This is a genomic window from Pseudoalteromonas sp. S2893 (assembly GCF_005887105.1).
Classification (GTDB): domain Bacteria; phylum Pseudomonadota; class Gammaproteobacteria; order Enterobacterales; family Alteromonadaceae; genus Pseudoalteromonas; species Pseudoalteromonas atlantica.
Genome location: NZ_PNCY01000014.1, coordinates 57,672 through 238,566, shown reverse-complemented (window position 1 = coordinate 238,566; position 180,895 = coordinate 57,672). Strand labels below are relative to the sequence as shown.

Annotated in this window: 154 protein-coding genes; 109 read left to right on the top strand and 45 right to left on the bottom strand. The window is 40.0% G+C overall.

Annotation, left to right across the window (positions count from 1 at the left end; all coding sequences use genetic code 11):
- Nucleotides 1-2,771, bottom strand: a 2,771-nt coding sequence (gene rne / locus CWC04_RS09095) for a ribonuclease E (RefSeq protein ID WP_138685209.1), incomplete at its 3' end; no start/stop codon positions are given.
- Nucleotides 2,772-3,527: 756 nt separating this feature from the next.
- Between rne and rluC the strand changes: the two genes are divergently transcribed.
- Together rluC and CWC04_RS09085 are read left to right on the top strand one after the other, a co-directional pair.
- Complete coding sequence (rluC, locus tag CWC04_RS09090) at nt 3,528-4,487, top strand: 23S rRNA pseudouridine(955/2504/2580) synthase RluC (RefSeq protein ID WP_004587682.1); 960 nt, start codon at nt 3,528-3,530, stop codon at nt 4,485-4,487.
- Nucleotides 4,487-5,146, top strand: a complete 660-nt coding sequence (locus CWC04_RS09085; protein ID WP_138685208.1) for an HAD-IA family hydrolase — start codon at nt 4,487-4,489, stop codon at nt 5,144-5,146. The genes rluC and CWC04_RS09085 overlap by 1 nt, the downstream gene beginning before the upstream one ends.
- On the opposite strand, the gene CWC04_RS09080 is transcribed toward CWC04_RS09085, so the two are convergent.
- Nucleotides 5,143-5,736, bottom strand: a complete 594-nt coding sequence (locus tag CWC04_RS09080; RefSeq protein ID WP_126006622.1) for a Maf family protein — start codon at nt 5,734-5,736, stop codon at nt 5,143-5,145. The two genes, CWC04_RS09085 and CWC04_RS09080, sit on opposite strands and share 4 nt — an antisense overlap.
- Before the next feature lie 131 nt (nt 5,737-5,867).
- On the opposite strand from CWC04_RS09080, the gene yceD reads away from it, so the two are divergent.
- The 14 genes from yceD to CWC04_RS09010 all read left to right on the top strand — a co-directional run bounded on the left by yceD (nt 5,868) and on the right by CWC04_RS09010 (nt 18,109).
- Nucleotides 5,868-6,392, top strand: coding sequence for a 23S rRNA accumulation protein YceD (gene yceD / locus CWC04_RS09075; protein ID WP_004587685.1), 525 nt, complete (start codon nt 5,868-5,870; stop codon nt 6,390-6,392).
- Between the two features lie 10 nt (nt 6,393-6,402).
- Nucleotides 6,403-6,573 carry a 50S ribosomal protein L32 gene (gene rpmF, locus CWC04_RS09070; RefSeq protein WP_004587686.1) on the top strand — a complete coding sequence of 57 codons (171 nt, stop codon included), beginning with the start codon at nt 6,403-6,405 and terminating at the stop codon, nt 6,571-6,573.
- 11 nt (nt 6,574-6,584) lie between these two features.
- Nucleotides 6,585-7,622 carry a phosphate acyltransferase PlsX gene (gene plsX, locus CWC04_RS09065; protein WP_004587687.1) on the top strand — a complete coding sequence of 346 codons (1,038 nt, stop codon included), beginning with the start codon at nt 6,585-6,587 and terminating at the stop codon, nt 7,620-7,622.
- A 53-nt stretch (nt 7,623-7,675) separates the two neighbouring features.
- Nucleotides 7,676-8,602 carry an ACP S-malonyltransferase gene (fabD, locus tag CWC04_RS09060; protein ID WP_138685207.1) on the top strand — a complete coding sequence of 309 codons (927 nt, stop codon included), beginning with the start codon at nt 7,676-7,678 and terminating at the stop codon, nt 8,600-8,602.
- Nucleotides 8,603-8,613: 11 nt separating this feature from the next.
- Nucleotides 8,614-9,360 (top strand): 3-oxoacyl-ACP reductase FabG, encoded by a 747-nt coding sequence (fabG, locus tag CWC04_RS09055; RefSeq protein WP_004587689.1) that lies wholly within the window; start codon nt 8,614-8,616, stop codon nt 9,358-9,360.
- Between the two features lie 250 nt (nt 9,361-9,610).
- Nucleotides 9,611-9,847 (top strand): acyl carrier protein, encoded by a 237-nt coding sequence (acpP, locus tag CWC04_RS09050; RefSeq protein ID WP_004587690.1) that lies wholly within the window; start codon nt 9,611-9,613, stop codon nt 9,845-9,847.
- 272 nt (nt 9,848-10,119) lie between these two features.
- Entirely contained in the window at nt 10,120-11,358 is a 1,239-nt protein-coding gene (gene fabF, locus CWC04_RS09045) for a beta-ketoacyl-ACP synthase II (protein WP_004587691.1), read from the top strand.
- A gap of 73 nt (nt 11,359-11,431) precedes the next feature.
- On the top strand, nt 11,432-12,235 hold the full coding sequence (pabC, locus tag CWC04_RS09040; RefSeq protein WP_138685206.1) for an aminodeoxychorismate lyase: 804 nt from the start codon (nt 11,432-11,434) through the stop codon (nt 12,233-12,235).
- Nucleotides 12,229-13,215, top strand: a complete 987-nt coding sequence (mltG, locus tag CWC04_RS09035; protein ID WP_126006628.1) for an endolytic transglycosylase MltG — start codon at nt 12,229-12,231, stop codon at nt 13,213-13,215. The genes pabC and mltG overlap by 7 nt, the downstream gene beginning before the upstream one ends.
- Nucleotides 13,216-13,222: 7 nt before the next feature.
- Entirely contained in the window at nt 13,223-13,849 is a 627-nt protein-coding gene (gene tmk / locus CWC04_RS09030; RefSeq protein WP_004587694.1) for a dTMP kinase, read from the top strand.
- A gap of 1 nt (nt 13,850) precedes the next feature.
- The gene (locus CWC04_RS09025; RefSeq protein ID WP_138685205.1) at nt 13,851-14,765 is read left to right on the top strand and encodes a DNA polymerase III subunit; all 915 of its coding nucleotides are present in this window, start codon (nt 13,851-13,853) and stop codon (nt 14,763-14,765) included.
- Between the two features lie 11 nt (nt 14,766-14,776).
- On the top strand, nt 14,777-15,103 hold the full coding sequence (locus CWC04_RS09020) for a PilZ domain-containing protein (protein WP_004587696.1): 327 nt from the start codon (nt 14,777-14,779) through the stop codon (nt 15,101-15,103).
- Nucleotides 15,104-15,466: 363 nt separating this feature from the next.
- Nucleotides 15,467-16,246: a TatD family hydrolase gene (locus CWC04_RS09015; RefSeq protein ID WP_138685204.1), complete on the top strand. Its 780-nt coding sequence runs from the start codon at nt 15,467-15,469 to the stop codon at nt 16,244-16,246.
- A 3-nt stretch (nt 16,247-16,249) separates the two neighbouring features.
- Nucleotides 16,250-18,109: an alkaline phosphatase D family protein gene (locus CWC04_RS09010; RefSeq protein WP_138685203.1), complete on the top strand. Its 1,860-nt coding sequence runs from the start codon at nt 16,250-16,252 to the stop codon at nt 18,107-18,109.
- Nucleotides 18,110-18,390: 281 nt separating this feature from the next.
- Here CWC04_RS09010 and CWC04_RS09005 read toward each other — a convergent pair whose 3' ends face one another.
- From CWC04_RS09005 to CWC04_RS08990, 4 genes are all read right to left on the bottom strand, one after another.
- Nucleotides 18,391-19,698 carry an O-antigen ligase family protein gene (locus tag CWC04_RS09005; RefSeq protein ID WP_138685202.1) on the bottom strand — a complete coding sequence of 436 codons (1,308 nt, stop codon included), beginning with the start codon at nt 19,696-19,698 and terminating at the stop codon, nt 18,391-18,393.
- Between the two features lie 98 nt (nt 19,699-19,796).
- Nucleotides 19,797-20,306: a hypothetical protein gene (locus CWC04_RS09000; RefSeq protein ID WP_138685201.1), complete on the bottom strand. Its 510-nt coding sequence runs from the start codon at nt 20,304-20,306 to the stop codon at nt 19,797-19,799.
- Nucleotides 20,307-20,328: 22 nt separating this feature from the next.
- Nucleotides 20,329-22,329, bottom strand: coding sequence for a bifunctional diguanylate cyclase/phosphodiesterase (locus CWC04_RS08995; protein WP_138685200.1), 2,001 nt, complete (start codon nt 22,327-22,329; stop codon nt 20,329-20,331).
- A gap of 25 nt (nt 22,330-22,354) precedes the next feature.
- Nucleotides 22,355-23,011, bottom strand: a complete 657-nt coding sequence (locus tag CWC04_RS08990; RefSeq protein WP_138685199.1) for a transglutaminase-like cysteine peptidase — start codon at nt 23,009-23,011, stop codon at nt 22,355-22,357.
- A gap of 298 nt (nt 23,012-23,309) precedes the next feature.
- Between CWC04_RS08990 and galU the strand changes: the two genes are divergently transcribed.
- The 18 genes from galU to CWC04_RS08900 all read left to right on the top strand — a co-directional run bounded on the left by galU (nt 23,310) and on the right by CWC04_RS08900 (nt 44,097).
- Nucleotides 23,310-24,200, top strand: a complete 891-nt coding sequence (galU, locus tag CWC04_RS08985) for a UTP--glucose-1-phosphate uridylyltransferase GalU (protein WP_138685198.1) — start codon at nt 23,310-23,312, stop codon at nt 24,198-24,200.
- A 41-nt stretch (nt 24,201-24,241) separates the two neighbouring features.
- The gene (locus CWC04_RS08980; protein WP_138685197.1) at nt 24,242-25,294 is read left to right on the top strand and encodes a glycosyltransferase; all 1,053 of its coding nucleotides are present in this window, start codon (nt 24,242-24,244) and stop codon (nt 25,292-25,294) included.
- Between the two features lie 285 nt (nt 25,295-25,579).
- Nucleotides 25,580-26,800 (top strand): O-antigen ligase family protein, encoded by a 1,221-nt coding sequence (locus CWC04_RS08975; protein WP_171038568.1) that lies wholly within the window; start codon nt 25,580-25,582, stop codon nt 26,798-26,800.
- Nucleotides 26,793-27,851 carry an acyltransferase family protein gene (locus CWC04_RS08970; protein WP_138685195.1) on the top strand — a complete coding sequence of 353 codons (1,059 nt, stop codon included), beginning with the start codon at nt 26,793-26,795 and terminating at the stop codon, nt 27,849-27,851. The genes CWC04_RS08975 and CWC04_RS08970 overlap by 8 nt, the downstream gene beginning before the upstream one ends.
- Nucleotides 27,848-28,960, top strand: a complete 1,113-nt coding sequence (locus CWC04_RS08965; RefSeq protein ID WP_138685194.1) for a glycosyltransferase family 4 protein — start codon at nt 27,848-27,850, stop codon at nt 28,958-28,960. Before CWC04_RS08970 ends, CWC04_RS08965 begins: the two co-directional genes overlap by 4 nt.
- Nucleotides 28,960-30,123: a glycosyltransferase gene (locus CWC04_RS08960; protein ID WP_138685193.1), complete on the top strand. Its 1,164-nt coding sequence runs from the start codon at nt 28,960-28,962 to the stop codon at nt 30,121-30,123. The genes CWC04_RS08965 and CWC04_RS08960 overlap by 1 nt, the downstream gene beginning before the upstream one ends.
- Nucleotides 30,120-31,169: an acyltransferase family protein gene (locus CWC04_RS08955; protein ID WP_138685192.1), complete on the top strand. Its 1,050-nt coding sequence runs from the start codon at nt 30,120-30,122 to the stop codon at nt 31,167-31,169. Before CWC04_RS08960 ends, CWC04_RS08955 begins: the two co-directional genes overlap by 4 nt.
- A gap of 211 nt (nt 31,170-31,380) precedes the next feature.
- Nucleotides 31,381-32,376: a glycosyltransferase gene (locus CWC04_RS08950; protein WP_138685191.1), complete on the top strand. Its 996-nt coding sequence runs from the start codon at nt 31,381-31,383 to the stop codon at nt 32,374-32,376.
- Nucleotides 32,377-32,379: 3 nt separating this feature from the next.
- A complete protein-coding gene (locus tag CWC04_RS08945) occupies nt 32,380-33,837 on the top strand; it encodes an oligosaccharide flippase family protein (RefSeq protein WP_138685190.1) in 1,458 nt (485 codons plus the stop codon).
- 1 nt (nt 33,838) lies between these two features.
- A complete protein-coding gene (locus CWC04_RS08940; RefSeq protein ID WP_138685189.1) occupies nt 33,839-35,242 on the top strand; it encodes a mannose-1-phosphate guanylyltransferase/mannose-6-phosphate isomerase in 1,404 nt (467 codons plus the stop codon).
- A 35-nt stretch (nt 35,243-35,277) separates the two neighbouring features.
- A complete protein-coding gene (locus tag CWC04_RS08935) occupies nt 35,278-36,690 on the top strand; it encodes a phosphohexomutase domain-containing protein (protein ID WP_138685188.1) in 1,413 nt (470 codons plus the stop codon).
- A gap of 26 nt (nt 36,691-36,716) precedes the next feature.
- Nucleotides 36,717-37,115 (top strand): 3-phosphoshikimate 1-carboxyvinyltransferase, encoded by a 399-nt coding sequence (locus tag CWC04_RS08930; protein WP_138685187.1) that lies wholly within the window; start codon nt 36,717-36,719, stop codon nt 37,113-37,115.
- 202 nt (nt 37,116-37,317) lie between these two features.
- Entirely contained in the window at nt 37,318-38,721 is a 1,404-nt protein-coding gene (locus CWC04_RS08925; protein ID WP_138685186.1) for an undecaprenyl-phosphate glucose phosphotransferase, read from the top strand.
- Nucleotides 38,705-39,919, top strand: a complete 1,215-nt coding sequence (locus CWC04_RS08920) for an outer membrane beta-barrel protein (RefSeq protein WP_138685185.1) — start codon at nt 38,705-38,707, stop codon at nt 39,917-39,919. Before CWC04_RS08925 ends, CWC04_RS08920 begins: the two co-directional genes overlap by 17 nt.
- Nucleotides 39,919-40,437: a polysaccharide biosynthesis/export family protein gene (locus tag CWC04_RS08915; protein ID WP_138685184.1), complete on the top strand. Its 519-nt coding sequence runs from the start codon at nt 39,919-39,921 to the stop codon at nt 40,435-40,437. Before CWC04_RS08920 ends, CWC04_RS08915 begins: the two co-directional genes overlap by 1 nt.
- A 22-nt stretch (nt 40,438-40,459) precedes the next feature.
- A complete protein-coding gene (locus tag CWC04_RS08910) occupies nt 40,460-42,667 on the top strand; it encodes a GumC family protein (protein WP_138685183.1) in 2,208 nt (735 codons plus the stop codon).
- A gap of 13 nt (nt 42,668-42,680) precedes the next feature.
- On the top strand, nt 42,681-43,409 hold the full coding sequence (locus CWC04_RS08905; protein WP_138685182.1) for a tyrosine-protein phosphatase: 729 nt from the start codon (nt 42,681-42,683) through the stop codon (nt 43,407-43,409).
- On the top strand, nt 43,402-44,097 hold the full coding sequence (locus CWC04_RS08900; protein ID WP_138685181.1) for a VpsP family polysaccharide biosynthesis protein: 696 nt from the start codon (nt 43,402-43,404) through the stop codon (nt 44,095-44,097). Before CWC04_RS08905 ends, CWC04_RS08900 begins: the two co-directional genes overlap by 8 nt.
- A gap of 826 nt (nt 44,098-44,923) precedes the next feature.
- On the opposite strand, the gene rsmF is transcribed toward CWC04_RS08900, so the two are convergent.
- Nucleotides 44,924-46,375, bottom strand: coding sequence for a 16S rRNA (cytosine(1407)-C(5))-methyltransferase RsmF (rsmF, locus tag CWC04_RS08895; RefSeq protein ID WP_138685180.1), 1,452 nt, complete (start codon nt 46,373-46,375; stop codon nt 44,924-44,926).
- A gap of 265 nt (nt 46,376-46,640) precedes the next feature.
- On the opposite strand from rsmF, the gene CWC04_RS08890 reads away from it, so the two are divergent.
- From CWC04_RS08890 to CWC04_RS08855, 8 genes are all read left to right on the top strand, one after another.
- Nucleotides 46,641-47,327 (top strand): GntR family transcriptional regulator, encoded by a 687-nt coding sequence (locus tag CWC04_RS08890; RefSeq protein ID WP_024032638.1) that lies wholly within the window; start codon nt 46,641-46,643, stop codon nt 47,325-47,327.
- A gap of 261 nt (nt 47,328-47,588) precedes the next feature.
- Nucleotides 47,589-48,467 (top strand): methylisocitrate lyase, encoded by an 879-nt coding sequence (prpB, locus tag CWC04_RS08885; protein WP_138685179.1) that lies wholly within the window; start codon nt 47,589-47,591, stop codon nt 48,465-48,467.
- A 47-nt stretch (nt 48,468-48,514) separates the two neighbouring features.
- Nucleotides 48,515-49,642 carry a bifunctional 2-methylcitrate synthase/citrate synthase gene (gene prpC, locus CWC04_RS08880; RefSeq protein WP_138578268.1) on the top strand — a complete coding sequence of 376 codons (1,128 nt, stop codon included), beginning with the start codon at nt 48,515-48,517 and terminating at the stop codon, nt 49,640-49,642.
- Nucleotides 49,643-49,758: 116 nt separating this feature from the next.
- Nucleotides 49,759-52,368, top strand: coding sequence for a Fe/S-dependent 2-methylisocitrate dehydratase AcnD (gene acnD, locus CWC04_RS08875; RefSeq protein WP_138685178.1), 2,610 nt, complete (start codon nt 49,759-49,761; stop codon nt 52,366-52,368).
- Between the two features lie 12 nt (nt 52,369-52,380).
- The gene (prpF, locus tag CWC04_RS08870; RefSeq protein WP_138685177.1) at nt 52,381-53,547 is read left to right on the top strand and encodes a 2-methylaconitate cis-trans isomerase PrpF; all 1,167 of its coding nucleotides are present in this window, start codon (nt 52,381-52,383) and stop codon (nt 53,545-53,547) included.
- A 525-nt stretch (nt 53,548-54,072) separates the two neighbouring features.
- The gene (locus tag CWC04_RS08865; RefSeq protein WP_138685176.1) at nt 54,073-57,096 is read left to right on the top strand and encodes a hypothetical protein; all 3,024 of its coding nucleotides are present in this window, start codon (nt 54,073-54,075) and stop codon (nt 57,094-57,096) included.
- 64 nt (nt 57,097-57,160) lie between these two features.
- Complete coding sequence (locus CWC04_RS08860) at nt 57,161-58,252, top strand: hypothetical protein (protein ID WP_138685175.1); 1,092 nt, start codon at nt 57,161-57,163, stop codon at nt 58,250-58,252.
- A gap of 9 nt (nt 58,253-58,261) precedes the next feature.
- Nucleotides 58,262-60,139: a hypothetical protein gene (locus tag CWC04_RS08855; protein ID WP_138685174.1), complete on the top strand. Its 1,878-nt coding sequence runs from the start codon at nt 58,262-58,264 to the stop codon at nt 60,137-60,139.
- Between the two features lie 103 nt (nt 60,140-60,242).
- Here CWC04_RS08855 and moeA read toward each other — a convergent pair whose 3' ends face one another.
- Complete coding sequence (gene moeA / locus CWC04_RS08850; RefSeq protein ID WP_138685173.1) at nt 60,243-61,457, bottom strand: molybdopterin molybdotransferase MoeA; 1,215 nt, start codon at nt 61,455-61,457, stop codon at nt 60,243-60,245.
- A 47-nt stretch (nt 61,458-61,504) separates the two neighbouring features.
- On the opposite strand from moeA, the gene modA reads away from it, so the two are divergent.
- The 3 genes from modA to CWC04_RS08835 are packed head-to-tail and all read left to right on the top strand — an operon-like array spanning nt 61,505 to nt 63,960.
- Nucleotides 61,505-62,257: a molybdate ABC transporter substrate-binding protein gene (modA, locus tag CWC04_RS08845; protein WP_138685172.1), complete on the top strand. Its 753-nt coding sequence runs from the start codon at nt 61,505-61,507 to the stop codon at nt 62,255-62,257.
- Nucleotides 62,244-62,930, top strand: a complete 687-nt coding sequence (gene modB / locus CWC04_RS08840) for a molybdate ABC transporter permease subunit (RefSeq protein ID WP_004587743.1) — start codon at nt 62,244-62,246, stop codon at nt 62,928-62,930. Before modA ends, modB begins: the two co-directional genes overlap by 14 nt.
- The gene (locus CWC04_RS08835; protein ID WP_138685171.1) at nt 62,923-63,960 is read left to right on the top strand and encodes an ATP-binding cassette domain-containing protein; all 1,038 of its coding nucleotides are present in this window, start codon (nt 62,923-62,925) and stop codon (nt 63,958-63,960) included. Before modB ends, CWC04_RS08835 begins: the two co-directional genes overlap by 8 nt.
- A gap of 37 nt (nt 63,961-63,997) precedes the next feature.
- Here the strand turns inward: CWC04_RS08835 and CWC04_RS08830 are convergent, their stop codons facing one another.
- Nucleotides 63,998-64,756, bottom strand: coding sequence for a HesA/MoeB/ThiF family protein (locus CWC04_RS08830; protein WP_138685170.1), 759 nt, complete (start codon nt 64,754-64,756; stop codon nt 63,998-64,000).
- 286 nt (nt 64,757-65,042) lie between these two features.
- Here CWC04_RS08830 and CWC04_RS08825 point away from each other — a divergent pair, with 286 nt between their 5' ends.
- From CWC04_RS08825 to CWC04_RS08770, 12 genes are all read left to right on the top strand, one after another.
- Complete coding sequence (locus CWC04_RS08825; protein ID WP_004587746.1) at nt 65,043-66,512, top strand: NarK family nitrate/nitrite MFS transporter; 1,470 nt, start codon at nt 65,043-65,045, stop codon at nt 66,510-66,512.
- 13 nt (nt 66,513-66,525) lie between these two features.
- Nucleotides 66,526-68,265 carry a bifunctional protein-serine/threonine kinase/phosphatase gene (locus tag CWC04_RS08820; protein WP_138685169.1) on the top strand — a complete coding sequence of 580 codons (1,740 nt, stop codon included), beginning with the start codon at nt 66,526-66,528 and terminating at the stop codon, nt 68,263-68,265.
- Between the two features lie 9 nt (nt 68,266-68,274).
- Entirely contained in the window at nt 68,275-69,468 is a 1,194-nt protein-coding gene (locus tag CWC04_RS08815) for an alginate export family protein (protein WP_138685168.1), read from the top strand.
- 228 nt (nt 69,469-69,696) lie between these two features.
- Nucleotides 69,697-71,223: an FAD-dependent oxidoreductase gene (locus CWC04_RS08810; RefSeq protein ID WP_138685167.1), complete on the top strand. Its 1,527-nt coding sequence runs from the start codon at nt 69,697-69,699 to the stop codon at nt 71,221-71,223.
- Nucleotides 71,224-71,244: 21 nt separating this feature from the next.
- On the top strand, nt 71,245-73,935 hold the full coding sequence (locus tag CWC04_RS08805) for a nitrate reductase (protein ID WP_138685166.1): 2,691 nt from the start codon (nt 71,245-71,247) through the stop codon (nt 73,933-73,935).
- 16 nt (nt 73,936-73,951) lie between these two features.
- Complete coding sequence (moaA, locus tag CWC04_RS08800) at nt 73,952-74,923, top strand: GTP 3',8-cyclase MoaA (protein WP_126006709.1); 972 nt, start codon at nt 73,952-73,954, stop codon at nt 74,921-74,923.
- Nucleotide 74,924: 1 nt separating this feature from the next.
- Complete coding sequence (locus CWC04_RS08795; RefSeq protein ID WP_138685165.1) at nt 74,925-75,551, top strand: molybdenum cofactor guanylyltransferase; 627 nt, start codon at nt 74,925-74,927, stop codon at nt 75,549-75,551.
- Nucleotides 75,548-76,087 (top strand): molybdenum cofactor biosynthesis protein B, encoded by a 540-nt coding sequence (gene moaB, locus CWC04_RS08790; RefSeq protein WP_004587753.1) that lies wholly within the window; start codon nt 75,548-75,550, stop codon nt 76,085-76,087. The genes CWC04_RS08795 and moaB overlap by 4 nt, the downstream gene beginning before the upstream one ends.
- Nucleotide 76,088: 1 nt before the next feature.
- On the top strand, nt 76,089-76,559 hold the full coding sequence (gene moaC, locus CWC04_RS08785; protein ID WP_004587754.1) for a cyclic pyranopterin monophosphate synthase MoaC: 471 nt from the start codon (nt 76,089-76,091) through the stop codon (nt 76,557-76,559).
- Entirely contained in the window at nt 76,537-76,836 is a 300-nt protein-coding gene (locus CWC04_RS08780) for a MoaD/ThiS family protein (RefSeq protein ID WP_138578242.1), read from the top strand. The genes moaC and CWC04_RS08780 overlap by 23 nt, the downstream gene beginning before the upstream one ends.
- Nucleotides 76,836-77,315 (top strand): molybdopterin synthase catalytic subunit MoaE, encoded by a 480-nt coding sequence (gene moaE / locus CWC04_RS08775; protein WP_138578240.1) that lies wholly within the window; start codon nt 76,836-76,838, stop codon nt 77,313-77,315. The genes CWC04_RS08780 and moaE overlap by 1 nt, the downstream gene beginning before the upstream one ends.
- Nucleotides 77,316-77,960 carry an MOSC domain-containing protein gene (locus CWC04_RS08770; protein ID WP_138685164.1) on the top strand — a complete coding sequence of 215 codons (645 nt, stop codon included), beginning with the start codon at nt 77,316-77,318 and terminating at the stop codon, nt 77,958-77,960.
- A 57-nt stretch (nt 77,961-78,017) separates the two neighbouring features.
- On the opposite strand, the gene CWC04_RS08765 is transcribed toward CWC04_RS08770, so the two are convergent.
- Together CWC04_RS08765 and metG are read right to left on the bottom strand one after the other, a co-directional pair.
- Nucleotides 78,018-78,674 carry a bifunctional 4-hydroxy-2-oxoglutarate aldolase/2-dehydro-3-deoxy-phosphogluconate aldolase gene (locus tag CWC04_RS08765; protein WP_138685163.1) on the bottom strand — a complete coding sequence of 219 codons (657 nt, stop codon included), beginning with the start codon at nt 78,672-78,674 and terminating at the stop codon, nt 78,018-78,020.
- A gap of 259 nt (nt 78,675-78,933) precedes the next feature.
- Nucleotides 78,934-80,955: a methionine--tRNA ligase gene (metG, locus tag CWC04_RS08760; protein ID WP_064385641.1), complete on the bottom strand. Its 2,022-nt coding sequence runs from the start codon at nt 80,953-80,955 to the stop codon at nt 78,934-78,936.
- A gap of 187 nt (nt 80,956-81,142) precedes the next feature.
- Here metG and apbC point away from each other — a divergent pair, with 187 nt between their 5' ends.
- Together apbC and dcd are read left to right on the top strand one after the other, a co-directional pair.
- Complete coding sequence (gene apbC, locus CWC04_RS08755) at nt 81,143-82,219, top strand: iron-sulfur cluster carrier protein ApbC (RefSeq protein ID WP_138685162.1); 1,077 nt, start codon at nt 81,143-81,145, stop codon at nt 82,217-82,219.
- A 5-nt stretch (nt 82,220-82,224) separates the two neighbouring features.
- Nucleotides 82,225-82,812, top strand: a complete 588-nt coding sequence (gene dcd / locus CWC04_RS08750; RefSeq protein WP_004587761.1) for a dCTP deaminase — start codon at nt 82,225-82,227, stop codon at nt 82,810-82,812.
- Between the two features lie 92 nt (nt 82,813-82,904).
- Here dcd and CWC04_RS08745 read toward each other — a convergent pair whose 3' ends face one another.
- From CWC04_RS08745 to CWC04_RS08735, 3 genes are all read right to left on the bottom strand, one after another.
- Nucleotides 82,905-83,564 carry a type IV pili methyl-accepting chemotaxis transducer N-terminal domain-containing protein gene (locus CWC04_RS08745; protein ID WP_138685161.1) on the bottom strand — a complete coding sequence of 220 codons (660 nt, stop codon included), beginning with the start codon at nt 83,562-83,564 and terminating at the stop codon, nt 82,905-82,907.
- Between the two features lie 98 nt (nt 83,565-83,662).
- Nucleotides 83,663-84,445 carry a CLCA_X family protein gene (locus CWC04_RS08740; protein WP_138685160.1) on the bottom strand — a complete coding sequence of 261 codons (783 nt, stop codon included), beginning with the start codon at nt 84,443-84,445 and terminating at the stop codon, nt 83,663-83,665.
- Nucleotides 84,446-84,461: 16 nt separating this feature from the next.
- Entirely contained in the window at nt 84,462-85,058 is a 597-nt protein-coding gene (locus tag CWC04_RS08735; protein WP_138685159.1) for a tRNA-uridine aminocarboxypropyltransferase, read from the bottom strand.
- Nucleotides 85,059-85,195: 137 nt separating this feature from the next.
- Between CWC04_RS08735 and CWC04_RS08730 the strand changes: the two genes are divergently transcribed.
- A complete protein-coding gene (locus tag CWC04_RS08730; protein ID WP_138685158.1) occupies nt 85,196-85,540 on the top strand; it encodes an Hpt domain-containing protein in 345 nt (114 codons plus the stop codon).
- Between the two features lie 263 nt (nt 85,541-85,803).
- On the top strand, nt 85,804-87,021 hold the full coding sequence (locus tag CWC04_RS08725) for a pyridoxal phosphate-dependent aminotransferase (RefSeq protein WP_004587766.1): 1,218 nt from the start codon (nt 85,804-85,806) through the stop codon (nt 87,019-87,021).
- Nucleotides 87,022-87,105: 84 nt separating this feature from the next.
- Here the strand turns inward: CWC04_RS08725 and CWC04_RS08720 are convergent, their stop codons facing one another.
- The 4 genes from CWC04_RS08720 to CWC04_RS08705 form a co-directional block, all read right to left on the bottom strand.
- Nucleotides 87,106-87,573 carry an outer membrane lipoprotein gene (locus CWC04_RS08720; RefSeq protein WP_004587767.1) on the bottom strand — a complete coding sequence of 156 codons (468 nt, stop codon included), beginning with the start codon at nt 87,571-87,573 and terminating at the stop codon, nt 87,106-87,108.
- A 215-nt stretch (nt 87,574-87,788) separates the two neighbouring features.
- Nucleotides 87,789-88,406, bottom strand: a complete 618-nt coding sequence (lpoB, locus tag CWC04_RS08715) for a penicillin-binding protein activator LpoB (protein ID WP_024032666.1) — start codon at nt 88,404-88,406, stop codon at nt 87,789-87,791.
- Between the two features lie 11 nt (nt 88,407-88,417).
- The gene (locus tag CWC04_RS08710) at nt 88,418-88,843 is read right to left on the bottom strand and encodes a YcfL family putative periplasmic lipoprotein (RefSeq protein ID WP_024032667.1); all 426 of its coding nucleotides are present in this window, start codon (nt 88,841-88,843) and stop codon (nt 88,418-88,420) included.
- Nucleotides 88,844-88,851: 8 nt separating this feature from the next.
- Nucleotides 88,852-90,216, bottom strand: a complete 1,365-nt coding sequence (locus CWC04_RS08705; protein WP_055019378.1) for a COG3014 family protein — start codon at nt 90,214-90,216, stop codon at nt 88,852-88,854.
- A 381-nt stretch (nt 90,217-90,597) separates the two neighbouring features.
- On the opposite strand from CWC04_RS08705, the gene CWC04_RS08700 reads away from it, so the two are divergent.
- Nucleotides 90,598-91,470, top strand: coding sequence for a DMT family transporter (locus CWC04_RS08700; RefSeq protein WP_024032669.1), 873 nt, complete (start codon nt 90,598-90,600; stop codon nt 91,468-91,470).
- 64 nt (nt 91,471-91,534) lie between these two features.
- Here the strand turns inward: CWC04_RS08700 and CWC04_RS08695 are convergent, their stop codons facing one another.
- The 7 genes from CWC04_RS08695 to CWC04_RS08665 form a co-directional block, all read right to left on the bottom strand.
- A complete protein-coding gene (locus tag CWC04_RS08695) occupies nt 91,535-92,221 on the bottom strand; it encodes a M15 family metallopeptidase (RefSeq protein WP_055019377.1) in 687 nt (228 codons plus the stop codon).
- Nucleotides 92,221-93,351: a succinyl-diaminopimelate desuccinylase gene (gene dapE / locus CWC04_RS08690; RefSeq protein ID WP_055019376.1), complete on the bottom strand. Its 1,131-nt coding sequence runs from the start codon at nt 93,349-93,351 to the stop codon at nt 92,221-92,223. Before dapE ends, CWC04_RS08695 begins: the two co-directional genes overlap by 1 nt.
- Nucleotides 93,351-93,695 (bottom strand): ArsC family reductase, encoded by a 345-nt coding sequence (locus tag CWC04_RS08685; protein ID WP_055019375.1) that lies wholly within the window; start codon nt 93,693-93,695, stop codon nt 93,351-93,353. Before CWC04_RS08685 ends, dapE begins: the two co-directional genes overlap by 1 nt.
- 4 nt (nt 93,696-93,699) lie before the next feature.
- Nucleotides 93,700-94,197 carry a PTS glucose transporter subunit IIA gene (locus CWC04_RS08680; protein ID WP_055019374.1) on the bottom strand — a complete coding sequence of 166 codons (498 nt, stop codon included), beginning with the start codon at nt 94,195-94,197 and terminating at the stop codon, nt 93,700-93,702.
- The gene (locus tag CWC04_RS08675) at nt 94,198-94,587 is read right to left on the bottom strand and encodes an ACT domain-containing protein (protein WP_004587776.1); all 390 of its coding nucleotides are present in this window, start codon (nt 94,585-94,587) and stop codon (nt 94,198-94,200) included. It abuts the gene before it with no gap.
- Nucleotides 94,588-94,813: 226 nt separating this feature from the next.
- Nucleotides 94,814-96,973: a phosphate acetyltransferase gene (gene pta / locus CWC04_RS08670; protein WP_004587777.1), complete on the bottom strand. Its 2,160-nt coding sequence runs from the start codon at nt 96,971-96,973 to the stop codon at nt 94,814-94,816.
- Nucleotides 96,974-96,975: 2 nt separating this feature from the next.
- Nucleotides 96,976-98,190 (bottom strand): acetate kinase, encoded by a 1,215-nt coding sequence (locus CWC04_RS08665; protein ID WP_138685213.1) that lies wholly within the window; start codon nt 98,188-98,190, stop codon nt 96,976-96,978.
- Between the two features lie 300 nt (nt 98,191-98,490).
- Here CWC04_RS08665 and yfbV point away from each other — a divergent pair, with 300 nt between their 5' ends.
- A complete protein-coding gene (yfbV, locus tag CWC04_RS08660) occupies nt 98,491-98,937 on the top strand; it encodes a terminus macrodomain insulation protein YfbV (RefSeq protein WP_054982400.1) in 447 nt (148 codons plus the stop codon).
- Between the two features lie 132 nt (nt 98,938-99,069).
- Here yfbV and CWC04_RS08655 read toward each other — a convergent pair whose 3' ends face one another.
- Genes CWC04_RS08655 through xthA form a run of 3 tightly spaced genes read right to left on the bottom strand, consistent with a single transcriptional unit; the run spans nt 99,070 to nt 101,326 of the window.
- Complete coding sequence (locus CWC04_RS08655) at nt 99,070-99,870, bottom strand: putative RNA methyltransferase (protein WP_138685157.1); 801 nt, start codon at nt 99,868-99,870, stop codon at nt 99,070-99,072.
- On the bottom strand, nt 99,867-100,514 hold the full coding sequence (locus tag CWC04_RS08650) for an energy-coupling factor ABC transporter permease (protein ID WP_138685156.1): 648 nt from the start codon (nt 100,512-100,514) through the stop codon (nt 99,867-99,869). The genes CWC04_RS08655 and CWC04_RS08650 overlap by 4 nt, the downstream gene beginning before the upstream one ends.
- A gap of 5 nt (nt 100,515-100,519) precedes the next feature.
- Complete coding sequence (gene xthA, locus CWC04_RS08645; protein ID WP_004587782.1) at nt 100,520-101,326, bottom strand: exodeoxyribonuclease III; 807 nt, start codon at nt 101,324-101,326, stop codon at nt 100,520-100,522.
- Between the two features lie 241 nt (nt 101,327-101,567).
- On the opposite strand from xthA, the gene CWC04_RS08640 reads away from it, so the two are divergent.
- From CWC04_RS08640 to rluB, 4 genes are all read left to right on the top strand, one after another.
- A complete protein-coding gene (locus tag CWC04_RS08640; RefSeq protein WP_004587783.1) occupies nt 101,568-101,999 on the top strand; it encodes a hypothetical protein in 432 nt (143 codons plus the stop codon).
- A 221-nt stretch (nt 102,000-102,220) separates the two neighbouring features.
- Complete coding sequence (locus tag CWC04_RS08635) at nt 102,221-102,742, top strand: EF-hand domain-containing protein (protein WP_004587784.1); 522 nt, start codon at nt 102,221-102,223, stop codon at nt 102,740-102,742.
- A gap of 151 nt (nt 102,743-102,893) precedes the next feature.
- Nucleotides 102,894-103,484, top strand: a complete 591-nt coding sequence (gene scpB / locus CWC04_RS08630; RefSeq protein ID WP_138685155.1) for an SMC-Scp complex subunit ScpB — start codon at nt 102,894-102,896, stop codon at nt 103,482-103,484.
- On the top strand, nt 103,481-104,350 hold the full coding sequence (rluB, locus tag CWC04_RS08625) for a 23S rRNA pseudouridine(2605) synthase RluB (protein WP_004587786.1): 870 nt from the start codon (nt 103,481-103,483) through the stop codon (nt 104,348-104,350). Before scpB ends, rluB begins: the two co-directional genes overlap by 4 nt.
- A 228-nt stretch (nt 104,351-104,578) precedes the next feature.
- Here the strand turns inward: rluB and CWC04_RS08620 are convergent, their stop codons facing one another.
- Entirely contained in the window at nt 104,579-105,325 is a 747-nt protein-coding gene (locus CWC04_RS08620) for a YciK family oxidoreductase (RefSeq protein WP_004587787.1), read from the bottom strand.
- A gap of 227 nt (nt 105,326-105,552) precedes the next feature.
- Between CWC04_RS08620 and CWC04_RS08615 the strand changes: the two genes are divergently transcribed.
- On the top strand, nt 105,553-107,982 hold the full coding sequence (locus tag CWC04_RS08615; protein WP_024034033.1) for a VolA/Pla-1 family phospholipase: 2,430 nt from the start codon (nt 105,553-105,555) through the stop codon (nt 107,980-107,982).
- Nucleotides 107,983-108,082: 100 nt separating this feature from the next.
- Nucleotides 108,083-109,099, top strand: a complete 1,017-nt coding sequence (sohB, locus tag CWC04_RS08610; protein ID WP_138685154.1) for a protease SohB — start codon at nt 108,083-108,085, stop codon at nt 109,097-109,099.
- Nucleotides 109,100-109,161: 62 nt separating this feature from the next.
- Here sohB and CWC04_RS08605 read toward each other — a convergent pair whose 3' ends face one another.
- The gene (locus CWC04_RS08605) at nt 109,162-110,493 is read right to left on the bottom strand and encodes a dicarboxylate/amino acid:cation symporter (RefSeq protein WP_004587790.1); all 1,332 of its coding nucleotides are present in this window, start codon (nt 110,491-110,493) and stop codon (nt 109,162-109,164) included.
- Nucleotides 110,494-110,681: 188 nt separating this feature from the next.
- Here CWC04_RS08605 and CWC04_RS08600 point away from each other — a divergent pair, with 188 nt between their 5' ends.
- Together CWC04_RS08600 and topA are read left to right on the top strand one after the other, a co-directional pair.
- Nucleotides 110,682-113,984, top strand: a complete 3,303-nt coding sequence (locus tag CWC04_RS08600; protein ID WP_138685153.1) for an Ig-like domain-containing protein — start codon at nt 110,682-110,684, stop codon at nt 113,982-113,984.
- 250 nt (nt 113,985-114,234) lie between these two features.
- Entirely contained in the window at nt 114,235-116,931 is a 2,697-nt protein-coding gene (gene topA, locus CWC04_RS08595; RefSeq protein WP_055253275.1) for a type I DNA topoisomerase, read from the top strand.
- 119 nt (nt 116,932-117,050) lie between these two features.
- Here topA and CWC04_RS08590 read toward each other — a convergent pair whose 3' ends face one another.
- On the bottom strand, nt 117,051-117,293 hold the full coding sequence (locus CWC04_RS08590; RefSeq protein WP_004587793.1) for a hypothetical protein: 243 nt from the start codon (nt 117,291-117,293) through the stop codon (nt 117,051-117,053).
- A gap of 235 nt (nt 117,294-117,528) precedes the next feature.
- Here CWC04_RS08590 and CWC04_RS08585 point away from each other — a divergent pair, with 235 nt between their 5' ends.
- Nucleotides 117,529-118,080 carry a TIGR00645 family protein gene (locus CWC04_RS08585; RefSeq protein WP_096739694.1) on the top strand — a complete coding sequence of 184 codons (552 nt, stop codon included), beginning with the start codon at nt 117,529-117,531 and terminating at the stop codon, nt 118,078-118,080.
- A 126-nt stretch (nt 118,081-118,206) separates the two neighbouring features.
- Here the strand turns inward: CWC04_RS08585 and CWC04_RS08580 are convergent, their stop codons facing one another.
- Nucleotides 118,207-119,832, bottom strand: a complete 1,626-nt coding sequence (locus CWC04_RS08580) for an alpha-glucosidase family protein (protein WP_138685152.1) — start codon at nt 119,830-119,832, stop codon at nt 118,207-118,209.
- A gap of 653 nt (nt 119,833-120,485) precedes the next feature.
- Here CWC04_RS08580 and CWC04_RS08575 point away from each other — a divergent pair.
- The 6 genes from CWC04_RS08575 to CWC04_RS08550 all read left to right on the top strand — a co-directional run bounded on the left by CWC04_RS08575 (nt 120,486) and on the right by CWC04_RS08550 (nt 132,598).
- Nucleotides 120,486-123,272 carry a TonB-dependent receptor gene (locus tag CWC04_RS08575; protein ID WP_121638204.1) on the top strand — a complete coding sequence of 929 codons (2,787 nt, stop codon included), beginning with the start codon at nt 120,486-120,488 and terminating at the stop codon, nt 123,270-123,272.
- A gap of 115 nt (nt 123,273-123,387) precedes the next feature.
- Nucleotides 123,388-124,881 carry a tryptophan halogenase family protein gene (locus tag CWC04_RS08570; RefSeq protein WP_138685151.1) on the top strand — a complete coding sequence of 498 codons (1,494 nt, stop codon included), beginning with the start codon at nt 123,388-123,390 and terminating at the stop codon, nt 124,879-124,881.
- Nucleotides 124,881-126,737: a glycoside hydrolase family 13 protein gene (locus CWC04_RS08565; protein WP_138685150.1), complete on the top strand. Its 1,857-nt coding sequence runs from the start codon at nt 124,881-124,883 to the stop codon at nt 126,735-126,737. Before CWC04_RS08570 ends, CWC04_RS08565 begins: the two co-directional genes overlap by 1 nt.
- Before the next feature lie 88 nt (nt 126,738-126,825).
- Nucleotides 126,826-128,685 carry an alpha-amylase family glycosyl hydrolase gene (locus tag CWC04_RS08560; protein WP_138685149.1) on the top strand — a complete coding sequence of 620 codons (1,860 nt, stop codon included), beginning with the start codon at nt 126,826-126,828 and terminating at the stop codon, nt 128,683-128,685.
- The gene (locus tag CWC04_RS08555; protein WP_138685148.1) at nt 128,678-130,177 is read left to right on the top strand and encodes an MFS transporter; all 1,500 of its coding nucleotides are present in this window, start codon (nt 128,678-128,680) and stop codon (nt 130,175-130,177) included. The genes CWC04_RS08560 and CWC04_RS08555 overlap by 8 nt, the downstream gene beginning before the upstream one ends.
- Before the next feature lie 9 nt (nt 130,178-130,186).
- Nucleotides 130,187-132,598: a glycoside hydrolase family 15 protein gene (locus CWC04_RS08550; protein WP_138685147.1), complete on the top strand. Its 2,412-nt coding sequence runs from the start codon at nt 130,187-130,189 to the stop codon at nt 132,596-132,598.
- A gap of 108 nt (nt 132,599-132,706) precedes the next feature.
- On the opposite strand, the gene CWC04_RS08545 is transcribed toward CWC04_RS08550, so the two are convergent.
- Nucleotides 132,707-133,723, bottom strand: coding sequence for a LacI family DNA-binding transcriptional regulator (locus CWC04_RS08545; protein ID WP_054982417.1), 1,017 nt, complete (start codon nt 133,721-133,723; stop codon nt 132,707-132,709).
- Nucleotides 133,724-134,002: 279 nt separating this feature from the next.
- On the opposite strand from CWC04_RS08545, the gene glk reads away from it, so the two are divergent.
- The 5 genes from glk (at nt 134,003) to gap (ending at nt 139,889) form a co-directional block, all read left to right on the top strand.
- A complete protein-coding gene (glk, locus tag CWC04_RS08540) occupies nt 134,003-134,995 on the top strand; it encodes a glucokinase (protein ID WP_024034046.1) in 993 nt (330 codons plus the stop codon).
- A 34-nt stretch (nt 134,996-135,029) separates the two neighbouring features.
- Nucleotides 135,030-136,043: a LacI family DNA-binding transcriptional regulator gene (locus CWC04_RS08535; protein WP_024034047.1), complete on the top strand. Its 1,014-nt coding sequence runs from the start codon at nt 135,030-135,032 to the stop codon at nt 136,041-136,043.
- Between the two features lie 325 nt (nt 136,044-136,368).
- On the top strand, nt 136,369-138,219 hold the full coding sequence (gene edd, locus CWC04_RS08530; RefSeq protein ID WP_029773525.1) for a phosphogluconate dehydratase: 1,851 nt from the start codon (nt 136,369-136,371) through the stop codon (nt 138,217-138,219).
- Nucleotides 138,220-138,253: 34 nt separating this feature from the next.
- Nucleotides 138,254-138,874, top strand: coding sequence for a bifunctional 4-hydroxy-2-oxoglutarate aldolase/2-dehydro-3-deoxy-phosphogluconate aldolase (eda, locus tag CWC04_RS08525; RefSeq protein WP_004587806.1), 621 nt, complete (start codon nt 138,254-138,256; stop codon nt 138,872-138,874).
- Between the two features lie 10 nt (nt 138,875-138,884).
- The gene (gene gap, locus CWC04_RS08520; RefSeq protein WP_138685146.1) at nt 138,885-139,889 is read left to right on the top strand and encodes a type I glyceraldehyde-3-phosphate dehydrogenase; all 1,005 of its coding nucleotides are present in this window, start codon (nt 138,885-138,887) and stop codon (nt 139,887-139,889) included.
- 69 nt (nt 139,890-139,958) lie between these two features.
- On the opposite strand, the gene CWC04_RS08515 is transcribed toward gap, so the two are convergent.
- The 3 genes from CWC04_RS08515 to CWC04_RS08505 all read right to left on the bottom strand — a co-directional run bounded on the left by CWC04_RS08515 (nt 139,959) and on the right by CWC04_RS08505 (nt 143,917).
- Nucleotides 139,959-141,254: a leucine-rich repeat-containing protein kinase family protein gene (locus CWC04_RS08515; RefSeq protein ID WP_138685145.1), complete on the bottom strand. Its 1,296-nt coding sequence runs from the start codon at nt 141,252-141,254 to the stop codon at nt 139,959-139,961.
- A 73-nt stretch (nt 141,255-141,327) separates the two neighbouring features.
- Complete coding sequence (locus tag CWC04_RS08510) at nt 141,328-142,041, bottom strand: YebC/PmpR family DNA-binding transcriptional regulator (protein ID WP_004587809.1); 714 nt, start codon at nt 142,039-142,041, stop codon at nt 141,328-141,330.
- 94 nt (nt 142,042-142,135) lie between these two features.
- Nucleotides 142,136-143,917, bottom strand: coding sequence for an ABCB family ABC transporter ATP-binding protein/permease (locus CWC04_RS08505; protein ID WP_138685144.1), 1,782 nt, complete (start codon nt 143,915-143,917; stop codon nt 142,136-142,138).
- A gap of 98 nt (nt 143,918-144,015) precedes the next feature.
- On the opposite strand from CWC04_RS08505, the gene CWC04_RS08500 reads away from it, so the two are divergent.
- The 6 genes from CWC04_RS08500 (at nt 144,016) to CWC04_RS08475 (ending at nt 149,060) form a co-directional block, all read left to right on the top strand.
- The gene (locus tag CWC04_RS08500) at nt 144,016-144,477 is read left to right on the top strand and encodes a hypothetical protein (RefSeq protein WP_138685143.1); all 462 of its coding nucleotides are present in this window, start codon (nt 144,016-144,018) and stop codon (nt 144,475-144,477) included.
- Nucleotides 144,478-144,582: 105 nt separating this feature from the next.
- The gene (secD, locus tag CWC04_RS08495; RefSeq protein WP_138685142.1) at nt 144,583-146,421 is read left to right on the top strand and encodes a protein translocase subunit SecD; all 1,839 of its coding nucleotides are present in this window, start codon (nt 144,583-144,585) and stop codon (nt 146,419-146,421) included.
- Nucleotides 146,414-147,346, top strand: coding sequence for a protein translocase subunit SecF (gene secF / locus CWC04_RS08490; protein WP_096740390.1), 933 nt, complete (start codon nt 146,414-146,416; stop codon nt 147,344-147,346). The genes secD and secF overlap by 8 nt, the downstream gene beginning before the upstream one ends.
- A gap of 117 nt (nt 147,347-147,463) precedes the next feature.
- Complete coding sequence (locus CWC04_RS08485; protein WP_126006789.1) at nt 147,464-147,940, top strand: GreA/GreB family elongation factor; 477 nt, start codon at nt 147,464-147,466, stop codon at nt 147,938-147,940.
- A 148-nt stretch (nt 147,941-148,088) separates the two neighbouring features.
- Nucleotides 148,089-148,535, top strand: a complete 447-nt coding sequence (locus CWC04_RS08480) for a hypothetical protein (protein ID WP_138685141.1) — start codon at nt 148,089-148,091, stop codon at nt 148,533-148,535.
- A gap of 123 nt (nt 148,536-148,658) precedes the next feature.
- Nucleotides 148,659-149,060 carry a hypothetical protein gene (locus tag CWC04_RS08475; RefSeq protein ID WP_349304521.1) on the top strand — a complete coding sequence of 134 codons (402 nt, stop codon included), beginning with the start codon at nt 148,659-148,661 and terminating at the stop codon, nt 149,058-149,060.
- A 60-nt stretch (nt 149,061-149,120) separates the two neighbouring features.
- Here CWC04_RS08475 and CWC04_RS08470 read toward each other — a convergent pair whose 3' ends face one another.
- Nucleotides 149,121-149,462: a zinc ribbon domain-containing protein YjdM gene (locus CWC04_RS08470; RefSeq protein WP_054982425.1), complete on the bottom strand. Its 342-nt coding sequence runs from the start codon at nt 149,460-149,462 to the stop codon at nt 149,121-149,123.
- 305 nt (nt 149,463-149,767) lie between these two features.
- Here CWC04_RS08470 and CWC04_RS08465 point away from each other — a divergent pair, with 305 nt between their 5' ends.
- From CWC04_RS08465 to CWC04_RS08455, 3 genes are read left to right on the top strand one after another with little or no spacing between them, the layout of a single operon-like run.
- Nucleotides 149,768-151,162: a RimK family ATP-grasp domain-containing protein gene (locus tag CWC04_RS08465; protein WP_138685140.1), complete on the top strand. Its 1,395-nt coding sequence runs from the start codon at nt 149,768-149,770 to the stop codon at nt 151,160-151,162.
- A 3-nt stretch (nt 151,163-151,165) separates the two neighbouring features.
- Complete coding sequence (locus CWC04_RS08460) at nt 151,166-152,275, top strand: GNAT family N-acetyltransferase/peptidase C39 family protein (protein ID WP_138685139.1); 1,110 nt, start codon at nt 151,166-151,168, stop codon at nt 152,273-152,275.
- Between the two features lie 17 nt (nt 152,276-152,292).
- A complete protein-coding gene (locus CWC04_RS08455) occupies nt 152,293-152,805 on the top strand; it encodes an MgtC/SapB family protein (protein WP_055253305.1) in 513 nt (170 codons plus the stop codon).
- A 44-nt stretch (nt 152,806-152,849) separates the two neighbouring features.
- On the opposite strand, the gene CWC04_RS08450 is transcribed toward CWC04_RS08455, so the two are convergent.
- Together CWC04_RS08450 and CWC04_RS08445 are read right to left on the bottom strand one after the other, a co-directional pair.
- The gene (locus CWC04_RS08450) at nt 152,850-154,076 is read right to left on the bottom strand and encodes a sensor domain-containing phosphodiesterase (RefSeq protein WP_138685138.1); all 1,227 of its coding nucleotides are present in this window, start codon (nt 154,074-154,076) and stop codon (nt 152,850-152,852) included.
- A gap of 75 nt (nt 154,077-154,151) precedes the next feature.
- Entirely contained in the window at nt 154,152-155,162 is a 1,011-nt protein-coding gene (locus CWC04_RS08445; protein WP_008131596.1) for a GlxA family transcriptional regulator, read from the bottom strand.
- A 124-nt stretch (nt 155,163-155,286) separates the two neighbouring features.
- Here CWC04_RS08445 and CWC04_RS08440 point away from each other — a divergent pair, with 124 nt between their 5' ends.
- Nucleotides 155,287-157,194 (top strand): beta-ketoacyl synthase, encoded by a 1,908-nt coding sequence (locus tag CWC04_RS08440; RefSeq protein WP_138685137.1) that lies wholly within the window; start codon nt 155,287-155,289, stop codon nt 157,192-157,194.
- Nucleotides 157,195-157,524: 330 nt separating this feature from the next.
- Complete coding sequence (locus tag CWC04_RS08435) at nt 157,525-158,550, top strand: energy transducer TonB (protein WP_138685136.1); 1,026 nt, start codon at nt 157,525-157,527, stop codon at nt 158,548-158,550.
- A 62-nt stretch (nt 158,551-158,612) separates the two neighbouring features.
- Here CWC04_RS08435 and CWC04_RS08430 read toward each other — a convergent pair whose 3' ends face one another.
- Entirely contained in the window at nt 158,613-159,797 is a 1,185-nt protein-coding gene (locus tag CWC04_RS08430; protein ID WP_138685211.1) for an acetyltransferase domain-containing protein, read from the bottom strand.
- Between the two features lie 169 nt (nt 159,798-159,966).
- Nucleotides 159,967-160,383 carry an MgtC/SapB family protein gene (locus tag CWC04_RS08425; protein ID WP_004587826.1) on the bottom strand — a complete coding sequence of 139 codons (417 nt, stop codon included), beginning with the start codon at nt 160,381-160,383 and terminating at the stop codon, nt 159,967-159,969.
- Between the two features lie 228 nt (nt 160,384-160,611).
- On the opposite strand from CWC04_RS08425, the gene CWC04_RS08420 reads away from it, so the two are divergent.
- Complete coding sequence (locus tag CWC04_RS08420) at nt 160,612-162,105, top strand: BCCT family transporter (RefSeq protein WP_138685135.1); 1,494 nt, start codon at nt 160,612-160,614, stop codon at nt 162,103-162,105.
- Nucleotides 162,106-162,263: 158 nt separating this feature from the next.
- Entirely contained in the window at nt 162,264-162,638 is a 375-nt protein-coding gene (locus tag CWC04_RS08415) for a hypothetical protein (RefSeq protein WP_138685134.1), read from the top strand.
- On the opposite strand, the gene fghA is transcribed toward CWC04_RS08415, so the two are convergent.
- Nucleotides 162,592-163,434, bottom strand: a complete 843-nt coding sequence (gene fghA / locus CWC04_RS08410; protein WP_004587829.1) for an S-formylglutathione hydrolase — start codon at nt 163,432-163,434, stop codon at nt 162,592-162,594. The genes CWC04_RS08415 and fghA overlap by 47 nt on opposite strands.
- Before the next feature lie 68 nt (nt 163,435-163,502).
- A complete protein-coding gene (locus CWC04_RS08405) occupies nt 163,503-164,624 on the bottom strand; it encodes an S-(hydroxymethyl)glutathione dehydrogenase/class III alcohol dehydrogenase (RefSeq protein ID WP_138685133.1) in 1,122 nt (373 codons plus the stop codon).
- Nucleotides 164,625-164,755: 131 nt separating this feature from the next.
- Between CWC04_RS08405 and CWC04_RS08400 the strand changes: the two genes are divergently transcribed.
- From CWC04_RS08400 to CWC04_RS08380, 5 genes are all read left to right on the top strand, one after another.
- Nucleotides 164,756-165,625, top strand: coding sequence for a LysR family transcriptional regulator (locus CWC04_RS08400; protein WP_029774426.1), 870 nt, complete (start codon nt 164,756-164,758; stop codon nt 165,623-165,625).
- 125 nt (nt 165,626-165,750) lie between these two features.
- The gene (locus CWC04_RS08395; RefSeq protein WP_138685132.1) at nt 165,751-166,968 is read left to right on the top strand and encodes a lipoprotein-releasing ABC transporter permease subunit; all 1,218 of its coding nucleotides are present in this window, start codon (nt 165,751-165,753) and stop codon (nt 166,966-166,968) included.
- On the top strand, nt 166,961-167,659 hold the full coding sequence (gene lolD / locus CWC04_RS08390; RefSeq protein WP_029774428.1) for a lipoprotein-releasing ABC transporter ATP-binding protein LolD: 699 nt from the start codon (nt 166,961-166,963) through the stop codon (nt 167,657-167,659). Before CWC04_RS08395 ends, lolD begins: the two co-directional genes overlap by 8 nt.
- Nucleotides 167,649-168,893 carry a lipoprotein-releasing ABC transporter permease subunit gene (locus CWC04_RS08385; RefSeq protein ID WP_138685131.1) on the top strand — a complete coding sequence of 415 codons (1,245 nt, stop codon included), beginning with the start codon at nt 167,649-167,651 and terminating at the stop codon, nt 168,891-168,893. The genes lolD and CWC04_RS08385 overlap by 11 nt, the downstream gene beginning before the upstream one ends.
- 113 nt (nt 168,894-169,006) lie before the next feature.
- On the top strand, nt 169,007-169,471 hold the full coding sequence (locus CWC04_RS08380; protein ID WP_138685130.1) for a YehS family protein: 465 nt from the start codon (nt 169,007-169,009) through the stop codon (nt 169,469-169,471).
- 62 nt (nt 169,472-169,533) lie between these two features.
- On the opposite strand, the gene CWC04_RS08375 is transcribed toward CWC04_RS08380, so the two are convergent.
- Together CWC04_RS08375 and CWC04_RS08370 are read right to left on the bottom strand one after the other, a co-directional pair.
- Nucleotides 169,534-171,267, bottom strand: coding sequence for an AMP-binding protein (locus CWC04_RS08375; RefSeq protein WP_138685129.1), 1,734 nt, complete (start codon nt 171,265-171,267; stop codon nt 169,534-169,536).
- A 304-nt stretch (nt 171,268-171,571) separates the two neighbouring features.
- The gene (locus CWC04_RS08370; protein WP_004587837.1) at nt 171,572-172,018 is read right to left on the bottom strand and encodes a DUF3010 family protein; all 447 of its coding nucleotides are present in this window, start codon (nt 172,016-172,018) and stop codon (nt 171,572-171,574) included.
- Nucleotides 172,019-172,401: 383 nt separating this feature from the next.
- Between CWC04_RS08370 and thrS the strand changes: the two genes are divergently transcribed.
- From thrS to CWC04_RS08330, 8 genes are all read left to right on the top strand, one after another.
- A complete protein-coding gene (gene thrS / locus CWC04_RS08365; protein WP_004587838.1) occupies nt 172,402-174,312 on the top strand; it encodes a threonine--tRNA ligase in 1,911 nt (636 codons plus the stop codon).
- 59 nt (nt 174,313-174,371) lie between these two features.
- Nucleotides 174,372-174,932 (top strand): translation initiation factor IF-3, encoded by a 561-nt coding sequence (gene infC / locus CWC04_RS08360; RefSeq protein ID WP_024034072.1) that lies wholly within the window; start codon nt 174,372-174,374, stop codon nt 174,930-174,932.
- Between the two features lie 211 nt (nt 174,933-175,143).
- Entirely contained in the window at nt 175,144-175,344 is a 201-nt protein-coding gene (gene rpmI / locus CWC04_RS08355; protein WP_004587840.1) for a 50S ribosomal protein L35, read from the top strand.
- A gap of 15 nt (nt 175,345-175,359) precedes the next feature.
- Nucleotides 175,360-175,722, top strand: coding sequence for a 50S ribosomal protein L20 (rplT, locus tag CWC04_RS08350; protein WP_004587841.1), 363 nt, complete (start codon nt 175,360-175,362; stop codon nt 175,720-175,722).
- A 421-nt stretch (nt 175,723-176,143) separates the two neighbouring features.
- On the top strand, nt 176,144-177,961 hold the full coding sequence (locus tag CWC04_RS08345) for a M14 family metallopeptidase (protein ID WP_138685128.1): 1,818 nt from the start codon (nt 176,144-176,146) through the stop codon (nt 177,959-177,961).
- A 1-nt stretch (nt 177,962) separates the two neighbouring features.
- The gene (locus tag CWC04_RS08340; protein ID WP_138685127.1) at nt 177,963-178,604 is read left to right on the top strand and encodes an MBL fold metallo-hydrolase; all 642 of its coding nucleotides are present in this window, start codon (nt 177,963-177,965) and stop codon (nt 178,602-178,604) included.
- A gap of 90 nt (nt 178,605-178,694) precedes the next feature.
- Nucleotides 178,695-179,153, top strand: a complete 459-nt coding sequence (locus CWC04_RS08335; protein ID WP_002960703.1) for an Lrp/AsnC family transcriptional regulator — start codon at nt 178,695-178,697, stop codon at nt 179,151-179,153.
- Between the two features lie 129 nt (nt 179,154-179,282).
- On the top strand, nt 179,283-180,839 hold the full coding sequence (locus CWC04_RS08330) for a SulP family inorganic anion transporter (protein WP_004587844.1): 1,557 nt from the start codon (nt 179,283-179,285) through the stop codon (nt 180,837-180,839).
- Nucleotides 180,840-180,895 lie beyond the last annotated feature (56 nt).

Below are 180,895 nucleotides of genomic sequence, written 5' to 3'. Positions count from 1 at the left end.
TCAGCTACTTCAGGCTCTGATTTAACAGGCTCAGATGTTGTTATTGGTTGCTCAGTAACAACAACAGGCTCTTCAGCTGTTTCAGGGTCAACAGTTTGTACTGCATCGTCATTGGCTGTTGGTTGCTCTGCTTTAGGGGCAGCTTCAACTTTAGCTAAATCTTCTACAGCTAACGCTTGCTCAACATTTTCTGATGCATCGTTTGAGGGTGGCTGCTCAGCTTTTGCTTTTAGCTCTGCCTCATACTCAGCGGCAGCTTGATCTGCTACTGGCACAAATGCCGGAGCTTCATCTGCTTTTTCTTCTGTAGCTTCACCTTGTTCAGGACGACGGCGACGCTGGCCCGAAGCGCGAAGGTGACGAGGAGAACGGCGTGAACGCGTACGTGTTTGCCCTTGCTCATCTTCAGAGTTTGCTTCGTCAGTTGACGCTGCAGTTACTGGCTTTTCTTCTTGCTCAGGTTGTGCCTTAGGCGCTTGCTCTTTCACAGGTGCAGGTTTTGTTTGCTCTGACTTTTGCTCATTTGCAGTTTGCTTTGCTGCTGGCGCTTGCTCTTTAGGCTGCTCTACTTTAGCTGTTTCAGTGCTTTGCTGCGGTTGCTCAGTCGTATCAGATGCTTTTACTTGCTCAGTATTTTCATCTTGGATACGTACTTTTTTGCGAACATTACGACGTTGACGGCGAACTTTTGGCTTTTGCTCTTTAGGCTCAGCGCTTTGCTTAGCCTCAGTTTCATTCGTTTTTACGTCTGTTTTAACTTGCTCTTTGTCTGCAGTACGACTGTCGTTATTACGGTTATCGTTACGCTTACGCGAGTTAGGATTACGACGGCGCTTGTTGCGGTTCTCGTTTTTCTCTTGGCTTTCGTTCGCTGTAGACTCAGTTTTCACTTCTTCTTCAGCAGGGCGTTCACCACGAGGTTTAGAGCGAGAGTTATTACGACGACGCTGGTTGTTATTGCGGCGACGGTTGTCACTGTTACCACGGCGATTGTTATTACGTGTTTGCTGTTGCTTTTCTTGCTCAGCTTTTTCTTTTGCTTGCTTTTCTTCTTCGCTTTCACCAGCAAATAACGACTTAAACCAATTACCAATAGCAGCCAATAGGCCACCTTCAACCTTAGGTACAGCAACAGGCGCTGCTGGTTTGTCTACTTTAGCTTGTGGCGCTGGCGTTGAAGGCATAACAACACCTTTAAGCATCGGCTCTTCACGAACAGGCGCAGCTGCTGGTTTAGCCATTTCGAACGATTCTGGCTCAGGTGCAACAACTTGCTCGTAACTTACTGTTTCTAGTGTTTCGTCTTTACGTAAACGCATCACTTCGTAGTGCGGTGTTTCCATGTGTTGATTAGGAATAATAACCACATCACATTTATGATGTTTTTCAATACAATGAACGCTTCTGCGCTGCTCGTTTAATAAATAAGCGGCAACCGCTACAGGCACTTGTGCATTTACTTGTGCTGTGTTGTCTTTGATTGCTTCTTCTTCAATTAAACGCAAAATAGACAAGGCGATAGACTCGTTAGAACGAATAGTACCTTGGCCGCTACAACGCGGACATGGGCCTTGGCTTGCTTCACCTAGTGAAGGGCGCAAACGCTGGCGCGACATTTCAAGTAAACCAAAGCGCGAAATTTTACCAATTTGTACACGCGCACGATCTGGACGAGCGGCATCTTTTAAGCGGTTTTCTACTTCACGCTGATGGCGTGGCGGAGTCATATCGATAAAGTCGATAACAATTAAGCCACCTAAGTCGCGAAGACGTAATTGACGCGCAATTTCATCAGCCGCTTCTAAGTTAGTATTCAGTGCTGTTTCTTCGATATCTCCGCCTTTTGTTGCTTTAGACGAGTTGATATCAATAGAGGTAAGCGCTTCTGTTGGGTCAATTACAATTGAACCACCTGAAGGCAAACGTACTTCACGTTGGAACGCAGACTCAATTTGGCTTTCAATTTGGTAATGCGTAAATAATGGCGTGTCGCCTTGATAAAGCTTTACGCGGCTCATAAAATCAGGGCGAAAACGCTCAATGTGCGCTTTAGCTTCTTCAAATACGCGTGGTTTATCAATTAATATTTCACCAATATCACGACGTAAATAATCGCGAATAGCGCGGAAAATTACATTGCTTTCTTGGTGAATCAAAAACGGCGCTTTAGCACTGTCGGCTGCTTGTTGAATTGCATCCCAATGTACTAAAAGTGCTTTTAAATCGTAGTTTAATTCTTCAAACGATTTGCCAACACCTGCTGTGCGTACAATTAAGCCCATACCTTTAGGAAGTTCTAAACGGCTAAGTGCTTCTTTAAGGTCTGTACGCTCATCGCCTTCAATACGACGAGAAATACCGCCTGCACGAGGGTTGTTTGGCATTAACACTAAGTAGCTACCCGCTACGCTGATAAAGGTAGTAAGGGCTGCGCCTTTTTGGCCGCGCTCTTCTTTATCAACTTGTACAATTACTTCTTGGCCTTCTTTAATCACGTCGCGAATATTTGGGCGACCATGAAAAGTGTAACCTTGTGGGAAGTAAGTACGGGCAATTTCTTTTAAAGGAAGGAAACCATGACGATCGGCGCCGTAATCTACGAAAGCCGCTTCTAAAGAGGGTTCAATGCGTGTGATTTTGCCTTTATAAATATTGGCTTTTTTCTGTTCGTGACCTGGGCTTTCTATATCTAAATCATATAGGCGCTGGCCGTCAACCAGTGCTACGCGCATTTCTTCTTGCTGCGTTGCATTGATTAGCATACGTTTCATATTGTTACTCTACTTATTTTTTGTCGCTGACATGACGAAACGTGTTCGCCTGTTCAGTTGTTCCTTTTTTTAGAATGTGCAGCCTCACGACTGGGTCTGTAACGGAACGCTCTGTAATGTGTATGCAGTATTTTTTAAATGCTGGCTAACAATAACGTACGCTTACGTTATTAAATTCTTTATGGTGCTAAAACTGTCGGCTCTTACGCTCTTTACAAGTTTTACCCAGAAGTTGGCCTGTCATATCAATCTTTTTAGTACGTTTATGTTAGGCGCGTAGGGCTCGTTAAGTAACTTAAATACGATGAGTATTTTCTAAGTACTTGCGAGCAAAGTTCGCTGCCGAATGTTAATAAACGCTTATTTACTAGATTTTTAGTTCTAAATAAGCTGCTATACGGTACTACGTGTGAGCAAATGCTGAACAACGTTTTTACGTCGTCACTATCAAACAAATTATTTGTTCATTGCTTTTATTTTTACATTAAATGTAAATTCATGTTCAAACTTAACCAGTAATATATTACGCGCATTACTGTTAGTTGATCGCACGTGTTAACTGAGTAGGCATAAAAGCTTTGGAAAACTTAACTCGGATCTGTATGATCGGCTACCCAGAATGTGCATCACGAATGTTTTAATGTGTTAAAAAGCACCGTTGTTATTTGCAAATACTAAATATTTGCGCTGCTGATTATCCCACTATTATAACCGTGTTAGCAACTAAATTATTTTACTTAAATCAGTGATTAGGCAATGTCAGAAAAAACCGGCTTACAAGTAACTTTTGTCACAATCAACGAAGACCATTTAGGTCAGCGTATTGATAACTTTCTTATTACCCATTTAAAAGGGGTGCCTAAAAGCGCTGTTTATAAAATTTTACGCAAAGGCGAGGTACGCGTTAATAAAAAGCGTATTAAGCCAGTTTACAAATTACAGCTTGATGATGTAGTGCGTATTCCGCCAATTAAAGTAGCAGAGCGCGAAGAGTTTGTGCCTAAAAAGCTCGATAAAGTGAAGCAATTAGAAGACGCAATACTCTTTGAAGATAAATACCTTATTGTAATTAACAAGCCCTCGGGCATGGCTGTACATGGCGGCAGTGGTTTAAGCTACGGTTTAATAGAAGCACTACGCGTATTACGCCCAGATGAGCGCAGTTTAGAGCTAGTACATAGGCTAGATAGAGACACATCGGGTTGTTTATTAATTTCAAAGCGTCGCTCGGTACTTACCGCATTGCATGAGCAGCTGCGTGAAAAAACAATGGAAAAAAATTACTGGGCGTTGGTAACAGGGCAGTGGGATTCGTCGGTTAAAAATGTAACTGAAGGGCTGCGTAAAAACACCCTCAAGTCGGGCGAGCGCGTGGTGCGTGTAGATAATAACGAAGGTAAACCTTCACATACTCGCTTTAGAGTACTTGAGCGTTTTAACGAGTGCTCGTTAGTGCAAGCCTCACCTGTGACTGGACGTACTCACCAAATTCGTGTTCATACACAGTGTAAAGGCCACCCTATTGCATGCGATGATAAATACGGCGACCAAGGGTTTGATGTATCAATGCGCAAAATAGGCTTAAACCGCTTATTTTTACACGCCCACGATTTAAGCTTTTATCACCCTAAAAACGAAACTACCATGCGTGTAGAGGCACCGCTTGATAACGCACTTAAAAGTTGTATTTTAAAATTAAGAGATGCTAAAGCGTAATGACCACCGCTGTATTAAAAAAATATAAACTGGTTATTTTTGATTGGGATGGCACTGTAATGGACTCAATTAGCAAAATTGTTAATTGTATTCGTCACAGTGCGCTGGCGCTTAATATTGAGCCGCCGAGCGACACTGCAATTAAAAATATTATTGGTATGTCGCTTGAACTTGCTATTGAGGTGCTATTTCCTGAGGACGTAGCGCACCATCCCGCATTAATTAACGGCTATAAACAGCAATACCGTGTTGATACGACTGCCACTCCTGTATTTGATAATGTAGAAAATGTACTAAGTGCGTTAAAAGCACAAGGGGTTATTTTAGCGATTGCCACCGGTAAAGGGCGTGATGGTTTAATGCGTTTATTAGAGCAAACTCAGTTAGGGCATTACTTTAGTGCCACGCGCACAAGCGATGAAGCGCGCTCTAAACCTTCCCCCGATATGCTTGAACAACTATTAGCTGAATTAGCAATAAATGCCGACGAAGCACTCATGATTGGGGATACCAAAATAGATATGGCCATGGCACAGGCAGCCAACATAGATAGAATTGGCGTTACCATGGGCGTACACAGTGCAGCGCAGTTAAGTGAGTTTAGCCCCGTTGCAACCGTTGATAATTATCAGCAGCTGCAACGTATGCTACTTGGCTAAGGTTGAGCGGCGAGTATGTCGAGATTAAACTCAGCCAATAGCTGGCTGAGTTTAATAAGAGGCAAGCCTATTAAGCTATTAGGATCGTCTCCGTTTAATTTTTCAAATAAGCAAATCCCTAATCCTTCACTTTTAAAGCTCCCAGCACAGTTATATGGCTGCTCTGCATCGCAGTAGGCTTCTATTTGCTCTTTAGTGAGTGTTCTAAATACTACCTCAAAAGGCTCTATTAACGTTTTTGCTTTATCGCTAGCAATATCGTAAACACACAGGCCTGTTAAAAACGTGACAGTTTGGCCGCTAAACAAAGAAAGCTGCTTTATGGCATTTTCTTTATTATGAGGTTTACCAAGTATTTGCCCATCAAATACGGCCACTTGGTCGGAGCCGATTGCAAGGCCTTTAACAAAATGATCGCAAGCGGCACGCGCTTTGCGCTCGCTTAGGCGCTTAACAAGTTGCTCAGGGGTTTCGTTTGGTATGGCTGTTTCGTCAATATCAGGCGAAAAAGTACTAAATGGCAGATTAAATTTTTGCAATAAAGACTGCCTAAATGGCGAGCTTGACGCTAATATAAGCGGGTGCTTCATAAATTATTATCCTAATTAAAATTAGTTTGAGTTAGGATAAATCAGATCCGTAATGAAAACACGTGAAAAACCATGTAAAAATGCTTTTTTGCTTTGACTAACCAATTAACTATCTATATGATGCAGCCCCTATGCAAAAGGTAAAAATTCCCATCACTCTTCATCCTGGGAAAGCAGCGCAACACCGTTTAACTTACGATGGTATTGTACCGCTTGAAAAACTTGCTCGTTTACGAGGTGTTGTACAGGAAGAAGTAGGTGAAATAGCGGTAAAAATTCAGTGCAAAACCGATGAGCAAGGTTTAGTTGTGATTAGTGGCAATTTGTCTACACACGTAACTGTAACTTGTCAGCGTTGTAATGATGATTTAGGGTTGGATTTGGATCAAGACTTTATGTATTCGCCTGTTGGTTTGGATGCTGAGTCAGATGATCTTCCTGAAGTCTACGATGAAGTAGCGCTTGATGAAAACGGTGAAATTAACGTGTTTGAGTTAATCGAAGACGAGCTAATTTTAGCAGTGCCATTAGTGCCTACACACAACGAAGCTTCGTGCAATTACTCATCAAAGCCTGCTAGCTTTGGTGTACTAAAGGCGGAAGATGATAAACCAAATCCATTTGATATTTTGAAACAACTTAAGAAAGATTCTTAGGAGAAGACTAATGGCTGTACAAAAAAGCAAAAAGTCTCGTGCAAGACGCGGCATGCGCCGTTCACACGATGCGATCAACGGTCCAACTTTAACAGTTGACCAAACTTCAGGTGAGACTCATCGTCGTCACCATGTAACTGCTGACGGTTACTACAAAGGCGTTCAAGTAATTTCTAACTAAGAGATTGCTTTATGCTGACTAATCTAACCATAGCGTTAGATATGATGGGGGGCGATTATGGCCCCCGTTCATCTATCCCCGCTGCCGTTTGTGCAGTAAATGCTCATGCCAATTTAACACTCATTTTATGTGGCAACGAGCAAGTAATTACTAATCAATTAGAATCCCTCGATTCACTTTCACACCCACGTTTAATTATTCGCCATTGCAGCGAAGTTGTCACTAATGCCTGCGAACCCGCTTTAGCTGTGCGTTCTAAAAAAGACTCCTCTATGCGTGTCGCCCTTGATTTAGTTAAATCGGGTGAAGCACAAGCCTGTGTAAGCTCGGGTAACACCGGCGCTTTATTTTTTATGGCTCATTACGTATTAAAAATGCTGCCTGGCGTTAAACGCCCTGCATTAATATCGGCCGTTCCTACAGAGCGAAAAAATCCAGTTTATCTGCTTGATTTAGGCGCTAATGTGCATTGTGATTCAGAAATACTTTATCAATTTGGCATTATGGGCTCGGTAGTAGCAGGCCAAGCTCTTGGCTGCGACAACCCTAAAGTGAGTTTACTTAATATTGGCTCTGAAGACATAAAAGGCCATGAAGGCATAAAGCAAGCAGCGCAGCTTATGCAGCAAAGCCCCTATATTAATTACACGGGTTACAGTGAAGGCAGTGATATTTTTTCGGGGAAAGCCGATGTCATTGTGTGTGAAGGGTTTGTCGGAAACGTTGCATTAAAAACCTGCGAAGGCATTGCTAAACTGATCATGAAAAAGTTTACAAGCGCCCTAGAAAAGCACTTAATTTACAAATGCATGGCGTTTATTTTAAGTCCTATCATAAAAAAACTCTATAATCGGGTGAACCCCGACCAGTATAACGGCGCTTCTCTGGTAGGATTGCGCGGTATTGTCGTTAAAAGCCATGGAAATGCATCAGCAAAAGCATTTCAAGCAGCAATCGATGAAGCGGTAAAAGAGGTTGAACGTCAACTTCCAGATAAAATAGCCGCTATTTTCGAAAAAACACATTCTAAAAACTCGGCGGCCGAATAACGTTTAGGTGCCGTAGTTACACTAAATTTTTGTTTAATTAAAAAGAGCAAAGTATGGCACAAAAAATTGCACTTCTATTTCCTGGTCAGGGCTCACAAAGCGTTGGCATGTTAAGCGAGCTACTAGAGAGCTCTGACATTGTAAAAGCAACCTTTAGCGAAGCGTCAAGCGCACTTGGCTACGATTTAGCAGCGCTTGTACTAAATGGCCCAGAAGAAGAACTTAATCAAACTCACCGCACTCAACCTGCTTTATTAACAGCAAGCGTGGCAATTTACCGCCACTGGTTAGCTGCAAACCCAGATGTGGATGTGGTTATGGCTGGTCACAGCTTAGGTGAATACTCTGCATTGGTATGTAGTGACGTTATTAGCCTAGGTGAAGCGGTAAAACTTGTTGAAAACCGTGGCTTATACATGCAAGAAGCTGTGCCTGCGGGCGTAGGCTCTATGGCTGCCATTATTGGTTTAGGTGATGAGCAAATAAAAACAGCATGTGAAGAATCTGCACAAGGCGAGGTTGTTTCACCGGTAAATTATAACTCACCAGGGCAAGTGGTTATTGCAGGGCATAAAGCTGCTGTTGATAGAGCTTCACAAGCGTGTAAAGATGCCGGCGCAAAACGTGCCTTACCACTGAGTGTAAGCGTACCTTCACATTGTGAACTAATGAAACCAGCGGCGGAAAAACTTGCCAACGATTTAGGCGCTTTAACATTTAATACACCTAAGTGTGATGTAATTAATAATGTTGATGTAAAAGCACAAAGCTCGGCTGATGCAATTAAAGATGCATTGGTACGTCAACTATACAGCCCAGTTCGTTGGACAGAAACAGTACAGGCTTTAGTTGCTCAAGGCATTACGCAAAGCTACGAATTTGGCCCAGGTAAAGTATTAACTGGCCTTGCAAAACGAATTGATAAAGCAATGGTATGTGGCTCAGTAAATGACGCTGCTGCTATCGACGCTGCAAAATAAGAGAATATAAAATGACTAATTTATTTTCATTAGAGGGCAAAGTTGTCCTAATTACTGGCGCAAGCCGTGGTATTGGTAAAGCAATTGCGAACACTTTAGTAGCGCAAGGCGCAAAAGTAGCAGGTACTGCTACGAGTGAGTCAGGCGCGGCTAAAATTAGCGATTACTTAGGTGATAACGGTAAGGGTTATGCTTTAAACGTAACCGATCCTGCATCGATTGAGGCTACATTAGCAGCAATAAAAGCCGACTTAGGCGATGTTGACGTACTTGTAAATAACGCAGGTATTACCCGTGATAATTTATTAATGCGTATGAAAGACGGTGAGTGGGACGATATTATCGACACTAACTTAAGCTCTATCTTCCGTTTATCTAAAGCGGTATTACGCCCAATGATGAAGAAAAAGAACGGCCGTATTATTAATATTGGCTCAGTTGTGGGCACTATGGGTAATGCAGGCCAAGCTAACTACGCGGCAGCTAAAGCGGGTGTTATTGGCTTTTCTAAATCGCTTGCACGCGAAGTTGCATCGCGCGGCATTACAGTAAATGTAGTAGCCCCAGGTTTTATTCAAACTGATATGACCGATGAGCTAACAGAAGATCAAAAAGCGGCCACCCTTGCTAATGTACCAGCAGGTCGGTTAGGTCAGCCTGATGAAATAGCAGCGGCAGTGTGTTATTTAGCATCTGACGCGGCTGCGTATGTATCTGGCGAGACTTTGCATGTAAATGGCGCGATGTACATGGTTTAACCGCCCTTGTTAAAAGTAAATGCTAAAAATAACTTAAGTAAGTGACCTCAAAAACATTGAAATTTTTATGATCTTGCTTTAAACATACTTGAAATCGCTGTGAAAATAAGCGATAAAAGACAAAACAAACACTCAGAGGTTTGACCAGACAATTATTTATGGTCAAATCATTGAATCAGAGAATTATGCGGCGTAAACTACGCCGCAATCTGAAAATAACGCATTGGCGTTTTTAATAAAGGAAAGAAGAATGAGCGATATCCAAGAACGCGTAAAAAAAATTATCATCGAACAGCTAGGTGTTAAAGAAGAAGAAGTTAAAAACGAAGCTTCTTTCGTAGACGACCTAGGTGCGGATTCTCTTGATACTGTTGAACTAGTTATGGCTCTTGAAGAAGAGTTTGATACTGAGATCCCAGATGAAGAAGCTGAAAAGATCACTACAGTACAATCTGCAATCGATTACGTATCAGCTCACGCTGAGTAATTAATCGCATATTAAAGGCAGCATTCGCTGCCTTTAATCTATATATCCAAACCACCTCAAAGTTCATGATTCAAATTCACCCGCTTTTACTCTCTACTGCATTCATTTGTAATAGCACATCTTTAGTTGAATTTGAGACTCGCACTTTGAGGTCGCTTGGGTATGAATTCCCTTTGTAATGCCAATAGATTTAAACTTAGTGAGTTAAACGGCTTACTAAAATAATACTATTTTAATCAATTGGTTTAAATATCCCTTATTGGAGGCAAACCGTGGCTAAACGTCGAGTCGTCGTAACTGGCTTAGGAATGTTGACGCCGCTAGGTAATGATGTGCAATCTACCTGGCAAGGCTTATTAGATGGTAAAAGTGGTATACAAAATATAACCCACTTTGATACATCAAAATTTGGTACTAAATTCGCTGGACTCATAAATGACTTTGATGCAACTGCATACATGTCAGCGAAAGATACTAAAAAAATGGACTTATTTATTCAGTACGGCATTGCAGCGGGTGTTCAAGCCTTTCAAGACTCAGGTCTTGAAGTTACTGAACAAAACGCAACACGTATTGGTGTTGCTGTAGGTTCAGGCATTGGTGGATTAACCCTAATTGAAGAAAACCATATAAAGCTACTTAACAGTGGCCCACGTAAGCTTTCTCCATTTTATGTGCCATCAACTATTATTAATATGATCTCGGGCCATTTATCAATGATGCATGGTTTACGCGGTCCTAATATTTCTATTGTGACGGCATGTACTACAGGCCTGCACAATATTGGACATGCAGCGCGTATGATTGCTTACGGCGATGCCGATGCGATGGTTGCCGGTGGCGCAGAAAAAGCCTGTACACCTATTGGTATGGGTGGCTTTAATGCTGCACGAGCGCTTTCTACCCGTAACGACGACCCACAAGCTGCGTCGCGTCCGTGGGATAAAGACCGCGATGGTTTTGTACTATCTGATGGTGCAGGTGTTGTTGTAGTAGAAGAGTATGAACACGCTAAAGCACGTGGCGCTAAAATTTATGCTGAGCTTGTTGGCTTTGGTATGAGCGGTGATGCATATCACATGACCTCGCCACCGGAAGACGGTGCAGGTGCGGCACTTGCTATGCAAAATGCATTAAACGATGCACAAGTAAATGCAGACCAAGTTGGTTACATTAACGCACACGGTACATCTACTAATGCAGGCGACAAAGCCGAAACGCAAGCTGTTAAAACTATTTTTGGCAGTGCAGCGCAAGATGTAATGGTAGGCTCGTCTAAATCGATGATGGGACACCTATTAGGTGCTGCGGGTTCTGTAGAGTCTATTATTTCTATTTTATCGCTGGCCGATCAAAAAGTATCGCCCACCATTAACCTAGACAACCCAGATGAAGGCTGTGACTTAGATTACATAGCCCACACTGCACGTGATGCAAAACTCGATTTTGCATTGTGTAACTCATTTGGTTTTGGTGGGACTAATGGCTCGTTGCTATTTAAAAAGGTATAATCCTTTTTAACAACGAACCACATTATAAGAGCTCAGTTGTTTAACTGGGCTTTTTTTATGCAAGCCATTCAATATGCAAACAATAATAACAACCGATGATACAAGTTCGATTAATACACGCGATAGAGGCCTTAACTACGGTGATGGTTTTTTTACCACAGCCAAAGTAATTGCTGGGCAGGTAGAGCATTGGCAGTACCATAAAGCACGTTTGGTAGAATGCGCAGAACGCTTAGCGTTTCCTGCTATTAACTTTACTGAGCTTGAGCAACATATTGCAAAGGCGATTACTGGCTGCCAATTAAATGTGCTTAAAATAGTGATCACCCGAGGAGAAGGTGGGCGAGGCTATGGATTGCCGCAACACACCCATTTAACCATTTTAATTACCGTGTTAGGGTTTCCACAAAGCTACCCAGCATTAGCTAAAACAGGGGTGAGTTTAGCCCTAAGCCCAATAAAATTAGCAGCCCAACCTTTATTAGCCGGTTTAAAAACACTTAACCGACTAGAACAAGTGCTGATTAAAAATGCCATGGCAAAACAGCAATGTGACGATGTTTTAGTACTCGATCATCAAAACAATGTGATTGAAGCCTCGGCAGCTAATATTTTTGCTATTAGTGATAATAAGGTATATACGCCAAGCCTTGAGCAATGCGGTATTAAAGGGGTTTATCTGCAATCGTTATGTGATAAATTAGCGGTTGAATTTAAGCAAGTAAGCCTAAATGAATTAACCCAAGCTAGTGCTGTATTTATTTGTAATAGCTTAATGGGCGCTGTGCCCGTTAGTCGTATAGAACAACATACATTTAATGTTGAACAAAGCATGTGTTTATTAAATGAATTATTAGCCAAGGAGGCTAAGTGTTAAAAGTTATTTTATCGGTATTATTGTTAGCTTTAGTTACAACGCTAGTAGGGTATCAGCAATTACAAGCAACAATAACTAGCCCGCTAAATATAACAACGCCTACCCAGTTTGAAGTTAAAAAAGGCATGGGATTTAACCAGCTATGTAAACAATGGCAAGCTAATAATTGGTTAAAAAGCTGCTGGCGTTACCAAGTAATTGCAAAGCTTGACCCAACACTAACCGACTTAAAAGCCGGCTTGTACGAGCTAACGAATACAAGCGTTATTAATAATATAAAAAAAATAAACAACGGTGAGCAAATCAGTTTTAGCTTTACTATTATCGAAGGGCAAAACTTACGCGAAGTGATAGCTGCCATTAGTAGTGCGCCGCATCTAACTAATAACTTAAATACAGAGCAACTGGCGCAGCAAATAGTAGGAGAAAAAGGCCATTTAGAAGGGTGGCTGTTTCCAGATACGTATCATTATCACAGCGGTGATACTGCCAGTAGTTTATTAAAACGTGCGGCCGTTAAAATGCAGCAAACACTTGAGCAAGCATGGTCACAACGTGCAGAAAACCTACCGTATAAAAACGCATATGATGCACTTATCATGGCCTCTATTATCGAAAAAGAAACAGGCCTTGCCAGTGAGCGCCCGTTAATAGCCGCCGTATTTATAAATAGATTAAACGCAAATATGCGCCTACAAACCGATCCCACCGTAATATATGGCCTAGGGGAGAGTTTTGACGGTGACATTAAGCGAAAAGATTTACGCGATTACACACCCTATAATACGTATCGCATTAAAGGGCTGCCGCCAACACCCATTGCCATGCCCTCAAAAGCGGCTATTTTAGCAGCGCTTAATCCGCCTAAAACACAGTATGTTTATTTTGTGGCGAAGGGCGATGGCAGTCACCAATTTTCAACCACGTTAAAGCAACACAACGCGGCAGTTAAAACGTATATATTAAATAAAACGAATTAAACTTTATATGAAACCAAAATTTATTGTTATTGAAGGCCTTGAAGGCGCAGGTAAATCAACGGCTATTTCGTTATGCCAAGACTTTTTAAATAAAAAACAAATAGACTTTATTAACGTACGCGAGCCTGGTGGTACACCGCTTGCCGAGTCTTTACGTACTTTAGTAAAAGCCGAGCATGAAGAAGACATAGCCTTTGAAACCGAACTACTTATTATGTACGCAGCTCGCTCGCAGCTTATGCATAATGTAATTAACCCGGCGCTTGATAAAGGGCAGTGGGTGTTAGCAGATCGCCACGATTTATCATCTCAAGCGTATCAAGGTGGCGGGCGCGGCATTAGCGCTAATACCTTATCGTCTTTGTCGTCTATGGTATTAAAAGGGTTAAAACCTGATTTAACCATTTACCTAGACATAGACCCCGTAATAGGCCTTGAGCGTGCTAAAGGGCGTGGAGAGCTTGATAGAATTGAGCAAGAAGCCATTGAGTTTTTTCAGCGCACGCGCATGCGTTATGTTGAGCTGGCAAATGACGATAGCTCAATAAAAACCGTAGATGCCAACCAAAGTATTGATAAAGTACACCGCGATATAACCAATGTACTGCGCACCTTTTTTGAAGGGTTAAAATAACATGGCATTGCCATGGCTTCACACGGTAGAGCAACAGCTTGCGCAAAGTTATAAAGCGCAGCGTTTTCATCACGCGCAGTTGTTATGCGGGCCCAAAGGCGTTGGTAAGTTTGAGCTAAGCGAGCAATTAGCTAATAGCTTATTATGTCAAAATATTAATACCCACATGCAAAACGAAGGTAGCAAGTTAGTCCCGTGCGGCCAGTGTAAAAGTTGCTCATTAACACTTGCGGGTAACCACCCTGATAAACGGCTAACGCAAGTTGAAGGGCAAAGCATTGGTGTTGACGATATTCGTGCGATAAGCGATTTTATGAACCACTCTGCTGCACAAAATGGCAATAAAGTGGCCATTATTGAAAACTGCGAAAAAATGACCACGGCAGCAGCAAACGCGTTATTAAAAACCTTAGAAGAGCCCAGTAATAGCCGTTTTTTAATTTTAACCACAAGCCACACTGCGCAGTTACCTGCCACCATTTTAAGCCGCTGTGCTAAAACAGACATAAAAGTCGTAAACCCAGAAGCGGCTAAAACCTGGTTAGCCGATTTAAATATTAGTGACTATGTGTGGCTGCCTTTATTTTATACGCAACCACTTTTAATTAAACAGTGGCAAGCGCAAGAGCAGCTGCAACACATTGATACTTTATATAAATTTGCAACTGAGTTTAAACAAAGCCATAATTTTAGTCCGCTTGTAAATATTATAAACAAACAACCTGAGCTAATACGCATTTTTACATTATTTTTAAGCGAGCAATTAAAACAGCAGCTTATAATGGGTTTAAGCTTTGACGCGTACCAAAGTGCTCAGCAAGCGTTGAATGAATTTTTACAAAATAGCACAGAGGTACTCGGGCTTAATTTACCTCTAGCAGTGTCGCGTTTAGCGCATGCCCTGCGTAACATTTAATAGGAATACATATGCAAGAGCTTTTAGTTGATGTAGATAACCTTGACGAACTTTATCGCTGCTACATGCCTTATTTAAAAAAGGGCGGCCTATTTGTACGTACCAATATGCGTTACGAAATTGGCTACTCTTTAGCGCTTAGAGTGACTTTACCTGATGCGCTAGAAGATGACGTGGTAACGGGTAAAGTTGCCTGGATCACACCACAAGGCGCACAAAGCTCTAACCCACCAGGTATAGGTATTAGTTTTTTAGATGATAAAACAAATTTAAACGCTAAAATCGAAAAGCTATTAGGCACTATGTTAAACTCTGGTAATCCTACATATACCATGTAGTTTTAAACGCATTTGCTTAATAGTGATATGCATAAAGCAGCCGGTTAGCGAGCGCTTAACCCTCGTTAACTTGCAATACTAACTTGCTTATATCAATTCGTTTAATATCAATTCGCTTACTTAAGTGATTTACTTTGAGGCTGGAAAAACGTGTTGATAGCTAGGTAAAAAATTCGCTATTTAGTTGTGCTCGGCAATTGCTCCTGCATTGCTCTGCATCCATGCAGTCGTAAATGAAAATTTTTTAACGCAGGTAGCGACACGTTTAGCCCCGCAAACGATTAGGTATTATTGCAAATTGGTATAACTAAGTATTTTTGCAGGTTAGTATAATTTAACACCCAAAACCATACAGGCCGTATAGTGATTGTAGATTCTCATTGCCATTTAGATCGTCTTGATTTTGACAAATTAGATTTAAACCTAGATCAAGTACTCGACAACGCCCGCGCAAAGCAAGTAGAGCACTTTTTATGTGTAAGTGTAACGCTTGATCAATTCCCAAGCATGCTTGAAAAAATTCAACATTACGACGATGTATCGGCATCGTGTGGCGTGCATCCGCTTGATCAAAAAGATGCCCTTAATAAACAGCAACTCATTGATTTAGCGTCTCATGAAAAAGTAGTCGCGATTGGCGAAACAGGCCTAGATTACTATTATTCAAAAGACACGCATGCAATACAACAAGCCAGTTTTGTTGGCCATATTGAAGTAGCAAACGAACTACAAAAGCCACTGATTATTCATACCCGTGACGCCAGAGCCGATACCATTAACTTAATGCGTGAGCACAAAGCAGAAAACTGCGGTGGCGTACTGCACTGTTTTACCGAAGATTGGGATATGGCCAAAAAAGCGATTGATATGGGGTTTTATATCTCAATTTCAGGCATTGTTACCTTTAAAAATGCCTTAGAGCTTAAAGAAGTTGTAAAACAAATCCCACTCGATAGATTACTCATCGAAACAGACTCGCCTTATTTAGCACCTGTGCCGTACCGTGGAAAAACAAATCAGCCTGCGTATGTAGAAGATGTTGCCTACTATATTAGTGAGCTTAAAGGTATTAGCTTTAACGAGCTTGCAAAAGCAACGACTGATAACTTTTATTCACTTTTTAAATTAGCAGCGAAAGGCTAACACATGACTACTCAATCGGCGCAACTCCCACTTTTATTAATGGGGCCTATGGTGCGCCGAGCTGAGCAAAGTGGTATATGTATACAGTTTGCTACTTCACGCCCTGGCAATTGCCAAATCACACTTGAAAACCAACAAAGCTACAGCGAGCAGCAAAGCATTGCATTAGGTAAATACCTTTACCTGCATCTTATAATTATAAAACCCGTTGATAGCCAGTTTCCGCTCGACACGTTATTAGCGTATACACTGCATATTAACGAGCAAAAAATTGACTTAACTCCATGGTGCTTTGAAGGGAAAACGGCGCCTTCATTTGCAATTGCCAATAAGCTTACGCATATTTTACATGGCTCGTGTCGCAACGCCCATCACCCAGCAAAAGACAGCTTAGTATCAGCAAGTGAATGGCAAAATACCCAGCGCAGTAATAAGCTGCAGGGCGCACAGCTTTTACTGCTTAGCGGAGACCAAGTTTACGCCGATGATGTTGCCGGCCCTATGCTACTGGCTATTCATCAGCTAATAGATGTATTAGGACTTTATAAAGAGCAACCGCTTGAGCTCAATTTACCAGCAGATATAAATGAGCAGCTTTTTAACCGCCATTATTACTTACCTAAAACGCCATGGCAAAAACGTTCAAAATTGGGCGTTGGGTACTGGCTAAAAAAAGACGAGCCGCATTTTTCTAGCGTAAAAGCGCATAATCATTTAATTCACTTTGAAGAATTTATAGCGCTGTATTTACTTAACTTTAGTGCCGCCGCGTGGCAATGCGTTGATATTAAAAATAGCCATTACACACAAGGCAATGAAAAAAATAACACCATTTTTAACGCCGAAAAAAAGGCGTTAATTGACTACGCAAAAGGCTTAAATAGCGTAGAGCGTTTATTTGCTAATGTATCTACCTTGATGATGTTTGACGATCACGATGTTACCGATGATTGGAACTTAACAGCAGGGTGGGAGCAAGCTATAAATCAAAACCCAAGTAGTAAACGCATCATTAATAATGGGCTAATAAGCTATTGGCTATTTCAAGGGCTCGGTAATGATGCGCTACATAAAACCGGCGCGCTTATAGATGATTTTAAACAAAGCCGTAACACCAACAATAGTTGGCAGTTTAAAGCCTTTGATAAGCCTCTGAACGAATTTAACTATTGGCATTATGAGCTTACCACCACGCCTAAAGTAGTTGTGCTTGATACCCGTACACACCGCTGGCGTAACGAAAGTAACTTTAATGAACCCTCAGGCTTACTTGATTGGGAGCGCTTAACAGAGCTTGAAGAAAGCCTGCTGAGCCACAGCAAAGTAATTATTGTATCGCCAGCGCCAGTGTTTGGCGTTAAATCAATAGAAGCAATTCAAGCAGCGTTTAATATGTGCGGCCAGCCGCTTATGGTTGATGTAGAAAACTGGATGGCACACGAAGGATCGGCCAAAAAACTGCTTGATACCTTTAGGCGTACAGACACACCTAACGAAACGCTTATTTTATCGGGTGATGTGCATTATTCTTTTTGTTTTTCGGTGCAAAAACGCTTTGGCGATCACCCAAACCGCATATGGCAGCTCACCGCCAGTGGTATTAAAAACGAATTTCCGCGTAAGCTAATTAATGTACTCGATAAGCTCGACTCAATATTATACGGCCCCAAAAGCCCGCTTAACTTTTTCACCAAACGCTGGCATATGGAAGTAGATAAACACCAAACCATAGGTGAAGGCCAAAAGTACCTAGTAAGCGACTCCGCAATAAGCCTAATAACGTTAGATAACGGCGACCTATCCCGCTACCAACTCATCCACGGCGACGGCCACACCACCGAGTTTGATTTAGAAGAGCAGTAAAGCCGCGAAAAATTTGTTGAGTGAATTAAAACCTTAATTGCACAAAGAGAAGCGAATGAGGAGTAAATGAGAAGTCACAACCAACCCTTGCATCTTATTTATCACTACTCTAAAGCGTAGCGTCTCAAAACCTCTTTGTGAAAAAGTAACTTAAGCTAATTGCACAAAGAGAAGTGAATGAGGAGTAAATGAGAAGACATAACCAATCCAGACATTTTATTTATCACTACTCTAAAGCGCAGCGTCTCTAAACCTCTTTGTGCAAATATTTTTAAAAATAGCTATTTAAAATCACGCCCTCGCTTAACAACTATTTTATTACTTAAAATCGCCAAACATAAAATAACCATAAACAACATTGAGTTAGCGCCTGCTTGGAGCGAGTAATCTACCGAAGAATGCAACAGCATATCTACAATAGCGATAGCACACCCAAAAGCCACGCCCTGAAATAACGCTGTTTTGCGTTTTCTCATTGTCTGAATACATAACCATAAGCAATATAAAATAAGCGCTCCTAAAGCTGATGTTACGGGAATGCCTAGTTCTACAGCAAATTGAATATAGTCGTTATGAGCATTATCGTAATAGCCAGAGTACGGCTCAGATTGATACGCAGGGAAAGCTGTATAAAACGTACCGCCACCTGAACCCAATAAAGGCTTGTCGAGTATTAACGGGATTGAATCACGAACTACTTCATCACGTGTTTCAGACTGAATACTGGTTTCGCTTATACGTTGCTTTACTTTTTCTACATCAAATATTGCACCAATAATGATCAAGTCAATTATAAAAAAACTAATAATAAGTAACTTAAACGCTTTAGGTTTTTTATTGTAAACAAACAAAGCCAACAAGCTAACAGCCATCAGTGCTATAAAAAAGGCTGAATTACCCATTCGACTGCGCGTTAAAATTAGCGCAATAATTATAATAATTAACGATATACGCAAAATTATTTTTGAGCTTAATAGTATTTCTGTCCAGGCGCGCAAAGTTTGTTTAAATGTAAGATCATTTGCATGATTACCGCGCTTTAGCTCACTGACTAATAAACCTATGCCCAAACACAAACATAGCGCTAAGTAGTTAGCTAAAAAATTAGAGTAAGTAAACGTACCTATAGCGCGTTGCGTATGTTTGTAACCAAAAATAGGGCTGAGCATATCAGGTGAGAGATTCAGGTAAGTTGCATACAAAGCCTGAAAAACCCCCGCAGCAATGATAGTGTAAATAAGCTTTTTTATACGCACATTATTATTGCAATAAATAAATATAAGCCAACAAAAGCAAACCATAAAGCTCGTTTTTAACAGCATTTGTTTTGTTTGAAAGGGGTCTAAACTCACAGTAAAAAATTGCAAAGTACACATAGCGCATACTAATAATAAAGAAGAAATAATGGGTAAAGAATAGCGAGGAGGGTACAACGTTTGGTTATTTACAGCGCTATTAACCAAGTGAAAAACAAAGGTTATACAAATTAAAATACCCATTGCCATAATGGCCCAGGGTCGGTAGCTACCTAAAGGAAGGGGCAGCAAAAAAACAATTGCACACAGCAAAAAAAATATAAAACGATTCACAGCTTTCTCAAAAAAACGAGCTAATAGTTAAACAATAGTGTTTAAAGTAAAAACGCAGCCATTAGGCTGCGTTTGTATTATAAAACTAATTATATTATTTAGTTGCCAACTTCAGAAATACCAGCGTCACCACCGGTACCGCCAGCGCCTTGAGGAACGGTTGTTGTAGGCAAGGTTACAATTACAGGGCCAGCTGGTGCGGTAGGCTCTGTAGGACCAGCTGCTGTTGCTTCTGACGCAATAGTTGCATCAACTCCAGCTGTAATTGCAGCAAGCGTTACTGCATCGCTATCAACACCTGCAGCAACAAGCGCAGCTAAAAAGTCAGCAATTAGCGGGCTTTCTGCACCAATTGCATCTACAACTACTGTCATCATAGAATCAACTTGTGCGGGGGTACAGTCGGTACATACACCGTTTATAGCAGTAACTAAGTCGGCTTTTAATTGTTCAGGCACTGTTTCCGCAGTGGCATTATTTAAAACGTTAACTAAATTAGCCATGCCTTCAGTTTGAACTACTGCATCTGTGTCCGTTTGTGCATAAGCAGGTAAAACTATAAGTGCTGATGCGCTAGCAAATAAGCTAGCTAAAATAAGTGATTTCATCTCTGATCCCTTGGTTGAATATCTAATTACAAAATTTTAGCGTATCGGTGCAAAAAGTAAACTCTTTATTTGCGCCATTATTACTAGTTTTAATGACTTTAGAAGGCGGCATAATTAAATTGCCTTGTACACCATCGCAGCCAAAACTTTCAAGTACCTTTAATGTTTCAGGTTTTTCTATTAAACAGGCTAAAACTTTAATACCAAAGCCATGGCAAATATTATTAACTGTTTGAATAAAAAATTGGCTTTGGCTGTTATCTAATAAGTCTTGTATGTAGCTACCGTCTATTTTTACATACTCAATATCTAGCCCCTGTAAATACCTAAAAGAGGTAAGGCTAGTACCAAAATGTTCAATACACACATTAATGCCTATGTCTTTTATTATGTCTATATGTTGTGAAGCAATATGAACATTATAAAGCAAGCTAATCTCGTGTAGTTCAAATAACAAGTTAGTTTTTATAACAGGCTTTGTATGTGAATAAAGCGTTAGCCATTCAATAAAATCAGTTGAATACAAAGACGCCTTACTCAAGTTGAGTGCAAATACATCGTTTGGGTGTTGCTCTTTTACATTTACAAAATTACGTATTATTTTTTTATCAAGCTCTTCAGTTAAGTTGAGTTTTTCAGCCATAGCAAATAAATGCCCATTATTAACTTTTTCTCCTTCAAAAATAAAATGAGCAAACACCTCAAAATAACATTGTTTATTTTGTGAGTTAGCACGCTTCACTGGTTGGACTGAAAAACTCACTTCGCCAGAGGCCAAAATAGACTGAATAAGCGAGCGCCACTGATTAACACTAAATAAAGTGTCTTTGTCTACCTTAGTGTTTGTATCACCAATTGTGCAGCCCGTATCTAAAGCTGATAATACGCGCCCTACGGGCATTCCTTTTTGTACACTTACCAACGCAAAGTTAGCAAAGCCATTAACATGCAAACTATTTTTTTGCTGGCTAAATGCATCAGTAATTTCAAGGCGAGTTCTATTCAAAAAGTCACTATCGTAGGGCGCAAGGGCAATAAAAGTACTGCCATTTAACCTAAACACTTTTGCATTAGTAAGCTCGCCAAACCTGGTTTTGAGTATGTTTGCCACTTCGTTTACGTGTTCATCACCGTCTTGATAACTTACCGTTTTATTAATATTTGCAAGCGAGGGCAGGGTAATCATCATTGCGGTAATAGGCGTCTCGTCACTTATAGAATCAACTACCGAGTTAAAATGGTTATCAAACGACTTTCGGTTACCTAAACCAGTCAAAGGGTCTATAAATACTTCTTCGGTAAGGGCTTGTGTTTGCTTAGTAAGTGAGTCAAACGTACTTTGCAGGTTCATAACCATGTTGTTAATAGCTTTAGTAACGGTACGAAGCTCGCGCGCAACAGGTATTTCATCGTTGAGTGTAAAGCGTTTACGTGTAACAAGCTGGGCTTGATTTTCTACAGCTTTTAATGGTTTAAACACCGCGCGTAGTATTAAAAATGCAACAGCCAGTGACGCTATTAATAACAAAAACGACCCATAAAAGCTGCGTTTGGTATGCTCCCAAAGTGTTAGGTACGACTGTCCAACATGGCTTGTTACTTCAAGCGTGCCAGCCATGATCCAGCCATTATTCAACTCCGAATGCCTACTTGGTGCATTAAGCTCAACGGTACCTATAAACCAATTAGGTACCGATTCAACACGTTTGGGGTTTATAAGTTCAAAAACCACTTCTTTCTGGGCATTAGTAAATTTTATTTGTTTATAATAACCTGAGTCAAAAATTGCCGTTGCCATTGTCTGAGCAATCATTATGCTGTCTTCCTCAAGGTAGGGGGAAATAGAAAGCCCTAAACTTGTAGCGGTGTCTTGTGCATGGCTGCCCATTTGCGTTTGTAAATACTGGCGAGTGGTATCTACATCGGTAAGTACCCGAACACAAAATGAAATTAATGAAATGACTATAATTAATCCATAAACTTGCGTTTTTAAGCTCAAGCCATTTTTAAAAAAAGACGACATAACTAATATTTCCTTTAACGTTATTCTATATGGGAGCAAGCTCACCTTGTTCAATTCGCTCTAGCATGGTGTTCCAAGCTGATACACCACGGCTGTTTTTTACTTTATTACCCAGGCCTTTCGATTTTGCTAACCATAAACCTTGGCCATTAAAACTATAAATAGGGGTTAAATCGCGGCGTTTGTTGGCGGGCAGTAATTTAGTATTAAAGTTACCTAAAACATAAGGAATTTGATTAGGGTTCTCAATGTATATAAGCACCATATGAGGTTGATTAACCGTTTTTTGCCTCACATACATTAATCGTATTTTATCCTCAGGCACACCCAATGCCATTAAAGTAAAATATTTGGCTATTACGTAGTCCTCACAATCGCCCATGCCAATACCCAAACTTTCGAGCGGGGTCGCCCAATAGTCTTTTTGATGCCATAGGTCGTCATCGGTTTTATACTTAATATGTTTATTAAAAAAATCATTAACTAAATGAATTTTTTGCCATTCACTTTTATCTGCAGATTCATCTATAAAATTTAACCAATTTTTTATACGTGTATGGCCTTCACTGCCATATTGTTTTTGCGCACGAGCAATTATATCGCTGTTGCGTAAATACATAAGCATATCTTGCGCGCATACAAAAAACGAAATCACTAATACTATGCAAAGCCCTAAACGCACACACGTTCCTTTAATTAAGTATTCCCTGATAATAAAACAAGCCTAGTATAGTATTGTTAGCATTAAAAAGGTAGATCACATAAAAGCATGAGAAGCACTAAAATAGTGCGCTGCAGGCTAACTTGGTGCAACATAAATTTAACAAAAAAACAATATTAAAGGACGCTTTTTTTATTGAGTACATTGTTGTGGTGTGTATAATAATAACCTCACACGGTATGTGAAGTACGCTAAACGGAATTAGGCTTTTTCTTGTTCTTTTTTACGTATTTTACAAAATAATTAAAAAGGACTTAAAGTGAAAGTTTTAAAAGCAGTATTACCTGTTGCTGGCCTTGGTACGCGTATGCTACCAGCCACAAAAGCTATTCCTAAAGAAATGCTACCTTTGGTAGACAAGCCTCTCATTCAATACGTAGTCAACGAAGCCGTTGCGGCAGGTATTAAAGAAATAGTACTGGTTACTCACGCCTCTAAAAATTCAATAGAAAACCACTTTGATACCAGCTTTGAGCTAGAAGCCACGTTAGAAGCACGTGTAAAACGCAGCCTATTAGAAGAGGTTCGCTCTATTGTACCAAAAGACGTAACAGTTATTTCTGTACGCCAATCAGCGCCACTAGGTTTAGGCCACGCAATACTTGCAGCACGCCCTATAGTTGGCAATAACCCGTTTGCCGTAATGTTACCCGACGTAATAATCGACAAATATAAATCTAATTCAAAAACTGACAACTTAAGTCAAATGATCGACCGCTTTGATAAAACAGGCCATAACCAGGTGATGGTAGAGCCCGTTCCGCAAGAGCAGGTGCATCAATATGGTGTAGTTGATTTAGCCGGTAAAAAAATTAACGCAGGCGAAAATGCGGCCATTAAAAACATGGTTGAGAAACCAAATAACGATGAAGCACCAAGCAATTTAGCCATAACTGGCCGCTATGTGGTGTCTCCAACTATCTGGGATTTACTTGAATACACACCACCAGGTGCGGGCGGCGAGATACAGCTTACCGATGCGCTACTTCAACTTCGTCACCTAGAAACACTCGAAGCTTACCACTTAAAAGGTAAATCTCACGACTGTGGATCAAAACTAGGTTACATGCTAGCAAATGTTGAATACGCAATGCAGTCTAGCCAAATGGGCGAAGAATTTAAATCCCGTGTAGTTAAAATGCTTTCTTAATTAATTTAACTTAATTCTAATCATATATTATAGGGTGTAAATTGAAAGTATTAGCATTCCCAGCATTTAAAAATAAGAAATCAAATCCTTACAATTACCTTTTATATACGGGTATGAAGGGAGCTGATGTTTCTGAGTTTAGCTTTAGTGAAGCACTAAAATTAAATTATGATGTTATACATATACATTGGCCTGAGTGGTATTTAAATAGTAATTTTTTAATAAAGGCTTTTTTTTATTCTTTTACATTAATATTTATACTTTCATATGCGAAATTATTTGGGAAAAAAATAATCTGGACTGTTCATAATTTAAAGCCTCATAAAGTAAAATATAAGGTTTTAAATAGAGTTTTTTGGAAGTTGTACATACCTCTTGTAGATGGGATTGTTTCTTTATCAAATACAAATGAAATTGTTGCAACCGAACATTTTGCACTGCCTAAAAAAATTAAAAAAACAGTGGTATACCATGGCTTGTATAGTAAAATTTATGAAAACGAATCGTCAAAATATGAAGCAAGAAATAAGTTAGGGATTTGTGAAGATAAGAGAGTTTTTCTTTTTTTAGGGCAGATCAAAAAATACAAAAATTTGACTGAGTTAATTAATGTATTTAACGAGTCAGATAAATTAAAAAACGACGTGTTATTAATTGCCGGTAAATTCGAATCAGAAAGTTATTATCAAGAGGTTTTAACCCTTAAAGGCAGTAATGAAAATATAATTATTTATAATAAATTTATAGAAGATAGTGATTTACAGTATTTTTTTAATGCATCAGATTTGTCTATATTGCCATTCAAAGAGATCTTTAACTCAGGGAGTGCTTTACTATCTATAACCTTTAATACACCTGTTATTTTACCTGAAAGTAATAATTTTTTAGAGTATGGGGAGCTGTTTAATAAAAGTATCATTCATACATACAAAAATAAAATTACCGCTGACTTTATAATAGAAGCATCTGATCTGTATCATCTTTATTTTAAAAAAGGGGGAAAATATGAATTACCTGAAAAACTTGATTGGTCTATCTCGCAAAGTAAGCTTGTAGAGTTTTATTTCGAAGTGAAACAAGTCAAAAAATTGTAAACTCATTTTTTGAATAGGTTTTATAGTAGTGGGATAGAAATTGAATGAAAGATTTTTGATAAAAATAGCTTAAAACTCACTATACAGATATGCAATAAGATAAGGTTAAGTCAAAAAAGTTATGTTTACAAATAAAGCCAGTCTTAGAATGTTTTTTCTTTATTCATTACTAATCTGTCTGTAAAGGGAAAATTTATATTAAAATATTATTAATGATGTTAGATAAAATCAAAGTGTTTTCTTATTTAATTAACACTTATAATGTTGATTTATCCGGGGAAAGTTGTGAATAATTTTATTGATTTTGTTAATAAGTACGGTTTTTTATTAGTTCTCATTTTTTGTTTTGGTGGTTTTTCTCCCGCGCTATATCCTAAAGTAGGAATGATGGATTTAGATTTAACTAGTCGTATAGATAGTAAGTCTGGAAACAATATGTTCAAGCAGCTTTTTTGGATTTCACTATTTTTCGTTTATCTTCTAAATTTTTATTATGATAAACGTAGAATATTTATAAAAAAACATTTTAATAATGCTGTAATAGTATTTAGTTTGATTATATCAATTTCATTTGTTTCAATGCTTTGGTCATCGTTTCCTAGTTACGTTTTTAAACGTACTTTTTTTCAGCTGATTTTTATAACTGTGTGTATACTTTCTTTTTATTTTAGTTATAAGAAAAACAATGTTGCTCAGTGTATAGAGTTATGCCTATATTACATGTTATTTCTTATCCTGTTGACTTTAATAATGGGCTGGGGATTAACAGCTGATCTCTCGTTAGCCGGATATGAGAAAGGTAAAAATATATTAGGTATAAACTTAGTTGTTATTTTTATTTTGTACACTTATTTTTGCAATGCTAAGTCAGTTAAAAATAGATTTGTTATTTTTTCTACTTTATTGACACTAGTAATTCTAACTCAAAGCAAGACATGTTTATTATTGCTTATTGTTTTTTTTATATTTACTCAAATAAAGAAAAAATATATAAGAATAATTAATCTTTCACTATTATGTTTACTCGCTTTTATCTTTATAGTTGTTCCATGCGTGACTTATTATGCAAATTCTTATATGCATATAGGGCTTTATGTAGAGCCAGAATTTATTACTGGTAGGGGGTATATATGGGATACTATCTACTACGATTTAAAATTTTATAAAAATATATTTTTAGGTTATGGATATGCAAGTTATTTTGGTACTCCAGAAATCCCATATTTTTTTGATGACTCTCATAGTTTTCTTAGGTATATAACTTCTTCACATAACGGCTACTTGGATTTGCTTATTCAGTTTGGGGTTCTATCTATTCCGGTCACTTTATTATTTGCTTATATAGCTAAATATATTGAGGGACGAGTGGGGAATGCTGCGATAACAATAATTATTTTTCACAATGTTACAGAAGCATCATTTTATAGAGATAATACGGTTATTTGGATGCTGTTTTTGATAGTAGTAGCCTTCTCTTTGGTTAAAAAGGTAAAAATAAGTGAATAGAATAACATGGTTAGATACATCCAGAGGTTTAGCAATTGTTTTGTTAATACTTGTTCATTACGTGGGTGCATTGGAAACCCGTGGTTTTATATCTTATGAAGCTATGAATCTAGTAAAAGCTTTTCTGAGAGTTGCGACGCCATACTTTATAATGATTTTTGGGTTTACTTTTGCAGTTGCATATAAAACAAAAATTAATAACTTCAGAGATGTATTAGTTATACAAAAGAGGTTAAGAAAAAATTTATTGTTGGTATTTATAGCAAGAGAAATTATTGCTGTGACTGCGGTTTTTAGATATGGAGACTATAAAACAGATCTAATTGATGTGCTCTTATACAAAAACTTTTCACAATCAGGAGAAATCTTAACTTTTTATTTTTTTGCTATATTACTAGCTCCGTTAGCAATGCTGCTTATTAATAAAGTAAAGAGTTCAATATTTTTATTCAGTGCATTCTCTTTATATATAATTAGTTATACTATCGGTTATAACTTTAGTAGCTCTGAGAGTGGCTTATTATTTAGGTTTCTATTTTTCGATGTATATGCATTTTTCCCTTTTTTCTCTTTAGCAATGGTTTCAATGTATTTATATACTTTGTACTCTTCTTTGAATAACAATTATCAACGTGTTAAAACGTTTTTACTAATTGGTTCTACGTTATTTACAATTAGTGTCATTTTATTATTTGGACTATATGAAGATGTAGTAGTTGCATTAGCTACAGCAAAACTGAAGTCACCACCTCAAATCTTGTATATGGCTTTATATTCAGGAGAAGCAATATTATTAACGATTTTTGTTTGTGCTTTAAAGTATAACAACCTTCTATCAATTATAAATAACCGTTTATTGCCGTTATTAGGCAGAAACTCTCTTTTAGCTTACGTAGGGCATTATTTTTTGTTTTTAGCAGGTCCTATCGCTATTACAGTTTTAGATGAGCGATCAGCTATAGGTGAGCTAATAATTTTCTTATCTCTTGTTACTTTACTTATAACCGTTATAACAACCAGAGATAATTTTAAAACTAAAGGATTAAAATGAAAGTTGCAATAATACATGATTGGTTAGTCGTAAACGGTGGAGCTGAAAAAGTTCTAAAGGAGTTAATAGATATATACCCACAAGCTAATATTTATACTTTGGTTGACTTTTTACCTGAAGAAGATAGAGATTGGCTTGGCAATACTAATGTTACGACATCATTTATTCAGCGCCTACCATTTGCTCACAAAAGGTATAGAAACTATTTCCCTTTGTTTCCAATTGCTATTGAGCAGTTTGATTTATCGGGTTATGACTTGGTTATTTCTTCTAGTTACTCTGCTGCAAAAGGTGTGATTACCGGGCCTGAACAGCTACACGTTAGTTATTGCCACTCTCCAGCTCGCTATGCGTGGGATATGCAAGAGCAGTATTTAAGAGAAAGTGGTATGAGTAGTGGTGTTAAGTCTATTATTGCACGTTATTTTTTGCATAAATTTAGAATTTGGGATGTGAGAACAGCGAATGGCGTTGATAAATTTGTAGCCAATTCATCTTTTATAAAAAAGCGTATTAATAAATGCTACAGAAGAGAAGCTGATGTTATTTATCCCCCAGTAGATATTAAAAAGTTTACACTAGAAAAAAATAAAGAGGATTTTTATTTAGCCGCTTCACGTTTAGTACCTTATAAGCGCTTGGATTTAATTGCAGAAGCTTTCGTTAAAATGCCATCAAAAAAATTAAGAATTATTGGCGATGGTCCACAAATGCAAAAAATTAAAGAAATTGTAGGCAATGTAGAAAATATCGAATTGCTGGGCTATCAATCTGATGAAGTCATGTTACACAGCATGCAAAAAGCAAAGGCTTTTGTATTCGCTGCAGAGGAAGACTTTGGAATTATACCTGTGGAAGCACAAGCTTGTGGTACCCCTGTAATTGCTTTTGGAAAGGGCGGGTGCTTAGAAACAGTTAAAAACAACGTGAGTGGTATCCACTTTAAGGAACAATCAGCGAGCTGTATAATTGACGCTGTAACTGAGTTCGAATCACAGTTGGAGCAATTCTCAGCAGAAGAAGTAAGGTTAAACGCAGAAAAGTTTTCCTGTTCAGCTTTTAAAATGAATGTAAAAAGCTTGATAGAAAAAGCGATGTTGGATTTGTAATGAAGATATTGCATGTTCATCAAGATTACCCCGATGGAAGAAATTACCCATCTACTTTAGCAGTATCAAACTTGCTAGAGGGGGTAAAAAAATCCGAACCAAGTGTAGAGCATTATGTACTTTCTATTAATAGAACCTCAAACCCTTTCAAAGTTTCTATAAAAAAGTTTGATCAGGGTCTATCAGTTATTTATTGGGCATTACCAATAGCATTTTTTTATAGGCCCATAATTTATTTTTGGTCTTTGATTCTATTTTACTTTATTAAAAAAAATAAATTTAGTTTAGTGCATGGCCATAAACTTACCACAGAAGGAATGTTTACCTATTATCTAGCCGATAAATTTAAAATACCTTATGTGCTATCTGTTAGGGGGGGATCCGATACACACAATATAAAAAGGTTGCCTGATTGTAAGACTACATTTTCTAAAATTTATAGAAACTCAAAGGTAATTTTTTATGTAAGTCCTTGGTGTAAAGGGTTTGTCGAAAGTGAGCTTAGATATAAGCACCCAACTACGTTAGATTTACCTAATATTTGTCAGTTTAGCTTACATACTTCTAATTCTATTGATGTATGCTCTAGGAAGGGCTACGTAACCATTTTAAGTTTTCATCAATATAAAAGAAAAGGGCTTGAGCAACTGCTAACCGCAATAAAAAAATTAAAAGATGGAGGAGTAGCTCTAAATTTAACTGTTATAGGTAGTGGTGATAACGAATATGTTGAAAAAGTAAAGAAGCTCATTAATAGCTTATCTCTAGAGAATGAAGTCAGTTTGACAGGTTCTATAAGTCAAAAAGATGTATTGAAAATACTAAAGCAATCAAAAGCTTTTTTACTACCATCTAAAAATGAAACTTTTGGAATGACTTATGTAGAATCGCTAGCTAGTGGCTGCCCTATTTTATATTTAGAAAATACTGGAATAGACGGACATTTAGAATACGTAAATGCGGGGGTTAAGATACCAGATAACGATGTCGATAACATTGAAAAGTCTCTTTTTAAGTTTGAAAACGAATATTCATCGATAAAAAAAGGGGTGGAATTAATATTAGATAGCCACTATCTAAAGAAATTTACAGAAGAAAAAATTTCTGAAAATTATACACACGTTTTAAGAAACATCACCGAGTTAAAAAGGGAGTTCCTATGAAAGGTAAAATGGAGTTTTTACAAAATTTAAGAGGCTGCGCTGCACTATTAGTGTTAATAGGGCACTTTTTGGATATGTATGTAAAGCATAACAATTCCACAATTTATTTCTCTGGTATAACGAGTTTTGTTAATTCATTTGAATTAGGGCGAGTAGGTGTAATTGTATTTTTTTTAATTACGGGGTTTGTTGTACCCTTTAGCCTACAGAGTAAACAGGGAAATTTTGTCATAAGACAATTCTTAAAACGTATAGCTTTTAGGTTATACCCAGCATTTTGGTTTTCTATTTTTGTTGCTTTGACTGTTGCATATGGGGTTGGTATTAATATTGACTCTTTAGAGCAGGTAGTAGCTAACTTTACTATGATCCCAAAGTACTTAGGGTATGAAAGTGTTCAAGGTGCGTATTGGACGCTTCACTTATTAGTCGTCTTTTATATGGGTACTGCAGCACTATATTACCTTGGTTATCTTAAATGCTTAAAGGTAAGAACCTTTGTTTTATTTGCCTTTTGTTTAGTTGCCGTGTTTTTTGCGTTTTTACGATTTAATTTAGGTGTTCGGGTACCTATAGTAATGCCACTAGGCCTTGCTACTATGGTGCTTGGGTCAATTATGCGCTCTCACTTTGAAAGTGAAGGTATTAATTTAAAAAATTTAGCAATAGTTTGCTGTGTTTATTTTATATGTTTATACCTAGCACAAATTATGTATTACAAAGAAGGGTGGGTACGTTGGTTTTTTCCATATCTTTTTGGTGTTGTGCTTTTTGCAGCCTTTATTTATAAAATTAGGTTTTCTAACTCCTTTTTAAATTTTTTTGGCAAGATTAGTTACTCTTGTTATTTACTACATATGTTAGCGCTAGCTTTAGTATTTAATTTTATGAAAAATAGCGCTTATAGTTTCACTGGAATTGTTTATTCTTTTATTTTAAGTCTTCTACTTACATTGTTTTTATCTTTTCTTTCTTATTATTTTTTTGAAAAACTCCCAGGGGAACTTCAAAAAAAACTGTATAAGTATAAGCAAGGAGCTTTATAATTATGAAATCTCCCTCCCCTCTAAAGCTTGTTTTTCTGAGGGTGATAAATTTAAATCTGTAATAATTGATTTATATACTTAAATAGCTCTACCTCAAACTACTTGTGTGTTTGAGCCTCTATAGGTAACTACTTCGCTTCTGGACCGCGCCATTTTCTTCGGGCGTAACAATTATGGGGCTGATTAATAATAGTATGGTTAAAGGATTGTCATGAATAAAAAAGTTTTAGTTATAGCTTCAGCAGGTGGGCACTTAACACAAGCTATGTGTGCTACAAGCCAATGTAATGAAATTGTACTTGTTTCAAATAAAGTAAATATTAAAAAAGATAATATTTCAAAAATATATAAAATTATAGACACGCAAAAAAATATTTTTATACACATTTTTAATGTTTTTTTTGCTCTGTACGTTTTATTGAAAGAAAGGCCAGCTGCAGTGTTTAGTACTGGGGGCCCTATCGCGTTACCTTTTGCATTGGTTTGTAAAGTTTCTTCTTTAAAATTTATATACTTAGATACATTATCTCGAGTTGTCGAACTTTCTAATACTGGAAAGTTAATAAAAAAATATCATTTGTATGATGAATTTTATAGTCAATGGAAGAACGTAGCGTCTAAAAGTAATACTAAGTATATAGGTAAGTGCTTTGATATATTATCTGAAAATAATTATAAACCAGTAACCGAAGCGGTTGAAGGCAGGCCAATTATTTTGGTAACCGTAGGTACAAGCCAGTACGACTTTGATCGTTTGTTCGAAATGCTTTACAAGCAACCCTTGTACAACAATGACCAAGTGCGTTGGGTTATTCAGGCTGGGCACAATAAATTAAAGCACTCACCTGCAAAAGGTAAAGTTGTTGATATGATCACTCGTTCTGAGATGGAGCAACTAGTAAAAAGTGCCAGTTTGGTGATTAGCCACTGTGGTATTGGTAGTATTAATCAGATGCTTGCGTATCAAAAAAAGGTGCTGTTTGTACCAAGAGTAAGTAAGTTTAATGAGTTTTCAGACGACCATCAATTGCAGATAGCAAATGAGATAAGCAATAAAATTTTTACAGTACTGATGCCTGAACAAGATATGCCTACAATTAAATTGAATGAATTGCTTGATAGAAAAATTGTTACATCTCCTGTCGATACGACAAACTATAAAATGGCTAATGAATTAAAGAATGTACTTTTTGAGCTTAAGTCATAATTTATGAGTAATTTGAGCAATAAGTTAAATCAGGCGATACTAAAAAGCTTAGCAGGGAAATATAGTTTATATATTTTTCAGATAATTTCTTTAGCGATATTATCAAGACTTTATACTCCTCAAATGTTTGGTGTTTTAGCGGCTGTAACAGTATTAATCTTATTTTTTCAGTTGATTGCTACTTCAGGCCTCGGTCCAGCGGTGATATATGCAAAGAGTATTTCAATTGACCAGCGCGATGGTATTTTCACTGCTAGCTTTATTATAGGTACCGTTGGAGCTTTACTTTTTTATATTTTTACGCCCTATCTAATGGGCTGGTTAGAAATTGAAAATTTATCCTATATTAATTTAGTTTTGGCGTTTAATATTTTGTTTTCTGCGTTATCAATGCTCCCATTAGCTAGCTTACAAAAAGATACACAGTTTTTATTAATTGCAAGAGCTGAAATATTAGCTGAATTGCTATCATTAGCTGTGGCTGTGGTTATGTATTACCAAGGATTTGGTGTTTTAGGTTTAATAAGTAAGCTGATGGTTGTACCTGTTATAAGGTTTGTTTTTTATCATTTTTCTTCTACAAAATCTTCAATTGGCAAAGCTCATTTTGGGAAAGATATAAAAGCGATATGTACATTGTTTGCAGTAGCTAAGTACCAGTTGGCATTTAATATTCTTAACTTTTTTTCTCGTAATTTAGACACTATACTTATAACGAAATATTTTGGTGCGGTTGCCGTAGGGTTTTACGAAAAATCTTATCAGGTAATGCGTTATCCATTGCAATTATTTACCTTTGCTATTACACCCGCTTTACAGCCCATTTTGACGGAGCATAAGGATAATCCTTTTATTGTAATGAGGGAGTTTTACCGTATAGCTATTAAACTAGCTTGCCTAGGGCTTTTTACCTCTATGGTATTGTATTGGTCTGCTGCAGATATAGTATTAATACTTTTTGGCCCACAGTGGGAGAGTACAGTTTATATCTTAAAAGTTTTGTCTGTTACCATACCATTACAAATGGTATTAAGTACTACTGGTGGTATATTTCAAGCTTTTGGCGCAACAAAAGAAATGTTTTATTGTGGTCTTTTTTCATCCTCAGCAAATGTTTGCGCTATTGTATTAGGTGTTCTTTTCGGCGATTTGCTTACCCTATGTACATTTTTAGCAGTCTCTTTTGCATTAAATTATTTACAATGTTTTTATGTGCTTCATAAGTATTTATTTAAAAGTTACCCTATTAAACAATTTTTAATTCTGACGACTCTAATTATAACTTGCTATTTGAATTTGTTGGATGATGCGACTTTAAGTAATGCATTAGGTATAGGTTACATTGATGCTTTTATAAATTGTTTAATTACAAGCCTATTATTTTTTACCGTTGTTACTTTACTATTTTTAACTATTTCAAAATTAGGTCTGCTTGAAGTAAGACCGTCAAATAAGGACTAAGATGATTTTACCTATAATTATGGCCGGAGGCTCAGGAACGCGTTTATGGCCACTTTCTCGCGGAAACTACCCTAAGCAATTTTTATCATTAAATGGTGATAAAACTATGTTACAAGACACACTTGCCCGTTTAGATGGGATAAGTCATTCTCCTGCAATGCTTATATGTAACGAAGAGCATAGATTTATTGCTGCAGAGCAAGTTCGTCAGTTAGGCGTAGAACACTCAGGGATTTTTTTAGAGCCAGTAGGGCGCAATACTGCTCCTGCTATAGCTTTGGCTGCTTTTAAAGCAGTTGAAAACAATGAGGACCCTCTATTGCTTGTTTTGGCAGCTGATCACGTTATAGAAGATATTTCAGCTTTTCAGGCAAGTGTAGAGCAGGCATCGATACTTGCTGAGGAAGGTAAGCTAGTTACATTTGGTATTACAGGTAACAAACCTGAAACAGGATATGGTTATATTAAACGAGGTGCTCCCCACCAAACCGGTTTTGTTGTTGATAGTTTTGTCGAAAAACCAGATTTAGCTACTGCTAAAACTTATATAGAAAGTGGTGAGTATTACTGGAATAGCGGCATGTTTTTATTTAAAGCTAGCCGATATTTAAATGAGTTAAAGGCATTTAGACCAGACATTTTTAGCGCATGTGAACAAGCTATGCAGGTACAAAACGATGATATGGACTTCGTTCGTGTAGATAAAAAAGCATTTGAATCGTGCCCTGATGAATCCATTGATTATGCCGTAATGGAGCAAACTAAAGACGCTGTGGTCGTTCCAATGGATGCGGGTTGGAGTGATGTGGGCGGGTTTGCCGCTTTATGGGAAGTTTCTGACCAAGATGAAAATGGCAATGCATTCAATGGCGATGTAAAAGCTGTAGATACAACAAACACTTTAGTATTTGCTGATGAGAAATTAGTAGCTACTGTAGGTGTTGAAGACTTAGTTATTATTAATACTAAAGACGCAGTTTTAGTAGCTCACAAAAATGAATCTCAAAAAGTTAAAGAGATAGTCAATAAGTTAAAAAATGAAAACAGATCTGAGGTTACATTTCATCGTGAAGTTTTTAGACCTTGGGGTAAATACGACTCTGTAGATTGTGGAGAACGTTTTCAGGTTAAACGTATTACGGTAAAGCCTGGTGCTAAATTATCAGTACAAATGCATCATCATAGAGCTGAACACTGGATTGTAGTTTCTGGTACTGCAAAGGTTCACTTGGATGGTACGGAGCAGTACCTAACTGAAAATGAGTCTGTGTATATTCCTATTACATCTGTTCATGCATTAGAAAACCCAGGGAAGGTCGATTTAGAATTAATTGAAGTTCAATCCGGCTCATACTTAGGTGAAGATGATATTGTTCGTTTTGAAGACCGCTATGGTCGTTCTTAACATACAAGAAATAGTATTTAGGTTAAGAGGGTATAATGGATAGTTCTACAATTATTAAACAAAGCGGGATTGAATTTGGTACATCAGGCGCTAGGGGCTTAGTTACAAGCTTTACTAATGAGGTCTGTTTTGCATTCACTCTGGCTTTCATAAATACGCAAGATGACGTTAAACGCATAGCTATTGCTATAGATAATCGCCCTAGTAGTGCAGCCATGGCGAGAGCTTGTATAAGCGCAGCTAAATCAGCAGGTGTTGAGGTAGAATATTATGGGGTTTTGCCAACACCTGCACTAGCTTTTTCAGCTCAGTGCGCAAAAATACCTGCGATAATGGTAACAGGTAGTCACATTCCTTTTGATAGGAATGGGCTTAAATTTTATACAAAGCAGGGCGAAATAACCAAACAAGATGAAGTTGCAATAACATCATGTTCAACCCAACTTGATAAAATTGAATTGCAACCACTGCCTTTAGTTGATAGTTCTGCTTTTGATAGTTATATGGTTCGATACCTAAATGTTTTCTCAAGCAATTTATTGAGTAATAAGAGGATTGGCATTTACCAGCATTCAAGTGCCGGCAGAGAATTATACCCTCAGTTATTTAGTGCATTAGGCGCTGAGGTGGTGTGCCTTGGTTATAGCGACGAATTTGTGCCAATAGATACAGAAGCTGTAGCTGAATCTGATAGAGAGCAAGCAAAAAAATGGGCAGCAGAATTTAATTTAGACGCTATTTTTTCTACGGATGGTGATGGAGATCGCCCTCTTTTAGCTGATGAAAATGGTGTGTACTTTACTGGTGATACTTTATGTATGTTAGCAGCCAAAAGTCTAGGTGTAGAGGCTTTGGCAGTTCCTGTAAGTTGTACCACTAGTATTGAGCAAGCACACTTTTTTAAAAAGGTGGAACGCACTAAAATTGGCTCACCATATGTTATAGCGGCATTTAGTGGGCTCACCACTAAATTTAACGCCGTAGCAGGCTTTGAGGCGAATGGTGGTTTTTTACTTGCTTCATCTATTTATATTGAAGGAAATGAACTATTAGCTTTACCTACACGGGATGCTCTATTGCCAGTGTTAGCTGTGCTAAAATTAGCTGAGAGCTTACCACTTTCTGAATTATATAATGGATTGCCTTCACGAGTTACATTTAGTGATAGATTGAAGAATATAGAGAGATCAGTAAGTAATTCAATTATTGAAAATGGTAAATTAAACCCTAATAAATTAGTTGAAGAGTTAAATCTAGAGTTTTTACATTTAGATTCACACGATGATACAGATGGTTTACGCCTAACTTTTAGCAATGAAGATGTTGTTCACTTAAGGCCATCCGGAAATGCGCCAGAGCTACGTTGCTATACAGAAAGTACAACTTTAGCTAAAGCAAAGAAATTATGTGAACTTACTTTAAAGTCAATTTCTTCACGTATCGCATAATAAACGAATAGTCGGGAGTTGATACGATGGCTAAAATAACAAGTGATCCTGCTGTACGCAGTTTACTGAACAGAATGCCTGAGGAAGTACAAGAAAGCTTTACTGAAGAACAATTAGTTCATCTAAAAGTTGCTATAGGAGCTAGGCAATGGGGACGCCATTCCATAGACTCTAGAGGTGTGGTTAAGTTTTTTAAATATAGGTATTACTTTGTTTTTTTAGCCGGTAGAAATAGACGTGAACTTAATGAAAACGAAAAAAAGGTTGCGTGGATCTTTCAAGTAGTTTTCATCAGTATATTAACTCTTATATTTATTATTGTAATGGCTTTAATTTTGTACCTAATTAAATCTGCTTTAGGTATAAATCTATTTGATGATTTCTCTTTAGGCATATGGCATTCATTTAAAAGCTTGTTTGTTTAATTAAACGGTTATGCTTAATAAAGTTTACACGCGTTTGCATTTGTTTATTTGTAGTTATTAACTGGTTAGATAATGTTTTGTTGTTTAAAATTAAAATACAGGTATTGCGAACTAGGTTGAATGAACTTAGAGGCTAAGGTAGAATTACCTTAGTTTAGTGATACTAAATTTATATATAAAGATATCTATAGGGATACATAGTATGACATCTTCACGGACGTTTAAGCCAACAGGCTCGTCTGATGCGAATTTTTATCGATTGTTTGATATTTTTGCGTTGTTTATAGCCTTTCAGTGTTCTGCTTTATTTTACAATTTAAATTTGACCCCAATTTATATGGTCTCTGTTTTAACAGTTGGGCTAAGCTTTTTGTACTGTGCCGAAATATTTTCTGCTTATCGCTCTTGGCGTGCTGGTAAATTTAGAACCATGGTTTTGTGTGCTTGGGGCTCTTTATTTGTAGCATTTGCAGTTTTATTTTTTGTTTCATTCGCTTTTAAATTTACTGATGAGCTCTCGCGTATTGGTTTAGGTTTATGGTTTTTACTTAGTTTTGCTTTTATGTATAGCTGGCGACTAGTAACTCACTTATTTAAAAGAAACAGAAGAAAGCTTGGAATAAACTTACGAAATGTTGCCATTGTTGGTGCAACAGAGTCTGCTGTTCATTTATACAACGAAATTAATAAAAATGATGAGTTGGGGTTTAAGTTTTTAGGCTTTTATGACGACCGTAAACCAGAACGATTATTCGAAAATTCAACAAAGCATGATGTTGCAGGTAAAATACAGGACGCTGTTAATGCTGCCCGAAAAGGGGAGATTGGCGTTTTATATATTGCTCTACCTATGAAAGCGGATAAGCGCATTGCTGAAATATTATTACAATTAGGTGATACCACAGTAGATGTACATATTATCCCAGACTTTTTAATGTCTAACCTAATACACGCACGAATAGAGCACGTTGGAGAGCTTGATACGCTAAGCGTATTTGAATCCCCATTTATTGGTGCACGAGAATTTATAAAGCGCACTGAAGATATAATTGTTGCCTCTTTAATCTTAATGTTGATTTCGCCCATTTTAATTGCTATTGCATTTGCTGTTAAATTTACATCTAAAGGGCCGGTTATTTTTAAACAAGACAGGTATGGCCTTGATGGACGTAAAATTAAGGTATGGAAGTTTCGTTCAATGACCGTTACTGAAAACAGTGCAGTTGTGACTCAAGCTAAAAAGAATGATGCACGTATTACTCCTTTAGGCGGTTTTTTGCGACGTACTAGCCTTGATGAATTACCGCAATTTATAAATGTTTTAAAAGGCGATATGTCGATAGTTGGCCCAAGGCCTCACGCTGTTGCACATAATGAAGAATACCGTAAAAAAGTAGAGTTTTATATGTTACGCCATAAAGCTAAACCAGGTATTACTGGTTGGGCACAAATTAATGGCTGGCGTGGCGAAACCGATACATTGGACAAAATGGAAAAACGTGTAGAGTTTGACCTGCATTATATTAAACATTGGTCGTTGTGGTTTGATGTTAAAATTATTTTTATGACAATTTTTAAGGGATTTAAAAATGCAAATGCATACTAAAAAACTTGTACCACTTAGCGCTTTACTTAGCGTTGTTATAGCTGCGCCTGCAGCTGCTAATTTAAAGCCTGGTAGTATTATGACTAAAGATGGGGCCGAAATCACCCCCACTTTACAAACTGGTATTAGTAGTAACAATAACTTTTTTAGCACCCCCGATGATGAAGAGTCGCGATTAATTTGGACAATTACTCCTAATGTTAAAGCGGTAATTGATGATGGCCCAGATAGCTATAGCTTAGACTTTGGCACTAGTAGCTCGTTACACAATAAAGATGCTACAGATAACTTTACGCAAGTTAATATAGGTGCGGGTGTTCATAAAGAATTTACAAGCCAACATAGGTTAGATGTTAATGGTGATGCCGATTGGCTATATGAACCACGTGGCAGTGGCATAACTGAAGGCCTTGGGGATGTAGTTAACGAACTTGTAAAGTATCAACAACAAAATGTTTTAGCGAGTTATGAATATGGCGCACAAAGTTCAAAAGCGCAAGTGGCTTTAAGTGCGGGTTTTTTTAGTAAAAAATACCAAAGTTTTAGAGAAGTATCCCAGTACCGAGACTATGATAAATCGTTAATAGGGGTAACAGGTTATTATAATACCCAAGCTGCCACTCGTACCTTTTTGGAAGTTAAACAAGAGAATTATCGTTACGATGTATTAGCTAGTAGTGGTATTTCGCGTGACAGCGATGATGTAAAAGTACTGGCAGGTATGGAGTGGGAGGCAACGGCTGTTACTTCTGGTTCGTTTAAAGTGGGTTATCAAAGCAAAGACTTTGAATCGAGTCAGCGTGAAAATTTTAGTGGTATAAGCTGGGAAGCAGCGATTAATTGGCAGCCGCTTAGTTACTCTACAGTCCAGTTTATGACTAGTCGCGCAGCAAAAGACCCGTTAGTACAGGGCGATTACATTAAAGAAAGTGTTTATGGTGTTAATTGGACTCATAACTGGAGTGAATACTTAAGTTCGCTTGCGAGTGCAAGTTACACAGATGAGCAATATACAGGTGACGTTGGCCGAAAAGATAAAACTAAAAACTTACGTTTGGGGCTTAACTACGTGGCTAGTAATTTCGGTATGGTTTCTACGTATGTAGATTTTATGGATAAAAACTCTACACAAGATGCAATTGAGTTTGACCGCGTAATAGTCGGTGTTAACTTTACTTTTGCGTTAAAGGCTAATTAATGAAGTATATTTTTAGTTTAACGCTGCTTGTATTTAGCAGTATTTGTTTTGCTCAATCTGCGCAAAGTTATGTATTAGGGGCAGGTGATAAGGTTGAAATTAAAGTATTTGGTCAACCAGATTTAGAAGTTACTGCGTTGCTAGGTAATAGTGGTGAGGTTAATTACCCATTTTTAGGTAAAGTTAAACTTGCAGGTTTAAACACCTCAGAGGTTGAACAGGTCATCACAGAGGGGCTAAAGCCCGATTATTTAGTAAACCCTAATGTTTATGTACAAGTTATAGAATACAGACCTTTTTACATACATGGCGAGGTTGAAAACCCTGGGGCTTATCCTTACCAACCAGCGATGACAGTTAACCAAGCTATAGCTCTTGCTGGCGGTTTAACTGAGCGAGCATCTGTAGATAAAATTTTTATATTTAAAGAGCAAACAAAACAGCAGCAACAAAAAGGTAGTTTAAATAGCCAAATTGCAGCGGGCGATACTATAAAAATTGAACAACGCTTGTTTTAAGCAGTTTACAAGGCAGTATTTAATGAACCAAATGAACGATAACATAAACAATAATGAAGAAATAATAGACTTTAGTGCCTACCTTAATGTGCTTAAACGTGCTAAGTGGCGCATATTAGGTTTTGCAACCGTGGTTACTTTATTAACTATTATGGTTACCCTTACTTTAGTGCCTAAGTATGTTGCAACAGCTACATTACTTATAGAAGCAGAGCAAGCTAAAGCAGTTAGTTTTGAGGAAATATACGGATTAGACTCTAACCAAAAAGAGTATTACTTGACCCAGTTTGAGGTAATTAAGTCTGATAGTATAGCTCGTGAGGTGATTAGAAAACTTGACTTAAGAAGTCATACGGATTTTATTGCTAAACCTTCTCCTGTTAGTGAAATGAAAACGGCAATTAAATCGTACTTGCCTTTTTTAAATAAAAAAGAAACGGCGGTATATTCTGCTGAAGAAAAAGCTGAGCGTGAAATGCTTGGCTTATTATCTGCTTTTAAATCTCGACTTTCAGTTTCACCCATTCGTAAAACCCAATTAGTTAGGGTGAGCTTTGAATCGAGCGACCCAAAATTAGCTGCACTTGTAGCAAATACTGTAGGCGAAGTTTACATAGAAAGCCAAATGCGTGCAAAAATGGGTATAACGCAACAAGCATCTAGCTGGTTAAATACGCGTTTATCTCAGCTTCGTGTTCAGTTAGATGACTCTGAAGTACGTTTGCAAGCCTACCGTGAACAGCAAAAATTAGTTGATATTGAAGGGATAGCGGGTCTAGCAACACAAGAGCTTGAGCAGATATCACAACAGTTAGTAGTAGCACGTAACGAAAAAAATAACCTTGAAAGCATTAACCGTGTTATCAGTGAGTATGGTAATAACAATTTAGAACTTTTAGGCAGTATGCCAGAAATCACTTCCCATAAAGTGATACAGGATGTAAAGCGTGAGGTAATACTCGTTGAACGTAAATTAAGTGACTTGAGTGAAGTTTATGGTCCTAAACACCCTAAAATAATTTCTGCGAAGGCTGAACTTGCTACTGTAAAAAATAATTTAAATAAGCAAATAAAAGGCCTTATTACCGGCATCGAAAAAGAGTTAAACCGTATAACACGTACTGTGACTGCGCTTGAACGTGACTTGGCTAAAATACGTGCTGAGTATCAAGATATTACGCGTAAAGAAACTAAATATAATCAGCTTAAACGTGAAGTTGAAACTAACCGTAATATATTTAATACGTTCTTATCACGCTCTAAAGAAACCGAAGTAACAAGTGACTTTAGTTCTGCAGCTGCACGCTTTACTGATCGTGCATTTGCTCCTAAAGATCCAGCTAAGCCAAATAAAAAGCTGATAATTGTACTTGCTTTTGTTGCAAGTTTTGGTTTTGCAGTTGTAATGAGCTTTGTATTTGATGCTTTAAACGATACCGTTAAAACTAAAAACGATGTAGAGGGTAAGCTTGCACAGCGCATGCTAGGCTTATTACCTAATGTGCCGATGCCGAAAAAGAGCGTATTTCCTATACATGCTTACCTTGACGATAACTACAGGCGTTTTGCAGAGTCTGTTCGTACATTCCGTACTAGTTTATTATTAACGCAATTAGATCGCGATCATAAAGTTATTGCAGTTACATCAAGCTCTCCAGGTGAAGGTAAAACGACTACTTCAGCTAATTTAGCTATGTCGCTTGCTCAAATGGGTAAGGTATTATTAATTGATGCAGATTTGCGTAAACCAAGCATAGCAAAGCGCTTTGATATACCGGTATTCCACCCTGGGCTAAGTAATTTAATTATAGGTACTGAGCAGTTTAGTGAATGTGTCCATGTTGATGGGCAGTCTGGGGTTGCTATTATGCCTAGTGGGCAAATTCCTGGTAACCCGTTAGAGCTCTTATCTAGCTCACGCTTTAACGAAGTGCTCGATGTTTTAAAAACGAAGTACGATCATATAATAATTGATACCCCTCCAACTCAGGCTGTGAGTGATGCACTTGTTATTTCACAAGGTGCTGACTCAGTTATTTATGTAGTTAAATCGGACGTTACCCGTATTAAACCAATAAAAGCCGGAATAGAGCGACTCTTTGAATCTAAGGCGCATGTGGCGGGTATTGTACTTAATAAAGTTGATATGAGCAAAAGTAAGGATGAACATAGTCACGGGTACTATGATTATTACGATTACTCTCAAAAGCCTGAGCAACCAACTTCATAGTTGCTAATAACCTATGTTTGATATTCATTCACACATTTTGCCAGGTATTGATGATGGCGCTAAAGATTTAAAGGAATCTTTAGCGCTATTAAAAATGGCGCAAGATGATGGAATAACACATATTGTTGCAACTCCTCATATTCATATAGGTCGATTTAATAATTCCTCAAAAATGCTTGCTCAAGGCATTACTTCATTAAAGGATGAGGCTTTGGCTGCAGGTATTAATTTAAAGCTTGCAGTAGCTGCTGAGGTTAGACTCGATATTGAATTAATGGCGTTAATCATGTCTGACCAATTGCCCTTTATTGGGGCTTCTGGCTCAACTAATTACTTATTACTAGAGCTACCTCATTCGCATGTACCGCAAGGTTACGACAAGTTTATAAATTGGTTATCTAATCGAAATATAAAAGTGATAGTACCTCATCCTGAACGTAACAGAGATATTCAAGCAAATCCTTTCTACATAGAGCGCTTAAAACAATTAGGTTGTGATTTTCAATTAACAGCCTCAAGTATAGAAGGGGCTTGGGGTGATACTGCAAAAGCAATTAGTATTGATATGTTACAAAAAGGATTGGTTAGTTATGTTGCCTCTGATGCCCATTCAGTTAAACGTAGGCCTCCAATATTAAGCAATGCAAAAAAGTTAGTTGCAGATTTAATTGGTGAGTTTGAGGCAGAAAACTTGTTTGTTAACAATCCACAGCGTTTAACAGAGTCTTTGTTTGATGAGTGATTTAAAAAAGCTAACTCAAATTACATTGCTTGCAATTATTACTTTGTTTATTAGTTTTGAAAGCATACAAAGTATGCGTGCTAATGCATGGTATTTTAATGCTTTAAATACGCTAAAACAGCCTCGTGCTTTAATAACTCCTCAAGAGCTTAACCTCGCAAACGATGCAATAACACTCGCTACTCAACTAGAGCCTTTACAGGCGCATTATTGGCAGCTAAGTGCTTATATAAAAATGCTTAGGTTGAATGAAAATAACGTCAATCGAAGCAACGTTCCTAAAGTATATCAGCTGGCAGAGTTGGCTTTATTAAATTCGTTAAAGTACAGGAAGTCGTGGGCAGAAACTTGGATTGACTTAGCTAAAATAGTTAGTTACCAAGAAGGTCCAAGCGAGCGTGTATTTGGTTATATTCAGCAAGCTAAACAAGTTGGCCCTTATAAAATAGATGTTCACTTAGGTGTGATTGAAATAGCACTTACCAATTGGCATCAACTACCCCCTAAATATAAAGCTATTTATGTTAGCGAGCTTATGCTTGCAGCGAAGCATGGTTATAAGTTTTCAGGCGCGTTTGATATTGCTAAACAAGTAGATGCATTGCCTATTTTATGTTTGTCTCTTAAGTTTGGCGCGCAGTTTGAATCTGTCAGAAATAGCTGGATGTTTAAAAAACATTGTAATTAGTTTTTATAAAATTAGTTTTTGTATGTATTTGAACTCTTTTTAATTAATCATTTAATCACTAGATAACTTCTCTAAAGCGCAGCGCCTCTAAACCTCTTTGTGAATATTTAACTAATTTTTAATAGCTTGCGTGAGCAAGATTCACGCCTACAAGTAAAACCCATATCTACACCTTCGCAGTAGACGTAGAGCATGCTCAGGTGAAAAGCGAAAGCTTTTAATTGCTAAAATAAAACACTGCTCAAAAAGAGAAGCAAATGAGGAGTAAATGAGAAAACACAAGCAATTGATACTTTTATTTTTTTGTTGCTACTCTAAAGCGGAGCGTCTCTAAGTTCTTTGTGAAAAAGTAACTTAAGCTAATTGCACGGAGAGAAGAAAATGAGGAGTAAATGAGAAGACACAACCAATTGATACTTTTACTTTTTTGTTACTACTCTAAAGCGGAGCGTCTCTAAACCTCTTTATGATTTAAATAACTAAAATTTCACTGAGAGAAATAAATGAGAATACATAACCAATCTAAACATTGTACTTTGTTGGTCAGTCCTCTAAAGCGCAGTGTGTCTAACTATCTTTAAAAAAATCACTTAACCTAGTTGCATAAAAAACCCAGAGCCATTGTCTACGCTCTGGGCTACAAATGGCTCTTAGTTGAGCCTTGCGCTAACTAAATACACTTTCGCAATTCTTAGGGAGAAGAAGAAAGTACCTCTAAGTGTAGTTAACTAATTTGCAAAACTCTAAATTTTGTTTGTTTATTAACCGCAAATGATAACAAAGACTTAATAATATTGTGCACAGGTTACCCTTTGTGTTGAGTGCTTTATGCCCAGCTTATTAACTGGGTGTTTTGCACTAGATCGCGTGGCAAAGAGTTTTTGATCTTATTTTTTTGCCATTTGCCCAGCCCAACTGGGCAGCCACATAAGGTTAGTACTACTTCGCCGTTGGCTTTTGTAACGTCTTCTAGGCGTATATCTTTACCATTAAAGTAGTCGTTTGCTTGCTCGTTTGTTAAAACATACGTATTGCTTTTGCATTCATTCCCAAACACGGTAGCAAACTCGTGTGTGAGCCTTACGCCGTTTTTATGAATAATACCTAGTTGAATACCTAAACGTGCGTATTTTATTTTGTTTTGAACGGCTTCAAACCCATCAGGAAATAACCACAGTTCTTTATCGCGCTGCATTAACTTACCTGGAAGCGCATTTAAGCCAAACTGTTTTTTAAGCTCGCTCATAAAAGAAGTGGTTTGTTTTTTATCAAACTCGTTAAATGGAAAGGCGCCTTTTTTAACGCTTTGGGTTGGGTTATTGCAGCTTGCGAGTTTTTTAAACTTAGCGATAAAAAAACCTTCGCTGTCGAATGTTTGCGGCCACACATGTAAATAGCCCTCGGCGGTTGTGGCTTTTTCTGCCCCTTCAAATAAATCACTTAGCGATTGCGGCTCAATATAGTCGCCAAATTCATTCAGTAGATAGTTGCATACTTGTTGGTTTTCGAGCGGGGTAAGCGTACAGGTTGAATACACCAGTGTACCGCCTGGTTTCAATGCGTAAAAAGCGCTTTTAATTAAATCTTTTTGAACTTGAGCAATTTCTATATTTGATTCTATTGACCAGTTTTTAAGTGCATCGGCGTCTTTACGTACGGTACCTTCGCCAGAGCAGGGTGCATCAAGCAAAATGCTATCAAAGCATTCAAACATATAGTTACCAAATATGACGCCATCAAAGTGCGAAAGCGCACAGTTACCAACGCCCATACGTTTAAGCGTAGCGCTAAGGACCTTTAAGCGTGATGACGAAAGCTCGTTGGCAACAAGTACGCCTTGATTATTCATTATTGCGGCAAGTTGCGAAGTTTTAGAGCCAGGCGCTGATGCCATATCAAGTACGTAATTATCTTGTAAATTTGAGTTTTCAATACTTTGTTTTAGTGCCATAGGTGGCAGCATTGAGCTTGCCTCTTGCACGTACATGGCGCCGCTTAAATGTAAGTCGGTATTGCCTAATGCTAAGTTTTGCTCTTCATCGCTTGGGCGTTCTAGCCAAAAACCTTCATTGCACCAAGGTATAGGCGTAAGTTGCCAGTTTTTTTGCTCTGCACGGTGTTTAAATTCAGCAACACTAACTTTTAATGTATTTACACGAATAGATTTTCTGAGAGGGCGACGGCACGCGTTTATAAAGTCGTCTAAATTGAGGTGTGCAGGTAAATAGGTTTTTACGTCGTCAATAAAATGCTCAGGAATAAAAGTGTTGGCGTTCACGCGTTGGCTCGTACATTAAAAAATAAAGCGCGATATTAGCACTTTTAACGCACTATTTCAGTGTTAAATAGCGGCTTTATAATTTATTGGCATGTCGACATATTGTGTTTTTAGTTTAATTTTAAAGCAATTTTATACGACCTTAGATTAACAGTGTCGACAATAAGTGTGTTTTTTACTCATTTTTACCTTAGGTGGGGTTGACATGTTTTTTTATTAAGCACATAGTTAACTCATCGATTGTCGACAATTTATTTATAAAGCCATGACGCAACCTTTTTTAAACGATACACCTATTACTACAGCATCTGATCAAGTGTTTGTTGATATGCGCCGTGAAATAGTAGAAGGCAGCATACAGCAGGGTAGCAAAATATCGGAGCCTGAGCTTGCAAAGCGCTACGGTGTAAGCCGTGCGACGCTTAGAGAAGCGCTTAATCGCTTAGAAAGCTGTTACTTAGTGGAGCGTAAAGCCAATGTAGGTTGCCGAGTAGTGGCGCTAACCGCAGAGCGTTTAATTGAAGTATACCAAGTACGCAGCTCGCTTGAAGGCTTAGCATGTAGGCTAGCTGCCGACAATATGGCAGCTGACGAAGTTAAAGGCTTAAAGCAATTACTTAATCAACATTTGCAAACACAGCGCGTTAAAGAGGGCGAGTCGTACTATCAAGAAGCGGGCGATTTAGACTTTCACTATCGCATTATTAAAGGCAGCAAAAACGCCCATTTAATCCATTTGTTATGTAACGAGCTTTACCAATTAATACGTATGTACCGAGTACAAATGGGCATGGTAGGGCCGCGCGTATCAAAAGCGTTTGACGAGCACTTAGCCATTATTAACGCGATAGAAAACCACGATGGTGAACTTGCTGAAATGCTGATGAAACGACACATCAGTGCATCGCAAGCAAATATTCAAACCAAATTTGATGTATACCAATCAATATGAGTATTCGAACAATTTAACTGATTAAATCGCTCTATAACGTTGTTAAGAATTTTTTATTTAGAACCACTAAACATAAAAATTATTGCCTAGTTACAGAACGATTTTCTTAGCGTTAAATAGACCTCATACACATACAGATTCGTATTTGTCATAAACAAAAACTTCTAAAAGCTAAAAGCTAGTAACAGTTAAACAGTCACAATGTCAGATTAAAAATATAAGTTACTCCAAGTAGCAACCGTTCAAAGTGAGGAGAAAATAATGTCAGCAGGATTAAAATTTAAACAGGCCATTGCGAATAACCGCCCATTACAAGTAGTGGGTACTATTAATGCCTACACAGCCATGATGGCTGAAAAAATGGGCCACCAAGCTATTTATCTCTCAGGTGCCGGTGTTGCGAACGCCTCTTACGGTATGCCCGATTTAGGCATGACCAGCCTTGATAATGTACTTGAAGATATTCGCCGTATTACCGGTGCCAGCGATTTACCACTACTGGTAGATGCCGATACAGGCTGGGGCGGGGCGTTTAATATTGCGCGTACCGTTAAAGAAATGACCAAAGCAGGAGCAGCGGGTTTTCATATTGAAGACCAAGTAGCGCAAAAGCGTTGCGGCCATCGTCCTAATAAAGAAATTGTAAGCCAAGGTGAAATGGTCGACCGTATTAAAGCCGCAGTTGATGCAAAAACCGATAGCGATTTTTACATTATGGCGCGTACCGATGCGTTTCAAAAAGAGGGTTTAAGCGCCGCGATTGACCGCGCAGCTGCGTGTGTTGAAGCGGGCGCAGACGCTATTTTTGCAGAAGCCGTGCATGACCTTGCCGACTACCAAGCATTTGCAAAAGCGATCAATATACCAATTTTGGCTAATATTACAGAGTTTGGCCAAACGCCTATTTACACCAAAGAGCAGTTAAGTGAGGTAGGTGTTGAAATGGTGCTTTATCCACTTAGTGCTTTTAGAGCAATGAATAAAGCCGCGCTTAATGTGTACTCTGCCATTTTAAATGAAGGCTCGCAGCAAAGCGAAATTGAGAACATGCAAACACGCGCCGAGCTTTACGAATTTTTAGATTACCACACATACGAAAACACACTCGATAACCTTTTTTCATCAAAATCTGACAAATAATAACTATTAAAATAGATAACACACACAAATTTAGATAGGAGAAGATCATGGTAGATAAAGCATTAGGCGGAGCAGGTTTACGCGGGCAAGTTGCAGGGCAAACCGCATTATGTACAGTAGGGCAAACAGGCTCAGGTTTAACGTATTGTGGGTACGATATTAGCGAACTTGCCGAAAAAGCACAGTTTGAGGAAGTGTCTTTTTTACTTTCACGCGGCGAGCTACCAACAGCCAATGAACTAGCCGAGTATAAAGCTAAATTAAAAAGCTTACGCGGCCTGCCAGATGCACTAAAAACCGTGCTAGAAAATATTCCTAAAGACGCGCATCCAATGGATGTTATGCGTACCGGTTGCTCAATGCTGGGTAACCTAGAAATGGAACTTGATTTTAGCCAAGCAAACGATGCGATTGACCGCATGGTTGCAGTGTTCCCAAGTATTATTTGTTACTGGTACCGCTTTACTCACGATGGCGTGCGTATTGAAACACAAACTGATGACGACTCAGTGGGCGCGCACTTTTTAACTCTATTACACGACAAAGCACCGAGTGAGCTTTTTGCGCAAGTAATGAATGTGTCGCTAATTTTATACGCAGAGCATGAATTTAATGCCTCTACCTTTACGGGACGTGTGTGTGCATCAACGCTTTCTGATATTCATTCTTGTGTAACGGGCGCTATTGGTACGCTACGTGGGCCACTGCATGGTGGTGCAAACGAAGCCGCTATGGATATGATTCAGGGCTTTACAAGTGCAGAGCACGCCGAGCAAGAAATTATGGGTATGCTAGAGCGTAAAGATAAAATAATGGGCTTTGGACACGCTATTTACCGTGAGTCAGACCCACGTAACGTTATTATTAAAAAGTTTTCTGAAAAACTAGCTAAAGAGGTGGGCGATGATGTGCTTTACCCTGTGTCGGTTAGGTGTGAAGAAGTTATGTGGCGCGAGAAAAAACTGTTTTGTAATGCCGATTTTTTCCATGCATCGGCGTATCACTTTATGGGTATTCCCACTAAGTTATTTACGCCAATATTTGTGATGAGCCGTGTTACCGGCTGGACGGCACATGTTAAAGAGCAGCGCGCTAATAACCGTATTATTCGCCCAAGTGCTGATTACACAGGGCCAGAGGCACGTAGCTACACGCCAATTGAATCAAGAGGCTAATTAGTTACACATAATACCAATCCGTAATAATACTTAATTAAGCGGGTTGGTATAGGGTGAGCAACACGCTCACCTCTTGCCTTTTATTTCCCGTCACCTATTAGCGAACAGATATTATGACCATAATTAATAACACCCAATACCGAAAACCATTGCCCGGATCAAATGTGGATTACTACGATACGCAAGAAGCCGTTGATGCAATAAAGCCTGGTGCTTATGCCACATTGCCTTACACATCACGCGTACTTGCCGAAAACTTAGTGCGCCGCTGTGAGCCTGATATGCTAACCGATGCGCTTAATCAGCTTATTGAGCGTAAGCAAGATTTAGACTTTCCGTGGTATCCGGCGCGCGTAGTGTGCCACGATATTTTAGGCCAAACTGCTTTAGTTGATTTAGCAGGCCTGCGCGACGCCATTGCTGCAAAAGGTGGGGATCCGGCAAAAGTAAACCCGGTTGTGCCTACACAGCTAATTGTTGATCACTCATTAGCGGTAGAGCATGCAGGCTTTGACCCTGACGCGTTTGAAAAAAACCGTGCAATAGAAGATAGACGCAACGACGACCGTTTTCATTTTATAAACTGGACTAAAACCGCCTTTAAAAATATTGATGTTATTCCGCCTGGTAACGGCATTATGCATCAAATTAACCTTGAAAAAATGTCGCCTGTTATTCAAAACCGCGATGGCATTGCATTCCCCGATACCTTAGTTGGCACCGACAGCCACACACCGCATGTTGATGCACTTGGCGTAATTGCTGTAGGTGTTGGTGGGCTTGAAGCCGAAAGCGTAATGCTTGGCCGCGCCTCTTACATGCGCTTGCCTGATATAGTAGGAGTTGAGCTTACAGGCACTCGCCAGCCTGGGATTACCGCAACCGATATAGTGCTGGCTATTACCGAATTTTTACGCGCTCAGCGTGTTGTATCGACCTATTTAGAATTTTACGGCGAAGGCGCTGATGCACTAACCCTTGGCGACAGAGCAACTATTTCAAACATGACACCAGAATTTGGTGCTACTGCAGCCATGTTTTATATAGACGATAAAACAATTGATTATTTGCGTTTAACAGGGCGTGATGAAGAGCAAATAGCGCTTGTAGAAAACTACGCTAAAACGGCTGGCCTTTGGAGCGATAGTTTAAAAACCGCAAAATATGAGCGAGTGCTTAAATTTGATTTATCAAGCGTTGGGCGCAATATTGCTGGGCCTTCAAACCCACATCGTCGTGTATCCACGAGCGATTTAGCCAAAGAAGGTATATCAGGCGTTGTTGAAAACGAAGAAGGCTTAATGCCAGATGGCGCCTGTATTATTGCCGCTATTACCAGTTGTACTAACACCAGTAATCCGCGCAACGTAATTGCTGCCGGCTTACTTGCGCGTAACGCAAATGCCAAAGGGTTAATGCGCAAACCGTGGGTTAAAACATCCTTAGCACCGGGTTCAAAAGCGGTGCAATCATACCTAGAAGAAGCGAAATTACTCCCTGAACTTGAAAAACTTGGCTTTGGTATTGTGGGTTTTGCCTGTACTACCTGTAACGGCATGAGCGGCGCGCTTGACTCTGTAATTCAACAAGAAGTGATAGATCGCGACTTATACGCAACAGCGGTACTTTCGGGCAACCGTAACTTTGATGGGCGTATACATCCGTATGCTAAGCAAGCGTTTTTAGCGTCACCGCCATTAGTGGTGGCTTACGCTATTGCCGGTACTATTCGATTTGATATTGAAAAAGGTGTACTAGGGAAAGATCAAAATGGTAACGATATAACGCTAAAAGACTTATGGCCAAGCGATGAAGAAATAGATGAAGTGATAAAACAAAGCGTAAAGCCAGAGCAATTTAAAAAAGTGTACGAACCTATGTTTGATTTAACCGTAGATTACGGTGAAAACAACGACCCGCTATACAATTGGCGCGAGCAAAGTACCTATATTCGCCGCCCGCCATACTGGGAAGGCGCCCTTGCAGGTGAGCGAACCATGACCGGCATGCGCGCCCTTGCTGTACTTGGCGATAACATTACAACGGATCATTTATCGCCTTCAAACGCTATTATGGCAAGTAGTGCTGCGGGTGAATACTTAACTAAAATGAATGTTCCTGAAGAGGATTTTAACTCGTACGCAACGCACCGAGGCGATCACTTAACAGCGCAGCGCGCTACATTTGCAAACCCTAAATTGTTAAACGAAATGGTGCGTGATGAAAACGGCGAAGTTAAACAAGGTTCATACGCACGATTAGAGCCACAAGGTACTAACACACGTATGTGGGAAGCAATCGAAGCTTATATGCAGCGTAAACAACCACTCATTATTGTAGCCGGCGCCGATTATGGTCAAGGCTCATCGCGTGATTGGGCTGCAAAAGGGGTAAGGCTTGCAGGCGTTGAGGTTATAGCTGCAGAGGGCTTTGAGCGTATTCACCGTACTAACTTAATTGGTATGGGTGTTTTACCGCTTGAATTTAAACCGGGCACTACCCGTAAAATGCTTAACATTGATGGCAGCGAAAGCTTTGATGTAAAAGGTGAGCCAACACCAGGTGCAACGCTTGATTTAGTGATTACACGTAAAAACGGTGAGGTTCTAACAGTACCTATGAAATGCAGATTGGATACCCAAGAAGAACTTTCTATTTATGCCGCTGGTGGTGTATTACAGCGCTTTGCGCAAGACTTTTTAGAAGCTACGCAATCAGCATAAGGGGCGTGCATTATGTTTAAACCACAAATTAAAGTGCCAGCAACTTATATGCGCGGCGGCACCAGTAAAGGTGTATTTTTTAAGTTAACCGACTTACCCAAACCTGCCCAAGTGGCAGGTGAGGCGCGCGACAATTTACTGTTACGCATAATTGGTAGCCCCGACCCATATGGCAAACAAACCGATGGCATGGGCGGTGCAACATCAAGTACTAGTAAAACGGTTATTTTAAGTAAAAGCGAGCAACCTAACCACGATGTGGATTATTTATTTGGCCAAGTGGCAATAGATAAACCTTTTATAGATTGGAGCGGCAATTGCGGTAATTTAACCAGCGCAGTAGGTGCGTTTGCTATAACGAACGGCTTAGTTGATAAAAGCACAGTACCCGATAACGGTGTAGCTGTGGTGCGTGTATGGCAGGCTAATATTAAAAAAAGCATTTTAGTTCATGTGCCTATCACCAACGGCGAAGTGCAAGAAACTGGCGATTTTGAACTTGATGGCGTGACCTTTGCTGCTGCCGAGGTAAAGCTAGAGTTTTTAAACCCCGCTGATGGTGAAGGGGCGTTATTCCCTACAGGCAATGTAGTGGATGACTTAGAAGTACCAGGTGTTGGTACTTTAAAAGCCACTATGATAAACGCGGGTATTCCTACTGTATTTATTAATGCCGCGGATATTGGCTATAGTGGTACTGAGCTGCAAAGCGATATTAATAACGATACTGACGCACTTAAAAAACTTGAAACTATTCGTGCCTATGGCGCAGTCAAAATGGGGTTAATAGCTAATATTAACGAGGCTCAAACACGCCAACATACACCTAAAGTAGCCTTTGTGGCAGCGCCATTAGATTATAACGCGTCAAGTGGTAAGTTTATTGAAGCTACAACAATTGATTTATTAGTACGTGCTATGTCTATGGGCAAGCTTCATCACGCTATGATGGGCACAGCCGCAGTAGCTATTGGTGCAGCTGCCGCTATTGAAGGTACGCTTGTTAATGTGGCTGCAGGTGGCGGGACATTGAACGAAGTTAACTTTGGTCACCCCTCTGGCACGCTAAAAGTAGGCGCAGAAGCTAAAAAAACAGCTGGAGATTGGCAAGTTACCAAAGCAAGTATGAGCCGCAGTGCTCGTGTGCTTATGGAGGGCGTAGTTAGGGCTTTGCAATAAGCCGATTTTAACGTTTTATATTGAGTCATTAACGCTACCCCTAGTCGTTATTGACTCTTAAAATGTTTAGTTTTAAAACTAAACAACGCAAACATTGTGTTTAACAATTCCCCCTTCCAAAAACCCTACAAAACTAATTCTTTTTCATTATATCAGCATTTAGATGGTTTTTTTTTAACGTATCTGACGCATTTACTTGAAGAATATTATTAACAAACTAAATTAAATGTAATATTCACTTAATATAGTGGATATATGGTACGCCAGAGCGATGCTTCTTAATGGTTTTAACATATGTTATTGAAAAATAGTAAAGCCTATGAAGAAGCGTCGTTTAAACTTAGGTAAAAATTTGTACTTGAAATGTATAAAAATGTAGCAAAAACTCATTACTTAATGTTACTTTAATCAATAAGTAACAAAGGTTGTTATTGTGTGTCTGTTTATGTTTTTTTGTAAACTTTCACACGTATATTTAATAAAATAATTTTCTGATACTCATTGCAGGCTATCAAGGAGAAATAAATGGCACAGCGTATGACTAAAATTACCCCAATTGCAGCATCTGTTGCACTTACACTAGGTTTAGCGGGTTGTGGTTCAGACAACGACAGAAACACTTACGTTCCTCCAGTTGAATCTGTTACTTCATCTGATGACGCTCAATTTAACGTAGAAATAACAGGTAAAGCTGTTAAAGGTGCAATGAAAGGTGCCGTTGTTAGCGTGATGACACTTGATGAAACAGGGCAAAGTGTTCCAGTTGCATTTAGATTAGAAGCATCAGCAGAAGCTGAAACGTTTACCGGCGAAGCAACTTCTCAAGATGCGGCAGATGCGGCTGTAGAAGCTAGCAAAATAGCAGGTAACCCAGATGCGCTAGTAACCGGCGATAATGGTAGCTACAGCATTTACCTTGAAGATGACTTTACAGGCCCTGTATATATTACAGTGACTACTGCTGAAGAAGGCGATGATAGCTTCTTACGTTGTGATGCTTACGTTGGTTGTGGAACTTACGATGATGCGCCAGAAGCAGATGACGTAAACGATGGCGATACTAACATTGAGTTTGGTGAATGGTACAAAGCAGACTTAGAGCTTTCTGTTGTTAAATATGTAGCTGCAGCAGAAGCCGACTCATCTGATACGAGCGGCGCAGCAGGCGATGCAAACGTAGCACGTTCGTTTAAAGCGAATGTAACATTTTTAACTACGCTGGTTGCTCAAGCCCTACTTGAAGCCGAAGGTGAAGTTGACGCTGATGCTATTGCATCAACAAGCTTAAATACAGTGATCCAAGTTTTTGGACCAGATGCAGCTGTTTTATTGTCAGCGCTTATTGGTGACTTATCAAACGGTGGTGCAGTAGATTTAAGTGATGTAGACGGTGAAGAAAGCCTTTCACAAGGCGTGTTGATGATTGCACAGCTGTCGTCTTCGGTTCAAGGCTTACCATCGATTTCTGATACTATAGCGAGCATTAAAGCTGGTATTGCAGCAGGTACTTTAAGTACAACTGATATTGCAGCAACCTTACAAACAGCCGTTTCTAGTACTGCAAGCGTGTTTGTAGCTATTGCAACGGGTGATGAAGATGCTATTAAAGCGGCATTAGAAGCAGCCTACTTAGCAAATAACCCTAATGCATCAGCTGCTGATATTGCTACATTTGCACAAAACTCCGCTGGTATTGCAGCTAAAGCAAAAGAAGCGAAAGACAACGCAGTTAAAAATGGCGCAGCAACCGATGCAGAGCTGGCAGAACTTGCAGGTACTGTGCAAGAAGCTCTAGAAGAGCTGGGTTGTACTGGCGATGAGTGTGTTGCAGGCGATGACTTTTTTGCAGATTTAGCAGTTGCTTTATCAGCGCAAATTGATGCATCTTCTACTGAGCTTGCTGCTCTTCAAACATCTATAGATACTGCTGAAGAAATGCTTGCTGATGTTCAAGACATGGGTGATGCCGTAACTGACGCAGCTACTGCAATTGAATTTGTTGCGGCTGTAGCTGCACTTGAAAATGAAGCTGAAGCAGCGGATTTAGCAACGGCAACAAACAAGGTTTATGTGCAAGCACAAGGCTATGTTAGCACTGCGTCTTTATTAGTAGCTCAAAGCTCTGATTACCAAGGCATAGAGGATTCTGCAACTGCACTACAGGCATTAGCATTAGTAGAAGTAGAAAACGTAAGTACATACGATGCAGCACTTGCGCAGTTAGTACTTGATGCAGAAGCCGCTATTACTGAGTATGAGATTGAAGTAGAAGCCGCTAAAGAAATTGCTTTGAATACTGCAGATGTTGCAGATGAAAAGAAAGCCGCTGCAGATACTGCAGAAGCTGCTTCAACAAGTGCACTTGCTGATGCGCAAGCTGCTGTTGACTCGGGTGACGATGCACAAGCAACTGTTGAATTAGTTGATGCTGCGGTAATTGCTGCGTCAGATTTTTCTGCTGCTGTAGATGCACTAGAGCTTGCGATTGAACAAGCACTAGAAGCAGCAACTGAATATAAAGCTGTAGCAGTAACTGAAGCTGATATGGATGAAGCTGCTGACTTAGTTGAAAGTGCAGAAACGATGGCAGAAGCTGCTGAAACTCAGGCTGAACTTGCAAACGAGCAACTTGTAACTGCGCTTAGCCTTCAAGCAGAAGCAGAGCTGGCGGTTGCAACGGCATCTGTTAAAGAAACATCAGAATCTCTTTCTACGATGACAGTATTAACAAGTACCGGTGGTGATGCACTTTACGACACAGCTGAAGTGTTATTTGATGTATTTGAAGAGCTTGCCGATATGGGTAACTCTGGTGAAGGTACTTCAACAACGCATCCTGAATGGGCATACGACTACAGCTTAGATGATTTAACGCTAATGCTTACTAATGCGACGACCGGTAGCGAAATTACAGCGTCTGCAGCGTATCAAGATAACCAATTGGTTGTTGCTTGGGGCGGCATGCTAAATACCGAAACCGATGCAACTGTTGAGCTTGTTACGGGTGATGTAGCCGCAGATGCACTTGAAGAGTGTCAAGCATTTGCTGATGGTACAATTACTGACTCTACGCAAATTGATTCGTGTTTAGTATTTACGTTTGACGGTGATGTGAGTGCAGATACCGTTGATGACGCTGAGCTTACGATGACGCAAGCGTGGAACCGTGTTGAAATTATGGACGGTGACTCAGACTTTATGGGTACACTTAACTTAAGCGGCATGGAAGAGACAGACATGGCTATGCTAGAACTAGCAGGTATGTCTGGCGACTTAGACTTTAGCGTAATGTCTGAGGTGGATAGCAGTGGTGATGAAGACATGACCATGCTTGAAATTAAAGTAAATGGCGACGCTGCAATGGGTTACACGCTGTCTATGTCGGGTACTGAATCAGCTGGTTACATGGGCGATGTTAAAGCTATGTACGATGGCATGATGATGACCTTTGGTACAGCAACTAAGGTAACAAATGGTGTTTCAATTACTTACATTGATGATGAAGTAATTGAATACACAGATGTGACTTTAATTGACTCATCTAACTAATACTTAAACTATAAAAGGGAAAAGCTGTGTGCTTTTCCCTTTTTTTATAGAAAGCGATTAAATTATGAAAAAAAAAATTCTCTTGTTAGGATTTTCAACTGCTCTACTTTCACCTCTAGCTTCTGCAAATAATCAATTTCAAATATTTACTCACTTTGACGCCGAAATTTACACTGAGGCACAGCCAGTACAAGCATTTGTAGATGATTTTGACGAGCCTATTAAGTCTGGCGATAGTGCATTTACTTATAATATTTTTGAAATTGGCGTGGGTTACAACAATTTTAAAGTTGGTTTGCAGAGCCGTTATGACTACGTACTTAATTTTGATCCCGATACTGCACTTTATACTTATTTAGAAAAAAACGATTTACCCTTTGAAGAGCGTTTTTACACGTATCAGCTAAATGCTAAGCAAGTGACCTCTAATGGGGTGTTTGTTTCATACGATTTTAAATTTTTAGATAAAAACGCGCTAACTATTACACCAAAAGTGTCTGTTTTTGCCAGTACACATTTTCAAGATGCCTCTGTAGATGGGCGAGTGTTTAGTGACGATGTAGAAGGCAGCATTACTGCTGATTATAATTTTTCGAAAGATATTTTATTTAAAAAATTTACTCCCTCGCAAAACCCTGAAGGCCTAGGCTATAGCTTAGATATTTTTGCTGATTGGCAAGTAAATGACGATTTAAAAGTAGGGCTAAGTGTAAAAGATCTGCTTTATAAAACTGACTTTGATGATACCGGCGCGGTAAAAGGGCAAACAACAGAAATCCCTTTCAGTGAAGATGAGAGTGGTAATGTTACCTCTACTCCGACTGTTTCTCTTCAAACATCTGCTTTTGGTAATACTCAGTCACACACACTTGATATGGAAATGCGTATTACCGCCTTTGCCGATTATCGAATCAACCGCCGGTATTCAACGGCGCTTACAATCAAGCAGTACGACGAAGATACATTTAGTCAGCTAAAAGGGCGTATCCATTTTTGGGATCATTGGAAGGTACAAGCTGGCTATGAAACAAAAAGTGAGGCGTTTTTAGTCGGTATTGAAAACGAGTACTTTGGTCTTAATTTACAAACCGACAGCTTAGATTTAGATAAAGCTTATTATGCGAATGTAAATTGGTACATGAACATTAAGTTTTAAGGAATGAAGATGTTAAAAAAACTTTTACCTTTGTCAGTTACTCTAGCGCTTAGTGGCTGCGGTGGCTCTTCAAATGACAGTAGTGACGAAGCGGTTGAAATAAGCGTAGCATCTACCTCTACCGTAAATTTTTATGTACCTCAGTGGCAATCAGCCAAAGGTACGCTTAATCAATTAGACAGCCAAGGCAATGTGGTTGAGTCTGTCGCGGTCGAAAACATAAATACCGCCAGCGTGAGTGTATCGCCTCTTAATTTTTATACATTTGAATTTATACCTGACGATAGCGCCTTGCCATGCCCACGCTTTACAGGCTGCGGCAGAACGCTTCGCGGCGATGTAAACGATATAAACGAAAACCGTTTAATTGATTTTGAAGAGATAACTGGCGTTAATTTAAACTATGCCGCCCGTGCCTATGTTGCGCCAGGCGTTAATGAGGTGTTTTTCTCGCCATTGAGCACCGCAATTACGAATGCAAATGTTGACGCGACCCTTGCAAGTTTATCTGCGAGTCCTTTTTATCAGCTTACACATAGTAGCTTGAGTAATACACTAGAGGCAGAAATCGTTGCTAACGCATTTACGTATAGCGCTATCATCGCTGGTGTGTCTGTTGAAGGATTTGATTTAGCCACTGCATTTGATGATTTTATCACCCAGCAGGATGATACAAGTGCTTGGCAAACTTACAGCAGTTTAGCAGATCAATACATCGCAGATAACCTTTACAGTGAACAAGGTAATGGTTTAATTCAAAGTGTAGCCGGGCAGGTTAAGCAAACTATTGCGAGTGTGGCTAGTTATAACAATTGGCAACAAAAAGTTGAAACTGAGCAAGCATTAGAGTCACGCGAATTACTCGAAAATATAAGAGATGCGCTAGGTGTTATTCGCTTACAGGACACAACCTACGCTGATGATTTAGACGCGAAGCTTGAACAACTAGAAAGCGCACTTGATGATGATACGCAGCAAACTATTACTGTGCTTGCTGCGGTGATTAATGAGGTACTCATAAATTACTCTCCACTTGCAGAAGTATCTGCGAGCGAAGGGCAGTACACGTTACGTAATCTTGATATTAGCTATTCAACCTCACCCTACGAATGGCTAATTACCGGTACCTATGATGGCCTCCCAGTAAATATAGACATGTCTATCCCCACATTTAGAATAAGCGGTGTACTTGGTGATAAAATAGAAGGGGTAATGAGCGCTTCTGTTATTAATGGCGATACGCGCTTAGATGTAGATGTAAGTGAACTGCTGGTGGAATTTGATGGGGTAAGTGAGCAAAGTGAATTATTACCCGATGCACAAACTGGCATTGCTAATATTACCACTGACGTAGTTATTGCTAAGCAATCAGGCGAGCTTACTGGTGAGATATCATTAGATCTAAATCGATTTGTTACTGCGTTTGCACAGGAAGTTACGTCTTTATCTGCCTTTGATTTTGCTGGCCAATATCAAAGTGATATTCAAACTACGCCTTTCCATATTACAGCATTAGAAGCTTCGCCACTGACGGGTGAGGAAAACGATGATTTAATGTTTGGCCTAGAACTGGCTCTGCCATTAGGTGGTGCGAGTGACTTTAGCTTAGCGTATGTAGGTGATGTTATTGATTTATCGCAGCTTACTAGTAGTGATGTATTTATTAGCGTAAAGCAAAAAGCCTTAGATTTACGCATTAGAGAAGTAAATAGCAATATTAGTTTAACCGCAAAAGGTGAAAACGGTCGCTGGCTTGATGTAAAACAAGCTGGCAGCAACTACAGCGGTGGCTTGTACTTAGGCGATACAAAAATTGCGGATGTAACCGCAGTACGTGGTATTCCTGGGGTATTATTTCCTAATGGAGATTTTGAGTCGTTATTTTAATAGCGGTTTAAACCTAAACTTAAGCCCAGCAAGTTGCACATACTTGCTGGGCTTTTTTATTACTCGTGCTTATATACTACCTAACTAAGCAAATTGGCATAAGTTATAGTAGCTCTATTTCTACGGTTTCGTCTTTTGCAATATTGCCACTTTCTGCGGGCACCACAATAAGGCAGTTAGCGTGGCTAAGCGATGAGAGTACCCCCGAACCTTGCTTATTTATAGGCGTTACCAACAGGTTATTGTTTTCGTCGGTACTGGCAATACCGCGTTGAAAGTCGGTACGGCCGGGTCGCTTTTTAATCAGCGCTGTGGTGGTTGCTTTTAAACGTAACTTAGCAGTATGTTCATTTCCTGAAAGCTTTGTAAGGGCTGGCTTTACAAGTCGCTCAAGCGTAACAGCCGCCGATACGGGGTTACCTGGTAAACCAAAAAAGTAGCTGTTAGGTAATTTACCAAAAGCAAAGGGTTTGCCCGGTTTCATGGCAATTTTCCAAAAATGGATATCGCCAATTTCATTTAATACTTCTTTAGTAAAATCGGCTTCGCCAACCGATACACCACCAGAGCTTATTACGGCATCGGCTTGCTCGTTTGCTTTTAAAAACGTGTTTTTAATGAGCGTTTTATCATCGGCAATTATCCCAAAATCAATCACTTCTATACTGTTATCATTAAGCTCGCTTAATATAACAGCGCGATTACTTTCATAAATAGCTCCTGCAGGAAGTGCATTGCCAGGCTCTATAAGTTCATCCCCTGTAGAAAAAACCGCGACCTTTAGTGTTTCATATACACTTACTTGGTTAATACCAATAGAGGCAAGTAAGCCTACATCTACCGCTTTTAGTTTTCTGCCCGCTTTAAAAACAACACTATTTTTTGCAATGTCTTCACCTGCAAAGCGCACATTATTATTGAGCTCAATATGACCTGTAAACGATATTTTATCGTTATCTACGCTGGCGTTTTCTTGCATAACTACCGCATTAGCGCCAGGGGGCAGGGCTGCGCCGGTCATAATTCTAACGCATTGCCCAGGTGTTAAGGTGTTTTTAAAGGTTTGCCCAGCAAATACACTGCCTACTTGCTGATAAGTTGTTAGCCCTTCGCTTAGGCAAAGTGCATAGCCATCCATTGCCGAATTATCGTGAGCAGGCACATTTATATTGGATTTAATATCGTTTGCTAAAACACGGCCAACACTGTGCATTATTGAAATGGTTTCTGCTGCTTTATTAAAGTTAATAGCGCTTAGCATGTTACTAATTGCGGTTTCTACTGGTAATAAACCAGGTGCATTGCATACATCGTTCATATATATTGTTTTTTATAATGTGTCTGATTTTTAAAACAATACTTATAATGTTAAAGCTTTACAATACATGGTGTGGTTATTTGTTATTACTGTTAGTGGTATTTAGCAATCCTCCTAACGCAAAAGAAACGCTGCACATAGCCGTTGCGAGCAATTTTAAACCTGTGCTGCAAACGCTGGTGACTAACCCAGCCCTAAAAAATATTAATATTAAAATATCAGCTGCTTCTAGCGGCGTATTACACTCTCAAATTATGCACGGTGCACCGTACGATATTTTTTTATCAGCCGACGCTGCACGCCCACACGCACTGATCAAAGACGGCTTTGCACTTAAAAATAGCTTAACCACCTATGCGATAGGTTTATTAGCGCTGTGGCAGCCAAGCAACTCAGTTATTAATCATAAATTAGCCATTGCTAATCCGCGGTTTTCGCCATATGGGCAATCATCGGCGCATTATGCTAAAAATTATATAAAAACACCGTATGAATTTGTGTATGGAAATAATATTACCCATGCGTTTCAATTTGTAGAAACAGGCAATGCCGCTAAAGGCTTGGTCGCGCTATCTACGTTAAAGTCGGCGTATCGCAAAACTAAAAATAAAAAATATTTAAATTACACGCTTATCGAATCTGAAAAATACCCTGAAATAACGCAGCAAGGCGTTATCATAAGCGCTACTAAGCATTTAACGGCAGCTAAAAAATTTATGGCTTTTTTAAATGCCCCCTCAACCGCAAATACATTATTAGAGCTTGGTTATAAAGCAAAGGAAAGTGATGTTAGCAAGTGATGTGACAGCGCTGTGGCTTACAATTAAACTTGCCTTTATAACGGCTGCTATTTTGTTGATTATATGCATTCCGCTTGCATGGCAGCTAGCCAGTTATAAAGGTAAGTTAAAGCCTATATTAGAAGCACTTATAGCAATGCCTTTGGTGCTGCCGCCTACGCTAATGGGCTTTTATTTATTGGTATTGTTTTCACCTACTCATGCATTTGGCCAGTTTTGGTTTTGGCTCACGGGTACGCAGCTCGCGTTTAGTTTTCAAGGGGTGGTTATTGGTTCGTTATTTTACTCTCTCCCTTTTGTGATGCAGCCATTACTAGCGGGCTTTAAACAAATAAATACTACTTATAATCAAGCTGCTATTGCCTTAGGAATAAGTCCATTTAAGCGTTTTATGTATTTAACGTTACCGCTATTAAAGCCAAGCATAGGCAGTGCCTTTGCACTGGGCTTTGCCCATACATTGGGAGAATTTGGTTTAGTGCTAATGATTGGTGGCAATATACAAGGCGAAACCCAAGTGGTGTCTATTGCGTTGTACGACCATGTAGAGTCGCTTAATTATGGGGCTGCGCACCAATTGTCGTTGGTATTGCTAGCAATCTCGTTTGCGTGTTTAGTGTTGTTGTTTAAATTTAATAAAACCGTGATAAACGGAGCTGCTAATCGTGCTTAAAATACAGTGTCATCAACGTTTGGACGATTTTGAATTACATGTTGATTTAGCTATAAATCAATTTGATATTTTAGGGGTGTTTGGCCCTTCGGGCTCTGGCAAATCGAGCTTATTACAGGCGATAGCGGGGCTTACGACGGCGCAAAATGTGTGTATAAATAATCATAATATTACCCATTTAAAGCCCGATAAACGCCTGCTTACTTTACAGCTGCAGTCGTGCCCGTTATTTCCACATTTAAATGTAATGGGTAATTTACTGTTTACTCACAAGCATTGTAAAAATAAAAGTAACAACCTAACGCCTGATCAGGTAATTGATTTATTAGCACTAAACCCATTACTAAATCGTGATGTGTCTGGGCTTTCGGGCGGGGAGCGCCAGCGCGTAATTTTTGCAAGAACACTACTAAGTGGGCAATCTGTTGTTTTACTTGATGAGCCATTTAGCGCCTTAGATTGGTCAACGCGTTTTACTATGTTGGGGGCTGTTCAACAACTTAATAAATCCCATGGTATTAAATTTATTATTGTTAGCCACTCTTTAAAAGAGCTACTTTATTGTAGTGATACATTACTTCAAATAGCGAAAGGCAACGTGCTCCAGTGCGGTGCAACACAAGAAGTGGTGCAAAGTATTTATACAAATAAGAGCCAAACGCCACTTAGTATACTTAGTTATAGTAAGCCTGAATTTAATGATGCTTTTGGTCTTTACCAGCTTACTCTTAGTAATAGCCAACAGCATTTATATGCAGTGCCTTCACTGGTAAAACAAAACCATAAGTTAATTATAGAAAGCAGCCAAATAACCTACAGCAAAGTAAAACCAATTAACAAGAGCAGTGCAAACGTGCTAATAGGTATGCTTGAAAATGCCCAGCAGCTTGATGAGCAATGGCTACTTACAGTTAACGTAGATACGCAATTACTGTATTGCGCGGTGTCTAAAAGGCAATGGCAGCAAAGTGCTGTAAGCCTAGGCGAGCAGATTTATTTAACAATAAATAACCTAGAAACGCTAAATTAGGCTCTAAAAAGCAGTCATGTATTTACCATGTACTAAATTAAGCACTGCAAACAGGGCAGTGCTTATTTTTAACAATGTTAAAACGGTTAAACTCCATACTCAAACCATCTACAAGTAATAGCTGCTCGGTGAGTTTACTAGGCAGTCCTGCAATAATTTTAAGTGCTTCAGTCGCTTGAATACTACCAATAAGCCCCACAATAGGAGAGAGCACGCCTGACTCTGAACAGCTTTGAGTTTGTTCGCCAAAGAGCTGTGACACACACCCGTAACAATGGCTATTAGGCGCCATTGTAAAGCAAGCTACTTGTCCCTCTAACCTTATGGCAGAGCCCGAAACCAAGGGCGTACGGGTGTTATAGCAGGTGCTGTTGAGCAAATTACGTGTTGCTAAGTTATCAGTGCAGTCAATAACTACATCTACCTTGCTAAGTAATTGTTCAAGGTGCGAATTTTCATTTAAAAATTCATCAATAGTGTGGATCTCTATTTCATCATTTAACTGAGTTAACTGTTTTTTTGCACTGTGGGTTTTTAAGCACCCAACATCACTTTGTTTATAGATCACCTGCCTTTGCAAGTTAGTTGCATCAACCACATCGTTATCTACAAGCGTTAACGTACCTACGCCAGATGCCGCTAAGTACTGCGCAACTGGGCAGCCTAATCCACCTAACCCCACAATAAGAGCATGACTTTGCCATATTTTTTCTTGTCCATCTATATCTAGCTGAGGAAGCATAATATGGCGAGAATAGCGTAATTGCTGCTGATACGTTAAAGGGGGTTTTTGCATTAATGAGTTCTCATAATTTTTTTTAACAATACCAATTAGTTAAAACCTAGAGCAAGTAAAGCTTAAAAATTCTTTGCACTGTTTACGCCCAACAAAGCTGCTTAAATAGTGCAAAGCGAAATAAACATTAATTCCCAAAAATATAAGTGACTGAAAAACCTACCTATTAATTGTTGGCTTAGTAATTGCTGAAAGCGGTTAACGTTAATTTAACAATCGTCGCAGTGTTATTACTACCAAAGTCGTACTCACTGCTTAAAATAATAATCGTTACAAGGAAAAAAACATGCAACCGAGTTCTGGGTTTAATCTCATATCGTTTAGCGGAAAAATGAAAATACTACATTTAAGCTGGATGGTGTTTTTTATCTCTTTTTTTGTATGGTTTAACCATGCTCCATTATTAGGGGCAATAGCGGGCTCGCTAGGTATAACTATGGCACAGGTAAAAACGCTTCTCATTTTAAATGTGGCCTTAACCATTCCCGCACGTGTTGTTGTTGGCATGCTGACAGATAAATTTGGCCCGCGTATTGTTTATGCCGCTTTACTTATTTTATGTAGCATACCGTGTTTTATGTTTGCTATGGCCACCACATTTGAGCAAGCCGCTATCGCGCGTTTTGCACTAGGCTTTATTGGAGCAGGCTTTGTAGTGGGCATTCGTATGGTGAGCGAGTGGTTCCCGGCTAATGAGCTTGGTACAGCAGAAGGTATTTATGGTGGCTGGGGTAATTTTGGCTCGGCTGCCGCTGCCATGTTACTACCTGTATTAGCGCTTATGTTTGGCGGGGACGATGGCTGGCGCTATGCCGTTGGTTTAACGGGCGTACTTAGCGTTATTTTTGGTGTTATTTGGTACATAAACGTAACCGATACACCAAAAGGGGGGACGTACTTTAAGCCTAAAAAAGTAGGCGCAATGGAAGTAACCAGTAAAGGTGACTTTGTATTATTGCTTATTATGAAATTACCTATGTATGGCGCACTGGCTTTACTTACTTGGAAGTTGTCTCCTACAGGCGCTAATTTAATTTCTGCCAATTTTGTTTTAGCCGTTTATGCATTTTTAGTGCTGTTATACGCTTACGAGGTATATAAAACCTTTGATATAAACGGACATATATTTAAACAACCCGTGCCAGAATCACACCGCTACGAATTTAAACAAGTAGCTGTACTTAATATTTTATATTTTACCACCTTTGGCTCAGAGCTGGCCGTTGTATCTATGCTGCCATTATTTTTTATGGAAGTGTTTGGCCTAGATATGGTGTACGCAGGTTTACTGGCCTCTGCTTATGCATTTATGAATTTAGCCTCGCGCCCGGGTGGTGGTTGGATCTCAGATAGAATGGGTCGTCGTAAAACACTTATTGTTCTTACCTCAGGGTTAGCTGTTGGCTACTTTGTTATGGGATTAGTTGACGCTAGCTGGCCACTTTGGCTTGCTGTAGCTGCTGCCATGGCGTGTTCGTTCTTTGTGCAAGCTGGTGAGGGAGCGGTTTTTGCTGCTGTGCCACTTATTAAACGCCGCTTAACAGGGCAAATTGCAGGTATGACAGGCGCTTACGGTAACGTTGGCGCGGTGGTGTATTTAACGGCGCTCTCATTAGTGGATTACCAAACTTTCTTTATGATTATTGCTGCCAGTGCATTGTTAGGTTTAGGGGCGTTATTTTTCATGAAAGAGCCAGATGGGCACATGACAGAAGTAAACGAAGATGGCTCTGTTGAACTTATTTCAGTGACTTAAGGCAGCGTTAACCATGTTTGATGAAACCCAACACGCTCAAGTTCGTAATAATACGCTAGATGTTTCTTTTGGTGGGCACAGTGCCGCGGGCATAAAAGATGAAAATCAAGATGCGTTTGCTGCTTTAAATACTGAGCACGAACAACAAGAAACAAAAGGCGCTATTGCGTGCTTAGCAGATGGGTGTTCATCGGCTAAAAATGCCAAACAAGCATCGCAGCTCAGTGTTACTCATTTTATAAATGAGTATTTAAATACACCCGACAGCTGGGCGGTCAAAAAATCGGTTTCTAAGGTTTTAGCTAGCTTAAATCAGTGGTTATATTCGCAATCAGTTAACTATAACCACTTAGGGCAACGCCAAGCTGATTGGATGACCACCTTTACGGCGCTTATATTAAAATCAGCTACGGGGTATATATTTCATTTAGGCGATACTCGCATTACGCGTTTACGCGATAATCAAATGGAAGCGATAACGCGGGATCATAAAGTAAATGATACGCTCACTCGTGCTTTAGGCGCGCAGTCACATCAAGAAATTGATGTTTACGAAGTTGACCTAAAAGCCGGTGATATTTACATACTGACTTGCGATGGTGTGCATGATGTATTGCCCTATAGTGAAATTGCCAACGAAATAAACGCCCATAACAACTTAGAGCAGGCAGCAAAGGCTATTACCTCACGTGCTATAGCACAAGGCAGTGATGATAATGTGAGTTGTTTATTAGTGAAGGTAAATAGCATTGCGCAGCAAAATCTAGATGAGCTTTATCAATCGTTAACGCAGCGCAAAATACCACCCGCATTAGAGGTTGGTCAAATAATTGATGGATATACGGTTATTCGTAAAATCAACGAAAGCAGCCGATCTCACATTTATTTGGTACAACAAGCACCTGATGCCCCCCCCGTTGTATTAAAGGCACCCTCGGTTAATTTTGAAGACGATATACACTACCTTCAAGGCTTTATACGCGAAGGGTGGGTAGGGCAACGTATTAATCATCCTAATGTAATGAAGGTTTTAAATACACAATCGCAAAGCCGGTTTTTATATCATATTTGCGAGTACATGGACGGACAAACCCTCAGTGACTATAAGCACGACGTCCCTTATTTAGAAATAGCTCAAGTGCGCAGTATTGTAGAGCAAATAGTGCATGCGCTAAGGGCTTTTCAGCGATTAGATATGGTACATCGTGATTTAAAGCTCGATAACGTGATGATAGATGCTCACGGTAAAGTTACGTTAATTGATTACGGTACTGTAAGTGTTGCGGCTATGGATGAGTCGGTTAAGCAAATAGCCGATGACTGCCCGCAAGGTACTATAGATTATACGGCTCCTGAAACACTTATTTCGCTGCATGCCGATTTTAAAAGCGATATGTTTTCGCTTGGGGTGATTGCTTATGAGTTATTGTGCTCGAAGCTGCCTTATAAAACATTACCGGCAAGTCATACCCCTATTGATTACAGCCACTGGCAATACACAAGTATTCGCAAGTACCGAGCCGATATACCCTTTTGGTTAGATCAGGCTTTAATGAAAGCACTTGCGCCAAAACCAGCGCTCAGATACCAGGCATTTTCTGAGTTTTTAACAGATATTAGTAAACCTAATCCACATTTACAGAGCTCAGCCAACAAAATTTCAATAATGAAACGCGATCCAGTATTACTCTGGAAGAGCATTTCGCTGTGTTTATTTATCATTTTATTGTGCGTGCTCATAATTAAAAACTAAGAGACCAACATGTTAAATTATAAAAATAACTTACCTATTATTTTAATGATAGGGTGCATTGCTGCGCCTTCAATTAGTGTTGCAGCGCAAACCGACCTTAATTTTAGGTTGCGTTATGAAAGTGCAGAGCAAGATAACGCACTAAAAGATGCCAGTAGCTTAACTCTGCGTACACGCCTTACTCATAAAACGGATGAAGTGAATGGCTTTTCTGCTTTATTAGAGGTCGAAGATAGCCGAAGCCTATTAGGTGTAGACGATTACAACAATACGCTGGGTAAAAATACTAATTACTCAGTAATAGCTGACCCTGAAACCACAGAGGTAGATCAGGCTTTTGTTAAATACGCAAAAGATGCTTTATCAATTAAAGTAGGTAGGCAAGTAATAGCGCTTGATGGACAGCGCTTTGTAGGCCACGTTGGCTTTAGGCAAGACAGGCAAACCTTTGATGCTGCAACAGTAAATTACACCTTTAATGATATTAACTTGCACTATAGCTACATAAGTAAGCGCAACCGAATATTTGCCGATAGCAAAGATATTGATGCATCCGATCATCTTATCAATGCAAGCTTTAAAACAAGCCTAGGTAAGGTGGTTTTTTACAGCTATTTATTAAGTGACGACGCAATAGATAATGACAGTTTAGATACTTATGGTGTGTCTTTTAATGGTAATAAAACGCTCAGCGATATTAAATTTTACTATAAAGCACAGTACGCCACGCAATCTGCATCAACGAGCATGAGTGATTTTGACGCTGATTATTATGCATTTGAAGGGGGGATAGATTTAGGCGGTTTAGGCATTGAAACCGTTACATTAAAAGCCGGTATTGAGTCACTGGGCTCTGATAACGGCGATTATGGTTTTGCCACGCCGCTTGCCACAATGCATAAATTTAATGGCTGGGCCGATACGTTTTTAGCAACCCCAGCACAAGGGCTTGATGACACTTATGTAAGTTTAAATGGTAAAGCTTACGGCGGTAAATGGCTGTTGGCGTATCACAGCTTTGATGCCAACGATAGCGCCAATGGCGTTGATGATTTAGGCACAGAGCTAAACGTACAATACGTAAAGCCTATTAATAAAACCTATGCCGTAGGTGCAAAATATGCCGATTATTCAGCAGGCGATAGCGCTGCAGGCAAAGTTGATACCCAAAAACTGTGGGTATGGGTAAGCGCTAAATTTTAAGTATTTAACCTAAACCCTCGTTATTTAATTTAAAGCGTTACAAGTTGGTGCAATAGCGCCAGCTTGTGGTGCTTTCACTTCTTTTTCACCGTATTAACTTAGTTAAGCTATTGAAATATAATGTTTATATATCTGGCTTGCATATTGCTATAACCAACACATAATAAATTATACATTTAAAGTACCCATTTAAAGTTAAGTGTATTTTAAATCAAACAGGTGATTTTAATGCCAAGCAAGCAGCGTGTTGTAGTTGTCGGAAATGGAATGGTTGGCCATCATTTTGTACAACAGCTAGTATCACAACAAGGTGATACTCAAAATATGGAGATTACCGTACTCAGCGGTGAAGACCGACTCGCTTATGACCGCGTACAGCTTTCGTCTTTTTTTAAAGGTAAAACCGAAGACGATTTAGCACTTACCTGCAGTAAAACCTATCAAGATTGGCAAGTGTGCTTTCATACTCATTCTAAAGTGGTTGATATAAACCGCGATGCAAAAACAGTCACTACTGCAAAAGGCAAAACATTTGAATACGACAAGCTAATACTGGCAACTGGCTCATTTGCATTTGTGCCACCCATTCCAGGCAAAGACCGTGAGCATTGCCTAGTTTACAGAACCATTAACGATTTACACGCCATAAAAAAATCTGCACATGCCAGCAAAGTGGGCGTAGTAATTGGCGGCGGTTTATTAGGGCTTGAAGCAGCCAACGCGTTAAAGCAGCTTGGCTTGCAAACCCATGTAATAGAATTTGCACCACAACTTATGGGCGTACAAATAGATGGTGCTGGTGGTCGAATGCTTAAAAATAAAATTACCGAACTGGGCGTTACAGTGCATACATCAGTGGCGACAGAGCAAATTATAGAGGGTGAAAACAGCCGTTATAAAATGTGCTTTAAAGGGGGGCAAACCCTAGAAACCGACATGATTGTATTTTCGGCTGGTATTCGCCCATACGATAACCTAGCTCGTGAGTTTAATTTAGAAATAGGTGAGCGCGGCGGCATCGTAATAAACAACCATTGCCAAACGAGTGATAAAAACATATACGCCATAGGCGAATGCGCCCTTTGGAATAACTTTATTTTTGGCCTTGTAGCACCGGGCTACGCGATGGCAAAAGTAGCGGCGGGGCATGTTTTACAACAGCTGTCTTCAAACAAAGATTTACACACTACCTCTAACAATTTCTCAATTAGTGCTGATGAATTTAGCGGTGCCGATATGAGCACCAAGCTTAAATTAATGGGTGTTGAAGTGGGCTCAATTGGTGATGCCCATGCACGCAGTGAAGGCGCAATTAGCTATTACTTTGAAGATCAACTAAGCGGTATTTACAAAAAAGTAGTCACTAATGAGCAAGGCAATAAGCTCATAGGTGCTGTACTGGTTGGCGATACCAGTGATTACGATAATTTATTGCAGTATCACTTAAATGGCATTGAGCTTAGCGTGCCGGCAGAGTCATTAATAATGCCGCTTGCAGGTGACGCGGGCGAGCTAAACGCTGATGATTTACCACGTGATGCCATTATTTGTGCGTGCCACAAAGTGACAAAACACACTATTGAACAAGCGGTTATACAAGGTTGTAGCGATTTAAATAAAGTGCAGCAAGCCACTAAAGCAAGTACGGGTTGTGGAGGCTGTGAAAAACTAGTGCAAAGCGTTATTAGCAGTGCACTTAATAATAAAATAGCCACGCTAACCCCAGTAGATGAGCCTGTATCCCAGAGCGCTTAACGCAAATAATAAGAGAGCAGTATGGAAACATTAAACACATGTTCAAACACACCTTTGCTTAAACAAACCACTTGCGCTTATTGTGGTGTAGGCTGTGGGGTTGATATTTCATTATTAAATAATACCCCAACAAAACTTGAAGGCACGCGCGAGCACCCCGCTAATTTTGGCCGTTTGTGTGTTAAAGGCACCCATCTGCTTGACACCATTGGCACTGATAATCGCTTAACATCGCCCCTTATTGATAACGAACCCGCCAGCTGGGATACGGCAACTGATTACGTTGCCAACAAATTTAACGCCATTATTAAAGAGCATGGGCCGGAGTCGGTTGCGTTTTATGTATCGGGGCAGTTACTGACTGAAGATTACTACGTTGCCAATAAATTAATGAAAGGCTACATAGGCTCAGGCAATATAGATACAAACTCAAGGCTGTGTATGTCATCGGCGGTTGCCGGTTATAAACGTGCGTTTGGTGAGGACGTAGTACCATGTAACTACGACGATTTAGAGCAGACGGAGCTACTTATTTTAATTGGCTCAAATGCAGCGTGGACACATCCGGTGCTTTACCAGCGTATGGAGCGCGCAAAAAAGCTTAATCCAAACATGAAAGTAGTGGTTATCGACCCGCGAAAAACCGATACAGCCGAACTTGCCGATACCTTTTTAAATATAAAACCAGGCAGCGACGGCGCACTTTATAACGGCTTACTTAATTATTTAAGTGAACATAACTATTTAGATACCCAATTTATAAACGCGCATACAAATGGCTTTGAAACAGCGCTTGCAGAGGCTAAAAAGTGGAGTGTTAAAGCGGTAAGTGATTTTTGTGATATCGACGCGCAGCTAGTCAGTGACTTTTACGCCTTATTTGCCCAAAGCCCAACCGCTATTAGTTTTTATTCAATGGGTATTAACCAATCAAGCTCAGGGGTTGATAAGTGTAATGCCATTATAAATGCGCATTTAGCATCGGGTAAATTGCTAAAACCTGGTTGTGGCCCGTTTTCAATAACGGGGCAGCCTAATGCTATGGGTGGGCGTGAAGTAGGGGGCTTGGCAAATCAATTAGCAGCACATTTAGACATTGAAAACGACGCGCACCAACAGTTAGTGCAGCGTTTTTGGCAATCGCCAACAATAGCTAAAAAAGCAGGGTGTAATGCGATTGATATGTTTGATGAAATCGCCAAAGGGAAAATAAAAGCTATTTGGGTAATGGCAACCAACCCGATGGTGAGCCTACCTAATAACGCAGCAATACAACATGCACTTGAGCAATGTGAGCTGGTGGTTGTGTCTGACTGTATTGCTAAAAGTGATACGCTAAAATTTGCTGATGTGGCGTTCCCATCAACCGGATGGGGCGAAAAAAACGGCACAGTAACTAATTCAGAGCGCAGAATATCGAGACAGCGCCCGCTTGTTGAGCCATTTTCGGGGGCTAAAAACGATTGGCAAATAATGTGTTTAGTTGCCCAAAAAATGGGTTTTGAAGGGTTTGACTTTACAGACCCCAGTGGCATTTTTGAAGAATGGGCACAACTTACAGATTTTGAAAATAACGGTGAGAGGCTATTAAATTTATCAGCCTTAGTAGGGCTTTCACAGCAGCAATACGATAACTTAAAACCGGTTATGTGGCCGGTACTAAAAAATGAGCCATATAAAAACGGGCAGGTTTTTGTTAATAATCAATTTAGCACCGCAGATAAAAAGGCCCGCTTTATACCTATAACGCCCAAACTTCCTGTGCAACAAACCTCAAGCGATTACCCGTTTGTAATGAACTCAGGGCGAATACGCGACCAATGGCATACAATGAGTCGCACCGGAAAAAGTACAGCCCTTTCTACTCATATAACGCGCCCATATATTGAAATAAACCCCATAGATGCCAGCAAATTAAACATAAAAGCAAACGATTTAATAACTGCCAATGCTAAAACAGGGCAAGTGACGGCTCATGCAAAAGTGACGAAGGCTGTGCGTAAAGGCGAATGTTTTATGCCTATTCACTGGAACAAGCAATTTGCCTCATCCGCTACGGTAAGTAGGCTTTATCAATCGGTTGTTGACCCTATTTCGGGCCAGGCTGAGTGTAAGCATGGTGCTGTTGATTTAGTTAAAGCGCAATTTGCTCAATACATGCAAATTTTTAGCAAAACAGAGCTTAAAATAACCAGTGATTTTTGGCTTAAAGTTAACGCAAGCAAATGTATTAACTACCAGTTAGCGTTCAATGAGCCGCAAAATGATTTGCTTTATTATTGCCAAACACTGACAGGGTTACAAGGGCAGTGGTCGGCAATGGGCAGAGCAAAAGCGATGCATGTTCAATGTATTCAAAACCAGCAGTTAGTGTTTGTTGCAGTTATTTCGCCAGCTCAAAAAGACATATCACTTGAGTGGATAAATCATTTATTTGCAGAGCCTTTAATAACCTTTAGCCAATTACAGTCATTGCTGTATGCCACGCCCGATGAAGAATTTACCCAAGGCGCGCAAGTATGTAGTTGCTTTAAAGTACGTGAGCAACCCATTATAAACGCCATTAAAAGTGGTGAAAATACAGTAGAACAATTGGGGTCTAAACTAAAATGCGGCACTAACTGTGGGTCGTGTAAAACCCAGTTAAGCCAATTAATAAAGCAGCATACTACGCAAAACGCTAACAGTATTGATGTTGCAGTTGAAATGTAAATAAACAAGGAAGCATATGCTTAATGATCAATTTGGTCGGCAGTTTAACTATTTGCGCCTCTCAATTACCGATGTGTGTAACTTTAGTTGCACCTATTGTTTACCAAACGGGTATCAGTGCGATACCCCGCGTAACTTTTTAAATAAAAACGAAATAAACACCTTAGTTAATGCATTTGCTTCACTTGGCACAAAAAAAGTGCGCATTACGGGCGGTGAGCCGTGTTTACGCAGTGACGTAACCGAGATTATAAAGCAATGTAAAAACACCCCAGGCATAGAAAAAGTCGCCATAACAACCAATGGTTTTAACTTATTTAATAAAATTGATGAGTTTTACAGCGCTGGCCTAGATGCGCTAAACATTAGTATAGATAGCTTAAACCCGAGCATGTTTAAATTAATTACAGGACACGACAAGCTAACTCATATTTTAAAAGGGATAGACCGGGCAATTGAGCTGGGCATAAAAGATATAAAAATAAATGCAGTGCTGGCTAAGCAATTTAATAAAAACCAATTAAATGATTTTTTAGACTGGGTAAAACATAAAAAAGTAACGGTACGCTTTATTGAATTAATGGAAACAGGTAATGGTGCCACCTTTTTTGAACAAAATCATTTAAGCGGGCTAAGTGTTAAAACGCAGCTTTTAGCACAAGGTTGGTTACAGGTAGTGAGAGGTAAATTAAACGGCCCTGCAGAGGAGTTTTGTCACCCCGATTTTGAGGGGCGCATTGGCTTAATTATGCCCTACAGTAAAGATTTTTGTAAAAGCTGTAACCGATTAAGAGTATCGTCATTAGGCAAATTACATTTGTGCTTGTTTGCCGAGCAGGGAATAGACTTACGCCCGCATTTAAATGTGCAAGATACGCCAGCCACTGTAAATGCGATTCAAGCAGCAATGGGCAATAAAACTATTAGCCATGAGCTTGATAAGCGCTTAACGGGCGCCACAACCCATTTAGCTATGTTGGGCGGCTAAAATGAGTAATAAAGCCGTATTTACGGGGGTTGTACTCGCCGGAGGTCAATCATCAAGAATGGGCAGCGATAAAGCCAACCTCATTTTAAAAAATAAAACCTTACTGCAAAATGCATGTGAGTTATTAACAGCAGCAGGAGCAAGTGATGTACTTATAAGCCGTAATGTACAAAGTGCTACTGCGCAATACATTGCAGATATATACCCAGATTCTGGCCCGCTTGGGGGGATTTATTCAACCTTAATGGCTACAGAGCAGGATATACTTATCACCGCTGTTGATATGCCATTGCTTACTTGCACGTTATTATCGCAAATTGCATCTGCAGCAAGCGATAATTCCCACTTTCAAACAAATCAGCCACAAATACATGCGTGGCACTTTGAAAATGAACCGTTACCCCTGTATATTCGTAACACCCAAAGCGTTAAACGTCATTTAAAACAATTACTCATAAACGCAAATAGTCATAAATCAATTAAACAGTTTACCCGTAGTATTGGGGTGCAAACGCTAAAATGTAATAAAGCGCACGCACTTGTTAATACCAATACACCGGCGCAATTTAAAGCTGTTAACGAGCAATTTGACCAACACAAACCTAATTTATTGAGAAGAACCCTATGAGCCACACAACTGAGTCACAAATCGCATTAAACATTGCCGTAATGACAGTAAGCGATACACGCGATGAAATTACGGATACTTCAGGCCATTATTTAATTAAAGCCCTTACTGAAGCTGGCCATCACTTAGCGGATAAAGACATAGTTAAAGATGATGTTTACCAAATGCGAGCAGTTGCATCGCAGTGGATTGCCGATGACACCATTCACGCTATTTTAGTAACCGGTGGTACGGGCTTTACTGAGCGCGACTCAACACCAGAGGCATTTGCACCGCTGTTTGATAAAAGCGTAGATGGATTTGGCGAGCTATTTAGACATATTTCGTACGGTGAAATTGGTAACTCAACTATTCAATCGCGTGCGTTGGCGGGCCTTGCCAATAACACCGTTATTTTTTGTATGCCTGGCTCTACAGGCGCATGTAAAACAGCCTGGACAGGTATTATAAAAGATCAGTTAGACTCAATGCACAAGCCATGTAACTTTGCACCGCATATTACTATTGGTAAAAAATGCGAATCGCGAGAGCAATAATATGCTGAGCCACGTAGACGAAAATGGCCAAGCAAACATGGTTGATGTATCGCTAAAAGAGGTCACTCTGCGCGATGCATCTGCCGAGGCCTACATTAAAATGAGCAAACAGGCTTTTGAGCAAGTGTTGCTTAATCAAAATAAAAAAGGTGACGTGCTAGGCGTTGCCCGAATTGCGGGTATTCAGGGCGCTAAAAAGTGCGCTGATTTAATTCCGCTTTGTCACCCGCTGGCACTGAGTAAAGTAGCCGTTGATTTTGAACTTGATGAAGCAAATAGCCAAATTAAAGTCACCAGCTACTGTAAATTGGCGGGTAAAACGGGCGTTGAAATGGAAGCGCTCACCGCTGTATCTGTGGCGACCCTTACATTATTTGATATGTGTAAAGCCGCCGATCCGCTTATGGAAATACACGGTATGCGTGTAACGCAAAAAGCAGGAGGCAAGCATGGTAGCTGGCAGCGTGACTAATTTAAATGATACTGATGCAGCTGCAGGGCATGTAAACGTACTGTTTTTTGGCCAACTAAAAGAGCGCCTAAAGTGCGATAAGTTAACCGTTGATATAGCGCATACCCTTAGCATTAAAGCGTTTAAACACATGCTGGTTGAGCAAAACCCGCATTGGCAAGCATGGCTTGAAGAGCGTGATGTATTGTGTGCGCTTAATCAAACTATGTCATCAAGCGATGAGCTTGTAAAAGCAGGGGATGAACTTGCTTTTTTCCCACCAGTGACAGGTGGCTAATGAGTATAAGTATTAACGTACAAACGCACGATTTTTCAGTAGGCGAGCAACATGGCGCACTTTGCAGTAATAACAAAAGTGATGGTGCCGTAGTGACGTTTACAGGGCTGGTGCGAGAATTTAGCAGCGGCGATAACGTAATTGCACTTGAGCTTGAACACTACCCAGGGATGACTGAGCAACTACTGCAATCTATAGCCGAACAAGCGCAAACACGCTGGCAACTTGCCCGCATAAGCATTATTCATCGAGTCGGTTATTTAGCCCTTGGTGAGCAAATTGTATTTGTTGGCGTAACTAGCCGCCATCGCCAAGCCGCGTTTGAAGGCGCACAGTTTATTATGGATTACTTAAAAAACCACGCCACGTTTTGGAAAAAAGAGCATTTTAAAGACTCCTCAAACTGGGTTGAGTTTAAACAAAGCGACAAGGAAGCACTGGATAAATGGCAAAGTATCGAACAGGATGCAATTAAGTAAATGCATATAATCTCTACCAACATCTCTAAAATAAAAACGGTTGAGCATAACGGCAAGAAGGTTAAAACGGGCATATTTAAAACGCCAACCAATGAGCCGGTTGTTATTGAAAAGCTAAATATAATAGGTGATGAACAAGCCGATTTAGTCAATCATGGCGGGGTGGATAAAGCGATTTATGCGTTTTCGCACAATCATTACGATTATTGGAAGCGCACCCTTAAAAATGATGATTTAGCAGTCGGTGCCTTTGGCGAAAATTTCACAATTTCAGACCTTGATGAGCAAAACATTCACATAGGGGATCGTATTCGTGTAGGTACTGCTCTGCTTGAGGTAAGCCAGCCCCGTGTGCCGTGCTTTAAATTGGCTATTGCACTTAATAATAAACAAAGCCTAAAACTGTTTACTCAGTATTACCACACGGGTGTTTATTTTAGAGTGCTTGAGCAAGGTGTTGCTAAAATGGGCGATGCCGTGACTATTGAACATAAAGCTGAGCATAACATTTCGGTTAAAACGGTGTTTCAGGCCTTTTTTGATAAACAATACCCAGATTATGAAAACGTATTATTAGCAGCACTTGAACTACCCGAGCTTGCACTTGAGTGGCAAACTAAAATCAAAAAGAAATTGGGGAGTTAAAAGAGCGTTATTAAAGCTGTATTACTTTTAATAAAAGCTCACTTTTAGCTGTATTATTTAGTTTGTTAAGTGAGCGACCGCTGATATGTATTTGCACACCAATTGGCTTAATGTGTCGTATTGCTGTTTGTTATTTATCGGCTTACTAAAATCGCTACTTACCGCCACTGCGCATGCCCCCGCTGCAAACCAATGTGTTAGGTTGTCTAAATTAATGCCGCCTACGGGCATTAATGGCACATCAGAAAAAGGCCCCGTTAGCGCTTTAAAGTAATTAATCCCCATACTGCCTGCCGGAAAAACTTTAATAATATCGGCGTTATACTCTATGGCATTAGCAACATCGGTAGGGGTGAGTGCGCCCATTAATACAGGTAAACCATGGCGGTGGGCAAGCTCTACCACGGCTCGATTAGTATTTGGTGTAACTATAAATTGCGCACCGGCATCAATGGCTTGTTGCGCAAGGGCGGTGTTAATTATTGTGCCTGCGCCAATGAGTGTACTTTTATAAGCAGCCCGTGCTTTTGCTATTTCTTGCTCAAAGCCAGGTGTATTTGAGGTGATTTCTAGTGCGTTAATGCCTGCATTAACTAAGCAATTAATTAATGGGGCTACATCGCTTTGTTGCTTTAAGCGAAGTATAGCAACTAACTTATGTTGCTTAATTTGGTTGCTTATTTTTATTCTGTTGGCATTTAAAATTTGGCTCATAATGTCACTTCACTTTATTTAACCCAGACTCACACGTGTAATAGCAATCGGCAATAATACTTAATTATTTTGGGGCTAAACGCGTTAAAAAGCTCTCATCTTAATCATTTTGAATAACTAAATAGCGAGTTCTTTGTCTAGTTATCAACACGCTTTTGCACCCTCAAAATAGCACACTTAATTAAGCGAATTGGTATTAACGTTTCTTTTCTCATAAAAAAAACCGCTGAAATATCAGCGGTTTTTTATAAGTAATAAATTACATTACACGCATGCCTGGCTCTGAGCCATCGTCTGGGTTAAGAATGTAAATTTCTTTACCGCCAGGGCCTGCAGCTAATACCATACCCTCTGACATACCAAAGCGCATTTTACGAGGTTTAAGGTTTGCAACCATTACAGTCAGTTTGCCTTCAATGTCTTCTGGTGCGTAAGCCGATTTAATACCAGCAAACACTTGGCGTGTTTCGCCGCCTAAATCTAGCGTAAGTTTAAGTAGCTTATCGGCGCCTTCAACATGCTCTGCTTTAGCAATTTTAGCAACGCGTAAGTCAACTTTTGCAAAGTCATCAAATTCAATTTCATCCGCAATTGGCTCTTTTGCAAGTGGGCTATTAGGGTCAATTGTTACTTTTGATTCTAGGCTTTCTTTTGATTCTTCAACCATTTTGTTCACTTTATCCATTTCTACACGTTGCATGAGCGGCTTAAATTTATTGATAGGGTGTGCAACAAGTGCATTTTGAACGCCATCCCATGCTAAGTCGTCATTTAAAAAGGCTTCTACGTTTGCAGCCATACCTGGTAATACAGGTTTTAAATAGGTAATTAAAACACGGAACAAGTTAAGGCCAAGCGAACACACTTCGTGCGCTTCTTGCTGTTTTGCTTCGTCTTTAATGAGTACCCATGGCGCTGCGGCATCAATAAATTGGTTTGCTTTGTCGGCTAGGGCCATAATTTCACGAATCGCGCGGCTGTATTCACGGTTTTCATAGTGGGCGGTAATGCTCGGTGCAGCAGCTTGAAATTCTTCAAGTAGTTCTGGCTGCATAATTGTGCTACTTAATTTACCGTCAAACTTTTTAGTAATAAAGCCTGCACAGCGGCTTGCTATGTTTACTACTTTACCTACTAGGTCTGAATTTACACGTTGTGCAAAGTCTTCTAGGTTTAAATCAAGGTCAATAATACCGCTGTTTAATTTAGCTGCGTAGTAATAACGTAAGTACTCTGGGTCTAGGTTATCAAGGTAAGTACGTGCTTTTATAAACGTACCCTTTGATTTAGACATTTTTTCGCCATTGACGGTTACAAAGCCATGTGCAAACACGTTAGTTGGCTTTCTAAAATTAGCGCCCTCTAGCATGGCTGGCCAAAATAAGCTGTGGAAGTAAATAATGTCTTTACCGATAAAGTGATAAAGCTCAGCATCAGAACCTTCAGCCCAAAATGCATCAAAGTCGAGGCCTTTTTCGTCACATAGATTTTTAAAGCTTGCCATGTAGCCAATTGGCGCATCTAGCCATACGTAAAAGTATTTGCCCGGTGCATTTGGAATTTCAAAACCAAAGTAAGGCGCATCGCGGCTAATATCCCACTGTTGTAGGCCATCGGTAAACCACTCATCTAACTTATTCGCCATTTCTTGCTGAATAGAGCCCGAGTGTAGCCACTCTTTAAGCATGCCTTCAAATGCTGGCAGGTCAAAAAAGTAATGCTCTGAATCTTTTAAAATTGGCTCTGCACCTGACATTACCGAGCGCGGGTTTATTAATTCGGTTGGGCTGTAAGTTGCGCCACACGAGTCACAGCTATCGCCATTTTGGTTTTCAGACTTACACGTTGGGCAAGTGCCTGTTACAAAGCGATCTGGTAAAAATATGCCTTTTTCAGGGTCGAATAACTGTGAAATAGTGTGCTTTTTAATATGACCCGCATCATTAAGGCGGTTATAAATAAGCTCACTCAGCTCTTTATTTTCTGAGCTGTGGGTGCTGTGGTATTTATCAAACTTAATGTTAAAGTCGGCAAAGTCGCGCTGGCGTTCAATGCTTACATTTTTAACCATTTCTTCAGGCGTGATCCCTTGCTTTTGCGCATTAAGCATAATTGGCGTGCCGTGAGCATCGTCGGCGCAAACATAATAAGCTTCGTGGCCTTGTAGCTTTTGAAAACGTGACCAAATATCAGTTTGAATATATTCCAATAAATGGCCTAAGTGAGTAGGGCCATTTGCATAAGGTAATGCGCTGGTAATGAGGATCTTTCGCTGCGTCATAATCATTCCGAATTGAGGATAAATCACCATTTTTACTACAAAAAAGGCGGTTATCATTAATTTATCCATAAGCTTTGGACTAACGGTACGCGCAGCTTATGGATTTTTGTTAATTGACTGGTGTTAATGCCCTGAATGTTACATAATTCTGTGGCACTTTTCATCAAAGAAACGCTATTTAATTGCTATGTTTGGACTGTCGAAACTATTCTCCTCTAAATCGGTGCAAAAACAACCGATTATTACTGCCTTAGCGGCGTATCGAAGCGCGGCATTTGCCGTAGGTATTGATGAAAGTTTTATTGATACCATTTCGCAAAATGACGATAAATCAATACACATTAAAATAACGCTGCCATTTGCGGCTCAATCAGAAATGCCATTAGTTGAGCAGCACGTAAGTGAAAATATAAATACACCGGTTACCATAGACTCTGTGGTGAGTATAAAAGAGCCTGCAAAATTTAAAGCCATTAAACACATTGTGCTGATTGCCTCAGGTAAAGGGGGGGTAGGAAAATCAACTACTGCTGTAAATTTAGCCGGGGCGCTTAAAAGCGAAGGCGCAAAAGTAGGGATTTTAGATGCTGATATTTATGGGCCATCTATTCCTATGCTTTTAGGGCTTGTGGGTGCAGAGCCGCAAACCAAAGATAACAAACTGCTTCAACCATTTGATGCCAACGGCATTAAAGCGCAATCAATCGGCTTTTTAGTGCCAAGTGATGATGCAACGGTATGGCGAGGGCCAATGGCATCGGGAGCGCTCAACCAATTATTAAACGAAACTGATTGGGGCGAACTTGATTACTTAATCGTTGATATGCCACCGGGTACGGGCGATATACAGCTAACAATGAGCCAAAAAGTGCCTGCCAGCGGCACTGTTATTGTGACTACGCCACAAGATTTAGCCCTTGCTGATGCGCAAAAAGGCATTGCAATGTTTAATAAAGTAAACGTACCTGTGCTTGGGCTTATAGAAAATATGAGTCACTACATTTGTAGCCACTGCGGTGAATCCAACCATGTGTTTGGCAAAGATGGCGCAGAAAAACTCGCCCATAAACACGGCGTACCGGTGTTAAGCCATATTCCACTTGCCATAGATATTCGTGAATACTCAGAGCAAGGTAAATTAATCGCCAGCGATACCAGCGCGGCTATTAGCAACACATACAGCGCAGCGGCAAGACTGATTGCCAGCACGCTTTTTTATCAGCAGCACCAACACAGTGTTGAGATAGTGATAACGCAGGACTAAAAAAAATGAGACTCTCAGATACCCATATAAAAGAATATTTAAGCGATGGCCGCATAGTGATTGAGCCTGCGCCGACTAACGAAATGATTTCGGGTGTGACAGCCGACTTGCGCTTAGGGAACAAATTTAGAACCTTTAACGCACATAACGCAGCGTACGTAGATTTAAGTGGCCCTAAAGATCAGTTAAATAAGGCTATGGAATCAATAATGAGTGAAGAGATTGAGCTTGCCGACGGCGAAGCTTTCTTTTTACACCCAGGTGAGCTGGCATTGGCCATTACCCATGAAAAAGTAACACTTCCTGCCGACATAGTAGGCTGGTTAGATGGTCGTTCATCACTAGCCCGCTTAGGTTTAATGGTGCATGTAACAGCGCACAGAATCGACCCAGGTTGGAGTGGTAATATTGTTTTAGAATTTTACAATTCAGGTAAGTTGCCACTGGCGCTGCGCCCAATGATGAAAATTGGTGCAATGAGCTTTGAAATGCTCTCAGGCCCATGTGAAAACCCTTACAACATTCGTAAAGACGCAAAATATAAAGATCAAAGCAGTGCGGTAGCAAGCCGTATTAGCGACGATAACTTATAACAATATAAATCTATTAAGCGTTTAAATGGCTTTTTTTGCTAGCTTAAACGCTTAATAATTTATACCAACGTGCATTATTGCTTACACTGATATTAAATGTGTCTTTTATTTCTGGCTTTATAAACGAGTAAAAACTCGACTAATATAGATAATAAAATAACTATAATTACAATGCCTTGAATAGTGTGTAGCCTTTTAACCCTGTCAACACTCTCTTTTTCGTACTGCATAACTACCGTATTAAACGCTTTTAAAAGCGGCTCTTTTGCCAAAGAAAAAAAACTTTCTTGCGCTGTATCTAAATTAAGTGTTTGTGTTTTTAACTTGAGTACTTCTTCAACTCTATCTGAAAACATACTTAATTTTTTATCGACATTAACAGGCTCTTTAAAATACATTGCTAACAACTCCTTAGATAGCGGGCTTTCATCGCCTAATACTTGCGCCCCATAATGCTCACTTAATAAGTATTTATGATTATTTTTTAAAGAGTTTAAAGCATTAATGGCCAGTAATTTAGAATCTTGCGAGCCATACATTAAGTACTCTAAAGTAAACATGCTCACCCGTTGCGAAAGCATTCTTTGTTGGCCACTTACATTTACGAGTTTTCCAGTATCGGTTTGCGCGTCTATTACTTCATCAAGCATAAAGTGAATACAGATAGATAAAATTGCAATTACAGTTAAGGGAACAATATAAATAAAAGAGATAGCGCCATGCTTTTTATTTGTAAAATCAGTATTTACCATTTAATTGCTACTTATTTTAAAATTATTAATGCTTTAGGATAGGATAGATTAAATATAAGATTTTTCACGTAATTAAAGTTTACAAGGTGGTTTGTGGCTTATTGAGATTTATGAAGTGCATAGCCTAGTAGTTCAAAATACTTATTAAGGGCTTTATTTGCTTTATTAACATGCTGAGCATTTGGGTATATCAAGTTACTGCTTTTTAAGCCACTAACCAAAAAACTATTTTGTATCGTGCTGTGGGCATCTATGCAGGCTTCAAAGCAGCGTGCTGCAAGCTCCTCAGGCATACTCATGTAGTTCATGTTATGCGCTTGGTCGTGTTTTATGCACGTTTGTACAAATTCATTCGCATCTTCCCCATTTAAATCTAAAAACACGTTTTTGTAAAAATCGTTTAGCGCACTATTAAGTGGGTGCGATAAATTTGGCGTGTTTGAAAGCCACAGCTTTGAGGCAAACCCAAAGCGAGGTTTTGCATTAAATAAATGCTCGCTTATATGGTGATCAAAGGCATGAAACCATTCGTGAGCCAATGCGCCACCGCCGGCGTTTTTTGCTAAAGCAAGGGTTTGTGAAGCTGCGTTATAATGCGCTTGTACGCCTTTTTGACCGCCATGCCCAAAGGCAAAATTTAGTTTGCCGCGCAGGCCAATGGCTTTGGGCGGTAAATGTAATATTTGAGCAAGGTCGGCGAGGGCATCGTAAATTAAGTTTGCACTAATAAAATGCTCTTCTTTGGTTACCCATTTTCCTACAACCATAGATCTAAAGCCAAAGGTGTCTCTAATATCACTAAAGTCAACTTGGTCGTCAAAGCGGTAGTCTGGCCCTTTACGAGTGAATCCGCGTTTTAATCTGTTTGGGTAATTACGCATTTACATTTAATTGTGGCTAATTTAAGTAACGTGCTTTTACGTGTTCGGGCATGTGTTGGGTTTGTTTTTGTATTAATTCATCTAATAAATTGTAAAGTGGAGCAGGGTTTAGCTGCTCTATTAACAACAAACTATGTGCAACGGCCTCAAGCGTAGAGAGACTGTCGGCTCTGGGAGCTTTTCTAATAGCGTAACGGTTTTGCGGTAACTGCTTAAAGCTCACTGTTTTAAATTTAGTGAGTAGCGGGGTCAGCTGCAAAATTTTATAGGCTTTTTTCCAGGTGCCATCAATCACGATTAAATGCGTAATGTTACTTAAGGCTGGCTTTGGGTTTGTATCATCTAAGTAGGTGGCGTCCTCATTAGGGTAGAGCAGCACCGTGGACTTAACAGGTAAAGAGTTGAGCATGGCAAAGTCGGTGTTATTTTCCCCTTTGATTATTTTGCAGTCAGTTAGGCTCAAATTAAGCAATTTTGCCGTGTTTTTCGCTATTTTTTCTTCACTGGGGTGTTGTAGAATAACCACGCTAACTTTATTTGTTAAACGTTTAATGGCCCCGCATATACAGGTAGAGGGCGTAAACAAACAGCGTTCACAAACTTGGCGAGTCATTAATTAAACTTTTTATTGCGAGTGTATTTTGATAATTATACATTTATAAAGTAATAAAGTTGGATTTTTTTACGCATAGATATACAGTAATACTATTAATTATAAAATGACACGGAATGTTTAGAAGGGCTTAAAATATGACAGAAGTACAAATAGATGAGGCTGCTCTAGAAAGTATGCAGTCGTTACTTGGTGAGCAGTTTAAAGATACACTTGAATTTTGCTGCAGTGAATTTGAGCGCCTTGGTAATGAAGTAATTGCAACCATTGGTAACGATAAAGAAGCGGCGATTCGTCATGCCCATAGTTTAAAGTCGAACGCGGCACAGTTTGGTGCCACGAGTTTATCTGATGTAGCCCGTGATATTGAACTTAATCTAAATCAAGATAACTTAGCGCAAGCTGCTACGGCATCTACAGATTTATTGGCGCAAGTAAGTGGTTCGCAGGCCCAATTAAGAGCGTGGGTAGAGTCTAATTAACTTTATTTGTTAACGTGAATTTATTTCAGTATTAAGCAACTAATTACGCTGGCATTTTACGCCTTTACTAGGGTAGTCTTAGACTTTACTAGGGCGTGTTTGGCCTCTCGATAATAAATTTGATCACGCATTGCCCAAGGGCCACCCTTGGGCTAGTAACACAATTTTACCGAGCCCGTTAGGTTATAACCCTCGCATTGAACAAACCCACTCCTAGTTAATTATTTTTTTCCATAAAGCCAGTTCGCCCCAAAGAGGTAAAAATGTCAGATATTAAAAAGAGTCACAAATTAGAAGGTGTATGTTATGACATTCGTGGACCGGTTTTAGCGCAAGCCAAAAAAATGGAAGACGAAGGTCAAAAGGTACTAAAGCTTAATATTGGTAACCCTGCGGCGTTTGGTTTTGATATGCCGGAGGACATGCACCGCGATATTATTCGTAATTTGTATTCGGCCCAAGGCTACTGCGACTCAAAGGGGCTATATTCAGCCCGTGTAGCGGTTTATCAGCATTACCAGCAACGAGGTTTGCATAACCTAGATGTAGATAATATTTATATTGGTAATGGGGTGAGCGAGCTTATTCAAATGATCACCCAAGCGTTATTAAATAACGATGATGAAGTGCTTATTCCAGCGCCTGATTACCCACTGTGGACCGCGTCAGTTAAATTAGCAGGGGGCAACCCTGTTCATTATTTATGTGATGAAGAGCAAGACTGGTTTCCAGATATTGCTGATATAAAAAGTAAAATTACATCTAAAACAAAAGCGCTTGTACTAATTAACCCTAATAACCCAACCGGCGCGGTTTATAGTGACGATTTACTTTTAGAGTTAATTAATGTGGCGCGCGAGCATAAGCTGTTATTGCTTAGCGATGAAATTTACGAAAAGATTTTATACGATGGCATCACTCACACCTCAATTGGTGCGCTATGCGATGATGTGCCCATTATTACCTTTAATGGCTTAGCTAAAACCTACCGTGCGGCAGGTATTCGAATGGGCTGGATGGTACTAAGCGGGCGCACCTCAGCAATGGAAGATTTACGCAAAGGGCTAGATATTTTATCGTCTATGCGTTTGTGTGCCAATGTACCCGCCCAGTATGCGATACAACAAGCGCTAGGGGGCGTGCAATCAATAGATAGCTTAATCGACCCAGGCGGGCGATTATATGTTCAGCGCGATATTGCTTGGCGTGGGCTTAATGCTATTGAAGGGATAAGCTGTAAAAAGCCAAAGGGGGCGCTTTACGCGTTTGCTAAGGTAGATACGGCTCATTTTAATGTCACTGATGATGAAAAAATGATGTTTGATTTACTAAAAGCAGAAAAAATATTATTAGTGCATGGGCGTGCATTTAATTGGCCAGAGCCTGATCACTTTAGGTTAGTGTTTTTACCTAACAAAGACGATTTATCGAGTGCGATGCTTAAAATGCAGCGCTTTTTTAAAGACTATCGCCAAGTTTAGTTAATTCCAACTAATGCGCTGTAAAATAAAAAACGAGCTTAAATAGCTCGTTTTTTATTTACGCGATACTGCTGATACGGGCTGTTAGTACGCGCGGTCAACTCTTACGGTATTATCACTTAAATAGACCAACCGTACGTTATCACCTTTACTAAAGCGCATTGACTGGTCTTGGTCTTGTACCACCATGTATTGATCGCCGTTTTCTACCTGAATCAATAACTCTACTAGGTGTGTTTGCTTATAATAGCTTTTTTGCTGATTATTATGCGCCACGCTTCCGCCAATGACTGAGCCTAAAATAGTAGCGACGGTACGACCGCTCCCACCACCAAATTGATTACCGACAACCCCCCCGAGTAGAGCGCCGCCAAAGGTTTTCCAGCCATTGTTTTTGTCTTGCACAAGCTCTTGTTCGGTAATTTTACGTACAGATTTTACATCGCCAAATAAAACCTGTTGTACAGGCACGGCTTTGTTTCGCTCATAGTTAGCAAAACTTGGTGCACTGAGTGTAAGCAATGCACACATTGCTATAGTTAAGGCTTTCATAGGTGTCTCCTATTGGTGTTACGCAAAGGCAATATTTTTGCCTTTGCGTGGAAATGTATACCAATGCGCAAAAATACTTAAATATTTTTGGGCTAAACGTGTCACTACCGGCGTTAAAAATTATCATTTAAAACAAATAAATAGCAATTTTTCCTAGCTATCAACGCGTTTATTCCGCCTCAAAATAGATCAGTTAATTAAGCGAATTGGTATTATTACCAACCAAATGTCGATTTTTCTTTCGTTTTACGAATTTCAGTTTCGTCTGCCCACTCTACTAGGCCGCTTTGCATATCCATCAAGCGCATTGTAAATTTGTAATACACATCTGATTTATCAGCATTTGATTTAACAATGCTCGATAAGTTGCCGTACAACATGTATTGCGCACCAATTTGTTTACCAAAGGCAACTGCGGTGGCAGGGTTTACAAGGGCATCTTCGTTTTGAAAGTTAAGCTGCTCACGTACTGATTCAACACGGGTCATGTCAACAAAACGAAACTTACCGCTGCGCAATAGTTGCGTAGAGATTGAGTCGGTAATAGATTCAGTGTCTATGTGTTCACTGGTTTTATTTTTAATGCGCTCAACAAATACCACAGGGCGTTTGTTTTGGGTCATTGTGCCAATAACCGGCGAGCTAAGTAGTGAGTCGGTCATTTGGCTGGCTACTTTTTGTAAATCGGTAGAGCCAAAGTTTATATCGGTGGTTTCTACTGCTTGCGCGTCGCCATAACTAACTACGGCTTTATTGGCACAACCGCTTAAAATGAGTGCGCTGAGGCCAATAACTGCATAACTCGATAACGTTTTAAATTGTGTAGTGATCATCTTTATAACCCTTATTCTTTAAATTCTTGTGCGTCGGTAGACACTTCTCTTACAGCGAGCGAAAATGTAACCGCATCCGGTGTTGGCGCTAAGCCGGGTAATTGTGTTTTAGAAAAACCAAACAGTGTTAAGGCTTGCCAAGGTGAGTGGTTTCCTTTAATTACAAACCCGTCTTTGTCGTACCAATTAAACTGATACTGTAAATATTGCGACTTTTTATATTGGCTGCTTAGTGTTACTACCACGTCGGTTAACTGGTTTGTTTGGCGTGTTTTAACATCGGTAATGGCAAGCTTTTCACCTAGAGCAGGATTATCAACATGTAACTGCTCGTTAAATGTATTTTTGCTTTGCTCAACCGAAATGCCTGATGTATCAGGTTGGCTTGCACATGCCCCAAGCATTAATGCAGCCACTAATGGCAAAGTATATTTCATGATGACTCCTAGAGTTGAACCACATGGTAGTTAAAATAGTTATTAATAGAGGTTAGGTAAATTAAGGTTAACCCTTGCTTACTAACGGTAAAATTAATAGGCGCATGGTTGCCTATTAAAAGTGTATGCGACCCTGCATTTAAACTGCTACGTGCCATGCTTATTTGATTAGGTAAAGTAAGCCAACTGCGTGTATCAGCCTGTTCAGACGCCAAATTATAAATATTAGCAATAATATTGCCTACATCGCCTGTGCTACGTGCAAGCTCTGCGCGCACTTTTTCTTTGGCTACCAAGCGTAATACTTGCCTAGATACGCGAGCCGGTATTTGTTGCTCTAATGTTTTAGCCGCTAATGCTTCTATATGCACTAACGGGTTTAGCTCTAAATTTTGCGAACCTATATTTACGCCATTAATGTTAGCTATAAACGCATTATCTTTATAAACCGGCATTGCTAAACTGTAAAAACGCGCATCGCCACCTGAGGTATAAATAGGCAAGCGTAATTTAAATTCATCTTGTTTAGGCACTAAGCCTTGTTCAACCAATATAACCACTTCACCGTGATTAGCACGAAGGGGCTTTAATGGGCTAAAGCGACGCTCAAACTCTTCTAAATCTTGGTTAAAACCTTGCTTTTTAGCTAATCGCATTACATCTTGCTGTAAGTAGTGATTATCAGGTTGAATCTCTAATGCTTTTTTATAATCAATGTAGGCATCATCGTATTGTTTATCACTTTGGTACAACAGTGCAGATAAATAAAACGTAAAGGCATTTTGAAAACCATTTTTAATACCGCGTGTCACATTACTCATACTTGGGTAATGCTGTTGTGCTTGCTCTATTGTGTCGTTTATTTGTGTTTGATTATCTGCAAGCGCATCGACTTGTACTTTGTTAGCGCGACGTATTTCAACCAAGGCGCCTTCTAAATCACTGTTGTATACATAATTAAGTGCTTTGTAGCTATGTAGCATGCTCATTTCATATGCCGGTGGTACATAGGTAATGGCAGAGTCGTTAGTAAATAAGGCGTTACTTTGTTCAAGCCCTGCACTTAATTGAATTTTTGCTGCTTCTTGTTTTGTTTGTACCTGGGCGTATACGTTTTCAAATTGTTGCTGTGAAAGACTTTGCTCGTTAGCAAGGTCTTTTAAACGGGCTTGCTCTAATTGGTTAAGTAAATAGCTACTGTGTAACTTACTATTGTTGGCAATAAGTGATTGAGCCTGTTCAATATTGTTATTTTTAATTGCGTTTCTTACAGACGTCATTTGGCTTGCATAGTCGTTAAATAAATCATTAAAGCCTATGGTGCTGCATCCACTTAATATAAAACAAACACTTAAAATTATACTTTGGCGCACTGAGCACTCCTATATAGTTAGGTTTTAAAGATTAACATACTCTGGTTTTGGATTTGTGTGAAATAGTGTAAAAAAGCGTAGCCTACTTTAGGGCATATAGACTGTGAAGATTGAAAGTTATTCTCCCTAAGGTCAGCGCGCGTTAGTTAAATTACGTGTATTTAAGGTAGGCAAATCATCATGAATAGCTTGTGAATACCAGAGGGTAGACGCGTAATTCCAGCAATTTAGCAGTATATAAAGTTATAATGCTGCGAATAAGATTAGAGTAATTACAACAATGCCGCTTTACATTTAAATGGCTCAGCTGTTTAAATACAGAGCTGACTGTGCAAGCCAATTTAAAGCATCTCATTATAAGGTTTTAGTTAAGGAGCGATTTTGAAAGCCACTTTATACACCCTCGTTGCATTAATAGCCTTTGCGGCAAATTCTTTACTTTGCCGTATGGCGTTAGCGCAAGGTTATATTGATGCGTGGAATTTTACAATTATCAGGCTCGTAAGTGGTGCCGTGTGTTTAGGCTTAATTATGGCTGTATATACGTATAACCTTAAGCGTAAGGGCGCGCTTAATAATGCTATTTTAAGTGATACCGGAAGTTGGCGAAGCAGTATTAGTTTATTGGTATATGCACTTTGTTTTTCTATTGCTTATATAGAGCTAGATACAGGCACCGGTGCGCTTATTTTATTTTCGGCGGTGCAACTTACCATGATTGGTTGGGGCATATATAAAAAAGAGCAGCTGAGTAAATTGCAGTGGGGGGCTTTTTTTGTCGCGTTAGCTGGATTTGTGTATTTAATGTTGCCCTCTGCTGCTGTGCCTTCTTTGTTAGGGGCATCGCTTATGGCGTTAAGTGGTGTTGCATGGGGCGTTTACAGTATACGTGGTAAAGCATGTGTATCGCCGCTGCGGACCACCGCCTTTAACTTTATAAGAAGCTTAGTGGCTATTCCTGTTTTATTACTTGTAGCAATAGGCTATTTAAAAACAGTAAGTATGCAAGGGGTGTTACTAGCGTGCGCCTCGGGCGCAATTGCATCAGGCATTGGTTACAGTATTTGGTATGTGGCCATGCCGCTACTAAAAAGCACGCAAGCGGCGGTTGTACAGTTATGTGTGCCTGTACTAGCTGCTATTGCAGGTATGTTGTTTTTATCTGAGCAGGTAACAGTGGAGTTTATTATTGCAAGCTCACTAATACTTGGCTCGGTATTGGTGTTTATATTAAATAAGCATACAGCGCGGTAATGCCAATAAAAGTTGCCACGTTTTATCAGTACTGATGGCTTTTTAAATGACTAAAAGCCCACTATTAAGGCGGGCTTACATTTGTTATAAAACGTTTATATAGCGCGGGTAAATTATCTAAAATGGCTGACTTACCCTCTAAATCGCTATTGCTTATACATTCGTAAAGCATCGCTTCGCTTAATGTGTTTACTAACCGCTGAGATTGCTTAATATGGCTAATATGCCAAAGTTCAGGTGCTACGCCGCCTAGATCCTGTTTGTAGGGGCGATAAAAACCATATTTAGCTAGATTTTTATCAAGCCACTGGCTGAGTGGCGCAAATGGTCCCCCATGTTGATATTCATCAGGGATAAGTTGCAGCTTATAGTCATCGTTAATTGCAGCGGTATCATACACATCAAGGTCGGTACCTAAATGATGCCGACTAGCACCTGGCAAGGCAGAGTAGAGCATAATAGCCGTGCATTTTTCCAGCTCATTTAGTTGGCTTAAATCCACTATCTGTTGCTGTTTATTAAAAACAGGGCGTATACCTAAAAACTTGTTATTCCAAATCATGGCTTGGCGATTAAAATCGCGAAAACTTGAGGCAATAGTCAGCTCAAAACCAGCGTTTTTAGCGCCATTTTGCAGGGCTAAAAAGTCATCAATAATATCAGTATGTAACCGATGCGATTGAATCTCAGTGAGATGTGTATCACTTTGCCCAGTGATACACATTGCTAATGTATTGGTATCGAGTGCCATTAGGTTAACAGTTGCTCTAAAATTTGCTCGTAAATATCAGCTAAAGCGATTAAATCATCGGTGCTTACACATTCATCTACTTTATGAATAGTGGCGTTGTTCGGGCCTAGTTCAATCACTTTTGCGCCTGTTTGCGCTATAAAGCGCCCATCTGATGTACCCCCGGTGGTTTCGAGGTTAGTGGTTAAGCCCGTGACAGATTTAATCGCATTTACGGTGGCATCAACTAATGGGCCATGCTCGGTTATAAACGGCAAGCCGTTTACTATCCAGCTTAATTCGTAGTTTAAGTCATGCGTTTGTAAAATAGCATTAACCCGTTCTTGTAATTGCTGATGAGTTACTTCGGTACTAAATCTAAAATTAAATTGCACCTCAAGCTCGCCCGGTATGACATTCCCGGCCCCCGTGCCACCATTTATATTTGATACCTGGAAGCTGGTTGCAGGGAAAAATTCATTGCCGTTGTCCCACACGGTTTGGCTAAGTTCAGTAATGGCGGGGGCAGCCAAATGAATTGGGTTTTGTGCTAAGTGGGGGTAGGCTACATGGCCTTGCACACCTTTTACTTTTAAAAAGCCAGTAAGGGAGCCACGACGGCCATTTTTTACTACATCACCGAGTACATCTCGCGATGAAGGCTCACCCACTAAGCACATATCAATTTTTTCACCACGTGCTTCAAGCGTGTCTATTACTTTGGTTGTGCCGTTGATAAAGGGGCCTTCTTCATCGGAGGTAATTAAAAATGAGATAGAGCCTTTATGATCAGGGTTTTTAGCCACAAAGCGCTCAGTAGCAACAAGCATTGCCGCCAGAGAGCCCTTCATATCAGCTGCGCCTCGGCCATGCAGCAAACCATCTTCAATTAAGCCTGAAAATGGCGGGTGCTGCCAGTTTTGTGCAGGTCCTGTAGGGACTACATCGGTATGACCAGCAAAACAAAAGTGTGGCGACTGGTTTCCTTTTCGGGCCCATGTATTGAGTGTATCGGTAAAAAATAACGACTCAATATTAAAGCCTAGGGCTTTTAAACGCTCGTTCATCATTGATTGGCAACCCGCATCTTCAGGGGTTACCGACTCGCGCTGAATAAGCGCTTGTGCAAGTGCAATTACTTCATGTGTCATTATTTAAATATCTCATCGTATTGCGCAGCTTTAAAGCCTAAGTGGTAGCTGTTGTCATTAACAAGCACTGGGCGCTTGATCATAGCTGGTTGCTCTACAAGTAATGTTATAGCAGTGTCTTTGCTTAGGTTTTGCTTTTGCTCATCACAGAGTGCACGATAGGTTGTGCCACGCTTATTAACTAATTGCTCCCAGTCAATATGCTCAGCAAATTCGCTTACAAGCTGCTCGTTTACACCGTCTTTTCGGTAATCGTGAAAGGTAAAATCTATGTTGTTGTCGGCGAGGTATTTTTTGGCTTTTTTAATGGTGTCGCAATTACTAATGCCGTAAAGAGTGATCATAGGTTTAGTTCTTCTTAATAATAGTTAAAAGGGGGTCTACACCCGCATTTACTTGCGTGTGTGAATAATGAAAAGTGCCTAAGTTATGGCCATTTAATAGCACCAAGCTGGCTAGTAAGGGCGATTTAAGTTCGCGTAAATCAAAGTAAGCTAAGCGCTGCCCTTTACTTATTTTGCTGCCATTTAGCTGTGCAATATGTGTGTGTGTAATAGGCTGCTGCGCCGGTAGTGACAAGTTAATGAGAACCTTTAAACCGTTATTTGCTTGGAGAATAAATTCACATCCTGCATTTTTAACCTGCACTAAAGTGCCATCAAAGGGCGCTAAAATTTTATGATTACTTAGTGCAACCAACATAGTTGGCCCAAGGGTAGAAAATTTAAAAAAGGGCTCAGGGTGTTGGTTTAAATCAATGACTTTGCCGCTAAAGGGGCTGGTAATTTTTAATGCGCTGGCGGGGAGCTTATTTTGCGCTAAAAACTCGATAGAGGCTGCTCTCATTTATTGATCTACTACTAAATTGTAGCCATCGTTTTTAAGTGCAGTGATGGCTTGCTGCGCAGTGTGTTTTTTTACCAAAATATAATCTGTGTCGTAGGTTGAGATGGAAAAAATAGAAATATTAGCCTTTGCAAGCACGCCAGATATATTGGCCATAATCCCCGTTAAAGAAAACCCCAACGGGCCAACCACTTCAAGTGCTTGCCAATCAGGCTCTGTATCTAAACACTCAATAGCAAAATGACTAGGGCAAACAATAGAAAGCTCATCGTGAGTTTTAGAAATAAAAAATAGGGGTAATTTTAATAGCGCTACAGGAATGTCCGCATCCACTTCTAGACTATGAATTGACAACAGCGTGCTGTGTAATTGTAATGTTTGTTTTGACATTAATAACCTGCAAACAGCGTATAGAGTCAGTTAATAGTATAGATTATTGGCTTTAAATTAAAGGTGTAACAGCCACTAAAATAAAGGCTGTGTGGCTGTGGGTAATAAGGATTTAAAACTTACCCACAATTTCTGTGGATAAGTATGGGAATTGGTAGGTATAAATAGCCTAACTAACTAATTAATAAATAAATATTAGCTAGGCTATAAAAAGCACTAGTTTGATTTAGGCGTTTTCGAGCGCTTCAACTTGAGCTGCTTGAATAGCCGTAAGTGCAATGGTGTACACTATGTCATCGACTAATGCGCCACGGCTTAAATCGTTAACGGGCTTTCGCATACCTTGTAGCATAGGCCCTATGCTGATTAAATCGGCACTACGCTGTACGGCTTTGTAGGTAGTGTTACCGGTATTAAGGTCTGGGAAAATAAATACCGTAGCTTTACCGGCTACTGGGCTATTTGGTGCTTTTTTAAGAGCAACATTTTCCATAATCGCAGCGTCGTATTGCAATGGCCCATCAATAATTAAATCTGGACGTTTTTGTTGAGCAATTTGCGTGGCTTCACGCACTTTTTCAACATCGGCGCCAGAGCCAGAAGTACCTGTGCTGTAGCTTATCATGGCAACACGTGGCTCTATGCCAAACGCGGCTGCAGAATCGGCTGACTGAATAGCGATATCTGCTAATTGTTCTGCATTAGGGTCGGGGTTAATTGCACAATCGCCGTATACCAGTACTTGGTCGGGCAGCAGCATAAAAAACACAGACGATACAAGTGATGACCCTGGTGCGGTTTTAATTAACTGCAGCGGTGGGCGAATTGTATTAGCTGTTGTGTTAACAGCGCCAGATACTAAGCCATCGACTTTACCTTGCTCAAGCATCATAGTGCCCAGTACAACATTATCTTGTAATTGCTCTTGTGCTACGACTTCTGTTAAGCCTTTACTTTTACGAATTTCGACCATAGGTGCAACATAGTCGTTAATCACCGATTTTGGCTCAACAATACTTACATGTTCGTTAAGCTCAATACCTTGTTGCTCGGCAATACGCATTATTTCATCGCGATCGCCAAGTAATACTGTTTTTGCAATACCACGTTGTCCACAAATAGCCGCGGCTTTAATAGTACGCGGCTCATTTCCTTCAGGAAGTACCACTGTTTTAGCCGCTTTACGGGCTTTATCTGTAAGTAAATAACGAAACGCAGGAGGTGAGAGCTTACGTGTTTTGCCAACATTTTTTGCAAGCGTATCAAGCCAATCAGAATCGATATATTCTGCGTTGTGATCTTTTACTTTTTCAATACGTTGGTCATCATCGCTTGGTACTTCCATATTAAAATTATGCAGTAGTAATGATGTACGCCAAGTATCGGCCTCTGTGGCTAAAATAGGCAAGCCTGTTTGCATTGCTTGTTCACACAGCGCCATTATACGCGGCTCTGGTTCAAAACCACCGGTAAGTAAAATAGCACCAATTTTAGTGCCGTTCATGGCCGACAAACACGCAGCGACTAAAATATCTGAACGATCGCCTGGGGTGACTAATAATGCGCCCGGTGTAAAGTGGTTCAAAATGTTTGATACGGTACGCGCACAAAACGTAATACGGCGTAAGCGACGGTGTAGCATGTCGCCTTCGTTAATTATGGTGGCTTTTAAATACGCGCTTAAATCTTTAACGCGCGGCGCAACTAAATCAAAGTCCCACGGGATGGCGCCTAACAGCATAAATGGGTTTTTTCTAAAAATAGGTAAAGAAGCTAAACGGTTTAATTCGTTATCAAGCTCTTCTGCTTTGTATGAATCGACCAAATCAGCGCGGGCGCGGCCTTCTTCATCAAGCGGGGCATTCACTTTGTTAAAAATACAGCCTAAAACACGCGGGTGATCAATGCCACCATAATACCCAGCAGCAATTTCTAAACGGTCTTCAATTTGCGTAATGGTGTAATTACCAGGGGTTAATACAAATACAATATCGGCACCCAGAGTTTGGGCTATTTCGCGGTTTACACGCCCGGCATAAGGTTGGCGGCGAGTAGGCACCATACCTTCAATAATAGCCACTTCGTCATCGTTAATTTTACTTTCAAAGCGCTCTACTATTTCTTCAAGTAAATCATCGCCTTTACCATCGCCAATCATTTGCTCTGCATAGCTTAATGCAAAGGGAGTTGGTGGGGTAATTGATGAGCCTTGCATAATAATTTGAGTTGATTTTTCAGGGCCTGTTTCACCCGTACGTGGCTGGGCAATTGGCTTGAAAAAGTTAACTTTCACGGTTTTTTGCTCAAGCGCACGCACTAACCCGACAGAAACAGATGTTAAACCAACACCCGTAGAAACCGGAATTAACATAATACGACGTGCCATAATTAAAGCTCCTTCACAATGTTAGCGGCATCAAGGGCAATTACCCATTCTTCATTAGTTGGCATTACAACCGCTTTAGTGGTCGCGTTGTCAGAGCTAATAATGCCTTCATTACCAAATCGCGCATCTAAGTTGGCTTGTTTATCGCAATCTAAGCCTAAAAACGTTAGTTGTGTAATTACTTTTTCGCGGATAATATCTGAGTTTTCGCCTATACCACCGGTAAAAATAAGCGCATCTAACTGCTGTAATGGCACCATGTAGGCGGCAATTTGTTTAGCAAGGCGGTAGCAAAAAATGTCAAGTGCAAGGGCGGCTTTTTCATGGCCAGCTACAGCAGCTTCTTCTATGGTTCTGCAGTCGTTAGACAGTTCACTAATACCTAACAAACCACTTTCTTTATTAAGTAAGTTGTCGATTTGTTTTGCATCATAATTAAGTTGTGTTGTTAAAAAGTTAAATAAACCAGGGTCGATATCACCACTGCGGGTGCCCATTACTAACCCAGCAAGCGGGGTTAAGCCCATGCTAGTATCTACACTTTTACCGCCTTTAATTGCACACACAGAACAACCATTACCTAAATGCGCACTAATAAAATTGCTTTGCTCAACAGGCTTATTAATTAATTTAGCGGTTTGGCCTGCTACATAATAGTGGCTAGTGCCGTGCATACCGTAACGGCGAACACCGTGCTCTGTGTATAGCTTGTAAGGGAGTGCATATAAGTAGGCTACTTTATCCATGGTTTGATGAAATGCAGTGTCAAAAACAGCAACCTGTGGCAAACCAGCAAACGAAGCCTGCGCTGATGAAATACCCAGTAAGTTTGCATGGCCATGTAAAGGGGCAAGGCTTGAAGCATCTGAAATACCCGCAATGACTTTTTCATCTACTAATGCAGATTGAGTAAAGTGCTCACCACCGTGAACAACACGATGGCCTACGGCAATTAAATGCTCATCTAAATGGTGATCTTTAATTAGGCTCACAAGCGTATTAATGGCTTCACCATGCGCTTGATTAGCAGCTAAGCTGATAACGGTTTTATCACCTTGGTATTTATATTTAATAGATGGATTTTCTGAACCTAGGCGTTCAGCTAAGCCCGAAATAATTTCATGCCCGTTATCAGCATCAATAATGGCAAATTTTAAACTCGAACTACCACAGTTTAATACTAAAACGTGTTGTGATTTAGAGGGCGTAGTTGGCATAGATACAGTTTCCATAAACAATAAATTTAGTAAGTGTACGTTAAGATATGAACAATACACTTAAGGTGCAAATTAAAGGTAAACTTAGCCACCATATAGGTGATAAAAAAGCGACTAAAGTCTAATTTATAAGATGAGTATTTTAACCCAGTTAATAAATTTAGTTTAGTGTTTAGTTGCTTATATATACAAAAACAATAACTTTTACTGCTAAAGTGTGAAGCTATTTATTTGTGTTACACTTACAGGCAGTGGCAAGCAGGCGCTACGGGTTTAAAAGTTTAGATGTGAGGAGTCATGATGCAAAAAAGTGTGATGTCACAATTACAAACGGGTAGGTTATATGCTAAAAAGTGGCCTATGCGTAAAGAGTTAGCACCGTTGTTTAACGAATTTAAAGTAATTAAGGCAACCGAGCTGGCAATTACTGTAATGCCAATATTAGCCATGCTAACGTTATTTTTTCAGCTTAACTATTTAGGCCCCGATTTTTTACCGCAAGCGATTGCCAGTGCATTGTTTTTTTTGTCGTTGCCGTTGCAAGGCTTGTTTTGGTTAGGTAAGCGAGCCGAAACACCATTAGAACCGAGCATGCAAAAATGGTACAACGAGTTATACACCAAAATGGTGGCAAATGGCTATCAAGCCCAAATAAGCGAAAACAAGCCCCGTTATATGGAGCTTGCACACTTATTAAAAGACATGTTTGATAAAATGGATAAAGCGTTTACTAAAGAGCAATTTTAGAGCGCGTTTATCTGTAAGTGTATGAGCAGAGCGCACGCTTTGCTCCATTTATTTTTGACACTCCTCCTGGCATATGAGCTTACTCAATATAGCCGGGCAGTAACTTCCTCACTAACACTCGTTATTAAAACATCAATCGGCTTTACTAAACTCGGTAATGTAAAACGATAGGGTGACGCTTTGGGCGCCTTTTTCTTCAAGAGTTTGCCAATGTTCAGGTCTAAATTTCCACGCAAATGGTGTCATCATTATTAAATTTTTAATATCTGAAAAATTAAGCGTAACCTGCTCTGTAATGAGCTTTTGATCTGCTTTTATAAAGCCGCTTGGCGTGTCAATTTCAGTGTGTTTTGCTACATCTGCATAAATATATTCTTTCAGCTCTTTTAAATGCCACGGCCCTGGGCTTGCAACTACTAATGTGGCATTTGGCGCTGCTAAACGCGCCAGCTCTTGCTCAAACAAAGGCGCAAAAACACTCAGCAATACGTCAGCAGTGCCTGACTTAAAAGGCGCCTGGCTAATTGATGCAACGCTAAAATGACATTGTGGGTATCGCTTTGCTGCATATTTTACGGCTGATTTAGAAATATCGACGCCGTATACCTGCGCCTCTATTTTATCGGCAATGGCATGAGTATAAAATCCTTCGCCGCAGCCTAAATCTATTAGCACGTTTGGTTTGCGCTCACTAATTATATTACTTAATGCGCGCTGTAAAAATGCGTAAAAGCCTTGCTCTAAAAAAGAACGCCTTGCTTGTACCATTTCGAGCGAATCACCCGGTTGCTTTGAGTTTTTGTGTTGCACCGGTAGTAAATTTACATAGCCTTCTTTGGCAAAGTCGAAGGTGTGATTATTGTCACATCGAAGTGATGAATTATGTTTTAAAAGTGCGTGGTTACATAAAGGGCATTGGTATTGCAGACTCATGAGTCTAGGTAGTCCTTATCATAAAAAGTTTTGACCCAGTGTGGCCGATAAGTGATCAAAAGCGTAATGGCCATACCGTTGAGCATTGCCTCAGGAAACCAAATGATAGCACTTAAGTATACGTAATTATCTGCCAATTCCTGCCAATTATATTGCCCTATAAGCAAATAAAACAAAGCCCCTAAGCTTATTTTTAGACATGCAATAAAGCCTGCCAATATAAAAGAGCACACAAAAATATAAACAAAAAAGTGACGCGGTAAATACTGATAACTCATTATAAAGCCAAGGTAGCTTAATAATGTAGGAATAAATGCACCAAACAGTATTTGCATGGGCAAAAGATTAAGATCAATGCTTGCAAAAGCTGCCAATAGGGCACTGGCCAGTAGGCTACTTAAAATAGCAAGGCGCCACCCTAAAATTAGCGTTGCGGCAGTTACACCTAAAATGTGTAAATCAAGACCGCTTAAAATACCCGCTTTAATTTGCCATAACATGGCAAACACTAACGCACACGCAAGTACCCCTATTTGCCGTGCAGGCGTTTTATAAAGTGCTTTATAGGTATTTTTTTCTACGCTTATAAAGGTAATAATTAAAACAAGGGCCCAAAGTAGCCCTTGCATTTTAAGCGTTAACATAGCAATTATTTAAAGGTTGACCAAATTGGCGCATGGTCAGAGGGCTTTTCTATGCCGCGTAATTCGTAATCTATGCCGGTATCAATACATCGCTCGGCAAGGGCATGGGTAGCAAGTACAACATCAATGCGTAGGCCACGATTATCTACAAACCCTTTAGAGCGATAATCAAACCACGAGTATTTGTCGCTTGTTTCAGGGTTTTGCTCTCTGAAGGTATCTTTAAAGCCCCAATTTAATAATTTAGCAAGCCATTCGCGCTCCTCTGGTTGAAACGAGCACTTACCTGTTTTAAGCCAGCGTTTAGCGTTTACTTCACCAATACCAATATCTAAGTCGGTGGGCGAAATATTGATATCGCCCATAACTATAACATCTTCATCGGGCGTGTGGTTTGTTTCTAAATGGGTCATTAAATCTTTGTAAAACTGGCGCTTATAAGGGAATTTTATTTCGTGATTTATATTATCGCCTTGTGGGAAATAACCATTCATTACTGTTAGGTCGCGGCCATTTTCTTGCTCAACTGTCACACTTATCATGCGTTTTTGTGCTTCTTCAGTGTCGCTGGCAAAACCTTTTAAGACCGATTTAGGCTCATTTTTGCATAACATTGCCACACCGTAGTGCGCTTTTTGACCATGAAAATAAACGTGGTAACCCATTTTTTGTACGTCCTCGAGAGGGAACGCCTCATCATGAACTTTAATTTCTTGCAAACCAATAATGTCTGGCTGGTGTTTATCTATAATTGCTTGTAACTGGTGTAAGCGAGCTCGCAGACCATTGATATTGAAAGAAATAACCTTCATAAAATTTACCTTTAATTAGACTCTGTTTTTATAACTAAATTGTATCAGTAAATAAGCCTACATAACATGATCGAAATGAGAAAATAGCTGCGCAAATGTTGATCAATTGGTGCGTAAAGTTTAAACATTGTAAATGCTTTATTAATTATTTAAATAAATAAAAAATTCAATTGATCTCGTAATTATTGAATATATAATGCGCAAAAATTACTTGTTTAGTCGTTCAAATAGGATCTCTCTCATGAAAACACAATTACTTTTAGCTACTGCTTTATTAGCCTCTGCGTCTGTATCAGCAAAAAGCAACACTTACTTTAGCCAAGATAATAAACTTGAATCTAAATTATGTGTATTAAGTGCAAATGAAGGCTTTAGCGCAGCGCGTAAAGAAGCAGCACAACACGGTGTATACCTATCGCGTTTTTCTAAAAGTGTTTTATGTAATGGTCAAGATATTCGCGACATTGCTAAAAAAGTAACGTCTAACCAAGCTGCTGAATCAAAAGTTGAAGTGTTTGCAAAAGATGCACACCAAGAAACACAGTTATGTATCACAGCGTTAAAGCAAGGCCTTGCGCCTGTTCGCCAAAAAATTGGTAACTTAAACTCATTAAAGTGTAACGGACAAAACGTAACTGAATTTGTAAAGCGTTACCAAAACGCAGCAATCTAATTGCGCGGTAACATGTAGATTAAAATAATGCCCAGTTTGTACTGGGTATTTTTTTGCAAAAATTACAAGGTATGCAGCAATCATTGCAAAGCTAAGTAATTGATTAATGTATATAAAATAAGCTAAATACACGTAACTTATTGATTGTTGGCGGCTTGTGCACTTTGGCATTGGACTTGTATTAGTTAAAGTGACATTTACTAACTACAAGGATACGTCTTATGAAAAAGTTAACACTCGCAACAACTATTTTAGCTTCGTTAAGTTTAGCCGCTTGTGCCTCAAACCAAGGCCTTGAAAAAATCGATAGCGATTTTGCAAGTTTAGATAACGACAGTGATGGTTATATTTCAAAAGTAGAAGCAGATGACGATAGCATCTGGGGCCACTTTTCAAATATTGATACCAATATGGATAACGAGATCAGTCGTAAAGAATTTAACACTTACATGCAGTTAAATACCGGTAAGGTAGCGACTGACAGCGAAGTAAGTGAGTCGGCATTTAAAGCTAAAATAGCTAAATTTGATAAAATCGAAAATGATTTTAGAAGTTTAGATAACGACAAAAATGGTTACATCTCAGTAGAAGAGGCTGACGATGATGATATTTCAAACCATTTTGGTTACATGGATGGCAACAATGATAAACGCATCAGTAAAGGTGAGTTTAAAGGCTACATTAGCAAATACGGTAAAGCCGTTGCTGAAGATGATGCACTAAAGCATTATAAAAACAGCTAATATTAGCTAAATACGCTACACATAAGAGCCAGCATTAATTGCTGGCTTTTTTGTGCATTTAATTTGTTTTAAAAGCAGATATGTTTTCCCCCTTTTGCGATGTTCTGTCATAATAGATGGCTACGTATTTTAAAGGGCAAAGCAAGATATTATGACGGGTCGTCGAATTAGTGATGAACAATTAATTGAGATCATTGAAGCGGCTATATTTGTCGCAGACAAACCTGTTAGCAAACGCCACTTAAAAGATACTGTATTGGCTGATTTAGCTATTTCTATGTCACGAATTAACACTGCAATAGACGCTATACATACCCACTATCAAACACGTGGCATTAAGCTAGTTGAAGTAGGCAGTGGCTATCGCTTTCAAGCGTGTAGTAGTTTAAGCCCTTGGCTTAGTAATTTATGGCAAGAACGGGCACCTAAGTACTCTCGCGCACTACTTGAAACATTGTCGTTAATTGCCTACAGGCAACCAATAACGCGTGGTGAAATAGAGCAAGTACGAGGTGTAACAACCGGATCAGCAATTATTAAAACCCTCCTTGAGCGAGAGTGGGTTAAAGTAGTAGGGCATAAAGAAGTACCTGGTAAACCAGCGCTTTATGCAACAACAAAATTATTTTTAGATTATTTTTCGTTAACCGGTTTAGATGAACTCCCTGCATTGCCAGCGCAACAGGAAAGTAAAATAAACCAGTTATTAAGTGATCCTTCTGTGAGAGAACCATCCGAATGAGTATTCAAGGTGAAAAGTTACAAAAAGTCCTAGCCCGTGCAGGGGTAGGCTCACGACGTGAAATGGAAAAATACATTGATGCAAACCGCGTTAGTGTTAATGGTAAAGTGGCTAAATTAGGTGACCGTGTTGAGGAAACAGACTTAATACGTGTTGATGGCCACAGCGTAAAAATTGAAGAAAAAGCCGACCGTATTTGTCGTGTAATTATGTACAACAAGCCAGAAGGGGAGTTAAGTACACGTAAAGACCCAGAAGGACGTCGTACTGTTTTTGACCGTTTACCACGCATAGACGGTGAGCGTTGGATTGCTGTTGGTCGTCTAGATATTAACACGGCAGGTTTAATGTTATTTACCAACGATGGTGAGTTAGCTAACCGCTTAATGCACCCAAGTTATGAAGTTGAGCGTGAATATTCAGCCCGTGTATTTGGTGAAGTGACCAATGAAACCATTAAAAACCTAACGCGTGGCGTAGAGCTTGAAGATGGTCCTGCTAAATTTTTAACGGTTAAATCTTTGGGTGGTGAAGGCATTAACCGTTGGTACAATGTAACGCTAAACGAAGGACGTAACCGCGAAGTTCGCCGCTTATGGCAATCTCAGGATGTAGAAGTATCGCGCCTTATTCGTATTCGTTACGGAAAATTAGAGCTAGATAAGCGCCTTCCTCAAGGTGGTTGGGCTGAACTTGATTTAGAAACCGTTAACTATTTACGCAAAACCGTTAAATTAGGTCGCGAAACACAAACTAAACTGTCGGTTATGCCTGAAAAACGCAAAGACAAGCGTGCTAAAATTAACCAAATTCGTAAAGCGGTTAAAAAGCATAACCAACGTGTTAAGCAAACTAAGCGTAAGTAATACTAACCCGCAATAATACTTAATCATTTTGCGGGGTTAAACGTGTCGTTACCTAGGTAAAAAAATGCTCATTTAGCACAGCTAAATAGCGAATTTTTTGCCAAGCGATCAACACGTTTTTCTAGCCTTAAAATAGATAATTTAATTAAGCGAATTGGTATAATTACCAAAAATTACCGACAAAAAAGCCGCAATGTATGCGGCTTTTTTTATAATTAAAAATGTAGTTTACTTTTTTTGTTGCGCATCGAGAGATTCACCGTTTACATCGCTCGAGTCATCACTCATTAAATATAAATACGTTGGCATTAAATCTTCTGGGGTAGCAAGCTTATCGCGATCCTCCCCTGGATACGCTGATGCGCGCATAGAGGTACGCGTTGCGCCAGGGTTTATACAATTTACACGGATATTGGTTTTACCTACTTCGCAGGCCCATGTTTGCATCATGCCTTCAACTGCAAATTTAGATATTGCATAAGGCCCCCAAAATTCGCGCCCTTTACGGCCAACGCTTGATGAAGTGAAAACAATAGAGGCATTTTCTGATTTACGCAGCACAGGAAATAGCGCTTTGGTGATCATTGCTTGCGCAGTAACATTCACTTTCATGATGTTTTCAAACGTAGAAGAGCAAAAGTGCTCAAGTGGCCCGAGCGAACCTAAAATACCGGCATTATTTAATAAGCCGTCTAATCGGCCAAATTGACTTTCGATTGTAGCTGCTAAATCGCGGTAGTTTTGTTTTGTCGCGCCTTTTAAGTCCATTGGCACAATAGCAGGCTGAGGGTAACCAGCATTGACAATCTCATCGTAAACGCATTCGAGCTTATTTGTTGTTTTACCAAGTAAAATAACTGTCGCGCCATGCTTTGCGTAGGTAATTGCTGCTACGCGGCCAATACCATCGCCGGCACCTGTAATTAAAATTACTTTATTTTGAAGTGCATTTGGAGTTGCTTGATAAGTTTGCATATAAATACCAATTTATAAAATTTTTTTGATTTTAACATAGCAAATCGTCAAGTAATCGAATTTATTGAAAATTTAGGTGGCGGAATTATAAACTTTACGTTAAGTTTAACTGGTCTAATGTCTCATTAATAAACTGATTACATTGTTTTAACTTTACTACACTGATTAAACACACTTACTTTGAACGAACACACTATAAAAATAAAGATATGTGCGGAGCCAACAATATGAAAAAAATGCTACTCTCACTCTCGGTTACAGCTGCGTTAGCAGGTTGTGGCGGCGGAGAAACATTAGAAGATGTTAAAAACGATACTGCAACCATAATACCTAATGCCACGGTGACCTTTGACCCTGCGAATGGGGTTTTATCTGTCCCTAACGATTTATTAATGAGCGGCACTCAAGACGGCACAATTAATATTCCAGGTGAATTAGACGATGATAACGTCTCTGTGCCTCGCACTGCTTATGCAGATCCGCAATTAGCGCTAGGTGCGCTAGATGGCTGGTCATCGCAAGTGCCTTACAAAATTGATTTAACTTTCCCTACAGGCGTATCGCTTGATGAAACCTCTGCAGCGTCGCCTGGTACAGTAAGAATTTTTGAAGTGGTTATGGGCGCAAGCTTAACTGATGCCGAATGTGCTGTTGTTACAGCTGGTTCAGCGTGTAAATTGGTAGGCGAATTAACCTATGGCGTAGACTTTATTTCTCAAGCCTCTGGCGATGCAGTTGCTATTATCCCATTAAAACCTTTCACACCAGGAAGTTCATACATAAATGTATTAACCACTGGATTAAAAGACTCTCAAGGGCGTTCTATTCAGCCTTCTTCTACTTACGCTTCTGTAAGTGAAGAAGCGCCATTGATTACTGATGCTCAGCTTGGTCTTCAAGCGGCAGTAAATAGCTATGAGAATGTGGTTGTAAGCTCAGGTGATATTACTAAAGATGATATTATATTTTCTGCTGCTATGACCATTCAATCAGCAGGTCCTGTGCTTGGCACAATTAAAAACTTACTGGCAGCTAGCTTACAAAATGATGCTTTGCCAACACCAATGGTAAGTGTACCTGAACAAGCAATGGTAAATGTGCAGCAAGTATTTGCAGCTGCGGGTGTTAGCGTATCGGATGCGTTTTCTGGTGTGCAATATTTAAAAGGTAGCGTTATGTTACCTATGTATTTAGGCACCCCAACAGGCACTGAAATAAGCGATTTAAATGATACATATTGGCAAGGTATGTGTGACAACGCGGTAGCTGTTTTAGGTTACAAAGCTGCAGCAGGCGAGGCTTTCCCTGCAGAGCCAATTAGCGATAATGATGGGCTTTGTGCTGCGTTAAGTGACGGACAGTTGCGTGATTTAGGTTTAGACACTACGCGCCATTTAACTAAGTATAACTCTATTCCTAAAGTGCAAAGCATGGCGAATGTGCCAGTGCAAATAACAAAACCTATTTTGCCGGTTATTAATTTTATTCGTGATTCACAAGGTCTTGATCCAATTGAAATGCCAGAAACTGGCTGGCCAGTTGTTATTATGCAACACGGTATAACAACCGACAAAGAAAGCATGTTGGCATTAACTGCACAACTGTCAATTCAAGGTTTTGCCACAGCGGCGATTGACCATCCTCGCCATGGTGAGCGTGGTGTAGATGTTGACGCTGATGGGACAGATGACTTTAATGCAACAACAGGTTCAGTACTAAGTTACATGAATTTAAACTCTTTGTTAGTGGCTCGTGATAGCTTGCGTCAATCATCAGCAGATTTATTAGGCTTACGCTTAGGTTTAAACTTTATTAATGATGCGACAATTAACGCACAAGATGTAACCTATGTAGGGCATTCTTTAGGATCTATTGTTGCACCTGCATTTATAGCTCAGGCTAATACTCCGCTTGCAGATACAGTTGACCCATTATTTAAGGTAAACACTGTAGCACTTGCCAGTGGCGGTGGCGGTATAGCAAGCTTTTTACTTGAATCGGCTGCGTTTGGGCCATTTATTCAAGGCTCTGTATTATCGCAAGCTGGTACAGCAGAGTCGCAAGAGTTTAACGAGTTTTTACAAGCGGATGCTATTTCAAACTGTGGTACATTATTACCAGATATGGAAGCGTTTTTAACTTGTGGCTATCAGGCGTATGTAACCTCACTTACTACGGCAGGGGAAACTACAAAGCTTGCTAACATCCAAGCGGTAATGACCGAGTTTGCTTTTGCAGCGCAAACAGCACTTGATAGCGGAGACCCAACAAATTACGCAGCAGCGGTAAATGCATTAGGTACACCTGTATACACTAATGTAGTTGTAGGCGATGGCGCAGATAACAAACCAGACCAAGTAATTCCGCCAGCGGCAGCAAATAACCCTATATCGGGCACAATTCCGTTAGCAACATTTATGGGGCTTGAAACAGTAAGCACTTCACAAGCACTAAGTGAAACCCCAGCGAGTTATTTGGTGAAATTTACAAAAGGGCACCATGGCTCAATTTTAACGCCAGCACAAGATGATGCCCAAGCGGCAACAGTTGAGGGCAGTGCAGCAGCAAACGCTGAAATGCAGCTCCAAGTCGCTACTTATTTAGCTGCACGCGGGCGTATGTTATTAGTCAGTAACCCAGAGGTTGTGACTGATTAATCAGCAAAAACCTTATTAACCTTGAAAAGCCACTGTTTAGTGGCTTTTTTTTGTTATAAAGCATGATAAATTAGCTTAAATTTATAAATGGAGAGACCAGTTGGAATTTTTATACGAATACGGTTTGTTTTTTGCTAAAACGGTTACCTTTGTTATTGCTATTGCAATTATTTTAACCCTTATTGTGGGTTCAGCAGTAAAACCTAAAGCTAAAAAAGGAGCCATAGAAATAGACGATTTGTCTGAGCAACTAGATGACTTAAAACACAGCTTTTTAGAAAATACTTTAACTAAAAAAGAGTTAAAGGCGCATCATAAAGCGCAAAAAGTCGAGTCTAAAAAAGTGGCAAATGATGAGCCGAAGCCACGCCTATATGTTATTGATTTTATAGGTAGTATGGACGCTCATGAAGTTGAAAGCCTACGCGAAGAAGTGACCGCAATTATTGCCATTGCTAATCCTGAGAAAGATAAAGTATTAGTTCGCTTAGAAAGTGGGGGCGGCGTGGTGCATGGCTATGGCTTAGCTGCATCGCAATTACAGCGTTTTAAAACTGCAGGTATTAAGCTTTCGGTTTCTATTGATAAAGTAGCAGCGAGTGGCGGTTATATGATGGCCTGTGTGGCCGATGAAATATTAGCGGCTCCTTTTGCTATTGTTGGCTCTATTGGTGTTATTGCACAAATACCTAACTTTAATAAAATTTTAAAGAAAAACGATGTAGAGTTTGAGCAAATTACAGCAGGCGAATTTAAACGTACGTTAACCTTGTTCGGCGAAAATACAGATAAAGCCCGCGAAAAATTTCGTGATGAAATAGAGCAAACACATGGTTTGTTTAAAGAGTTTGTAAGCAGCCAACGGCCAACACTTAATATTGATAATGTGGCAACGGGTGAGCACTGGTTTGCAACACAAGCAATTGAAAAGGGCTTAGTTGATGTAATTAAAACCAGTGATGATGCGTTATTAGAGCAACAAGCTGAGCGTCAAATATACAAAGTAAAATACAAAATTAAGAAAGGATTAAGTGATAAGTTAGCAATTGGGCTTAGTAGCTCTGTAAATAAAGCAGGCGTTAATTTAATGTCGCGTTTTAAAGCAATGAACCCATAAAACGTTATTATAGGTAATAAAAAACCCTTGCTTAGCAAGGGTTTTTTTATGGGCTTAAATAATTATTCAGTAGATTTGTGGTAATCTTCTAAGTCTTTAGCTGCGTTCGGGTCGTTAAATATTGTTTCATCTAATTGACCTTCTGATTTAGCAACCACACAAGTTACCATACAGTCACCCGTTATATTAACGGCTGTGCGCGTCATATCGAGTAATCTGTCAACACCAATAATAATTGCAATCCCTTCTACAGGTAAACCTACCTGGTTAAGTACCATTGCAAGCATAATTAAACCCACACCAGGCACACCCGCGGTGCCTACCGAGGCAAGCGTTGCGGTTAGAATAACCATTAAGTAATCAGAAATCGTTAAATCAACAGCAAACACTTGTGCAATAAATACTGTTGCCACGCCTTGCATAATAGCTGTGCCATCCATGTTAATGGTAGCGCCTAGCGGAATAGTAAAAGAGGCAACCGAGTTATTAGCGCCGAGTTTTTTGGTCGCAGTTTCAAGTGTAATAGGCATAGTCGCGCTTGAGCTTGAAGTGCTAAAACCAAATAAACACGCATGTTTCATTTTAGCTAAAAAGGTAAGCGGGTTAAGGCCTGTTAATACTTTTAAAATAATACTGTAATTAATAAACGCGTGAATTAATAACGCCGCCACTACAACAAGGAAGTACTTAGCCAGGCTGAGTATTAATCCCATTTCGATAGTGGTGAAAAGTTTAGCCATTAAAAAGAACACACCGTAAGGCGCAATGTTCATTAGTAGCGTTACTAGTTTTAAAATAACCGTGTTTAAATCTTCAAATACTGCGGCTACACGTTTACCTGCTTTGCCACTTAGCGCCATTGATACACCAAATAAAAGCGCAAACACAATAACTTGCAGCATGTTCCCTTTAGCCATTGCTTCGAATGGGTTAGTAGGGAACATATCGATAATCACTCGCGCTAAGGTAGGGGCTTCTTTAGCATTAAAGCTTGCATCTGATGGCAGTGCAATGCCTTGACCTGGGTTAAATAATAACGCCAGTGAAATAGCTACGGTAATTGCTACGGCAGTTGTAACTAAATATAAGCCAATCGATTTACCACCTAAACGGCCTAATTTTTTAGGATCGCTCAAGCTACACGTACCACATACAAGCGATACAAATACCAGCGGCACAACCAACATTTTTAAGCTGGCAATAAAAATTTGTCCGCCAACATGGAAAAGGCCATCTACAAAAAAAGCTTTAATTGGCAAAGAGAATAACCCAAGAGGAATTAGATAATCGTCTTCACCAGCTAATATAGCCTGAAATAAAAAGCCTACTGCAATACCCAGTGCCATGCCAATCATGATACGGGTAGTTAAACTCATTGAACGTATTTTAGACATATTCCCTAATCTATTTTTTCAAATTTGCCATAGACTACCAGCAAGGAAATATTTACTACAGAAAAAAATAGCCTTTGCGGAATTATTTACATAAAAAAGTGACAAAAAACTGTGATATTAGACTAAGTTATAGGTTAATATTAGGTAAACAACTATTAGTAAATAATAACAACGCTAGGGAGAGGTCCATGCCTTTAACGCGACTACTCAGCATTACACTATTTAGCATTTTGCTTTGCGCTTGTGGTGGTGGTGGAACAATCGAAAAAGACGGCACCATCGGAGATGATGACGATTCTACTACAGAAACATCCACTTACACGGTAACTTTAAAAGGTTACTTACAATCTAGTGACACTGAGTCAAACACTGTCACAGCGGCTGCTCCTTTAGAGCTTAGAGCTACTTTAGAAGATGAAGATGGCGATGCAGTATCAGGTGAGCGTATTACTTTTACCCTTGCTGACTCAATCGGTGAACTAAACCCTACAGCAGGTACAGCGTTAACCCAATCAGATGGTATAGCGATACTGGAACTTACCGCGGGTGAAAATGCAGGAGCTGGTGAAGTAACAGCAACCTATACAGTAGATGGCGAAAGTTACACCGATACGTTTGCATTTGAGTCGGATGGCGCACAATCAACAGATCCACAATTGAGTGTAACGCTTGTTGATTCATCTGGGGCTACGACTCGAAGTGTTGATTATTTAAACCCTGTTACCGCGCAGGTTGAACTATTAATTGATAATGAACCCGCTGCTTACCAATTAATTGAGTTTGTACTTACTGGTTTAGGGAGTATAAATCCTACAAATGGTACAGCTTTAACAAACGAACAAGGCATTGCAACAATTAGCTTGCTTGCAGGGACTGAAGCTGGGGCTGGCTCTATTGTGGCCACCTACACCGATAATGAAAATACTGTTTATAGCTCTGAAGGTTATACATTTACAACTGAAGGGGATGCGCCCATTCAAGGTGAATCATTAGACTTTTCTATTGGTTTAAGCCTTACCTCTTCAACGACGTTATCAGAAATTAGCACAATCAGCGCTGCAGATAGCGCAGTTGTTAAAGCAACTATTCTTGACGGAGATGGCGTTGAAGTTGAAGGGGCAGTTGTAAACTTCTCATCAACTTTAGGTAACTTAATCCCAAGTATTGGTACTGCACTAACGAATGAGAGTGGAGTTGCTTCAATTAACTTAACTTCGGGTACTGTAGAAGGTGCAGGCGTTATAACAGCCCAGTACGAAGGTGTTGAGCAAACGCTGGGTTTTTATACAAAAGGTGATGCTGTAAATCCAGACCAAAGTACTGCAGATATTAGTTTTTCAATCCTAGAAAATTGTCCAGCAGACTTTAAATCTCAAAGAGATGCAAGCCAGTGTGATCTTGTAACTAGTATCTCAGGTGATTCAACGGCGATTCTTTATATCGAAGTGACTAACGAGAATTCGACAACTCCTCTTACGCAGACCCTAGTAACAGCGAGTACAACAATTGGCTCAATTACACCTTCAACTGGCACGGCTATTACCGATGCAAATGGTATCGCACTTTTAGATATAGTTCCTGGTCAAGATGTAGGCGCCGGTGAAATTACTGTGTCAGTGCTCGATAGCGATTTAACTAAGGCATTTCAAATTGCTGCTGTAGATGTTGAAATTGCTATTAGCAGCTCGGTTGCAGACGATGAACTATTAGCTGCAGGTGCAACAGCACTTATCTCAATTGAAATCTCAAAAGATGGTGAGCTATATACCACACCACTTACAGTTGAATTTTCATCTGGTTGTGTTGGCTCTGGCCAAGCACTTATAGACGAAACAGTAACCAGCATTGGCGGCTTTGCACGCTCTACATACCGTCCGCTTACTTGTGTGGGTGGGGATATAATTACGGCTACCGTGATCACCGGTGGCGATACGGTTTCTGCTAGTACCACTATAAATGTATCACCTGCCAATATTGGCTTTTTACAATTTGTAGAAGTGACTGAACCAGTAATTGCATTAAAAGGTACGGGTGGTGCTGACAGAACTGAAATCTCTGAAGTAACATTTAAACTTGTGGATTCAAATGGCAATGATTTAGCTTCAAGAACGGTTAACTTTGAGCTGTCAACGGCAGTCGGTGGTATAACGTTAGGCACAGCCAGTGCAATTACTAATGCCAGCGGTGAAGTGACTACTTCAGTTCAATCAGGCTCAATTGCTACGCCTGTGCGTGTTATCGCATCTAGCGAAGAAAACGTAGATGGCGACACGGTTATTGTAACCGCCCCTTCAGATATTCTTGTAATTAGTACAGGCATTGCTGATCAAAATAGCTTTTCGCTATCGCGTTCAATATTTAACCCTCATGCGTTAAATATTGATGGTAATACGGTATCGGTTAATGCTCGCCTAGCTGATCACTTCAACAACCCTGTGCCAGATGGAACAGCTGTTAGCTTTATAACAGAAGGGGGCGTAATAGAGCCAAGTTGTACAACAGCCAATGGTACGTGTAGCGTAACGTGGACCAGCAGTAACCCTCGCCCGTTTACTGACTCTATGTATGAAAATACCATTACGCAAAAGTGTGATGGTGGCTTACCATGCCCATTAGGAATTTTAAATAATGACTTAACGGTAGATTTACCGCTAGGTGGTCGCGCCACTGTACATGCCTATGCAATTGGTGAAGAAACGTTCTCTGATTTAAATGGCAACGGCTACTTTGACAGTGAAGACTTTTTTGATGATTTATTTGATATCCCAGAAGCCTTTATCGATAACAATGAAGATGGCACCTATGGCGGTAAAGACTGTAATGATGGTACCGACCCCTGTTCACGCGATAACTCAACCGGTGATGAGTTTGAAGAATTTGTCGATTTTGATGGCAATGGTACATGGACCACAGAAAACGGCCTCTACAATGGTTTATTGTGTCGTGAAGAAGACGAAGCCGCAGGTGTTTGTAGTCGTCAAATGGTTAATGTATTTCAAAACCAAGAAATCGTTATGTCGGGTGATACTGCATACTTTAGGCTAGTTACATACGCAGATGATTGTTCTGCTATCGCGGGTGCAACCGCTTCAGAGGTACGTGTAAACAGCGACCCTGCAAGTCCACTTGTTCGCCGTGTGCAAAACGACCCCACTAGCGCAATAATGTGTCAGGTTGACTCGATTGACTTAACACAAACTACTGGTGCATCAAGTTTAAACCTTACGGTATTTATAGCAGATATATATAACAACCCAATGCCTGCTGAAACAACCATTTCTATTGACACAGACAACGGTATTTTAACAGGTAGTGATAATTACACTTACCCTAATACAACAAGTATTGTGCCTGTTGGTTTATCGTTTGGTATTACGCGTGAAGACTTAGATGGAGGAAATGAGCAGTTTAGTGGTATTTTAACCGTTACTGCCGAAGCGCCTTCAGGGTTAGAAAGTACGCTTTCTGTTAGCGTAACCGACGATTTATAATCGGTAGAATGTAAAAAATGCCAACCTTAAGGTTGGCTTTTTTATTTGTGTTCTATATATTCCACAGCAATTATTTTTAAAAACACCGGTTTGTATAATTTAACAACAAAAATTGTTTGTTTATTCAGTAAATACTGAAAAGTTTGTATTAAAAGCTTGTAACAATAGGTGTTTGTAGATATACCTATAAATATTCGCGCCGTTTATGTCGGCAAAACACATTTAAATATTTGGTTAGAAATAGGCAACTATGGGCAAATCGCTAGTAATTGTAGAGTCACCTGCTAAGGCTAAAACAATTAATAAATACTTAGGTAAAGACTTCATCGTAAAGTCCAGTATTGGACATGTGCGTGATTTACCTACTTCAGGTTCGAACAAAGCTAAAGTACCGGCGACTAAAACGCCAGCTGAAGTTCGTAAAATGGAGCCTGAAGAAAAGGCAGCGTATAAACAGCAACGAGATTACACTAACTTAGTTGCACGTATGGGTATTGATCCTGAAAAAGGGTGGGAGCCACATTACGAAATTTTGCCAGGTAAAGAGAAAGTAGTTCAAGAGTTAAAAAAGCTGGCCGAAAATGCAGACCAAGTTTATCTCGCAACGGATTTGGATAGAGAAGGGGAAGCAATTGCTTGGCACCTTCAAGAAATTATTGGTGGTGAGCCTGAAAAATATAAACGCGTTGTATTTAACGAAATCACAAAAAATGCGATTCAACAAGCGTTTGAAACACCTGGTGAACTAAATACCGACATGGTATATGCACAACAAACACGCCGCTTCTTAGACCGTGTAGTTGGCTTTATGGTATCGCCATTATTATGGGCTAAAGTAGCGCGCGGGCTTTCTGCTGGACGTGTGCAATCGGTTGCGGTACGTTTATTAGTAGAGCGCGAACGTGAAATTAAAGCGTTTATTCCAGAAGAGTTTTGGGATATACACGCCGATGTTAAAAATACTGAGTCACAATTACGCTTAGAAGTCACCAAACAAGCAGACAAGCCATTTAAGCCGGTAAATGAGGCGCAGGCTACAGCCGCAGTTAAAAGCCTTGAGACAGCCGAATATAAAGTAATAAGTGTTGAAGAAAAACCAAGCAAAAGCCGCCCAAGTGCGCCTTTTATTACTTCAACCATGCAACAAGCCGCCAGTACACGTTTAGGCTATGGCGTTAAAAAAACAATGATGCTTGCACAGCGCCTCTACGAAGGCGGTTACATTACTTATATGCGTACCGATTCAACTAATCTGTCAAAAGATGCAGTTGAAATGTGTCGTGATTATGTAACCCAAGAGTTTGGCGCAAAGTACTTACCTAAAGACCCAATTAGCTACAGCTCTAAAGGCAATGCACAAGAAGCGCACGAAGCGATCCGTCCTTCAAGTGTAACTGTACTTTCTGGGCATGTTGAAGGTGTTGATGCCGATGCCAAAAAACTGTACGAATTAATTTGGCGTCAGTTTGTTGCCTGTCAAATGGTACCTGCAGAGTACGACTTAACAACGCTTACTGTGGCCGCTGATGAGTTTCAACTAAAAGCAAAAGGGCGAGTACTTCGCTTTGATGGTTGGACAAAAGTGCAACCTGCGGTACGTAAAAAGAATGAAGAAGATCAATCGCTGCCAGCAGTAAAAGAAGGCGAAGTACTTAGTTTAATTGAGCTTGACCCTAAGCAGCACTTTACTAAACCGCCAGCGCGCTTTAGTGAAGCAAGTTTAGTAAAAGAGCTTGAAAAACGTGGTATTGGTCGTCCATCTACGTACGCATCAATTATTTCAACAATTCAAGACCGTGGTTATGTACGGGTAGAAAACCGTCGTTTCTTCGCTGAAAAAATGGGCGAAATTGTTACCGACCGTTTGGTTGAAAACTTCACTGATTTAATGAACTTTGACTTTACAGCAAAAATGGAAGGTCGTTTAGATGATATCGCCGAAGGCGAGCGTGTATGGACCCAAGTGCTTGATAAGTTTTATGCTGATTTTTCTACGCAATTAAACATAGCCAAAGATGAGCCAGAGCAAGGCGGAATGCGCCTTAATCAAATGGTCGAAACCGACATTGACTGCCCTACATGTGGCAGAAAAATGGGTATTCGCACGGCATCAACGGGTGTTTTCTTAGGGTGTACAGGTTATAACTTACCGCCTAAAGAACGTTGTACAACCACTATGAACCTAGTGTCAGGGGATGAAGCGGTTGCGGCAGATGTTGAGGACATTGAAACTGAAACATTAATGCAAATGAAGCGCTGTCCAATCTGTGAAACAGCTATGGACTCTTACCTAATAGACGAAACCCGTAAATTACATGTTTGTGGTAATAACCCTGCATGTGAAGGGTATATCGTTGAGCAAGGTACCTTTAAAATTAAAGGATACGATGGGCCTATTATCGAATGTGATAAATGTGGTTCAGACATGGAGCTTAAATCGGGCCGTTTTGGTAAGTATTTTGGCTGTAACAACGAAGAGTGTAAAAATACGCGTAAGTTACTTAAAAACGGCGAAGCTGCACCACCAAAAGAAGATCCTGTGCACATACCTGAACTTGAATGTGAAAAGTCAGAAGCTTATTTTGTTTTACGTGACGGGGCTGCAGGTATTTTCTTGGCGGCTAACACTTTCCCTAAATCACGCGAGACGCGCGCGCCTAAAGTGGCTGAGCTAAAGCGTTTTAGAGAGCGTATTTCACCTAAGTTTTATTACTTAGCTGATGCGCCAGAAAAAGATCCTGATGGTAATTTAGCCGTAGTACGTTATAGCCGTAAAAATAAAGCGCAATACGTGATGACTGAAGTTGACGGAAAAGCCACAGGCTGGACCGCTCACTATGAAGCGGGTAAATGGGTAGAAGAAGCGAAGAAAAAAGCAGCGCCTAAAAAGAAAGCGGCTGCAAAAAAATCGCCAGCTAAACCTAAAGCAAAAAAAGAAGCTGAATAAACCTTAAAATTTATTTAGCCTAAGACAAATAAAAACCGGAATGCACAGCCTGTGTCATTCCGGTTTTTTTATGATTATATGCGTCGCAATGGCTTTATTAGCCGCATATTTTTTATTGTTTAGATTTGTACAGTAGATACTTTTTTGTAACCTTCAGACTCTAATTCATCATTAACGCATTGAAGAACATAGCCAAATAGATCGTCGTTACTTACATCATCATCTTTAGCCCAATTTACACACATATCTGTGTATTCTTTAATTGTTTGTGCAGAAGCTACTGGTGCATCGTCTGCGATTGCAACCGTTGCAGATACAGCAAAAAGTGGCGCAACTATTAATGCTAGCAATGCTTTATTCATTTGTTGATTCCTAAATAAATGGTTTTACGATTTAAATACATTTTAAAGCTGTATTTAAATAGTGCCCAATGCAGAACAACTCTGTTGGTGTAGTGATTTTTAATCGAAATTAAAATAAAAGATAACGAAAAATTTTTATCGTCAAGATGAGTAAATTACGCTTAAATAATTATATAAGTAATTGTGTTGTAATAAATTATAAGCTAAGGTCGCTTTTTTATAAAAAGATAAGTTAATGTCAGAACACCAAGCAAAACCAACCAGTACGCCTCGTAAAATACACAAAGTAGAGCAGGGCTTAGAGTCGTTTATATTTAAAGGGCGCTGGTTATTAGCCCCGTTTTTTGTAGGCCTACTATTTGCTGTAATATTGCTATTAATAAAGTTTTTTAAGCAACTTTATTTAATGGGTATTGCCACTTTTAGTGCAACAAACCAAGAGTTATTAGTGGGTATACTTACCCTCGTTGATACCGCTTTACTGGCTGGTTTATTACTTATTATTATTTTTAGTGGTTATGAGAACTTTGTTTCAAAGCTTAATATTGAGGGCCACGAAGATAGGCCGTCATGGATGGGGAAAGTAGGTTTCTCTGGCTTAAAAATGAAGCTTATTAGCGCAATTGTTGCCATATCTGCAGTTGAGCTTTTAAAGGTATTTATTAATTCTAATATTCATTCAAGTGATGAGCTATTTTGGAAAGTGATTATCCATGTCACCTTTGTAAGCTCTGGCGTGTTATTTGCGCTCACTGATTATTTAAATAGTAAAACACAATCACATTAGAAAGGTTAAGTTAGTGGTTTGGGGGTCGGTATTTCGTCTTAATACCGGCTATAGCAGCCCCACGATTTGAGCGCACAAAAAAGCCCGATACAATCGGGCTTTTGAGTATTATTAGTCAGGGCATTCTTATTTTACAAAAGCAAAGTAACAGTCAAAACCATTCATGTTTAGCTTATTACCATCTAAAGTAGCATTACAATGAGATAGTGAGTCATGCGCCTCAGTCACTGTTTTAGTCAACTCAAATGTTTGATTGGTATCAGCTAAGTTAAACACACATAACATAGTTTGCTCGTTTAGCGTTCTGTAAAAAGCGAGGATAGGCTCAGCAGTATCAATAAACTTAATATCGCCTGCTAATAACACAGTATGCTGTTTACGCCATGCCATAAACTCACGATAAGCATTAAGTATAGAGTTTGCATCTTTATCTTGTACAGACACAGCCTGCTGCGTATGCGCGCTATCAACCGGTAACCAGGGTTTAGCAGCACTAAATCCTGCATTTTGTGTGTTGGTCCCTTCCCATGGCATTGGCGTTCTACAGCCGTCGCGACCTTTAAAGTTTGGCCAAAAGGTAATGCCATATGGGTCTTGTAGGTCTTCAAATGCTACAGAGGCTTCACCTAGCCCCAGCTCTTCACCTTGGTACATACATACGCTACCACGCAAAGAAGCTAATAAAGCTGTAAGCATTTTGCATTGTTCTGGGTTTATTTCACCATTTTGGCTCCAGCGGCTCGCAACACGCTCTACATCATGGTTGCTAAACGCCCAGCACGGCCAACCTTCAGTCATGCGTTGCTCTAGAGTCTGTACGGTTTCTCTTATGTATTCACTTGAATAATCATCCGTGAGTAGCTCAAAACTGTAACCCATATGCAGCTTATCACCGCCTTGGGTATATTCTGCCATTGTTGCCAATGAATCTTCCGATGAAATTTCACCAAGTGATACAGTACCCGGGTATTTATTAAGTAGTGCACGTATGTCTTGCATAAACTCAATGTTTTCTGGTTGGGTGTTATTATAATAATGGTACTGAAACGCGTATGGGTTATCTTCACTAAAGCCACGGCCTTGGCGTTTATCTTTAGGCTTTGCAGGATTGTCACGTAATTGTGCATCGTGGTAGCAAAAGTTAATAGCGTCTAATCTAAAACCATCTACACCTTTTTTAAGCCAAAACTCTACATTTTCTAAAACAGCTTTTCTTACATCTGGGTTATGAAAGTTTAAATCAGGCTGTTCGGTTAAAAAGTTATGTAAATAGTATTGACCGCGACGAGGCTCCCATTGCCAAGCACCGCCACCAAAAATAGATAACCAGTTATTAGGCGCTGTGCCATCTTCTTTAGCATCTGCCCATACGTACCAGTCAGCTTTATCATTGTTTTGGTTTTCGCGGCTATCTAAAAACCATTGATGTTGGTCTGATGTATGGCTTAACACTTGGTCAATAATAATTTTAATGTCGCGTTTATGTGCTTGATCTATTAACTCATCAAAGTCGTTTAGGTCACCAAATATGGGGTCTATATCGCGATAGTCACTTATGTCGTAGCCAAAATCTTTCATTGGAGATTTGAAAAAAGGAGAAATCCAAATAGCGTCAACGCCTAAGCTTTTAATGTAATCAATGCGATTAATTATCCCTTTAAGATCACCAATACCATCGTTATTGCTGTCTTGAAAGCTTCGCGGGTAAACCTGATAAATAACCGCACCTTTATACCACTGCTGTTGGGCCATGCTTTTCTCCGTCGTTCCACACAGTATTTATATTGTTATTAGTTTGATTGAAACAATCACTAAATTTTCAAAAAGCATACGTGAAGGGTGCTGCTCTGTAAAAAGTCTGCATACGTATGCAGCTAATTTACTTACATAAAAGCGGTTTTAGCTAAGCAGAAAGTTACCCATAAAAACCACCGCAGCACTTTTACCAATCATGTTTATTTTTGTGTAACTAAAACAGCTGACTATTTTGGTGCTTATTTTTAAAGGGCTGCACAGCTTTGGTGATTTCATTCTTTGGTCAGACCAATTTAATCTGATAATCTTTACAAAAGATATGCGTGTAAATTTATAAAAAACCTTTAATTAACGCTATTTACAAACGATGACACAGGGATTTCAGTTAAATAATTGATGTATTTTTATGATGATAATAAATCACTAAGTTGCACCAATATAAAACTATTTAAAACAGTAGGTTAAAGTTTTATTTGTGAACTCATTGTTAACTTTTAGCCTTTTGCATAGTACTGAATACGTATGCATAAAGTTGTTAATAAAATAATTCGAGCGTTAATATTGATGCTGACAACAAAATTAGCTCGCCTGTTTGACTATCACTCAAATAAAGAAGCGAGTATCACAATATGGGTAACGGGAAAAACATCATGTCTATGTTCAAACCAAGTATATTAACGTTGGCAATGGCTACTGCAGGATTAGCAAGCTTTGCCTCTGTAGCAGCACAAGAAGATACAGTTAAAAATGATGACGTTGAGGTTATCGAAGTAAAAGGCTTTCGTGGCAGTGTTGTAGAATCAATCAACACAAAGCGTTTTTCTACTCAAGTCGTTGAGTCAATTTCAGCTGAAGATATAGGTAAACTTCCTGATTCATCTATTGCTGAGTCTATTGCACGCTTACCAGGTTTAACGGCGCAGCGCCTAGATGGTCGCGCAAGTAGAGTATCAATTCGTGGTTTTGGTGAAAACGAAAGTGGCACTACATTTAATGGCCGCGAGCAAGTATCTATTGGCGATAACCGCGGCGTAGAGTTTGACCTTTACCCATCAGAAATTATGAGCGGCGTTACCGTATATAAAACACCTAATGCAAGTATTGAAGCAGAAGGTATTGCCGGTGTTATTAACATGCAAACCGTACGTCCTTTAAGTAAAGGCGAGCGTGTATTTCAAGTTAACGGCCAATACGAGCAAACTAGCTTTGATAAACTAAACCCAGACGGTAACGACGATGGTTACCGCGGTACTATTTCATACATTGATCAATTTGCAGATGACACCATAGGTGTTGCGTTTGCACTAAATACCATGAGCTCTCCAAATCAAGAAAAACGTTGGAACTCTTGGGGTTACCCTGAATTTACTGCTGATGATGGTCAAACGTACTCTATATTAGGGGGTGCAAAACCATTTGTACGTTCATCAACCCTTGAACGTGACTCAGCGATGCTCGTACTAGAGGCCGCTCCTACAGACAAATTAAACATGACGTTTGATGCGCTATATGTTGATTTTACAGATGAAAAAATCTTACGTGGTATCGAAATCCCATTCGCATGGGGTCAAGGTTCGATTGACCCGGCAAGCGTAGCTGTAGATGACGCAAGTGGTTTTATTACCAGTGCGGTAACAAATGGCCAACGTGTGGTTGTTCGTAACGACTACGAAGAGCGTGAAGCAGAACTAACCGCGTTTGGCTTTAACACTAAATACGATATTGATGACTCGTGGTCAGTAGAGTTTGACGCAAGTTACTCTCAAGTAGACCGTAAAATTTGGAGCCTTGAGAGCTACTCTGGCACAGGCCGAGGCGATGCTCGCGGTGTTGCAGATAACCTAGGTTACACATTTAACGGTGGTAATACAGGTGCTACGTTTACTCACGATTTAGATTACAGCGATTACAGCTTAATACAATTAGGTGGTCCTTTATCATGGGGTGCAAGCTCTGCTTTAAATGATAAATATGGCTTAACCGGCACCGAGTATGAAAACCAAGCGCAAGATGGTTTCATTAATGCACCTACAATTGAAGATGAGTTATCTACGTTAAAACTAGCGGCATCTAAAGTATTAGAAAACGAATACTTCAGCTCAATTGAATTTGGTATGTCTTATAAAGAGCGCGAAAAAACCAAAGATTCGCAGGGCTTCTTTATGACGTTATCTGGGTTTTCACTTGATAACCCGGGTTTAGTTACCGTGCCAGAGCAGTATCGAATGGGCAGCGTTGATTTAGACTTTATTGGCATGGGCGATATGATTGCCTACGATGTAAATGGTCTTGTTAATGACGGCTACTACGACTTACTAGATGAAAGCTTAACAAATACGAGCCATTTAACTAAATCGTGGACCGTAAAAGAGGAAATTACCTCTGCATTTGCACAAGCTAATATTAATGCCGAAGTAAGCGGCTTAGCGTTAACGGGTAATATCGGTGTACGTTACGTTCACACTGATCAGTCATCGCAAGGTAATGCATTTAGTACTGTAGATGGCATTGTTGTGGCATCACCTACCAATATTAGCCACGATTATTCACACGTTTTACCAAGTTTGAACTTATCACTTGCGATTGATGAGCAGCAAACAGTGCGTTTTGGTGCAGCTAAAACAATCTCACGCGCCCGTTTGGATGAAATGAACTCATCTATTGATGCATCATACAACACAACGCCTGATGAAAATGGTAACTTTTGGTCTGTATCGGGTGGTAACCCTAATTTAGAACCTAAAGAAGCAACTGGTTACGATTTAACGTACGAAAACTACTTTAGCGATGAAGGTTACTTCTCTGCTGCGTTTTTCTATAAAGACTTAACCCAGTGGATTTTTGACGGCACATACGAAATTGATATGTCGGGCGTTGCTGACCCTTCAACAGGTGAAATCCCAGCTACTTCTGAAGGTACTGGTAGTGGTAAAGTAAATGGCGGTGGCGGCGACCTATACGGTTACGAGCTATCTCTTGCATTGCCATTTAAAATTTTCCACCCGTCACTTGAAGGTTTTGGTTTAATTGCAAGCCATACCGGTATTGAATCAGACATTGAAGATCAAAACGGTAATGAGTACGAGTTACCGGGTCTGTCTGACAAAATTCAGAGCTTAACGGTTTACTACGAAATGAATGGTATTCAACTGCGTACCAGCATGCGTAAACGTAGTGCCTTTAAAGGTGATGTATACGGGCTAGGTTTTGATACCGAGCAAGTGGATATCCTAGGCGAAACAATTTGGGACATTCAAGCGGGTTACGACTTTAGTGAGGCCGGTGTTGAAAGCCTTGAAGGGTTATCAATTCAGTTCCAAGTTCAAAACTTAACAGAAGAGCCGTTTACATCGCTTTCTGGCGATAACGCGCTACAAGTTCGTGACTACCAAGATTACGGTCGTACTTACTTGTTAGGCTTTAGCTACAAGCTATAATAAAGGTTGTGTGTAGGAGCCCTTGTAATTTGTTTTACAAGGGCTTTTTTATAGCTACTTTATCTAAATTTTATCAAACTTAACAAAGCTTTAAACTGTAAACGTGGACAATAATATGAAACCAATAAAACACGTCGTAATCGCAGGCGGGGGCACGGCAGGGTGGATAACAGCCGCCTTGCTTAATAAAGTGTTAGGTAAAGTAATTAAAATAACCCTTATTGAGTCAAGTACTATTGGCACTATAGGCGTGGGTGAAGCAACAATTCCGCCTATTATTCAACTTAACAATGCACTGGGTATAAACGAGCAAGATTTTATAAACGCTACAAATGCATCTATAAAATTAGGAATTGAGTTCGAAAATTGGAAAACCCCCTCTCATAGCTACATGCATGCTTTTGGCTCATTTGGAAAAGACTTCCCCTTTTGCGATTTTTACAATTTTTGGATAAAAGGACATATTAGCGGTGCAGAAGAAAGCTTATGGGATTTTTCTCTTAACTACCAAGCGGCTAAACAGCATAAATTTGCACCATTAAATACCATACCTAACACGCAATTACCTGGCTTAAGCTATGCGTATCACTTTGACGCAACGTTATATGCTGAGTTTTTAAAAAACCTCGCAACATCACGCGGTGTTGAGCATATTGATGCCAAAATAGAGCAGGTTGAACAATGCCCTCTATCAGGGGATATAAAATCATTAACCCTTGGTAACACACAGCAGATAAATGGCGACCTTTTTATAGACGCTACAGGCCAGCGCGCCTTACTCATAGAGCAAACCCTTAACACAGGTTTTGTCGATTGGTCTCATTATTTACCGTGTGATAGCGCCGTGGCGGTGCAGTCTCAAGGTACTAGCGAGCTAAAACCTTATACGCGTTCAATTGCACACAGCGCAGGCTGGCAGTGGCAAATACCGCTGCAAAGCCGAATAGGAAATGGCTTGGTGTACTGTAGTCGTTATTTATCTGACGATGCGGCAACGCAGTTATTAATAGATAATTTACCTGCTGAGCCAATGACTGAGCCGCGGGTGATAAAATTTAAAACAGGACGACGTTTAAAACAATGGCATAAAAATGTGGTTTCGGTTGGCCTTGCCAGTGGCTTTTTAGAGCCGCTAGAGTCTACCAGTATTCATTTAATACAAAGTGCCGTAACCCGTTTAATAAAGCTGTTTCCACACAATGGCATAAGCGATGCCTTAGTTACTGAATTTAATAAGCAAAGCGTGATAGAAATAGAGCACATTCGTGATTTTATAATATTGCATTACACACTAACAGCGCGAGAAGACTCTCCATTTTGGCGACAATGTAAGCAAATGGACATTCCTGACTCATTGGCCCATAAGCTCAAATTATTTAAGCAAACCGGTAAAGTAGTGCGCGAAAACGACGAATTATTTGCCGAAGTTGCCTGGCAACAGGTGTTTATTGGCCAAGGGCTTATCCCCGAAGATTACAACAGCATTGTTGACTCACTCAGTAGTGAACAACTAAACGATTTATTCTCAACACTAAAAACGCTTATTACCTCAACGGTAGATCAATTACCCACTCATAAAAATTTTTTAGCAAAAATTAAAAAGGCCTGATGATGCAACTTTTAAAAAAACTTTTACTTGTAAGTGCCTGTACTTTACCAACCATTAGCTACGCACTTGACGTTGAGCCAGCTAATTGGTGGGTTGGCATGAACAAAAACACGATTACCATCATGGTTCATGAGCAAAACATTGCAAACGAGCAAATTAAATTAGCTAAATACAACGGCGTTAAGTTAAATAAAGTAACCCGTACCGACAATCCAAATTATGTATTTTTAAATATTACCATTACCGACGCCGCTAAAGCCGGAACGCTTGAATTTAATAGCAGCGAAACAAGCAATAACTTTGAGTTTCCACTTCTTGAGCGAGATAAAAACAGCGCTCAGCGTCAAGGGTTTACATCAGCTGATACGCTTTATTTAATTAACCCAGATCGCTTTGCTAATGGTGATAAACAAAACGATACCGTCCCAAGCATGTTAGAAGCGGCAAACCCAAGTATAAAAGGTGGGCGCCACGGTGGTGATATTCAAGGCATTATAAACGCGCTTCCCTATTTAAACGACTTAGGCGTAACACAGCTTTGGCTAACGCCTGTGCTTGAAAACAACATGCCTAATTATTCTTATCATGGTTATGCAATTACAGACTTTTATAAGGTTGACCCACGCATGGGCTCAAACCAGTTATATAAAACGTTATCAGTAAAAGCAAAAGAGCAGGGTATAGGGCTAGTAATGGATATGGTCCTTAACCATTTTGGCTCTGAGCATACTTGGGTTAACGATAAGCCAACTAAAGATTGGATTAACTTTAATGGTGAGTTTAATAAAGGCAAAAATGCCACTAGCCATGCGCGCCAAACCATACAAGACCCACACGCTAGTGAATACGACAAGCGCCAGTTTAACGATGGCTGGTTTGTAGAAACCATGCCTGATTTAAATCAGCGCCAACCACTGTTAAGTGAATACTTAATTCAAAATGCGATTTGGTGGATAGAATACGCCGATTTAAGCGGCATACGTGTTGATACCTACTCGTATTCAGATAAAGCATTTTTGAGTGATTGGACAAAAGCCATAATGCAAGAGTACCCAGATTTTAATATTGTTGGAGAAGAGTGGACGTCTAACCCTGCTATTGCCTCTTACTGGCAACGTGGCAAGCATAACCAAGATGGCTATATATCAAGCTTACCAAGCGTGATGGACTTTTCGTTGCAAGAGTCGGTAATTCAAGCGCTAAATGAAGATGAAAGCTGGAACACGGGTTGGGTTAAAGTATATGAATCGTTAGCTAATGACTTTTTATACCCTGATACAAATAACATTATGGTATTTGCCGATAACCACGATATGAGCCGTGTTTACACTGAGCTTGGCCAAGATGTAGCCAAAACAAAAATGGCGATGACCTTGTTTTTAACCACACGTGGCATAGCGCAAATGTATTACGGTACGGAAGTACTATTAGATAACACCCCAAGTAAAGACCATGGTGATATTAGAATCGATTTCCCCGGCGGGTTTGAAGGGCAAACACGTAATGCCTTTACCAAAGAGGGCTTAACAAAACAGCAAAAAGAGATGCATAACACCATCAGTACGTTGCTTAACTTTAGAAAAAACAGCTCAGCACTAGATAAAGGAAAGCTTGTACACTTTACGCCTCAACAAGGGGTTTATAGTTATGCGCGTATTAGCGATGAGCAAACTGTGTTGGTATTTATGAATAAAAACACACAAGCGCTACAAAAAAATATTGAGTATATGCAAGAGGTAATGCCTAACAGCACAACAGCATTTAATTTATTTACTCAAAAAACACAAAAGCTTGGCAAAACCATTGAATTACCAGCGATGAGCGCAACGGTACTCGTTATAAATACGCCACAATAGTGACCTGAATACGTATGCAGCAACTGTATGGTTGCTGCAGTAATCTTTAGTATAAAGTTAATAACAATACTGACAAAAAAGACACACAATGAAAAAATCAGTTTATGTACCCGCAGTACTGTGTAGTGCACTTATTGCTACAGGGTGTTCAGAAAATAACAAACCTGAACAACAGCAAGCAGTTGCCCACACGCAAAATGAGCTTACCAAGCCGGTTGTATATCAAGTATTTACCCGTTTGTTTGGTAATACCGAAACAGCCAATGTGCCATGGGGCACTAAAGAGCAAAACGGTGTAGGTAAATTTGCCGACTTTAACGATGCAGCCCTCAAAGGCATTAAAGAGCTAGGTACCACGCACGTTTGGTATACCGGTGTATTACACCACGCGTTAGTGGGCGATTATACCGACTACGGTATTTCACAAGATGACCCCGATGTAGTAAAAGGTCGCGCAGGGTCACCGTACGCAATTAAAGATTACTACGATGTTAACCCCGATTTAGCCGTTAATGTAACAAACCGCATGGGGGAGTTTAGCCAGCTTATTGAGCGTACACATAACCACGGTATGAAAGTCATTATTGATATAGTGCCTAACCATGTTGCCCGAAATTATCAATCACTTGGAAAGCCTAAAGGCGTAGAGGATTTCGGCGCGCAAGACGACACCAGTAAAACGTACGATAAAAATAACAACTTTTATTATGTGCCTGGGCAGTCATTTCAAGTGCCTACCTCTACAACTTATACCGTGTTAGGTGGAAAGGCTCACCCACTTGCGGATGGCTTTTTTGATGAAACACCCGCTAAATGGACAGGTAACGGTGCCCGTGCACCAAAACCCGATATTAACGATTGGTACGAAACAGTAAAAGTAAATTATGGCGTAAAGCCAGATGGGAGCTATGATTTTGCTCAGCTGCCAAACGACTATAAAGACAAAGATTACCGTGCTCATTATGCATATTGGCAAGATAAAGAGCTACCAGATAGCTGGTACAAATTTAGAGACATTGCGCTTTTTTGGCTAGACAAAGGCGTTGATGGCTTTAGATACGACATGGCCGAAATGGTACCGGTTGAATTTTGGAGCTTTTTAAATTCGTCAATAAAAATGCAAAAAAGCGATGCGTTTTTATTGGCCGAAGTATATAACCCGTTAATGTACCGCGCGTATATTCAGCAAGGTAAAATGGATTACCTTTACGATAAAGTCGGCTTTTACGATACCTTAAAAGCGATAATGCAACTTAAACAACCTGCCAATAGTATTTTTGATTCGCATCAAAGTGTGCTCGATATAGAGCAACATATGCTGCATTTTTTAGAAAATCACGACGAGCAACGAATCGCAAGCCCAGACTTTGCAGGTAATGCCCAGTGGGGTAAACCTGCTTTAGTTGTTTCTAATTTAATTAGCCGCTCGCCAACACTTTTATATTTTGCTCAAGATGTGGGAGAAGATGGCTCTGAAAACGCGGGGTTTGGAGCGCCGACACGTACCAGTATTTTTGACTACATTGGCGTTCCAGCGCACCAAGCATGGATGAATAACGGAAAATTTGATGGCGCTAACTTAACCGCAGAGCAAGTAGCACTTCGTGATTACTACAAAGCGGTTATGTCACTGAATAGTTTACCTGCTGTAGTAGGCGGAGAAATGTCGGCACTTAACCTTGTAGGAAGTGAACGTGTAGTTGGTTTTACCCGCTCTTTAGGCCAGCAAAGTGTGTATGTGTTAAGTAACTTTAGTGAGCAGCCACAAACAGTTACGGTTAATTTATCAAAGGCGCAATTAGGTGCAATGAGTGAAAATACGCTATTAAATGATTTACTTGAAAATCACACCACCGAGCTTAAAGCTCACCCGCAAGGCGCTACATTTAACCTCACACTTGATGCATTTAGCAGCGCAGTATTAACAAATAAGGCTAATAATGAATAATCAAAATAATAATACCGATAAGCCAAATTTAAGTTTTTGGCAAATATGGAACATGTGCTTTGGCTTTTTAGGCATACAATTTGGTTTTGCCCTGCAAAACGGCAATGTGAGCCGAATATTTCAAACATTAGGCGCACAAGTTGATGATATTCCCATTTTATGGGTCGCAGCACCGCTTACCGGTTTAATTGTACAGCCAATTATTGGTTACTGGAGTGATAAAACCTGGGGGCGTTTTGGGCGTCGTCGTCCGTTCTTTTTTATAGGCGCAGTGTTAACAACGCTTTCACTATTTATTATGCCGCATTCACCAACGCTTTGGATTGCCGCAGGTATGTTATGGATTATGGATGCGTCAATCAACGTAACCATGGAACCGTTTAGAGCACTTGTTGGTGATAACTTGCCAGAAAAGCAACGCGCGACAGGCTACGGTTTACAAAGTTTTTTTATTGGTATTGGGGCTGTGTTAGCCTCGGCGCTACCATGGATGATGACCAACTGGTTTGATGTAAGTAATACCGCAGCCCCAGGGCAAATTCCTGAATCTGTTAAATACTCATTTTATTGGGGCGGGGTGGTGTTACTTGTTGCGGTGCTTTGGACCGTAGCACGTACTAAAGAATACAGCCCTGAGCAATTAGCGGCTTTTGAAAAGCAAAGCGCACAACCTACAACAAGCAAAGTGGTTGATATTAACTTTAATAAAGGTGCCATTATTTTTGTGGTACTGGGTTTAGCAACTCTTGCATTAGTCATGGGCTTATCCCTTGAAAAAGAATTATACCTACTTGCTGGTGGTTTATTAGCGTTTGGTATTGTGCAGTGGATTGCAGCGGCACTTAAAAGTGCGAATAAAACCCAAGGTGGTTTTTACCAAGTAGTACAAGATGTATTTACTATGCCAGAGGCCATGAAGCAGCTTGCCTGGGTGCAGTTTTTTAGCTGGTTTACTTTATTTGCTATGTGGATTTATACCACCGCTGCAGTAACAAGCTTTCATTATGGTAGTAGCGATGCAACTTCTAAAGCATTTAACGATGGTGCAGATTGGGTGGGTATTTTATTTGCCGCCTACAATGGATTTGCCGCAATTGCCGCTATGTGTATTCCGTTTTTAGTTAAAAAAATGGGATTAAAAGGCGCGCATTGCTTTAATTTATTGCTTGGCGCGTTAGGTCTTGCAAGCTTTATGTTTATACAAGACCCTAAAATGCTACTTATACCTATGATAGGCGTAGGGTTTGCGTGGGCGTCTATTTTATCACTCCCGTATGCCATGTTAAGTAATGCACTACCGAGTAACAAAATGGGCGTTTATATGGGGATTTTTAACTTTTTTATAGTTATACCTCAGTTACTTGCCGCCAGTGTTTTAGGGCTTATCTTACGCCACGTATTTTCTAATCAGCCTATTTACGCATTATTAATTGGTGCAGCTTCGTTTGTTGTTGCTGCTGTTGCAGTAATGCGCGTTAAAAATTCTCATTAAGGACTCACAATGAAAAAATATAACCTTATAACCGCCTCTCTTTTAACGTTAGGTTTAACGGCTTGCGGCGCTCAAAACACAAGTGCAACTAACGAAAGTACCACAGCACAGGTTACATCGGCACCAGGCGCTCCAGGTGCAGAGCCTTTTTGGGCTTATGCGGGTAAAACAGGTATTGGTACATCATACGAGCAATACCAAAACGGCCAATACACTGATGCAGCTGCAACGGGGGATGTGTCTAAAGTATGGTTTTCAATTGCTAAAGGGATGATCACAGAAACCATGTTTGGGCTTATTCACCAAGCACAAATAAAAGACATGCAATTTATAGTAACAGGTAAAGATTTTACCGTTAGTGAAGCGGATGATTTAAATGTCACCATTGATTACTTACATAAAGATGCACAAGGTCGCCCGTTATCGCTGGCTTATAAAGTAACAAGCACTGATAAACAAGGCCGTTTTAGCCTAGAAAAACACATATTTACTGACCCAGATGGGCAAACCCTGTTTGTACGCAGCGTATTTAATACTGAGCTTGAAGGGTTAAAAGCGTATGTGTCTGTTAATCCGTACATTAATAATAACGGCTTAGGTGACTTTGCTAAAACAACAGAGCAAGGCCTAGTCGCGTGGGAAAACGATAACTATCTATCACTTCAATCCGCATCACCATTTAAAACAAAAACGGTCGGGTTTACAGGAGAAAGTGACGGCATTAATGCACTTAAAACTACGCAATCTATAAATAACCAATACACAAATACCGGCGAAACTGCTGGTAATGTAAGCATGCTTGCAGAGCTTGGCGAGATAAGTGCAAATACCACTTTTGATTTAGCCCTGAGCTTTGGTAAAACCCAGCAGCAAAGTATTCAGCAAGGCGAAAAAAGCTTAGCTAAAGGGTACCAAGCGGTACTTGATCACTACAACGGCAAAGGTGAAGCGCTAGGCTGGGAAGATTACCTACAAAGCCTAAAACCGCTTAATACCATGGTTAAACAAACAGCCGATAACGGTAAGCTTTTATACACCAGCGCCATGGTATTAAAAGCACAAGAAGATAAAACACACGCAGGAGCATTAATTGCTTCTTTATCTAACCCATGGGGCGAAACGGTTTCAGCCAAAGAAGGTTCTACGGGTTATAAAGCGGTATGGGTGCGTGATTTTTATCAAGTAGCCATGGCATTTATGGCGCTTGGTGATACTGCCACAGCAAAAACAGCGTTCGAATACCTAGAAAAAGTGCAAGTAAACAGCAAAACACCAGGTAATAAAGGCGATACCGGCTGGTTTTTGCAAAAAACACACGTCGATGGTGAATTAGAATGGGTAGGCGTACAGCTTGATCAAACTGCTATGCCTATCATGCTGGCATGGAAGTTACATAAAGCCAACGTACTTAGCGATGAAGAGCTAAAAAGCTGGTACGGCAAAATGTTAAAACCAGCGGCCGATTTTTTAGTCGAGGGGGGACTTGCTAAAATCTTGTGGAACGACACACAAATTACACCACCGGCAACACAACAAGAGCGCTGGGAAGAGCAAAGTGGTTATTCGCCATCTACAACTGCGGCAATAGTGGCAGGCCTTATTACCGCAAGCGATATCGCAACGCTTAGTGGCGATGATAAAAACGCGCAGCGCTACCTTGCCACGGCTAAAAAATACAGCAGCGATATTGAATCGCAAATGTTTACTACCGAAGGTAACTTAAAAGGCGAAAATAGCGATGGCGAATACTTTATTCGTATAGGCCAAGATACCGATGCAAACTCAAACACTAAAATTAACGCTAATAATGGCCGCGAAGGGTTTAATAAAAAGCAAATTTTAGATGGCGGCTTTTTAGAGCTAGTACGCTATGGCGTACGCGGTGCAAATGATGAAAGCATCGTTAAAACACTACCTGAGTATGACGACGAAACGCTTGAAGATAACCTACAAGTTAAATACAGCTTTAGTTTTGATGATGGCAGCGGCACTTTTGCAGGCTACCGCCGCTATGGCAATGATGGCTACGGTGAAGATGAAGTTAAAGGCACAAACTATGCTGAGGGTGGCAGCAATACACCAGGCCAACGTGGGCGTGTATGGCCATTTTTCACCGGTGAGCGCGGGCATTACGAAATCGCAGCAGCTAATGCAAACAACGCTCTGGATGATGCTAAACAAGCGCAAATTAAAAACAGCTATGTAAAAGGCTTAGAGCAATTTGCTAATAACGGCCTTATGTTACCAGAGCAAGTATGGGATGGTGTAGGGGTTAACAAAGCAGGTTATGAGCTAGGCGAGGGGACTAATTCAGCAACACCATTGGCATGGACTCATGCCGAGTATATTAAATTAGTCCGTTCATTGAGCGACAAACAAGTTTGGGATCATTATCCCGTTGTTGAGAAAGCTTTAAAATAAGGCTAGTTCAAAATGTAAAATTAAAGCCACGGTTAACAGCCGTGGCTTTTTTGTATCTAAGTGGGGGTTTAATATTTAATAAGCACAATGACGTTGAGTTATAAATTCTTAACTAGACCCTCTGGCAATTAATACCGGCGGTAAAAGGGTGCTTTGCACCTCTTCTTCACGTATTAATTTAAGTAAGTTCTCTACTAACATTTGCCCTGCGACGGTGGTGTCTTGCGCTATGGTTGTAAGCGGTGGGTTTATGTAGCTTGCAATGGCTATGTTATCAAAACCGACCACGGCCACTTCGTTAGGAACATTAATATTGGCTTCTTTTAAAGCGCGAATTGCACCAATGGCAATTAAATCACTGGCAGCAAATAAGGCGTTAAATTTAATATTATTAGCAATAAGTGAGCGTGTAGCATGATAACCAGACTCTTCAGTTGAAATAGCATTGGCCATTTTTCGCTCATTAATGGTTATACCATTAGTAAGTAGCTCATCTTTAAACCCCTGAAAGCGGGCAAAAAATTCTGGGCTGTGATCAGATGCATCACCGATAAATGCGCAATCGGTGCGGTTATGGGCAATTAAATGGCCAGCGGCTAGTTTGCCCCCGCCGTAGTTGTCGCAGCATACAGTAAGATCTGGGCGGTTATCTACTGTAGCGCCCCAGCATACAAACTTAGTGTTTTGGTCAAGCAAGGTTTTAAATTTTGGTTGAAAGTCTATGTAATCACCATAGCCGAGCAAAATAATGCCATCGGCTCTGTGGCTGTCTTCGTAGTCGGCTTGCCAATCGGCACTAGCTGATTGAAACGATACCAATAAGTCGTAACCTTCTTTTGCACACGCACGAGTAATACTGCCCAGCATTGATAAAAAGAATGGATTTATTTGTGATTCATCTGATGTTGGGTCTTCAAACAACAATAGCGCAAGGGTACTACTTTGCTGAGTACGTAAGTTGCTGGCATTTTTATCAACTTTATAGTTAAGTTGTTTTGCTATGTCGTGGACGCGTTTGCGTGTTTCTTCATTAACAAGGGGGCTGTTACGTAAAGCGCGAGATACAGTTGATTGTGAAACCCCTGCATAATGGGCAATGTCAAATGAGGTGGCTTTACCTTTCATTGTTACAACTTAATTAAATGCTAAATAATTGTGTCATTTTCGACTATTAGTGAATTATTTCAAGCTTTTTGCGATTTATTATTGATCTAATCCTGACACCGGTGTCATAATGCCAATGTTTTATCATTTTGTTGTCAAAACGTATTAGCTGCTATTTTATATAGCAGCCTTTTTTACTGTGATAGCTACTTTGAGGTGATAGCTCAAAGTGTATAAATAACAACGCATAGCCGTTGTAAAATAATAAGCATAAGCCGCTTACACAAAAGAGATAATACCATGAGCCAAAATTCTTCTGCCCAGTTTAACCCTATCTTAGTTGCCGATATTGGTGGCACCAATGCGCGCTTTGCATTAATTACCGACTTTAATGAGCAAACTAACCAATTTGTTATTGAGCATATTAACATATTTCCCAGTGCTAATTTTGGCTCTTTAGAAAGCGCACTTGAACAATACCTAACAACGATTCCCCATGTTACGCCAACTCAGGCATGTTTAGCTGTTGCAGGCCCTATAAAAGCAGGCCAAGTGCATTTAACCAATTTAGGTTGGCATTTTAGTGTTAGTGAATTTAAAGCACATTTTAATTTAACACAATTAGAAGTAATTAATGACTTTGCTGCTTTTGCTTATGCAGCGCCTTATTTAGACTCAACGCAAAACATTACTATTAAGCCTGGCCAAGCCGATGCAAATGCAAACATTGGTGTTATGGGCCCAGGTACTGGCTTTGGTGCTGCATGTTTAGTGCGTACAGCGCAGTCAACTGCAGTATTAAGCTCTGAGGGCGGGCATATGTCGCTTGCTCCTGTAAACGAGCTAGACGCTTTATTAATTAACGAGCTTCGAAAAGAGCACCCTCATGTATCTATAGAAACTGTTTTTTCAGGCCCAGGTATTGCCCATTTATACAAAGCAATGGCAGCCGTGAAAGGGGTTACAGCTAAAAATTTAGACGCAGCACAAATTAGTAGCCTTGCAAACAGTGGCGAGTGTGAAGTGTGCGATGCAACGCTTAATCAGTTTTGTGACTGGATAGGCAGTGTGGCAGGCGATTTAGCGGTAGTATACGGCGCATTAGGTGGCCTATTTATAGGTGGCGGTATTTTACCGCGCATGCAAACCCGATTACTTGAAAGCCGCTTTGTAGAGCGTTTTTCGCAAAAAGGTGTTATGTCGCAATATGCAGGGCAAATTCCAGTTACTTTAGTAACACAAGATAACATACCGCTAATTGGGGCGGGTGCGTGTTTATATAACAGCAAGTAAATTTGCTTAATGGTTGTATTTGGATAATGAACAAATGAAAAAAGTAACCATAAATAGCGTAGCAAGCCATGCGGGGGTTTCTAAAAAAACCGTGTCGCGGGTTTTAAATAATGAGCCTAACGTGAGTGCAGCTACGCGCGAAAAAGTACTTAAAGTATTTAAAGAGCTTGATTACACGCCTAACCCAATAGCACGCGGGCTTGCGCAAAATCGCAGCTTTATTATTGGCTGCTTATACGACAACCCCAGTAAAAGTTATATAACACGCGTACAAACGGGTGCGCTTGCTGCCTGTAAAGAAAATAACTACAACTTACTAATACACCCGTGCGAATTACGTGGCGATGATTTAATTAACGATATAGAGCAGTTATTACAAACCTCGCGTTTAGATGGCGTAGTACTGACCCCGCCATTTGGTGATTTTGAAAAACTCGCTAATTTTTTAAAAGCCAAAAAAATACCCTATGCACGGGTTGCATCGGCACTGCTAGAAGATGATTCAATTTCAGTGCGCAGTAATGACGAGCAGGGCGCTTATGAAATAACCGAGCACTTAATTTCGCTTGGTCATAAGTCGATTGCTTTTATTAAAGGCCACCCTGATCACAGTGCTACGCAACAGCGCTTTAAAGGTTACAGACGAGCGTTGGCAAGCCACGGCATAGAATTTGACGAGCGCTTAGTAGAAGAGGGTAACTTTAGTTATCACTCAGGTGTAGACAGTGCGCGCAGCATTTTAGATTTATCGCCACGTCCTACCGCGGTATTTGCATCGAACGATTACATGGCGGCGGCGGTACTAAAACTTGCCACACAGCGCCAATTACGCGTACCCGATGATATCTCTATTGCAGGGTTTGATAATGCACCAATTGCTCGCCATATATGGCCGGGCTTAACGACTATTGCACAACCTGTAGAAGAAATGACTAAACAAGCTGTTACGCAGCTTATATCGCATATTTCGCAGCCACAAGAGCAGCCATATCAGGTAACGCTAGAATCACGCTTAATTACCCGCGAGTCTACAGCAGCAATAAAATAACCCCCTTTTTTGCTTTTCACAGTAACCCGAATTTGAGTGACGCTTATTCGGGTTTTTTTTGTGCGGATTTTAGCAAATAAACTAAAATTAGCATGGTCATTAATTGGTCACGTTAAAATTTTACACTATTTTTGTTACTCAGGGTTGACACCGGTGTCAATGCTATGCGTTAATACAGTGACACCGGTGTCAGGGTTGTTGTGAGAGGCTCCCTGGTAGCGTACCTTTGAACGGGTAAATCAAAGATGCTCAGTGCAGTTATTTACGTGGAGTCTGTAATTGCTACTGAGCCTTTTTCCTCTAACTAATAGAGATGAGCTAAATTATGTTGCACCCTCGCATTGAAGAAGTCACCCAACGCGTTATTGAACGCAGTAAACAAACCCGTCAAGATTATTTAGATCGTATTTCGCACGCAAAAAAACAAACAAGAGTCCGTGCCGGACTAGGCTGCGGAAACATCGCTCACGTTATGGCTGCGTGTAGCAGCGACGACAAAGCGCGCTTAAAGGCTGATGAGCAGCCAAATCTTGCTATTATCAACTCATATAACGATATGCTTTCGGCCCATGTGCCATACAAAGATTTCCCAGATTTAATTAAAGACCTTGCTACTAAGTACGACGCAACTGCCCAAGTTGCAGGCGGTGTACCAGCAATGTGTGATGGTGTTACGCAAGGGCGTGACGGCATGGAATTATCGCTTTTTTCTCGCGACGTAATTGCTATGTCTACTGCGGTATCACTATCGCATGACGTATTTGACGGCGTTTTTTGCTTAGGCGTATGTGACAAAATTGTCCCAGGTTTATTAATTGGTGCCTTATCTTTTGGTCACTTACCGGTATTCTTTTTACCAGCTGGGCCAATGCAATCTGGTATTCCTAACAAAGAAAAAGCACGTATTCGCCAAAAATTTGCACAAGGTTTAGTAAGCCGTGAAGACTTACTTGAAGCTGAAAGCGCCTCGTATCACAGCGCAGGTACGTGTACGTTTTACGGTACTGCTAACTCAAATCAAATGTTAATGGAAATAATGGGCTTACACCTTCCAGGTAGCTCGTTTATTAACCCTTACACTGAGCTTCGCGATGGTTTAACAGGTAATGCTGTAGAAACCATGCTTAAGCAGCTTACAGATGATAAAGAAAGCCCGTGTTTAGCAGATGTAATCAGCGAAAAAACCATTATTAATGGTTTAGTTGGTTTGCTATCTACAGGTGGCTCTACTAACCACGCTATTCATATTGTTGCTATCGCAAAAGCGGCGGGCATACAAGTAACGTGGAAAGACATGTCTGATTTATCAGAAGTTGTACCACTACTTACGCGTATTTACCCTAACGGCTCAGCCGATGTAAACCATTTCCAAGCCGCAGGCGGTATGGGCTTTTTAATGCGTGAATTAGCCGGTGCGGGTTACTTGCATACTGATGTTAAAACAATGCTTGGTGAAGGCTTAGCGCCTTACATGATGGAGCCGCGTTTAGATAAAGACGACAGCTTAATTATGAGCAACTCAACAGGCCCTTCAAAAGTGAAATGGGTAGATTGCCCAGAAAACTCACTCGATGAAGAAGTACTGCGTCCAATTAGCAATCCATTTAGCAAGCAAGGCGGCCTACAACTACTTACAGGTAACCTAGGTAAAGCAGTCATTAAAGTCTCTGCTGTAGCTACTGAGCATCAAGTAGTAACAGCCCCAGCTAAAGTATTTAGCTCACAAGGCGAACTGCAAGAGGCATACAGCCGTGGCGAGTTAAACCAAGACTTTATTGCCGTGCTTAAAGAGCAAGGCCCTAAAGCGAAAGGTATGCCAGAGCTGCATAAATTAACGCCAGTAATGGCAACACTTCAAGACGAAGGCTTTAAAGTAGCCATTGTGACTGATGGCCGTATGTCGGGCGCATCAGGTAAAGTGCCTGCTGCTATTCACTTAGCGCCAGAAGCTGTTGAAGGTGGCATTATTGCAAAAATTCTTGAGGGCGATTTAGTAACACTGGATGCGCCAAACGGAATATTAAAAGTACATGTTAGCGACGAAGAGCTTGCTAAGCGTGAACTACAACTTAGCCAACCAAGCTTAACCTTTGGTACCGGCCGAGAGTTATTTACTGGATTTAGAAATATTGTAAGCAGCGCCGATTTAGGTGCGAGTGCTTTTGGACTTGAATAATAATTGCCACACACTGGGTAATGAGGAACAAGTAATGAGTATTGAAAAAATCTTAGCGTCGGCACCTGTGGTGCCAGTGGTTGTAATCGAAAAACTAGAAGATGCAGCACCACTCGCTAGAGCGTTATACAACGGTGGCTTAAAAGCCCTTGAAATTACGCTACGCACGCCTGTTGCAGTGGAAGCTGTAAAACTAATGAAAGCAGAAGTTCCAGAAGCTTACGTTGGTACAGGTACAGTGGTTGATAAAGCTAGCTTTGATGCTTCAGTAGAAGCAGGCGCTGATTTTATGGTAAGCCCAGGTGTAAGTGATGAATTATTAGCATTAGCTAAAGATTCAGACATCCCTTTTTTACCGGGTGCAGCAACTGCAAGCGAAGTAATGCAGTTAGCAAGCCATGGCTTTAAGTACTTAAAATTCTTCCCTGCAGAGGCTGCAGGTGGAACGGCAATGCTTAAGTCGATTGGCGGGCCATTGCCGCACATTACTTTTTGCCCAACCGGTGGTATTAGCCTAGCAACAGCCCCTAATTACTTAGCGCTTAATAACGTTATTTGTGTTGGTGGTACGTGGATGCTAGATAAGCAACTAATTGAAAACAAAGACTGGCAAGCCATTGAAGCGCTTGCTCGACAAGCAAGTGAAGTTAAATAGGAGTCTAAAAATGATTAATGTAGCAATTAATGGCTATGGCCGTATCGGTCGCAACGTATTACGTGCACTTTACGAGTCAGCACAAAACAGTGAAATTAAAATTGTAGCAATTAACGATTTAGCACCGGCTAACGTAAATGCGCATTTAACACAATTTGACTCAGTTCACGGTCAATTTTCTCAAAAAGTAATGTTATCAGATAACACTATGCTGATTGGTGATGACGTAATTACTTTGACTCAAGAGCGTGACCCTGCAAACTTACCGTGGAAAGAGTTAAACGTAGATATCGTTTTAGAATGTACTGGTTTTTTCACTAAGCGTGAAGACGCAGCTAAGCACATTACAGCAGGTGCTAAAAAAGTAATTGTGTCTGCTCCTGGTAAAGATTTAGATGCAACGGTAGTACACGGCGTTAACAGCGATGTAATTAACGCTGATAGCAACATTATCTCTAACGCATCATGTACTACTAACTGTTTAGCGCCAATTGCAAAAGCAATTAACGACACAGTAGGTATTGAGCAAGGTAGCATGACTACAATTCATGCTTATACAAACGATCAAAACTTATCTGACGTTTATCACCCAGATCTATACCGTGCACGTAGTGCAACTCAGTCTATGATCCCAACTAAAACAGGTGCTGCTGCAGCTGTTGGCTTAGTACTTCCTGAGCTTGCGGGTAAATTAGACGGTATGTCGGTACGTGTACCTACTATCAATGTTTCTTTAGTTGATTTTACGTTTATCACTAAGCGCGAAACAACTGCTGAAGAAATCAACGAAGTAATGAAAGCCGCAGCAACAGGTTCAATGAAAGAAATTTTAGAGTACAACGAGCTTCCGCTTGTTTCTATTGATTTTAATCACAACCCTGCGTCATCAATTTTTGATGCAACGCAAACTAAAGCTGATGGCAAACTAGTTAAAGTAATGGCTTGGTACGACAACGAGTGGGGTTTCTCAAACCGCATGTTAGACCAAGTTAAAGCATTAGGTCAGTACTTATAATTGACCCTGTAAAAGTTTAGCTTTATCCAACCAAGCCTGCATTATGCAGGCTTTTTTATTTTGATTAATTTATACCCGCTCGTTTAATAGAGCGCTTAGCTCTTTAAAACTAGGGCGCGATGCAATATCAGTATTTATAGCACGCGCTGCTATATCAGACATTTTATCAAACAGTTCGTTTTGCTTATCTGCAGTGCTAACAGTGCTTAATAAGTCCTCAATTAAACAACCAAAAGCGCGTACTTCTATAAGTTCTATGCGTTTTTTCTCTTCTTGAGTAAGCATGGCTAAATTTGTAGCTGCACCAAAATCACCAAATAAAACGTCATATTGTTCATTTATCATGGTGTTGTGTGCGTAAATATCGCCATGACTTACGTTGTTAGCATGTAAGTGGGCAAGGGTGCTTATCATTTGCTGGGCAACTTTATAAATTGCCTCAGGCGAATAGTGACAGTGTGTATTAAATGTATCGCGCGTACAGGTTTCTAAACTAGGCGGCAAACCTAAATTAGTAAAGCGTGTATCTATTAGCTCCATAACTAAACCAAGCTGTGTGCTTTGCTCTATGTAGCTTAATACGTTAATTAAGTTTTTATGATAGCCTGCTTGTAAACAGCAGTTTACTTCATCAAGTGGGTAGCCATCGCTTGTAATTGCCCCTTTAAATAATTTTACCGCCACATCGTGCTGTGCTGTTTTAGCTAAATGAATAACGCCCGATGCACCTTGGCCAATTACTTTTTTAAGCTGAAAATTTTCAAGTGGGGTGTTTTGCAAACGACTATTAGTTAAGCATTGAGCTTTATTAAATGCATTACCCGCAAAGGCAAGCCAAGCAAGTTTAGGTAATTCTAATAGCCAATTATCAAGTTTTGTTAGGTTATTAGCAGAGAGCCTAACTAGCTCTAAATTAGTACAAGAGGCCATACTCGCGGGTAGTTGTTTTAGGTTATTTCCTGCAAGGGCGAGCTTTTTAAGCTGTGTGTAATTACCAAAGTCACTTGGCAATGCGCTTAATTTGTTATCGGTCAGTATTAACCATTCAATATTTTTAGGTAAGCTGTTTAGTGCAAACTCTGTTATTTGATTACCTTTAAATGCAACCATAATTAAAGCAGGGCACTTAGCGAGTACTTTTGGTATATGTTTAAATTGGTTAAACGATAAAAACACCCGCTTAAGCTTTGTTAAGCACGCAAATTCATCTGGCAGTGTAGTGAGATTATTGTTTGATAAATCGAGTACTTCTAGGGTATCTGCAAGGGTTAAAATTTCTAAAGGAAACTCAGTTAAGCCTTCAACGAGTTGTAAGCGAGTAACACCATTCAACCTACCAGACTTAAGCTCTGCAAGGGTATTCATAAATTTTCACAAGCCTTTTAAAATAAAAAAGCCAACATCGCTGTTGGCTTAAAGTAAATACGTTTAGTAAAGTTTAAAATTGCGCGTTATGGTAAACGTTTTGCACGTCGTCACAATCTTCAAGCATGGCTAAAAAGCGCTCCATTACTTCTACGTCTTCACCTTCAATAGGAGCTTCAACTTGTGGTACAAACGAAATTAAATCTACGTCAAAATCTGTAATACCCATTTCTTCAAGCGCTGTACGGGTGTTGTTGTATTCTGTATGTGGTGCAAAAACCGTCACTTTACCGTTTTCTACTTCTACATCTGTTACATCAACATCGGCCATCATAAGGGCTTCTAGTACAGCTTCATCGTCATCGCCATCAAAAACAAAAATAGCGAGGTGATCAAATAAATGTGATACCGAATTTTGTGCGCCTATTTTAGCGTTTGCTTTGGTAAAACAAATACGTACATCAGCAAACGTACGCTTATTGTTGTCGGTTAAACAGTCAACAATAATCATACAGTTACCAGGGCCGTAACCCTCATAACGTGTGGCTGCGTAATCTTCACCGCCGCCGCCTTTGGCTTTGTCTATTGCGCGCTCAATAACGTGTGCGGGTACCTGGTCTTTTTTAGCGCGCTCGATTAAACGGCGCAGCGCAAGGTTACCATCTGGGTCTACGCCACCATTTTTAGCGCAAATGTATATTTCTTTACCGTACTTAGAATAAACTTTAGTTTTAGCACCCGCAGTTTTAGCCATTGAATCTTTTTTGTTTTGGTAAGCTCTTCCCATCTGCGTTTCGCCTTAATATATGTAAATTATTGAATAAAATTGCAAGGCCGTATTCTAAAGGTAAAGCCGCAGTATCGCCAGTAAATGGCGTTAATTAATCTTCTTGCTGTTGTAATTGCCACATTTGAGCGTATTGACCATTTTGTAATAAAAGCGCTGAATGTGTGCCTTGTTCAACTAGTTCGCCTTTTTTAAATACTAATATGTTATCGGCATCAACTATAGTTGATAGCCGGTGTGCAATCACAATACTGGTGTGGTTTTGAGTTACATCGCGCATTGCCTTTAAAATGGCTTGCTCCGCGTGCGAGTCGAGCGCCGAGGTTGCCTCATCAAAAATTAAAATAGGAGATTGCTTTAAAATTGCACGTGCAATTGCAATACGTTGTTTTTCGCCTCCAGATACTTTTAAACCGCGCTCGCCCACTAACGTTTTATCGCCTTGCGCTAAAGTTGAAATAAAGTCCTTTAAATGGGCCATTTCTATTGCTTTATCTATTTCACTATCGCTTGCTGTGGGTCTGCCATAGGCAATGTTTTCGCGTATGCTGGTGTTAAATAGCACGGTGTCTTGTGGCACTATAGCAATGGCTTTACGCAGGCTATCGAGAGTGACGGCGTCTATAGCTTGGTTATCTATGGTTATACTGCCCGCGCTAATATCGTAAAAGCGATAAAGTAACCGCGCCAACGAGCTTTTACCTGCACCACTTGCACCTACAACGGCAACCTTACTGCCTGCTTTAACTTTAAAGCTAATATTACTAAGAATAGGGCGGCTGGCATCGTAACTAAAACTGACATTATTAAAGGCTATATTACCTTTGCTAACACAAAGGTGTTGAGCATGGGGGCGCTGAGTTATCTGTGGTTTTTTATTAAGTAATCCCAGCATGTTTTCTAAATCGGTTAGGGCGCGCCTTATTTCTCGATAAACAAATCCCAAAAAGTTAAGCGGTAAAAATAATTGGATCATGTAGGCGTTTATCATTACTAGTTCGCCAATTGTTAGAGCGCCCGTTACCACCTCTTTGGCACCTAACCACATCAGCGCTGTAATAGCGCTTGCGATTATCAACGCTTGGCCTGAATTAAGCGCAAGCAACGACATTCTATTTTTTAAACGGGCGGTTTCCCAATTTGCTAAAAAAGAGTCGTATGTTTTAGCTTCAAATTCTTCGTTATTAAAATATTTTACAGTCTCGTAGTTAAGCAGGCTGTTTATGGCGCGCGTGTTACTAAGGTTATCGGCGGCGTTTGCCTCGCGTATAAAACGGTTTCGCCACTGCGTTACTCTTACAGTAAAGGTAATATAAATAGCAACCGCTAATAAGGTTATTAACGCAAACCAAATAGAAAATAGTGAGCCAAAAATAATAGCAACGGTCAGTATTTCAAAAAGGGTGGGGACAATATTAAACATTAAAAAACGCATTAAAAAGCTCAGCCCACTAGTACCACGCTCTATATCACGGCTTATTCCACCGGTTTGCCTATCGAGATGAAAAGCAAGCTCTAGCGAGTGTAAATGTTTAAATACTTTTAACCCAATATCACGCATCGCGTGCTCTGTCACACGAGAGAACACCGCATCTCTTACTTCGCCTAAAAACACGCTGGCAAACCTAAGCCCACCATACAAAAGCAATAGTAATGCAGGGATAACTAAAACTGGATTGATTGATTTATCAACCGAGTCGATAATTTCTTTTAATGCCCAAGGCATTAAAAGAGTTGCGCCTTTAGCTCCTATAAGCGCTAAAAGTGCAATAAATACGCGCCCTTTAAATTTAGTAATGTATGGCCACAGCGTTTTAATGCTTTGTTTTAAGGTCATTGCATCGGCGCGTTTTATAGTACTGTGTTTAGAGCGCATTACGGATCTCAGTCAAATAAATACTTAATTAATATGCATTGTATTTTAAATACTTGCCCATATATACTACGCATCCCTTATTTTAGTTTGACGCAACCATGTTTAACATTCGTGTGTTTATATCTGCTTTTTTACTGTTTTGTGCGCTTTTTAGTGTTCAAAGTAGTGCGCAGTGCGCGACACATAAATTAAACACTGCAACCACCTCATTGAGTGTGTTTGCTGATAGCGTTGAGTTAGCTAAAACGCTGCCTATATCAAAATCGGTAAAGGGAAATGAGCACAAAAAAACTCATCAAACAGGGTTTGACGCTCATCAACCTAGGTTAACGGCTGGTAATTCTTCGTTATTTTTACATGTCGCGCAAAGTGAGCCTGAATACGACGTTGTATTTGAATTTTTTGCACACACCCATTTTAGAGAAATATACCTAAGCCCCAACGCTTTTATTGCCCAACAGCCATGGTATACACTTGTAACGCATAGCAAAAAGTCGCGACTCAGCGGCTGGAAAGACGCTAATTTACTTTATACCGCCGTAAGTACCTACCACGCTTAATTTTCATATTTAATTTTTATTAGGTTTTAACGTTTTACGTTTAAGCCTTGAGATTAATTGTGCTTTTAAAAAGTACGTTACCGGTTCTGGTAATAAGGAAACACCATGTTAAGTGTAAAAAAAGATCACAAGCCGTTTATGGCTAAATTTAAATTAAGCTATATAGCCATGCTTATTGTGCTGGTTTTATTAGCCATTAGCGCATTACCCAACTTATACCCTAATAAATCGTGGTTACATGTAAGCAATGCACCTCATAGCGAAACACAAGCTGTGCCAAGTACTAATGCATTAGTTACTTTTTTAAATAACCAAGGCTTAAAAGTTGAGCAAGGGCTAAATAATCAAACATCTATAAATATTTTGTTAAACGAGCCAACTAAAAGCGCACAAGCGCAAGCGGCTATAAAGGCGCAGTATCCAAACACGCAAGTTAAAATTGTAGAACATGCAACGAGCCCACTTTGGCTGCAAGAGTTTGGTTTATCGCCAATAAAATTGGGACTAGATTTAAACGGCGGTGTGTTATTTGTACTCGACGTAGATTTAGATAAAGCAATTGATGAGCAACTAGTCAGTGCGTATCAACAAGCAAAAGCAATTATTATTAAGCAAAAAGCGCACGGCCTGAAAGTGCTGCAAACAGGGCACGGCTTTGAAATAAATGCACACCCAAATGGAGCGAAAAAGCTTACCCCGGTAATCAATGAGCTACAAAGTCGATTTGCTAATTTAGCAGTTTCAACAACCAGTAATGCTGATATTAAAAATGCAAAATTCACCTATTCAGAGCAAGGGCGAAGCAACTTTGATAAAGAAGTTATGAGCCAAACGCTCACAACGCTTCGCTCACGTATAGAAGAATTAGGCATTACCGAAGCCGTCACTCAGCGCCAAGGTAAAAACCGTATACGCATAGAGCTACCTGGCGTGCAAGACCCAACAGAGGCAAAGCGCATTATAGGCGCAACTGCATCACTTGGGTTTTATCAGTTAAAAGAAATTGGTGGTAAAACATTTGATATGCAATCGGGCGGGACCATCAAACTTGACCCTGTGCCAATTTTTACCGGTGAGCATATTAATAATGCCACCATAGGGCGCGACGACTGGGGTAAACCACTTGTGCAACTTAGCCTTGATGGACAAGGCGGCGATGCCATGTCAGCGTTTTCAAAAGCAAATATTGGTAAACCTATGGCCACGGTTTACTCTGAGTACTCTCAAAATGCTAAAGGTGAAACGGTTAAAAAAAGCGAAGTTATAAATGTGGCGAATATTGCGCAGCATTTAAGTTCACGTTTTAGTATTACCAATATGAAAAGCCAACAAGCAGCGGCCGACCTAGCACTATTATTACGCGCAGGCTCGCTAACTGCACCGGTTATTATTGTGCACGAGCAAACAATTGGCCCAAGCCTAGGTCAAGAAAATATAACTAACGGCTTGGCCGCATTGATGCTGGGCATGGGTATTACACTTGCCTTTATGGCAACGTGGTATCGCCGCTTAGGACTTATTGCAAACGTAGCGCTATTATTAAATTTAACGTCGCTTGTGGGGCTAATGTCGTTATTACCAGGGGTTGTGTTAACACTTCCGGGTATTGCCGGGCTGGTACTCACCATTGGTATGGCGGTAGATACCAACGTTATTATATTTGAGCGAATAAAAGAAGAGCGTAGAAAAGGCCGCTCTGCTTATCAAGCTATTCAAGAAGGTTACAAGCAAGCCGCTAACACCATATTTGATGCCAATATAACCACCATGATCACCGCGCTTATTTTATATGGAATAGGTTACGGCCCAGTTAAAGGCTTTGCCATAACATTGGCACTTGGCTTAATAACCTCGGTATTTACTGGCGTGTACGTATCAAAAGTACTAAGCCAAACGGTATATTTAAAAATGGCTAAAAAAGCAGGAGTAAATGCACATGCTTAACATTTTTTTAAAGGGCGAGGCGGGTACACGTCTGCGTTTTTCGGGCATGCTTTTGAGCGCCATACTTGTACTGCTATCGGTATTTACGCTTAGTCAAAAAGGGCTTAATTTTGGGCTCGACTTTACCGGTGGTTACCTAACAGAATTTACCACCAGCCAAGGTGTTGAGCTAAAACAACTTGAGCAATTTATTACTAAAAATCACAATGGCGAGTTTGAACTAACCGCACAAGGTAATAATCACTTTCAACTACGCGAAGCGCCCAGCGGTTCAACAGCAAATAGTAGTGATTGGCAAAGTGCCATTACACAAAATGCAGACATTAACGCCGAGGTTTTATCATCAGCGTATATTGGCTCGCAAGTGGGTGATGAACTGTTTGAACAAGGTTGTTTAGCGCTATTTTCAGCCATGGTTGCAGTAATGCTTTATTTAGCGGTGCGGTTTGAATGGCGTTTAGCCGTAGGCTCTGTAGTTGCGTTAGTGCATGATTTATTACTGGTACTGGGGCTATTTTCGCTATTAAGTATTGAGTTTAATTTGACGGTACTTGCCAGTTTGCTGGCCATTATAGGTTATTCACTTAACGACTCTATAATTGTGGGTGATAGAGTACGCGAGCTTTTACGTGTTAAATCTAATAATGCACTTAGCCCTGCAAGTATTATTAACAACGCCATAAAAAGTACCTTAACACGTACGCTTATTACATCGGGTACCACACTTGCTACAGTTGCAAGTGTTTGGCTCCTCGCGGGTGCGCCATTACAAGGCTTTGCCATCGCGCTATTTACCGGCATTGTAGTAGGCACGTTCTCATCTATTTGTATTGCCGCCACGTTACCCGAGCTTTTAGGGTTAAGTGCTAAAAATTACGAAGAAAAACAAGATGCAGAAACGCAAGCGTTGCTCGATATGCCCTAGCAATAAATGCTTATAAAAATCTGCATTAAAACACAGGCGTTTAAAATAATGGTTTTAAGCGCCTTATAACGGTAAAATTAATCACATAGTTTACCGTATTGGTTATTAGCGCCTTTCATGAATAAATCCCACGTAACAGAACACCTTAAATTTGCACTCGAAGCACAATTAAACAGTGCAAAACAAGCAGCAAAAGCCGCGCACGACGCCGCCACTCACGAAGAAAGTGTTGCAGAAACGCAGTACGATACCCTAGGACTCGAGGCCGCTTATTTAGCACAAGGCCAAGCCGAGCGTGTAAACGATTGCTACAAAAGCATTAAACAGTTTGAAGCCATTTTTAAAGAGCCCACTCACAAAAAAGTGATTATAAGCTCACTCGTTTGTTTAGAAGATGAAAACGAGCTACAAAAATGGTTTTATTTAGGCCCAGCCGCAGGCGGGTTAACGGTTGAAGTAAAAGGGCAAACTATTCAAGTTGTTACACCCGAAGCACCACTAGGTAAACAACTTTTAGGCAAACAGCTTGATGATGAAGTAATCCTAACCATTGCAGGCAAAAACCATGAATATGAAGTGGTAGAAATTTTATAAACATTGGTTTTATATGTAGGTCGGATAAGCTAAGCGCCATCCGACAAAGGTAACTTGTTCTACAACATTATTAACAGTCGTTTTGGTGTGTCATAAGCCTTCAAAGTGGTGTTTAATAAGTTTCTATATTTTCATTATAGGATAATTTATGCAGCGAATACCTGATATACGTATTTGGAGAACAGCAAATGAGTATCAAGAATCTTCAGTGATCTTATTAGAAGCTGGGAAAGGCTGGTCTGCCTCAATTTTGGCTGCACTTGCAATTGAGATTTATTTGAAATCTTTCCTTTCATCAGAGGTTAAAATTGAACTTGATGAAGATATTTACCAAAGTTTCAAGAAAACAAAGCGTGGGCATAGCTTAACTGAGCTTTTCTATCGTATCCCTAAAAAATACCAAGACGAGCTAGTTTCTGGGTATGAAAAAACAGTCTGCGAACGTACTCTCATACAGCGCTTGGAAAGGTATAATAACCTTTTTTTTGATGCTCGCTATATTCATGAGCAAAATCCAACAGTGTATGTGGACAATTTAATAGTGAGGCTTGCTGAAGATATAAGAAATGTAGTTGCTAACATTTCGACTCAATGAGTACTGTAAAAATATAAGGCGCATAAATGGAACATACCAGTGGGTTTTGCTCGTAGGTAGCTAATTTAAAAAACTATTTTATTGCCTCTTTTTTGGGTGTTCCTAGGTAAACAAGGAAGTATTTTGATTCATAGAGTTTTATCAATATCCGCGATGCTCTTTTTACTGTCAGCTTGCACTACAGGAAAGCTTTATTACACGAAGGCTTCTGGCGAACGTGTTTTAGGGTGTGATGTGGAGTTTGTTGGTATACCAAGCGTTGACAAGTTTGCGGTTGAATATGCACTTAGCCTCTGCGCGAAAAGCTCTGTTAAAAAAGGGTATTCCATAGATAAAGAAAAGGAATACCTACTGACCCTAGAGCTTCAAATTCCAGAGTCAAAATGTGGTGAATCATGGAACCATAAGTCGGCAAAAGAGCTGTATAAAACAGGTAAATTGTCAAAGAAGGAATATGGCTATATTGTCGCTCACATAGACCTGGGTTTAGCGGTTGTTAACGAATGCTCACCAATAACTAAATAAAAATCAATCATTTCGATCGTTTTGGCGAGGCATGCAGGATGCCTTCGCCCTTTATCCGACCTACGAGTTAGCTTTTTTCACAAACTTCGCTGTTACCATCATTTCGCCAATACCATCTACTTTGCAATCTAGCTCGTGATCTTTTTTATCAAGCACACGCCTTACGACCGCTTTGGTACCAATTTTAATAACTTGTGAGCTGCCTTTAATTTTTAAATCTTTGGCTACGGTTACTTTATCGCCATCAGTAAGTAAGGTGCCGTTGGCATCTTTAACTGAAATTGCGTCTTCATCGTTTGTACTGTTTGGGTTCCATTCGTAGGCGCATTCAGGGCATATAAGCAGTTGTTGGTCTTCGTAAACATATTCAGATTGGCATTGTGGGCAGGTAGGATGTGACATTTATAACGCTCATAAAATATTAATTTTGCGTATTTTAATCTGCATTAATAGGAAAATATAGTTAATCAATATTTTTTATCTTCACGCTAAAAATATCTCGTTTGTGTGGTTTTTAAAAAGGGCATATAAAGCAGATGTCGCTTAAGCAATTTAAGCGCTAACACTTACAGTAGGTATTTGTTAAAGCACCCATCGTATTAAGTGATACGCGCAATGCCCACTTAGTACGCTGGGTGTTTCTATTTATAGTGCTGAGTATTTTATTAGGCATGCTTTTTATATTTCTGACTTAACTAGGAAAAGTCGTGTTTAAAACCTTAATAGTGGTTGATAACAACGAGCAAACCCTTGCTCAATCGTTCGACAATGTAATTACGTTTAATAGTTACTTACGTGATTACCCAAAACATAATGAACCTAAAACCCGCATTATTAATTTATGCGACTCAAGCCAATACTTGAGTAAAGGTTACTATTGCTCATTACTTGCAGAGGCCCGTAAACACCAAGTATTACCCAGCGTTAAAACAATAAACGCGCTTCGAAGCGGTCAAGCTCCTATGTTAAATATTGGCTCTATTGATGGCGAAATTTACTTTGGTAATGCCTTAAACGAGCTACAAAGCAAAGCGGCTAAATCGGTATTTAAGCAATACCCAGCGCCTATTTTATATGTAGATGAGCAAGGCTTGTTACAGCAAGGTTCGCTTAGCACTTTAAACGATGAGCAATTCAGCAATTTTGTAGAAAAACTAAATACGTTTACCCAAACACAGTGGCGCATTGGAAATGTGCAGCGCCGTTTTAGATGGGATATGGCAATCCTTGTTGATCATAACGAAAAAGTACCACCGAGCGATAAAGATGCCATTGCCCGTTTTATAAAAGCAGCGGCTAAACATGGTATTAATGCGCAAGCATTAAGCTTTGAAGAAATAGACAATATTGCCCAGTTTGATGCGTTATTTATTCGCCAAACTACAGCAATTGACCACCCAACGTACCGCCTTGCAAGCAAAGCGCAAAGCCTAGGTTTAGTGGTAATTGACGACGCTGAGTCTATTTTACGTTGTTGTAATAAAGTGTATTTACACGATGCGTTTAATTATCAAAAAGTGCCCAGTTTAAAAACGGTGGTAGTGGCTGATCAATCAGCGCAAACGCTTGAGCAATTAGAAGAGTCGTTTACCTATCCGCTGGTTTTAAAAATGCCTGAAGGGTCGTTTTCAAAAGGGGTATTTAAAGTTGCAAACCGCAGTGAGCTTGAGCCTAAACTAACCGATCTGTTTGAACATAGCGCATTGGTACTTGCACAAGAATACATGTACACAGAATACGATTGGCGAGTAGGTGTATTAAATGGCCGCGCTATTTATGCGTGTCGTTACTTAATGGCGCGTAATCATTGGCAAATTTATAATCACGATGCTAAACGGTTTTTCTCTGGAGGCTTTGAAACGCTACCTACCTTTGAGTTACCAAAAGCCGTATTAGAGGCCGCTTTAAAAGCATGTAAAACAGTGGGTAAAGGGTTATATGGCGTAGATGTTAAAGAGCATCACGGCAAAGCATATGTGCTTGAAGTAAATGACAATCCAAGTATTGATCACAAAGTAGAAGATGGCTATTTAGGCGACGAGCTATACATGATCATTATGGACGAATTTAAACAACGCCTAGAAGCGCGAGGCCGTGGCTAATACATGAGTAACCTTGTTATTCGAAAAGCTATTGGTAGTGATTTAACCGCACTAATAGACCTTGAAAACGCGTGCTTTAATAACGATAAATTGAGCCCGCGTAGTTTAAAGCGTTGGCTAAGTGCTAAGCACGGTATTTTGCTCGTTGCAGATAACGGCGAGCAAGTATGCGGCTATGGGCTGGTGTGGTGCCATAAAGGCACGCGTTTGGCGCGTTTATATTCGCTTGCTGTAAAACCCATAATGCAAGGTAAAGGCATTGCCAATATGCTATTAGCTGAGCTTGAAAAACAAACCAGTGAGCGTGGCCGGCTTTACTTACGTTTAGAAGTGGCGGTAAATAACGAAAGTGCGATAGGGCTTTATAAAAGTTTGGGTTACAGAGTGTTTGGCCAATATAGCGATTATTATGACGATCATAGTGATGCACTGCGAATGCAAAAAAATATTCGCCAAACGAGTGAGCTAAAAGTAGCGCGGTTAACGCCGTGGTATCAGCAAACTACCGAGTTTACCTGTGGGCCTGCGGCGTTATTAATGGCAATGGGGGCACTTAAGCCAACAACCGAGCTTAGCCAATCACATGAGCTGGCACTTTGGCGCGAAGGCACCACCATTTTTATGACATCGGGCCACGGTGGTTGCCATCCGTTTGGTTTAGCGTTGGCGGCTAATAAACGCGGCTTTAAAAGCGAGGTAATGGTAAATACCACAGAGCCTTTGTTTTTAGATGGTGTACGCAGTGAAAACAAAAAAGTGGTGCTTTCAACAGTACACCAACAATTTGTAGAGGGTATAGCGCAGGCAAATATACCACTTAGCTATAAAGATGTTGAGCTTGAGCATATTGAGCAGTGGTTAAGTCAAGGCTTTAGTGTGCTGCTACTAATTAGCACATACCGGTTTGATGGTAAAAAATCGCCCCATTGGGTGTGCGTTACCCACCTTGATGAGCACTGCGTGTATGTTCACGACCCGTTTTGCGAGCCAGGAAGCGATAAACAACTCGCAATAGATTGCCAGTACGTGCCTATAGCGCGAAGTGATTTTAGTAAAATGTCAGCATTTGGTAGCCAACGTTTAAGAACCGCAGTAGCCATTGCTAATAATTAATAGGTTTTAAGTAAAGAGTGACTTTTTTAGATTTAATTGATGTAGCCCCTTATTCGTGGGCGGCCATTGGTACCGCCGCTTTTTGCGGTGCCATAATTGGCTTAGAACGGCAATTGCGCGGTAAACCTGTGGGTATTCGTACCTCAGCTTTAATAACTCTGGGCACGTATTTGTTTTTATCGACCGCGTTTAACTTACAAGGCGATGTGATTGATCACTCTCGTGTAGTGGGGCAAATAATTACAGGCATTGGCTTTTTAGGCGCTGGCGTTATGCTTGCAAAAGACGGCGCTGTAGTAGGGGTAACCTCTGCTGCAACCATTTGGGTGCTTGCCTCAATTGGCGTAATGATAGCCACCGACAATTTAGGTGCAGCTATTAAACTTTCGGTGCTGGTGGTTGGTATTTTATACGGTGTAGATGTACTGGAGGCAAAATTTAAAAGCCTAAGCAAAGGCGTGCACACTAAAGTAAAAAATTATCAAAAACGTTACTACCGAAAAGACTTTAACGACACAGAAAGCCACTGATTTAACGCCACTAATTTAGTGGCGTTATTATATGAGTGTATTAGCTAAAGCGTGACTGCTTGGTACTCTATTGCCTCGTTAATAGGCGCAGGGCGACCAATAAAGTAGCCTTGGACGTTATCTACTTTTAGCTGCCTCAATGTGAGAAGCTCTTCTTTATTTTCGATACCTTCAGCTACAATCGTACAATTAATTGCTTTTGCAAAACCACATAATGCTTTTGCGAGTAAAAACTTTCTTTGATCGTTATTTATATTTTCAGTCAGGCTTATATCAAGTTTTATAATATCGGCTTCTAGCTCCAGTATGTGCTGAAAAGACGAAAACCCAGCACCTACATCGTCAATAGCTAATTTTACGCCTTTATTTCTCAATGGCTCAAGTGCAGCGCGCATAGCTTGGTAATCTAAAATAGGCGAGTGCTCTGTGACTTCTAATATAATGCGGGTGCAATCAACATTTTGTAATACATTATTAATTGAGCCCGATAATATATGTGCAGGGGATGTATTTATAGTCACGTAGGCATGTGGGGCAAGTTCATCCATACAATGTAGGGTGTTTTGTATAGCAAGAATTTCTAGGGCTTCACCTAGTCCTAAGTTGTCGGCATCTTTAAACCATACATCGGGGGTTTTGTAAGGTTGAGTAAAAAAGCGTGAAAGCGATTCATAACCCGATAGCCGATTCGTCGCTAGGTTAAAAATGGGCTGAAAATAAATAGTGATGGCATTTGTTTTTATAATATTTTCAATCAGTATTTTTGTTTCATTACTTATGGTGTCTGATTGTGATCTTTGTTCAATGAGCTCGGTAGCAAGCTCTGAAATTAGTTTTAAAAAAGCCAGATCTCTATCATTTAAATCGTCATCAAATGTGGTTTTATAACAGCAAAAGGTACCATAGGTTTTACCTGATGCTAAAACAATCGGTACACCTATGTAAGCGCCTATATTTAACTTTTTGGTGACCGGCATAACCTTAGTAATAGGGTGTTTATGTGTGTTAGGAATTATTGGTTCAAGGTCGTTGTCTGAAATTTTTTTACAGTAAGTCTCACAAATAGGATCTGAATTACCTACTGATACGCAGTGGTTATCGGTATGATTATCGACCACCTTAAAAACCCGATCTGTTTGTGTAAATTCTGATATAAACGCCACATCCATTTTAAGATGTTTGCGCACAAGCGAAAGTAACCTTAATAACTTTTCGTCCACTGAGCCATTATTTTGTTGTTCAAAAAGGTGCTGTTTTATTTCATCGCTCATACAATAACCTAGCTAGGATTTTAGCTAATAGTGTAATTTATATAAGGAAAAAAGCCACTTAATTGCAGCTTTGTATTAGCCAAATAGTTTTCTTCGTACTACTTTTCTGTACTCGCTTGGCGTTTGGCTAAGCACTTTTTTAAATACGCGGGTTAAATGACCTTGGTCGTTATAGCCGACCTCAAGTGCCACCTCTTGAATCGTTAAATTAGATGAAGCTAATAACTCTTTAGCGCCTTCTACCCGTAATTGTTGCCAATATTCTATAGGGCTTTGATTAGTCGCAAGCTTAAAGCGGCGGGTAAATGTACGGTAACTCAAACTAAATTGGGCGGCTACTTCTTGTAAGTTTAACTCGCTGGCTAAATTAGTTTTAAGCCAAAACTGAATTTGCGCTATGAGTTCATCTGGATGGCGGTCAACCGCGCCTTCAAGGTAACGCTGATCTTCGTATGGTTTACGTACTTCATGCGAAAAGTTACGCTCTACATGTTGAGCTGCTGCTTTGCCATAGTATTGGCTAATGATATGAACGATTACATCGGCAAGGGCATTTAAACTTGCCACCGTATACATGCGCTCAGACTGGGTGATAAAAAAGTCGGGCTTTAAGCGCACTAACGGGTAGTCGTTGCTAAATTGTTTTGCATAATGCCAGTGGGTTGTTGCAGGGTGCCCATCCAGTAAGCCCGCTTCTGCAACTAGGCAATTACCCGTACCTACACCAATTATATGACTGCCGGTTTCAAAGCTTTCTTGTAGCCATTCAACCACTTCTTTATTAGTACGAACGACAGGGCGAGGGTTTCGCCAAATCCCAGGCACAATAATTAGGTCGTTGTAGGGCGCGTTATGTGTGGTGCAGTCGGGAACTATGGCAAGCCCAGTGCGGTTTTGTATTGGCTCATTATTTTTAGCAATCAAATTTATACTAAGCGGTCTAAAATCCGTGTGGCTTAAATGGCCTTTTGCATAAGCCTCACCCGCTCTTAGCATTTCAATAGGCAGTGTTAAACTGGTAATAAGTAAATGCGGGTACACTGCTATGGCAATATTTAACGCTGGGTTTACTGATTTTTTATGCATGTGAATGCTCCGACCAGTACTTTTTGGCCTATAATGCTGAATATTTGGCTATTAAAGCACAAAGCGCTGTGATTAATCCAATTAAACTGTTGGCTTCTCCTATAACACGTTTTAAAGGTTAATTATGACAGCATTACCCGTAATAGTAGGCATGGGTGGTATTAACGCCGCTGGCCGTACTTCTTTTCATCAAGGTTACCGCCGTATCGTGTTGGACGCATTAAACGCACAAGCTCGTAGTGAAACATTTTTAGGCCTCGCCACATTAATGAACTTAGTACGCGTTGTTGATGGTCAATTACAAGACACAAACGGTAATAATGTTGAGCAAAGCGACATAGAAGCACGCTTTGGTGAGCAAATTATTGCTGGCACACTTATTCGTAAAATTGAAAAAGAGCACTTTGATGCAGATGCCACGCCTTGGCAGCAAAAGATGACGTTAAAGTCCTCTGATGAAAACGCAATTGTGTTTGAAACGCGCGCACGCGATTTACCAACACCAGTTCCTGCCAGTTGGAAAGTACAAGAGCTTGAAGATAAAAAAGTAAAAGTGACTATAGCGGCAGAGCTAGATGTAAAATTAGATTCTACCCGTGATAACCCAATTAAATCGGCAGGGCAGTTTCCTACCGGGTTTGATCCATCAATAATGTATAACAGCCGTTACCAGCCACGTGGTTTGCAAGCCACTATATTTGCAGCAAACGATGCTATTAAGTCAACTGGCCTTGATTGGCAACGCATAATGAATAGCGTAGAGCCAGATAAAATTGGTACTTATTCAGCCTCGGTTATTGGCCAAATGGACGACAAAGGATTAGGCGGTTTAGTTAAAGCACGCCAGCAGGGCGATCGTGTTAGTACAAAGCAATTAGCACTTGGCTTAAACACGATGTCGACTGATTTTATAAACGCATACGTTACAGGTAATGTAGGTACTACGTTTTCTACCTCGGGTGCATGTGCCACATTTTTATATAACTTACGCGCTGCAGTAAACGATATTCAAGCAGGGCGCACCCGTGTTGCGGTGGTAGCTAGTGTTGAATGTGCTATTACGCCTGAAGTAGTAGAAGGCTTTGGTAATATGAGCGCCCTTGCCAATGTTGAAGGCCTGCGCCGTTTAGATAATTTAAGCAGTGAACAAGAGCCCGATTACCGTAAAAGTAGCCGCCCATTCGGTGAAAACTGTGGCTTTACATTAGGTGAAGGCGCACAAGTGGCCATTTTAATGGATGATGCATTAGCACTAGAGCTTGGTGCATGTATTATGGGCTCAGTACCTGATGTATTTGTAAATGCCGATGGTATAAAAAAATCAATCACCTCACCGGGCCCAGGTAACTACATTACAATGGCTAAATCTGCAGCGCTTGCAACAAGTTTATTAGGTAAAGAGGCGTTACAAAAGCGCAGCTTTATTTTAGCGCATGGTTCTAGTACGCCGCAAAACAGAGTAACAGAGTCACTTATTTACCATAAAGTGGCACAAACGTTTGCCATTGATAGCTGGAAAGTGACGGCGCCAAAAGCTTATGTAGGGCATACAATTGCTCCCGCCAGTGGCGATCAGCTCGCTATTGCGCTGGGTGTATTTAGTCATAATATTATGCCGGGTATTACTACCATAGATAAAGTTGCCGACGATGTTTATGCTGATCACTTAGATATACGTAACAGTCATTACGATTGTGGCGACATGGATATAGCCTTTATAAACTCAAAAGGTTTTGGCGGTAATAACGCCACTGCTACTGTCCTTAGCGCTAAAGTAACACTACAAATGCTTGCTAAGCGCCATGGTGAAAAAGCGATGAGTGATTACGCTGATAAAAACACATCCGTTGTTGCTGCGCAAAATACCTATAAAGAACAAGCTGACCTTGGTAAGTACGAATTAGTATATCGTTTTGGTGATGGCGCCATTGACGATAACGATATTGTAATTGGCGAAGACGGCATAGAGCTTCCTGGTTTTGATAAAGCAATTTCGTTTAATACAACCCACTCCTATCAAGATATGTTTTAAGCACACATACTTGAATCCAAAGGCGCTGTTTAAAGCGCCTTTTTTTATGCCTGTGTTTTTTATAAAAGCCATAATAATACCAATCCGTTATACTCAATCATTTTGCGTGGCTAAACATGTCACTACCTGCGTTAAAATTCTCAATTAGAATAATTAAATAGCGAATTTTTTCCTAGCTACAAACACGTTTTCCAACCTTAAAATAGATCACTTAATAAAGCGGATTGGTATAAAGTTGATTAAAAAATGACGTGTTTTTTATGGATTAACTTGCATTTATGGAGTACCTTTGTTTTTATAATAGAAACATAATCTAGGATGGATATATCGATGAAAAAACTTTTACTAGCACTTTCTCTCGCTTCAACCTTTACTCACCTATCAGTATCAGCAGATGATTTTGTAGCTGCTGAAATTATTAATAAAAATTACGACCAACTTACTAATACCTCGCCGCGTGCATCAAGGTTAGAAGGGATTAATTTAAGTAGCTACGTGGTTGATGAAAACGGCCAGGTGAGTGATATCGAAATTGTGGCTTCGCTTGGTCAAAAAAAATATCAACGAGAAGTTCTCGATTATGTTTCTAAGCTTAATTATAAAAGTGCACAGATAAATGGCAGTGCCGTGCCTACGGCGAAAACTATTACGGTAAGCTCGCAAAATGTACACGCTAGTTTTTCGAACGATCAGGCATCCCCGGCGTTTTTTGAGGATTATGAGAAAGCCAGCCAGCTTATTGATGATAAAAAGTACGATGAAGCTAAAACGTATATTACTGAGCTTGAAAACGAACACACTAAAAACACAGTTGAAATAATTTTACTGGCTTGGCTTAAAAGCCAACATAGCTACTTTGTGCAAGATTGGAAAAGCTTTGATAAGTCTATTTATGAAGCCTTTTTGTTTAGAGATAACTTACCGGATCAAATAAAAAAACGTGTTATTAAAAATGCCTTACAGTGGTTTATTTCAAAACAAGACTACGTACGTGCTTACGATGCAATTGATGCATTAGGCGATATTGAATCAATAACGTTTAGCGAGGAAAATAGAGCGCAGTTACTTGCACAAGTGAATGACATTTATAAAAACTCTGGCGCTATAAATCAACAAATAACGCTTGAGTCTGAAAAAGCGGTTTTACCTTTACTTTCTAAAGGTATGGTTGAACTTAGTGCGAGTAAACCGTTATCTAAAGTACAACTTCGCTGTGAAAACAAAGTCGTTGATTATAATACCAACGAGATTGATAAAATATTAATTTCAAAAAATGATATTCGTTGTGGGCTATTAATTAAAAGTGCACAGGCGCAAACGGTTACTTTAAAACAAACTGGTGAAAGCTTTTTATAAAAAGTATTTTATTGGTAATAAACACTTAAATAAAAACCCCACATTATTATGTGGGGTTTTTGTTATATATATTTAGCAATTAGAGTGTGTTTATTATTGCGCTTCCAGTCTAAATAGCGTTTTGCAAGTAAAGTGGTTAAGCCTATAACAACAGCTATAAATAACAAAGTTCCGCCATAACTCATACCGTACCCCGGTGGAAGGCCTACTAATGTGTCGCCGTAAGTCATATCGCTAAAACTAAGCCCTAAAACAGGAATAAGCAACCAAGCGACAGCGTGCAATAAATACAAATGTGCAAGGTATGAGAACATACTGGTTTTACCAAGCACTTGTAAAAAGTTGCGAGAAAAGTCGGCTTTAACATGGCTTAAAAGTTTAAGCGCAATTAGACCAAGGCCTACGGTTAGCAACATAAATTGTAATGACAGTGGGTATTTAGTCGGGTTTAAAAACGACATAACAGTATTAATAGTATTGGTATGAATAGTAAATACTGAAGTGTCGCCGTATAAATTAAAACCGCGCAGCACAGTATATAAAGCAAGGCAGCTTGCACCTAATATAGCTGCATAATTCATCACCTGAGCTTTGTACTGGTGTTTTTTATAATATACCCCCGCGCAGTAGGCTAAAGCCATTAAACCTACAATGGGCGCAACTGGGTAAGTTGTTCTCATTTTTAAGCCCAAAGGTAGTTCAAGTACATTTTTTTGATGTGCAATAGACCAAAGTGTATGTGCAAACGTATTTGGCTCAAAGCTTACGCCATCAAATAGGTTATGGCCAAACACCAACAATAAAGCACTTATTTGCACTGCATAAATGCCTAATAAACGTAATAATCCTAATATGACAAATCCCCAGCCTATTGCCCAAATGACCTGTGCGTATAACATTGGAAAAGCGGGGTTAAAGCTCCATGACCACGAAACAATGGTAAATTCAAAAATGATTAGCACCAAACCACGGACAATTAAATTGTAAGAAAATGCCTTAGTTGAAGCGTATTTATGCTCGATAACAGCTGCTGAAAGGCCTGCTAAAAAAACAAATAAAGGGGCGCAAAAGTGCGAAATAAAGCGGGTGAAAAAAGTAACAGGGCTGGTACCCGGAACCGTCATAGGATCGGTTACTGAGTAATTAAGACAATAATACATACCATGGTCAATCACCATAAATATAATGATAATGCCACGCAATAAATCAATATGATGCAACCGAGGGGCTGTAGAGTGAGACGACATCATTAAGCTCAAATACGTTGTATAAATTTGGCGATATTATATGTTATATAGTATCGCCATGCGAGCTTGAGCGCTTTTAAGCGCCTTGATTTATTACATTAATTTAGGTTGCAGTAGTTACTCACAATTTATCTTTTTTTTAGTAATTACATAATGGTACACCTTAGCATTACTTAAACTTTTTAATGTACCTCAGTGTTATAAAATTAATGATAGCTAATAAAATAGCAATTTCGTAACGGCTGTAGGCAACCGCTATACCAATTAAACCCATATTCCATATGCTTGCTGCTGTTGCGGTACCTGATGTAGATTTATTATTTTTTAAAATTGCACCACCGCCAATAAAGCCTATGCCGGTAATAATCCCTTGTAGCATTTTAGATTGCGCTTCTGCACCTTCTAGCACTGACATAGCAATTACCGCATAGCCACATGAGGCAACTGCCACAAGCGGAAAAGTCCTTAACCCTGCACCATGGTGGCTTCGCTCCCTGTCGTAAGCCATTGGCAGGGCGAGTATGTAGGCAATGCCAAGGTGTACTAAATTATCGATGATTTCGTTCCACTGTAAATCAATTTCCATAATGGTCTCTATTGGTTAAGGGTGTAAACTAATAGCAACCTACAGGCCAGCTTATTTTATTGCTTAAAATCAATGTGTTAAATTTAAATGTAAGAGGCGTTAATTGATTAATTGGTAACATTTACATAGTTAATTTACGCTTTTACAGATAAACGCTGCCTATGCGTTTAATTAATTATGCAAAATGCGTATTATTTTATTATTAAACATTAATAAACAGTATTTCACTTGCCTTTACATACAACCAAGCTTGAAAAAACAGCGTTATTACTTTGCCTTACTCTTTGTGCTATTGCATTTTTGGCGCCTCAATTACTCACCAATCATTTGCAACCGCTTATAAATAACGCTTTAAGTTTTTTAGGGGCGCCATTTTTTTTATTAGTAAATTTTTTATTAGTTGCAGTTATCGTTATTGCCATAAGCCCGCTTGGTAGGCGAAAAGTAGGCGGTGACAATGCCCATATTGAATTTGGCTTATTTGGTTGGCTTTCTATGCTTTTTGCCGCAGGGATGGGGTCGGGTTTAATTTTTTGGGGAGTTGCAGAGCCTGCGTTGAATGTAGTCAACTCTCCTTTAAAACATACACTTTACCCTGACAAAGTAAGTAGTGCTTTAGCGCTGACGTTGGTTAACTGGGGGGCGCATGCTTGGGCTCTTTATGCAGTATTTGGGCTTGTGTTAGGTGGCTTAACAAAAAACAGTCACTGCAGTGGTGATATTAGCGCACCGGTAATCAGTGTATTAAAAGGCGCTATAAATTTAAAATACCAAAACAGGCTTATCTTTATTGTTAAATTAGTGGCCGTGCTCGCCATTTTTTTTGGTGTGGTTGGGACAATTGCAAACTCTACGTTATTGCTACGCAAGGGAATTGAAATAAACCTAGGGATAGAGTCCGCGCTTTTATCTGGTTTTATCATAATCAGCTTAATTGTATTGCTGTATACAATATCGGGCAAGCTTGGGCTTAAAAAAGGTATTCAAACGCTGAGTAAGTTTAATGTTTGGTTAGCTTTTTTACTTTTATTGTGGTTGCTTTTGTTAATGCCCATACAGCCTATAATAGCTATTGCCATTGAGGGCACAAGGGATTACCTACGGCTTATTTTTACAGGGGCATGGCAATTACAAAGCCAACTTAATAACCCTGAGTGGGCAAATGGCTGGACCTACATTTATTATTTTTGGTGGTTAGCGTGGGGACCTTTTGTTGGCGTGTTTTTAGCTAAAATTAGCCAAGGCCGGCCAGTGTGGCAATATATATTGGGTGTAGTTTTGCTACCTACGCTTGTGACTATTGTGTGGTTTAGTGTGTTTTCGGGCTCGGCTATCGCATGGGATAAAACCTACCATGCCGGTATTTTAGATGCCATTAAAGCCGACTATACTCAAGGGCTATTTATATTTTTTCAGCAGTTAGGCTGGCAAGGCGCCGTACTTATTTGGTCAAGCTTGTTACTGTTACTTATTTTTGTGGTTACCTCAGCCGATTCGGCCATATTAGTAATATGTGATTTAACAAATAGCAAAAAGGCAAAAGCATGGAGTATTTATGGTTGGTCACTCGCGCTTGGGCTTTGTGCCTTTATATTACTGGTACAAAATAATGAGCCACTAAACAGAACCATTGCTATTATTGGCGCTTTACCGTTTTTAGTTATTTTTATTTTGCAGCTGGTGGGCTTTATAAAAGAGTGTATAAGTGAATTTAAGTATTAGGGCTTAAACCCATTTTATTAATAAAAGGATGACGCACTGTATTAAATTGTACGCTTAGGCCGTGCAAAATTAAGTATATAGAACAGGTATACATATTTTTACAATACTATTTTTAAAGATGTTTATAATTTAGGTAATGTTTTTGATCAGGATGAGTCATGAGAGCGCTAACTTTATGTTTATGTGTTATTTACCTAAGTGGCTGCACAGTCGCTGGTGTTATAATTGATGGGCAGGCACAGTCAAATGCACGCGCCAATAAATATAGTAATAGTCCTGCTCGTTCAGATCCTTATAAAAATCCACTCGAACCTGTACCGAAAGACAAAAACGGGTTTAGTTTTACCGATATAGGGTTAAAAATAGATTCATTGCTGATCAATTTAGTAAAAGATGAGGGCAATACGGTACAAGTGTGTAGGCAGGTGAGTAAAGTATTGAAAGAGTGTGTAGAAGTAGATAAATCTGATCTACACACTAATGAGATTACGCAGTTAAAAACTGACTATGAAATGATAAGTGTTGGTCAATAAAGCTACTTATAAAAAAGTAACTATGATCGTAGCCAGCTTGCATTTCAATGCTAAGCGGGTAACCTTTATTTTTAGCAACAGCCGCTAAATTTTGTGGCTTAAGTTGCTCCTCTAAAAACCCATCGGCATCGCCTTGTGTAACAAGCATAGGGAGAAAATCAGCCTGCTGCGCTTTTTTCATCAACTCGCACGAATCGTATTGAGCCCAGAGCTCTTTGTCAGTGCCTAAGTAACCCGTAAATGCTTTCACGCCCCATGGGCAGTCAATTGGGTTAACAATAGGGCTAAAGGCCGAAGCGCTAACAAACGCTTTAGGGTTTTTAAGTGCCACCATTAAAGCGCCGTGCCCGCCCATAGAGTGACCACTAATTGCTTTAGTACTGGTTACTGGGAAGTGTTGTTCAATAAGCATAGGTAGTTCATCAACTACATAGTCATACATATTAAAATGTGTATTGAACGGTGCTTGTGTTGCGTTTACGTAAAAGCCTGCGCCTTGGCCAAAGTCGTAGTTGTCATCATCAGGGACATTATCACCACGAGGGCTTGTATCAGGCGCTACAATTGCAATACCCAGCTCAGCCGCTTTTTTAAATGCGCCGGCTTTTTGCATAAAGTTTTCGTCTGTACAGGTTAAACCCGATAGCCAATAAAGTACCGGCACTTTGTTTGTTTCGCTTGCGCCAGGGGGTAAAAATACCGCAAAACGCATTGTGCAATGGGTACTTGTTGCAGTGTGGGTATATTGTTTGTGCCAACCACCTGCTACTTTTGTACTTGAGATATTTTCTAACATAAAAATCCTTAAAAGCCGCAAACAATTAAGTATTACGGCTTTTTAATACATAGGTTACCAATAGCGTATTAGTAGTGAATTACTGTACGAATACTTTTACCTTCGTGCATTAAATCAAACGCATCGTTTATTTCTTCAAGGCTCATGGTATGCGTAATAAAGTCGTTAAGAGCAAATTCGCCTGCCATGTAACGCTCAACAATTTCAGGTAACTGTGAACGGCCTTTAACGCCACCAAATGCGCTTCCACGCCATACACGACCTGTTACTAGTTGGAAAGGACGGGTTGAAATTTCTTGGCCAGCACCGGCTACACCAATAATTACCGACTCACCCCAACCTTTATGACAACACTCAAGTGCTGAGCGCATTACATCAACGTTACCAATACACTCAAACGAGTAATCAACACCGCCATCGGTCATATCAACAATCACTTCTTGGATAGGCTTGTCGAAGTCTTTAGGGTTTACTAAATTGGTTGCGCCAAGTTTTGTTGCAAGGTCAAATTTGCTGGTATTAATATCAACACCAATAATGCGACCCGCGCCTGCCATTTTTGCACCAATAATAGCCGATAAACCAATGCCACCTAAGCCAAAAATAGCCACGGTATCGCCAGGTTTTACGTTTGCAGTGTTTGTTACCGCGCCCATACCTGTGGTTACGCCACAGCCTAATAAACAAATTTCTTCAAGCGACGCTTCTTTGTTTACTTTTGCGAGTGAAATTTCTGGAAGTACTGTGTACTCAGAAAAAGTAGACGTCCCCATGTAGTGATAAATTGGTTGGCCGTCTTTAAAAAAGCGTGTAGTGCCATCTGGCATTAGGCCTTTACCTTGTGTTTCGCGCACTGCTGAACACAGGTTAGTTTTGCCTGAGGTACACATTTTACATACGCCACATTCAGCGGTGTAAAGTGGAATAACGTGATCGCCTACTTCAACACTGGTTACGCCTTCGCCCACTGCATACACAACGCCTGCACCTTCGTGGCCTAAAATTGCTGGGAAAATACCTTCAGGGTCTTCACCTGATAAAGTAAATGCATCAGTGTGACAAACACCAGTAGCAGTAATTTTTACCATTACTTCGCCTTTTTTAGGCATCATCACATCAACTTCTTCAACGCTTAATGGTTGGTTTGGACCCCACGCAATAGCTGCTTTTGATTTTATAAATTCAGACATGTGTTTATCCTTTGTAGTGGTTTTAAATAACAATTGTAGACCCAATTTGTTTGGGTGATGGCTCTATTGTATTTGTTTCTCAAATAATGATAATCTCTGATTTATTAAAACACTTTTACAGTATGGTAATAATGGCGCGTTGGGATGGCATAGACGAATTTATAGCAGTGGGTGAAGAGGGTAGTTTTACAGCAGCGGCTAATGTACTGGGGTTGTCGGTTGCCCATATAAGTCGCCATGTTACGGCGCTGGAGCAGCGTTTAAATACCCAGTTACTCACCCGTACCACCCGCAAAGTGGTATTAACCAAAGAAGGTGAAGCCTTTTTACATCAAACTAAGCAACTACAACACGCTATGGACGATGCCACGCAAAGCTTAGCAACGCAGCAAACAACGCCTAAAGGTAAAATTAAATTAACAGCACCGGTTATGTATGGTGAAACTTTTATTATGCCCATTGTGCACAATTTTATGCACGCTCATCCTGAGGTCGAAGTTATTGCTACGCTTTCTAACGAGCAAGAAAATTTACTCGAAGGCGGGTTTGATTTAGCCATTCGGTTAGGGCATTTAAAAGATTCAAGCCACAGAGCACGGCGTTTAAGTGCTAGGCGCTTTATAATGTGTGCCTCCCCAGATTATTTATCCCGAGTAGGTGAGCCTCATACCCTAGGCGAGCTAAACCAACATCAATGTTTAATTGGTAACAGCAGTTATTGGCGAGTAAACGAAAATGGTCGCGATAAACACATTAAAATTGCAGGACGATTGCGCTGTAATAGTGGTTGGGCATTAGTTGATGGTGCAAAAAAAGGCTTAGGAATAGTGCAGCTGCCTAATTATTACATTGAAAATGAGCTACGAACGGGCGAGCTTGTGCCAGTATTAACTTCTTATCAGCCAGATCAAGAAGGCGTGTGGGGAATTTACCCGCCGCGCCAGTTTGTTGCCACTAACGTAAGAGTATTACTTGATTATTTAGTGGCCGGGCTTGAATAAAGCGCGTTTAAAATATAGCCAAGTATAAGATTTATAAATTATTTCTTACATTTATGGTCATATTCAATTCATCTTAGTTCGTGCTACTATAGCCGCACACTTTTAGCATAAATGTTTTAAATAATATGTTTCAACCGGTTAGCTTATTTATAGGGCTCAGATATAGCCGCTCCTCCAAAGGAAATGCGTTTATATCGTTTATCTCGTTTTTTTCTATTGCCGGAATAGCCATAGGGCTAATGGCCTTGTTCACTGTTAGCAGTGTAATGAATGGCTTTGAAAACAGTTTAAAAACAAATATGTTAGGGCTCATTCCTCACGTAGAAGTACAAGCCAATAAACACACCAGCGAACAGATGACAGCGTTAAAAGCCGATTTAGAGCGCTCAGATTATGTAGATCACGTAAGCCTTTACCGCCACGGCGAAGCCATTTTGCAAACCAATAAAGATTTACACGGCGTATTACTGCAAGGCTTGTATGGCGATAACGGATCGCTATATAAAATTACTGATAAAGTTGTGCAGGGCAATTGGCAGAACGTTTTAAATAATAGCTACAACATAGCTATTAGCCGTTACTTAAGCCGAAAACTTGGCGTTGGTATGGGAGAAAAACTGCGCGTAATTATGCCTAATGCCTCAACTTACACGCCACTTGGGCGCGTACCTAGTCAGCGTTTATTTAAAATAGCCGCAATATACGAAACGGGCTCAGAGATAGATATGAGCCTTGCATTTACCAGCGGCGCATCTTTACAGCGGGTATTAAAGCTTAACAAAAATACCGCGCCTAACTTAAGTGTGTCGTTACATGAGCCCTTTGAATTAGCGCAATTTACAACGGACAGCCAGCACATTTTACGCGATTACCAAGTAAGTGACTGGCGCAGTAGCCAAGGTACTTTATTTGCCGCGGTTGCCATGGAAAAACGTATTATGTCCATGTTGTTAGGGCTGATTGTATTAGTGGCTGTATTTAATATTGTTTCGGCACTGACTATGATGGTGAGTGAAAAACAAGGCGAAGTGGCAATATTACAAACCTTAGGTTTAACGCCTTCACAAGTACAAAAAGTGTTTATGGTGCAAGGTTTGTATAACGGGGTGATTGGCACCGCGATAGGGGCACTTTTAGGTGTATTGTTTAGCTTATATATTAATGAACTACTCGCTGCTGTAGGGCTAAACCTACTAGCAGGTGTAGAGCTTCCGGTAAAATTTGATGTGTTAAGCCTCGTTATTATTGCGCTTAGCAGTATTGCAATGAGCTTTTTAGCCACTTTATATCCTGCGCGCAAAGCCGCAAAAGTAAAACCAGCAGAGGTATTGCGTTATGAATGATTTAGTTATTAGCTGTCAAAACTTAAGTAAAGTTTATCAAGATGGCCAAAACCAAGTAGAAGTATTAAAAGGGGTGGACTTATCTCTTAACCAAGGGGATATGCTGGCTATAGTAGGCAGCTCAGGCTCAGGGAAAAGTACCTTATTGCATATTTTAGGAACCCTTGATACGGCTACATCGGGTAGCGCTAAAATAAAAAATCAAGACGTTGCTAAATTATCGCGAACAGAGCAAGCGGCGTTTAGAAATAAAAACTTGGGCTTTATTTATCAGTTTCACCATTTATTAATGGAATTTAGTGCGGTTGAAAACGTGGCTATGCCGCTGTTAATTAAAGGGCTCAACGCAAAAGAGGCGAAAGAGCAAGCCCTGCAAATGCTAGATAAAGTAGGCCTAGCGCATCGCAGTGAGCATAAACCTTCGGCACTGTCTGGTGGAGAGCGCCAGCGTGTTGCTATTGCTCGTGCTTTAGTGACTAAACCCGCATTAGTGTTAGCCGACGAACCTACCGGTAACCTTGATAAGCAAAACGCGATTAAAATTTACGATTTAATTAATGAGCTAAATAAAAGCTTAAATACTAGTTTTGTGGTGGTTACTCACGACTTAGAGCTTGCAGACAAGCTAGGCAAAATTGCGTATTTAGATGATGGGAAACTTGCCATAAAAGAGTCTCACCATGTTGCTTAGTTTATTTTTAAGTGAACGCTTTAGAGCGTATTCTGGCCATAAAGACGAAAAAAACGCATTTGTAAGCTTTATTGCCAAAGCCTCTACTGTTGGTATTTTATTAGGGGTGGCGGTGTTAATTGTTGCGCTTTCGGTTATTAATGGCTTTGAGCAGCAATTAGTGCATCGTTTATTAAGTGTGGTACCGCAAGTTGAATACGTAGCGCCTAGCCGACCGATTGCTGATTGGCCTAAAAAAGTAGAAAAACTTAAAGCAGAGCCTCATGTTACAGGTGCTGCGCCATTTATAGCAGTAAATGGTATGGCGCAATTTAAAAGCCAGCTTAAAGCGGTAGAAATACGCGGCGTTGAACCTAGCTATGAAGGGAATGTATCGGCCATAAATCAATTTACCAATGGCACACTGGTTAGTCAGCTGCGCACAGATGACGTTATTTTAGGCAAGCAAATTGTAAAGCAATTAGGCGCTAATATAGGCGATAATATTACTTTACTCATTCCTAAAATTAGCGAGCAAGGCAAGTCTCTATTAGCCCCTAAACGCGTAACGTTAACACTTGCGGGCATTATAGAAATGGGTGGGCCAATTGACAGTAGCGCTGCATTTATTCACTTAAATAAAGCACAGTCAGTTTTAGGTTACGACCACAGCCAAGTGACAGGTTTACGATTGAGCGTAGATGATGTGTTTGCTGCGCATCAAATTGCACTGCGAGTAGGGCAAACTATTAGTGATTATGTGTATGTCTCTAGCTGGTTTAGAACGCAAGGTAGCCTGTATCAAGATATTCAAATGGTGCGCACAATTGTGTACATTGTGGTGTTTTTAATTATAGCGGTAGCTAGTTTTAACATTGTATCGTCGCTTGTAATGGAAGTGCGCGAAAAACAAGGCAACATAGCTATTTTAAAAACTATGGGTGCTAAAGACAGTACTATTTTAGCTACCTTTGTCATGCAAGGTTTAACACAAGCCTTTGTTGGCGTGTTACTTGGCACACTAGTTGGGGTTATATTAGCGCTTAACATTAGTGAGCTGTTTACATGGGTTAGCCAGTTATTTGCAGCTAACCCGCTTGAAGGTGTTTATTTTATTGAATTTTTACCCAGTAAATTAGTACTCAGTGATATTGGAATAACAGTTATTGTTACCTTTGTTTTAGCTGTACTTGCTACTATTTACCCGGCGTGGCAAGCAACTCGAGTCGACCCTGCCAAGGTATTGGGTAATTAACAACTCTTTATAGTGTAAATATCAATAGGGCAGCGTGCCTTAAGCTGCTAAACTGCGCGCTCATTTAACGTGGGTGCTCTAATTTAGCCTCGCTCTCTACTCAGGAAATTACTTTGACAAATAACGATATTTTACGCCGTGTTCGCTATACCTTTAATTTAACCGATACTGCCATGGTCGGTATTTTTGCCGCCGCAGAGGCTACAGTTACCACTGAGCAAGCCGTTGCATGGTTAACAAAAGAGGGTGAGCAAGGGTTTGTTAAAATGTCAGACACTGAGTTTGCTACCTTTTTAAATGGCTTTATTAATACTAAGCGTGGCAAGCGCGAAGGCCCACAGCCTGTGCCAGAGACTAAATTAAATAATAATATTATTTTTATGAAGCTACGTATTGCTCTAAACATGAAAGCAGAAGATGTAATAGCAACACTTGCACAGGTTGACTTTGAATTAAGTAAACATGAGCTCAGTGCGTTTTCTCGCAAAGTAGAAAATAAACATTACCGTGTGTGTAACGACCAGGTTTTGCGTTTGTTTTTAACAGGTGTTCAGCAGCAGTATCGCCCTGCAGAGTAAGTAAATTATTTAACGCTAAAAGCTCAGCAATTGCTGAGCTTTTTTGTAATTAATGTTTGCGGTTAAGAAAAGGCCTTATCAGTAAGAGATTGCTGCATTTGCTCTCGCATTTTAAACTTTTGCAGTTTGCCTGTTACTGTCATTGGGTAACTCTCTACAAAGCGAATATAACGGGGCATTTTAAAATAGGCGAGTTTGTCTTTTAAAAATGCACGTATTGCTTGCTCATCAAGTACTGCATCTTCTTTTGGCTGGATCCACGCACACACTTCTTCGCCGTACTTCTCATCACTAATACCAAATATAGCGGCATCTTGAATACCTGGGTAAGTGTAAAGAACCTCTTCAATTTCGCGTGGGTAAATGTTTTCGCCACCTCGAATGATCATGTCTTTAATGCGGCCAACAATACTCACAAACCCTTCGCAGTCCATTACCCCTAAATCACCAGAGTGTAACCAGCCTTCGTCATCTATAGTGGCTTTTGTTTTTTCTTCGTCATTCCAATAGCAGCGCATTATACCTGCGCCCTTACTGCAGACCTCACCAGGTACACCTATTTTTTGAATGTTACCCAGTTCGTCAATAATTTTAACTTCAGTGTGAGCAAGGGCACGGCCAACGGTTGTTACTTGGCGCTCTATTGATGAGTCGGTTTCGGTTATATTATTGATTGGACTGCACTCAGTTTGCCCATACGCAATTAATACTTGATGCATGTTCATTTGTGTTTGTACTTTACGCATAACTTGCTCAGGGCACGTTGAGCCCGCCATTACACCAGTGCGTAAAGTGCTGAGGTTATAATTAGTAAAATTAGGCAGCTCTAGTTGGCTAATAAACATAGTAGGCACACCATGCAGCGCGGTGCAGCCCTCTTGCTGCACAACATCAAGCGTGGTTTTTGCATCAAACGCATCGCTTGGGTATATAGCTGCGGCGCCTTTACTTACACATAGCAGGCTGCCAAGCACCATCGCAAAACAATGATACAGAGGCACAGGAATACATAGTTTATCTTGCGCTGTAAAATGCATAGCCTCTGCAACAAATAGCGCATTATTAAGTATGTTCTTATGGGTGAGTGTAGCGCCTTTAGGGTTGCCCGTGGTGCCAGAGGTAAACTGTATATTTATGTCTTGATCCGCGTTTAAATTTGCTGCAATCGCATTTAATTCAAGCTTGTGAGCCGGGGTGGCAAAATTCATCACATCATCAAACGTAAACATACCAGGGCTTTTTTCATTGCCAATGCGTATTACATTTTTAAGGCTAGGTAGGGCATGTGCATTCAGCTCACCGGGTTCACATTGGGTAAGCTCTGGCGCTAAGCTGTTAAGCATGTCTATATAATTGCTGCCTTTAAAATGTGACGCGGTAATTAATGTGCTGCATTCTACCGAGTTCAAAGCATAGGCTAACTCGTTTGGCCTGTAGGCAGGGTTAATGCACACCATAATGGCACCTATTTTGGCGCTCGCAAATTGGGTTAAACACCACTCAATTTTATTAGGTGACCATATTCCTACTCTATCTCCTGGTTTAACGCCTATTGCTAGTAGCCCCATAGCGAGTTGATTAACTTCATTTTGAAACGCTTTATACGTTAAGCGTACATTTTGATGGCTAACAACGACAGCGAGCGAACTAGGGTATTTGTCGACAATAAAATCAAAGTACTCGCCAATTGTTTTATCCGTTAGCGGCGTGCTTTGCGCACCTTTAAAATAGCTTTTTGTGAGCGGTAATGTGTTTATTTGTTCTACTTCTTTTACCGAGTGCGATGGTATGTGCATGTGCTTCTCCGTATTAATGTGTGTCAGTTACTTATATCAATCCGTGCTGATAAGTCAGTATTCATTTGCTTAGCCACTAATAGCTGTGTAGCAAAATAAAAAATAGTTAAGCGAATTGTTATAGGCTGTAGTTAAAATAAACACAAATTGTCGACAAAGAAAGAGTGGTTAGACTAATGTACTAAGCATAAATAAAAGTTAAATAAAACGTTTTACAGATGGGCAATAAAAACTAACTTTAATAAAGGCATAAAAAAACGCCACTAAATGGCGTTTTTATAGTCTGTTTTAATCGCTGTGTGACTTATAGCTCGTCACTGCGGTAGGTTTTTTTCATAATGTATACATAGGCATTAACAAAAGCGTTTTCTTGGTACTTTTTAAGGCCTGTGTCTTCAAACGCAATAGGTATAGGGTTGCGTTTAAGCTGTTCTTTAATTTCGGTCGTTGAGAATACGCGAACATCTAACTCTTCAATTAATTGAATCGCTGTTTCCATTTTAAAGCCCTTTGCACTGCCTGCAAATTTACCTTTAGGTTGGCGCTCACGAATGGCAACAGAATCAATTTGGTAATCTTGCATTAGTTTTGCAAAATCAAATTGAAATTTACGCATTATTTCAGTGTCGTTACCGTTACCTAAGGTAAAGCGTGTTTGGCGCACATCGCGAATATCAAATACGTCGTTATCTTTACTTAAAATACAAAGTAGTACATCACTACCGGTAATTTCTACACCACATGTTCTCATTGCTGTTCTCTAATATAACTTAATTGCTTAGTATTATACTCAACATCTAATAAATTGCGAGAGCAAGGCGGCGCAGGTGCATTTTAATAATCAATAAACTCAAGTTGTCACATGCTTAATTTAAATTAGCGAGCGAAAAACAAAAAAATGACAATTTTAGGTGAAATTTCAAGTAATGAGCGCGCTTTAAACTTGTAATTGATACTCTATCACGCGACAATATCTTTTTTGTAGTTGAGCAGACTCAGCATCTACATTAGTCATGTATGGCGAAAAATAGTCAATGCTTATTCGTAAAAGCGTTGTCGAGTCATTCTCATTTAATTTATTTAAAAATACACGTGATACATTGTAGGTGTCACCACTGTATGTAAGGATTTATAATGCCAGTTATTACTCTTCCTGACGGCAGTCAGCGTAGTTTTGAAAACCCTGTAAGTACTCTTGATGTAGCTAACGACATTGGCCCAGGCCTTGCTAAAGCAACCATTGCTGGTCGTGTTAATGGCGAGCGTGTTGATGCGTGCGATATGATCAACGAAGATTCGCGCCTTGAGATCATCACCGCAAAAGATGACGACGGCCTAGAGATTATTCGTCACTCGTGTGCTCACTTAATCGGTCATGCAGTTAAGCAGCTTTTCCCAGACGCTAAAATGGCTATTGGTCCAACTATTGATAACGGTTTTTACTACGATATTGATATGGAACACTCTTTGTCTCAAGAAGACTTAGACGCCATTGAAAAGCGTATGTTGCAACTTGCAAAAACAAACTACGACGTAGTGAAAAAAAATGTAAGCTGGCAAGAAGCACGCGATACGTTTGAAGCGCGTGGCGAAACATACAAAATGGAAATTTTGGACGAAAACATCGCAAAAGATGATCGCCCAGGATTATACCACCACGAAGAATACGTAGACATGTGTCGTGGCCCGCACGTACCAAACATGAAATTCTGCCAAAACTTCAAAATAATGAAAGTAGCTGGCGCTTACTGGCGTGGCGACTCTGAAAACAAAATGCTACAGCGTATTTACGGCACAGCGTGGGGCGATAAAAAGCAACTTAAAGCGTACCTTAAACGCTTAGAAGAGGCTGAAAAACGCGATCACCGCCGTATTGGTAAAGCGCTTGATTTATGGCACTGGCAAGAAGAAGCGCCAGGTATGGTATTTTGGCACAACGATGGTTGGAGCATTTACCGCGAGCTTGAAGAATTTGTTCGTGAAAAACTGCGTGAGTACAGCTACGAAGAAGTTAAAGGTCCAATGATGATGGACCGTTCTTTGTGGGAAAAATCAGGTCACTGGGAAAAATACTCAGACGCCATGTTTACCACAGAGTCTGAAAAACGCGAATACGCTATAAAACCAATGAACTGCCCAGGTCACGTGCAAATTTTTAACCAGGGTTTAAAATCGTACCGTGATTTACCACTGCGTATGGCTGAGTTTGGTTGTTGTCACCGTAACGAACCATCAGGCGCTTTACACGGCTTAATGCGTGTACGTGGCTTTACACAAGATGATGCTCACGTGTTCTGTACAGAAGAGCAAGTAATGGACGAAGTTTCAGCGTGTATTAAGATGGTTTATGATACATATGAGACATTCGGTTTTGACAAAATTGTAGTTAAGCTTTCTACGCGTCCTGAAAAGCGCATCGGCGATGATGAAATTTGGGACAAAGCAGAGGTTGCATTAGCCGATGCACTTAAAGCAAACGACATTGAATTTGATTACCTGCCAGGTGAAGGTGCCTTTTACGGACCTAAAATTGAATTTACTTTGTACGATTGTTTAGACAGAGCGTGGCAATGTGGTACAGTGCAACTCGACTTTGCATTACCGGGTCGTTTAGGCGCTACTTATGTAGCAGAAAACAACGAACGACGCACTCCAGTTATGATACACCGTGCTATTTTAGGCTCAATTGAGCGCTTTATCGGTATTTTAACTGAAGAATACGCTGGTTTATTCCCAACGTGGCTTGCTCCAAAGCAAGTGGTAATTATGAACATTACCGATAAACAAGCAGATTACGTGCACGAAATTGTACAAAAATTAAATAAACTTGGAATTAGAGCCGCTGCTGACTTGAGAAATGAGAAGATTGGCTTTAAAATCCGAGAACATACACTTAAGCGTATTCCTTACTTACTCGTTGTCGGCGATAAAGAAGTTGAACAACAGGAAGTAGCAGTACGTACCCGCACAGGTGAAGACCTAGGCAAATTTAATGTTGATGATTTTGTAGCTAAAATTAGCGAAGAAATTAAAAATCGACAGTAAAAATCGAGCGTGTAGGGCAATCACAAACAGCCAACTACACGCTTATATTATTGATATTCTTGGAGGAACGTACCATTAGAGGCGGCAAGAAAGGGCAACAAACAGCTCAAAAAAATCGTATTAACGAAGAAATTACAGCTCAAGAAGTTCGTTTAATCGACATCGAAGGCGAACAAGCTGGAATTCAGTCATTAAAAGACGCACAAGCTATGGCTGATGCAGCGGGTGTTGATCTTGTAGAGATTAGCCCAAACGCTGAGCCGCCTGTTTGTAAGGTTATGGACTACGGTAAGTTCATCTTTGAAAAAAGCAAAGAACTAAAAGAGCAGAAGAAGAAGCAAAAGCAAATCCAGATTAAAGAAATCAAATTCCGTCCTGGCACGGATGAAGGTGACTATCAGGTTAAGCTGCGCAACTTACGTAAGTTCTTAGAAGCTGGCGATAAAGCTAAGATTACTATCCGCTTCCGTGGCCGCGAAATGGCTCACCAAGAAATTGGTATCGAATTATTAAACCGTGTTAAGGCTGATTTAGAAGAACTTGCAGTAGTCGAGTCTTTCCCAAATCGTGTTGAAGGCCGCCAAATGGTTATGATGATGGCGCCTGTTGCTAAAAAATAATTTTTAAGCGATAATACGCACCGAATTTAGCTCAGGTACCCAAGTAATATGCAAATATTCACCTGTGCTAACCGGTTTTAAAGTAAAATTGCGGCATTTTTGCTGGGTTTTCACCGGAATATGGCAGTAAGTTAGGCCTAAAAGTGGAGCTATAGAAATATATCTCACGCCTGCTTACTAATTTTTAAGCAATACATTTGGAGTTATTGCAATGGCTTATAAGCTAAAAAGTCACAGAGGCGCTGCTAAGCGTTTCAAGAAAACTGCTTCTGGCGGTTTCAAGCGTAAACAAGCGCATCTTCGTCACATTCTGACTAAGAAAACTTCTAAGCGTAAGTTACACCTACGTCCTAAGATGATGGTTCATAAAAATGACCATGGTCTAGTTTCACGTATGTTACCATTCGCTTAATAGGGGTTTTTAGAAATGGCAAGAGTTAAACGCGGCGTTGTCGCACGTGCACGTCACAAAAAAGTTTTAAAGCAAGCTAAAGGTTACTACGGAGCACGTTCACGTGTTTACCGCGTAGCTTTCCAGGCAGTTACTAAAGCGGGTCAATACGCTTACCGTGACCGTCGTGCTAAGAAACGTACTTTCCGTCAATTATGGATTGCACGTATCAATGCAGCTTCACGTCAAAATGGTCTGTCTTACAGCCGTTTTATCAATGGTCTTAAAAAGACTTCTGTAGAAATCGATCGTAAGATCCTTGCAGATATCGCTGTTTACGACCAAGTTGCATTTGCAGCGCTTGTTGAAAAAGCAAAAGAAGGCCTAGCGGCAGCTTAAGCTTTTTTAAATAAGTAATAAAGAGGAGCCCTAGGCTCCTTTTTTTGTGCCTGTAATTTAAGACTCGCCTAATAATATTCCCCCGCAATAATACTTTATTAATTTTAGGCTAAATATGTCGCTATATGCGTTAAAAAACTCTCGTTTAGAACTACTAAGTAGCGAAGTTTTTCCTAGCTATTAACACGTTTATCAATTCTCAAAATAGATCACTTAATTAAGCGGATTGGTATAAACAACGAATTGCTTGCTAAGCTGCCGATACTTTTCCCCAGCCTTAAAATTAACTACTTTAATAATTACTTTATTAAGTGCATGGGTATAAACGGGCTTTCTTTTTTGTTGAATCACCGCACTTTTATAATATCGCTATGTTTACTTGGTATAATTTATTTTATTAAAGCGTTTGTTAGAGAAAACTATGTTTGCAAGCCTGTTATTTTTATCTGCAATTGTGGCAGATAACAGTCATTTACCGCCTCTTATTCCTTGGCAAGGTGATAGCGTTTCGTTATTACAGCAGCAAGGCCCTTTAACCACTGATTTTGAGTTATCACAGGGCAAAGCCTCGCCAAACTATGCCGATACTATGGCGTTTGTAGATAGGCTTGTAGCGGCAAATCCCACGCAGTTTCAGTCTCAAATAATAGGCTACAGTAATAGTAATCGCGCTATTAAAATGTTGGTTTCCAGTGAGCAAGGTTTTTTTGAAGCTGGGCAAATGGCCAACAGCACTAAGCCAACCGTTTTTATCCAAGCCGGTATTCATGCAGGTGAGATAGATGGTAAAGACGCCATGTTTATGTTGCTCCGCGATATTGCAACCGGTAAGCGCCGTGATATTTTAAAAAAGGTAAACATACTTTTTATTCCTATTTTAAACGTAGATGGGCATGAACGCAGCAGCGCATTTAATCGCATAAATCAGCGCGGCCCTGAAAAAATGGGCTTTAGAACCAATGCAAATAATCTAAACCTTAATCGCGATTTCACTAAGTTAGATACACCAGAGGTGAGAAGTGTTTTAAAGGTTATTAATGATTACAACCCAAACTTATACATTGATGTGCATGTTACCGATGGCGCCGATTATCAGTACGATGTGACCTATGGTTATAACCCTGTATTTGCAAGCGAATCGCCTGCTATATCTGATGCATTAGATCAGTATATAAAGCCGGTTATTGACGAAACATTACAAAAGCAAGGGCATATACCTGGGCCATTGGTATTTGTTATGGATAAACGCGACTTTAAAAAAGGCCTTGCAGGTTGGGTGGCTACACCGCGTTTTTCAAACGGGTGGGGCGATTTAAAATCATTACCAACAATTTTAGTCGAAAACCATTCTTTAAAACCTTATCAACAACGCGTATTAGGCACCTATGTATTTTTAGATGGGGCAATAAACGCGCTTTCTCAGTACAGTCATGAGCTTGCGAATGCCGTTAAAAAAGAGCAAGAATTTGTACCTGAGAAACTAATTGTTAAACGAGGTTATGCTAAACAAGCAGACACTATTAGTGAGTTTAAAGGGGTAGAATACACATCAAGTGTAAGTGCGCTTTCGGGGCAAACTGAGGTTAAATATTTAGGTAAAGCCTATACCTACACTGACTTACCGATTTATTGGCAAAAAGAGGTTGAACGAGTTGTTGATGTGCCCCAAGCGTTTTTTGTTCCGCCTGTATATAGCGATATAATAGAAAAGCTTAAGTTACATGGGGTGTCAGTTAACAAACTTAAAGGCGCGAATACGCAACCTTTAAAGCTTGCCAAAGTACTTGATTACTCGTTTGATAAAGCCCCATTTGAAGGGCGCTTTAGAGTCTCTGCAAGTTTTGATTATGTACCAGCAATAAATGTAAATTTAGACGGATGGTATCAAGTAAATACGCAGCAAAAAGCAGGGGAGTTAGCGGTTCATTTATTACACCCAGAAGCCCCTGATTCATTTTTTGCGTGGGGTGAGTTTAATACGATTTTTCAACGAACAGAGTACATGGAAAACTACGCGTTAATCCCTTACGCAAGGAAAATGCTTAAAGACAACCCTAAACTTGCTCTCGAGTTTGATAAAAAACTTCAAGATAAAGCATTTGCGCAAGATGCCAATGCACGTTTGCACTGGTTATATTCACACACGCCATTTTATGACGAAGCGTATTTGAAATACCCAATTTTAATGTCGTATGAGCAAGTAGCCGTTATTCCCGATCAAAAAGATAAAGAAATTTAATATGCACGTTATTACGATACCCGTGACTGCTTTTTCTCAAAATTGCAGAATTATTAGCTGTACAGAAACAAAGCAAGCTGTGGTGATAGACCCAGGTGGTGATACACAAAAAATTATAGCCACGCTTAATGAGCACAAATTAGTACTGAGCGCTATTTGGCTTACGCACGGGCATTTAGACCACGTAGGTGCGGCCGATGAATTACGCTCACACTACAATGTGCAAATTATTGGCCCGCAAAAAGATGAGTCATTTTGGTTTGATAACCTGCCTATGCAAGCACAAATGTTTGGTTTTTCAGCTATTGATGCTTTTTACCCTGACATTTGGCTTAATCATAATGATGTATTAACGCTTGGCAAACTTAGCTTTAGTGTTAAGCATTGCCCTGGGCACACACCTGGTCATATTGTGTTTTATGAGCCTGATCAGCAATTAGTTATTGTTGGCGATGTTATTTTTAAAGGTGCTGTAGGGCGTACAGATTTCCCTAAAGGCAATACAGAGCAGCTCATTGAGTCTATTAAAAGCCATATTTTAACACTTGATGACAACACGCGTATTTTAGCTGGCCATGGTGAAGATACCACTGTAGGCCACGAAAAACGCACTAATCCATTTGTAAGTGGCCAATTTGGTTAATTAAAATCCATGAAAATGCAAAATTATTGCAGACGGAATTTTAAATTGGCTGTATAATTTAACCAGTTTATTAGATAAATAAGAAATAAAATGTCTCTAAATCACGTAGATCGCCAAATTTTGGCACTTTTACAACAGGACGCAAGTCTTTCAACTGCTGAAATTGCAGACAAAGTAGGCTTATCTCAATCACCTTGTTGGCGACGCATTGCAAAGCTTGAACAAGATGGCTATATCAAAAGTAAAGTTGCGCTTTTAGATGAGAAAAAGCTTGGTTTTGACATGCTTGTATACGCACATGTGCGCTTATCAAATCATGGCAAGAAAAACTTAGCTGAATTTGAAAAGCTAATTATGAGCTATGACGAAGTGACAGAATGTTACACAATGGCCGGCACCATGGACTTTATGCTGCGTATAATCTCACAAGGTATAGAAGGCTATGAGCACTTTGTACGTGACAATTTACTCAGCTTAGAATACGTTCAAGAGGTACACTCTAACGTAACCATGACATGTGTAAAACGCAGTACATCTCTTCCTCTATAAAATAAACGACACAAAGTTAAGCTATACTAAGAAAGCTAATAACGGTGTGTGCGAATTGTTAAATGAGCGCTAATTTGGTAACATTTAGCGCTTTTTCGATCCTAACCTAATAACCCCCTGAGGAACTCAATGTTTAACTTACTCAGCAAAGCGCCTAGCTCTGCTAAAAACGATATTTTATCTGGCTTAACTGTAGCACTTGCTTTAGTTCCAGAAGCTGTTGCGTTTGCTTTTGTAGCAAATGTCGAACCTTTAGTTGGTCTCTACGCCGCGTTTATCGTTGGTTTAATTACGGCTATTTTTGGTGGCCGCCCTGGTATGATTTCGGGCGCAACCGGTGCATTAGCTGTTGTAATGGTAAGTTTGGTACTTGATCACGGTGTTGAGTATTTATTTGCCACGGTGTTGCTGATGGGAATACTGCAAATACTCGCGGGAATATTTAAGCTCGGTAAGTTTATTCGCATGGTCCCCCACCCAGTTATGCTCGGCTTTGTAAATGGATTAGCGATAGTAATATTTTTAGCGCAACTAGGGCAGTTTAAAGTACCAGATGGCGCAGGTGGCCAGCAATGGATGACGGGCAACCCGCTTTACATTATGTTAGGTTTAGTTGCATTAACCATGGCTATCATTCACTTTTTACCTAAGCTCACCACTGCAGTGCCTTCTTCTTTAGTGGCTATTGTAACGGTAACCGCGTTAGTAATAGGCCTTGATTTAGACTCGCGCACTGTACTTGATTTCCTAAAAGGGATGACAGGTAATGAAGCGGCTACCATTGCTGGCGGCTTACCTGAATTTCACATTCCTATGGTTCCATTTACCCTAGAAACTTTTTATATAATTTTTCCGTATGCATTAATTTTAGCAGCTATTGGTTTAATTGAGTCGTTATTAACGCTTAGCTTGATTGATGAAATTACCGAAACCCGTGGTCACTCAAATAAAGAGTGTATTGGCCAAGGTGCTGCTAATGTAACCTGTGGCTTTTTTGGCGCAATGGGTGGCTGTGCCATGATTGGGCAATCAATGATCAACATTAATTCGGGCGGGCGCTCGCGCTTGTCGGGTATAAGTGCTGCACTAATGCTGCTTGCATTTATTATATTTGCTTCAAGTTTAATTGAAATGATCCCACTGGCTGCGCTTGTAGGTGTTATGTTTATGGTTGTACTTGGTACGTTTGAATGGGCAAGCTTTAAAATGATGAAGCGTGTACCACTGTCTGATGCCTTTGTAATTGTATTGGTATCTGGCGTAACCGTAGTAACCGATTTAGCGATTGCCGTGTGTGTTGGTGTTATTGTTTCTGCCTTGGTATTTGCTTGGAATCATGCAAAACATATCTACACAACTAATTACATTGATGAGCAAGGTGCTAAAGTTTACGAGCTTCACGGCCCGTTATTTTTTGGCTCAGTTAAAAACTTTTCTGAGTTATTCGATGTTAAAAACGACCCTAAAGATGTAATTATCGAATTTGAACACAGCCGTGTTGCGGATCACAGTGCCATAGAAGCCATCGACAGCTTAGCTGATAAGTACACTAAAGCAGGTAAGCAGCTTCACTTACGTCATTTAAGTAAAGACTGTAAACAGCTGTTACACAAAGCGCGTGACTTAGTTGAGGTGAACGTAATTGAAGACCCAACTTATAAAGTAGCCTCTGATAAACTTGCCTAGTTTATAAGGTGGCTTTGCCCATACGAGCTGATTGAATCGGCATTTTAAAAGCGAAA

Excerpts from the sequence above, each read along its gene's own strand:
- CWC04_RS08430 (WP_138685211.1), bottom strand. The coding sequence starts at position 159,797 with ATGTCGTCTCACTCTACAGCCCCTCGGTTGCATCATATTGATTTATTG.
- CWC04_RS08770 (WP_138685164.1), top strand. The coding sequence starts at position 77,316 with ATGCATATAATCTCTACCAACATCTCTAAAATAAAAACGGTTGAGCAT.
- yfbV (WP_054982400.1), top strand. The coding sequence starts at position 98,491 with ATGCAAAAAAGTGTGATGTCACAATTACAAACGGGTAGGTTATATGCT.
- CWC04_RS08505 (WP_138685144.1), bottom strand. The coding sequence starts at position 143,917 with ATGCGCTCTAAACACAGTACTATAAAACGCGCCGATGCAATGACCTTA.
- CWC04_RS08550 (WP_138685147.1), top strand. The coding sequence starts at position 130,187 with ATGAAAAAATATAACCTTATAACCGCCTCTCTTTTAACGTTAGGTTTA.
- CWC04_RS08830 (WP_138685170.1), bottom strand. The coding sequence starts at position 64,756 with ATGCAAAAACCCCCTTTAACGTATCAGCAGCAATTACGCTATTCTCGC.
- CWC04_RS08480 (WP_138685141.1), top strand. The coding sequence starts at position 148,089 with ATGCAGCGAATACCTGATATACGTATTTGGAGAACAGCAAATGAGTAT.
- CWC04_RS08995 (WP_138685200.1), bottom strand. The coding sequence starts at position 22,329 with ATGTCGTCTTTTTTTAAAAATGGCTTGAGCTTAAAAACGCAAGTTTAT.
- tmk (WP_004587694.1), top strand. The coding sequence starts at position 13,223 with ATGAAACCAAAATTTATTGTTATTGAAGGCCTTGAAGGCGCAGGTAAA.
- CWC04_RS08935 (WP_138685188.1), top strand. The coding sequence starts at position 35,278 with ATGGATAGTTCTACAATTATTAAACAAAGCGGGATTGAATTTGGTACA.
- CWC04_RS08860 (WP_138685175.1), top strand. The coding sequence starts at position 57,161 with ATGAAAAAAAAAATTCTCTTGTTAGGATTTTCAACTGCTCTACTTTCA.
- CWC04_RS08615 (WP_024034033.1), top strand. The coding sequence starts at position 105,553 with ATGAAAAAAATGCTACTCTCACTCTCGGTTACAGCTGCGTTAGCAGGT.
- fghA (WP_004587829.1), bottom strand. The coding sequence starts at position 163,434 with ATGTTAGAAAATATCTCAAGTACAAAAGTAGCAGGTGGTTGGCACAAA.
- CWC04_RS08565 (WP_138685150.1), top strand. The coding sequence starts at position 124,881 with ATGATGCAACTTTTAAAAAAACTTTTACTTGTAAGTGCCTGTACTTTA.
- CWC04_RS08665 (WP_138685213.1), bottom strand. The coding sequence starts at position 98,190 with ATGCCAACTACGCCCTCTAAATCACAACACGTTTTAGTATTAAACTGT.
- CWC04_RS08915 (WP_138685184.1), top strand. The coding sequence starts at position 39,919 with ATGAAGTATATTTTTAGTTTAACGCTGCTTGTATTTAGCAGTATTTGT.
- topA (WP_055253275.1), top strand. The coding sequence starts at position 114,235 with ATGGGCAAATCGCTAGTAATTGTAGAGTCACCTGCTAAGGCTAAAACA.
- CWC04_RS08500 (WP_138685143.1), top strand. The coding sequence starts at position 144,016 with ATGTTTAACATTCGTGTGTTTATATCTGCTTTTTTACTGTTTTGTGCG.
- dcd (WP_004587761.1), top strand. The coding sequence starts at position 82,225 with ATGAGACTCTCAGATACCCATATAAAAGAATATTTAAGCGATGGCCGC.
- fabD (WP_138685207.1), top strand. The coding sequence starts at position 7,676 with ATGGCACAAAAAATTGCACTTCTATTTCCTGGTCAGGGCTCACAAAGC.
- rluC (WP_004587682.1), top strand. The coding sequence starts at position 3,528 with ATGTCAGAAAAAACCGGCTTACAAGTAACTTTTGTCACAATCAACGAA.
- scpB (WP_138685155.1), top strand. The coding sequence starts at position 102,894 with ATGACGGGTCGTCGAATTAGTGATGAACAATTAATTGAGATCATTGAA.
- CWC04_RS08535 (WP_024034047.1), top strand. The coding sequence starts at position 135,030 with ATGAAAAAAGTAACCATAAATAGCGTAGCAAGCCATGCGGGGGTTTCT.
- pta (WP_004587777.1), bottom strand. The coding sequence starts at position 96,973 with ATGGCACGTCGTATTATGTTAATTCCGGTTTCTACGGGTGTTGGTTTA.
- dapE (WP_055019376.1), bottom strand. The coding sequence starts at position 93,351 with ATGACACATGAAGTAATTGCACTTGCACAAGCGCTTATTCAGCGCGAG.
- CWC04_RS08385 (WP_138685131.1), top strand. The coding sequence starts at position 167,649 with ATGTTGCTTAGTTTATTTTTAAGTGAACGCTTTAGAGCGTATTCTGGC.
- moaC (WP_004587754.1), top strand. The coding sequence starts at position 76,089 with ATGCTGAGCCACGTAGACGAAAATGGCCAAGCAAACATGGTTGATGTA.
- CWC04_RS08825 (WP_004587746.1), top strand. The coding sequence starts at position 65,043 with ATGCAACCGAGTTCTGGGTTTAATCTCATATCGTTTAGCGGAAAAATG.
- CWC04_RS08920 (WP_138685185.1), top strand. The coding sequence starts at position 38,705 with ATGCAAATGCATACTAAAAAACTTGTACCACTTAGCGCTTTACTTAGC.
- CWC04_RS08740 (WP_138685160.1), bottom strand. The coding sequence starts at position 84,445 with ATGCGTAATTACCCAAACAGATTAAAACGCGGATTCACTCGTAAAGGG.
- CWC04_RS08680 (WP_055019374.1), bottom strand. The coding sequence starts at position 94,197 with ATGAGAGCAGCCTCTATCGAGTTTTTAGCGCAAAATAAGCTCCCCGCC.
- CWC04_RS08415 (WP_138685134.1), top strand. The coding sequence starts at position 162,264 with ATGAGAGCGCTAACTTTATGTTTATGTGTTATTTACCTAAGTGGCTGC.
- CWC04_RS08330 (WP_004587844.1), top strand. The coding sequence starts at position 179,283 with ATGTTTAACTTACTCAGCAAAGCGCCTAGCTCTGCTAAAAACGATATT.
- CWC04_RS09025 (WP_138685205.1), top strand. The coding sequence starts at position 13,851 with ATGGCATTGCCATGGCTTCACACGGTAGAGCAACAGCTTGCGCAAAGT.
- prpF (WP_138685177.1), top strand. The coding sequence starts at position 52,381 with ATGTTTAAACCACAAATTAAAGTGCCAGCAACTTATATGCGCGGCGGC.
- CWC04_RS08450 (WP_138685138.1), bottom strand. The coding sequence starts at position 154,076 with ATGAGCGATGAAATAAAACAGCACCTTTTTGAACAACAAAATAATGGC.
- metG (WP_064385641.1), bottom strand. The coding sequence starts at position 80,955 with ATGACGCAGCGAAAGATCCTCATTACCAGCGCATTACCTTATGCAAAT.
- CWC04_RS09085 (WP_138685208.1), top strand. The coding sequence starts at position 4,487 with ATGACCACCGCTGTATTAAAAAAATATAAACTGGTTATTTTTGATTGG.
- CWC04_RS08395 (WP_138685132.1), top strand. The coding sequence starts at position 165,751 with ATGTTTCAACCGGTTAGCTTATTTATAGGGCTCAGATATAGCCGCTCC.
- pabC (WP_138685206.1), top strand. The coding sequence starts at position 11,432 with ATGCAAACAATAATAACAACCGATGATACAAGTTCGATTAATACACGC.
- CWC04_RS08405 (WP_138685133.1), bottom strand. The coding sequence starts at position 164,624 with ATGTCTGAATTTATAAAATCAAAAGCAGCTATTGCGTGGGGTCCAAAC.
- CWC04_RS08470 (WP_054982425.1), bottom strand. The coding sequence starts at position 149,462 with ATGTCACATCCTACCTGCCCACAATGCCAATCTGAATATGTTTACGAA.
- plsX (WP_004587687.1), top strand. The coding sequence starts at position 6,585 with ATGCTGACTAATCTAACCATAGCGTTAGATATGATGGGGGGCGATTAT.
- CWC04_RS08650 (WP_138685156.1), bottom strand. The coding sequence starts at position 100,514 with ATGTTAACGCTTAAAATGCAAGGGCTACTTTGGGCCCTTGTTTTAATT.
- rpmF (WP_004587686.1), top strand. The coding sequence starts at position 6,403 with ATGGCTGTACAAAAAAGCAAAAAGTCTCGTGCAAGACGCGGCATGCGC.
- CWC04_RS08545 (WP_054982417.1), bottom strand. The coding sequence starts at position 133,723 with ATGAAAGGTAAAGCCACCTCATTTGACATTGCCCATTATGCAGGGGTT.
- CWC04_RS08735 (WP_138685159.1), bottom strand. The coding sequence starts at position 85,058 with ATGACTCGCCAAGTTTGTGAACGCTGTTTGTTTACGCCCTCTACCTGT.
- CWC04_RS08810 (WP_138685167.1), top strand. The coding sequence starts at position 69,697 with ATGCCAAGCAAGCAGCGTGTTGTAGTTGTCGGAAATGGAATGGTTGGC.
- CWC04_RS08805 (WP_138685166.1), top strand. The coding sequence starts at position 71,245 with ATGGAAACATTAAACACATGTTCAAACACACCTTTGCTTAAACAAACC.
- CWC04_RS08580 (WP_138685152.1), bottom strand. The coding sequence starts at position 119,832 with ATGGCCCAACAGCAGTGGTATAAAGGTGCGGTTATTTATCAGGTTTAC.
- thrS (WP_004587838.1), top strand. The coding sequence starts at position 172,402 with ATGCCAGTTATTACTCTTCCTGACGGCAGTCAGCGTAGTTTTGAAAAC.
- CWC04_RS09080 (WP_126006622.1), bottom strand. The coding sequence starts at position 5,736 with ATGAAGCACCCGCTTATATTAGCGTCAAGCTCGCCATTTAGGCAGTCT.
- acnD (WP_138685178.1), top strand. The coding sequence starts at position 49,759 with ATGACCATAATTAATAACACCCAATACCGAAAACCATTGCCCGGATCA.
- CWC04_RS08950 (WP_138685191.1), top strand. The coding sequence starts at position 31,381 with ATGAATAAAAAAGTTTTAGTTATAGCTTCAGCAGGTGGGCACTTAACA.
- rluB (WP_004587786.1), top strand. The coding sequence starts at position 103,481 with ATGAGTATTCAAGGTGAAAAGTTACAAAAAGTCCTAGCCCGTGCAGGG.
- lpoB (WP_024032666.1), bottom strand. The coding sequence starts at position 88,406 with ATGATCACTACACAATTTAAAACGTTATCGAGTTATGCAGTTATTGGC.
- secF (WP_096740390.1), top strand. The coding sequence starts at position 146,414 with ATGCTTAACATTTTTTTAAAGGGCGAGGCGGGTACACGTCTGCGTTTT.
- CWC04_RS08340 (WP_138685127.1), top strand. The coding sequence starts at position 177,963 with ATGCACGTTATTACGATACCCGTGACTGCTTTTTCTCAAAATTGCAGA.
- CWC04_RS08795 (WP_138685165.1), top strand. The coding sequence starts at position 74,925 with ATGAGTAATAAAGCCGTATTTACGGGGGTTGTACTCGCCGGAGGTCAA.
- prpC (WP_138578268.1), top strand. The coding sequence starts at position 48,515 with ATGGTAGATAAAGCATTAGGCGGAGCAGGTTTACGCGGGCAAGTTGCA.
- CWC04_RS08765 (WP_138685163.1), bottom strand. The coding sequence starts at position 78,674 with ATGAGCCAAATTTTAAATGCCAACAGAATAAAAATAAGCAACCAAATT.
- CWC04_RS08575 (WP_121638204.1), top strand. The coding sequence starts at position 120,486 with ATGTCTATGTTCAAACCAAGTATATTAACGTTGGCAATGGCTACTGCA.
- CWC04_RS08655 (WP_138685157.1), bottom strand. The coding sequence starts at position 99,870 with ATGAGTCTGCAATACCAATGCCCTTTATGTAACCACGCACTTTTAAAA.
- CWC04_RS08855 (WP_138685174.1), top strand. The coding sequence starts at position 58,262 with ATGTTAAAAAAACTTTTACCTTTGTCAGTTACTCTAGCGCTTAGTGGC.
- moaE (WP_138578240.1), top strand. The coding sequence starts at position 76,836 with ATGAGTATAAGTATTAACGTACAAACGCACGATTTTTCAGTAGGCGAG.
- CWC04_RS08730 (WP_138685158.1), top strand. The coding sequence starts at position 85,196 with ATGACAGAAGTACAAATAGATGAGGCTGCTCTAGAAAGTATGCAGTCG.
- CWC04_RS08815 (WP_138685168.1), top strand. The coding sequence starts at position 68,275 with ATGTTAAATTATAAAAATAACTTACCTATTATTTTAATGATAGGGTGC.
- secD (WP_138685142.1), top strand. The coding sequence starts at position 144,583 with ATGTTAAGTGTAAAAAAAGATCACAAGCCGTTTATGGCTAAATTTAAA.
- CWC04_RS09000 (WP_138685201.1), bottom strand. The coding sequence starts at position 20,306 with ATGAAATCACTTATTTTAGCTAGCTTATTTGCTAGCGCATCAGCACTT.
- CWC04_RS08560 (WP_138685149.1), top strand. The coding sequence starts at position 126,826 with ATGAAAAAATCAGTTTATGTACCCGCAGTACTGTGTAGTGCACTTATT.
- apbC (WP_138685162.1), top strand. The coding sequence starts at position 81,143 with ATGTTTGGACTGTCGAAACTATTCTCCTCTAAATCGGTGCAAAAACAA.
- CWC04_RS09010 (WP_138685203.1), top strand. The coding sequence starts at position 16,250 with ATGACTACTCAATCGGCGCAACTCCCACTTTTATTAATGGGGCCTATG.
- CWC04_RS08960 (WP_138685193.1), top strand. The coding sequence starts at position 28,960 with ATGAAGATATTGCATGTTCATCAAGATTACCCCGATGGAAGAAATTAC.
- CWC04_RS08440 (WP_138685137.1), top strand. The coding sequence starts at position 155,287 with ATGACAGCATTACCCGTAATAGTAGGCATGGGTGGTATTAACGCCGCT.
- CWC04_RS08890 (WP_024032638.1), top strand. The coding sequence starts at position 46,641 with ATGACGCAACCTTTTTTAAACGATACACCTATTACTACAGCATCTGAT.
- CWC04_RS08555 (WP_138685148.1), top strand. The coding sequence starts at position 128,678 with ATGAATAATCAAAATAATAATACCGATAAGCCAAATTTAAGTTTTTGG.
- CWC04_RS08620 (WP_004587787.1), bottom strand. The coding sequence starts at position 105,325 with ATGCAAACTTATCAAGCAACTCCAAATGCACTTCAAAATAAAGTAATT.
- modA (WP_138685172.1), top strand. The coding sequence starts at position 61,505 with ATGTTAAAGCTTTACAATACATGGTGTGGTTATTTGTTATTACTGTTA.
- CWC04_RS08710 (WP_024032667.1), bottom strand. The coding sequence starts at position 88,843 with ATGAAATATACTTTGCCATTAGTGGCTGCATTAATGCTTGGGGCATGT.
- moaB (WP_004587753.1), top strand. The coding sequence starts at position 75,548 with ATGAGCCACACAACTGAGTCACAAATCGCATTAAACATTGCCGTAATG.
- CWC04_RS08930 (WP_138685187.1), top strand. The coding sequence starts at position 36,717 with ATGGCTAAAATAACAAGTGATCCTGCTGTACGCAGTTTACTGAACAGA.
- CWC04_RS08865 (WP_138685176.1), top strand. The coding sequence starts at position 54,073 with ATGGCACAGCGTATGACTAAAATTACCCCAATTGCAGCATCTGTTGCA.
- CWC04_RS08910 (WP_138685183.1), top strand. The coding sequence starts at position 40,460 with ATGAACCAAATGAACGATAACATAAACAATAATGAAGAAATAATAGAC.
- CWC04_RS08675 (WP_004587776.1), bottom strand. The coding sequence starts at position 94,587 with ATGTCAAAACAAACATTACAATTACACAGCACGCTGTTGTCAATTCAT.
- CWC04_RS08400 (WP_029774426.1), top strand. The coding sequence starts at position 164,756 with ATGGCGCGTTGGGATGGCATAGACGAATTTATAGCAGTGGGTGAAGAG.
- CWC04_RS08965 (WP_138685194.1), top strand. The coding sequence starts at position 27,848 with ATGAAAGTTGCAATAATACATGATTGGTTAGTCGTAAACGGTGGAGCT.
- CWC04_RS08640 (WP_004587783.1), top strand. The coding sequence starts at position 101,568 with ATGAAAACACAATTACTTTTAGCTACTGCTTTATTAGCCTCTGCGTCT.
- moaA (WP_126006709.1), top strand. The coding sequence starts at position 73,952 with ATGCTTAATGATCAATTTGGTCGGCAGTTTAACTATTTGCGCCTCTCA.
- glk (WP_024034046.1), top strand. The coding sequence starts at position 134,003 with ATGAGCCAAAATTCTTCTGCCCAGTTTAACCCTATCTTAGTTGCCGAT.
- CWC04_RS08720 (WP_004587767.1), bottom strand. The coding sequence starts at position 87,573 with ATGAAAGCCTTAACTATAGCAATGTGTGCATTGCTTACACTCAGTGCA.
- CWC04_RS08460 (WP_138685139.1), top strand. The coding sequence starts at position 151,166 with ATGAGTAACCTTGTTATTCGAAAAGCTATTGGTAGTGATTTAACCGCA.
- CWC04_RS08570 (WP_138685151.1), top strand. The coding sequence starts at position 123,388 with ATGAAACCAATAAAACACGTCGTAATCGCAGGCGGGGGCACGGCAGGG.
- moeA (WP_138685173.1), bottom strand. The coding sequence starts at position 61,457 with ATGAACGATGTATGCAATGCACCTGGTTTATTACCAGTAGAAACCGCA.
- xthA (WP_004587782.1), bottom strand. The coding sequence starts at position 101,326 with ATGAAGGTTATTTCTTTCAATATCAATGGTCTGCGAGCTCGCTTACAC.
- gap (WP_138685146.1), top strand. The coding sequence starts at position 138,885 with ATGATTAATGTAGCAATTAATGGCTATGGCCGTATCGGTCGCAACGTA.
- CWC04_RS08590 (WP_004587793.1), bottom strand. The coding sequence starts at position 117,293 with ATGAATAAAGCATTGCTAGCATTAATAGTTGCGCCACTTTTTGCTGTA.
- CWC04_RS08435 (WP_138685136.1), top strand. The coding sequence starts at position 157,525 with ATGAAAAAACTTTTACTAGCACTTTCTCTCGCTTCAACCTTTACTCAC.
- CWC04_RS08335 (WP_002960703.1), top strand. The coding sequence starts at position 178,695 with ATGTCTCTAAATCACGTAGATCGCCAAATTTTGGCACTTTTACAACAG.
- CWC04_RS08600 (WP_138685153.1), top strand. The coding sequence starts at position 110,682 with ATGCCTTTAACGCGACTACTCAGCATTACACTATTTAGCATTTTGCTT.
- prpB (WP_138685179.1), top strand. The coding sequence starts at position 47,589 with ATGTCAGCAGGATTAAAATTTAAACAGGCCATTGCGAATAACCGCCCA.
- CWC04_RS08955 (WP_138685192.1), top strand. The coding sequence starts at position 30,120 with ATGAAAGGTAAAATGGAGTTTTTACAAAATTTAAGAGGCTGCGCTGCA.
- rplT (WP_004587841.1), top strand. The coding sequence starts at position 175,360 with ATGGCAAGAGTTAAACGCGGCGTTGTCGCACGTGCACGTCACAAAAAA.
- CWC04_RS08780 (WP_138578242.1), top strand. The coding sequence starts at position 76,537 with ATGGTAGCTGGCAGCGTGACTAATTTAAATGATACTGATGCAGCTGCA.
- CWC04_RS08685 (WP_055019375.1), bottom strand. The coding sequence starts at position 93,695 with ATGATCACTCTTTACGGCATTAGTAATTGCGACACCATTAAAAAAGCC.
- CWC04_RS08445 (WP_008131596.1), bottom strand. The coding sequence starts at position 155,162 with ATGCATAAAAAATCAGTAAACCCAGCGTTAAATATTGCCATAGCAGTG.
- CWC04_RS08515 (WP_138685145.1), bottom strand. The coding sequence starts at position 141,254 with ATGAATACCCTTGCAGAGCTTAAGTCTGGTAGGTTGAATGGTGTTACT.
- CWC04_RS08345 (WP_138685128.1), top strand. The coding sequence starts at position 176,144 with ATGTTTGCAAGCCTGTTATTTTTATCTGCAATTGTGGCAGATAACAGT.
- lolD (WP_029774428.1), top strand. The coding sequence starts at position 166,961 with ATGAATGATTTAGTTATTAGCTGTCAAAACTTAAGTAAAGTTTATCAA.
- CWC04_RS08425 (WP_004587826.1), bottom strand. The coding sequence starts at position 160,383 with ATGGAAATTGATTTACAGTGGAACGAAATCATCGATAATTTAGTACAC.
- CWC04_RS08745 (WP_138685161.1), bottom strand. The coding sequence starts at position 83,564 with ATGGTAAATACTGATTTTACAAATAAAAAGCATGGCGCTATCTCTTTT.
- rpmI (WP_004587840.1), top strand. The coding sequence starts at position 175,144 with ATGGCTTATAAGCTAAAAAGTCACAGAGGCGCTGCTAAGCGTTTCAAG.
- fabG (WP_004587689.1), top strand. The coding sequence starts at position 8,614 with ATGACTAATTTATTTTCATTAGAGGGCAAAGTTGTCCTAATTACTGGC.
- CWC04_RS08585 (WP_096739694.1), top strand. The coding sequence starts at position 117,529 with ATGTCAGAACACCAAGCAAAACCAACCAGTACGCCTCGTAAAATACAC.
- eda (WP_004587806.1), top strand. The coding sequence starts at position 138,254 with ATGAGTATTGAAAAAATCTTAGCGTCGGCACCTGTGGTGCCAGTGGTT.
- CWC04_RS09020 (WP_004587696.1), top strand. The coding sequence starts at position 14,777 with ATGCAAGAGCTTTTAGTTGATGTAGATAACCTTGACGAACTTTATCGC.
- CWC04_RS08725 (WP_004587766.1), top strand. The coding sequence starts at position 85,804 with ATGTCAGATATTAAAAAGAGTCACAAATTAGAAGGTGTATGTTATGAC.
- CWC04_RS08900 (WP_138685181.1), top strand. The coding sequence starts at position 43,402 with ATGAGTGATTTAAAAAAGCTAACTCAAATTACATTGCTTGCAATTATT.
- modB (WP_004587743.1), top strand. The coding sequence starts at position 62,244 with ATGTTAGCAAGTGATGTGACAGCGCTGTGGCTTACAATTAAACTTGCC.
- CWC04_RS08370 (WP_004587837.1), bottom strand. The coding sequence starts at position 172,018 with ATGAGAACATGTGGTGTAGAAATTACCGGTAGTGATGTACTACTTTGT.
- CWC04_RS08905 (WP_138685182.1), top strand. The coding sequence starts at position 42,681 with ATGTTTGATATTCATTCACACATTTTGCCAGGTATTGATGATGGCGCT.
- CWC04_RS08925 (WP_138685186.1), top strand. The coding sequence starts at position 37,318 with ATGACATCTTCACGGACGTTTAAGCCAACAGGCTCGTCTGATGCGAAT.
- CWC04_RS08510 (WP_004587809.1), bottom strand. The coding sequence starts at position 142,041 with ATGGGAAGAGCTTACCAAAACAAAAAAGATTCAATGGCTAAAACTGCG.
- CWC04_RS08695 (WP_055019377.1), bottom strand. The coding sequence starts at position 92,221 with ATGGCACTCGATACCAATACATTAGCAATGTGTATCACTGGGCAAAGT.
- CWC04_RS08485 (WP_126006789.1), top strand. The coding sequence starts at position 147,464 with ATGAATAAATCCCACGTAACAGAACACCTTAAATTTGCACTCGAAGCA.
- CWC04_RS08820 (WP_138685169.1), top strand. The coding sequence starts at position 66,526 with ATGTTTGATGAAACCCAACACGCTCAAGTTCGTAATAATACGCTAGAT.
- CWC04_RS08375 (WP_138685129.1), bottom strand. The coding sequence starts at position 171,267 with ATGCACATACCATCGCACTCGGTAAAAGAAGTAGAACAAATAAACACA.
- CWC04_RS08945 (WP_138685190.1), top strand. The coding sequence starts at position 32,380 with ATGAGTAATTTGAGCAATAAGTTAAATCAGGCGATACTAAAAAGCTTA.
- CWC04_RS08635 (WP_004587784.1), top strand. The coding sequence starts at position 102,221 with ATGAAAAAGTTAACACTCGCAACAACTATTTTAGCTTCGTTAAGTTTA.
- edd (WP_029773525.1), top strand. The coding sequence starts at position 136,369 with ATGTTGCACCCTCGCATTGAAGAAGTCACCCAACGCGTTATTGAACGC.
- yceD (WP_004587685.1), top strand. The coding sequence starts at position 5,868 with ATGCAAAAGGTAAAAATTCCCATCACTCTTCATCCTGGGAAAGCAGCG.
- acpP (WP_004587690.1), top strand. The coding sequence starts at position 9,611 with ATGAGCGATATCCAAGAACGCGTAAAAAAAATTATCATCGAACAGCTA.
- CWC04_RS08605 (WP_004587790.1), bottom strand. The coding sequence starts at position 110,493 with ATGTCTAAAATACGTTCAATGAGTTTAACTACCCGTATCATGATTGGC.
- CWC04_RS08940 (WP_138685189.1), top strand. The coding sequence starts at position 33,839 with ATGATTTTACCTATAATTATGGCCGGAGGCTCAGGAACGCGTTTATGG.